Source organism: Salinarimonas rosea DSM 21201 (assembly GCF_000429045.1).
In the GTDB taxonomy this organism is placed as follows: Bacteria; Pseudomonadota; Alphaproteobacteria; order Rhizobiales; family Beijerinckiaceae; genus Salinarimonas; species Salinarimonas rosea.
Window position 1 is genome coordinate 47947 of record NZ_AUBC01000005.1, and the last position, 222051, is coordinate 269997.

Consider the following 222051-nt stretch of genomic DNA (forward strand, 5'->3'; position numbering starts at 1 on the left):
CCCGCCGATCTTCATCCGGCGCGGCTGGCTGCGGCTCCTCGTCTACGGCGGCTTCGTCGTCTACCTCGCGCTCGCGATCTCCACGATCGAGGTGAACTGGACGCGCGTCGCAGACGGCCTCGAGCGCGGCCTGCGCTTCGTGCAGGGCTTCCTCACGCCCGACTTCACCTCCCGCTCCACCGACATCGTCGAGGGCTTCGTCGAGAGCCTGACGATGACGCTGACCTCGACGGTGGCGGGCGTGATCCTCTCGATCCCGATCGGCATCGGGGCGGCGCGCAACATCGCGCCCCTGCCGATCTACGCCGTGTGCCGCACCATCGTCGCCGTGTCGCGCTCCTTCCAGGAGATCATCGTCGCGATCCTGCTCGTCGCGATGTTCGGCTTCGGCCCCTTCGCCGGGTTCCTGACGCTGACCTTCGCGACGATCGGCTTCATGGCGAAGCTGCTGGCGGAGGACATCGAGGACATCGACGAGGCACAGGCCGAGGCCATGCGCGCGACAGGGGCGAGCTGGTGGCAGGTGCTGAACTGGGGCATCCAGCCCCAGGTCCTGCCCCGCCTCGTCGGCCTCTCGATGTACCGGCTCGACATCAACTTCCGCGAGAGCGCGGTGATCGGCATCGTCGGCGCCGGCGGCATCGGCGCGACGCTCAACGTCGCCATGGATCGCTACGAGTACGACACCGCCGCGGCGGTGCTGCTTCTCATCATCCTCATCGTCATGGCCGCCGAGTATTCCTCGAGCTGGCTGCGCAAGAGGATCCAGTGATGCCGGTCTCCCACGTCGCCGATCGCCCGGTCTGGAGGCGCCGCACCACGCGTGAGCAATTCGCCGCGTACGCGGGCTGGCTCGCCCTCGTCGCGCTCACCGTCTTCGCCTTCCAGGTGATGACCGAGGACACGATCTGGTTCTTCGTGCAGGACGCGCCGCGCCAGGCGGGCGATCTCCTCGACCGGGCCTGGCCGCCGCGCTGGTCCTATCTCGATCGGCTCTGGGCGCCGCTCTGGGACACGCTCAACATCGCCACGCTCGGCACGCTGCTCGGCATCCTCGTCGCGGTGCCGGTCGCCTTCCTCGCCGCGCGCAACACGACGCCGAGCCTCGCCTTCGCGCGGCCGATCGCACTGCTGGTCATCGTCGCCTCGCGCTCGATCAACTCGCTGATCTGGGCGCTGCTGCTCGTGGCCATCATCGGCCCCGGGCTCCTCGCCGGCATCATCGCCATCGGCCTGCGCTCCATCGGCTTCGTCGGGAAGCTGCTCTACGAGGCGATCGAGGAGATCGACGAGAGCCAGGTCGCGGCGGTGAAGGCGACGGGCGCGCGCGGGGCGCAGGTGATCGACTATGCCATCGTCCCGCAGATCCTGCCCACATTCGCCGGCGTCTCCGTCTTCCGCTGGGACATCAACATCCGCGAGAGCGCCGTGCTCGGCCTCGTCGGCGCAGGCGGCATCGGCGTGCAGCTCAACTCCTCGCTCGCCCGCCTCGCCTGGTCGGAGGTGACCGTGATCTTCGTCGTCATCCTCGCGACCGTGGTCGTGTCCGAGTGGGTCTCCGCCAAGGTGCGCGCGACGATCATCTGAACAGGCGCGTGCCGGGATACGGCGTCGCGCATCCGGGCCCGCGGGCGTGCTGCCGGTGCGGCGCGCGCTGCGACATGCGACCGCTCGCCCCTCCTGGGATGTCCGAGCCCGGCGCGCGCACGGCAAAGTGTTGACATTTTGCACGTCGGGTCGCTAGCTTTCGACGTCGGCGCCAGGCGCCCTCGTACGTGAGAGCGTCTCATGCCGTCATCCGACGCGTATCCCGCGATCCACGCGCCCCTGACCCTCGCGGGCCGCCCTCTGAAGAACCGGATCGTCCACGCCTCGATGACGACTCGGATGCAGAAGAACGGACGCGTCACGGAGCCGTTGATCCGCTACTACGAGAACCGGGCGCGGGGCGGCGCGGCGATGGTCGTGTCGGAGCCGCTCGCGATGCTCGGGCGGCAGGCCGGGGACCCGAAGGTCCAGGTGCGCGACCCCGAGGCTGCAGCGGGGCTCGCCCGATGGGCGGCGGCCCTCGAGGCCCACGGCGCGCTCCTGCTGGCGCAGCTCCAGCATCCCGGGCGCGGGCGCCATCATCCCGGGCGCACCGTCGACGCGATCAGCGCGTCGGCCCTGCCGGACGCCTTGAGCTGGACGATGCCGCACGCGCTCGACGCCTCCGAGATCGCCGCTCTCGTCGCCGAGTTCGCGGAAAGCGCCCGGCGGCTCGCCGACCTCGGATTCGCGGGCGTCGAGATCTCGGCCGGGCACGGGCATCTCTTCCACCAGTTCCTCTCGCCCGCATCGAACCGCCGCCTGGACGCCTATGGCGGGGACACCGAGCGGCGTACGCGGCTCGTGCGCGATCTCGTGCGTGCGCTGAAGGGGGCCTGCGGGCCCGGCTTCGTCGTCGGCGTCAAGCTGCCCGCGGAGGACGGGGTGCGCGGGGGCGTCGACGGGCACGAGGCGGGAGAGATCGCGCGCCTCGTCGCGGGCACGGGCGATGTCGACTACGTCGCCTTCGTGCGGGGCGCCCACGATCGCTCGCTGGAGGATCACCTGCCGGACCGGCACGGGCCTCCGATTCCCTGGCGCGCCATGCTGGCCGCGCTCCGGCCGGCCTGCGCCGGCGTGCCGCTGATGGCGCTCGGCCGCATCACCGATCCGGCGGAAGCCGAGGGGCTGCTCGCCGGCGGCGAGGCCGAGCTCGTCGGCCTCGGGCGCCCGCTGCTGGCCGACCCGGCGTGGCTGGAGAAGGCCCGCGCGGGGCGCAGCGACGAGATCCGCTACTGCCTCTCGTGCAACTCCTGCTGGGGCTACGGCACGACCTTCGGCAGGAGCCTCTCCTGCGTCACCAACCCGCGCGTCGCCCGTCCGGACGAGGTGTGGTTCGTCCCGCCCGCGGCCGAACGGGCGCGTCGCATCGTCGTCGTCGGAACCGGCCCCGCCGGTATGGAAGCGGCGTGCGTCGCGGCCGCACGGGGCCACGCCGTCACCGTCCTCGGCCGCGGGAACCGGATCGGCGGGCGGCTCGCGCTGGCGGCGGAGCTTCCCGGCGGCGAGAGCCTGTCGAGCGTCCCGGACTGGCAGGCGAGCGCCGCCGCCCGCCACGGTGTCGACATCCGGCTCGGCGTCGATGCCGACGTCGAGACGGTGGCCGCGCTCGCCCCGGACGCCGTCGTGCTCGCGACCGGCGCCGAGATGACGAGCCCGGACTGGCTGCCGCCGGACTACGCGGCGGAGGGCATCGTGCCCGACCTGGGTGCCGCCATGGCGAGCCTGCACGGGCGCCGCGCCAGGCAGGGCGGCACCGCAGTCGTCTACGACATGGATCACGGCGAGGCCGTCTACGCGGCGGTCGAGCGCCTCGCCGCGCTGTTCGATCGGGTCGTCGTGGTCACGCCGCGCGAGGCGATCGCGATGGACCTGTTCCTCGTGGCGCGCCAGGGCGTGCTGCGCCGGCTGTCGCGGCTCGGCGTCGAGGTGGTGATGCTCGTCGAGCCCGTGTGGACGGACGCCTTCGAGACCGAGGGGCGGCTCGCGCTCGAGCACGTCTACACCGGCGCGCGGACCGAGATCCCCGACGTCGTCTTCCTGGCCTACGCCACGCCGCGCCGCCCGGCGGACGGCCTCGCGGCGGCGCTCGCCGCGCGCGGAATTCCGCTGCACCGGGTCGGCGACGCCCGTTCCCCGCAGGACCTGATGTTCGCGACGGCGACCGGTCACGAGGCAGGATTGGTCGTTTGATGCGTGTGCACCTCATTGTGCGCACACTTAGTTCGCCGTGGAGGGGAAAAGCGTAAAGAAATTCTCCAACCCCGGTGCAAAGTGTTGACTCTTTGCCGATGCGGATCGCATCCTCGCAGTCGAGCGGGCGCCGGAGCCCGCATCGCCAGACGAGGAGGATCACCCACATGCGACGCACCCTCGCCACGCTCGCGCTGACGGCGCTCGCGGCACTCGCGCCCGCCGCCGTCTCCGCCTTCCCGGAGGACGGACGGCCGGTGACGATCATCGTGCCGTTCTCCGCCGGCGGCACGACCGACGTGTCCGCCCGTCTGCTGGCCGAGTTCCTCGAGCCGGAGCTCGGGGTGCCGGTGGTGGTCGTGAACCGGCCGGGCGCCACGACGCAGATCGGCAATGCCGAGCTCGCCCGTTCCGAGCCCGACGGTCACACACTCGCGCTCGCCTCGCTGCCGTCGCTGGCCATGACGTATCTCGACGAGGAGCGCCAGGCGCCCTACGACCGCGAGAGCTTCACGCCGATCGCGCACTACATCTCGGGCGCGAACCTGCTCGCCGTGCTGGCCGGCAGCCCGTTCGAGGACGTCAACGATCTCGTCGCGGCCGCCAAGGAGAGCCCCCGCACCGTGCGCATGGGCACGGTCGGGCTGATGAGCAACGGCCACCTGCCCGGCGTCGCGCTCGAGGAGGAGACGGGCGCCGAGTTCGCCTTCGTGCACTTCGACGGCGCCGCGCCGCTCGTTACGGCGCTGCTCGCCGGCGACGTCGACGTCGCGATCAACGGCACGCAGACCACGATCCCGCACATCGACGCGGGCGCGATGCGCGCGATCGGCTTCTTCGGCGCGCGCCGGACCGCCTTCCTGCCCGAACTGCCGACGATCCGCGAGCAGGGCATCGATCTCTCGGCGCCGTCCTCCTTCGCGGTGATCGGCCCTGCGGGCATGGACCCGGCCGTGGTGGAGGAGCTCTCCGCCGTCGTCGGCGCAGTGATCGCGCGCGACGCCTTCCAGGAGCGGCTCACCGCGCTCTCCCTCGAATCCGAGTACATGGACCCGGCGGAGCTCGAGGCGTTCTGGTCCGACTTCGATGCGCGGCAGGCGCGTCTCATCGCGCTCGTGCGGGAGGAGCAGTGAGCGACGAGACGTCGGGGCCGCGGCCGGCGCGCGCCGGCCGCGGGGTGAGCGTGAGCTACCTCGCGGCCGGCCTCGTCCTCCTCGTCCTCGCCGCGATCGTCGGCCGCGAGGCGGCCGGCATGCGGTTCTACTCGTCGCTCGGCCCCGGGGCGGGGTTCTTCCCGGCGATCCTCGCGGGTCTCCTGGCAGTCCTGGCGCTCGCCCTCGTCTGGCAGGCGACGGTGCGCCCGGCGGACCTGCCGCGCACGGACTTCTCGCAGATCGCGCTCGGCGGCTGGCTGCGCATCGGAGCCATCGTCGCCGGTCTGCTGGCGATCGCCGTCCTCGTGGAATGGGCCGGCTTCCGGCTGTCGGTGGGCGTGTTCCTGTTCGCGCTGTTCGTCTCCGTCGGCCGCTACCCGCTGCTGCGGAGCGCGCTCGCCGCCGCCCTGCTGGCGGCGGCCTACCACTTCGTCTTCGACGTCCTCCTGCGCGTGCCGCTCCCCGCGGGCGTGCTCGGCATCTGAGAGGCACGCCCTCGAATGAGCGAGAACTTCGCCCTGCTCGGCGCCGGCCTCGCGGCCGCGTTGCAGCCATGGAACCTGCTCGCGGCCTTCGCCGGCTGCTTCCTCGGCACGCTGGTCGGCATGCTGCCCGGGCTCGGGCCGTCCGCCGCCATCGCGATCCTGCTGCCGATCACGATGGCGATGGACCCGACGAGCGCGATCATCATGCTCGCGGCGATCTACTACGGCTGCCAGTACGGCGACACGATCACCGCCGTGCTGTTCAACACGCCCGGCACCGGCGCCGCCGCGACGACGGCGGTCGAGGGGCATCAGATGGCGCGCCAGGGCCGCGCGGGCACCGCGCTCGCGATCTCCGCGATCGCGTCGTTCTTCGGCGGCACGGTGACGATCTTCGCGCTCGCCCTCGTCGCGCTGCCTCTGACCTCGCTCGCGCTGCGCTTCGGCCCGCCCGAGTTCTTCGCGCTCATCGTGCTCAGCCTCGTCCTCGTGGTCACCCTCGGCAGCAATTCCATCCTGCGCGGGCTGATCGCGGCCGTGCTCGGGCTGATCATCGCCATGGTCGGCACCGATCCGGTGATGGGCCTGCCGCGGCTCACCTTCGGCCAGATGCACCTCCTCGACGGCGTCGCCTTCATCCCCGCGATCATCGGGCTGTTCGGCGTCGGCGAGATACTGCGCAACCTGGAGAACCCGAAGGGGTCGTTCGAGCCCGTGGCGACGAGCAAGCTCTCGCTCACCCGGGACGACATGCGGCGCTCCGCGCCGGCGATCGCCCGCGGGACCGCGCTCGGCTTCGCCATCGGCATCGTGCCCGGCCTCGGGACCATCCCCGCGGCCTTCATGTCCTACGTCACCGAGAAGCGCCTGTCGCGACGGCGCGAAGCGTTCGGGACCGGCGTGATCGAGGGCGTCGCCGGCCCGGAGAGCGCCGCGAACGCCGCGGCGAACGGCGCGCTCCTGCCGCTCCTCACGCTCGGGATCCCGGGCTCGGGCGTCGTCGCGATCCTGATGGGCTCGCTGATGATGAACGGCATCATCCCGGGCCCGATGATGTTCACCGAGCACGGCGACATGGTCTGGACGCTGATCGCCAGCCTCTACGTCGGCAACGTCATCCTCCTGGTCCTCAACCTGCCCTTCATCCCGATGTGGGTGTCGATCCTGCGTATCCCCTACGGCATCCTGTTCCCGATGATCCTCGGCTTCACCGTGGTGGGCGCCTACAGCCTCGCCAACAGCCGTTTCGACATCGGGCTCATGGCCGTCTTCGGGCTGATCGGCTGGGCGATGCGCAAGCTCGACATCCCGCTCGTGCCGATCATCATGACGATGGTGCTGGGGCCGCTGATGGAGGGCGGGCTGCGGCGATCCCTCGAAATGTCGCAGGGCGACTTCACGATCCTGCTGACCCGGCCGATCGCGGCGACGTTCCTCGGGCTCGCCGTCGCGGTGCTGGTCGTGCCGCCGCTCCTCGGCCTCCTGCGGCGGCGGCGGCAGCCGGTCGAGACCGGGAGCGGGGCATGAGGATCTGGTACCAGAGCCTCGGCCGGCTCGACGCCTGGGGCGCCTATCCCCGCACGCTCGCCGCGCTCATCGATGCGGTCGCGCCCGGCGTCACGGTGCGCCTCGAGGGCACGCGCCGGGGCGTCGCCGAGCATCACCACGCGACCGCCTACGCCGCCGCGGGAGACGTGCTCGACGCGGTCCGGACGGCGGTGGCGGAGGGGGTCGACGCCTTCGTCATCGGCAACTTCTTCGACATCGGGATCGACGCGGCCCGCGAGATCGCGCCCTTCCCCGTGCTCGGCCTGGGACAGACGAGCCTGCACCTCGCGGCCCAGATGGGCGCGACGTTCGGGCTCGTCGCCCCCAACGAGAAATACGCCACCCGCCTCGTCGAGGGCGTGCGGCGTCAGGGCCTCGAGAGCCGGCTCGCGGGCGTCGTCGCGCTCGACGTGCCGCGGATTCGCCGCCTCTCGGACGCGTTCACCGACGACACCGCACGGGAGGGCTTCGTCGCGGCGCTGGGGGAGGCGGTGGATCGCGCGCTGCCCCGGGCCGAGGTGATCGTCCCGGCGGGAGGCGTGCTGATGGCGCTGCTCTGGCAGGCCGGCCTGACGCGCACGGCGGCCGGCGCGCCGATCCTCAACGGAGTCGCGGGCCTGCTCGCGATGGCCGAGACCGCCGTGCGGCTCGGGCACCTGCACGAGGGAGGCTTCGTCAGCCGGCGATCGACATACGCCCCGCCGAGCGCGGCGGAGGCCGAGGAGATCCGTCGCTTCTACGGCGATATCTACCCGGGCGGCGAGTCCTAGGAGCAGCAAGGCCTCGGAGCGGCTCAGCCTGCGGCGCGCGGCAGCGATGCGCCGCCGCAGACCGTCAGCGTCTGGCCCGTGATGGCGCCGCCGTCGACGGAGAGGAGCAGCGCGGCGAGGGCCGCGATCTCGTCGGGCTGGATGATGCGGCCGATGGGCAGGGGCGCGATCGGCGCGTCGGCGCGGGCGGAGTCGCGCAGCATCGGCGTGTCGACCGTCGCCGGCGCGATGGCGTTGACCGTCACGCCCCGGGACACCAGCGCCGCGGCCCAGCTGCGGACGAAGCCGGTCACGGCGGCCTTGGAGGCGGCGTAGAGCGCGCGACCGGCGCGCCCATCGCCGGCCCGGCTCGACAGGACGAGGATGCGTCCGCGGCCGTTGGGCAGTTCCTCGGCGAAGCGCTCGACGAGCCGCTGCGCCGCCGCGACGTGGACCGACCAGAGCTCCAGCCCAGGCGGATCGTCGCTCCCCGCGGCCGCGTCGGACCGCATCAGCCCGGCGGCATGAACGATCGCGGTGGGCGGGTCTTGCTCGCGGGCGAGCGCGTCGAGCACCGCGTCGAAGGCCCGCGCATCGGCCAGGTCGACGAGGATCGTGCGCGCCCGCGGGTCGGACCGACGCGGCGGGTCCCGGTCCAGCCCGGTGACGCGCCAGCCGTCCCGGATCAGGCGCGCGGCGATGGCTTCGCCGATCCCCGAGGCGGCTCCGGTGACGATCGCGTGCTTCGGCTCCCGCGATCTCATTCCCGTTCCGCCAACGCTCCGGCGATCTCGCGAAGCCGCTCCGGCGCGATGCCGCGGGCGATCACGACCAGGCGGTCGCGTGTCCCCTCGGGCGGCGTCCACGACAGGCGCCGCGGCGGATCGAACACCAGCCGCACGCCCTGGAGCGCGTACACCCCGCCGTCGTCGAAGCCGATCAGCCCCTTCACGCGCAGGAGATCGTCGCCCAGGGCGCGGGCGCGCTCGACCATGCGCGCATAGCCCGCCCAGGTCGCGGGTCCGTCGATCGGAGCGGCCACGCTGACGTAGCCGTGGGCGTGGATGTGACCCTCATGGTGATGATCGTGGTCGTGGTCGTGGTCGTGGTCGTGATGGTGATCGTGGTCGCAGCCCGCTTCCGCCGGGGACGGGCTGCGCCGGCCCGGCTCGGCGGCACCGAGCACGAGCGCCGGATCGATGTCGCCGGAGACCGCGCTCAGCCGCTCGACGTGCGGCGCGAGCACCGCGAGCGCCGCCTCGGTGGCGGCGCGCTGATCCGGCGTCGCCACGTCGCCCTTGGTCAGGATGACGCGGTCCGCCATGGCGGCCTGGAGCCGCGCCTCCTCGAAGCGGGCGAGCTGCTCCGCGCCGTTGACGCAGTCGATCGTCGTGACGATCGCCGCGAGGTGGACGAAGCGCGAGACGAAGGGCCCGGCGGCGAGCGCGTTGGCGATCGGCCCCGGATCGGCGAGCCCCGTCGTCTCGACGACGACGCGCGCGAAGCGCGGGATCTCCCCGCGCTCGGCCTTGTAGTAGAGGGCCTCGAGCGTATCCTCGAGCGAGCTCGTCAGCGTGCAGCAGATGCAGCCGGAATCGAGGAGAACCGCATTGGTCTCGTCGCCCTCGCTGACGAGGAGGTGGTCGAGGCCCACCTCGCCGAACTCGTTGACGATGACGGCGGTGTCGGCGAAGCCCCGATGGCGCACGAGCGCCGAGAGCAGCGTCGACTTGCCCGAGCCGAGGAAGCCCGTCAGCAGGAAGAGGGGGATCGTGGCCATGACCGCCGTCTCCCGCCTCAGCCGACCGAGACGTCGGCGCGCACGGGCAGGCCGGCGAGGTAGCTCTCGACCTCCCGCGTCGGGATCACGTCGGCGTATTTCGAGTTCAGGTCGAACAGGTTGACGGCGTGGCTCGCCTGGAAGCGATCGAACGTCGTCTCCTCGGGGATCACGACCTTGAAGTTGAACGAGTAGGCGTCGACGGCCGTGGCGCGCAGGCAGCCCGACGTCGTCCCGCCGGTCAGGATCAGCGTGTCGACGTCGAAGAAGTTCAGGTGGCTCATGAAGATCGTGCCGAAGAAGCACGACGGCTTGCGCTTGCCGATGCGGATGTCCTGCGGCCGCGGGGCGAGCGGCTCCACGGTCTGGGTCGCATGCGTGCCCTCCGTCGAGGTCCGCTCGCCGCCGCGATGGCTCTTGCCGACCTGGACGCCGGAATCGATCATGTCCGGGCGCCGGGCGCTCTCGGTGTAGAAGACCGGCAGGTTCTTCTCGCGCGCCCTGTGCAGCAGCGGCTCGATGTGGCGCACGGCCTCCCAGGCCTCGCGGCCGCAATGGGTCCGGTACTGCTTCAGTCCCTCGAGGATGTCCTCGGGCTTGTCGCCGCAGAAATTGTACTGGACGTCGATGATGAACAGCGCCGGGCGCGTGCCGAAGCCGCCGCGCTTGCCGTAGCCGGCCGCCTGGTAGACCTGCTTGTCGCGCTCGGTGAGGAAGTCGTCCCAGATCCGCTTCTCGGTCATGATGTGGCTCTCTCGAATTCGCGTGCGTGGAGGCGGCTCAGACGGGGCGGGCGAGATAGCGTCCGGCGGGGGCGTTGCGCGCCTCCTCGGTGATCGCGCCGTTCTCGACGACCTTGCGGCCGCGCAGCCAGGTCGTGTGCGCCCATCCCTTCAGCGCCATGCCCTCGAAGGGCGAGTAGTCGGCGAAGGACTCGAGCGTCGCCGCGTCGACGACGCGCTCCGCGTCGGGATCGACCATGACGAGATCGGCGTCGTAACCGACCGCGATCTGGCCCTTGCCCTTCAGCCCGTAGACCTTGGCGGCGTTGGCGCTCGTCACCGCGGCGATGCGCTCGATCGGCACGCCGCGGCGGTGATAGCCCTCGGTGATCATCACCGGCAGCATCGTCGCGACGCCGGGGAAGCCCATGGTCGAGGACCAGATCTCCTGCTTCGTCTCGCGCTTGCGCGGCACGTGGTCGGTGCCGACGGTGGTCACGGTGCCGTCGAGGACACCCTCCCACAGCGCCTCGATGTCGGGCTGGCTGCGTACCGGCGGGTTGACCTTGGCGAGGACGCCGCAGGGGGACTCGCGCGTCAGCGAGAGGTAGTGCGGGCAGGTCTCCACCGTGATCCGCGCCTTGTGGTAGCTGCGGTGGCGGCGGACCTCCTCCAGCGCCTCGCGGCTCGACAGGTGGACGATGTTGACCGGGCAGCCGGTCTTGCCGGCGAAGTAGGCGACGCGGTGGACGTTCTCGGCCTCGAGGAAGTCGGGGCTCTGGTCGTCCCAGGCGCCGAGGCCGGTGCGTCCCTCCCGGCGCAGCGGGTCGCGCAGGACCGGGATGACCTCCACGTTCTCGCAGTGCACGCCGAGCACGCCGCCCGGGACGCGCAGTGTCTGGAGCATGGCCGCGTAGAGCAGGCCGTCGTCGATCTCGGTGAAGCCCTTCGAGAGGCCGGCCTGTCCCTTGTACATCAGGTAGAGCTTGTAGGAGGTCACGCCGAAGGCCTTCGACGCCTCGACCAAAGTGTCGACATGAAGCCGATGCGTGATGCCGAAGTGGAAGCCGACATCGACGCAGGCCTGCTCCATCGCGCGCTGGCGCACGGCCACGAGCGCCTCGCGCGGGTCCTGCGAGCGGTGGAAGGACAGGACGGAGGTGACGCCGCCGAGCGCGGCCGAGCGGGTCTCCGTGGCGAAGTCCGTCTCCGGCGAGCCGAAGCCGAAATGGACGTGCGGGTCGACGAGCCCGGGCATCACCCAGCGCCCGCCGCAATCGACCTCCTCGGTGGCATCCATCCGCACGCCCGGGGCGAGCACGGCGGCGATGCGCCCGTCCTTCACGCCGATCGAGCCGGGCGTCACGCCGACGTCCGGATGGACGATCATCGCGTTCTGGAGAAGAAGGTCGAGGGTCATCGCGGGCGTATCCTCCGTTCGCGCCGTCGGGGCGGGCACGCCGTCCGGCTGGGGGGCGGCATGAAGCAATGCCGCCAATCTGTCGACACTTTTGCGCCGTTGTCAATCGGGATGGACGGTCAGATCAACGCGGCGGGCGGACGAACGCCACGTCGTTCCAGACGTCGTGCCGGACGATCAGCCCGTCGCGGACGACGAAGCGATCGATGAACCGAATCCCCTCGAATGCCTCCCCGTCGGCGAAGACGCCGTGCAGCGTCCCGAAGCAATAGACGATCGCGTCGGCGCCGTCGTGCAGGCTGTCGAACCGCTCGATGCTCTTGCCGACCCGATCGTAGCGCGCCGAGGAGCCGGCGACGATCTCCTCGATCGATCGGCGCACGGCGCCGCCCGGGAAGGTGATGGCGGCGTCCGCCGCCAGCGGCGCGCCGGCGGCATCCAGGTCGCGGCGCTCGAGATCCGCCAGGAACGTGCGCGCGATGCGCTCGGCCTCGGGGAGCGGGGTCGGGGACGAGGTCATGGTCTCTTCTCTCCTGCATCGTCGGACGGGTTGGGTGTGGAGGCGTCGGCGCCCCGGCGCCGGCCGCCGCCGGCGATCGTCGCGAAGGCGATCACCACCGCCAGCCGCGCCAGCTGGTGCGTCGCGACGAAGGCGGCGTCGATGCCGAGGACGAGGGCGAGCAGGCCGAGCTCGGTCATGCCGCCGGGCGCGTAGGCGAGCACGATGGCCGGGAAGTCCCCGATGCCGCCGAACGCCAGCAGCGCCGCGGCCGCCGTCGCGACGCCGAGCGAGAGTGCGACGAAGCCGAGCGATTCCGCCGCGATGCGGACGACGACCGACGGCGGCGTCCCGAGAAAGCGGCAGCCCGCCACCGATCCGATCACGATCTGCGCGACGGCGAGGAGCGGCGGCGGCACCACGGCGTCGGTCCAGCCGACGACGTGGGCGGGGACCGAGACGAGGAGCCCGCCCAGCAGCGGCGCGACCGGCAGGCGCAACCGCTCGGCCACGCGCCAGGCGATCACGCCGGCGACGACGAGGGCGAGAAGGTGATGGGTGGGCGCACCGAGGCCGTGCGGCGCCGCGCTCGCGGGCGGCGTCGGCGGCTCGCCGAAGGCGAGCGCGAACCCGAGCGGCACGAGCGTCACCGTCGCGAGGATCCGGCCGGCATGGGCCAGGGCGACGCGCCTGATGTCGGCGCCCGCCGCCTGGCTCAGCAGCAGCATCTCCGAGAGGCCGCCGGGGATGGCGGCGTAGAAGGCGGTCGGGCGGTCGTAGCCGCCCACGATCCGGAAATAGGCGCGCCCCAGGAGCGCCACCGCGACGAGGTAGGGGATCATCAAGGCGAGGCTCGGCCACCAGCCGGCGACGCGGTCGAGCGTCTCCGGCGTGAACGAGGCCCCGAGGGCGAGGCCGAGCAGCATCGCCATGGGCGGGCGCAGCCAGCCCGGGCTCACGAGCGGCGCGCCGGCGAGGCTGGCGACGAGGCACGCGAACAACGCGCCGAGCATCCACGCCAGCGGGAAGTCGACCGCGAACGCGAGCGCACCGCCGGCGGCGCCGAGCGCGAGCGTCGGCACCGTGGCGGCGGGGCCGCGCGGGCGCCCCGCCCCCCCCGACCCGAGCCGTTCCATGCCCCCGCTCAGAAGGTCGTCGCCCAGGGCACGACGTCCCCGAGCAAGCCCTGCGGCCAGTGGACGTTCAGCGCGAGCCCGAGCCCTCCGGTGAGGCCGAGCGCGAGGATGCCGACGACCGCGACCGTGAGCCAGGAGGTGCGGCCCTCGAGCTTGAGGAAGCCGGCGACGAACAGGACGCTCGCCGGCAGGAAGCCGAGAATCGGCAGGAGGACGAGGTACCCGAGCATCCAGCCCCACATCCGCACGGCCGGCCAGCCCTCGGCGGACTCCGAGGTCGCATCGAAGGCCGCCTCCGACGCGCGAGCACCACGCCACGTGGTCACCACGTGGAGGACCCACAGGAACAGCGTCGCCACGCCCACGGAGATCGGGAAGAGCTTCGCCGCCCAGGGCAGGTCGAGCGCCCCGACGATGGCGAGGCCGATGACGCCGCCCACGGCGAGGTCGAAGATGCGCACCCCCCAGGGCACGCCCGCGAAGGCGGGAAAGATCGTCGCGTCGCGCGTGTCAGCCATGGCTGCGCTCCTTCCCGGCCTCTGCCGGCGCCTCGGTCGTCTCGGTCGTCTCGGGGAACTCCTCGTGGCGGACGATCGGCTTGCGCCGGCGGCTGCCGACCACGACGAGGATCACCGTGAGGAGGCCGATGGTGATCACGCCCGGGCGCTCCAGCCATTCGAGCCCGTAGCGCTGCGTGGTGATCCACAGGTTCCGCTCGACGAGCGGGGAGAGGATGAAGCCGATCAGCAGCGGCGCCCGCGGGAAGCCGTGGCGCTTCATCAGCCAGCCGAGGAGCCCGAAGGCCGCGAGCACGATCAGGTCGCCGACGTGCCGCGTCGCCTGGAAGGCCCCGACGGTCACCAGCAGGAAGATCACGGGGAACATCGTCGAGAACGGGATCGTCGTCAGCCGCGCGATCGGCCGGATGAAGACGAGGCAGGCGATCGTGCCGAGGATGTTGGCGAGGGCGAGCGACCAGATGATCACGAACACGAGGGAGAGGTTCGTGTCGAGCATGCGCGGGCCGGGCTGGATGCCGAAGACCACGAATGCGCTCAGGAGCAGCGCCATGCCCGCGCTGCCGGGCACGCCGAAGAGCAGCGTCGGGATCAGCGCGCCGCCCTCCTTGGCGTTGTTGGCGCTCTCGGGCGCGATGACGCCGCGCACGTCGCCGCGTCCGAGCTCGCCGCGGTGCTTGGCGGTCTGGACGAGGTAGCCATAGTTCATCCAATCGACGATGGCCGAGCCCAGCCCCGGCACCATGCCGACGCCCACCCCCATCAGGCTGTGGCGCAGGACGAGCCACCAGTGCCGCACGATGTCGCGCGCGCCCTCGAGCCAGCCGCCGCCGAGAGCCGCGCCGCGCTTGGCGATGGCGCCGCCACGGGCGAGCAGGTCGACGAACTCGGGCAGGGCGAAGAGGCCGAGGGAGACCACGACGAGCGGCAGCCCGTCGAAGAGGTAGTCGTAGCCCATGTCGTAGCGGTAGGCCGGAGCCACCTCGGCGGCGCCGATCGTGCCGACGAGGAGGCCGAGCCCGGCCACGAGGAGCCCCTTGAGCGGCGCGTCGCCGCTCAGCACGCCGATCATGCACAGGCCGAGGATGCTCATCATCAAGAGCTCCGGCGTGGCGAAGGAAAGGACCAGCGGGCGCGCGATCGGCAGGCTCAGGGTGAGCGCCAGCGCGCCGATCACCCCGCCGAACATCGAGGCGATGAAGGCCGCCGAGAGCGCCCGCGCCGCCTGGCCCTTCTGGGCCATGGCGTAGCCGTCGATGATCGTGGCCTGCGATCCCGCGGATCCCGGGATGCCCATCAGCACCGAGGGGAAGGTATCGGACGTCGTGATCACGGCGGCGACGCCGATCAGCATGGCGATCCCGGTCTGCGGGTCGAGCTGGAAGGCGACGGGAAGCAGCAGCGCCATCCCGACGATCCCGCCGAGTCCCGGCAGGAAGCCGACGGCGAGGCCGACGAAGACGCCGAGGCACAGGAACATCAGGTGCGTCGGTTCGAGCACCATGAAGAAGGCGGCGAGGGCTGCCTCGATCATGGCGCCGCCCTCCGGGCGCAATTGGCGGAAGAATGTCGACAGTAAGTGGCCCTGTCGAGCACCCTGTCGAAGCGACGTTCGCGCATGAAGCCTCCTCCCTTATGAATTTCGGCGATCCTGCCCTTATCTCTCGTCGCTCGTCAAACCCAAATGTTGACACTAAGCCCCGAAAGCGGGCACCTTCTCGCCATGCGTGGGCCACGATCCCGGCCCGGCGCCCAGGCGGGGGGTGAACCCCACGCCATCTCATCGAGGGAGGAAGCCAACATGATCTCTATCGCCAGCCGTCTCCTGGCCACGACGGCCGCCGTGCTCGCGCTCGGCACCAGCACCCTCGCGGCGCAGCCCTTCTACGAAGGCAAGACCGTGACGCTCCTCGTCGGCTTCTCGCCCGGCGGCGGAACCGACCGCTTCGCGCGAGTCGTGCAGCAGCACCTGGGCGAGCACATCGCCGGCGAGCCGACGGTGCTCGTGCAGAACATGCCGGGCGCCGGCAGCGTCCTCGCCTCGAACTACTACGTCGATCGCGCGCCGCGCGACGGCACGATGCTGATGGTCGGGACCGGCCAGCTTCTGATGCGCATCCTGCTCGGCGTCGAGGGCTCGACCGCGCGCATCGCCGACTACGAGCCGCTGATGGCCGGCCCCGTCGGGCGCGTCACGAGCGCCTCCGCCGATCTCGGCATCGACGGGCCCGCGGATCTCATGGACGGCGGCGAGGAGCTCATCGTCGGCAGCGCCGGCGTCATGGCCTCGATCGACACGATCCTCGGGCTGCGCCTGCTCGACGTCGACTTCCGCGCGATCTCCGGGTACGAGGGCAAGGCCGAAACGCTGCTCGCCATGCAGCGCGGGGAGGCCTCCGTCGACGGCCAGACCACGCCCGTCTACAATGCCACGGTGCGCCCGCTCGTCGAGGAAGGCTCGGTGACGCCGCTCTTCGCCCAGGGCTTCATCGACGGCGACGGCAACCTCGTGCGCGATCCCGCCGCCCCGGAGATCCCGACCGTGCTCGAGGTCTACCAGGAGGTTCGCGGCGAGATGCCGTCGGGGCCCGCCTGGAACGCCTACATGGCGACCACCGCCGCGACGGTCGTCGCCGGCAAGGTGCTGATGATCCACGAGGACGCGCCGCAGGAGGCGAAGGACGCCCTGCGCGCGGCGATCGACTCGATGGTGGAGGATCCCGAGTTCCAGGCCGACGTCGAGGATTCGCTCGAGGGCTACGACATCTTCCTCGGCGACGATCTCGATGCGGCCGTGCAGGCCGCGGTGGGCATCGGCGAGGAGGACCTCGCCTGGCTGCGGGACTACCTGTCGAGCGAGCACGGCATGCGCTTCGACACGAACTGACCAGCGAGGCCGCCGCCCCGTCCGGAGCGGCGGCCTCTTCACGACGACCATCGAGAAGGAGTGGACCGACACATGCCCGTCATCACCGTGGCGGCGCCCGAGGGCGCCTGGGACCGCGCTGCGAAGGAGCGGCTCGTCGCCGAGATCACCGACGCCGTCGTCCGCGTCGGCGGCGAGCGGCAGCGCTCGAACACGCGCATCCTGATCCAGGATGTGCCGGAGGGGAACTGGGGCTCGGGCGGCAAGGTGTTCGTGCGCGCGCCGGCCGCCCCCAACGAGGAGGGAGGCACGCGATGACCGCCTCACGCTACGACACGATCCTCGAGGCCGACGGACGCGCCATGCGCGCCTACGTGAGCCTGCCTCCGGGCGGGCGCGGCCCGGCGCTGGTGCTCGGCGCCGAGATCTTCGGCATCAACCTGCACATCCGCGAGGTCGCCGACCAATGGGCGGCCGAGGGCTTCGTCGTGGTGGCGCCCGACCTGTTCTGGCGGCTCGAGCCCGGCGTCGAGCTCGGCTACGACGGCGAGGATCTCGAGCGGGCGCGCACGCTCTACAGGGCGCTCGACCTCGAGCAGGCGGTGCGCGACGTGGCGGCGACGCTCGACTACGCGGGAGCGCTGCCCGAATGCACCGGCAAGGTGGGCTACCTCGGCTTCTGCTTCGGCGGCAAGCTGTCGTTCCTGGTCGCGGCCGCCGCCGAGCCGGCCTTCTCGATCGGCTATTACGGCGTCGGCCTGGACACCATGCTCGACAAGATCGGCGACGTGCACTGCCCGTACATGATGCACTACGGCGGAGCCGACAAGTCGACGCCGCCGGAGGCGGTGGAGGCCGTGCGCGCGGCCCTGGCGGGACGCCCCGACGCCGTCGTGCACGTCTACGAGGGCGCCGGGCACGGCTTCAACAACTGGCGCAAGGCGCCGGCCTTCCACGGGGCGGCGTCTCAGCGCGCCTTCGCCCGCTCGCTCTCCTTCGCGAAGGCGGCGCTCTCGTGAGGCTGCTCGGCCGCGAGCCCCGCTCCGGCGGGGCTCGCGGCAACGACCCGTGTCCGCCGACGTCGACGAAGCGGCCGGGGAGGGGCGCTCGCACCCTCGGCCTCGCGCTCGGCCGCCAGCGTCGCGAGCAGCGATTCCGTCGCGCGGGCGATGTGCGACCGCATCAGGGATTCGGCGAGGTCCGGATCGCGGTTGTGCATGGCGCGCACGATCTGCCAGTGCTCGTCGAACGCCTGCTCGCGGCGACCGGGCAGATCGCCGGAGCGGCGGCGATAGAGCCGCAGCAGGTGGTACAGCTCCTCGGTGAGGAGCTGGCGGGCGCGCTCGTTGCCGCAGGCCACGGCGACGCGGATGTGCAGGTCGAACGGCTCGCCGGGAATGTCGGCGCTGCGGGCACCGTTGCGGCGGGCCCGCTCCAGGTCCGCCATCAGCCGGTCGAGCGCCTCGTCGCTCATCGCCTTCGTCGCGAGCCGGCACGCCATCCCTTCCACCACCTCGCGGAGCTGGAAGATCTCGACGACGTCCTTCTGCGACAGCGAGACGACGCAGGCGCGCATGTAGGGCTCGCGCGTGACCAGCCGCAGGCCCTGCAGCCGCCGCACCGCCTCGCGCACCGTACCGCGGCTGATGTCGAACCGCTGGGAGAGCGAAACCTCGTTGACCTCGCTGCCGAGCGGCAGCGCCCCCGACAGGATCAGCTCGTAGATTCTCTCGAAGGCCTGCTCCGCCAACGTGCTCTGCTCACCCGGCATCCGATGTGCGCCTCCTGCGACCGTGATGCCATCTCGTATGTGATCCCCCATAAACTGTCAACGCCTGTGGGCAATCCGTGCGTGCGTAAAGCCGACGCGCGGCGACCGTCCGGATCCGAATCGCGACATAGTGTTGACAGTTTTGTGGCGGCTGCTTAGTGTCGACATCGTCGAGGCGCACGCCGAACGAGGAGGATGCCATGGCCGAGCAGATCGCCCCAGGGGCGGACGCCTTCCGCCCGCTGCCGGAGGCCGGACGGCAGGGCGCCTTCCTCGACCTCGCGTCCCTCGGCGTGCTCTCGCCCGCGGAGCTGGGCGCCCTCCCCTACACCATTCGCATCCTCGCGGAGAACGCGGCTCGCAACGCCGGGCCGGGCTTCGCCGACGCGGACGACGTGATGCGGCTGCTGTCGTGGCGCCCCGGCGTCGAGCCGTTCACCGTCCCGCTGCGGGCCTCCCGCGTGCTGCTGCCCGACTCGAGCGGCCTTCCCGCGCTGATGGATCTCGCGGCCCTGCGCGGCGCGCTGGCGCGGCGCGGCCTCGATCCGAGCGTGGTCGAGCCGCAGGCGCCCGTGGATCTCGTGGTCGACCATTCGCTGACTGTCGACTTCTTCAACCGTCCCGACGCCGCGTCGCTCAACGTGGCGCGCGAGTTCGAGCGCAATGCCGAGCGCTACCGCTTCCTGAAATGGGCGGAGCAGGCCTTCGTCGGCCTGCGCATCGTCCCCCCCGGCATGGGCATCGTCCATCAGGTCCACATCGAGCGCCTCGCCGCGGTCGTCGCGACCGAGGAGCGTGACGGACGCACCGTCGCCTTCCCCGAGTTCGTGCTGGGCGGGGATTCGCACACGCCGATGGTCAACGCCCTCGGCGTGCTGGCCTGGGGCGTCGGCGGCGTCGACGCCGAATCCGCGATGCTCGGCCGGGCCTATGTCGTGCCGGTGCCGCGGGTCGTCGGCGTGCGCCTCACGGGACGGCTGCGCGAGGGGGCGACCACGACGGATCTCGTCCTCACCGTCACCGAGCGCCTGCGCCGCGTCGGCGTCGTCGGCGCCTTCGTCGAGTTCGTCGGACCCGGCGTCTCGGCCCTCTCCGTCCCCGACCGCGCCACGATCGCGAACATGGCGCCGGAGTACGGCGCGACGGTCGGCTTCTTCCCCGTCGACGAGAGCACCCTCGTCTACCTGCGCCAGACGGCGCGCGAGCCCGAGCACGTCGCGCTCGTCGAGGCGCATGCCCGGGCGGCCGGTCTGTTCCGCGACGAGAATACGCCGATCCCCGAGTACGACACCTTGGTCGAGCTCGCCCTCGACGAGGTCGTTCCCTGCGTCGCCGGGCCGCGACGGCCCCAGGACCGCGTCGCGCTCGCGGACGTCAAGAGCGGCTTCGCCGCGGCGCTCACGCGGACGCGGGACGAGGGCGGCTTCGGCGTCGACGACAGCGAGGCCGGGCGCAGCGTCGAGATCGAGATCGACGGCCGGCGCGAGACGCTCCGGCACGGCTCCCTCGCCATCGCGGCCATCACCGCCTGCACCAACACGTCCAACCCGGGCGTCATGCTCGCGGCGGGCCTCCTCGCGCGCAAGGCGTGCGAGGCGGGTCTGCACCCTCCCGCCCACGTGAAGACCTCGCTCGCGCCCGGCTCCCGGGTGGTGACGCGGTATCTCGAGGAGACCGGGCTGCTCGAGCCGCTCCAGCGCCTCGGGTTCCACATCGTCGGCTACGGCTGCACGACGTGCAGCGGCAAGTCGGGCCCGCTGCCTCCGCCGGTGGCCCGGGCCGTCGAGGAGCAGAACCTCGTTCTCGCGGCCGTCGCCTCCTCGAACCGCAACTTCGAGGGGCGCATCCACCGCCAGGTGCGCGCGGCCTATCTCGCCTCGCCGCCTCTCGTCGTCGCCTATGCGCTCGCCGGGCGCGTCGACTTCGACATCACCACGGAGCCCCTGGGCGTTCGTGCCGGCGGCGAGCCCGTCTACCTTCGCGACATCTGGCCGACCAAGGCGGAGATCGACGCGCTGATCGGACGATCGCAGGCGCCGGATCTCTATCGCGAGAACTACGCGAAGATCTTCGCGGGCACGGAGCACTGGCAGGCCCTCGATGCGCCGAAGGGCCCGCTCTTCTCCTGGGATCCGAGCTCGACCTATCTGCTGGAGCCGCCCTTCTTCGCTCTGGCCGAGCAGGCCGCGACGAGCGGGCTGGCGGACACGATCACGGACGCGCGGGTCCTCGGCGCCTACGGCGACATGCTCACGACCGACCACATCTCCCCGGCCGGGGAGATCCCCGTCGACAGCGAGGCCGGAAAGCTCCTCGTGGCGAGCGGGGTCGAGCCGCGCTCGTTCAACGCTTTCACGATGCGTCGCGGGAACCACGAGGTGATGGTGCGCGGCACCTTCGCGCATCCGCGGATTCACAACATGATCGCGGCGGACCTGGCGCCGGGGCAGACCCTGAAGCTGCCGGAGGAGGAGCGCGTCTCGGTCTACGAGGCGTCGCGGCGCTACCGTGAGGAGGGTACGCCTCTCGTCGTGCTCGGGGGTCAGGCCTACGGGATGGGATCGAGCCGGGACTGGGCGGCGAAGGGGCCGTCCCTGCTCGGCGTCCGGATCGTCATCGCGGAGAGCTACGAGCGGATCCACCGCGCCAATCTCGTTTCGCTCGGCGTGGTGCCGCTGACCTTTCCCGCAGGGGAGAGCTGGCGCTCGCTCGCGCTGGACGGGCGGGAAACCTACACGATCGAAGGCTTGCGCGCCGGGGTCGAGCGCGGCGCGCCGGTCGCGGTGACGGCGACGCGGGCGGACGGGACGCAGATCCGGTTCGAGGCGCGCGCCGCGATCGCGGGCCCCGCCGAAGCGCGGATGCTCGAGACGGGCGGCATCTTCGAAGCGTTCCTCGAACGCATGGCCGGCGAGGCGCAGGCGCGGCGAACCCGCCCTGCGACGGGCTGAGCGGCGAGGCGCGAGACGTGCCGGGAATTCCCGGCGGGGGGCACCCCGCCGAAGGACGACAGTGGAAACGCGTGAAGAAGGCGGCGAACACGATGACGGGTGCGACAGCGACGAAGAGCAAGGCGCGGATCTATCGGGACCTGCTCGAGAGCGGCGAATTCATTGTCTCTCCCGGCGTGTACGACGGGTACAGCGCGCGCCTCGCGCAGGAAGCCGGGTTCAAGACGGCGGCCACCAGCGGTGCGGCGATCGCGAATGCGCTGCTCGGGATGGAGGACGTGGGCGTCCTCGGGCTCAACGAGAACGTGGCCCACTGCCGCAACATCGCGCGGGCCGTCGACATCCCCCTGACCTGCGACGCGGACACCGGCTACGGCAATCCCGTCAACGTCTACTTCACGACGCAGCTCTTCGAGGAGGCCGGCGCCGCCGGCATCAACATCGAGGACCAGGTCTCGCCCAAGCGCTGCGGCCACATGCCCGGCAAGGAGGTCGTCCCCGCCGAGGAGATGGCCAAGAAGATCGAGGCCGCCTGCCTCGCGCGCCGCGACGACGCCTTCGTCGTGGTGGCGCGCACCGACAGCCTCGCCATGGAGGGCATCGAGGGCGCCGTGGCGCGTGTCCGGCTCTACGCCGAGGCGGGCGCCGACATGATCTTCCCCGACGCGGTGCGGTCGGAAGACGACATCGCGCGGATCGTCGAGGCTGCCGGCGTGCCGGTGACGATCAACATGGGCTTCGGCATCCGCGAGCGGCCGACCTCTCCCCTCATTCCGATCCCCCGCCTGAAGGCGCTCGGGGTCCGGCGCATCAGCCTGCCGCGCATGCTCCCGGCGGCCGCGATCAAGGGCATGAAGGAGGCCCTGCGGATCATGCGCGAGGTGGCCGATACCGGCGTGCCCGCGAACCGGCCCGACCTCCTGGTCTCGATCGACGAGATCTGGGGCCTGATGGGCTTCGACGGGATCCGGGAGCTGGAAGAGAAGCTCCTCGTCACCTCCGCCCTCGAGGCGAAGTACGGCGCGAGCCGCGGAGACTGACGATGACCGTCGCGATGGCTCCGGGCGTCGTTCCCGCCCCCTGGGTCGAGGGAAAGGGCGAGCCCGACCTCTCGGTGGACGTGCTCGTGATCGGCGCGGGCGGAGCCGGCCTCGTTGCCGCGCTCGCCGCCGCCGAGGCCGGCGCGGACGTCGCCGTGGTGGAGAAGGGCGAGCGCCTCGCCGGCAACACCGCCCTGTCGAGCGGATCGATTCCCGCTGCCGGCACGCGCTTCCAGCACGCCGCGGGCGTGAGCGACGATCCCGCCCGTTTCGCCGCGGACCTTCGCCGGGTCGGCGGCCCGCACGACGCCGATCATCTCGTCGACGTCCTGGCGGGGGTCTCGGGGCCGCTGGTGGAGTGGCTCGTCGACGTCGCGGCCGTGCGTCTCACGCTCGTCGAGACGTACCGCCACGTGGGCCACAGCGTGAACCGTCTGCACGCGCCGCCGTCCCGGAAGGGAGCGGATCTGCTGCGCGACCTGGAGAGGGCGGTCGCCGAGCGCGCGGTGCCGGTGGCGCTCGGGAATGCGTGCGTCGCCCTCTTCACGGACGGCGACGGCGCCGTCTGCGGCGCCCGCACCCGGACCCGCGACGGCGCGGGGGCGGACATCGCCGCGCGTGCGGTCGTCCTGGCGACCAACGGCTTCGGCGCCAACCCGGCTCTCAAGGCGCGCTTCTGCCCGCAGGCGGCGAACCTCGCGCATGCGGGCGCCGGCACGAGCGAGGGCGAGGCGATCCTCTGGGGCGAGGCGCTCGGCGCCCGTCTCGCCAACGTGGGCGCGTTCCAGGGCCATTCGGCCCTGGCCCAGCCGCACGGCTCCCTGGTCACCTGGACCGTCGTCGAGAAGGGCGGGATCGTCGTCGACGAGACCGGTAGGCGCTTCGCCGACGAGACGCTCGGATACTCCGCCTTCGTCGCACCGCTGGTCACCGCCGGCGGCCGGGCGATCCTCGTCTACGACCGGCGGATCCGGGACATGACCGCCGAGGGACAGGAGGAGTTCGCCGAGCTCGTCCACGCCGGCGGCGCCATCGAGGCCCCGGATCTCGAGACGCTCGCGGACCGGCTCGGACTCGACCCGGTCGCCCTGGCGCAGAGCGTCGCCGACGCCGGAGCCGCGGCGCGGGGCGAGGCGGCCGATTCGTTCGGCCGCACGAGCTTCGGGATCGGGCCGTTGCAGGCCCCGTTCGTCGCCACCCGCATCGCACCGGCGCTGTTCCATACGCAGGGCGGCCTCGCCGTCGATGCGCAGGCGCGGGTCGTCGGCGCAGACGGCGCGCCGATCCGCGGATTGTGGGCGGCGGGCGGTGCGGCGGCCGGGGTCAGCGGCCGGGACGGGCCGGGCGGCTACGTGTCCGGCAACGGGCTGCTCGCCGCGCTCGGGCTCGGCCTGGTCGCCGGGCGCGCCGGAGCCGGCGCCGCCTTGGACAATCGCGAAATTCGTCACATCGGCTGAGGCAGCGGTCGACGGAGGCGGCGGGCGCAACGCCCGCATGTCAGTGCTGCTTTCATCGGGAGGACCGAGATGATCACGAGACGCACCTTCTTCGCCGGCGCAGCCGGCTTGGCCATGGCCGCCACCGCGGTGACCGGCGCGGCCGCCTTCCCCACCGACACGATCAGCATCGTCGTGCCCTACTCCCCGGGCGCGACCGACACCCTGGCGCGCACGCTCGTGCCGGAGCTCGAGAAGATCCTCGGCCAGACGATCCTGGTCGAGACCCGCCCCGGTGCCGGCGGCACCGTCGGCGCGAACTTCGTCGCCAACTCGGCCGAGGCCGACGGCCACACGCTGCTGTTCGCGGTGAGCTCGGTGCAGACCGTCGCTCCCCACCAGCGCGAGCTGCCCTACGCATTCGAGGACCTCAAGCCCGTGGCGCGGATCACCGCCGGCCCCAACATGATGGCCGCCCGGACCGACGCACCCTTCGGCACGCTCGAGGAGCTCGTCGCCTACGCGAAGGCGAACCCCGGTGCCGTCACGTTCGGCAGCGCCGGCACCGGCGGCGCGACCCATCTCGCGGGCGAGGCCTTCGCGCGCGCGGCCGGCGTCGAGCTCAACCACATCCCGTTCGAGGGCGTGACGCCCGCCGTGGCGGCGACCGTGGGCGGCACGATCGATCTCGTGCTCGGCTTCGCGTCCGCGCTGATGCCGCAGGTCGCGGGCGGCAATCTCGTCGCCATCGCGCAGTTCGGCGACGAGCGCGCCTCCGTCGTTCCGGACGTCACCACCCTGAAGGAGGGCGGGGTCGACCTGTCGATGCCGCCGAACATCGGCGTGTGGGTCCCGGCGGAGACCCCGGACGACGTGGTCGCGACCCTCGAGGCCGCGTTCGAGCAGGCGGCGGCGTCCGAGGCCTTCCAGCAGCACGCCAGGAATTCCCTGACCGAGGTCGACTTCATCGGTTCGGAGGCGTTCGCGCAGGAGCTCGAGCGCGAGGACGCCTTCTTCGCCGACCTCCTCGCCGCGCTCGGCATGACCAAGTGATCCCGGCCGGGTAAGTGTGACCGTTCGAGCAGGCGAGCGGACGGCGGGCGGACGGAGCCGCGGCTCCGCCCGCCCGCGATATCGACGCGCCGCCACGCTCGTTGCCGATGCGAAGGAGTTCAGCCTCATGTCCCGCACTCGCGACCTGATCGCCGGGTCTTCGTTCGCCGCGCTCGGCGCGGCGGGGATCGCGCTCGCATCCCACCTGCCGATGGGGTCCATGCGGCTGCCGGGTGCGGGAGCGATGCCGATCGTCCTGTCGACGGCGCTCGCCGTCCTCTCGCTCGTCCTGATCTGGCGCACGCTGGCCGGACGCGCACCGGAGCTCGAAGACACCGACGGGCCCGTCGACACGTTCGGCAACGCACGGGTCGCGCTCGCGGCCGTGCTGATCGTGGCCTATGCCGCGGTCCTTTCCTGGCTCGGCTTCTTCCTCGCGACGAGCGTTCTCATGGTGCTCCTGTTCATGATCGGCGCGAAGCGGCCGCTCTCGCTCCCGCCAGTCCTCGCCGGCGTCGCCGTGACCGGGGTGGCGTGGGCCTTGTTCGTCCTCGCGCTCGACGTCCGTCTCCCCGTCGGCGCGATCTGGAGGTGACGCATGGAAGGCCTGCTCGGCGGCTTCGTCGCCATCCTTTCTCCCGAGACCCTGTTCTTCTGCTTCGTCGGCGCGCTCGTCGGCACCCTGATCGGCGTCCTCCCGGGGCTGGGCCCGACCGCGACGATCGCGATCCTGCTGCCGCTCACGATCGGCCTCGATCCCGTGACCGCGATCGTGATGATCGCGGGCATCTACTACGGTGCCAGCTACGGCGGCTCCACCACCGCGATCCTCGTCAACATACCAGGCGAGGCGCAGAGCGTCGTGACCTGTATCGACGGCTACCGCATGGCGCAGCAGGGTCGCGCCGGACCGGCGATCGGCATTGCGGCGCTGGGCTCCTTCATCGCGGGGACGCTCGGCGCCATCGCCATCGCGCTCATCTCGATGCCGCTGATCTCCTTCGCCGTGCGGTTCGGGCCACCCGAATACTTCGCGCTGATGCTGCTCGGATTCATCGTGTTGCTCGTGCTCGCGCGCGGCTCGGTCGTCCGCTCGATGATCATGATCATGACGGGTCTCCTGCTGAGCATGGTGGGCCAGGACGTCATCACGGGTGAGGTCCGCTACGCCTTCGGGGTGCCGCAGCTCGTCGACGGCATCTCCATCGTGACGATCTCGATGGGTATCTTCGGCCTGGGCGAGGTCTTCTTCAACCTCGAGCGGCTGGCGCACCGCAGCGTGCAGACCGTGCCCGTGAAGCAGATCCTGCCGAGCCGTGACGAGTGGAAGGCGTCCGCCGGGCCGATCGCGCGGGGGTCGGTGCTCGGCTTCCTCGTGGGCCTCCTCCCCGGCGGCGGCGCGACCCTGGCGTCCTTCGTCTCCTACGCCCTCGAGAAGCGCATCGCGAAGGATCCGAGCCGCTTCGGCAAGGGCGCCATCGAGGGCGTGGCCGGCCCCGAGGCGTCGAACAACGCCGGCGCGACCGGCTCGTTCATCCCGCTCCTCACGTTCGGGCTCCCGGGCAACCCGGTGACGGCCATCCTGCTCGGCGCGCTCATCCTCTACGGGGTCACGCCGGGGCCGCTGATGATCCAGACCAATCCCGAGATCTTCTGGGGCGTCGTCGCCTCGATGTATGTCGGGAACGTCATGCTGCTCGCGCTGAACCTGCCGCTCGTCGGCCTGTGGGTGCAGCTCCTGCGCGTGCCGTACCGCTACCTCTACGCTCCGCTGATCCTGTTCATGATCATCGGCGCCTACTCGATCAACAACAGCGTCTTCGACATCGGCGCGCTGCTGTTCTTCGGCGTGGTCGGCTACCTCCTGCGGAAGCTGCGCTTCGACTCGGCGCCGCTCATCCTGGCCTTCGTGCTCGGCGGGCCGATCGAGACCAATCTGCGCCAGACGCTGATGCTGGGTCGGGGCTCGTGGGAATACGTGCTCGACCGTCCCATCGCGCTGACCATCTTCACGATCGCGTTCATCGTGGCGATCCTCCCGATGTTCGGCTTCGTCCGCAAGGGGCTCAAGCAGGCTCGGGCCGTGAACGAGCTGTGACACGGCGAGCGCGCCTGGACCGGCCCCGCCCCGGCGGGGCCGGAGACCGGTGAGGGACATCGAACGGGCTGTGGCCGCAAGCCACGGCCCGTTCGTTTTCGTCGCCGCTCCCGCGAGGACGCCCGTCGGGATCTTCCCGAGGGGGCCCGTCGAGAGCCGCAAACCCGCGATCATCGCCGATCGGCCGGGCGCGCGGTCGTTGCTCCGTCACGCCCGGAGCCTATTCCGGTCAGCCCGTTCCCGGTGCGCTCGAAATGGGCTTGGACGAGCGCGCAGGTGGTCTCGACGTCACGCGCGAGCGCGGCCTTGGCGATCTCGCGGTGCTCGTTCAAGAGATCGCGTTGCTGTCGCTCCGCACCGACGGAGGCACGCCGATACCGCTCGCACTGATCCTGCAGGTTCTGCCGCACGCGCAGCAGCCAGTCCGAGCCGCACGCCTTCACCAACGCGAGATGAAAGCGGCTGTTCGCGACCTCCCAGCGCTCCAGGTCCGCGTCTCCCTTCTGCATCAGGCCGTCCTGCTTCTCGACGGCGTAGGCGGCCGCGACCAGATCGGCTTCCCAATCGTCGTCGCCCGCCGGGAGCGATAGGCGGAGCGCCGCGGTCTCGACCGCGATACGCGCCCGGTTCAGGTCGGCGAAATCCTCCGCCGCGAGCCGCGCCACGCTGAAGCCGCGGCTTCCGGTCGCGACGACGAGGCCGTCCGCCGACAGCCGCTGCAGAGCCTCGCGCAGGGGCGTGACGCCGATGCCGTAGATGGCCCGCAGACGCTCCATGCGCAGGCGTTCGTCGGGCTTCCGGCGCCCTGCGATGATGTCGGCGCGGATCGCGACGTAGGCCGCGTCGACGAGCGACGCCTCGGCCGCACCGCGCGCCTCCGGCAACCCTTTCGCCGCGCTGAGAGCGGTCCGAGTACTGTCCATGATGCGTCGTCGGGCGGAATCGCTGAGCGAGGTTCGGAAAGGTTCATCCAGAAAATGTCACGGCGCACTTGACTCGTCAAATCGTATGGATACGCTAAATTCATATATGAAATGAGGATCTCATGCGCATCGTCTCGTTCACTCGTGGAGACACGCCGGGCGTCGGCCTCGTGGACGGCGAAGAGATCGTCTTGGTGGCGCAGGGTGGCGACGCCATCGGCGCGATCGGACGGATGATCGCCGCTGGCGCGCCGGAGCGGGAACGCTGGGTCGCACGTCTCGCCGCGCCGGACGCGGAGCGCGTGCCGCTCGCAACGGTGCGCCTGGAGGCGCCGCTGCCCGAACCGCGACAGATGATCGTCTGCGTGGGCAAGAACTACCGCGCGCACGCGACCGAATTCCACGCGAGCGGGTTCGATTCCTCCGGGAAGGAGGAGGTTCCCTCCAACCCGGTCGTGTTCGCCAAGGCCGGCAGCAGCGTCGTCGGCGCCGGCGCCGCGATCCGCGCGTCGCTCGACCCGACACGGAGCGTCGACTACGAGGGCGAGCTCGCGGTGGTGATCGGCCGGCGCGCCTTCCAGGTCGCGCCCGCGGACGCCATGGCGCACGTCTTCGGCTACACCATCGTCAACGACGTGACCTCGCGCGAGCTGCAGAGCCGGCACAGCCAGTGGCTGATCGGCAAGAGCCTGGACAGCTTCGGGCCGATGGGACCGTGGATCGTCACTGCCGACGAGATCGACGACCTGGGGCGCCGCGAGCTCGTGACGCGCGTGAACGACGAGATCCGCCAGAAGGCCCGCCTCGCCGACCTGATCTTCGACATTCCAACGCTGATCACGACGCTGAGCGCGACCATGACGCTCGAGCCCGGTGACGTGATCGCGACGGGAACGCCCGCCGGTGTCGGCATCGGCTTCAAGCCGCCGCGCTACCTTCAGCCCGGGGACCGCGTCGCCGTCAGCATCGAGGGACTGGGCACGCTGGAGAATCCGGTGACCTGACAGCCGACAACAGTTCGCGAAGCCTCGGCACAGGGGCGGCGAGCAAACAGGGAGGAAACGACCATGAGCGTGATCGACAAGCGGCTCCTCTTCGCAGCCGCCGCCTGCATCGTCGTCGCAGGCCCGGCGAATGCCCAGGAATTCTACGCCGGCAAGCGCATCCAGGTGATCGTGCCGTTCTCGCCGGGCGGCGCCACCGACGTGGCCGCGAGATTCCTGGAGAAATACCTCGAGCGCCACGTCGCCGGGAATCCCGACATCGAGGTGGTGAACCGCGCCGGAGGCGGGTCCGTCCTCGGCGCGAACTGGTTCGCCGAGAACGCCGAGCCGAACGGACAGACGATCTTGTTCACGACGTCGTCGACTTCGAACCCGTTCGTGCTCGGCCAGGAGGGCGTGGAATACGATCTCGCAGCCATGCGCCCGGGCTACAGCCTTCCTTTCGGCGCGGTCGCCTACATCGCGCCGAGCGCGGGCGTCACGAGCGCTTCGGAGGTGAAGGACGCCGACGTTCCCCTGCTCTACGGCGGCATCGCCGCAGCCGCGAGCGACCTGCCGGCGCTGCTCTCCTTCGAGGTTCTCGAGCTCGACATCAAGACGGTTCTCGGCTTCCCGGGCCGCGGTCCGATCCGTCTCGCCTTCGAGCGCGGAGAGACCAATTTCGACTACCAGTTCACCCCCGTCTACGCGACTCAGGTCGTCGACATGGTCGCCGCGGGGCGGGCGACGCCGCTGTGGACGGGCGGCTCCGTCGCCGCGGACGGGCGCCTCACGGACCGCGACCCCGCCTTCCCGGAGCTCCCGTCGGTCTACGAGGTGTACAAGGACCTGAACGACGGAGCCGAGCCGAGCGGGCTCGCCTGGGATGCGTTCCAGGCCGTCGGGACGGCGACGTACAATTACGGCCTGACCGCGTTCCTGCCGGAGGGCACGCCCGACGAGGCGATCGCGGCATTCGAGGCCGCGATCCCCGCGATCAACGCCGATCCCGAGTTCCAGAGCGAGAGCGCGCAGGTCGTCGGCGGCTACCAGCTGATCCCGCCGTCGGAAGTGGAAGGGCCCCTCCTCGCGGCGCTGCGGCCGTCACCCGAGATCCGCGCCTATCTGCGCGATCTGCTCGGCGCGAAGTACGGCGTGAACTTCTGAGCCGGCCGGCGGCGCGCCCCCGCGCGCCGCCCACCCTGTCCCGACGGAGGCAATCGCCCGTGCTCGAGCATATCGTCCCGGCTCTGTCCGCGCTTCTCGAGCCCGTGCGCCTCCTGGCACTGTTCGCAGGCATGTTCGCCGGGCTCGTCTTCGGGATGCTGCCGGGGCTCGGCGGGGTCGCGGCCGTCTCGATCCTCCTGCCCTTCATCTACTTGTTCGACAGCTATGCCGGGCTCGCGCTGCTGCTCGGCGCGACCTCGGTCATCTACACCTCCGACACGATCACCTCGGTGCTCGTCGGCGCGCCGGGTTCGCCGGCGTCGGCGCCGACGGCGATCGAGGGCCACGCGCTCGCTCGTCAGGGCAAGGCCGCCACGGCGCTCGGGGTCGGCTTCCTCGCCTCGATGGTCGGCGGGCTCTTCGGTGCGGTGATCCTCTCCCTCGCGATCCCCGTCGCCGGACCGCTCGTCCTCGCGCTGGGCACGCCCGAGCTGCTGATGTTCGCCGTGGTCGGCCTCGTCTTCGCCGCGGGCATGGTGGGCAAGGACATCGCCGTCGGGCTCGCGGCGGCTGCGTTCGGCATCCTGCTCGGCACGATCGGCGCGGCGCCGGCTGCTGTCGATTTCCGCTTCACCTTCGGCCAGCCCTACCTCGCCGACGGCATTTCGCTGACGATCGTCGCGCTCGGCCTGTTCGCCGTCGCGGAGGTCGTCGGCATGCTGGCCTCCGGCGGCGGCATCTCGAACGAGCGCTTGCCTCTCGGCAGCTGGCGGGAGGGTGCGCGCGCCTTCGTCGCCCATCGCTGGCTCATCGTCCGCTCTGCCCTGATCGGAGTCTTCGGCGGCTTCGTGCCGGCCGTCGGCGCGAGCGCCTCGACATGGATCGCCTACGGCCACGCCATGCGCTCGACGAAGGACAAGAGCCGCTTCGGAAAGGGCGATATTCGGGGTCTCGCCGCCGCGGAGGGCGCCAACAACGCCACCGTGATCTCCGACCTCGTGCCGACCCTGCTGTTCAGCGTTCCCGGCGGGCCGGCTGCAGCGGTCTTTCTCGGCGCCCTGTTCTCGTTCGGCTTCTATCCGGGTCCGCGGCTCGTGCGCGAGAACCCGGAGCTGATGTACGTCATCGTCTGGAGCGTTGCGATCGCGTCCGTGGTCGGCGCCGTGATCTGCTTCGCGATTACGCCGCTCATCGCGCGTCTGACGCGGATCCGCTTCGCGATCATCGCGGCGCCCCTGCTGCTGATCATGGTGGCAGGCGCCTACCAGGCGACGCAATCCTTCGGCGACATCGCCATGCTCCTCACGCTCGGCGTCGTGGGCTGGCTGATGAAGCAGGCCGACTGGCCGCGTGCGCCGGTTCTCGTCGGCTTCGTGCTGGCCAAGCCGATGGAGCAGTATTTCTGGCTCACGGTGCAGATCCACGGCTGGTCCTGGCTGCTGCGCCCGGGCGTTCTCGTCATCGGCGCCTTGATCGTGATCCCCCTGCTGCTGCGGCTCGCCGGCCATCTGCGCGCGCGCCGCAGCCGGGCGGCGGCGGCGGCGGCGGCGGGGATCCGGATGGTCGCCCCGTTGCGCAAGGAGCGCCGCACAGACACGCGGATCGGGCTCGCCGTCGCGTGGCTGATCCTCGTCGTGTTCGTCTACGCCGCGTTCGAGACGGCCGGCTTCGCGCCCGATTCGCGCCTCCTGCCCATGCTCGCGATCGCCCCCGGGCTCATCCTGGGCGCCTTCGTCGTCGTCCGGGAGACCCGCCGGGCGCTCGGAGAGGGCGTGGTATCCGATTCCGCCGCCGTGGCGGAGATCCCTTATCTCCTCACGATCCTCGCCTACGGGGTCGGCATCTGGCTCGTCGGCTTCGACATCGCCACCATCGCGCTGCTCATCTGGATGCTGATCGGCTGCGCGCGCATGCGCCTCGCGACCGGTATCGCCTACGCGGCGCTGATCCTCGCGACGATTCACGGCATGTTCGTGCTCATGCGCGTGAGCGCGCCCGCCGGCCTCCTCGACCTCGCCATCCTCTCCTGATCCGTCGGAAGGAGCTTCACCGTGGCCCTCGCACCAGATCCCGATATCCTGCCGCCGAGCGTCGACCCGGCGACGAAGAAGATCGCCGTTCGCTCCGTGCGCGGCCGCAATCGCGCGGGCACGCGGACCGAGGTCCGCGTGCGCCAGTTCGAGAGCGTCTATACCGACGAGCCGGATACGCTCGGAGGCACGAACACGGCGCCCAGCCCTCTGGAAACGGTGCTCGTGGCCCTCGTCGGCTGCGACGGAGTCATCATCAACGGCTGCGCCAAGGCGATGGGCTTCTCCTATGCGGGCGTCGACTTCGCCTGCGCGGCCGAGATCGACGTGCGCGGACCGAAAGGCGTTCCGGGCGTGCGCCCCTACTACGAGTCGCTCGCACTCGAGATCGTCCTCTACACCGACGAACCCGAAGCGCGCGTGAGGCAGCTCCAGAAGAATGTCGAGTTCCGCTGCCCGGTGATGAACCTCATACGCGCCGCGGATGTACGCATGCAGGTCGACTGGCGGGTCGCGCCCGCCGCCGCGTTCGAGGAGTGACAGCGTGCGCGTCCTCGTGCACCGGGGTCTCGGCGCACCGCGCCTCGGCTTTCTCGCCGATCCGCAGACCATCGTCGACGCCCGCGCCGCCTGCGAGGCGCTGGGCCGCGATGCCGACCTTCCGCTCGTCGCCGACACGATCTCATTGATCGCGGCGGGTGACTCCGGGCTGGCCCTCGCGCGCGAGCTGATCGCCGCGGCGCCGCCGGAGGCACGGCTGGCGCTCGCGGACACGCCCCGCGATGCGCCGTTGCGTCCTTCGACGATCCTGTGCACCGGCTCGAACTATCGCGAGCACAACGCGGAGAAAGCCAACACGCCGCTCAGCGCCAAGGAGCCGGAATTCTTCGTGAAGACGGCGGATTGCGTGGTCGGGCCGGACGAGCCGATCATCCACGACCCGCGTCTCACCTCCAAGCTCGATTGCGAGACCGAACTCGCGGTCGTGATCGGCAAGCCCGGGCGGCACATTCCGGTCGAGAGCGCACTCGACCACGTTTTCGGCTACACGGTCGTCAACGACGTCACGGCTCGCGACCGGCAGGTCCGGACGAGTCCGGAGGGCGTGACCTGGTACGAGCTCGGCCGCGGCAAGGCGTTCGACACGAGCGCGCCCCTGGGGCCATGGATCGTCACGCGAGACGATATCCCCGATCCTCAGGCACTCGCGCTCGGCACGCGGATCAACGGCGAGACGCGTCAGGCCGGAAACACCGCATCGATGATCTGGACTTGCGCCGAGCTCATCCATTTCTTCTCGACCAATTTCACGCTGAAGCCCGGCATCGTCATCATCACCGGCACCCCGGCCGGCACCGCCTGGTCCGCAGATCCGGAGCTCGGCGGCCGCTGGCGCCCCGTGCCCGGGTGCGTGAAGCCGTCCCGCTACTGCCTGCCCGGGGACGTGGTCGAGAGCGAGATCGATGGAATCGGCGTCCTGCGGAACAGAATCGAAGCCGGCCCGACATGACCTTTCACGCCGAACGGCAGGGCGACATGTCGGTCGAGGCCCCTGCCCCACCAGCGCTGTGCGCATCGAAGCTCTCGTGCGGGCCCGGTCGCGCTCGCTTCGCGCGCGTCCTGGCGATGCCCTTCCTTCGGGAGTTCGGCTACGGCGAGGTCCTTGCAAAGCTCTGCACCAAGCGCGCGACCCCCTCCTCGAACCGGACACGGGGCACGTAACCGAAATCGCTCGACGCGGCGGACACGTCGATCACGCGGGGGATCGGCGCGCCGGGCGCGGAGCGCGTGCACGTCACCCGCCGCTGGGGAAAGAACGCTCCGAGCGTCTGCGCGACCTCGCCCAGCGACAGCGGCCCGTCGGGCGCGATGTCGTAGACCGGGCGCGGGAGGCGCGGCGCGGCGGCGGCCGTCAGGATGCCCTCCACCGCGTCGTCGAGGTGGAGGTAATGCGCGGGATCGGCGGGGTGTGCGTCGAGATCGACCTCCTCGCCCCGCACGAGCCGCCGCAGCGCCGCCTCGAGCTGCGTCGGCGTGCGCCGGCCGGGGCCGTAGACCCAGGCGATGCGCAGGGACACGACGTCCATGCCGAAGGACGCGGCATAGGCGGCGCCCGCATGCTCGGCCGCGAGCTTGCTCGCCGCGTAGACCGAGACGGGACGGGGCAGCGTCGTCTCGTCGACGCGCCCAGAGACGGCGCCGTAGACGTCGATCGTCGAGCACAGGACGAGGCGCCCCGCCCCGTGCCGGCGCGCCGCCTCGAGCAGGTTCGCGGTGCCCTCCGCATTGATGCGCCAGACGCGATGGGGATCGTCCGCGAGCACCATCGGGCCGGAGACCGCCCCGCAATGCAGCACGGTCGCGAACCCGCCCTCGCCGACGAGCGCGTCGACCCGCACGGCGTCCGTCAGGTCGCAGATGCGGGTCTCGGCCGCCGTGGCGGCGCGGTCGCTCGCGACGACCGGATGGCCGGCCGCGTGGAGCCGCGCCGCGAGAGCGCGCCCGACGAAGCCCTCCGCGCCGGTGAGCAGGACGCGGCCGAGCGCCCTCCCCGCGGCGGCCGTCATGCCGCCGGGCCGGCCGCGCGGAGCGCCTCGATCTCGGCGATCATCTCGTCCGTCGTGCGCATGCGCCCGTAATGGCCCGCCATCGCCTCGATCGAGCGCCGATGGCCGGCCTCGGTCTCCGCCGCGCAGGCGTCCTCGATCTGGGTGACGAGAAAGCCGCGGTCGGCGGCGTCGCGCACCGCCGATTCCACACACTGGTCGGTCATCACCCCGAACACGACGAGGAAGTCGATGCCGAGATTGCGCAGCAGGTAATCGAAATTGGTCGAGTTGAAGATGCCGGACGAGGTCTTGGGAATGACGATCTCGTCCCCGCGCGGCCCCACCTCCTCGATCACCCGGGCCTCCCAGGATCCCTTCGGATGGTGGATGCGCGAGATCTTGTGGTCGAGGCTCCGGTCTCGCCCGTCCTGCGTCAGGCTCTCGATCACGGTGAAGACCACCTCGATGCCGGCGTCGCGCGCGGCGGCGAGGAGCCGCGCCTGGTTCGGGAGCACGATCTCTCCCATGCGCTCCAGGAAGACGCGGTGCGCGGCCTCCGCGGGGTCGCCCTCGCGCGCCCGGCGCAGCCGCTCGGCGCTGAATTCCGCGTTCTGCATGTCGATGGACAGGAGCGCCGTCCTGCCGGGCACGATGGCGCGCTCCCGATAGGCGCCGCCGGGGGCGTCGACGGGGGGGAGGTCTCGACGCATGAACGCGCTCCACGAAAGGTCCGGATCGGACTGTACGGAAAATTACAGGATTTGCCTCCGGTATCAAGACTCGCTACTCAAGCGGCCGGATCGTGGGCTTGGGGAGCGTATCCGTGGCCGATGGCGGGACCGAGCATGCGCCGACCTTGATGGACCGCATCACGGCGAGCTTCCCCTCGCTGACCAACGCCGAGCGCCGGGCCGCGCGGGCGCTCCTCGCGCGCTATCCGAGCATGGGGCTCGACACGGTGGGCCTGTTCGCGGAGCGCGCCGGCGTCAGCGGCCCCACCGTGCTGCGCTTCATCGCCAAGCTGGGCTTCTCCGGATACGCCGAGTTCCGCCGCGCGCTGCGCGAGGAAATGGAGGCGATGCAGGAATTCCCGCTCACCCGCCCGTCTCAGGCGAGCGGCGGCGCCTCCGACATCGAGCCCCTCGGTGAGAAGCTCGCCGCCACGATCGCCGATACCCTCGCCATGTGCCAGGGCGCCGACGCGGCGCGCTTCCTCGATCTCGTGCGCGACGAGCGGCGGATCGTCTACCTGCTGGGCGGCGATTTCACCGAGGCCGCGGCCCGCCACCTCGAATTCCACCTGCGCAAGATGCGGCCGCGGGTCGTGCTGCTCGACCACGACCTCGTGCGCCGCGCAGACGTGCTGGCTGACCTGCGCCGCAACGACGTGCTCATCGCCTTCGACATCCGCCGCTACCAGCGCGACACGGTCGCCACCCTGAGGCTCGCCCGCGGCCGCGGCGCCAAGACCGTCCTGTTCACGGATCAATGGATGTCCGACGGGGCCGAGTTCGCGGATCTCGCGTTCCGGACGCGCGTCGACGGGCCCTCGCGCTGGGACAGCCTGGTCGGCATGATCGCGCTCGTCGAGGTGCTGGCGCAGAAGCTCGACGAGCGCGTCTGGCCCAACGCCCGGAAGCGCATCGAGGTGATCGAGAGCCAGCGCGCCGCGCTCCAGGCCGGCGCGGTGCTCGCGCCGAGGCCCGAGGAGGGCGGTGCCGAGGGCGATTAGGATCTGTAACAGAATATTCCGATTGACCGATTGGAACACGCTTCGTACCGTTGCCCCTGCAGAACGGCACGGGGGCCGGCACGGCCCGCTTGCCGCTACGTCGCACGACGGGACCGGGAACCAGGCGTGAGCACGGACTCCATCATCCTCGGCGTACGAGACCTGTCGAAGTCCTTCGGCGGCGTCACAGCGATCAGCGGCTGGTGCCTCGATCTCGCGCGCGGCGAGATTCTGGGCATGATCGGGCCGAACGGCGCGGGCAAGACCACCGCCTTCAACCTCCTCACCGGCGTGCTCGCCCCCTCCTCCGGCCGCATCGTGCTGCACGGACGCGACCTCACCGGGAGCGGGCCCGAGGCCTTCGCCCGCGGCGGCATCAGCCGGACGTTCCAGAACATCCGCCTGTTCCAGGATCTGTCCGTCTGGGAGAACGTCGCGGTGGGCCTGCACATGCACGAGGGCCCCGGCTGGATCGCGACGGTGATCGGCCTCCCCTCGGCGCGTCGGCGCGAGCGCACGATCCGCGAGAAGGCCGAGGCGCTGCTCGAGACGGTGGGCCTCGCGGGCATGGGCTCGCGCCGGGCCGGCGATCTGCCCTACGGCCTGCAGCGCAAGGTGGAGATCGCCCGCGCGCTGGCGACGGGCCCCAGCGTGCTGCTGCTCGACGAGCCGGCGGCCGGCATGAACCCGTCCGAGACCGCGCACCTCACGGAGACGCTGCGCGCGATCGCCCGCGCGGCGCGCTCCCACGCCGGCGAGCCAGTGACCATGGTCGTCGTCGAGCACGACATGCGGCTCGTCATGTCGCTGTGCACGCGCGTCCAGGTGCTCGATCGCGGCGTCCTCCTGGCCGACGGCGCGCCCGCAGAGATCCAGCGCGACGAGCGGGTGATCGCGGCCTATCTCGGGTCCGGCAGAAAGAAGGATCGCGCCGATGCTGTGGCTTGACGCGATCGACGTCTGGCGGGGCCCCTCGCAGGTGCTGCGGCAGGTGAGCCTCCGGGTCGAGGCCGGGGAGATCGTCACCCTTCTCGGCGCCAACGGCGCGGGCAAGACCTCGACGCTGCTCACCGTCTCGGGGCACCTGCGCCCGCGGGCGGGCCGGGCGCGGCTCGCCGCCGCCGGACGCGAGGCCGATCTGGCCAGGCTGGCGCCCCCGCAGATCGTCGCCGCCGGCGTGGCGCATTGCCCGGAGGGCCGCCAGGTCTTCGGCGGGATGACGGTGCTCGAGAACCTGCGGCTCGGCGCCTTCCTGCGCCGCGACGGCGAGGAGCGCGCCGACATCGACCGCATGATGGGCCTGTTCCCGATCCTGCGGGAGCGCTCCTCGGGCCTCGCCGGGCAGCTTTCGGGAGGCGAGCAGATGATGCTCGCCATGGCGCGCGCGCTGATGTCGCGCCCGCGCCTGCTCCTGCTCGACGAGCCCTCGCTGGGTCTCGCCCCGCAGATGGTCGAGCGGATCTTCGACGTGATCACCCGGATCCGGGACACCGGCACGACGGTTCTCCTCGTCGAGCAGAACGCCGCCATGGCGCTCGAGATCGCGGACCGGGCCTACGTCCTCGAATCGGGCGAGATCCAGCTGTCCGGCCCGGCGGCGACTCTCGTCGACGATCCGCGGGTGCAGGAGGCCTATCTCGGCGTCCTGCCTGCGCCCGCGGAGCCGGGTCCTGCGGACGGGAGGCTCTCGTGAGCGGCGCCTACGTGCTCCAGCAGCTCGTCAACGGCCTCGTGCTGGGCTCGCTCTACGCCCTCGTGGCCGTGGGCTTCTCGATGATCTACGGCATCGTCCGGCTCATCAACTTCGCCCATGGCGACGTGATGATGGTGGGCGCCTTCAGCGCCTACGCCATCCTCACCGCGTTCGGCCTCCCGCTCTGGTCCGCCGTCCTCGCGGTGCTGACGCTCGGCGCGGTCCTCGCCATGCTGATCGACGCCGTCGCCTTCCGTCCCCAGCGCGGCGCGCCGCAGGTCAACGGCTTCATTACGTCGCTCGGCGTCGCCATCCTGATGCAGAACCTCGCGATCCTCACGCTCTCGGGGCAGCCGCGGCCGTTCAACGTGCCGGGCTGGCTGAAGGAGAACATCGGCTTCATGGGTGCACGGATGACCGTGCTCGACGCCGCGATCGTGCTCGTCACGCTCGCGGTGCTGGGCGCGCTCGTCGTCTTCGTGAAGCGCAGCCGGGCGGGGCTCGCCATGCGCGCCACCGCGGAGAACCCGCTCGCGGCGAGCCTCATGGGCATCCGCATCAACCGCGCCGTCGCCACCGCCTTCGGCCTCGGCGGCGCGCTGGCCGGCCTCGCGGGCCTGCTCTGGGGCGCGCGCGCCGGCCAGATCGACCCGCTGATGGGCTTCCTGCCCGGCCTGAAGGCCTTCGTCGCCGCCGTCATCGGCGGTGTCGGCAGCCTGCCGGGCGCGGTTCTGGGCGGCTTCGTCGTGGGCTTCGCCGAGGTGCTGTTCGTCGGCCTGTTGCCGCCGCTCTATGGCGCCTATCGTGACGCCTTCGTCTTCGGCCTGCTCATCGTCATCCTGCTCGTCCTGCCCAACGGGCTCCTCGGCCGGTCGGTGGAGGACCGGGCATGATCCCCCCGCGCCACGTGCTCGCCTGGGCAGCGCTGGCGCTCGTGGCGCTCGCCGTCACGGCCTATGTCGAGACGCAGTTGAGCGGCTACGCCCGCACCGTCGTCGGTTTCGCGGGGATCTCCGCCATCCTCGTCGTCAGCCTGAGCTTCTCGAACGGCCTCACCGGCCTGTTCTCCCTCGGCCATCCCGCCTTCATGATGGTGGGCGGCTACGTCGCGGCCGTCCTCACCTTCCCGGTCTCGCGCAAGGGCTTCATGCTGCCGGCCCTCCCGGAATGGCTCGCGGGCGCGGAGCTGCCCCTGTTCCCGGCGACCGTCGCGGGGGGCCTCGCCGCGGCGCTGGTCGCCGTCGTCGTGGGCTTCCCGGTGCTGCGGCTGCGCGGGCACTACCTCGCCGTCGCCACGCTCGGCCTGATCATCATCATGCGCGTCGCCGTCAACAACGCCGACGGCCTCACCCGCGGCGCGCTGGGCCTCAACGGCATTCCGCGCCTGACCACGCTGTGGGTGATCCTGGGCTGGCTCGCGGCGACGCTCGTCGTCTGCTGGCGCCTCAAGCATTCCTCGGTCGGGCGCAGCCTGATGGCCATTCGCGAGAACGAGATGGCGGCGGCCTGCATGGGGGTGCGCCGGGCCTCCTCGAAGCTGATCGCCTTCTCCGTCGGCGCCTTCTTCGCCGGCGTCGGCGGCGCGCTCTGGGCGCATCTCCTGACCAACCTGACGCCCGGCTCCTTCGACCTGGTCCTGGCCTTCATGCTCGTGGTGATGGTCGTCGTGGGCGGCTCGGGGAGCCTCGGCGGCGCCGTCGTCGCCGCCATCGGCATCACCGTGTTGCGCGAGGTCCTGCGGCCGGTGGAGCAGGCCGTCGGTGCCTACGGCCTCGTCCAGATCATCATCGCGGTCCTGCTGATCGCGACGCTGCTCCTGCGTCCGCAGGGCTTCTTCGGCAGCGCGGAGCCGGCGTTCCTGCGCCGCGACACGCGCGACCGCAAGACAAAACCAGGCCGAAAAAACCGGCCGCCAGAGGGGCCGGGCCGATTCCCGGAACACACAGCAAAGCAGGAGGCGAGACATGAAAAGGCGTGATCTCTTGAAGGCGAGCGCCGCGGCGCTGGCCCTGGCCGTCACCGCGGCCCCCGCATTCGCGCAGGAGCCGATCCGCATCGCGGCCCTGTACTCGCTGACGGGCGGGCTCTCCTCGCTCGACGGCCCCTCGCTGAAGGGCGCGGAGCTGCACGTGGCGCAAATCAACGAGGCGGGCGGCGTGCTCGGGCGGCCGCTGGAGCTCGTGGTCTTCGACACCCGCACCGACCAGCAGGTCACCGCCACGGCGGCGCAGGAGGCGGTCTCCAGCGACGTGGTGGCCGGGTTCGGCCAGTCCGACACCACCTTCGTGATGGCGGCGGCGCCGACCTTCCAGGAGGCCGGCATCCCGTTCGTCACCTCCGGCGCCACCCACCCGATGCTGCCGACCTGGGTGGGCGACCACATGTTCATGGCGGCCTTCGGCGACGACGACCAGTCCTACGCCATCGCCGACTACGCCTACGACACGATGGGGCTTCGGCGCGTCTACGTCTGGACCGACAACTCGATGGACTTCACCCGGGCGCTGACGAAGTTCTTCGTCGAGCGCTTCGAGGAGCGCGGCGGGGAGATCATCGCCGAGGACTTCTTCATGATGGGCGACACCGACTTCTCCGCCCAGATCGCCCGCCTCGACGCCGTCGACCCGGCGCCCGACGGCGTGTTCATCTCCGCCATCCCCAGCGAGGCGGGGCTCACCGTGCGGCAGATCCGCGAGGCCGGGATCGACATGCCGATCGTCTCCGGCGACGGCTTCGACACGCAGCTGGTGGCGACCGTGCCGGGGCCGGAGCACGCCAACGACGTGTTCTTCTCCACCCACACCTACCTCGCCGACGACCGGCCCGAGGTGCAGGCGTTCATCGACGCCTATACCGAGCATTTCGGGAACGCGCCGGAGAACTCCTTCGCGCCGCTCGGCTACGACGCGGTGGGCCTGATCGCCAACGCCATCGAGCAGGCGGGCTCCGCCGAGCCCTCGGCGATCCGCGACGCGCTCGCCGCCACCCGCGACTATCCCGCGGTGACCGGCACGATCTCCTACACCCGCGAGAACATGGTGCCGCCCAAGCCCGTGTCGATCGTGTCCGTGCAGGGAGCCGAGTTCAACGTCGAGGATATCTGGCGGCCGGAATTCTGAGCCCGCCGGCGGGCGGCGGCCATCCGTCGCCCGCACGCCACCCGCGACCGCCGGTGAGGAGGACATGCCGTGACCATCGACGCCGAGGACCTCGTTCTCGTCTGCTGCAGCGACATCGCGGGCCAGGTGCGCGGCAAGGGCTTCCCCGCGCGCGACCTGGAGAAGCGCCGCCGCTTCGGCGTGGGCTGGACGCCCACGAACATCATGATCAACTGCCTGGGCCGCATCCCCGCCACGCCCTTCGGGCCGCGCGGAGACCTGTTCCTGGCGCCCGCGGCCGAGACGGAGACGATCCTCGATTTCGGGGACGGCAGCCCGCGGGAGCACTGGTTCCTCGGCGACATCCTCACCCTCGAGGAGACCCCCTGGGAGTGCTGCCCGCGCAGCTTCCTCGCCCGCGCCCTCGCGGCGCTCGAGGCGGAGGCGGGCCTGCGGCTGGTGGCGAGCTTCGAGCACGAGTTTCACATGGCGGGCGCCGAGGCGCGCAGCGGCGATTCCTACGGGCTCGGCTCGATGCGCTCCATCGCACCGTTCACCCGGGAGTTCATCGGCGCCCTGCGCGCCAACGGGCTCGAGCCCGACACCTTCCTGCCCGAATACGGCACGCGGCAATACGAGGTCACCCTCGACCCGGCGCCGGGCCTCGAGGCGGCGGACCGGGCGGTGCGCCTGCGCGAGATCTGCAGGGCGATCGCACGCCGCCACGGCTTCGCCGCGAGCTTCTCGCCCGTGGTGACGCCGGGGATCGTCGGCAACGGCGTGCACATCCATTTCAGCCTGACGGACCGCGCCGGCGATCCCGTGACGTTCGATCCCGCCGGCCCCGGCGGCATGTCGGCCCAAACGGCGTCCTTCGCCGCGGGCATCCTGCGCCACGCGCCGGCCCTGTGCGCGGTCACCGCGCCGAGCGTGCTTTCCTACGAGCGGCTCAAGCCGAATTCGTGGTCGGCCTGCTGGGCCAATCTCGGCGTGCGCGACCGCGAGGCGACGCTGCGCGTCTGCCCGCTGCCCGCCGCCGCGGACATCGATCCGCGGCCGCGCTTCAACCTCGAGTTCCGCGCGGCCGATGCGGCGGCGAGCCCCTACCTGCAGCTCGGCATGCTGGTCTTCGCCGGCCTGCAGGGCCTGCGCGAGGCCCTGCCAGCGCCGCAGATCCACGACGGCGATCCCGGCGCGCTCGGCCCGGAGGAGCGCGCGCGGCTCGGCATCCAGGACCTGCCGCGCAGCCTCGAGGCGGCGCTCGCCGCGCTCGAGGCCGACGAAGCGGCGATGGGATGGATGGGCGAGACCCTCGCGGGGGCGTACCTGATGCACAAGCGCGGCGAGATCGACGCCATGCGCGACCGCAGCGCCGACGAGATGGTCGCGCTCTACGCCGAGGCCTATTGAGAGACGCCCCCATGACGACCGAGCCCACAGCGCCGGCGCGCCGCGAGCACGCCCTTCTCGATCGCGCCGGCCCCGAGCCCGATCCCGAACCCGTCGGCGAGGTGAACGCGGACGGCGACGGCCCCTTCTTCCTCATCTGCGACCACGCCGGCAACGCCGTGCCGAAGGCGCTGGGCGACCTCGGCCTGCCGCAGGAGGAGCGCGACCGCCACATCGGCATCGACATCGGCGCGCTGGGCGTGGCGCTCGGCCTCGCCGAGCGGCTGGGCGCGCCCCTGGTCTACCAGCGCTATTCGCGGCTCGTGATCGACTGCAACCGCAGGCCCGAGGCCACGTCCTGCATGGGCGAGATCGCCGACGGGACGCGGGTGCCCGGCAATGCCGGGCTCGACGAGCGGGCCCGGCGCGCGCGCGTCGCGGAGATCATGGAGCCCTATCACGCGCGCATAACCGCACGGCTCGACGCGCGCGCGGCCGCGGGACGGCCGACCATCCTCGTCGCCGTGCACAGCTTCACCCCGCGCCTGCGCGCCGCGCCGGCGGACCGGCCCTGGATCGTCGGCCTGTGCTGGTTTCACGCGGACCGCTTCTCGCGCCATCTGCTCGCGGCCCTGGCCGAGCAGGACCCCACCCTGAGGCTCGGCGAGAACGAGCCCTACACGGTGGACATGGTCAACGACTACTCGATCCCCGTCCACGGCGAAGGACGGGGGCTGCCCTACGCGGAGATCGAGGTCCGGCAGGACCGGATCGCGACGCCCGCCGATGAGGCGGCCTGGGCCGACCGCCTGGCGCAGGCCCTGCGGCGGGCGGCGGTGACCTTCGAGGCCGAAACCGGACGAGAGACCTGACCATGCCGACGCCGCCGATCCCCGACCGCCTGCGCCCGCTCGACGCCGCGCGCACGGCGCTGCTCGTCATCGACGTGCAGAAGGGCATCTTCCATCCCGGTGCCGCGCAGACGCGGCCCTGGTTCCACCGCACCGCCGCGGAGATCGCGGTGCCCAACATCGCCCGCCTCGCCGAGGCCTTCCGCGCCGCCGGGGGCGAGGTGGTCTACACCGTGATCCAGAGCCTGACGCGGGACGGCCGGGACCGGAGCCTCGACTACAAGCAGACTTCGTTCCACTTCCCGCCCGGCAGCGTCGAGGCCGAGGTCTGCGACGAGGTGCGCCCCGGCCCGGACGAGATGGTGCTGCCCAAGACATCGTCGAGCCTCTTCAACTCCACGATCTTCGAGTACCTGATGCGCAACATCGGCATCGAGACCGTCGTGGCGACCGGGTTCCTGACGGACCAGTGCGTGGACCACACCGTGCGCGACGGCGCCGACCGCGGCTTCACCATGGTCTGCGCAACGGACGCCTGCACTACGGACAGTCAGGCCCGGCACGAAAACGCGCTGGCGGCCTTCAAGGGCTATTGCCGCCTCGCGCGTACCGATGACCTGATTGCCGAGATCGGACGGTCGCCCTCTGGCCCAATCGGTGGAATCGATTGACCTCGGGCCAAATCGCGTGCCCCCCGTTTCGGCCGCCGCGAAACGCTGCGTACGAACGCCGCTACACGAGCCCTCCAGTGCACGCGCGTCCCTTCGATCATCCCGCGGAGGGCACGTCGATCAATAGAAGGGCCGGCTGACCACCCACAGGATCACGGCATCGATGTCGCCGTAATTCTCGAAGCCGTGGGGCAGCGTGCTCTCGAAGCAGAACGTGTCTCCCGGCCCCACGCGATAGCTGCGGCTGCCCACCCGCAGGGTGATCTCGCCGGCGAGCACGTGGCCGACCTCCTCGCCGTCGTGCGAGTAAGGATCGAGCCCCGAGCCGCCGCCGGGCTCCACCGTCACGATCATCGCCTGGATGTTGGCGCCGTTGCGGCGCGTGAGCAGCTCCTTGCGCATGCCCTTGCCGGGAATCGCGAGGCTGCCGCGCTCGTTCGGATGCACGACGACGTCGTCGCTCGCCCCGTCCAGCCCCTCGAACAGCCGGACCATCGGCAGGTCGATCGCCGCGCAGACCTCCCGCAGGATCTTCAAGGACGGCGAGGCCATGCCGCGCTCGAGCTGGCTCAGCGTGCCGATGGCGACGCCCGAGCGCGCGGCGACATCACGCAGCGTCAGGCGACGCGCCACCCGGTGCGCGCGAATGGATTCGCCGAGCCGAGTGTCGGCATCGCTGGCGTCCGACCCGGGGGGGTTCGTGACGGAGTGTGAGACCGTGTTCATATTTTTGAACAGTCCTCGTCTTGTGCCAGGCTCGGTACCGTGGAATTCTGCGCTTGGCAACGGCATGCGCACCCTGCCGTCCGTCGATCGCATCGAAGGACGAGGGCGCGTTTCACCACAGTGAACAAACCAGCCAGAGGGAAAACAAGCATGCGCGATCTCGAGCTCTCCCCCAACGGCGGCATCACCCGACGCACGCTGCTCACCGGCGCGGGCGCGCTGGGTCTTCTCGCCACCACCCCCGCGCGCCTGCACGCCCAGGTCGGCGGCGGCCAGTACCTCTTCGGATCGGCGACCCTCGGATCGACCGGCTACGTCATCATCGAAGGGCTGAGCACGATTATCAACCGCCATTCCGGCCTGCGCAGCTCGTCCCAGTCGACCTCCGGCGGCGCGGAGAACGTGGCGCTGATCGGACAGGGCCTGCTCGACTTCGGCCAGAGCACCTCGGTGGATCTCGTCGCGGCGCGCGAGGGCGCGGCGCCCTACGGCACGCCGATCGATGTGCAGCAGATGTTTTGCTACACCACCTTCGCCCTGCCTCCGATCGTCCACGCCGACAGCGAGATACGCGCCTTCGAGGATCTGCGCGGCAAGCGCGTCTCCCCGGGCGCGGCGGGCGGCACCACCGCCCAGTCCTGGCGCCTGATGTTCGAGGAATCGGCCATCGGGGACGACGTGCGCTGGACCTTCGGCTCCTGGCGCGAGATCTACGACGGCTTCATGGCGGGCAACATCGACTGCATTCCCGCGATCCTCACGGCACTCCGCCCCTCCCCCATCGTGGTGGAGCTGACGACGAACTACCCGGTGCGCCCGGTCTCCTTCCCCGATGCGCTGATCGCGCGCGCCCAGGAGGAGAACCCCGGCATCATGCGCTTCGAGGTCACGCCCGAGACCTGGCCGCATCTCTCCGAGCCCGCCGTGGCGAGCGGCTCGTCGGGCATCCTCGCGGCGAACCCCAACGTCTCCCCCGAGGCCGCCTACGCGATGACGAAGGCCGTCTTCGAGAACGTCGCCGACCTGCACACGATCTCGAACGTGCTCACGAGCGTGAAGCTCGAGGACGCGACCCGCTATCTCGTGCCCGGCGTGCCGGTGAATGCGGGCGCGGCCCAGTACTTCAAGGAACAGAACGTCTGGCGCGACGACCTGGTCGAAGGCTGACCACGAAGATCCCTGGAAGATCCTTGATCGGGACGGAGGAGCGGACATGTCGGGCTTTCTCGAGCGGGCGGTCGGCCGGATCGAGCCGCGCTTCGCGGTGACGCCGCGCACGGCCGCACTGCTCTGCGCCGTCGCGCTCTTCATGGCGCTCCTCCACGTCTGGCAGACGTGGGCCTTCGTCCTGCCGTCCGGGCAGTTCAAGAACATCCACCTCGGCCTCGCGCTCGTGGTCGGCTACCTCGCCCTCGCGAACGGGGATGCCGGCAAGAGACGGCGCTGGGCGAGCGGGCTCTCGCTCCTGCTCGCGGCCTCGTGCCTCGTCCCGCTCCTCTACATCCACATCGAGTACGAGGCGCTCGTCACGACGCGCCCGTTCTTCCCCAACAGCGCGGACGTCATGGTCGCGTCGCTGCTCCTCGTCCTCGCCCTCGTCGCGGTCTGGCGGGAATGGGGCGCCTCGATCCCGATCATCGCCGCGGCGGCGATGCTCTATGCCTACTGGGGCAACCTGGTGCCGGGCTTCGCCAACCATGCCGGCATCGGCCTCCAGCGGCTCGTGGCCACGACCTCGATCCCCTATTTCCGCGGGCTGCTCGGCGGGCTCACCGAGGTCTCGGCCTCGACGATCTTCCTGTTCATGCTCCTGGCCGGCCTCCTCAAGGCGACGGGCGGGCTCGACTACATCATGCGCGCCGCCTTCGGCCTCGTCGGCGGCCTGCGGGCGGGGCCGGCCCAGGCCGCGATCGTGTCCTCCGGCTTCTTCGGCAGCATCTCGGGCTCTATCATGGCGAACGTCGCCTCGACGGGCGCCTTCACCATTCCCTTGATGAAGCGCTCCGGCTTCAGCCCCCATTTCGCCGGCGCGGTGGAGGCCACCGCCTCCGCGGGCGGGCAGGTGACGCCGCCCAAGCTCGGGCTCACCGCCTTCCTCATCGTCGGCATCACCGGCATCTCGTATGCCGAGGTGATGGTCGCGACGGTCTTCCCGGCGATCCTGTTCTACGCCTTCCTGATGTGGGGCGTGCATCTGCGGGCGATCCGCGAGGGCATCGACGCCCGTGCCATGCGCGAGAGCGCACGCGCCGACATCCCCATGATGGACATGTCGCTGCCGCGGGCGACGCTGCTCCACGCGCATCTCATCTTCAGCGTGGGTGTCCTCGTCGCCCTCCTCGTCGGCGGCATGCCGGCGGGCATGGCGGCGCTGTACGCCAACATCGCCATCGTGGGCTCGGAGCTCGTCAAGCGTGTCGCGCTCGGCGCCGCCGGCCTCGACGGAGCGCGCAGCCCGGCGCGCGGCCTCGCCGACGGGCTCGTCGTCGTCGCCCGCGGCCTGATCTTCGGCGCGCGTTCGGGAGCGTCGGTCGCGATCATCATCGCGGTGATCTCGATCATGGTCGAGTTCGTGGTGGTCACGGGCTTCGCCCAGAAGCTCTCCTACGCCATGCTCGAGATGTCGGGCGGACGGCTGTGGCTGCTGCTGCCGCTCTCGGCGCTCGCCTGCCTCGCCTTCGGCATCGGCCTGCCGACGTCCGCCGCCTACATCCTCGTCGCGCTGCTGGGCGCGCCCGCGATGGTGCAGCTCGGCGTGCCGCTGCTGGCGGCCCACCTCTTCGTCTTCTACTACGCCAATATGTCGGCGATCACGCCGCCGGTGGCGGTGGGCGCCCTCGTCGCCTCGAACATCGCGGGGGCGGGCTTCTGGAAGACCTCCTTCACGGCGCTCAGGCTCGCGATCCCGGGCTTCCTGCTTCCCTTCCTCTTCGTCGTCCAGCCGGGCATCATCGGCATCGACGTGGGCATCGCCGAGCAGCTCCTCCTCGTCGCCGTCGCCTTCGTGGCGCTGGTCGCGCTCAACAGCGCCATCGAGGGGCATCTCCTGGCACCGCTCTCGATGCCCGAGCGGGTGCTGCTCCTGCCCGCGGCCTTCGGCCTCCTCGACCCGGGCCGCATGACCGACGTCGCGGGGCTCGCTCTCTTCGCGGCGATCCTCGCGCGCCAGATCCTGATCTCGCGCCGCGATCGCCGGCTGCCCACCGCTCGCCCGGAGCATTCCGCATGATCCCGCCGACCAGAGCCGAGATCGCCGGCACGCGCCACGTCGTCGCCGCCGGCCACTTCCTCGCCGCCGCGGCAGCCCACGACGTCCTGGTTGCGGGCGGCAATGCGGTCGACGCCGGCTGCGCGGCGGGGATCGCGCTGGGCGTGGTCCAGCCCGACCTCGTCAACGTCGCGGGTGTGGCGCCGATCATGATCCGGATGGCGGGCATGGAGACGCCGATCACGATCGACGGGCTCGGGACCTGGCCGCGATCGCTGCCGCCCGGGCACTTCATGAAGCGCCACGCCGGCACGATCCCGCCGGGCGTCGAGCGCATCGTCGTGCCCGCCGCGCCCGCCGCCTGGATCGAGGCGCTCACGCGCTACGGCACGATGTCGTTCCGCGAGGTCGCCGGCGCCGCCGCGCGCTTCGCCCGCGGGGGCTTTGCCGTCCATCCGCTCCTCGCCGAGACGCTCACGGAATACGAGGAGGGCTATCGTGCCTGGCCGGCAAACGCCGCCATCTACCTGCCGCGAGGCCGTCCGCCGCGGGTCGGCGAGCGCTTCGTCCAGAGCGACCTCGCCGACACGCTCGAGCGGCTGTTCGCGGCGGAGGCGGGCGCCAGCGGGGACCGCGCCGCCGGGCTCGCGGCCGTGCGCGCGGCCTTCTACGAGGGCGAGATCGCTCGCGAGATCGTCGACTACGTCGCGCGCGAGGGCGGCTTCCTGTCGCGCGAGGACATGGCCTCCTATCGCTGCCGGGTCGAGCCCGCCATCGCCATGCGGACGCTCGGTGGCACGCTCCACGTCTGCGGCGCCTGGTGCCAGGGCCCCGTCCTTCCGATGACGCTCGCGCAGATCGAGGCGCTCGGCCTCGACGGCCTCGCCCACAACGACCCGGACTACGTCCATCTCCTCGTCGAGGCGATGAAGGGCGCCTTCGCCGATCGCGAGCATCATTTCGGGGACCCGGCCTTCGTCGAGATGCCGCTCGAGGCGCTGCTCTCCCCCGAGCACGCCCGCGCGCGGGCGGGTGAGATCGATCGGCGGCGCGCGCGGCAAGAGATGCCTGGGCCGCTCCTGTCTCGCTTCGAGGGCGTGACCCGCGAGGTCCCGGCCGGCGGCCCCGATCCGCACCCGGAGCCGGACACGTCCTACGTCGCAGTGGTCGACCGCGCGGGCAACGCCTTCTCGGCGACGCCGAGCGACGGGTCCTGGAATGTGCCCGTCGTGCCGGGGACGGGCCTCGTGCCGTCCTCGCGCGGCAGCCAGTCCCGCCCGGATCCCATGCATCCCTCGGGCGCAGCAGCCGGACGGCGGCCGCGGCTCACACCGAACCCGGCGCTCTTCGTGCGGGGCGAGGACGTCATGCCCTTCGGCACGCCGGGCGGCGACGTGCAGAGCCAGGCGATGCTCCAGCTCCTGCTCAACCGCTACCATTTCGGCATGGGGCTGCAGGAGGCGATCGACGCCCCGCGCTTCGCGACCTACGATTTCCCGGGCTCGTTCGCCCCGTTCACGCACCATCACGGCCTCGTCAAGCTCGAGCCCGGCATCCCCGAGCGCGTGGGCGAGGCGCTCTCGGCGCGCGGGCACCGGGTGAGCTATTGGCGCGAGCGCGACTGGCGCGCCGGCGGCCTGTGCGCCGTCGAGACGGATTTTGGCGAAGGGCTGATCCGCGGCGCCGCCGATCCGCGCCGCCCCGCATATGCCGTCGGCCTTTGAGCGCCCCGCGCCGAGAGAGGACGTCTTTTTCCATGGAACGCCATCCCGATTCGCTCTGGGCCGTGACCGCCGAGCCCGATCCCGGCCATCCGCCGCTCGAGGGCCAGACGAGCGCCGAGATCTGCGTCGTGGGCGCGGGCTTCACCGGCCTGTCGGCGGCGCTCGCGCTCGCCGAGCGCGGGCTCGACGTCGTGGTCGTCGAGGCGAACACGCCGGGCTGGGGCGCCTCCGGCCGCAACGGCGGGCAGGTCATTCCCGGCCTCAAGCAGGACCCGGACGCGCTCCTTGCCGCCTTCGGAGACGAGGCCGGCGCGCGGCTCGCCTCCTTCGCCGGCTCGACGCCGCAGATCCTGTTCGACATCGTGCGCCGTCACGCCATCACCTGCGACGCCTTCGAGGGCGGCTGGCTGCAGCCGGCCCATGCGGAGGCCGGGCTCGACACGATCCGCGCCCGCGCTGCGCAATGGCGGCCCTACGGCGCCGACATCGTCGAGCTCGACCGCGCCGAGACGGCGCGCCTCGTCGGCTCGGAGCACTATGTCGGCGCCCTCCTCGACCGGCGCGGCGGCTCGATCCAGCCCCTCTCCTTCGCCCGCGGCCTCGCCCGCGCGGCAGCGGGCCTCGGCGCGCGCATCCACGGGGACAGCCCCGCGACGAGCCTCGTGCGCGAAGACGGGCAGTGGCGGGTGACGACCCCGCGCGGCAGCGTGCGCGCGCGCCGGGTCGTCCTCGCCACGAACGGCTATTCCGGACCGCTCCAGCCGGCGCTGATGCGCAGCGTCGTGCCGGTCTTCAGCTTCCAGGTCGCGACCGAGCCGCTCTCGGACAACATCGCGGCGACGATCCTGCCCGAGGGCCATCCGGCCTCCGATACGCGCCGGCTCCTATGGTACTTCCGCAAGGTCGGTCGGAACCGCCTGCTCATGGGCGGGCGCGGCTATCGCAAGGACAAGCTCGACGCCGCCGACACACGCGTGCTGCAGGCCGCGTTGCGCAGGCTCTATCCGCAGCTCGGCGAGATCCGGTTCTCCCATCATTGGGGTGGGCGCGTTGCGATGACGGCGGACCATCTCCCGCATCTCCACGAGATCGAGGAGGGGCTGTTCGCAGGGCTCGGCTTCAACGGGCGCGGCGTCGCCATGGGGACCGCGATGGGCACCGTCCTCGCCCGCGTCGCGGCGGGAGAGCCCGCGGAGGAGATGCCCCTTCCCGTCACGCCGCTTCGCCCGATCCGGCTGCATGCGCTGCATTCCCCCGTCGTACATGCGCTGACCGCCTATTATCGCTGGCAGGATGCCCGCGAGCGCCGGGCGATGGCGACGTGAGCCGCCGGCCGGTCTTCGTCCTGCCGGACACGAGCGCGGACACGCTCGCCCTCCTCGAGGCGAGCGGCGCCATGGCCCGGCTCGCCGCGGGCGGCGAGGTGCGCGTCCATGTGGGACGCGCGCCGGACGCCGAGACCTTCGCGCAGCGCATCGCCGAGGCGGACGGCGTGATGCTCGCCTGGGACTTCCCGAGCGCGGCCTTCCCGGCGGCGCCACGGCTCAAGCGAATCGCCTTCTGCGGCAGCGGGGCCTCGAGCTATGTCGATCTCGCGCTCGCCGCCGCACACGGCGTCGATGTGACGACGGCGCCGGGCTACGGCGATCGCGCCATCGCCGAGCACGCGCTCGGCCTCGCGCTCGCGACGCTGCGCGCGATCCCCGCCGCGGACGCGACGGTGCGCGCAGGCGGCTGGGAGGTCGCGCACCAGGGCCGCGAGCTCTCGGGCGCAATCGTGGGGCTCGTCGGCTGGGGTGGGATCGCCAAGGCCTTCGCGCGCCTCCTCGCGGGTTTCGAGGCGACGATCCTCGTCCACACGCGCTCGCGCGCGCCGGGCGTGCGCGAGGGAGCGATCGACTTCGTAGCGCTGGACGATCTCCTCGCGCGCGCCGACATCGTCTCCCTCCACCTCGCGGCGACGCCGCAGACGGCAGGGATCCTCGACGCGCGCCGGATCGCGGCGATGCACCGGGACGCGATCCTCGTGAACACGGCGCGCGGCGCCCTCGTGGACGAGGCGGCTCTGATCGAGGCGCTCGCCGAGGAGCGGCTCGCGGGGGCGGGGCTCGATGTGTTCGCCCACGAGCCCCTCGCGGCGGATTCACCGCTTCGAAGACTGAAGAACGTCGTGCTGACGCCTCACGTCGCGTTTCGTACCAGCGAGGCTCGAACGCGTCTTTACAACAGAGTAGTGGAGAGCTTGGTTTCGTTTACCGGATACTCGCAATCGTAACGGTTTCGAGATTTGGGCCGCTTTCCGCCCGAAGCCGCCTCCCGGACGCGGGTCCGACTCCAGCGCGTCGGAGGCGATCACCCGGGCGATCGACCGGTTCCTGCTCGCCTTCGCGATCGACGCCGTATCGGCGGGAAGCCCGATCGATGCTCGTGGCTGCTCGCCGTGGAGCGCGAGGCGAGATCTAGGCCCCGCTCGCCCCGGGCGGGTGCGTCTGGAACACGGCCGCGTGCCGCTCGCGCAGGACGGACTTCTGCACCTTGCCCATCGTATTGCGCGGCAGCGCGTCGACCAGGACATAATGGCGTGGCCGCTTGAAGCCGGCGAGGTCGCGCTTGGCCGCGGCTTCGATCGCCGGGAGCGCGAGCGCCTCGCCGGGCTCGGGCACCAGCACCGCGACGACGCTCTCCCCGAAGTCGGGATGCGGCGCGCCGACGACGGCGCTCTCGCGGACGCCCGGCTGCGCGTCCAGGAAGAGCTCGATTTCCTTCGGATAGATGTTGTAGCCGCCGGAGATGATCAGGTCCTTCCCACGCCCGACGATGTGCACGTAGCCGCGCGCGTCGATCAGGCCGAGGTCGCCGGTCACGAAGAAGCCGTCTTCGCGCATGTCCTCCTTGGTCTTCTCCGGCATGCGCCAGTAACCCTCGAAAACGTTGGGTCCGCGCACCTCCAGGACCCCGATCTCGCCGGCGGGCAGCGGCGCGCCGGTTTCGGCGTGACGCACGCGGATCTCGATCCCGGGCAGGGGGAAGCCCACGGTTCCGGCGCGCCTCTCCCCCTCGTACGGGTTCGAGGTGTTCATGCTGGTTTCCGTCATCCCATAGCGCTCGAGAATACGATGCCCCGTTCGCGCCGCGAACTGCTCGTGTGTCTCGGCCAGAAGGGGCGCGGATCCCGAGATGAACAGCCGCATATGGCCGACGAGATCGCGCGTGAAACGGGGATCGTCGAGCAGGCGCGTGTAGAAGGTCGGCACGCCCATCATGGCGGTCGCGCGCGGCAGGCCCTCGAGGACCCGCTCGATCTCGAACCTGGGCAGGAAGATCATCGACCCGCCGGCGAGCAGCGTCACGTTCGTTGCGACGAACAAGCCGTGGCTGTGGAAGATCGGAAGCGCGTGCAGCAGCACGTCGTCGGGGCCGAAGCGCCAGATATCGACCAGGGTTTCGGCGTTCGAGAGAAGGTTGCGATGCGTCAGCATCGCGCCCTTGGACCGCCCCGTCGTGCCCGAGGTGTAGACGAGCGCGGCAAGATCGTCCTCCTCGCGCGAGACGGTATCGAAGTGCGCCCCCTGCGCCGCCGCGAGGTCGGCGAGCGTGCCATCGCCCGCGACGCCGAGGGTGCGCAGGGCGCAGCCGGCCTCGGCCGCGATCGACCGCAGCGTCTCCTCCTCCGCCGGGTCGCAGACGAGCAGCGCCGCCTCGCTGTCGCCGACGAAGTAGGCGAGCTCGGAGGGCGTATAGGCGGTGTTGAGCGGCAGGAAGACCACGCCGGCGCGCACACAGGCCGCGTAGAGCGCGAGCGCGTCCGGGGACTTCTGGATGTGGACCGCGACCCTGTCGCCCGGTCGCACGCCGAGTGCGGCGAGCGCGTTCGCGATGCGCGCCGCTTGCGCGAGAAAGGCGCCATGGCTCAGGACGGAGGCGTCGGGCAGGTGCAGAAAAACCGCTTCGCGACCCGCGTGAGGGGCGAAGAGAGCGTCGTTGAGCGGATTGCCCATCCTCATCGATCCTTTCGGTACGCACTCGCCGCGAGGGAGCGCCTACGTTCCAGCCGCCCGCTCGACCGGGCTGTGATCCTCGACCATGCCCGTGTAGCGGACGAACCCCGCCACGATGTGCTCCTGGGCGGCCCTCTGCGCGCCCTCGGGGTCCCCGGCCTCGACGGCGGCGAAGATCGCGCCGTGCTCGGCGAGCGATTGCGCGATGTTCGTCGCGATCGACAGCCCGCGCCGACGGAACAGGTGCATCTCCCGCACGAGGTTGTCGTACATCGTCTTGGCCTTCGGGTTGCGCGCGGCCTGCAGCAGCATGTCGTGGAAGGCGATGTTCAGCGTGTAGTAGGCCTCGCGGTCGTCGCGGTCGCGCACGCCCTCCATCGTCCCGAGGTTGTGGCGCAGCCGCTCGATCAGCTCCCGCTCGTCGCCCTCGCGGACCCGCCGCGCCGCCGCGGCGCAGGCCATGGCGAAGATCGCGCCGCGCAGCTCGTAGAGGTTCCGCACCTCCTCCAGCGTGGTCAGGTGGACGTAGGCGCCGCGGTTCGCGATGAGGTCGATGAGCCCGGAATCCGCCAACGAGCGGATCGCCTCGCGCACGGTGCCCCTGCTCACGCCCATGGCGTTCGCCAGCACCGCCTCGTTGAGCTTCTCTCCCGCAGCCAGCTCGCCCGCGACGATCATGCGCTCGAGCTCCGAGCGCACCTCCGCGGCCAACGTCGCGCGTCGCGCGCCGATCGTGTTCACATTCATCGTCATGAGCACATATGAGCTACGCCCCCTCCATGTTGTCAACAATCAGCATTCGTATTGTCATCCGCTGGATGTTGGCTTACACGAGCATATGGCACTCGATCCAGCGGAGATGCACCATGGCTGAGGATACGACCGGGCGACGGAGCGGAATTGGCGCTTCTCGCGCCGAGCCGAGCATCCCTGCAGCCAGCACGGCTCTTGCGGGCCTGCGCGTTCTCGACCTGACCCGCGTGCGATCCGGCCCGACATGCGTGCGCCAGCTCGCCGACTGGGGCGCCGACGTGATCAAGATCGAGGCGCCGGTCGACGCCGCCGAGCTCGGCGGCCCGCGCTCCGGGCCCGACTTCCAGAATCTGCATCGCAACAAGCGCAGCATGACCCTCGACCTGAAGTCCGAGGCCGGGCTCGCCGCATTCCGCAAGCTCGCCGACACGGCCGACGTCGTCGTCGAGAATTTCCGCCCGGACGTGAAGGATCGGCTCGGGATCGGCTACGAGACGCTGGCGAGCACCAATGCCGGGCTGATCTACGCCTCGATCTCGGGCTTCGGGCAGGACGGGCCCTACGCCAAGCGTCCCGGCTTCGATCAGATCGCCCAGGGCATGGGCGGGCTGATGTCGATCACGGGCAAGCCCGGGGACGGGCCGATGCGCGTCGGCATCCCGATCGCCGACCTCTGCGCAGGGCTCCTCGCGGCGCAGGGCATCCTCGTCGCGCTCCACGAGCGGCAGCGCTCGGGACGCGGCCAATGGGTCCAGACCTCGCTCTTGCAGGCGCAGGTCTTCATGCTGGACTTCCAGGCGGCACGCTATCTCGTCGACGGCGTCGTCCCGAAGCAGGCCGGCAACAATCACCCGACCTCGATCCCCACCGGCGTGTTCCGCACCGCCGACGGCCACATGAACATCGCGGTTGCCGGCGCCAGCATCTGGGCCCGCTTCGCCGAGGCCATGGGCCGGCCCGACTGGCTCGGCGATCCGCGCTTCGCCACCGCGCCCGCGCGATCGGACAACCGCGATGCGCTCACCGCCGAGATCGAGGCGATCACGACCCGCAGCCCCACCGCGGAGTGGATCACGATCTTCAACGAGGCCGGCGTTCCCGCCGGTGAGATCAACGATGTCTCGCAGGTCTTCGCCGATCCGCAGGTGCAGCATCTCGAGCTCGCCCAGCCGGTACACAGCCAGGAGCGCGGCGACACCCGGCTCGTCGGTCAGCCGATCCGGATGAGCCGCACCCCCAGCCGCATCGCGGCGCCGCCGCCACTCGCCGGCCAGCACGCGCGCGAAATCCTCGCCGAGCTCGGCTACCGCGAGGACGAGATCGACGCGCTGAAGCGCGACGGCGTCATCTGAAGAAGGGACCCATCATGACCGACAAGATCATCACCCGGCAGGAGGGCGACATCGCCCGGATCGTCTTCAACCAGCCGGAGAAGCGCAACGCCGTCTCGCTGGAAATGTGGGAGGCGGTGGAGGCGGCGGTCGGCCGCTTCGCCGACGACCCGACGGTCCGCATCCTCATCCTCTCGGGGGCGGGCGGAAAGGCCTTCGTCTCGGGCGCCGACGTGTCCAAGTTCGAGAGCGAACGCGCCAGCGAGGAGGCGGTGGCGCACTACAATGCCACGACGAAGCGCGTCTACGACCTGGTCGAGGCCTTCCCCAAGCCGACCATCGCGCAGATCGACGGCTTCTGCGTCGGGGGCGGCGTCGCGCTGGCGCTGTGCTGTGACCTCAGGATCTGCGGGACGGGCTCGAACTTCGCCATTCCAGCAGCCAAGCTCGGCCTCGGCTACGGCTATTCCGGCCTCAAGCGCCTGGTAGACGTCGTCGGCCCGGCCTTCGCGAAGGAGATCTTCTTCACCGCCCGCCGTTTCGACGCCGAGGAAGCGCGGACCATGGGTCTCGTCAACCGCGTCGTTCCCGACGGCGAGGTGGAGGCCGCGGCGGAAGAGACCGCTCGGATGATCGCCGCCAATGCGCCGATGACCGTCGCCTCGGTCAAGTTCATCGTCGGCCAGACGCTGGTGCCGGAGAGCCAGCGCGATCTCGACGCCTGCGAGGCCCGCGTGAACGCCTGCTTCGGCAGCCGGGACTACGTCGAGGGTCGTCGCGCCTTCCTGGAAAAGCGCAAGCCGAACTTCGTGGGGGCGTGATGTCGGGCCCTTCGCGACACGTCGACCCCGAGGACGCGCACGCGCATGTCGCACGTGCGCTCGACGGGCACGCGCAGGATTTCGAGACCTTCTTCCTCGCCCGCTTCATCGGGCTGTCCTTCGCCTACCTCCCCGCAGAGGCCCCGGACGCAGACAAGGAGGTCTGCCTCGTCACCTTCCCGGTCAGCGAGATGCTGAAGAACCCGCAGGGCTCGCTGCACGGCGGGGTGATGGCGACGGCGATGGACATCTCGATGGGCCACCTGGTCAAGAAGGTCGCCGGCGCGGGCGCAACGATCGAGATGAAGATCCAGTACATGCGCCCCGTCGTCGACGGCCCGGTGACCTGCGAGGGGCGCTTCACCAAGCGCGGGCGGACGCTTTCCTTCATGGAGAGCCGGCTGTACGGAGAGGACGGCAAGCTGGCCGCGCTCGCCACCGCCACGTGGAAGATGGCCGAAACGGCCTGACCGGAGACATACGCCCGATGCTCGCGTCCAAGCCCGGCCTCCTCGACGAGGTCCGCTCCCGCTTCGCCCATGTCGACAGCTGTCCCTTCGAGGGAGAGCGGGTCTTCTTCGAGAACGCCGGCGGCGCGCTGACCCTGAAGAGCGTCGTCGACAGCTCGGCGCGTTTCGCGGCGATCCCGGACAACCAGGGCCGCGACAACCCGGCCTCGAAGGCGCTGCAGGCGATCATCGACCGCGCCAAGGAGGACATGCGGGTCTTCTTCAACGCGCCGGGCGGCACGTTCTTCGTGGGCGAGAGCGGCACGGAGCTGCTCTTCCGGCTGATCTCGGCCGCCTGCCTGGGCACGCCGGCCGGCCGCGTGCTCGGCTCGACGCTGGAGCACCCCGCGAGCCGCAGCGCCGCCGCGCGCTGGGCCGAGGTCGCCGGCAAGCCCCACGTCCTCGTCGCCCACGACGACGCGACGGGCTCGATCGACCCGGCGCACTACGCGCCGCAGATCACCCCGGACACCCGCGTCGCGACCATCATCCACACCTCGCCCGTCACCGGCATGGGCACCGACGTGGCCGCCGTCGCGGCCGCGATCCGTGGGGTGGCGCCCGAGTGCTTCATCATCGTCGACGGCATCCAGCACGCCGCGCACGGGCGGCTCGATCTCGCCGGCTACGGCGTCGACGGCTACGTGGTGTCGCCCTACAAGATGTTCTCGCGCCACGGCTACGGCGTCGCCTGGGTGTCCGACCGCCTCGCCGCCCTGCCCCACGACCATCTGGCGAACGCGCCCGGGGAGCCCTGGGAGCTCGGCACGCGCGACACCGGCGCCTACGCGACCTTCTCCGACGTCGTCGCCTATTTCGAGTGGCTCGGCGCGCAGGTCACCGAGGCAACCGACCGCCGCGCCAGGATCGTGGCCGCCGGCGAGGCGATCCACGCCCACGAGGCCGCGCTGACGCAGGCGATGATCCACGGCGTCGGGAATCTCCCCGGCCTCGCCGATCTCCCGGGCGTGAGCATCCTCAACGGGGCGGACAACGCGCGGCGCGAGGGGCTCGTCGCGCTCACCGTCGAGGGCATGCCGGCGCCCGACGTCGTCGCGAAGCTGCGCGAGCGCGGCATCCGCACCCATACCCGGAAGGCTGATCACTATTCCGGCAACATCCTCCGCCCGCTCGGGCTGTCGTCCTGCGTGCGGGTCTCGATGTGCCACTACAACACCGAGGCCGAGGTGGCGCGGTTCATCACGGCGATGCGGGAGATCGCGGACGGCGCGTGAGCGCGCCCGCTCCGCCCGCCTGCCCGCGAGCAGGACGGGACGGGACGGCTCGCGGCGTCGCACGGGCGCGCCGGCGCGGCCTCAGCCGCCCGCCTTCGCGGCCGCACCGGCCGCGCGGCTCAGCTTCTGGAAGAGCGGCACGAGGCCCAGCAGGACGACGGTCAGCGCGAGGATCCAGAGCGATGCGGGCCTGTCGACGAAGATCATGAAGGAGCCGCGCGAGATGGTCATCGTCTGGCGAAGCGCCTCCTCGGCCAGCGGCCCGAGCACCAGCGCGAGCACGAGCGCGGCCGGCGAGAAGCCGTAGAGCCGCATGAAGAAGCCGACGATCCCGGCGGCGAACATCAGCCAGGTCTCGATGAACGAGGCGTGGACGCTGAAGGTCCCGAGCGCGCAGATGACCACGATGGCGGGTGCGAGCAGGCGGTAGGGCACCTTCAGCAGCAGCACGAAGAGCGGGATCGCGAAGATGCTGATCGCGAGCAGCGCCATATTGCCGAGATACATGGAGGCGATCAGTCCCCAGGCCAGCTCGGGATTCTGCGCCATGAAGAGCGGCCCCGGCCTCAAGCCCCAGAGCAGGAAGGCGGCGAGCAGCACCGCGGTCGAGGCCGAGCCCGGAATGCCGAGCGTGAGCAGCGGGATCATCGCGCCCGACGATGCCGCGTTGTTCGCGGTCTCGGGCGCGACGAGGCCCGCCATCTCGCCCTGGCCGAACTTCTCCGGGGTTTTCGATACGGAGCGCTCGAGCGAGTAGGCCATGAGCGAGGCGATCGTCGCCCCCGCCCCCGGGATGACGCCCACGACGAAGCCCAGGATCGACCCGCGGACCATCGTCCAGCGGGTGGAGATCCAGTCCATGCGGTCGGGCCAGAAGCGCTTCTCCTTCTGGAACTGCACGATCGAGCCCGCACCCTGCCGGTGCAGGCCGATGTAGAACGCGTAGAACAGCTCGCCCAGCCCGAACAGGCCGATGGCGACGGGTATGAAGTAGATGCCGCCGATCAGCTCGGCCGAGCCGAAGGTGTAGCGCCCCTGCCCGGTCTCGAGGTCGACCCCCACGGTGCCGAGCGCGAAGCCGACGAGGGCCGAGAGGCAGCCGAGCTTCCAGTTCGCGCCGATCATGACGATGAGCGTCAGCATGCCCATCGAGGCCAGGAGGAAGTATTCCGGCGGGCCGAAGCTGCGCGAGACCTGGGAGAACATCGGGGCGAGGATGGTGATCAGCACGACGCCGACGGTGCCGCCCACGAAGGACGCCACGGCCTGCATCACGAGGGCAGGCCCCGCCCGCCCGTTCTTGGCGAGCGGAAAGCCGTCGAAGGTGCTCGCGACCGTCGCCGATTCGCCGGGCGTGTTCAGGAGGATCGACGTGATCGTGCCGCCGTACATGGCACCGTAGTAGATCGCGGCGAGCATCATGATCGCCCCGATCGGGTCCATGCCGAAGGTGACCGGAAGCAGGATCGCGAGCCCGGCCGACGGGCCGAAGCCGGGTATGACGCCCACGATCATTCCCACCATCGCGCCGACGAGGAGGTAGAGCAGGTTGATCGGGGTGATGGCCAGCGAGAGGCCCATCACGAGATCCGCGAAGATGTCCATCGAGCCCCCTCTGAGCGGCAGCCGTGCGGGCGCCGATCCGGATCGCAGTCAAATTGGGAAGGGAACGAGCCCGGGCGGCATGCTCGCGTTCAGGAGCACGTCGAACAGGAGGTAGACCGCCAACGGCAGCACGAGCGCGAGGGCGCCGTTCTGCAGAGGACGGCCGGGGTTGAGCATCGAGAGCGCCGCCAGCAGGAACACGACCGAGGCCAGGAAGCCCCCGAGCAGCCACAGCAGGACGGCGTAGCCGAGCGCGAGCCCCGTGAGCGACGCCACGTCGCTCCACCGGCCGGGCGTCGCCGCGCCTCGATCCCGGCCGCGCAGATGGTCGGCGATGATCCAGATCGCGATCGCGACCATGGCGAGGCCGATGATGCGCGGGAAGAAGCCGGGACCCAGCCGTCCCGTGCGCGTCATGAAGCCGAGATCGGCGAAGGCGACGTAGGTATAGAAGACGGCACCGGCCAGGACCGCTACCAGGAATGCGATGCGCATGCGCGTAGGCTCCCCGCGGCGCCGCTCGACCCGATGCGATCGGACGAGGCGCTCGATGTCTCGCGAAGCTGTCCGTCGTCGCGGCCGGCGAGAACGTTCCGTTCCGCGACGAGCCGGTGGCGGGAGCCGGTCCAGCGGACGGGCTCCCTCCGGCTCTCGGCGCTCTACTGGATTGCGCCCACCTCGCGCAGCACGCTCTCGAAGCGGTTCTGCGTATTCACCAGGAAGACACGGAAGTCCTCACCGTACTTGATGTTCTCGGTGAGCTGGTTGGTGTTGATATACGCCTGCCACTCGGGAGTCTCGACGACCTTCTTCATGGTCTCGATCCAGAACTCCTGCGCTTCCTGGGGCGCATCGGGCGCGAGGATCAGGCCGCGCGGCATGGAGACGCCGATGTCGTAGCCGAGATCGGCCATGGTCGGCACGCCCTCCAGCTCGGAGGGGACCTTCACGCCGCTGTAGACCAGCGCGCGCAGGTCACCCGATTCGATCATGCCGAGGATCTCGCCCGGGTTGCCGGTCATCACGTCGACGGCGTTCGACAGGAGCGCCGTGGTCTGGTCCGCCATCGAGTTGAAGGAGACGTAGTCGAACTCGAAGCCCGCCGCCTCGGCGAACAGGGTCGGCACGATGAAGTCGACGTTGACCGTGCCGGTTCCGGCGATGGTGATCGGCCGCTCCTTGGCCGCCGCGATCAGGTCGTCGATCGTCTCGAATTCGGAGGAGCCGTTGACGACGAGCGCGAGGTCATCGGTGGCCAGCAACGCCACCGGCGTGAAGTCGGCGGGCTGCCAGGGCGTGTCGGCCTGCAGTGGCGTCGTGACGAAGCTGCCGCTCGTCGTGGAGATGTCGTAGGCGCTGCCGGCTTTCGCGTAGAGATGGCCCCAGCCCACGGCGCCCGATCCGCCGGCCCTGTTCTCGGCCCGGATGTCGGACGGGTAGAGGTCGTACCTCTCCAAGATGTCGATGATCGTGCGCGCCATGATGTCGTTGCCGCCCCCCGGCCCGAAGGCGATCGTCCAGTCCAGGGTCTCGGAGGGGTAGTCCTGCGCCGATGCGGGCGCAGCCCCGGCCAGGGACACTGCAAAGGCGGCGGCGAAGGCGGCGGCACGCAGCCGAGAGGCCTTGGCGGTCGTGTCGTGTCTCATGTCTTCCTCCCAATCTTGTTTGTTCGTTTTCCGACGAGCGCGGGCTCGGTTCGCGCCGTGCCGGCGCGACATCGCCTCTTCTTGTTGTCGAAACGCGCACGAGCGGCGCGTCGCGGGACATGCGCACCGCGGTGATCCCCAGGCCGGCGAGCCTGCGCCCACTGCCGCAGAGTTCAAGTGCGTTTTTGTCAGGACGGTCCGGCGCGATCGTGCGGCAACCTACGGCGTCCGTTTCGGCGTTGCTCGCTGCACGCCGCGCCGAAGCCGAGAACCCGCAGGCTTCGGCCGCGATCGAGCCTCGTATGTCCCGACGCCTGCTCATCACGCAAGATCATGCCAAAAAATGTAGTTTGTCAACATTCTTGGATCAATTGACAAAAGCGGCGGTGAGCCCGATCGTTTCGCGCCGTCGTGTCCGCGCGGTTCGCGTGTCTTCAGAAGGAACTCCGTGCATGACCGAACGCTCGCTCGACGGCCGGACCGCCTTCGTTTCCGGTTCCGGCCGCAACATCGGCCGCGCGGTTGCCGTCCGTCTCGCGCAGCTGGGCTGCAACGTGGTCGTCAACGGCTCATCCTCCGAGGACGCCTGTCGCGAGACGGCCCGCCTGGTCGAGGCCGCCGGCGCACGAGCGTTGGTCGCCATGGGCGACGTGAGCCGTTCGGACGCAATGGCGCGGATAGCGGAGACGGCGCTGGCGGAGTTCGGCACGGTCGACGTCGTCGTCAACAATGCTGCGCGCCGCCCCCACAAACCGTTTCTCGAGACGTCCGATGCGGATTGGCATGCGGTCGTGGACGGGGCGTTGACGGCATCGTTCTCGAGCGCCCGCGCCTTTCTCCCGGGCATGGTCGAGAAGGGCTGGGGGCGGGTGATCAATTTTGCGGGGATGAAGGCGATCCGAGGCTATTTCGAGGGCGCGCCGATCTCGGCCGCGAAGCATGGGGTCTGGGGCCTCACCAAGGCATTGTCGCAAGAATTCGGCCCCAAGGGCGTGACCGTCAACGCGATCTCCCCTGGCCAGATCCGCAGCGAGACCGCGACGCAGGACGATCCCGCCCGCGTCGCCACCATTCCGGTGGGCTTCATGGGCACGCCCGGCGACATTGCCGCGGTCGTCGCCTTCCTCGCCTCGCCCGAGGCCCGCTTCGTCAACGGGCAGATGCTCGCCGTGAACGGCGGCGAGACGACCTGAAGGCCGGCGGGCTCCCACTCGGCCGCTCTCGGCTCGCAGCCGACGTGCTGCCGATCCTCAGCGCCGAGGCATCGCGGAGGCCTGCCCCACGCCTCCGCGTGATCGGAGACGGGGATGTTCCGTCCAGACATGCTGGTGCTCGGCCTTGCCGATCCACTCGACGAGGAGCCGAGCGTAGGCCCCGCGCGCGTCGTCGCTGAACGCGGCGACGTCGGTCTGGCCGGGCATGTCCTCGTGGGGAATGGTGGGCCCGGCAGGACTCGAACCTGCAACCAGACCGTTATGAGCGGCCGGCTCTAACCATTGAGCTACGGGCCCCCTAGGCGGGGTAAGGCTTTCCGCCTCGCGATCCCGGGCCGTGAGTGGTCCGGAATCTCTCCTTGTTCACGGTGCACCTGTCCCCGTCCTGTCCCCGTAGAACGCCTGTTCCCCGGATCCGAGACGGCTCTTCTTCCTTGCGCCGCGACGTGCCTGGGTAGGTAGCACGGGCGCGGAGGGCGCGCCAAGGGGAGAGGGATCATGGAGTTCACGATCACCTTCGGCTGGTGGCTCGCGCCGACCATCTGGACGATCTTCTGTTTCTGCCTCGCGTTAGCAAAGACCCCGCGGGACCAGCCGAGCGGAAGCTTCGACTTCGGCGGCCTCCTCGACGCCATCCTCTTCTACGGCGCCGCCCTCATCGCCAGCCTCGTCGGCTGGCTGATCTACGCGCTCGCGACCTGAGGGAGGATCACATGCAATACGCCGTCTCGATCCGTCGCGCCGCGACGACTGTCCGGATCAACACCGATCCGTCGAGGCTCAAGGAGATCCGGGAGGGGATCGCCAAGGGACACGTCATCCTCCGTGAGGACGACCAGGTCGAAGTCCTCGCGTCCGACTTCGGGCGCGACGGCGCCCTCGCCCTCGTGGTCGCCGCCCACCTCCGAGACCGCCCGCACGCCGCCACGAGGGCTGTCGTCCATGTGCGCGGCGTGGTCGAGGTCATCATCAATCACGATGCGGAGGGCGCCGACGAGGTCGTCCAATCCGTGCACCGCGCCCTCGACGAGGCGAACGCGGTACTGCGCGGGCAGACCGCCTGCGGCGCCACGCGCTTCTGCGTGGCGGACTCCGTAGGCGAAACTGAGGCGATCCGCGCGCTGAGGGTCACGGGCGTCGACGGCGATGTCTTGCTCGTGTTCGACCCCGGCGAGGATGCCTGCGAGAAGGCCGCCTGAGGAGATCTGACCATGCCCGCACCCGACGCGTTCCTCGCGCACATGGACAAGATGCGCGATCTCCAATCCATCCGCGACGCCGAGACGATGACGTCCACCGTCGTCGACGCCACGCCGGCCGCCGACCCGGCCGCGGCGATCTACGCGGCCGTCGACCGCATGCGCGAGTTCGAGCGCCAGTTCGCCGAGGCCGAGATCGGCCTGGTCGTCGCGCAGCTCGTGGAGGTCGCCCGCGAGCGCGGGCTCGATCCCGATCGGCTGGAGGTCGCGATGGTCGGCCCCGCCGTCGCCGGCCTGCGCGACGTCGAGACCCGCAAGCTCGTCGTGCGCCGGTGCGTCCCGCTCACCAGGTCGGAGAGCGCCGGCCTCGATGCGCTCGTGCCGAGCGTGATGCGGATCCCGCCCTACCGGATGGGAAGCTGACCATGCAGACCCCCGTCGAATCCATCCAGCGCGCGATCGCGGACGCCGCGCCCGCGATCGAAAAGCTCCGGGAGGCCGGCGCCGACGCGATCGATAGGGCCGTTCACGGCATCGAGGAGGCCCGCCTGAAGGCGCTCGCCGCCCGGTACGGGCTCGAGCTCCAGCAATGGAACGACGTCGGCTACACCGTCGAGGATCCGGTCGCCGGATGGCTCATGTCCTGCTCCGACCTTGCGGCTGTCCGGGCCGCTCTCGGCATGCGCTTCCTCTCCATCGACCGCGCGCCGACGGCGCATGGGCTCGTCTACCAGGCCGCCCGCGAGGCCGGATCCAGGAAGGCGCTGGCGGTCCGCCTGGGCGTCTCGGCGCCGTTCGTGTCGGCCATGATCAACGGGCGCAAGCCGGTGCCCGAGAGCGTCATGCGGAAGCTCGGGCTGCGGCCGGTGACCGTCTACGTGAAGGATACGGCGCATGGCGATCGTTGAGATCATCCTGCCGGCGCCGCGCTACCGGTCGCTCATGAAGCGGTCGCGCGCGGACCTGGAGTTCAAGCTCCAGGAAGCCGAGTACATGAACGCCAAGCGCGACGGGCGGGCATACGACTGGCAGAGCCGCCAGGCCGAGCTGCAGGCGCTGTCCCGCGACCAGCTCGCGCGCGGCATCGTGGAGGCTTACCATGCCTGAGGCGGAGATGCCGATCCTGCTCGGTCCCGATCTCCGCCTTCGGCTGGCACGCCGCGAGTGCATCGTGAACGTGCGCTCGATCCCGTGGGAGATGATCGCCGACTGCGAAGACCAGGCGCAGGACTCGCACCAGCAGGATCTGCTGACCCTGGCGAGCCGAGGCGGCGTCTCCGCGGGCGAGGCGATCGCGATCATGGCCCGCGTCCGCCCCTTCCCGATCGACGACATACTCGCTCACCGGATCCTGTACGCGATGCGAGCCATGTTCGCCCGCGGTCAGAGGGTGGCGGAGGCGCGCGGCGTCTAGCCCGCCTTCCGCTTCCCCCTCTTCCCGATCCCCTCGACGGCCTCCGCCTGGTAGTCGGGATGCTGGTGGCTGTACGTCCGCTCGAGCACCTCCACCGACATCCCGAGATAGCCGGCGGCTTCCCATAGGGGGACGCCCGCCCTCATGAGCCAGGTCGCGGCGGTGTGCCGGAGCGCGTGCGGCGTCACCTCCGGCGGAAGCCCGGCCGCCCTCACGGCCTGCGAGAATCCCTTGTTGACCTCCTGCACGGCCTTCTCGTTCCATTCGACGACGTGACTCTTCGCGATGCCCTTCCGGTGCCAGCGCCTGACGTGCGCGAGCAGGCGCGGCGGGATCCGCGCCGGCGGCTGGCGCTTCGTCGTCTCGCGCTTCCCGACGGGCAGGCGGTGGTAGACGCCGCCCTCGAGGTCTATCCACGCGACGCCCGGCGCGCGCTCGAAGCCGGCGCTCGCGATCGAGCCCGCCCGCGTCCCGGTGTACAGGCCGACGAGGATGAAGCGGGCCAGGTGGGCCCACGGCCGCTTCTTCGTCACGACCTCCCTCCCGCCGTGCGTCTGCACCTCCCGCGCGCGCCAGCAAGTCCACAGGAGACGGGCGGCCTGGTCGCGCTCGAGCCAGACGACGCGCGGCTGCGACTTCGGCGGCAGCCAGACGTCGACGATGGCCCTGCAGTAGCCCTCCTTCCGGTGGTAGTTAACGGCGGCGCGCAGGTCCTCCAGCTCGCGCCGGACGCCGGCGGGGGACACCCGGCGCGCGGGGTTGCCGGTGCGGTCCGGGCGGGCCGACTTCCAGGGCTGCTTCTGCCGCCAGGTCGCGTAGGCGCGGCAGGACCTGCCGGTGACGTCCGCCAGGGATTTTCCGGCCCACCATTCCCCGAGCTGGAGCAAGCGTTGCATGGTCTTCGCTGGCCGCGCGTGCCCGGGGACGACCTCCTCGGCATAGAGCGCGAGCACGTCGGTGACGAGGACGTCGCCGACGGCCTGGTCGCGACGGTGCTCGGGCGCGTGCTTCTCCGCCAGGTAGGCGGCTAGCGCGGCCTCGGCGCCCGCGCTATCCGCCTCAGGGCATCGAGTGACGATCGAGCGCGATCCGTCTCGGATGATCCACCTGGCGTGCTTCCGAATCCTTCCGTCGGGCCCGTGTTCGGCCGGCTTGAGCCAGAGCCTAGGCCCTTTTGGTTTCGACATGTCTCCCTCCACTCCTGCAGGATTGCTCGCGTGACGACGACACGGCGACCCCGGCGCTCGGGCACCAGGTCGCCGCGGCGTATCGCAGCGCGGAGGGAGGCGACGGTCTCGCCGGCGAGATCGGGCAGCGCGCAGGCCTCGGCGAGCGTCATCGGCGCGTCGGCGGGCGCCGGCACGAGGACGGTGTGCAGAGTGTGGGAGCTGCCGACGGTGACCGTGAACGAGACCATGAGCGTGAGCATACACGGATCCGGTGACCAGGGGGTTTCCGAGCTACGCAGCTTTCGCCGGATCCGCGACGTCGTCCAGGACCACCGCGTCCGCGGCCTCGATCCACACCCTGGCGCCGCACTTGAGCGGCCGGTCGGGCGAGTAGACGACGCGCGCGGGCCCGACGAGCTCGACCTCCCACGCCGGCGTCGACGTGCGGCCGCGGATGACGCGCAGCGGCGGCTCGCGCTCGGCCGGCGCGGCGGACACGTTCTTGCGGATGACATGCTGGTTGACGTGCACGCGGACCATGTCCAACCCCCTGCCAGACATCACGAATTCTCGATAACATCCCGCCCCGGCACGCCGGCGTGCTGCGACGGCACGTCGTTCCAGTCGAGATCGACGGAGATCTCCGTCTCGCCCGACGGCACCCGGCGTTGCGGTGGGAGCATCGAGCGATCACGGCGGCGCTTGCGCGTTGGCGCACATGGCTGCGGATCCGATTCGAGCCGCCCGTGCGCGAATGCCTCGAGCATGTCGACGAAGGATTTGTGATCGCTCACGCCCGGAATCCTTATGTGCAAGATATGACACGCTGCGTCCGCTTACGTTCAAGATACGACGCCCGGGGCCCGTCCCCGGGCGCCTTACGTGCACGCTACGCCGCCTCTCGCTCCGAGGCCTCGGCCGCGAGGGCCGACTGGATCCGCTGGTAGGCGCGCTGCCGAGAGACCCCGAGCGCCCTGCCGATGTAGGCGGTCGAGTGGCCGGCGCGGCGCATCGCGAGCGCGCGCCGGTCGAGGGCGTCGGAGACGCGCCGGCGCTCGGCTGCGGCCTCGTCGAAGGCGGCCCGCCCAGCGATCTCGACGGCGTCGCGCAGGCGGCGGTACTCGTCGAGCTTCGAGAGGCGCTTCCAGACAGCAACGTGGGAGAGCCCGTGCCGGCGCCCGATCTCGTAGACCGTGAGCCCGGCGCGGTAGTCCGCGAGCAGGATCTCGGTGTCGACGCGCGGCGGCGCGCCGCGGCGGATCTCGACGCCGGCGCGCTTGAGGAGGGCCGACATCTCGGCGATGGACACCCCGGCCCGGTCGGCGAGCCCGCGCACGGTTCCGCCGGCCAGGTAGGCGACGACGATCTCGTCGGTCTTCATGCGGCGATCCTCCGGTCGGCGGTGGCGGGGACGTCCCAGGCGGCGAGGATGTCCAGGAGCCAGCCCGGCAGGCGCTCCTCGACGGCGAGCCCCGGGAAGACGGTCTCGATCGCGACGCGGTCGCAGCCGTCGAGCGCGGCGCGCAGGCGATCGTCACGGCGCGGCAGGCGGGCGCGGCCGCGGACGGGCTGCGGATCGACCAGCGGGAGCGCCCGGCGCAGGACGTCGCCGACGGCGCGCTCGTGCGACCGGATCCGCTCGAGCTCGAGGGCGGCCGGCGTGTTGCCCGCGCGCGCCAGGCGCGCCAGGGCCGAGAGGCGCCCCTGGCGCTGGCAGCGCGGGGGCTCGACGCCGCGGCGCCGGAAGAGCTCGTGCGCGGCGCCGTCGCGGATGCCCGCGGCGCGCTCGCCCGCCGACGGGCCGTCGAGCAGGAAGGCCGCCTCCAAGCACACGAGCTCGTCGAGCTCGCTGTAGGTGCGGCGCGACGGGATCCCGACGACGACCGCGCCGGCGGTCGCCCGGCCTTCCTGCGCGAGGGTCTGGATGGTCTTGCGACCGAGCCAGCCCCAGCGCTCGAGCGCGGCGTCGAGGCCGTAGCCGTCCAGTATGCGGGCGACGAGCGCCGGATCGGGCCGACGATAGACGAGTGCTTCGACCATCATGCTCACCTCCCGAAGATCCTGAGATCGTCGTACGACGGGCAGCCGACGCCGCGGGCGTAGCCGCGCGGCAGGATCTCGACCTGCCAGCCGGCGTCGATCGCGGTCTGGGCCAGCCTCTGCAGCTCGGCGGCGCGCTCGCGCGGGCAGGGCCGCGAGACGCGATCGTGGACGATGCGGACGCCCGGGAGCGCGGCAAACTCCGCGACGCGGCGCTGGCGGTGGGCCTGGGCGATGATGGCGAGACGCGAGGTCAGCAGGGCCTCGGCGCACTGGTCGATGGACGCGCCCGGATTGGCCTTCAACCAATCCAAGCAGCGGTCCAGGAAGGATTTCTGATCCGACATGTGCGGTGTCTCCGTCAGTCGTCGGTGAGCGGGAGGTAGCGGACGATCTTGCGCACGCCGAGCGCGCGCAAATAGGCTTCGGTGGGCTCGCGATGCGCGTTGCGGATCTGCGAGACGGCGACCGGGTCGAGCCCGTGGAGGTGCGCCCAGGCGCGGGCGGATCCGGCCTCGGCGATCGCCGCGTTCGCCCGCGCGTTGAGCTCGAGCGCGTCCAGCAAGAGCGGCGCGGCGTTCGGCGAGATGCGGCCGGTCAGCGTTCTCACGCCGCGCCCTCCTCGCCCTCCGGGAGGTCCTGCTCACGGACCTCGGTGACCGTGACGACGGACACGCCCGGGAACGCCTTCACGATGCCGGCGACGAGCGGGTGGCGCTCGCACACGGCGCGCAGCGCGGCGCGGGCGGCCTCGTCGATCTCCGCCTTCGTGGCGACGGGCTGCTCGCCCTCGACCTCGTCGAGCGGGACGACGAGCACGCGCTGCGCGGCGGCCAGGCGGCGCAGGCCGCCCGCCGCGGCGGGCTTCGGATCCGGGATGGGTTTCGCCGGCGCGACGGGCGCCGCGGCGGGCTTCAACGGGGCCAGCGCCAGCGGGCGCGGCAACAACGGCTTCTGCATGTGTCTGACTCCCCCGAGTAGGCGCGTCCGGTCTTCCGGTTCGCGCACATAGGAGAATCTGCCCGGTTCAAGGTTTTGTCAACAGGCTCGAAAGGTTTTCTCCAAGGTCTCGTCAGGACCGTTCGAATTTCGAAGGATTGCCGTCCCGGGATTCGTTCGAATTTCGAAGGATCTCCGTAGCCGTTGTCAACACCGCGGTTTATTTTTCGATTATTGAAAAATACCGGCCCGCGCGAATTCTTGCTCGACGGGCTTGTGGGATGCTTCGGGCGCGCCGATCCTTCGCCTACGCGCCGGACGTCACCGGCGCGCAGAGGAGGCACACATGCTGAGAGCAATTGCTGAAATCGCCCGCCGGGCGGTCCTGATCGCCGCATGGGTTCTGGAGTGCGCTGCGTGCGCGCTGCGGGGAGATCCGATGCCGCCGCGCCCGGCTGGAGAGGAGGCGACCCGCGAGCTGGAAAACGCCGTCGCCGAGGCGGCGCCCGCGCCCGCCGAGCGCACCCTCGAGGATCTCGACCGCTCGGCGTCGATCCTGCGCCAGCGCGGCGCGAGCGTCATCGCCGCGTGCACGGCTCTGCATCGCGGCGATGACCTGCGCGAGGCCGATCTGGTGGGCCTCGAGTCGCACGAGCGCATGTGGGTCGCGCAGCTGACGCCGGAGGAGCGCGAGGCGATCTTGTATCGCACGAAGACGTACGACCTCGCCAACCACATGTCGGGTCGGCGGCTCATCCCGGGGGTGCTCCCCTGCACCCGCGCGCACGTCGTCGACCGGGCGCGGGCTCTGATCGACATGCGGATCGCCGAGCGCGAGCGCGAGCGGAGCACGGATCTCGACGACGAGGGGCCGGCGCTCAGAGCCGGCTGACGCGCAGGAGCAGGTCCTCGAGCTCCGCCCGCAGGACCTCGTTCTCCCGACGCAGACGATCGTTTTCCGACCTAAGGCCGCGGAGTGCATCCGCGGCCTTTTTCGCTGCCGGGGCGAGGCCGGGGTCGACGGGCGTCTCGACGTAGCGGATCGTGCCCGGGCGCGGGCACAAGCTCGTCAGGGCGAGCGCGCCAAGGACGGTGGCGGCGGTCTCGGCGCCGGCGGTGGGGCTGTAGCGAGCCATGATCGGTGTCTCCGTGTTGCGCGGCGACGGCCGCTGCGAGGTCGATGATCCTACACGACAAGAATTACCAAATCGTTAACGGGCGACGATGTAAGGCTTCGGGATCCCCGCGAGCCCGCCTTCGATCGGGCGGACGTCGAGCTCGAGCTGCGGCGTCTCGTCCACGGGCTCGGTGCGCTCGAGCCTCAGCGAGACCTTCGTCGCGCCCGATCTCGCCTTGAGCCGCGTATGGCGGGCCAGCAGGTCCTCCGCGCCGGCGATGTCCCTGACCCCGCGGACGACCACGTCGCTCGCGACCCGCGCGAGGTGGCGCGCCGTCCCGACGAGCGGGCCGAAGACGCCGACCACGTTGGCCTCGTCGACCACGATCTTCGCCGCCTCGCCGCCGTGCGTCAGCGCCATGCCGCGGACGTAGAGCTGGACGCCAGGCTGCGTCGTCACGCGAGCGTAGTCGGCCGGCCGGATCGGCAGGACCCCACCGCCGAACGCGCGGGACGCGCGGTAGGAGACCTCGACCTTGACACCACCGCGCACGGTCGCCTGGTAGCCCGACAACGGCACCAGAAGCGTGAAGACCTTTGCGCGATCGAGATCCGTCCCGGGAGCCGAGAGGTGGGCCCCGGCGCACTCGATCGCAGCGCGTCGGGCGCTCTTCGTCGTGACCCTGAGGACGGCCGCCAGGTCGTCGTACGGGACCTCGCCGTCGGCGCCGCGGAGCAGCGCCAGGATGGCCCATGTGCACCGCACGGCGAGCGGCGAGAGCAGCTCCGTGCCCCCCGCCGTCGTCGGCCCGACGACCCACGCGGTACGTGCCAGGTCGAGCGGAAGGTGCAGGCGGAAGTTGTCGGACGCGCGCATCCGGCTCAACTCCCACATGTCGCGTGAAACGGATTTCCGGTAAGCCATCACCATCCCCCGAAGGTTTAACCCATATGCACAAGATTGACACGCGGATCGGCTAGGGTCAACCCCGCTCGAATCGTTGCGCAGCAAGGGTTTGAGCCGAAGGCCTCGGGGCGAAACGAGGCGTTTTCGACGACGCAACTTCCCGGTACTACGTATATATATAATCCCCCTATGTAGGCTATCTTCCGCGCGCGCGAGGCGGGAGACCGGATCCGGAGGCAGGTTGGGCTCCGGAGACAGGCCTGCGGGTCGACGACCTGGTGGCGGTCTGCGGAGACGAGAGATGGTCCTCGGAGACAGGACTGGGGTCGCCGGCCAGAGGCCTGGATCCGGATGCAGGAGGCTGGTCTGCGTAAGCGGGCACGCGGATCGAAGACCTGCGCTGGGGATTTGGGATTGACACGTTACCGCGTCGCTTCGCTCCGCGGGGCCTCCGCGGGGATTCGATCCGGGCTGGATCCGATGACGATCGATGTACGGCCGGAGACCTCGATGTACGCCGCGCCGCTTGTGCCTCGCCTCTCCAAGGGCAACGATCCGCGTGACTAATCACGGAGGCGCAAGCATGACCGATGCACGGACCAAGGCCGCGGAGCGCCGGCGCCGGGACGCCGAGCGTCAGCGCCGGCGCAAGGCGAGGTACAGGGCGGAGTCCCGCCCGATGCCCGAGCAGGTCTACCGCGCCATCGCGCTCGCCGTCTCCGCGGAGCTGGCCGCGCTCGACCTCGACCCCGCCTACCCGCCCGACGTGCTGCAGGGCGAGATGCGCCTGCGCGCCGTCCTGATCCGCGCCACGGCCGTGCTCGTGGCACAGGGCTATCCGATCCAGTCTGCGCTGCCCGAGGTCACCCGCAGGCTCTCGGAGCGTGCCTGGGAGGGCATGCCGAGCGTCGACCCGCGAGAGCCCTCCCTTGGCGCGCTGGGCCGACTCGGGGACGGCGGCCTGGCGCGGATCGACACGTGATCGTCCTGAAGGCTCGTGGAGGCCACTCGAACAGGGGCGGTCGTGTCGGCTATGCCCGAAGCCTCTCGACCCCATCCAGCGACGATCCAGGACGATCCTGAGCGATCCTGGATGCCGGGGGTGTGGGGCCGTCGCGTCGGATGCGTGAGCGATCGTGTCCATGTAACGGGGGCGTCGGGGGGGATCGGGACGGATCGATCACGCCCCGGCTTCCTTGCATCGATGCGCTTGCGGCATGCGTGAGGGTGGGCTATCTTCCGGATGTCCCACTGCCCGTGAGACGATTTGATCGGCGCCCCCGGCTCCCAACCGGTGAGGCGCCGATCCCCGTTCTGGGCGGGGCATTGTCCGATGCATGGGCCCGCTCCAGCTTCGCCTGGCTTGCTGCTGGTTTGCGTAGACGCAAGCGAGGTCGCTCCCGCGACGGCTGGTCCGAGGCCCTCCCCCCCGTCTCCCCCGACACCTCGGGCCAGCCTACCGGAGGGCGAGTGCGGGAGGGGACGGACATGGTAGCGATGACGGTGCGGTTCGATAACCGCAATGATATCAGACCCCTAGCGGGTCCTTCCCCGGGTAGGGGGGTGTACCGGAGGTTGCGCGACTCCGGTCTTTTTTCTCAGTCTGGCAGAAAATTGGGTCCGCAGATTCGCAAGGACGGCGCCGTCGCCGTCGCGCGGTGATGCGATGGGCCTGAGCATCCGCGCCTACGCGAAGCGTCGCGGCGTCAGCGACAAGGCCGTGCGCAAGGCTCGCGACAGCGGGAGGATTGCGGCCGCGTTCTTAGATGATGGCACGATTGATCCCGCCGTCGCCGACGAGCTGTGGGAGCGCAACACGAACCCGGACATGCGCCGCGGCGTCGAGCGCGAGCGCGGCGAGGAGGCGGTCCGCGCCCGGCTCGAGGGTGCGGACGTGGGCGCGGACCGGCCCGCGGACGCACGGTCCGCGCTCGACGCGCACGTGGCCACCAGGCGCGCGGTCGCCGAGCCCGCGCGAACGACGACGGCGCAGACGCAGGTCGACCTGGCGGCCGAAGAGCGGCGCGAGAAGATCCGGCGCATCCGCCTCGCGAACGACGAGAAGGAGGGAAAGCTCGTCGACAAGGCCGGCGCCTACGCGCACTTCTTCGCCGCGATGAAGGCCGTCGGCGACGCTTGGCAGGATTGGCCCGGGCGCGTCGGTCCGCTCATGGCCGTCGACCTGCAGGAGCTGGCGAGGGCCGGCCGGCTCGACTCGTTCCACGTCGGGCAGATCCTCGACCGGTACGTCCGCGAGCACCTGGAGGAGCTGGGCGGGAAGAAGGAGGACGACGATGCCGCTGACGCTGCCGAGTGAGGTCATGTCGTACCCCGGCGCCGCGGATGCGCACGCATGGATGCTCCGCGGCCTCCAGCCTCGCCCGGACCTGACCGTGTCCGGCTGGGCCGACCGCAAGCGGCAGCTGAACAAGAAGCACTCGAAGCTCCGGGGCAAGTGGCGGACGTCGACGACGCCGTTCCTGCGCGAGCCCATGGATAACCTGTCCGCTCGCTCCCACGTCCGGCGGACGACGCTGATGAAGGGCGCGCAGGTCGGCGGTACCGAGACCGGCCTGAACTTCGTCGGCTACAGCATCGACCAGGACCCGGCGCCTGTCCTGTTCATCAGCCCGACGCTGACCGTCACGAAGAGGACCTCGGCGCGCGTCCAGTCCATGATCGACGACGACCCGAAGGGGCTCGGGCGCAAGGTCAAGAAGAGCCGCGAGCGGGACGGCAAGAACAGCCAGTTCGAGAAGCACTTCGTCGGCGGCGCCCTCTACTTCGCCACGGCCAAGAGCGCGACGAACCTGCGCTCGACGGCGACGCCGCGGGTGATCTACGACGAGGTCGAGGCCTACCCGCAGGACGTCGAGGGCGAGGGCGACGTCGTCGAGGTGACCTCGGCGCGTACCTTCACCTTCGGCGACCAGGTCAAGGAGCTCCTGATCTCGACGCCGGCGATCGACCAGACGTCCCAGATCAAGAGGCACTACCTCGACGGCGACCAGCGCGAGTATTTCATGCCCTGCCCCCATTGCGGGGACTTCATGTCGTGGCGCTGGGAGGGCTTTGCCTGGGAGCCCGGCAAGCCGGCCTCGGTCCGCTATCGCTGTCGGTGCTGCTCGGGCGAGATCGAGGAGGCCCGGCACAAGACCCGCATGATGGCCGAGGGCGTCTGGGTGCCGAAGGTCCTCGCCGAGGATCCCGACTTCATGGCGGCCCTGAAGGAGGGCGACCGCTCGCGGCTCGACGCGCACAACGCCAACGCCTACACGCGGTCCTATTACCTGCCCTCGTTCTACTCGCCCATCGGCATGCTGTCGTGGACGCGGATCGTCGAGCGGTGGGAGAAGGCGCAGGGCAAGCCCTCGGCCGAGAAGACGATCATCAACACCATCTTCGGCTTGCCGTGGGTCGCGCCCGGCGAGGCGCCGGACTGGGACGTCGTGTACAAGCGGCGCTCTCGCTCGTACCGCCTGCGCGAGGTCCCGGCGGGCGTCGCCTTCCTGACCGCCGGCGTCGACGTCGGCGTCGACCACATCAAGATGGCGGTGTGGGGATTCGGCCGGCGCCGGCAGCGGTGGCTCGTCGACTACGTCGTGATCCCCCTCCCGACGAACGAGCCCGAGGCCTGGGAGCAGCTGACCGAGGCGCGGCATCGCGTCTACCGGCACCCGTCCGGCGCGGTCCTGCCGATCCGGCGCCTGCTCGTCGACCGCAACAAGTGGCCGGACCGGGTCGATCCCTGGATCGAGCTGCAGGACAAAACCAAGGTCTGCGGCGTCCTCGGCGCGAAGGCCTTCGACGCCGCGCTCGTCGACTGGCGCCACCGGCGCGTCCAGCTGCAGGACGGGTCGTGGGGACGGGACACCACGTTCTCCTACGTTCGCGCGGGCGTGTCGCAGGCGAAGCTGGAGCTCTACGCGCAGCTCGGCGTCCGGCACACGCCGGGCGAGGACTATCCGCCCGGATGGGTCCACCTGCCGGACGACGTCGAACCCGACCTGGTCAAGGAGATCGTGTCCGAGCAGCTCGACGTCGGGGATGGCGTGCGGGCGCCCAAGTTCGTGCGCAAGGCCAACCACCGCGCCGAGGGTCTCGACACGGCGAACTACGCTAGGATCGCGGCCGAGATCGAAGGCTGGGGCCGGTGGACGGATCGTGAGTTCGACCGCGAGGACGAGCGCATGGCGGACGCCGCTCGGTCCCTTGAGCACGAGCTGGCACGGTTGGCGTCAGCCTGGCATCGCGATGGTCGTGATCAGACGCCGACGATCCGCACGCTCGTCCCGAGCCTGGTTCTCCCTGAGGACGTCCCGGCCATGCCGACCGTTAACAGATCTGTAAACGCCGTACCCGACGAGCCCGCGATCGAGAAGCGCGAAGAAAAACCGCTCGAGCCCAGGCCGCCGACGCCTCCGCCAGAGCCCGCAATCCCAGGCCTGCGCAGGGGGTGGGGACATGCCCGAGACCAGGCGGACGCCGTCGGTGTCGTGGGACGCAGGAAGGTTGATCCGGCGCTCATGCGGACGAGGACGATCGAGCACGACGACTGAGCCGGGGCATTGTCCGATGCACCGGTCGCGGGAACGGTCGCCGGGATGCATCATCCCGGGGACCCCTCATGACCGTCCAGGAGCAGATCGCCGATCTGAAGGCGTACCGGACGTCGCTCGAGACCGCCCGGCGCGAGCTCATGCTCGGACGCGCCAAGGCGCAAGTCGCCTACGCGCTGGGCGGCAACACCACCGTCGTCTACGCGCGCGCCGACCTGCCCGCGCTCCAGCAGGAGATCCGCCGGGTCGACTACGAGCTCGCCGTCCTCGAGGGCCGCCCGCGTCCGGGCCGCCCGATCCACTTCGCGTGAGGCCGGCATGGAGAAGAAGCACCTGCTCCTCGACGCGTCCGGGCACCCGATCATGTCGGACGGCCGGCGCCTGCAGCTCGCCGCCTACGGCGACACGGCATGGAACGCGGCCTCGTTCGACCGCGAGCTGAGGGACTGGGATCCATCGCGCGGCTCGGCCGACGCGGATTCGCTCTACGAGCTCGACGACATCCGCGCGCGCGGCCGCGACCTGCGGCGCAACGCCACCTCGGCCCGGGGCGGCATCAACGCGCTCGTCGACTACACGATCGGCACGATCCCCCGCTTCATCCCCAAGCCGGATTGGGAGGTCCTCGGCAAGGATCGGAAGTGGGCCAACAAGTGGTCGCGGGCGGTCAAGCGGAAGTTCGCCGCCTACGCCCGCAGCCGCGACGTCGACGCCACCCGCGAGCACCATCTCGGCGGACTCTCGCGGCTGATCATGACGTCCTACCTCGAGAGCGGCGACGCCTGGGCCCTGCCCATGTACCAGCCGGATTCGGGCCAGACGCAGTACGGCTCGAGCGTCATGCTGGTCGAGTCCGACCGGATCTCGAACCCGATGGGTCAGCCCGACCGGGAGGACTTGCGCGGCGGCGTCCACATCGACCCCGAGACGGGCGAGATGCTGGGCGTCTACGTCCAGAAGATCCACCCCGGCGACGTCGCCGTCGGGCTCACGGGCGCGACCTCGTCCCTGCTCGAGTGGGAGTACGTGCCGGCCTTCACGCCGTGGGGCCGCCGGCGCGTCATCCGCCTGTGGGACCGCGACCGCATCGGCGCGAACCGCGGCCTGTCCGTCCTCGCGACGGCGGTGCCCGAGCTGCGCATGCTGATGAAGACGAAGCTCTCGGAGGTCCAAGCGGCCTACGCGAACTCGCTCATCAGCGTCATCATCAAGTCGAACCTGCCGCCCGAGATGGTGGCGAACATGTTCGATTCGCCCGAGGCGTACCTGCAGTTCCGGGCGACGCAACAGCCCAAGCTCGCCTCCGGCGCGGCGATCCAGCTCGCGCCCGGCGAGGAGGCCTCGGGCTTCTCGCCGAACCGGCCCAACACGGCCCTGATCGATTTCATGAAGGCCCTGACGCGCGAGATCTTCGCGACGATCGGCGTGCCCTACGAGATCGGGATGAAGGATTTCGCGGGGCTGAACTACTCCAACGCGAAGACGATCTTCGCCGACTTCTGGAAGACGGTCCACGCGCGCCGCGACCACATGGCGAACGGGTTCTGGGACCCGGTCTACGAGCTGTGGTTCGAGGAGGCGGTCCACCTGGGCGAGATCCCGGACTGCACCGCGGACGACCTCTACGAGAGCGAGGCGCACTACCAGGCCTGGACCGCCGGCACGTGGATCGGCGACGGCGAGGCGCACATCGATCCGGAGAAGGACGCCAAGGCCATCCAGCTGCGGATCGCTACGGGCACGTCCACGCTCGAGCGCGAGTGCGCCAGGCTCGGCCTGGACTGGCAGGAAGTGCTCGAGGAGCAGGCCGCCGAGCGCGAGCTCTGCGAGGAGCTGGGCATCCCGTATCCCGGCGACATCCAGCTCCCCGGCGCGGCCGCGAAGCTCAACTCCAACGACGACGAGAGGACCCGGACCGATGGCTAAGCGCGAGCTCGCGCGCGTTCTCGGCGCGCTCACGGCGACCCCTTGGGCGATCACCCCGGCCGCCTACCAGGAGCTCCTCGGGCTCGCCTCCCGCGACGCCGTCGTGCTCGACGCGCTGGCGGCCAAGGGCGAGCGCGAGATGGGCGACGCGATGCACTGGTACGACGTCGGATCCGTCCGCGTCATCCAGGTCATCGGCCCGCTCATGCGCTACGCGTCGTGGTTCGACGACGTCTGCGGGATCGCCTCCTACGAGCGGATCGCGACCTACCTCGACGAGGCGCTCGCCGAGGCCTCCGTCAAGAAGATCCTGCTCTACATCGACAGCCCGGGCGGCATGGTCACCGGCTGCGCCGAGCTCGCCCAGATGATCCGCAAGGCCTCGGCCGTGAAGGAGGTCGTCGCCTACGCGGGCGGGGACGTCTGCTCGGCGGCGCTGTGGATCGGCGTGTCGGCCGACAGCCTGGTCGTCTCCAAGACGAGCACGGTCGGCTCCGTCGGCGTGGTCGGCACGATCGTCGACTACCGGCGCATGGAGAAGGCGGCCGGCATCGACACCTACGAGCTCGTCTCCAGCGCCACGCCGAACAAGCGGCCCGACGTCGCGACCGACGACGGGCGCGCCGAGATCCTGCGCAGCATCGACGCGACCGCCGCGGTCTTCCTGGCCGACGTCAAGGATTACCGGGGGTGGACGGACCTCGAGACGCTGGACGCGGTCGCCGAGCGCACCGGGCGCGGCGGCGTGTTCGTCGGCGCGCAGGCGGTCGCCCGCGGCCTGGCGGATGCCGTCGGCACGTTCGACGAGGTGCTCGAGGCGATGGGCGCCGGCGACGGCGTGCAGGCGGTCGCTCCGACCGGGGCATTGTCCGATGCACGGCGGCGGTGAACGGTCGCCGGGCATGATGGACTCGCGCCCGGCGAGCAAGGTTTCGCGACGGGACGAAGGAAGGATCGACCGATGCTGAAGGGTCTGCTCAAGGCTCGCCGGATCGCCGCCGCCGCCAAGGCCGCGGAGGAGCGCGAGGACGCGATGGACGAGAACGAGGCGGAGGACGCCCCGGTCGACGAGCCCGCGTCGAAGAAGGGCAAGAAGGCCAAGCGGGCCGAGGAGCCCGAGACCGCCGAGGACGAGACCGCGGAGGGCGACGAGCCCGAGGCGAACGAGGACGAGACGGCCGAGGACGAGGACTACGCCGAGGGCGACGAGCCCGCCGCGGAGGACGAGGAGGCCGAGGACGAGGACGAGATCGCCGAGGAGGAGACCACCCCCGCCTCGAAGAAGGCCGCCCGCCGCGGCGCGATCCGCGAGCGCAAGCGCATCGCGAAGATCCTGTTCTCGCCGCAGGCGCAGGGCCGCGAGGGCCTCGCCGCGACGTTCGCCTTCGAGACCCGCATGTCCTCGAAGGTGGCGCTGCGCACGCTCGCCGCGTCCCCGGCTCCGAAGGCCTCCCGCAAGGCCGAGGCCTTCCGCCAGGCCATGGACAACACCGCGAAGAACCCCCGCGTCGGCGGCGGCGGCAAGCCCGCCGCGTCCGAGGGCGACGGGATCATCGCGGCCCTCAAGGCCATGAACCGGGCGTGAGCCCGGTTCCCCTCCCCACCGCTCGATAGAGGGTCATCCCCATGGTCGGCACCTACACCCCCCAGGGCTCGGCGCAGGATTTCCAGCCCCACGATCACCGCTTCGCGGACACGTCCGACGTCATCCGCGACTTCGTGACGATCTCGTCCGGCCAGAACCTCGCCGCCGGCTCCGTGCTCGGCAAGGTGACGGCGACGGGCGAATACGTCCTGTCGCTCGCGGCCGCGAACGATGGCTCCGAGGTCCCCGTCTACGTGCTCGCCGAGCCCGTGAACGCGTCGGCCGCGGACGCCCAGGGCATCGTCTACGCCCGGGCGCACCTGCTCGCGAGCTTCCTCGTCTACGGCGCCGGGCACTCGCTCGCGACCGTCAAGGAGCCGCTGCGCGACAAGGGCATCAACGTCTCCGTCGGGGCCTGGTGAGGCCCCGACGATCCCATCCACCGACCGTCTGCTGAACGAGACGAGGACGACAGATGAGCATCTACAGCACCCACGCGATCATGCGGGCGGTCGAGAGCCTCAAGCGCCCGAAGACCTTCCTCCTGGACACGGCGTTCCCGTACGTCGTCCGCCGCGAGGAGGAGAACATCTCCTTCGACATCAAGAAGGGGAACCGGAAGGTCGCGCCGTTCGTCGCCCAGGGCGCACCGGCGAAGAACATCCGCCTCGACGGCTACCGCACGCGCACCTTCACGCCGCCGCGCATCGCCCTGATCACCGACCTGAATCCGCGCGCCGCGGTCGTCCGCATGGCGGGCGAGCGCATCGGCGGCGACATGCCGGTGCAGCAGCGCGCTCAGGCGGTGCTCGCGCAGGCGATCGTCGACACGGCCGACCCGCTGGTCCGCCGCCAGGAGGTCATGGCCGCCGACGCGCTCGTAAACGGCTCGATCGTGGTCGCCGGTGACGGTATCGCGAACCCGATCACGATCGATTTCGACCGGCACCCCGACCTCATGGTCGTGTACTCCGGCACGGATCGCTGGAACGACCCCGCCTCGACGGCGAAGCCGCTCGAGGAGATCGAGGCCATGGCCTCGCTCGTGCACAAGATCGAGGCCGCGCTCATCACGGACATCGTGGTGGATCCGGAGACCTGGAAGATCCTGCGCCAGGACGAGCAGGTGAAGGCGCTCCTCGATCTGCGCCGGGCCGTGGGCGGCAACTCCGCCGACGTCGGGCCGCAGTCCTACGTCAACGGCGCGGTCATGGTCGGCCAGCTCGGCCAGTTCCGCTTCTGGGTCTACCAGGAGTTCCGCGACACCATCACCGTGAACGCGGACGGGACCTTCACGGTCACCGAGGGTGAGCCCCTGCTCGCGCCGGGCACCGTGCTCGGCATCGGCCCGAACGTGGAGGGCACGCGCCTCTTCGGCGCCATCCTCGACCAGGAGGCCGTCGAGAGCGGCAACGTCGCAAGCGAGCTCTTCATGAACTCCTGGCTCGAGCGCAACCCGGGCCGTCGGGTGCTCTCGGCGCAGTCGGCTCCGCTCCCGGTGCCGGTGCGCTCGAACGCCACCTTCTCGATGAAGGTCTTCGGCTGATCATGACGGCCCTCGTGCGCAACACGAAGGCCGTGAAGGCCGGCGGGGTGATCCACCCCGCCGGCTCCGAGATCCTGATCGAGGACCTCGACGAGGCGCGGCGCCTGGAGCGCGCGGGCTTCGTCCAGATCCTCGAGATCGACCAGCCGGCGGCGACCGTGCCCGTCGGCGATCCACCGGCCGAGGCCCGGCCGCAGCACCGCCGGGGCCGCTCGGCCCGCAGATAAGGGGGCCTACCCGTGTCCGGCTTCTACCCGCCTATCAGCGATTCCCGCCTCGGGACGCCGGCGCCTCTGCCGGCCGTGTGGCTGTCCAATCCGTCGATCGTGGCGAATGCCGCGACCGACGCGGTCCCGCTCGTGACGGCGCCGCTCGATGAGGGCATCTACGTCGTGTGGACGAGCGGGCCCGCGTGGGTCAACGCGGGCACCGACGTCGCGCCGGTCACCGACCCCGCCGACGCCACCGCGGCGGCCGCCAAGCCCCACGACGGCGGCGCGTGGGCGGTCGCGATCAAGACCGGCGAACGCATCGCCGTCCGGGCCCGCAGCGGCTCGGTCGACGTCCGCATCTTCCGGGGGGCCTGAGCATGGACGGATTCGGACTTCCGAGGCCGCAGGGATCCGGCGGGGGTGGCGCCGCATACGACGACACCGAGCTGCGAAATCGCGTCACGACGGTCGAGAACCAAGCCGCCGCAAACGTCGACGCGATCGCGTCGCTCGGCGACGCGATCGTCCCCGCGACGGCGGCTGAGATCCGGACCGGCACGGCGGGGACGCTGGTGGATGCGGACGGTCTCTACGCCGCCGCCGCGGCGCTCGCCATCAGCTGGGGGACGCCGCTCGTCATCGACCTCGCGAGCGGGCGGAATTTCAGCGTCACGCTCGGCGGCAACACCGTCCTCGCGAACCCGGGCAGCCAACGCGCGGGCCAGTCCGGTCTGCTCCTGATCAAGCAGGATGCAACCGGCGGGCGGACGCTGTCGTTCGACACGGCCTGGCGGCCGCTCGACGGCGTGCCGTCCATCCCGACGACGGCCTCGTCGACGACGGTGCTCGCGTATTTCGTCGTCGCGCCCGGGCAGATCGCGATCTGGTCGGCGGGGACGTACACGTGATGATGCCTCCGCTCGCAGCCAGGCCGCGGCGCGCGCGCGGCTTTCCATGGACGACGCGAGCGATCGCGGCGCACCAGTGGATCTCGATCGCGTACGGCGCCGGCGTGTTCGTCGCCGTATCCTTCGACGGCCGCGTGGCTACGTCCCCGGACGGCGTGACCTGGACGATGCGCACCATGCCGGCCACGAACCAGTGGACGGCGGTCACCTACGGAAACGGTCTCTTCGTCGCCGTTGCACGCTCGGGGACCCAGCGCGTTGCGACGTCCCCAGACGGCATTGTCTGGACCGGGCGTACGGCGGCAGAGGCTCGACGGTGGGATTCGGTGACCTTCGGCAACGGTCTCTTCGTCGCTATGTCCTCGGCGGACACCGACGTGGATTCGTCGAAGGCGATGACCTCGTTTGACGGCATCACGTGGACGGTCCGCTCGATCACGGCAGGAGGCGGAGCCCCGCTGAACCTGCGCTCGGTGTGCTTCGGCAACGGCATCTTCGTCGGGGTCAGCTCGGGCGTAGACACGCAGACGCCCGGCGACAACCGCGTCGTTACATCGACTAACGGAACGACGTGGACGCTGCGCATCCTTCCGCAATTCTCGCAGTGGTGGTCCATCGCGTTCGGCGCCGGGCTGTTCGTCGCCGTGTCGAGGGACGGCGCAAACCGGGTCATGACCTCGCCGGACGGGGTCACGTGGACGCTGCGCGCGGCGCCGGCGCTCGAGTATTTCGGCGTCGGGGTCGGCAACGGCCTCTTCGTCGCGGTCGCGAACGCATCGAGCGCCGCGACCTCGCCCGACGGCATCATCTGGACACAGCGCACGATCGGCACGGGCTTCTGGCGCGGCATCGCCTACGGCGCCGGCGTGTTCGCGGCGCTCGACTTCAACACCAGCGGCGTCGGCGCTACCGCACCATGAGGTGACCCATGTACGCGATTGTTCGAGGCACGTCCGTCCAGACCTTGCAGCACGGCCCCTTCGTCGACGCGGGTGGCGTCCTGCATCCAGTCGAGGCGCTGACGCACTGGAGCGACGCCGAGCGGCTCGCCGTCGGCGTCTACCCGATCGTCGACGACGCCGTCCCCGCGGGCGAGCGCGCGACCGGCTGGTCGCTAGAGCTCGACGGCGACGTCGTGCGCCGGCGCTGGACGACGGAAGCTTACACGCCGCCGCCGGCGCCGGTGCCGGATTCCGTGACGCCTCGCCAGCTCATGCTTGGGCTCGCCGCCGCGGGCTGGATCACGGCCGCCGAGGCGGAGGCCTGGGCCCAGCGTACGGGCCTGCCGGCGACGATGCTCGCCGTCATCGGCCAGCTGCCGCCTGACCAGGCGCTCTCCGCCCGGGTGACGGCGTACACGATGTCCGCGGCCTATCGCTCGGATCCACTCCTTCGCGCAGCCGCCGTCGTTGCGATGCCTGGCTCGACCGACGCCGAGATCGACGCCGCGCTCGACGACGCCTTCCGCGCGTGGAGCGTGCTGTGATCTACCCCTCCGGCAACCCTCTCTACGACCGGCTCGCCGCCGACATCCTCGACGCGGTCGCGTCCGAGGGCGGCGTCGAGGACGCGCTCTACGAGCCGCAGGGCGGGCAGTCCTTCACGGTGCGCGCCGTCTTCTCGGCGCCGACCTTCCGCGCGGGCGTGCTCGGGCGCGAGGTCTCGCAAACGGAGCCCATGGCCATGGTCGCCGCCGGCGCCGGGCCCGGGGCATTGTCCGATGCACGGGAAGGGGACCGTATCACAGTCGCGGGATACCGCTGGCGGGTGCGCGAGCCGCGCGCCGACGGCGGCCCCTTCATTCGGCTGTTGCTCGGAGACCCGGTGAGTGTCGGATCTGGCTAACCTCGGCGCGGACGTCCTCGTCGCCCGGCTCACCGCCGCGGCGATCCCCGGCGTCGTGACCGTGGCGAAGAGCCGGGTCTACCCCCGCGACTACCGCGCCTGGCCGGCGCTGATCGCCTTCCCCGAATCCGAGCGCGTGCGCGTCATCGGGCGGGCGTCCCCCCGTCTGCAGGAGCGCACGATCTTCTACACGGTCGGCGTGATGACGACCGCGGACACCGAGGGCGACCCCGACGGGGACCTCGGCGACCTGGTCCGCCAGGTCGAAGCCGCGCTCGTCTACGACAAGCGCGCCGAGCCGATCGAGACCCGCTTCTTCTCCGACCTGTACCTCGAGGGCACGACGCGCGGCGTCGGCGATCGAGGCGGGAAGACGGCCGCCGTCGCGGCGCTCCGCGTCGTCGGCACCATCCACCACCGCGAAGGCGATCACGCTTCCACCCTGCCGCAGAGGACCTGACCCATGTCCACCGCATACCGGGCCCTGGATTCGGGCCTCTACAACCTCAACAACGCCGAAGTCATCGGCAGGATCATCGCGCCCGGGAACCAGAAGTGGTTCCAGTTTGGCGACTGCGACGCGGCCGGCCTGAACATCACGGTCGATCGCCTGTCGCGCACGGCCAAGAACGGCGTGGTCCGCTCGATCGGCAAGGAGATCGTGCGCTCGGTGGACGGCGAGTTCACCATGACCGCGATGCAATTCCGACGCGAGACCCGTGCGGCGCAGATGCTCGCCGAGATCGCCTACCTGACGCAGGCCGCGTCCGTCGCGGCCACGTACGCGATCGCCGCCGGCCAGCTCGAGGTCGGCATGATCTACTACGTGGGCGCCTTCGACATCTCGAACGTCGCGGTCGCCGCCGGCGCCGGAGCTACGGCCCTGGTCGAGGGAACGCACTTCGTCGTGGTCGATCCTGCCGACGGCGGCGTCCAGATCATCGGGCTCCCGGGCGGTATCACCGAGGCAGACGAGGCCGAGATCACCTTCGACGCGGCCGCGATCGACGTGACGGCTAAGCGCCCGCGCCTGCAGCTCCTGACCAAGCCCTCGGTCTCGATGGAGATCAAGGTGCGCGGCACGGCGCCGGAGGGCTTCAAAGCGACGCTCCATCTGCTCCAGGTCGACCTCGCTCCGAGCGGAGCCATCGAGTTCCTGTCGGACGAGTTCGCCTCGGCGGCCTTCTCCGGCCGCCCGCAGCGCACCGCCAACGGCGTCGGCACCTGGACCGAGCACGGCTGAGCGTGAATTGGGCGGGCCTCCGGGCCCGCCCATCTGATTTCCAATCCGTGGGGGAGACACGATGAGCAAGGCTCTGGCGGCGCTGCGCCGCACCGCATTCTGCACCATCCAGACCGAGTCCGGGCCGGTCGAGGTCACCATGCGCAAGCTGGGGACCACCCGGCTCCTGCGCGACTTCATCGAGGACGAGGCCTCCGCGACCTTCGTCGAGGCGCTCGTGCGCGCCTTCCAGGAGGGCCGCTTCGGCAAGGATTCGGTCGCCGACAACGCGAAGGTCGGCATGGCGCTCCTGACGGACTACGCCGCCGCGTCGGGCGCCCCTCCCGGCCGCGTCCTGCTCGAGACCGCGGGCCGCGTCATCGCCGCGATCGACTCCGTCATCGTGCGCTCGACCGTGGCCATCGCCGCCGACGGCGAGACGACGAGCCTCGCGGATCCGGAGCTCTCGCAGGCCTGGGCCGACGAGGTCGAGGCGATGGATCTCGGCGAGAAGTTCGCCTGCCTCTCCGTCGTCGTGGCCCTCAATTTCGCGGCCGCCTACGGCCCTTTCGTCCGCCTGGTGGCGCAGATCAAGGCGACGCTCGAGGACGTGACCGCCGGCCTGGCGGGGACGTCGGAGAGCGGATCCGAGGGCGCGTCGAGCGAGCCCGCGCCGACCGCGGCCTGACGACCGCGACCGAGGCTCCCGAATATCGGGGGATCTGGGAGGCGATCGCCGACTGCCGGCACGCCTGCCTGGTCGCCGGCTATCCGCTCGAGCTCGTCGACGACATGTGCCCGGCCGATCTCTTCGACGCCTACGGCCGCGTCCTGCGCGACCGCGCGCAGGACCTGCTGGCGACGCTCGACATCCAGTCCGCCGTCGCGGCCGCGCAGTCCGAGAAGGGCGTCAAGGCGCTCCAGGGCTTGCGCGCCCGTCTCGCCGAGGCCGCGGCATTGCCCGATGCACGCCCGCGTCGGACGGTCCAAGACGCGCCCGAGCTGACCCCGGCCGAGATCGAGCGGATCCGACGCTCCGAGGCCGAGACCGAAGGATTGTTCCGCCGTGGCTGAGACGCCCACCTTTTCCGCACGCATGGAGGTCCGCGGGGTCGACGACCTCAAGGCGGCCTTCGCGCAGGTGCGCGAGACCGGCGTCGAATCCATGCGCGCGGTCGGCCAGGCGGGCGCGGCGGTCGGTGCGACGACGGTCGCGAGCGTGCGGGCCGCGGGGACCGCGACCGTCGGCACCGCCCGGGTCATGCGCGGCGCGCTCGGCGCCGTCACCTCCACCCTTGGCTTCCTCGGGCGCGGCGTGAGCGCGGTCGTCGGCGGCCTCGGCAGCCTGGCGCGCGTCGCCGGGCTCGCCGGGGCCGCCCTCACCGGCTCCGTCGGCGGCGCCTATCTCGCCATCCGTCAGAACTCTCTCTCCGTCTCCAAGACGATCGAGGAGACGCTGCGCCTGTCCGACGCGCTCGGCGTGTCCGTCGAGAGCCTGTCGGATTGGCAGGCGGCCGCGCGCATCGCCGGCGGCTCGGCCGAGGGCACGGCGTCGGCGATCGGAAACCTGCGCCGCCGCTTCCTTGAGGCCGTCGAGGAGACCGACCCGGCGCGCGCCGCGCAGCTCGCGGCGCCGTTCACGCAGCTCGACATCGCGCTGCGCGACGCCAACGGTTCGCTCCGCACGACCGAGGACATCCTCGCCGAGGCCGCCGACGCGCTCGCGGGCCTGTCGAACGAATCCTTGCGCGCGAAGGCCGCGCAGGACCTGTTCGGGTCGACCGCCAAGGACATCCTCCCGGTCCTCAGAGGCGGCGCCGCCGGCATGGAGGAGCTGCTCCAGGCGGCGCGCCAGTCCGGCACGCGGATCTCCGAGGACCAGGCGCGCCGGGTCTCGGACCTCTTGCGCCAGCAGCGCCGGCTGAACGAGGCCGTGCGCGGCATCAACTCGGCGTTCGGCGAGGCTCTCCTGCCGGTGTTCGTCGGATCGGCGGAGAGCATCCGCGCGCTCATCGAGTCGAATCGCGAGCGGATCACGGCGTTCATCCGCGACTTCGTCCAGGAGTTCATCAAGTTCCAGGCCGATCTCGGGCGGGCCTTCGGATCCGGGCCGCTCTCCGAGATCGGAAACGACCTGGTGCGCCTGATCGCGCCCGGGATCCGGCTCCTGCGCGACCTCACGCGCGAGCTGCTCAACGTTGCCCGCGGCGGTCCCGCGGGCGAAATCCTGCCGTGGCTCGTGCCGCTGCGCGCGGCCCTCGACGAGGCCGTCGCGGTCGCGCGCGCCTTCGGCCTGTCCCTGCTCGCCTCCGCCGGCCTGGCGGTCGACGAGCTGCCGACGCTCTCGCAGGTCCTCGACACCCTGCAGCAGGCGCTGCTGTCCGTCCGGCTCGGGCTCGAGGGCAATTCCGAGCTCGCGCCGTTCCCGTGGGCGGCCACGGCCGGTCGCGCGCTCGGCGAGTTCGGGCGCAGCGTCGTCGCGATCGTGGCGATCCTGGACGACAACAAAGAGAGCATCGCCGCCTTCGTCGAGGGCGCGCTCTTCACGGCCGCCGACGGGCTCGAATCCTTGCGGGCGATCTTCGCGGGCGAGCAGATCGACGGTGACAACCTCTTCGCGCGGCTCAATGTGGTGATCCCGATCGTCACCGCGGCGTTCGAGCGGCTGTCCACGGATGTCCGCGCGGCGCTCGACGCGCTCGGGTTCGAGACCTTTGGCGAGGCCGCGGAGGCCGCGTTCGTGAAGCTCTCCGAGGTCGTCGACAGGGTCTATACGGCGATCACGGCCGGCATCGACGACCTGCTCGCGGCGGGCGAGCTCGTGCTCGGCTTCCTGCGCACGGTCTCGGACCTGCTCGGCTTCCCCAACGTGGAGACCTTCGTCTTCGCAATCCTGGCGCTGCAGATCACCAACCTGTTGCCAGCCCTCGCGGCGCTGTCGTTCGTGCTCCTGAACACGGCCAACTTGCTCCGCGTCACGCTGGTCGCGCCGATCCTCGCGCTGGTGAAGGCGATCGGCGGCTTCCTCATCACGAAGATTGCGGCGACGGCTGCCTTCGCATCCTTCGTCGCGGGCGCCAAGGCCGTCGGCGCGGCCCTGCTCGCGCTCGTGACGGGCCCGATCGGCCTCATCGTCCTGGCGGTCGCGGCCGTGGCCGCTGGCGTCTACTTCTTCTGGGACGAGATCGTCGCCGCGGCGCAGTTCGCCTGGGACGGGATCTCCGCCCTTTGGGGCGGCCTGGTCGACCTATTCTCGGGCTTCTTCGCCGGCGTCGCCGAGGTGGCCGCGGGCCTGTGGGACGGCATCGCCGCGGGCGCGGCGGCCGGGTGGCAGCTCGTCGTCGACACCTGGGGGGTCATCGTCGAGTTCTTCCGGGACCTGTTCGGCGGGACCATCGACATCGTCGCCGCCGCCTGGGATGCGATCGCGGCGCTGCCGGGCGCGGCCTGGCAGTCGCTGGTGGACCTGTGGGGCGGGCTCGGGGACTTCTTCGAGGGCGTCGCGGCGAAGGCCCTGCAGGTCTTCTCGCGGCTCTGGGACGGCGTCAAGAACGGCGCGGCGGACGCGTGGAACGGCGTCAAGAGCTTCTTCGGCTTCGGCGACGACCAGCCCGACGTCGCCTCCCTCGAGAGCTTCGACGTCGGCGGCGTGGTCCCGGGGCGGCCCGGGCAGGCGCGCCTGGCGGTCGTCCACGGCCAAGAGTGGATCTTCAATCCGCAGCAGGCGAGCAGCCTGAGCGCTGTCCTGGCGTCCCTGGCTGACCTGGCGACGGCCGGCATGTCGGCCCTGACAACGGCGCCCGAGGCGCAGCCGGCGATGGCCGCCGCGCGCGGGCCCGCGCCGCTCAGCATGGAAATCGACGGGCGCTCCTTCGGCGGCTTCTACGCCGACGGCCCGGGCCCGGTGAAGGCCGTGCGCATGGCGCAGGCGAAGCGCCGCACGGTCTCGACGGGCGCGACCCCGCGCTGGAATGGAGGCTACAAGTGAGCGCGCTCTTCCCCGCCGACAAGGACACGTACCTGGACTTCTCCGAGATCGGGGTCGTCCACGGATCCGGCGCCGGCATCCGCCAGACCATCGAGCCGGTGCCGAACGGCCGGCGCTACTACGACGTCTTCGGGCGGATCCACGACACCGGCCGGCCGGCGCTCCAGCTCTACCGCACGACGATCCTAGGCGAGGACGTATGGGGGCCCGCGCTCGCGGGCGTGTGGCCCGGGCGCGCGCTCACGATCTCCTGCGCCGCCGAGCTCGTGCAGCCGGCGTCGCTCGCCTTCGTTCGGCCCGCGGTGCCCGGATCCGTGCGCTACCTCGACGCCCTCTCCAACGATCTGCCGGACGCCACCGGCGCCGTCTACGTCGCCTATCGCCCGATCCTCCAGGTCAAGGTCCAGAGCTGGAACGTCGAGCAGGACGAGTACGGGCAGGTCGTCGCCTGGACGATGGAGGCCTGGGAAGATGGCGCATAGGGATTGGGGCGTCGCCTTCGTCGCGCCCGGCACCGCCTACGACTCCGCCGTCCACGGCACCCGCCGCGACGCGCCGGTCGAGAAGGTCACCCTGGTCGAGCGCGAGCCCGACGGGCGCGCCCGCCTGGCGCTCACCATCGGGCGCTCCGGCGGCACGCTCTACGACCCCGGCGCGGCGCGCTGGTGCTTCCTGTCGCGCGAGCTCGCCGACGGCTCGGTGGTGCTCGTCGCCCAGGGCTACGTCCTGCCGCTGCCTCTGGGCGACGGCGACGACGACGCGACCACGCTCGAGGTCAACTGCTCGCCCTACGACTACGCCGCGGGCGAGGCCGCGATCCTGTCGGCCCTGCAGGACCTGCCGCTCTACGACGGCGTCCTGGTCGCTCCCGAGGCCCGCGGCGACAAGGTCGAGGTGCTCGACGGAGCCTTCTCGGCGATCCATTGCCACCGCGCCACGCACGCCTTCTCGCGCGTGGATCTCTTCGGCGTCGGCCTGCCGGTCGTCACGATCGACACGTGCTTCTCGCCCGGGCCGTCCAAGGCGCAGGTCGGGGATCCGCTCTCGGGCGTCTTCCTCGAGCTCACGGCCGAGTGGGTCGAGCGGCGTGCCGGCAAGCTCGACCTCACCGACGCGATCCGCGACGCCTTCCCCGCGACAGACGGGCTGATCCCGACGCTCTCGGGCGAGGCCTTCGCGAACACGTGGTGGAAGGCGGGCGACAGCTTTAACGGCGACAGCGGCTACACGGTCGTCGAGGCGAGCCTGGTCGAGTGGACCGGCGACGTCGGCCCGACCGGCGTCGCGCTCTCGCGCTCGTACGGGCCCGTCACCGCGCCGGGCGCGGTCTACAACTACGTCCGCGACCCCGACCTGACGACGCCGCTCGGCGTCGAGCTTTCGCTCGAGGCGACGCTCTGGCAGCCGACGCTGGCCTTCTCCTGGTACCTCGAGCAGAAGCGCGTCGAGGTCGCGTCCGGATACCTGCCGTCCGGCCACCAGGGCCGCCAGGCGGGCAACAACGCGGTCCTGCGCCTCCGGTGCCAGGACCTGCAGCGGAGCGCCACGGGCGCGCCCTGGGAGGCCGGCACGGTCTACGCGACGGGCGACCTGGTGACGGTTGGCTGGCGCGCCTACGAGGCCGCCTCCGACCACGCCGCGGGCGACGTCTTCGGCGCCGACCTGGCGGCCGGCCGCTGGAGCGAGGTCGCCTCGAACGGCTCTCCCCTCGGATCGCCGGCGGCGACGACCTACTTCCGCACGGCTCGCGGCGTGGCGACGATCAATGCCGCCCTCTTCAAGGCGCGCGCCCTGATCGCCGACAGCATCCGCTGCGTCGAGATCGTCTTCCGCTGCCCGGTCCTCGACGCCTACCTCGGCCTCACGACCGGTTCGAGCGTGCGCCTGGTGACGCCGACGGACCTGTTGCCCGGCGGCGAGGTCACGGCGAAGGTGTACGCCTACGAGCTGCACTCGAGCCAGGACGACGAGTATCTCGAGATCACCCTGCGCGCCGCCATCGGCTCGGGGACGGCCGTCGACGTCGCCGGCGCCGAGCAATGGCTCACCGAGAACGCGCAGGCGTGGGACTACATCCGCTGGGCGCGCGAGGCCGGCTCGCCGCCGATCTCCCTGCCGCCGACCGGTTCGCCGCGGAGCGTCACGACGTTCTCGAACCTGGCCGACGTGCAGCTCGCCTATGTCCAGGCGCGGGACTACGACCCCGACGCCGGCCGTACGGATCCGGACGCGACCGATCCCGACGTCCTCCTGCGGGAGGCGCGCACGACGGTAGAGATCGCGTTGACGCAGGTCGCCGGCGTGCCTGACCTGCGCCACGTCGTCCCCCTCCTCGTCGACCCCTACCAAGGGCCGCGCCAATTCGACACGGGGCTGTGACATGAGCGACATCATCGAGGGTCTCGACGAGGGCATCCGCGCCGCGCTGCCGCCGCCGCGGCCGCCCGGCTACCTGGCGCCCGAGGCCTCCACGGCCGCGCAGCCCGCGGTCGCCGAGACGCCGGCTGCGCCCGTCGTGGTGCCGCCCCCGCCCGTGCGCGCCGCCCCCGCCCGCGGCGCAGGAGGACCTGCACGCCGGGACGCGCCGAACGATTACTCGTACCGCACGCAGGGTCGCATGGCGCTGCTCGGCGCGGTCCAGGCCGTGCCCTCGATCCTGCTCGCCGACGGGGACGCCCGCAACGTCGAGATCGTGCCGTCGCACATGTGCCTGATCGCGGACGGGCACTCGACCGTCACCCTGGTCATGCCGTCGTCCGCGATCGCGTCCCCCGACGAGCCGACGTTCGACGGTCGGGATCCGATTTACGACCTCGACGTCGAGCTCGGCGTCGTCTTCGGCGAGAATGTGGCGACGGCCCGCGAGCAGTTCCTGGACGACACTACGCGGGGCGAAATCGCCAACTTCCATCAGGAGATCCTGAACCGGACGACCGGAGTTTGGGAGCCGCTGACGGCGGGCGACGCCACCGTCATCTCCCGCCGCGACGTCCTGTCGAAGAAGGTCACGATTATCCCGCCGTCCGGGGTCTCGAACCCGCCGACGGCGTCGTCGTTCGTGTTCGAGTACTCGTTCGGGCTGAGGTACACGGTCGACACGAACTACGTTTACCTCGCCGCGGCGGGCGACCGATATCTCGCCGACGTGCGCAGCTTCGGAACGGTGACGACGCAAAGCCTCGGCTTCGTCGAGGGTCCGCAGGACGATAACCTGCGCTTCGCGCACATGGCCCTGAGGATCCGCGTCGGCGGGCCCTACGGTGCCGGCCGGTTCGTCGGGCGTATGCAGTCGGTATCCTACGGCGGCTGACGGGTCACGCGCGCGTCGCCGCCGCCAGCGCGGCCTGGACCTCCTCGACCAGGTAGTCCCCCGCGACCTCGGCGACGAGCCCGTAGAAGTCGAAGCGCGGCTCGTATTCGGCCCGGTCGACGGCGTATGCGAGGAGCTCGAGCCCGCCCGGCAGGCGCCGCACGAGCGCGGGCCCGAGGCCGCCCTGCCCGTCGAAGTCGATCCAGGTCGTATCGGGGCGGGCGGTGAGGTCCCGCGGCAGGTTGCCGAAGCTGTCGAGGATCGCGTCGGGCCCGGGCACGAGCACGCCGAAGCTCATCGCGCCGCGATCGCCCGCCTCGACGCTTCCGCCCTCGATCTGCTTCTGCAGGTACCACTCGACGCCCGAGCGCAGGAACACCACGGCGTCCGGCGCGCGCACCGGCGAGGGCCGGGCCTTGAACATGCCGACGCCGCCGAGGGTCCAAGGGCTCGGCCGGTCGAAGGATTCGCGCATGCCCTCGCGGACGTGCTCGCGCACGCGCTCGGCGGCCGCGTTCACGCCGTCGGCGAGGGCCGCGGCGACGGGCCCGCGGAGGAGCCCGTCCGCGGCCTGGTCGAATCCGGAAGTGTCGATCTCGACGGTGATGCGCATGCAAGGACTGCGGCATGGCGCCGTGCATCGGACAAGGGATTTGTCCCTTGCCCGATTGCAAGAAATCCTTCCCTCACGGATCACGGAGGGGCTGGATGTCCTACGAGTTCTTTGCGATCGACGACGCGCGGCGCCTGAGGGACGAGGTCCTCGAGCACGTCGTCGAGGAGGTCGATCATTACGGGCTGTCCGAGATCGTCTGCGCCGATGCAAACGAGGGCGAGGCCGAGGCCGTCGGAGACCGCGACACCATCCTCGCCGCCGTCCGCGACGAGATCGTCCGGCGCGACATCCGCGCTCCCCAGATCCGACGCTACCTGCCCGGCTTCCGCGGGAAGATGCTCAGCCGTCTGAGGAGCGGCGACTTCGACGGCGTCAGCCTGCTGCGCGCCCTGCAGCTCGCCCGCGCCGTCGGCCTCGACGTCGGCGTCGTCGTGCGCCGCCGCTAGATCCGCCTCGCCGCGCCAGTCGCACATCGCGAGCCGGACGTCCTGGCGGGCGACGGCGACCTCGCGATCGTACGCGCCCTCGCGCTTGGTCTCCGCGTTGCGCTTGCTCCACTCGTAGAGGCACTCGAGGAACGGCGTGCGCAGGGTGTCGAGCTCGTCGGGCGTGCGCGCCGGCGCCGGGACCAGTGCCGCGCCGCGCTGCACGAGCTCGACGTTCTCGACCTGGATCCCGTGCGCCTCGGCGGCCCCGCGGTAGCGCTCGACCGGGTCCTCGCACGACGACTGCACCATCGCGTGCCACGATTTGGTGCCCGGGCCGGCGTCCGCCCGCACGAGCGTCATGCCCCAGTTCCCGCGGCCCTTGAGAGCGCGGTTCCACCCTGCCTTGTTGCCCATCTCGCCGGCCTCGACGCCGTAGACCTTCTGCCAGATCCGGTCGCAGACGACGCCGTAGGCGCCGTGCGCCATGATCCACGGATCGCAGACCGACAGGATCCCGTCGAGCGTGTGGACCTCGTCGATGATGAAGTTCGACGGGATGACGTTGGTGAAAAGGTAGAGCACCGGCGGCGGTCCGTGCCGGTGCACGGCGCGCAGGCGGCCTTCCGTCTGCACGAGCTCCTCCTCGCGCCAGGACAGGTCGATGGCCTCTGCGAGGCTGCCGGGCATCGTGCCGACCTCGATCTCGAGATCGTGCCCGGTGCGCAGCTCGACGATCCGCCCGCGGCGCGGCCGCAGCAGGGGCTTGATGACCTTCTTGCCGTCGGGCCGCTCGACCTCGATCTCGCCGGTGCCGTCGATGTCGAAGATCGGCTCGCGCCGGTCCGCCGGGAGCTGATGCTGGAGCGCTGCGACGGTGGCGTCGACGACGTCGATCGGCATCTCGGAGCGTCCGATCGCGATGCACGCGACGTAATTCTTGGCGAAATCCAGTCCACGCAACGCGCCGTAGTGCGCGAAGCTGGCGTTCTCCGGCGCCGGCCAGCGGTGCGTGAGCAGCCTGCGCACGGCGCGCGTCGCGACCACCAGGACGCGCCCGTAGCCGTGCTGGCCGCAGATCCCGATGATCGCGTTGCGGACCTGCGCGACGAGGTGCGCCGCGCCGGCACGCATCTCCGGCGGGTCCTCCGGGCGCGGGATGAAGCGACTCGCCGCGAAGCTGTGATCCATCACCGCGACGCGCCGGATCCGGCTCGGCATCTCCCGGCCCTGCACGATGATCTCGTGCTGGGGGTAGAGCAGCCCGAGGATTTCCTGCCGCGCCGAGGCGTCGAGCAGGATCGTCGGCGACGCGGACCAGTTCGGCTTCGACATCCAGGCGATGCGGATCGTGCGGTCCCAGATCGGCTTGCCCTTCTTCGTCTCGCCGATCCGCCTGCGCAGGAGCTGGATGCGCCGCTCGGGCGTGGCCGTGACCTTCCCCTCGAGGATCGCCCCCGGCTTGGCGTCCTCGACCAGCGCCTCGAGCCGCTCCTGCACGATTAGATGCAGGCGGCGCTCCTCATGGAGGCGGTCCCCCTTCGGCGCGTCCGCGAGCTCCTCGAGCCGCCACATCTCCGTGTCAGGGGTGATGTCGCGGACCCTGGACCCCATGCCGCCGCACACGCGCGCGGCGCTCTTGACGAGCTCGAGGGCGGCCTGCGTCGCGGCCTCGCGCACGCTCTCGAGCGTCTCGACGCGGCCCTCGGCGCGGGCCTTGCGCACGAGCTTGCGAGCCTCGACCCGGACCATCGCGTCCGCGAGGTCGGCGCCGTGGAGCAGCGCGATCCGGTAGACGCGGTTGACGTCGCGGCGCTCGTCCAGCAGGTCCTCCGCCGTCGTCCCCTCCTCCTTGTCCTTCTTCGTCACGAGGGGCTTGGCGCGTTCCTTCAGGAGCACGTCGAGGCCGAGGCGGGCCTGATGGACCAGGGTCTTGGTGATGGATTCGTCGACGATCAAGACGCGTGCCTGCGCGATTTCCTTCGGGATCGTCATCGCGACGAGCGCATGCGGCACGAGCACCATGTCGACCGTGGCCAGCTCCTGGCGGATCTTCTGGTACGGGCAGCGCGCGTAGGCCTCGCAGTAGGCGGGCTCGCGACGGGTCTCCTCGACGACGGTGCCGTCGGGCTGCTCGTGCCGCTCTGTGACCTCGACGTCCGCCTTGCAGACGGCGGCCGAGGACAGTCCGCACGCGCGCAGGGCGCGGATCTTCTGCGGGAACTCGCAGCCGCTCCGTTCCTTGCCGCCGTAGGCCGCCACGCGCACGCCGTCGGCGTCCTCGAGGATCCGGGCCTCGCCGCCGCGCAGGACCTCCCGGAAGCCGAGGCGCTCGAGGATCTGCGCAGCCTCGCCGAGGTTCGTCCAGGCAGGGGACGCGAAGACGACCGGCCCGGGGTCCACGTCGAACAGGCGCCGGCGGCGCCCGGACAGCCAAGCGGTGATGCCGCGCAGCGTGTCCGTCGTCTTGCCGGATCCGACGCCGTAGGTCTGGAGCCACAGGGGGATGCGCTCGGGCAGCGGCTTGCCGTCGAGCTCGTCGAGGCGCTGCTCGATCGCGTGCCAGCCGAAGAGCATGTCCCAGCCGAGCTCGGTGCTGGCAACGGCCGGCGAGTCGGGGATCGCGCGCTCCTGGCGCTTGCGCTCGCGGTCGACGTCGTGGACGGCGAGCACGGACGTGAGCCCGGTCTTCGCGTCCTTGTCGAAGACCTGCGCCTTGGGCTCGGGGAGCCAGGACAGATCCCTGCCCCTCTTCGGATAGGGGATCGCGGCCTTGTGCGGGCGCAGGTACCGCTGGCCGTCGGCGGAGCGGACCATGCGGTACGGCTGCACCTGCGAGCCGTCGGCGTACTGCAGCTCGCCGCGCCGCGCCTTGTGCGCGTTCGACCAGACGTCCGACGAGATTTTGGCGTGGAGCCCGCGCTGGCTGTAGTCCCGGTCGCCGGTGACCATGCGCGCGAGCAGGTGCTGGTACAGTGCCTCGATGAGGCCGCGCACGCCTTCGTCCGTGCCGAGATGCTGCACGTTCGCGATGATCGCCGCCCAAACGTGGTCGCGGACGAAAGCGTGGCGGTTGTGCTCGACGAGACCGTCGGCGTTGCGGGGGAAGTCCTCTTCCCTGCCCTCCGGGATCCGGAGCTCGCCCTCCGGGATGAAGTCGACGATCTCGACGCCGCGGGACCCCGTGCCGCGGACGACCTTGAACTCGCGCGCGATCCGCTCGCGCAGCTCGGCGATCTGCGCGGCCGTCACGAGCGGCGCGTGCTCGGGGCCGGCGATCGCCGGATGGAGGCCATCCCATGCGTACGGCAGGCCCGTCTTGTGATGGATGCCGTAGGCCGTGAAGGGTCGGTTGCCCGCGAGGAACTCGACCGCGTGCTTCTCGGCCGTAGCGAACCCGATCGCGGTGGTGTCGAAGGCCTCGAGGCACCGATAGACGAGCAGAATCTTCGGCGCGTTGCCGGTGCGTCGGAAGGGGGTCGGCCCGAGGGTCTCGACGACGATTTCCTCGACGCGACGCGCCATCGCCGCGACCGCGATCGGATCCATGCCGGGCGCGTCGCTCGGGTGAATGTCGATGTCGATGCCGACCGCTCCGGTCCCGGCGCCGGTCATGGCGATGTTCTCGCGGGCCTCGGTCCCCTGGTACATCCAAGCCCAGTCTTGCCAGGTCATGCCCGTCGGACGCGTCAGCTGCCGCACGAACGCGATCATCTTTCCGTAGCAGCGGCTCGGCTCGCGCCCGCGCTGCTGCGCGAACCAGAGCCAGCCCTTCTTCGTCAACGCGGGCCCATGCGTGAGCACGAGATTGAAGGATTCGTCGGTGGGGACGCGCCAGTCCAGCAGGTCCTCCCGCGTCGCGAGCTCCTCGAACGCGAGGCGGGCCCTGTCGGTCTCGTGCCAGAACTGGCCGGTGAGGCCGTCGCTGTAGATGAGGTTCGGATGCAGCGGCAGCTTCGTCTTCTCGAGCTGCAGCATCGGCCCGCCCTTGACGGACGACCACAGGTGGGTCGGCCCGGTGGAGCGACGCACGTGCGGCGACGCGAGGGTGAAGTACCTCGGCCTGACACCTCTGGTTGGTAGCATATCCCTGTTTCCCCGACTGCCCGTAGACGCACACGTCGGGTTCCCAGGCCCGACGGATTCGAATGTAGCCGCGGCGCACGCACGGGGCAACGGGGTCCGCGAACGTTTTCGCCGCGCACGCCGTAGCCATTGTCAACACCTAGACCGGCAACACCCCTACGGTCCTTGAAAACAAAGGAGCGTAGCCCCGTACGACTCCTTTCGCGGCGGATTGGAAATAGCTGCGATTTCTTCCTTGCCCGTCCGCGAGCAAGGATTCACGCGTGGCCGGGGCATTGTCCGATGCATGCCGACCGGCCACGCGTGGAGGCGGACGGAGGCATGCCATGGACCGCCAGATCTTCTTCGACACGATCCGCAAGAGCGTCTTCGGCGGCCGCCTGACGACCGCGCAGGTCGCCGGCATGGAGACGATGCTCGACACGTGGGGCGACCTCTACCCGTCCGCCCGCGCAGAGTGGATCGCGAACAGCCTCGCGCAGGTGAAGCGCGAGACCGGATCCTTGATGGTCCCGATCAAGGAAACGGTCATGGCCTCCCACCGTGACCGCAATCCTTCAGACCGCACCGTCATCCAGCGCCTCGACCGCGCCTTCGCGAAGGGGCAGCTGCCGTGGGTCGAGGAGATCTACTGGCGCGAGGGCTGGTTCGGCCGCGGCCTCATCCAGATCACGCACGAGCGCAACTACTCGATCCTCGGAAACCGTCTCGGGCGCGACCTTGTGGGCGATCCGTCGCTCGCGCTCGAGCCCCGCATCTCCGCCGAGATCGCCATCGTCGGCATGGTCGAGGGCCACTTCACCGGACGCTCGCTCGCCGACGTCGCGTGGGACGAGCCGGATCCGGTGAAGCGCAAGCGCGGCGTCATGCGCGCCCGGCGCATCGTCAACGGGCCCGACGGCAGCGACGCCGAGGTCTACGCCGACCACATGGCATTCCTCGCGGCGCTCGAAGCCGCCGGCTACGCGCCGCGCGTCGAGGTCCCGCCGCGCCGGCCCGCCCCCGAGCCCGAATATGTCGCCGAGCGCGAACTGCCGATCGGCGGCGTCGTCGCGACCGAGACGAGCCGGCCGGCGATGCTCTCGGAGTCCGACTACCTGATCTCGCACGCCGAGGCTGCGCGCCTGACGGCGACGGCGAAGCCCTCCGCGCCCGCGTCCGGAGGCTGGCTCGCCGCTCTCCTCGGCGCCATCGCTCGCATCTTCTCCCGGAGGGCCTGACATGGCCGTCTGGATCCGAATCGGCCTGCGCTACCTCGCCGGCATGCTCGTCATGAAGGGGCTGCTGACCGAGTCCGAGTCGCACGTCCTCGCCGGCGATCCCGAGCTGGTGGCCGCCCTCGAGGTCGCAGTCGGCACCGCGATCGCCGCCGGCACGGAGGCCGCCTACGCGCTCGCCAAGCGCCTCGGGTGGAGGACGTGAGCATGCTCGCCGCCGCCTGGACCTGGATCGCGGGATCCCGCCTCGGACGCGCCGTCGGCGCGCTCGCCCTCGCGGCCGCGGCCGTCGGCCTCGCCTTCCTTCAGGGCGTCAGTCGCGGCCGTCTGCAGGAGCGCGTGCGGCGCGACCAGATCGCCCTCGACGCCGTGCGCGAGATCCGCCGCGTCGAGGACCGTGTCGCCCGACTCCCGCGCGACGAGAAGGTCGAGCGGCTCAAGCGCTGGAGCCGCCGATGATCCGCGTGCTCGCACTCCTCGCCGTCCTCGTCGTCGTCGGCTGCGCCCGCACCGTCGGCGACTTCTGCGACGTCGCCTCACCCATCCGCCTCGAGCCGGAGACGATCGACCGCCTGACGGACGACGAGCTCGACCTCGCCCTCGCCCACAACGACTACGGCGCCGCAGCGTGCAGCTGGAGCCCCTGACGTGACCACGATGCTCGATCTCCTCAAGAGCGCCTCCGGGCTCCTCGCGCTCCTCGCGGCCGTAGCCGGCCTGGTCGGCGGATGGTTCGTCATGCGCACCAAGGCCGACAGCAACGAGCGTCGCGTCAGCGCACTCGAGGACCGCGCGGCGCGGATCGAGAAGGAGGCCGCGGACTTCCGCATCGAAGTCGCTCGCAGCTACGTACCGCACGATAAGCTCCGCGAGGTCGAGGAGCGCCTGGCCCGGCGCATGGACGCGATCGACACGGCCATCCGAGAGGGCCATCGGGCCCTCATGGAGCTGCTATCGCGGAGGGGTGCGTGACCGCGCTGCGCGCCGCCCTCCTCGCCGTGATGGCGATCCTGGCGGCGCCGATCGTCGCCGCGGCGGCCGCCGGCGCGATGGCGCCCGTCGACGCCTTCCTGAGCCTCCGCTTCGCTGCGGTCCCGCAGGCCGAGTTCGAGGATTGGATGCGGCGCGAGCCCGGCCTGGTCCCGGGCCTCGCCGCGCACGTCCTGCAGGGCGACGAGCGCACGGCGGAATACCTGCTCTGCAATCCCTGTGTCGTCCCCGCCAACCGCCCGGACCCGGGTGGCAGCGTCCTTCGCTATCGCTTCGCGGCCTGGTGGATGTCCATGCGCGGCGCACGCCTCGAGGTCGACGGCGCCTGCGGGTCCGCCTGCACGATCCTCGCCGACGTCCTGGCGACGCGCGGGCTCGCCTGCCGCGGGCCGCACGCCGAGCTGTGGTTCCACGCCGCCAAGGACGCCGACGGCACGCTGTCGGACATCGCCTACTCCCCGCCGATCGAGGCCGCGCTCGCGCCTCTCGACGAGGGCTTCCAGATCCTGAAGGGCGACGCCCTGGCGGAGATCCTACCCACCTGCTGATCGACGGAGGCACCGAATGTCGCAGGACCTGCAGCACCGTGCCGAGGCCGCCCTCACCGAGCACAAGACCCATCGCGCCGCCGCCGCCGCCCTGGGCATCAGCCCGCGGACTCTGCGCCGGTGGCTCTCCGGCACGACGCCGGCGCAGGAGCGGGCGGCCGCCAGGTCGCTCTACCGTGCCGCGCCGGCGCCGCGCGAGCAGGCGCACTGGTCGGACTTCTCGTGGGAGGGCTGGGAGCGCGAGGCCGGCCCCGACCGGCACGAGAAGCGCGTGCGGATCCTGCCCTCGGGCGAGGAAGACACATACGCCGTCCGCGTCGTCGACCCGGGCGTCCAGTACCCGCCCCGCTGGGACGGCCCGCGCCTGGACGAGCGCCGGCGCTTCCGGGTGCGCCAGGCCGACGGCGCGCGCCGCTGGATCCTCACCGCGTGCCAGGACAAGACGCCGCTCCACGGGCCGCTCATGGTCAACCTGGAGGCCTACGCCGCCTTCGTCGGGGCGGAGATCCTGGTCGGGGGATTCACGTACGCGAAGGATTGGTACGGCGCGATCTTCGGCGACCAGCGCGGCGAGGAGAAGGTCGAGCTCGGGGCCTACCCGTCCTACCTGGCGGACCGGATCCAGTCGCGCCGGCTCGACGTCGGCGGGCCGCTCTACTGCGCCGAGGTCAACATCCTCCCGACCGCGGTGTCCCCGCTCAGCGGTCTCCAGACCTACGGCAAGGGCCGCACGGTGATCTTCTCCCACCCCAAGCAGCACCTGGAGAGCCTGCCGCGCGCGCCGCACCTCGACCCGGTGACCGCCTGGACGACGGGCGCCTGTACGCCGCCGAACTACGTGCAGAGGAAGGCCGGCTTGAAGGCCAGGTTCCACCACGTGCTCGGGGCCGTGATCGTCGAGCAGGACGTCGACGGCGCCGTCTTCATACGCCACATCCACGCCGACGCGGCGACCGGATCCTTCCAGGATCTCGACGTCCGCGTCGACCGCGGCGAGATCGAGACCGGGTGCCGCGTCCGAGCGATCTCCTACGGAGACGTCCACGCCGAGCACCTGGACCCCGTCAGCGCGGCGTCGACCTGGTACGGCCCGGGCGCGCTCCAGCAGGTCCTGCGGCCGGCCGCCGTCTTCGTGCACGACGTCCTCGACTTCTTCACCCGCAACCATCACAACAGGCAGGACCCCTGGCACGCCGCGCGGGTCCATAAGAGCGGACGCACGGTCGCGCAGGAGATCCGCCACGTCGCCGCCTTCCTCGCCTCGATCCGCCAGGCGGGCACACAGGTCCACGTCGTCGAGAGCAACCACGACCTCGCCCTCTCGCGTTGGGTGCGCGAGGCCGACTGGCGCGCCGACCCCGTCAACGGGACCCTGCAGCTCGAGCTTGCCCTCGACCAGGCGCGCGCCATCGACGCAGGCGAGAGCATCAGCCTCTTCGAGACGGCCGTGCGGCGCCTGTCCGACGACGGCCTGGCGGACGTCCGCTTCCTGCGTGAGGACGAATCCTGCCTGGTCGACGGCGTCGAGTGCGGCTGGCACGGCCACAACGGGCCCAACGGGTCGAAGGGCACCTCGCGCGGCTACCTGCGCACGGCGTCGAAGATCGCCAAGGGCCACGACCACACCCCGACCCGGATCGACGGCGTCTGCTCGAGCGGCACGAAGCAGCGCCGCGACCCGATGCCGGCTTGGGCCAAGGGCCCGTCGTCCTGGGCGGACGCGGACGTCGTCATCTACGACGGCGGGCGCATGACCCACGTCTTCCACGCCCGCGGCCGCTGGCGCGCCGAGGGACGCCGGAGAGCGGCCGCCATCGCAGCTTGACCGCGAGTCGCATTGGGCGCAGACTCCCGAGCGGATCGGAGACACCGACCGCCGGGAGACACCCATGCAGATCCTCTTCCACGCCATCATCGGCCTGTTCACGATCGTCGGCGGCCTGGCCGGCGCCGTCGCCGCCACCCACGTCGCGACCTCGCTCCCCGAGCCGCTGTGGGTCGTCCTCACCGCCGTCGGCGTCTTCTTCGGGATGCCCGTCGGCTACGGCGTCGGCGTGCTCGCGAGCTTCGTCCTGCGGGTCGGGCTGATCGCGCTCGACGACGCCCGGTCGCGCTGACGCTTCTCGCTTGCACGAGCGCGTGCCAGCGTCCGGGCCATGACGACGGTCGACCTCACCACCCTCCGAGAGATGGCGCTCGACGCGTGGGCCGCAGGCCGGCCGCACGGCGAGATACTCGCGCTCGTGGGCCGATCGGGCGCTTGGCTCTGGGCGACGCTGGCGTATGCGCGCGCCGCCGGCGACCAGCGGGCCGCGCGCGGCTACCGCTCCAAGCGCCACGTCGACGCCATCCGCGAGACCGTGCTGATCCTGTGGGACCTCGACATCGAGGGCGGATCGATCGCCGAGGCGGCCGGCATCAGCCGCGACTACGTCGACGCGCTCGTGAGGCGGGCTCGCAAGGCCGGCGATCCGCGGGCCCGGCGGCGGTACCGCGATTGGGCCCCCGAGCGCACCGGCGAGTGGACGACGATCCGCGAGCGCGCGCTCCGGCTCGTCCGTGAGGGCTACGCGCCCGACGCCATCGTATCCATCATCGGCGGCCGCCGACGCAGCGTCGGCGAGGCGCTGGCGCGCGCCGGCATCCGGACGAGCGAACCGCGCGCGGCGGCATAGCCGCTTCTCCCTTGCTCGATTGCATGCCTGGCTGTCCCTCGAGCACGGATTCACCGTGCAGGAGGGCGTCATGCGCACGATCTCGACTGAAGGATTGACCATCGACCTGCCGCCGACGGAGCACGGCCCGGCGCCGATGCTGCAGTGGATCCGGATCGCGGACCTCGTAGTCGACGACGGGTACCAGCGCGCCATCCGCGGCGAAGGCGTGCGGAACGTCCGCAAAATCGCGACGAACTTCCGCTGGTCGAGGTTCGCCCCCGTCGTCGTGGCGCCGGTGCCCGGCGGCAAGTTCGCGATCATCGACGGCCAGCACCGCACGACCGCGGCCGCGCTGCTCGGGATCGAGAGCGTGCCGTGCCAAGTCGTCATCGCCGACGCCCGCGAGCAGGCCGACGCCTTCGCCGCGATCAACGGCGCGGTCACGAAGATGACGCCGATGGCGCTCCACCACGCATCCGTCGCCGCGGGGGACCCTGAGGCGCTCGCCGTCGACGAGGCCTGCCGGTGCGCCGGCGTGCATATCCTGCGCTACCCTGTCGACGCTGCGATGCAGAAGCCCGGGCAGACGATGGCGGTCGCCACGCTCGCGTGCGCGCTCAAGACGCACGGGCGCGACGTCCTCGTCACGGCCCTCCAGTGCATCACCCAGACGTCCAATGGAGAGGAGCCCGGGCTGATCACCTCCGGCCTGGTGAAGGCGATCTGCGACGTGCTCTCGGTCCGCCGCGACTGGCTCGACGCCGGCGAGCGACTGTTGCAGGCCTTCGACGATATCGACCTCTCGGACCTCGTCGACCAGGCGCGGCTCGCGCCCAAACCGAAGGGCGTCTCGAGGACGATGGAGATCACCCGGCGCCTCCGCCTGGAGCTTTCCCGGTCGCTAGATCTCCGCGCAGCGGCCTGAGCGCGAAACCCGCCTCGCGTAGCCGCTTCTTCCTTGCCCGGATACATGCCTGGCTGGTCCTCGAGCACGGATCCACCGTGCAGGAGACGACCATGAGCCTGTTCGCCCGCATCCTGATCGCCTTGGTCTCGAGCATCGCCTTCGGCGTCCTCGGGGGTGTCGCGCTCGTCTTGACCCCCGAGCCCTACCGGATCCTGGTGGCACTCTGTCTCGGCGCGGCCGCTTGGAACGGCGGGCGCGCGATCGCCGAGCACGGGCGTCGCTGACATGTCCGTCGTGCTCGGACGCGCCGGATCCGGCGCCAACCTCGTCGTCGGGCGCGTCGCCGCGCCGGGCGGCGCCCTCGTCGACATCGCCCGCCCGCGGGTCGAGGAGATCGACCTCGAGGTCGTCGCCGACGCGCTCGCCCGCATCCCCCGCTTCGGCGGGCGGACGCACCTGCCCTATTCGGTCGGGCTCCACTCCCTCGCCGTGAGCATGCTCGTATCCCGCCGTACCGGAGACCCGCGGCTCGCGCTCGCCGGGCTCTTGCACGACGGGCACGAGGCCTACGTCGGGGACACCGTCGCGCCCTACAAGCTCCTCCTGCGCGAGCGCGCCGCCGAGCTGGCGCGAGCGATCGATCCCGGACACATGCGGCTTCCACACGAGCTCGATCTCGTCGCGCGCGTCGAGGCCGCCCTCGACGACGCGATCGCGGCCGCCGCCGGGCTCGTCTCCGACGACTTCCTGCACCCCGAAGTCAAGCGCGCCGATCGGGACTGCGTCTACGCCGAGGCGATCTACCTCGAACTCGACGCGCCGGATCCGGAGCACCGCGTTTGGGTGCCGGCGGACTACCGCGTCGACCCGGCGCTCGGGGACTACCTCGAGAACGCGCTCGCCGGCCTCGAGCGCGTGCGCCTGGTCGAGCACGTCCAGTCCGTCGCGACGGCGATCCTGCAGCGGGTCCACCACCTGCGCCGCCTCGTCGACCGCGACCAGGGGCCGATCCCCGGCGCGGATATCTTGCGCATGTACGACGACGAGGACGCGGTATGAGCTGGGCCCTCGGAGACACCCGCCCGAAGCGCCGCGGCTGGGCCCCCGGCGCGTACATGGGCCGCTGCACGCGCTGCGGCGTCGAATATACCGGCGACAAGCGGGCGATCGAGTGCGCGGACTGCGCCTACCGCTATGCCGGCCTTCCACGCTTCATCGCCCTGTGCGGCAACCCCGGCTCCGGTAAGAGCCTGGTCGCGGAGATCCTGCAGACGCGCTACGGCGTCCAGCCGGTCGACGACGGCTGGCCCGTGAGGGACTTCGCGATCCGGCACCTCGGGATGACAGAGACGCAGGTGACGACGCAGGACGGCAAGCGCGAGACGGTCCAGATCGCCGGCGCCGAGTGGCAGGTCCGCAAGGCACTCGGCGAGGCCGCCAATGCGCTCGAGCGCACGTTCGGCGCGCACGCCATGCCGTGGATGGCGGTGCTCCGGTGCGAGCGCAGCGGCCGCGAGGGGCCGTTCTCGTTCGCATCCGTGCGCCGTGACCAGGGCCGTTTCTACAAGGCCCGCGGCGGCGTCGTCGTCGAGATCGCCAATCCCCTGGCGAAGCCGACCGGCCACGAGTTCGACGAGTACGACAGGACCTGTGTCGACTACACGATCGAGAACGACGCCCTCGCGCACGGTTGCGACCCGGCCATCGCCCGCGCCGACCTCGAGATGAAGGTCGACGAGCTCGTAGAGGTCATGCTGCTGCGCGCCGCCGCCGCCTGATTTGGCAACCAGTGTCCCCGATCCTCGGAATTGGGGACACTCATGGACAATTCTGTCCGGATCTGTCTCCGAATTCGCCGATCGGAGACAAATCTGGACAAACGGCCCCGGATCATCCCGGGGCCGTTTTCGCGTTCAGTGCGCGAGCGCCGGCGCATCCTGGCAATCGAGCCACACCTCGACGACCCTCCGCAACTTTCGCAGGCTCCCGCCCGCCCACGCGCGCTCGATGAGCCCCACGTCGTCCGGGCCGCACGGCGGGATCCAGACCGGATCGAGCTCGCGCTCGCGCGCCAGGTCGCGCAGGACGGACCGGATGAGCGCCGGCGCATGGCGGCGGTCGGGCGCGGGGACGAAGACGACTCGCAGGCGATCGAGCAAGGGCGCCGGCAGTCCCTCGTGGTTGTTCGCTGTCAGGATCCAGGAGACGCGGCTCAGGTCGCAGGGGACCTCCAGGTAGGGATCCAAGAACGTGCGCGCGCTGGACGGCTCGAGCAAGGACAGCAGGACGTCATGCAACGCCCCGTTCCTCCGCTCCTGGCTCGCTTTCTCGACCTCGTCGACCACGATCGCGGGGTTGGCGATCCCGTGTAGATGGATCAGCTGCAGGGGCAGACTCGGCCGGGCGGAGTGCCATTGGCGATTGGTGCCGCCGAGCGTGCCGTCGGCGACGCCGCCGGCCGGGTAGACCACCGACGGGACCCCGCACAACTCCGCAATCCTTCTCGCGAGCCAGGTCTTGCCGGATCCCGGCTCGCCGACGAGCAGCGTCGGGCGGATCCGGACGACGCTGGACATCGCCACGGTCTGAAGGATCCCGTCGACAACGGCGGCCAGGTGCGGCGCCTCCGCGACCAGCGTTTCGCGGATCGTCACGACGTCCGGGCGCGGTACCAGGGGGATCCGCTCGCCCACGAAATCCTTGAACTCCGCGAAGCTCTGGTTGCCGTATTTGCTATTTCCGCTTGCAGGAAGACGCTCGAGCACGACGACGCCCGGCGGATCGTCGCGCTCCCGTTCCGCGCGGTCCTCGACGACGTCGTCGGGCAGCTCGAGCCCGCCATCGTCGTCGTCTTCGATCGGCCCACGCGCGAGCTCAGCGAGCGTCGCCAGTTCGCCGGGCGAGCGCTCGGTCGCGGTCTCGAGCGCGGCCTGACGCTCCGCGCCGATGCGGGTCATGCCGCGCACGTAGTCGTGCGTCATCTGGTAGACCGCGTCCACATTGGCGTCGTACCGCGGCTGCACGAGCGCGAGCGCGAATGCTCGGGCGCGGAATCGCAGCTCGGCGCCGACCGCGGCGGACGCGCACTGCGCGAGCGCCTGCTGCGCCGCCGCGAGCCAGCGCGCGGGATCGTCGGTGAGCAGGGCGAGGTAGACGACGAGCCGCTCGTGCAGCTCGTGAAGCGGCGTGTACGCGTACTCCTCGAGCGACTCAGCGACGCGCGCTTCGATGTCGACGAGGAGTTGCACATCGGGCGACCGCATCGCGTCCTCGAGCAGGATCTGGATGTGACGCTGTAGCCCCCGCAGCCCTGCCCAGCGCTCGCAGAAACAGCGCAGGTCCTGCTTGACGTCGAGCTCGACGATCGGCACGCCGGCGGCGATGTAGGAGCTCGGCGGCGTGAAATTCCCTTCCTCGGCGGCGCGGCATTGGCGGTCGAGATCGATCAAGGATTGCTTCGTAAACGACATGGTGCGGAATCCTTCCGGCGGCCGCCTGGCGTCGGGCCGGCGGCATGGATTGCGAGCGAATGACGAGGCGCCGTCAGCGGGCGCGGCGGTCTATCTGCCCGGCTATGCGACGGAGGATTTCGGCGTAGACGCCGTCGGGGATATCGCCCTGGAGCGCCAGGATCGGACCGGGATCCCAGGTCTCGATGTCCTGCGCGGCGCGCGCCAGGCGGTCGAGGACCTCGACGGGCACGGGGTTCTGCCCGTTGAGCCAGCGCTGGACGGCGCGCTCGGAACGCAGGCCGAGGACGCGAGCGGTCGGACGCGCGCAGGATTCGCCGAACAGGTCCTCGGCGATCTCCAGAAATCTTGCGTTCGGGTCAGGCTGGACGGCCACGGTGCAGCTCCGGCGGGCGACGGCGACGGCCGGCGCGAGGCCCGACCATGCATTGAGTCGGCGCGAGGATCAATGCCGATGCATTTTTTTCGTTACCGGGGGCTTGCGCTTATCCCACGGGTGGGCTAAGTTACCTTCATCGACGGACGCACCGTCGACCCGGCAGACGCCGGACCACAGCTCAGCCGACGGATTCACCGACGGCGACAGGTACCAGGAGCGGGACTCGCCGGATCCACCGGCGACCCCGCTCCGCCCACCCCACACACCGGGAGCCAGATCATGTACGGCTACTACATTCACGTCTCCGAAGGCGGGACCATCCGCGAGAACGTCGCCGAGCTCCTCGACGACGGCACCGTCAAGCACGAGCAGGGTACGTCGTTCCTCGACCCCAAAGACGGCGGCTACGTCTGGAGGTGGACGCCCACCGGGGGCCGCATGCAGGTGTTCGCGGGCTCCGGCAACGCGCTGTACTGGCAGTCCGACGATCCGGTCGAGGCCGCCAGGAAGCTCGCCCTCGACCGCGCCCTGGTCTGCGTCGTCGAGGGCACGCCCGACGAGGCCGAGCAGCTCGCCAAGATCGAGCGCGCTGTCCACCGCCTCGCGGCGCAGATCGCCGAGGACTGACACCCGGGCGGGCCTACAGGCCCGCCCTTCCCACCGCCGGCCATCACGCCGGCGGTCCACCGGAGGACACCGACATGCGTCTCGACCTCATCCTGCGCGACTACGTGCGGCCGCTCGGCTTCAAGTCGAGGCCGGCCAGCGACTACAACATCGAGTATCCGTGGATGCGCGAGCGCGACCGCCTCGAGCTCTTGCGCGCCCGTCACGACCTGCTACACGCGCATGCGGATCTCCGCGACATCCGCGAGCGGGACGGGCGCCTCGGGCCGGTCTACGAGCACATGATCGCTGACGAGGACGCGCAGATCGCGCGCATCGACGCGCTGCTCGGGCGGATCCGCGAGCTCGACGAGCGCTTCGGCGCGGACCTTCACGACGAGGAGCGCGAGTACGCCCGCGGCGGCCCGCGCGGGATGTCCGGCGCGGGCGTCGTCAAGGCCGCGCGCGAGGTCGCCGGGATGTCGGCGCAAGAATTCGGCCACCTGCTGGGCTACAAAGGCACCGACGGTACCCGCGCCAAGCGGGTCTACGAGCTCGAGCAAGGCAAGCGCGACATCCCCGGCGCGATGGAGCAGCTCTGCCGAGTCATCGTCGACGCCGGCTACGTCCCCGGCGTCCTGCTCTACCGCTGACACCGCCGAAGGATTCGAAGCCCCCTCCCACGAGAGGGCTTCTTCCTTGCGCCGAGCCGTGCCTGTGTCGATCGGGCACCATGGAGGGGACGGATGCGATACGGGATGTACGGGCACCTGAGCGAGCGGGAGGACTTGCTGGAGCAGCTCGCTTGGATCGGCGTAGACGGCGACCGGGCCGTCCTTTACGCCACCGACGGGAGCGTGCTCGGCGGACCGGTGGATCCGGTCGCGCATGTGAAGGCACTCGACGAGGCGGTCCGCGCTGGCTTCATCACGCACGAGCAGGCCTGCGAGCAGTTCGGGCTCGACTGGAAAGATGTGCGGATCCAGCAGCTCGAGGAGCAGGTTCGGGCGCTGGAGCTCGGGCTCGACTACCCCAATCGCGAGGTCGCGGCCCTCCGCCGCCAGGTGGCTGATCTCGAGGAGCAGATCGCCGATCGCGAGAGGCGGATCGACCGCGTCGTCGACAAGGCCCTCGCCGCCGAGCGCGAGATCGCCGCCCTCCGCCGCCAGGTGGCTGATCTGGAGACGGAGAACGGCCGCATCGCCGACCGGCTCGAGGACGCCGGGCCGGCCTCGGCGCCCGCTGTCTCATGGGACCCCTTCGCCTGCCGCGCCGACGTCCACGCCAGCCTCGACCGAATCCTTGAGGCGATCGCGCGGATGACCGGCGAGGTGATCTGCGCGTGCGTCGACGAGACCGGCACGGCGAGGATCTACTGCGATCCGCACGGCCGCATCGCGCGCCGGCTGCTTCCCGTCTACGGCTCCTGGTCGACGCTGCACCAGATCCTCGAGGGGATCGTCATCGGGCTCACGGCCGAGCGCGAGGCGCAGGACGAGGCCCGCCGGCAGGACGCCGAGCGTAGGGCGAGGAGGCAGGCATGCCGATGATCCAGTCTGCCGCCCAACTCTCGGCCATGATGCAGATCGCGGCCGCGATCGACCCGGACGTCTCAGATGCTGAGATGCGCCACCTCGCGACGACCGGCATGCTCGCGCGGCTGGACACCGACGGGGACTTTCACCCCTTCGGTCAGCGCGTGTCGCTCACGTGCGCGCACGGCGTCCTGCGCGTGAGGGACGAGGCAGGCCGGAAGCTCAAAGAGGGCGTCGACTACGAAGTCGTCGACGGCGATCGAGCGATCAAACTCCTCCGCGGCGTCGAGGGCCTCGTCGTCGACTACGTGCGCGATATCGCCGCCGAGAAGCGCGCCTACAGCGACGCCGTCAAGCGCCGCCGGCGCAGTCCCGTCCCGCCCACGGCGAGCCCAGACGCCGCGGACAAGCGCCGCGCAAGGCAGAGAGCGCAGAAACGCGCGCGCAAGGCGACCAGGAGGCATGGATGACGACCACGATCGAGAGCACCCGGATCCAGCGGCTCGAGGCCGCGCTCCGGCGCGAGCTCGAGCTTTTCGAGTACGACGCGCGGGAGATGACGACGCTGGTCCTGCAGACGCCTCCCGGAGGGCCCGGCGACCCGATGCGAGGGCTGATGGCCCAGGTCGCCGAGAATGCACGCCTCCGCGCGGAGAGGATCCGTGCAGCGCTGGAGGACGGCCGATGACCAAACCTACCCGCGCCCACACCCTCATCCTGAGCGCTGGCGGCGACACGGCGGACGACCTCGCGTGCGAGCTTCGGTCCCTCGCGACGGCGCTCGAGCGCGGCGAGCTGACGGAAGGCACGGCCGGGTCGCCGTCGCACGGGAGCATCTACTCGTACAAGCGCCGGGAGGTCTCGCACGCGCAGTATTTCGCGGAGCTCGAGGCGTGGCTGGCGCGGAGGAAGGCGTGACATGCCCCGTCCGTACCCCCGCACCTGGCGCGTCGTCGAGCAGGACGACTTCCTCTCGCAGTCAGACGCCCGGGCATGGATAGACAGCCAGATCGCGGCACCGCCGTCCGGCTACGGCTCGCCGGGCTATGGGCTCGGCAGCTACTGGAGCCCGGGCTGGGGGCGCCGTTGGTACGCGAAGGTGACGTGGAAGCCGACGGAGCCCGCGTTGTAACTTTTCGTACGAAAAGTTACAACGCCCGACCGGTCCTTGCGAAGGACTCGCGACCGGGCTATCCTTCGAATCCTACGTCGGCCTTCGCCGACGGAACCACGGAGACACCGATGCCGAAGTACGATTCCCCCTGGAAGCCTTTGCGCGATTTCCGCGACGAGCGCCCGTTTTGGAAGCGTCTCGGCGAAGAGGCGACCGACGCGCTCGAGCGCGCCGAGCGCTACGCCGCCGAGATCGGCCCCAGGCGCGCGAGCCGGACGACCGGTCTGATGCCGGTCCTGCGCGGCGCCGATCTGATCCGGGCGGCCGTCGAGGCGTGCGGACGCTACGAGCTCTCCGACGACGACCTGCTCGCGCTCAAGCGCCTCCAACGCTACGGAGCCAAAACCGTCGGCCGGCACCTGAAGTATCTCGACCTCGCCGCGCAGGTGCGCGAGCCCGAGCGCGTCGTCGACGGCATCCAGGTCTCGCACGCGTATTTCGAGACGATCTACCGCGCGGAGATCGTCGTGATCGGCGTCGACGTCGATACCGGGCTGATCCTCGACACGGAGACCTGGCTCTCGTGGAGCTACCCGTACCAACGCGAGGGGTGGCCGGGAGTCGAGTGCGGCGAAGAGCGCATGCTCGAGCGCGCGCGGATCGAGCATGCGCGGCGGAGGGCGGCGGCATGCTGACCGACGCCGACGTTCTGGACGCGCTCAGGGCTCATTTCATCCTCGAGGAGCCGGGGACGTGGTCGCCCGAGCGGCGCGAGCACGAGCTCACCTGGACGCCGGACGGACACGACGATCTCTGGACGCTGGATGCAATCCGCCATGCGCCCGCTGATCGATATGTAGTGGATTTTGGCTACCAAGGCGTCTCCATCAACATCGACTCCGCCGAGGAACTGCAGGACCTGCTCGACCGCTACGTGATCGGCTCCCACGCGGTGCTATGCGGCATGTACCAAGGCATGCGCTCGGTCCTGGTCGCCGTCGCCGTCGAGGACCTCCCCGCGCGCGTCGCGCGCGGCGTCGGCGGCGCGGTGCCGGAGAACACGCCGGCGGGCGCCTGGCTCCGGCTCGTCGAGACCGGGAGGGTTCAAGCGAACGGCAGCTAAGGCCACTATCGCTGCCGTTCGACTTTCTACACGCCGATGTTTCTGTGTAGAAACCTGTCCCCGTACCTGTCCCCGTAGCTGCTCGGATCGGCCCGCAAAGCCTTGCGCGGCAACGATTCCTGACGGTGCGTGGCGGACGTTATGAGCGGCCGGCTCTAACCATTGAGCTACGGGCCCCAGCCGGGGTGCGCCCGAGATGTACTGCACGCGCCGCGCCGCGTCATCCCTTTCCTGATCGCGTCCTGATCCCGTCCTGATCCCGATCGACGACAGGCGGGCCGATCCGGCGCGCCGCCACGCAGCGGCAGCGACGGTGCGCGAGCGCCGATCGCGCGGTGCGCTCCACCCCGGCCCCGTCCGATGCCGCCGGCAAAGCCGCGCCCGCTCGAGATGCGAACGCTCGACGCTGCCGGTTCCTGCACCAGGAATTGAAAGACGTAAATACGAATGAGTGCAGGAGCGAACAAAAACATCTCTTGATTACCACGACCGCCGGTGGTATGGAACCCGCCCCGCTGGTGTCGCGGGTCGAACGAGAAGGTGGGGAGGACGATGTCGGCGATTTCGGACCTTACGCCTCATATGGCCGACTACGCGGGAGATTTCGCGGACTCCGGCAACATCAACTGGCTGCCTTACGTGATGTACTTCCATCCGTTCGGCTACCGCTCGGACACGGTCTCCACCGACACCAGTGGCTTTCGCTACACCGAGGCGCGCGACCGGCGCTACTCGGTCGCCGATCTCGGCGGGGTGGACGCCGTGCGGGTGATCGCGGGCTCCTCGACCGTCTTCGGCATCGGCGCGAGCCGCGACCGGCACACGCTGGCCGCGCGGCTCACCGAGAACGATCCGCGCCCCGAGGCGTGGGTGAACTTCGGCGGGCGCAGCTTCAACTCCACGCAGGAGCTCGTGCTCTTCACGCTGAACAAGCACCGCCTGCCGAAGGTCGAGGAGATCGTGCTGCTCTCGGGCTTCAACGACCTCGGCCTCGCCCGGCTGCCGGCGCGCATGCGCGGCGAGCACGGCGCCTTCTTCATGTGCCGGGACTTCTTCGACGCCATGTCGCGCAAGAAACCGTCGACCTTCACGTCGTGGCTGCGCGGGCGCGGCGAGCGGGAGGAGGACGAGCCGCCGCCCTCCATGGCCGAGCAGATCGATTACGCGGCGGGCCTGACGCTGCGCCATCTCGACGTCTGGCGCGCGCTCGCGGCCGACATGGGCGCGACGCTCACCTACGTGCTCCAGCCACTCGCGAACTGGGTGCGCGCGACGGGCTCGCGCGAGGAGGAGGCGCTGTTCGCCGAGCTCGAGCAGCGCGGCTCGTTCACGCAGACATACGGCGACATCCTCGCCGCCGACACCCACAGGACCTACGCGCAGCGCCTGCGCGCCGGTGCCGAGGGAATGGGCGTGCGCTTCGTGGATCTCGCCCCGGTGATCGCCGCCGAGGCGGCGCCGGACCGCTGGCTGTTCGTCGACCGCATCCACTTCACGGACGACGGTCACGACTTCGTCGCGAAGCTGATGCTTCGCACGCTCACGGGAGGATAACGATCATGAAGACCATTCTCTCCTTCTTCGCCCGTCTCTTCGGCCGCAAGCCGGCCAAGAAGAAGGACGCGTCGATCTACCCGATGTTCTGAGCGCCCTGCGCTCCCGACACGCGATCATCGCAGGACGAGAAAGCCCGCGCGCGATGCCGCGCGAGCGGCGATGCCGCACGGGCGGCGTGCGGGCGCAAGCACCAACCAGCTGCACCGACCATGCTGCACCGACCATGCTGGAGCGAGAGCGCGATGTGGCGTCACGTCTATCGTTGGGCGATCAACCCGGAGGTTTTCCTCGACGCGGCCAACCTGCGCGACCTCGTGCGCCAGGCGGGCCTCTCCGGCCCCGACGGCGAGGCGGCCTTCGCCACGCCCGCCGCGGCCGGGCTCGAGGACGCGCGGGCGCGGCTCGTCGCGGCCGTCGAGGGCGCGCGTGCCTCGCTCGCGGGGCTCGTCGGCTCGGCCCGCGCGCAGGACGGGGGCGACGCGGGCCGGCGCATCGAGGAGACGCTCGTCGGCCAGTCCGCTCCCTTCGCCGCCGCGCTCGGCGCGTGGCTGCAGGGGCTCTCGGCGCCGGGCGTGTTCGAGGACGAGACACACCTGAAGATCCTGGCGCTCCTCGCCGACGACGTCGGCGTCGGCAGGCCGGAGGCGTCGCGCGCCGACGCCTTCCGCCTCCTCGCGCGGCGCGCCGGCCTGCCGGACGTCGCCGGGAGCCCGCGCGACCTCGTCGCCCTGCGCGAGATCCAGGACGTCGCCTTCCGCTTCCCCGCGGTGCTGTTCGCGCTCTCGCGGCGCTCCGACGCGTTCGCGCCGGAGCTCGCCGGCATCGACCTCGCCCTGCGGACGACGGGCCTCGCGCCCGCCTTCTCGGCGCTCGCCGCCCTGCGCGAGGTCCCCGAGCTCGCGCAGCTCGACCTCGCCCGGGCGTTGACCGACGAGGCGCTGCCGAAGGGCCACACGCCGCTCACGCTCTCGCTCTGGATCGCCGCGCGCCACGCCGACCCGGAGGCCGTGCGGCGCGTGGCCGAGGGCTTCGCCTGGGGCGCGCGCGGCATCCTCGGCGCGACCCGCGAGATCGAGGAGCTCGCCGCGACCGCCGTCGACCCGCGCCTCGCCATGGCGCTCCTCGTGCGCGAGCGGGCCCGCGAGGCCGCGGTCTACCACCAGGCCTACACGCTCGAGGGCCGGACCCTCGACGCCTGGTTCGAGGAAGCCGGGGACGATCCGCTGCCCCTCGTCGACGCACTCGCCCGCTCGAAGCTGGTGCGCCCCACGGACCCCGACCGCTCGGCGCTGATCGGCACGCTGATCCGCCCGAACGGCCCGATGTTCCGCATCTTCCGGGCCGAGGACGTGGCCGTGATCCGCCGCTGGATCGCGAGCCTCGCCGAGCCGCGCCCGGCGGACGGGCCGGATGCGCCCGCGCGGCTGCCGCTCGAGGTGCTCGCGCCCCGGCGTGGGCCGATCTCGGCGGGCGACGCGACGCTCGGCGCCGTGCCGGCGACGATCCGGGACGCCTACCACCTGCTCCAGGGCCGCGCGCTCGCCCCCCGCACCCGCGCGTTCGCCCTCGACTACGCCCGCTTCTGGCTCGACGCCGCGCGCCGCTCGATCGACGTGACGGACCGCTCGCTGCCGGCGGACTGGTCGCCGGGGCGCGTGCGCGCCTGGCTCCTCGACTCGCACGACAAGAACGCGAGCGCCTTCGAGCAGCACCGCGGGGACGCGATGCCGACCCGCGAGGAGGTGATCCGGGAGACCCTCCAGCTCGCGCCGCTGACCCTCATCGACGGCGCCTGGCTGCAGGGCTTCACCGAGACGACGCTCGCCGCGACCCGCGTCGGCTTCCCGCTGTTCGCGACCTACTGGGACGAGCTCGGCAACGGCGACTGGGACATCAACCACCCCAAGATCTACCGCGAGGTGCTCGCCGCGATGGACATCCGCCTGCCGCCCACGGGTGCGCGGGCGTTCGCCGACAGCCCGCTGATCGAGGACGCGTCGTTCCGGCTGCCGGTCTACTGGCTGTGCCTCGGCAAGTTCCCGGTGACGCTGCGGCCGGAGATCCTGGGCATGAACCTCGCCATGGAGCTCTCGGGCGTCGGCGGAGCCTACCGCTCGGCGCGGCGCTTCCTGAAGCACTACGGCTTCCCGACGCTGTTCGTCGATTTGCACAACACGATCGACAACGTCTCGACCGGGCACTCCGCCTGGGCGGCGGACGCGATCGACGCCTACATGCTCGCGGTCGGCGAGATCGACGATCCCGAGCCGCACTGGGAGCGGGTGCGCGCCGGCTACGAGTCGCTCGCGCCCATCGTCAAGCGTCCCTCCGAGCTCGACTACTTCCGCAAGGGCGCGCCGGCGTCGGCGGGGGCGCCGGCCGCCTTCGATCTGCTGCATCACGCGCCCGTGCGGGCGCCCGCCCGCGAGGCCGAACATGCGTGATCGAGATTACCACCTCGGCATCTCCGCCTACTATCACGACAGCGCCGCCGCCCTCGTGCGCGACGGCGTGCCGGTCGCGGCGGCGCAGGAGGAGCGCTTCACCCGGCGCCGACACGATTCGAGCTTCCCGGCGAACGCGGTGCGCTTCTGCCTCGCCGAGGCGGGGATCGGGCTCTCGGATCTCGCGTCGGTGACCTACTACGAGCGCCCGGACCTCAAGTTCCGCCGCACGCTCTCCTCCTTCGCGAGCGCCGGCCCGCGCGCGATCGGCGCCTTCGGGCGCATCGCGCCGGACTGGTTCGGCTGGAAGCGCGACGCGCTCGCGGTGGTCGACGGCGAGCTGGCGACGCTCGGGCTCGGCACCGCCCCGAAGGCGCGCGCCATCGAGCACCACCGCTCGCACGCGGCCTCCGCCTTCTTCCCCTCCCCGTTCGAGAGCGCGGCCGTGCTGTGCATCGACGGCGTCGGCGAGTGGCACACGACGACGATCTGGCACGGCAAGGGCAGCGCGCTCGAGCTCGTCAACTCGGTGTCCTACCCGCACTCTCTGGGGCTGCTCTACTCGGCCTTCACCTCCTTCTGCGGCTTCAAGGTCGATTCGGGCGAGTACAAGCTCATGGGCCTCGCGCCCTACGGCGAGCCGCGCTACGCCGACCTGATCCGCCGCGAGATCATCGCGCTGCGCCCGGACGGCTCCTTCACGCTGGCGCTGGACAAGTTCGAGTTCCTGCGCGGCGAGCGGATGATCGGCGAGGCCTTCGCGAGCTTGTTCGGCGGCCCCGCGCGCGACCCCGAGAGCAAGCTCACGCAGCGCGAGTGCGACATCGCCGCCTCGATCCAGGCCGTCACCGACGAGGCCGTGCTCGGCCTCGCCCGCGCCGCGAAGGAGATGACCGGCGAGGACGCGCTGTGCATGGCCGGGGGCGTCGCGCTCAACTGTGTCTCGAACGGCCACGTCTCGCGCTCGGGCCTGTTCTCGCGGCTGTGGGTCCAGCCCGCGGCCGGCGACGCCGGCTGCGCGCTCGGCGCCGCGCTCGACACCGCGATCACCGGCACCGGCCGGCGCGTGCCCGCGCAGCCCGACGCCATGAAGGGCGCCTATCTCGGGCCGGATTTCTCCGACGAGGAGATCGTCGCCTATCTCGAGGAGGCGGGGCACGCCCACCAGCGCATGCCGGAGGAGGACCTGCTCGACGCCGTCTCGCGGCACCTGGAGCAGGGCGCGGTCGTCGGCTGGTTCCAGGGCCGCATGGAGTTCGGCCCGCGCGCCCTCGGCGCCCGCTCGATCCTGGGCGATCCGCGCAACACCGAGATGCAGCGGACGATGAACCTCAAGATCAAGTACCGCGAGAGCTTCCGCCCCTTCGCCCCCTCCGTGCTGGAGGAGGACGCGGCGGAGTATTTCGAGGTGCGCGAGGAGAGCCCCTACATGCTCGTCGTCTCGCCGGTGGCGGAGGCGATCCGCGTCGGCCCGACGCCGCGGCGCTCGCTCGGCGCCATCAACGAGGTGCGCTCGACGCTCCCGTCGATCACCCACGTCGACCTGTCGGCGCGGGTGCAGACGGTGACGGAGGCGCGCTCGCCCCGCTACGCGCGGCTCCTGCGGCGCTTCAAGGCGCTGACCGGCTGCCCGGTTCTCGTCAACACGTCCTTCAACGTGCGCGGCGAGCCGATCGTCTGCACGCCGCAGGAGGCCTATCGCTGCTTCATGCGCACCGAGATGGACGTGCTCGTGCTCGGCTCGTGCCTCCTCGTGAAGGCCGAGCAGGCGCCGCTCGTCGAGGACGTCGACTGGCGCGCGGAGATCCCGCTCGACTGAGAGCCGCGCCGAACCGCGTCGAAACGAGGGAAACGTCATGCTGCATTCGCTGTGCCTCCTCCTCTACGTCCTCGTCCTCCTCCCGATCTGGGCGGTGCGGCGGCTCACCGGCGGCTCGCGGTTCGGGCGGCGCTTCCACGCCGCCCCCTCCGCCTGGGATCGCCCGGTCGTGCGCGTCGCGCCCGTGACGGTCTCCTCCCGGACGAAGGGGCGCTGAGCCATGTCCGCGACGATCTACAAGACGCTCGCCTCGACCCCGATCGAGGTCGTCGGCGGCGAGGGCGCCTGGCTCCACGGCGCGGGCGGCGAGCGCATCCTCGACACCTGCGGGGGCGTGTGCGTCTCGAGCCTCGGCCATCGCCATCCCGGCATGATCGAGGCGATGCGCGCCGCCGCCGGGGACGTCGCCTGGGCGCATGCCGGCAGCTTCACCTGCGCCGCCGCGGAGGAGCTCGCCGACTTCCTGGTCGCGCGCTCCGGCGGGCTCGCCAAGGTGCAGTTCCTCTCGGGCGGCTCGGAGGCGATGGAGCTCGCCCTCAAGGTCGCCTACCAGTACCATTGCGAGCGCGGCGAGCCCGAGCGCAGCGTCTTCGTCGCGCGCCGGCAGGGCTACCACGGCTCGACGCTGGGCACGCTCGCGATCTCCGGCAACCGGGACCGCCGCTCGGTCTTCGAGCCGCTGCTGATGCGCACCGAGTTCGTCTCGCCCTGCTACGCCTATCGCGGCAAGGCGCCCGGCGAGAGCGATGCGGCCTACGCCGCCCGCCTCGCCGACGAGCTCGACGAGGCCATGCGCGCCATCGGCCCGGGCCGGGTCGCCGGCTTCCTGGCGGAGCCCGTCGTCGGCTCGACCAACGGCGCCGTGCCCGCCGTGCCCGGCTATTTCGAAGCCGTGCGCCGGGTCTGCGACCGGCACGGCGCGCTGCTCATCCTCGACGACGTGATGTCCGGCATGGGCCGCTCCGGCCCGCTCTACTCGCACCTGGAGGACGGGATCGTCCCGGACATCGTCGCGGTCGGCAAGGGCCTCGCCGCCGGCTACCAGCCGATCTCGGGCTACCTCCTCGCGGGGCACGTCTTCGATGCGATCCGCGACGGCTCGGGCGTGCTGCGCAACGGGCAGACGCACGTCAACCATCCCTTCGCCTGCGCCGTCGCGCTCGCCGCCCAGCGCATCGTCGAGGAGGAGGACCTCCTCGCGACCGCCGCCGCGCACGGCCGCCGGATGCGCGCGCTCCTGGCGGACGCGTTCGCGGACCATCCGTTCGTCGGGGACGTGCGCGGCCGCGGGCTCTTCCTCGGCATCGAGCTCGTGGCCGACCGCGAGACGCGCGAGCCGCTCGACGGCGGCGGCGCGCTCGTCGCCGAGCTCAAGCGTCGGGCGCTCGCCCGCGAGCTGCTGATCTATCCGGGCGCCGGCACGGCGGACGGGGTGCGGGGCAACCACGTGCTGTTCGCGCCGCCCTTCGTCTCGAGCCCGGACGAGATCGCCGAGATGGTCTCGCGCTTCGCCGAGACGCTCGCCGACGTGCGACCCGTGCTCGAGGCCGCCGCCCGCGCGCCGGCGCTCGCCTGATACGCTGCCTGGGGGACCGGGCGCCCAACGAAGAGAGAATGGGGAAACGTCCATGTCGATCGTGTCGAATCTCGTCGCCACCGCGCAACCCGCGGCAACCGCCTCGCCCGCCCGCGCACCTCTCGTCCAGGTCCACAACGAGTGGGACCCGCTCGAAGAGATGATCGTCGGCATCGCCGACGGCGCCCGCGTGCCCAGGCCCGACCCGGGCCTCTACGCCGTCGACTACGCCGAGCGCCACGCCGGCGCCGACGAGATCCCGTCCGGCCCCTACGACGACCGGGTGATCGCCGAGGCGAACGAGGATCTCGCGCGCTTCGCCGAGACCCTCGCCGCCCACGGCGTCACCGTGCGCCGCCCGCAGCCGACGGATCACGCAGCCACCTTCGGCGCGCCGGGCTGGACCACGGACGGCGAGTACAATTATTGCCCGCGCGACGTGCTGCTCCCGATCGGCGACACGATCATCGAGGCGCCGATGATCCTGCGCTCGCGCTATTTCGAGCCCTTCGCCTATCGGCACCTGCTCCCGGAGTACGTCGCGAGCGGCGCGCGCTGGATCTCGGCGCCGAAGCCCCGGCTGCCCGACGAGACCTGGGCCGCGCGCCCGGGCGCGGGCCCGATCATCGCCGAGCTGGAGCCGCTCTTCGACGCGGCGAACGTCCTGCGGGTGGGGCGCGACATCCTTTTCCAGATCTCGCGAAGCGGCAATCGCCTCGGGCTCGCCTGGCTGCGCGCCGTGCTCGGGCCGCAGTACCGCGTGCACGCGGTGGAGGGGGTCTACGACGGCACCCACATCGACACCTCGATCACCCTCGTTCGGCCCGGCCTCGTGGCGCTGAGCGCCGAGCGGGTGAGCCCCGACAAGGTGCCGGCGATCTTCGCGCGCTGGGACAAGATCTGGGTCGAGGACATGGTGGACACCGGCTACGCCTGGTCCTACCCGCGCGCCTCGATCTGGCAGGGCATGAACTTCGTCATGATCAACCCCGCCCTCGCCGTCGTGAACGAGCTCCAGCGACCGCTGATCCGCCAGCTCGAGGCGCACGGCGTCGACGTCGTGCCTCTGCCGATGCGCCAGGCGCGCACCCTCTCCGGAGGCTTCCACTGCGTCTCGGTCGACATCCGCCGGCGCGGCACGCTCGAGGACTATACCTGACCCGCGAAGATTGGCATGGTCATGCTCCACGCATCCGGAGGCATCCATGGGCACCGGCCTCGGGCTCGAGTACCTGTCCCTGATCCTGTTCACGGTCGCGACGTGCATCACGCCCGGGCCGAACAACACCATGATCCTCGCCTCGGGCGTGAACTACGGCGTCCGCTCGAGCGTGCCGCACCTCGTCGGCATCAACATCGGCTTCCCGCTGATGGTGATCGCCGTCGGGCTCGGGATCGGGAGCGTCTTCCAGACCTGGCCCGTCCTGCACGACGTGCTGCGCATCGTCGGCTCGGCCTACCTGCTCTGGCTCGCCTGGCGGATCGCGACGGCGGGCCGCAGCAAGGACGCCGGCGCGAGTGCGCGACCGCTCACCTTCACGGAGGCGGCGCTGTTCCAGCTCGTCAACCCGAAGGCCTGGATCATGGCGGTGGGCGCGGTGAGCGTCTACTCGGTCGCGTCCGACACCTACGCGATGCAGATCCTGGCCATTGCGCTGATCTTCTTCCTGTTCGGCACGCCCTGCACGGCGGTGTGGCTGCTCGGCGGCTCGGCGCTGCGGCGGGTCCTCGCCGATCCGCGCTGGCTGCGGGCCTTCAACGTGGCCATGGCCGCCTTCCTCGTCCTGTCGCTCTGGCCGGTCCTGTCGATCTACCTGAGGCCCTGATCGGGCCCGACCGTGGCGATCTGCGGCCTCTCAGCCGGATGGCGCAATGTATCACAACTTCAGGTGATGATCGGACCCGCGCTCCGTCGACATCGGCGGGGCGGAGCCGAGCCACCTCTGCCTGCTTTGCGGCTTGCGCCGCGACCGCCGGCGGCCTAAGGGATCGCCCGCAGCGTGTACGAACTCTTCGGGATGCGGAGCGGCTGATGGACATCGTTCCCTACCTGCTGGTCGCCTACGGGACCTACGTGGTCGGCACGGCGAGCCCCGGCCCGGCGAACCTCGCCATCATGGCGACCTCCATGGAGGCCGGCCGCGCGTCGGGCGTCGCCATGGCGTTGGGCGTGGTCTCCGGCTCGGTGATGTGGGGCGTCGTCGCCGCGCTCGGCCTCGGCGCCCTGCTGGAGGCCTCGGCGACGGTGCTCGTGGTGATGAAGGTGATGGGCGGGCTCTACCTGCTCTGGCTCGCCTATCGCGCCGCGCGCGGGGCGCTGTCGACGGCGCCGATCGAGGTGCCGGCGGGTCCCGCCCGGGGCGCGCCGCCGACCTTGCGCCGCCACTACCTGCGCGGCCTCGGCATCCACCTCGTGAACCCGAAGGCCGTGTTCGTCTGGATGGCGATCATCACGCTCGGCCTGCCGGTCGGCGCGCCGCCGGTGCTCGCGGCGCTGATCGTCGCCGGCTGCGCGGCGCTCGGCGTCGTCGTCTTCGTGACCTACGCACTCGTCTTCTCGAGCGCGCCGGTGGTGCGCGTCTACGCCGGGCTGCGGCGCTGGATCGGCGCGGTGATCGCGCTGTTCTTCGGTGCCGCCGGCACGCGCCTCCTCCTCTCCTGAACCCGGACGTTCCCCCGCGTCCCGATCGACTGCCGCGCCGGAGCCTCGGACCATGCCCCCCCAACCCATATCGGACCCCGTCCACGGCGACGGGCCGCGCGAACGCCTCGCGCGGGTGCTCCGCCTGACCATCCCGGTCGCGATGGCCTACCTCCCGCTCGGGGTCGCATTCGGCGTCTATCTCGTGTCGAGCGGCATCGCCTGGTACTGGGCGCCGCTCTCGGCGATGATCATCTTCGCCGGCTCGATCGAGTTCCTGGCGGTGAGCTTCATCGTCGCCGGGCTGCCGCTAGCGGTGGTGGCCTGGACGACGTTCGTCGTGAACTTCCGGCACATCTTCTACGGCCTCTCCTTCCCCATCGGCCGGCTCCGGACGCTGCCGCAGAAGCTCTACGGCGTCTATGCGCTCACCGACGAGACCTACGGCATCACCGCCGCCGGCGACGGGCGCCGGCTCGACGGGACGGGGATCACCCTGCTGCAGCTCGTGAGCCACTTCTGGTGGATCCTCGGTGCAGCGCTCGGCGCCGGGCTCGGCGCGATCATCCCGCCGCACATCGGCGGATTCGAGTTCGCGCTCACCGCGATGTTCCTGATCCTCGCCGTCGACGCGGTGCGCCACAGCCGCGACCTGCGGCTCCTCGTTTACGCCGCGGCCGCCTGCGCGGCCGGCTTCGCCGCCGAGCGGCTCGTCGCCGAGAACGCCTTCCTGATCGCGGGGCTGATCGTCTACCTCGGCCTCGTCAGCGTGGACTATGTCCGCTCCCCCCGGGCCCGCGAGGAGGCGCACCATGCCGGTTGAGACGATCTCCGACGGGCGGGTGCTCGCCGTCATCCTCGTCGTCGCCGTGGTGACGGTGGCGCTGCGGGCGATGCCCTACGTCGCCATGGACGCGCTCTCGCGCAACGGCTACCTGCTGCATCTCGGCCGCAAGATGCCGGTGGGCGTCATGGTCCTGCTCGTGGCCTACACGCTCCAGGACGTCGACCTGTCCGCCTACCCCTACGGCCTGCCGATCCTCGGCTCGGCCGCGGTGGCGCTCGCACTCTACTGGTTCACGCGCAACGCCCTCGTCGGCATCGGGGCCGGCCTCGCCTGCCATCTCGTGGCGGTGAACGGCCTCGTCTGAGCGAGGGCGCCTTCGGCGAGGCCGGATGCGTCAGCGCAGCGCGATCGGGTAGGCGCGCTGCACGCCGCGCGCGACCATCACGGCGACGACGACCTTGATCGCGTCGCCGGGCAGGAACACGACCATGCTCGCCGCCGCCGGGCCGAGGCCCATGCCCGTGACCACCGAGAGCCACGGCACGCCCATGGCATAGACCGCCCCGATGCCGCCGACGACGCAGGCGAGCGCGGCATTCGCGAGGTCCGGCGCCCGCCACGCACCGGTCCGCGCGAAGCGCTTGGCCAGCGCGCCGACGACGATCGCGCCGACGATCCAGCCGACGATGAAGCCGCCGGTGGGCCCGAGCAGGATGCCGAAGCCGCCGCGCCCGCCGGCGAGCACGGGCATCCCGAGCGCCACGAGCAGCACGAAGAGCGCGAGGGCGAGGCCGCCGCGCACCGGCCCGAGCATCAGCCCCGCCAGCATCGGCCCGAGCGATTGCAGCGTGATCGGCACGGGAAGGAAGCCCACCGTGATCGGCGGGACGAGCCCCAGCACCGCCGTGAGGGCGGCGAAGAGGGCGACGAGGACGAGATCACGCGTTGTCATGGTCGGCACTCCCTGGGCCGGTGCTCGAGGGTATGGCGCTGGTGGGTGGAGACTTGCAAGGCGGATAGGCGCGCGCGTCGATCGCCTCGGCGATCGCGTCCGCGCTGCGCAGGACGCGCACGATCATCGGCACGACGAGAGCCACGGGCCCGACCCGCAGGCCGCGCGCCGCCCGCGCCTCGCGGATATCGGCCGCCTGCTTCATCAGCTCCGGCACGAAGCGCAGGACGAGCGCCACCGCGAGCGCGACCTTGCCGGCGTCCGCGAGGCCGATCCGCTCGAGCGGCGCGAGCAGCCGCTCCAGCGTCGCCAGCAGGTCCGAGGTGCGCGTCGTCAGCGTCAAGGCATAGCCGAGGAGGACGAGCGCGACGATGCGCGCTCCGACCGCCGCCGCCTCCCGCCAGCCGGCCAGCCAGGCATTCGCGGCCACCACGATCGCGACGACGATCGCGACGCCGGCGAGCGCGCCGCGGAGACGGGCGAGCCGCACCCCGGTCGCCGCGACCACGCCCGCCGCCGCGAGCGCCGCCGCGCCCAGCACGATCGGCGAGGAGACGAGGAACAACGCGACACCGAGGCCCGCCAGCGCGGCGAGCTTCGCGCCCGCCGGCAGGCGATGCAGGGGCCCGTCGCCCGGGACGTAGAGCGAGGGGCTCACGCGCGGTTCTCCCGATACCAGCGCAGCGCCGCCTCCGGCGCGTCGTCGGCGACGATGCGGCCCTCGTCGACGACGAGGACGCGCTCGAAGTCGCTCACGAGGTCCAGGTCGTGGGTGACGACGATCGCCGTCTGCGCCAGCCCGGCGATCGCCGCGCGGATGCGGTTGCGGTTGCGCAGGTCGAGCGCCGTCGTCGGCTCGTCGAGGACGACGATCCGCGGCTCCATCACGAGCACCGAGACGAGCGCGAGCAGCTGCTTCTCGCCGCCGCTGAGCGTGTGGGCAGGCCGGTCGGCGAGCCCGTCGAGCCCATGCGCGGCGAGCGCGGCGAGCGCGCGCGCCTCCGCGTCGCGCTTGGGGAGCCCGATGTTGCGCAGGCCGAAGGCGACGTCCTCGCCCACGATCGGGAAGACGATCTGGTTCTCCGGGTTCTGGAACACGAAGCCCACGGCGCGGCGCACCGCTCGCGCCTGCGTGCGCGTGTCGAGCCCATGAACGCGCACCGTGCCCTCGTCGGGCAGGACGAGGCCGTTGAGGAGCCGCGCCAGCGTGCTCTTGCCCGACCCGTTGAGCCCCACGATCCCGACGCGTCGCTCCTCGAGCACGAGATCGATCCCGCGCAGCACGGGTCGCTCCTGCAACGTGACGCCGACGTGATCGAGGACGATGGACATGCTCTCGGGGGGGCTGGTTTGCGTCGCTCGCGGCGCGGTCTCGGGCATGCGGCCCGCGCTCCGGAGCCGGCACGGGCCTTAGCACCGCCCGCGGCGATGGGATAGGGTCGCCGGCACGATGACGCTCACGACCCTCGTCCACCGCTTCGGCGATCCCGCGGACGTGGTCCGGCTCGAGACGGGCGCCGACCCGCCGCCCGGCCCCGGCGCGGTGCGGGTGCGCATGCGCGCGGCGGCGATCAACCCCTCCGACCTCCTGACGATTCGCGGCGCCTACGCATCGCGCACCGCGCTGCCCTTCCGCCCGGGCTTCGAGGGCGTGGGCACGATCGAGGCTCTCGGCCCGGGCGTCACCGGCATCGTGCCGGGGCAGCGCGTGCTGCCGATCGGGACTGCGGGCGCGTGGTCGCAGGTGAAGACCGCGGACGCCGCCTGGTGCTTTCCGGTGCCGGACACGCTCGACGACCACGCCGCGGCGACGAGCTACGTGAACCCGCTCACCGCGATCCTCATGCTGCGCGAGCACGTGCGCCCGCGTCCGGGCATGCGGATCGGCATCGACGCCGCCGGCTCCGCCATCGGCGGCATGCTCGTGCGCCTCGCCGCCGCCGCGGGCGCCCGGGTGACGGCGATCGTGCGGCACGCCCCCGGCCCTGCCCTGCTCGGCGATCTCCCCGCCGCCGAGGTCGTCGTGCTTCCCGAAAGCGACGCGGACGATGCCCATTGCGCCCTGCGCGACGCGCTCGCCGGCGGAGGCCTCGACGCCGCGCTCGATGCGGTCGGCGGCGCGCACGGCACGGCGCTCGCGCACGCCCTCGCCCCGGGCGGCCTGCTCGTGCACTACGGCCTCCTCTCGGGCCGTCCGCTCCCGCCGGACCTGCAACGCCGGCGCCCGGACATCCGCCTCGTCCTGTTCCACCTGCGCGCGTACGTCCACGCGGCCCCGCGCGCGACGATCGCCTCCGCCCTCGCCGAGGCCTTCCGTCTGGTCGCGGACGGCACCGCGGCGAGCCCGATCGAAACGGTCTATCCGCTCACGCAGATCGCGGACGCGCTCCGGCACGCCGAGCGGCCGGGGCGACGGGGCAAGATCCTGCTTGCGCCGTGAGGCGCGGCGGGCAACGACGAGCCGACGCGTCCCGGTCGTCAGGCGGCGAGCGCGCGGCGGGCCGCGGCAACGTGCGCGAGCGCACGGGGCACGAAGGCGGCCGCGCTGTCGAGGTAGGGCGCGAGCGCGAAGGCGCGCGCCAGGGCGTCCGCGGGGAGATCGCCCGGCGCGGCGAGGGCCTCGCGCAGGGAGACGCCGTCGGCACGCACGGCGTCGGCGGCCGCGGCGACGCGGGCGTGCGCCTCCCCGGCCCCGAGGACGGGCGCGAGCGCCGCGGCGGCGGCGTCCGCGAAGAGGAGGCCGCTCGTGGCGTCGAGATTGCGCGCCATCGCGTCCGCACGAACCACGAGCCCCTCCGCCAGCCGCCGCGCCTCGACGAGGGCGCCGGACACGAGGCCGAAGAGGGTCGGCAGCGCATGCCATTCGGCGTGCCAGGCGCCGGCCGGCCGCTCGTGGGCCGCGACCATGGCGTCGAGCAGCGTCGCCGCATGCCCGCGCGCCGCGCTCGCCGCCGAGAGGATCACGGTGCACGAGACGGGATTGCGCTTGTGCGGCATGACGGAGGAGCCGCCGCGGCCGGGCACGTGCGGCTCGGCGACCTCCCCCACCTCGGTCGAGGCGAGGTGGGCGATGTCGCCGGCCATCTTGGCGAGCGCGCCGAGCAGCATCGCGAGCCAGGCCCCCGCCCGTGCGCTGCCGGCGCGGCGCGTGTGCCCCGCGATGGGCGCCGATGCGAGGCGGATCTCCCGCGCGAAGGCGTCGGCCACCTCCGGCGCGCGCGCACCGAAGGCGGGGAGCGTCCCCGCCGGACCGGCCAGCGAGGCGACGCAGGCGCCTTCGCGCACGGCCGGCAGCTCGGTCGCGACGTCGGCGATCCCCGCCGCCCAGACCGCGGCCTTGAACCCGAACGTCACCGGCGTCGCGTGCTGGCCGTAGGTGCGCCCGGCGCAGGGCGTGCGCGCATGCGCCTCGGCGAGCCGCGCGAGGCCGGCGAGAATCGCGTCGAGATCGCTCGCGACGAGCGCGAAGGCCCGGCGCAGCGCCACGGCGAGCGCGGTGTCGATCAGGTCCTGCGTGGTCGCGCCCTTGTGCAGGTCGCTCGCGAGATCGCGCGGCAGCATCGCCCGCAGGGCCTTCAGGAACGGGATCGACGGCACGCCGGCATGCGCCGTCTCCCGGCCGATCGCCGCGAGGTCGAAGGCGTCGGGCGCGATCGCCGCGATTGCCGGGCCGAGCCCCTCCGGCGCGAGGCCGAGCCGTGCTTGCGCCCGCGCCAGCGCAGCCTCCACCGCCAGCATGTCGGCGATCCGCGCCCGGTCGTCGAAGACCGCGCGCATGGCGTCGCTCGCGAGGAGCGGCCCGGTCAGCGCGGAGTCGAGCGCGGAGAGGCTCATGCCGGGCCCCAGTCCATCGGCAGGCCGACGTAGTTCTCCGCGAGCGTGGTCATGGCCGCGCACGACGTAGTGACGTAGTCGAGCTCGGCCAGCTGGCGGCGCCGGTCGAAGGGGGACGCGTCCTCGAAGGTGTGGAGCATCTGCGTCATCCACCAAGAGAAGCGCTGCACCTTCCAGATCCGGCGCAGGCAAGTGTCCGAATAGGCCGCGAGCGCGTCCTCGCGGCCGTCGCGGTAGAAGGCCTCGAGCCCGCGGGCGAGGACGCGCACGTCGCCTACGGCGAGGTTCATGCCCTTGGCCCCCGTCGGCGGCACGATATGCGCCGCGTCGCCCGCGAGGAAGAGGCGGCCGTGGCGCATGGGCTCGGCGACGAAGCTGCGCATGGCGGTGACGCCCTTCTGGATCACCGGCCCCTCCTCCAGCCGCCAGCCCTCGCCGCCGGCGAGGCGGACCTGCAGCTCCTCCCAGATCCGCTCGTCCGGCCAGTTGGCGATCTCCTCGTCCGGCGGGCACTGGAGATAGAGCCGGCTGATCTCCGGCGAGCGCATGGAGAGCAGCGCGAAGCCGCGCTCGTGGTTGGCGTAGATCAGCTCCTCGGAAGCCGGCGGCGACTTCGCCAGGATGCCGAGCCAGCCGAACGGGTAGACCCGCTCGTAGACGCGCAGCACGTCGGCGGGGATCGCGGCGCGCGAGACGCCGTGGAAGCCGTCGCAGCCGGCGACGAAGTCGCAGGAGAGCGTCTCGCGCACGCCGTCCTTCAGCCAGGAGATCGTGGGCTCGCGGCCGTCGATCCCCTCGATGCGGGTGTCCGAGACCTCGAACACGATCTCGCCGCCGGCCTCGAGCCGGGCGGCGACGAGGTCCTTCACCACCTCGTGCTGGCCGTAGACCATGACGGCCTGGCCGGTGAGGTCCTGGAAGTCGATGCGGCGGGCCTCGCCGGCGAATTTCAGGATCGTGCCGTGGTGGAGCAGGCCCTCGCGGTCCATGCGCGCGCCCACCCCGGTCTCGCGCAGGACGTCGACGGTGCCCTGCTCGAGCACGCCGGCGCGAATGCGCTCCTCGACGTAGCGGCGGCTCTTGGCCTCGACGACGACGCAGGAGATGCCGGCGAGACGGAGCAGGTGGGCGAGCAGCAGCCCAGCCGGCCCCGCCCCGATGATGCCGACCTGGACATGACGCGCGGGCATGGCGGCCTCCTCAGATCTCGAAGAACACGGTCTCGCCCTCGCCCTGCAGGCGCACGTCGTAGCCGTAGACGCCCTGCGACACCGCACGCGCGATCAGCGTCTCCCGCCGGTCCGCGGGCACGAGGGCGAGGACGGGGTCGCCCTCGTTGGCGGGCTCGTCGGCGAAGTAGATGCGCGTCGCGAGCCGGTTCAGCAGCCCGCGGGCGAAGACCGAGACGCCGATGTGCGGCGCCTGCGGCGCGCCGTCCGGGCCGGGCACGGGCCCCGGCTTCACGGTGACGAAGACGAAGCGGCCGTCGACGTCGGTCTCGGCCCGGCCGAAGCCGCGGAAGGCGGCATTTCCGGGTGCCTCCGGGTAGCGCCCCTCCCCGTCCGCCTGCCAGATCTCGACCATGGCGTCCGGCACGGGCTCGCCCGCGCCGTCGAGCACCCGGCCCTCGATGTGGATGCGCTGCCCGGCCGCGTCCGGCCCGGCGATCTCGTTGCCCGCGATCCCGCGCGCGTCGTAGGCCTCCGGCGTCAGGCAATAGGCGAAGAAGGGCCCGACCGTCTGGGAGGGCGTGATGCCGCGCTCAGCCATGGTGCGGATCCTCCATCGGCGTCGCGCCGCGCCCGCGCAGCACGATGTCGAAGCGATAGCCGAGCGCCCATTCGGGCTTCGTCGTCTCGATGTCGAAGGACGAGACCAGCCGCTCGCGGGCGCGGGCGTCCGGGATCGACTGCCAGATCGGGTCGAGCCCGAGCAGCGGGTCGCCGGGGAAGTACATCTGCGTCACGAGGCGCGTGACGAAGCTCGGCCCGAACAGCGAGAAGTGGATGTGCGCCGGCCGCCAGGCGTTGTGGTGGTTGCGCCAGGGATAGGCGCCGGGCTTGATCGTGGTGAAGGCGTAGCCGCCGCTCGCATCGGTGACGACGCGGCCGGCGCCGGTGAAGTTCGGGTCGATCGGCGCGTCGTGGCGGTCGTTCACGTGGATGTAGCGCCCGGCGGCGTTGGCCTGCCAGATCTCGAGCAGCGTGTGCGGAACGGGCCGCCCGTCCTCGTCGAGGACGCGGCCCGTGACGATGATGCGCTCGCCCAGCGGCGCACCCGCATGGCCGAGGGTCAGGTCGTTCTCGCCCTCGGCGACGCTGTCGTGGCCGTAGGCGGGGCCGGTGAGCTCCGTGAGGGTGTGCGGCAGGATCACCAGCGGCCGGCGCGGGGCGCGCAGGCGCGTCGAGGCGTAGGCCGGCGCGTCGTTCGGCGGATGGGCGGCGAGGCTCTCGCGGGGATAGGCCCGCCCCGGCGTCTGCGACATGGCACGTCCTCCTCGCGCCACGCTCCGGCGACGCATCGCCGGGCGAGGTCATTCGTATGCGAATGATCCTGCCGCGAGACGCGCCGTTTGTCAAAACGCGAACGCCCCCGCGCCGGGGGCGCGGGGGCGTTCGCAGGATCAGCGAGATGGAGAGCTCCGCCGTCTCGGCCGCACCGAGGTTCTCCCCTCCCCCCGGTGGGGAGGGGCGGGGCTGGGGGGCGTGCAGAACGATACGGAGGCGGATGCAGGGACCCGTCGGGAGCTTGCAGGACGCGGCGACGGCGATCGGGGCGGCATCGGCCGGAGTGATCGTCCTGCGCGCCCCACACCCCCAGCCCCTCTCCGCGAGGGAGAGGGGAGCGCGTCGCGGCCGGCATCGGCGTGGCGGCACGCTTCGCCCGGGCTCGACTGAGCCTCGGCCTCAGCCGACGATGTCGTTCCCGGCGAAGAACTGGGCGATCTCGATCTGGGCGTTCTCGGCCGAATCCGAGCCGTGGACGGTGTTCTCACCGACCGAGAGGGCGAACTTCTTGCGGATGGTGCCCTCGGCGGCGTTGGCCGGGTTCGTCGCGCCCATCACCTCGCGGTACTTGGCGATGGCGTTCTCGCCCTCGAGCACCTGCACCACGACGGGGGCGGAGATCATGAAGTCGACGAGCTCGCCGAAGAACGGGCGCTCGCTGTGGACGGCGTAGAAGGTCTCCGCCTGGGCGCGGGTCATCAGGATGCGCTTCTGCGCGACGATCCGCAGACCCGCCTCCTCGATCACGGCGTTCACGGCGCCGGTCAGGTTGCGCTTGGTCGCGTCGGGCTTGATGATCGAAAAGGTGCGCTCGGTGGCCATGTCGGTATCCGCTTCGTGAGGATGTGTGGAAGATGGCGGGCTTATAGCCGCGCCGCCCCGCACCCTCAAGCGGCCCGATCAGGCGGCGGCGAGAAACATCCGCGCGGCGCGCTGGGCGGCGGCCACCTCGTCGGCGGTCATCTCCGCGGCGAGCTCGGCCCGGCGCGAGACCGCCGCCCGGCAGCCCTTGGCGACGGCGATGTTGAGCCACTTGTGGGCGGCGACGAGATCGAGCGGCACCGAGCGGCCGACGGCGTGCATGAGGCCGAGCTCGAGGTAGGCCTCGCCGGTGTCGAGGTCCGGCACGAGGGCGGCGATGTCGGCGGCACCGAGATCGAGACGAGCCATGGGTCCTGCTCCCCTGTTCCACTTGCGTTGTTGAAGGGAACCTTGCCGGGGACGCGTGAAATCTCGTCTAAAATTGTCGGTGAATCGGAGCGTAACTTCCGTGACCGCGTGTTTAGGTGAACGGGGGGTGAAGCCGCGTCCGTCAGCGAAAGCCGGCGCGACACCCGTGCGGTGGGGCCGAACGACTTCGAGCGGCACCGCCGCCCGCCCCACCCTCCGTCCTTCGGCCGTCGTCCTCCCCTGCGGGGAGGTTTCTCAGCCGGCCTGGCGCATCAGCACCGAGCGCTTGGTCACCAGCGCGGCGACGATCACGCCGATCGTCACGAGCGCGATCAGGATCGTGGAGGCGGCGTTGATCTCCGGCGTGACGCCGAGCCGCACGGAGGAGTAGATCCGCATCGGCAGCGTCGTCGCGCCCGGGCCCGAGGTGAAGCTCGCGATCACGAGGTCGTCGAGCGAGAGGGTGAAGGCGAGGAGGAAGCCCGCGAGCACCGCCGGCGCGATGACCGGGAGCGTCACCGAGACGAACGTGCGCCACGGCGTCGCGCCGAGGTCCATCGCCGCCTCCTCCAGCGAGCGATCGAAGGCGACGAGGCGGGCCTGGACCACCACGGTGACGAAGCACATCGTGAAGGTCACGTGCGCGAGCGTCACCGTCCAGAAGCCGCGATCGAGGTCGATCGAGACGAACAGCAGCAGCAGCGAGAGCCCCGTGATCACCTCCGGCATCACCATCGGCGCGTAGACCATGCCGGTGAACAGCGCCCGGCCGCGGAAGCGGCCGTAGCGGGTGAGGGAGATCGCCGCCATCGTGCCGAGCACGGTGGCGAGGATCGCGGTGACGAAGGCGACGCGCACCGTCACCCAGGCGGCGTCGAGCAGCGGCTGGTTCTGCAGCAGCGCGAAGTACCATTGCGTCGAGAACCCGCCCCACACCGACACCAGCCGCGAGGCGTTGAAGGAGTAGAGGATCAGGATCAGGATCGGGATGTAGAGGAAGGCGAAGCCCAGCGTCAGCGAGACCACGTTGAAGGGCGACAGGCGGCCTCTCATCGGCTCTCCTCCAGGCGCCGCGCCTCCGCCTCCCGGAACAGCACGATCGGCACGACGAGGACGACGAGCATCACGATCGCGACCGCCGAGGCGAGCGGCCAGTCGCGGTTCGAGAAGAACTCGCTCCACAGGATGCGCCCGATCATCAGCGTGTCGGAGCCCCCGAGCAGGTCGGGAATGACGAACTCGCCCACCGCCGGGATGAAGCAGAGCAGCGATCCGGCGACGATGCCGGGCCAGGAGAGCGGCACGGTGATCGTCCAGAACGCCTTCAGCGGCGTCGAACCCAGGTCCTGCGCCGCCTCGATCAGCGTGTCGTCCATGCGCTCCAGCGTGGCGTAGAGCGGCAGCACCATGAAGGGCAGGTAGGTGTAGACGATCCCGATATGGACCGCGATCTCGGTGTTGAGGATGGTCAGCGGCTGGTCGATCACGCCGATCGCCATCAGGAACCCGTTGAGCAGGCCCTCCGGGCGCAGGATGCCGATCCAGGCGTAGACGCGGATGAGGAAGCTCGTCCAGAACGGCAGGATCACCGCCGCGACGAGGATGCCGCGCAGCGAGGGCGAAGCCTTCGCCATGGCGTAGGCGATCGGGTAGCCGACGAGGAGCAGGATCAGCGTCGAGGATGCGGCGATGCGCAGCGACGAGCCGAGCGCCGCCACGTAGAGGTCGTCGGAGACGATGAAGGCGAAGTTGTCGAACGAGAGCTCGCCCAGGAAGGCGACGAAGGCCTCCCACCCGCCGGCGAGGTCGAAGGTCGGGGCGTAGGGCGGCTGCGCCAGCTCCGGGTAGGAGAGCGCGATCTTGAAGACGATCAGCACCGGCAGGGCGAAGAACGCGCCGAGCCACAGGTAGGGCGCGCCGATCACCAATCGGCGCCCCAGCCCGCGGCGGCGGGGCTCGTCGCGGCGGATCGCGTCGCGTGCCATCCCCTCCCCTCCCTCAGCTCGAGAGGATCACGGCGGCGTCCGGCAGGAAGCCGATGTGGACGCGCTCCTCGAGGTCGATCGGCCGCTCGACGAAACGCGTCGTGTTCGCCCGCGTGACGCGCAGGATGCGCCCGTCGTCGAGGCGGATGCGGTAGACCGTCCAGTCCCCGAGATAGCCGATGTCCCAGACCTCGCCCTCGAAGGCGTTGGGACCCTCCGGCCGCTCGCGGGTGACGGTCATCTTCTCCGGGCGCACGGCGACCGCCACGGCCTGGCCGGGGTCGAGCCGCTCGTCGGGATCGTCGACCATCAGCGGGCCGAGCGCGCCCGGCGCCGCGATGCGCCACAGGCCGGAGGGCTCGCGCGCCGCGACAGCGCCCTCGAGGATGTTCACGTCGCCGACGAAGTCCGCCACGAAGCGGTTCCTCGGCTGCTCGTAGATCTCGCCGGGCGTCGCCACCTGGACGAGGCGCCCGGAATCCATGACGGCGATGCGGTCGGCCATGGTCATCGCCTCCTCCTGGTCGTGCGTGACCATCAGGAAGGTGGTGCCGAGCTCGATCTGGATGTCCATCAGCTCGAACTGAGTCTCCTCGCGCAGCTTCTTGTCGAGGGCGGCGAGCGGCTCGTCGAGGAGGAGGACCTTCGGGCGCTTGGCGAGCGCGCGGGCGAGCGCCACCCGCTGGCGCTGGCCGCCGGAGAGCTGGTGGGGCTTGCGCGCGGCGAAGCGCTGCATCTGCACCAGCTTGAGCATCTCCGCGACCCGCACCGCGATGACGTCCTTGGGGAGCCCCTCCTGCTTGAGCCCGAAGGCGACGTTCTTCTCGACGCTCATGTGCGGGAAGAGCGCGTAGGACTGGAACATCATGTTGACCGGCCGCTCGTAGGGCGGCACGCCCGCGAGATCCTCGCCGCCGAGCAGGATGCGCCCGCCGCTCGGCTCCTCGAAGCCGGCGAGCATCCGCATCAAGGTGGACTTGCCGCAGCCCGACGGGCCGAGGAGGCAGAAGAACTCGTTCTCGTAGACGTCGAGGCTGACGTCGTCGACGGCCACCGCGTCCGAGAAGCGCTTGGTCACGCCCTCGAAGCGGATGAGCGGACGCGCGCTCGCGTCGTTCCACGGCGCGAAGGACTGGCGCACCGCGCCGATGGCGCGGGAGGACTTGTCGACCACGGGCAATTCATCGGCCCCCCGGCGGGATGGTTCGGCTGGGCGCCCCCTTAGGGCAAGCGCCGTGCCGCCGCAAGGCTCATGCCACGCATGGCACGAGAGGGGTTGTGAACCGTCACCGCGGATGGGAGCGAGCAGGCGCCGCGGGCGGGCGCGACGATTCTATCGAACGACGTCCTCACAGATAGTTCACCAGCGACAGCCGCGACAGCATCGCCGTGGTCTGGAAGCTCGCCTGCAGGCGGGTCTGCAGGTTGAGGAGGGACACGGCGGCCTCCTCGGTGGAGACGAGCTCGACGTCGTCGAGGGCCTCGCGCAGCAGGGAGGCGCTCGCGTCCTGGCGCTCCTTGGTGGCATTGATCGTCGCCTGGGCGCGGCCGAGATCCATGGCGACGTCGCGCGGCTGGGGCCGCGACGAGGACAGGAGGTCGGAGACGCGGCTCGACAGGGCGGCGAAGTCCTCCTGCGAGAGCTGCGTCTCGTCGGCGGCGGCGAGCGAGCCGAGCGCAACGAGGAGGTTGCGGAAGCCCGGCTCGTCCGCGCGCGCGCCGATGGCGACGCTCTGCCCCTCGTCGATGCGGGCGAGCACGCTCGCGCGCGCATCGGCGGTGGTCGGCATCGGCGTCGTCGTCTCCGATCCGGCGGGGCGCCAGGCGGTGGTGTCGAAGTAGTCCGAGACCGCCTGGACGATCTGGTTGGGGTCGGTCGGATCCGCCACGCCCGCCACCGCCGCGCGCAGGTCGGCGAAGATCTGCTGGTAGGCCGCCACCGGCCGTGTGTCGCTGGCGCGCCCCGCGAAGACGTGGCGGCCGTTCACGTCCGTGTTGAGGATCTCGACCGCGAAGGCGAGGTTGTTGCGCGCGAGCGCCTGCTCCTGCGGCACGCCGGAGCCGTCGACGATGCCCGACAGCGGCTCGGCCGCCGCGGAGCGGGTGTCCGACGCGATCTTCTCGAGGCTCTGCACCGCGCCGGTCATCACCTTCAGGCGCAGGTTGGCGCTGGTGACGGTCTCGCCGTAGCTCTCGAACGCCGTGAGCTTCGCGCGCAGATCGAGCGCGGTGCGCCGCTCGAAGCCGAGGCCCGAGTAGGTGTCCGACCTCAGGCCAGTGGCCATCTGGCGCTCGAGGACCTGGGAGGCCTTGCGCATCTCCACGAACATGCGCGAGGTCTCGCGCGTGTCGAAGGAGCCGGCTGCGAACGGGGTGATGCTCGTCATCTCTCGTCGTTCCCTCAGATCCGCATCAACACGTCCATCATCTCCCGAACCGCCGACAGGACGCGCGCATTGGCGCCGTAGGCGGTCTGGAGCTGGACGAGCTGCGCCATCTCCTCGTCGATGTTCACTCCCGCCACGTCGGCGAAGCGGCCCTCGACGGCGGCGAGCGCCACGCGCTGCCCCTCGTCGAGCCGCGCCGCGGTGGCGGAGGCCGCGCCCTGCACTTCGATCGTGCGCCGCACCGCGGCCGATATGTCGGCGCGGAAGGGCGCCGCGCCCGACAGCCCCGCCTGGGAGGCGATCGTCTGCGTGCGCGCGAGCCCGTCGCGCATCGCGGTCGGGCGCGCCGCGTCGCCTTGGAAGGTGGAGTTGACGAGGAGCGCGGGGTTGCCCGCGACGTCCGAATTGACGCGGATGCGCTGGGCGAAACCCGTCAGCGGGTCGGTGGCGCCCGCGCCGGTGAAGGGCGTGTTGCCGGGCGAGTCCGCGAAGAACGGGAACGGCCCCGTGCCGGTCGTCGGGTCGGTCGCGGTGCCCGAGGCGGCGATCACGCTCCCTCCCGGGATGGTCACCGTCGTCCCGTCGAAGCTTCCGCCGAAGGCGCCGAGCGCCGTGTCGATCTCGGCCTGCGTGCCGCTGACGCGCTCGAAGCGCCCGTTCACCACGAGCTCGACGGTCCGCGGGCCGGTGAAGGCCGAGAGGTCGAACGTCGTCGCGCCGGTCTGTGTCACCGTGAGCGGCGTGTCGGAGACGGCGCGCGCGAGGCCGGCGGCGAGCTCGTCGAGCTGACGCTGGGCCTGGACGAGAGTCTCGTCGCGCATCTCCAGCGCCGCCGCGAGCGAGCCGGAGCGGATGCCGCCCGCCGCCAGCAGGTTCGTCTGCAGGCCGGTGCCCGACACGACCGACACGATGCCGACCGACGGCGGCGTCGTGTCGACGCGCATGTTCGGCGTCAGCGTCGCGCGGGCGTCGAAGCGCAGCTCCAGCGCCCTCACGCCGTCGAACAGCGTCTGCCCCGCGCCGGTGGAGATGCTGACGCTGCCGTCCGCGGAGGGCTGGACGCGCAGGTCCATGATCCCGGAGAGAGCGCCGATCAGCCGGTCGCGCTCGTCGGCGAGCGCCGCGGTGGAGCCGCTCTGGACGATGGTGCGGTTGACCCGCTCGATGCCGGAGAGCAGCCCGTTCGCCTCGTCGACCATCGAGGCGATGCGGCCCTCGGACTCGGTGCGCAGGGCCTGGACGCCCTGCGCGATCGTGCCGATGCGCGCCGCCAGCGCCTGGCCGGCCTCGACCACGCCCGAGCGCGTGGTCGCGTTCGCGGGATCGTCGGCGAGGTTCTCGACGGCGGTCGAGAACTTGTTCATCAGCGTATCGAGCGCGCTCGCCGAGGCCGGCGGGCCGTAGAGCCGCTCGAGCGCGCCCGCCATCATGGCGCGCTGGCCCGTGTAGCCGGCCCCGGACGTCTCCTGCCACAGCGTGCGCTGCACGACGCGGTCGAGCACGCGCTGGATCTCTCCGGTGCGAACGCCGGCCGAGCGACCGCCCGCGACGGCCTCGACCGGCTGGAGGCGGCGCTTGGTGTAGCCGGCGGAATCGGCGTTCGCCACGTTCTGCGAGACGAGCGAGATGCCGGCCTGCGTGGTGCGCAGGCCCGACACGGCAGTGCTCAACGCGGACATCAGCGTCATGACGCGACCTCGCTCGCTCGATGCCCGGGAGGCGAGACCCCGGGCGGCATTCTGCCAGCAAGCGCGATGCCAACGCAGAAGTCCTGCGTTGGCCTTGATCCGATCGTCGAAAGACGGGGGTATCCGGCAGATTCTGCCCGGACGGGGGGAAGAATCTGCCGGATCCGCGAGTCACGCAGCCGCGCGGGCCTCGGCGAGCGCCTCGAGCATCAGTGCGGCGGCGGGCTCGCTCGACATCGGGTTCTGGCCGGTGACGAGCCGGCCGTCGCGCACGGCGAACGGCTCGAAGGCGCCGGCCTTCTCGAAGCGCGCGCCCTGCGCGACGAGCCGGCTCTCGAGCAGGAACGGCACCACGTCGGTGAGCCCCACCGCGGCCTCCTCCGCGTCGGTGAAGCCGTTCACGCGCAGTCCCTCGACGAGCGGGTGCCCGTCGGGGCGCGTGGCGCCGACGAGGCCGGCCGGGCCGTGGCAGACGGCGCCGACGACGCCGGCGCGCGCGTATATCGCCGAGACCGCACGGGCGAGCGCGGCGCTCTGCGGGAAATCCCACATCGTGCCGTGCCCGCCGGGCAGGAAGACCGCATCGTAGGCGACGGGGTCGATTGCGTCGATCGGGGCGGTGCGGGCGAGCGCGTCCATCGCGGCGGCGTCCGCGAGGAGCCGGCGGACGGCCGCGGGGCGCTTCGCCTCGTCGGCGTCGAGGCTCGACGGATCGGCCGGCGGCGCGCCGCCGACGATCGAGGCGATCTCGACCGCGTGGCCGGCATCGACGAAGGCGTAGTACGGCGCGGCGAGCTCCTCGTAGAAGAAGCCCGTCGGCTTGCCGGTCGTGCCGAGGGTGGCGTGGGAGGTGAGGACGATCAGGATTCGGGCCATGGAGAGTTCTTTCGCGTGAACGGGTTGCCTGTCGCCGCTAGATGGGACGCGCGCCGCCGGGCGGGAAATCGCGGGGGCCGATAGGTGCTATCGCCGCGGCCTGCGCGATCAGCGCGGCTGGGCGGCCGCGAAGGTCTCGCGAACGACCTCCCGGAACCAGCGCTCACCCGGGTCCCGGTCGGCCACCGCGCTCCAGGCGAGGCTGTTGACCACCGGCGCGACGGCGACCGGGCAAGGATCGACGGCGAGGGGCGCGAGCGCGGCGAGGCGCGCCGCGACGAAGTCGGGCACAGTCGCGACCAGCTCGTCGCCGGGCAACGCGGCGAGCAGCAGCGCGAAGCTCGTCAGCCCGAGTGCCACGCGCCGGGTGCGGCCTTCGGCCGCCAGCGCGTCGTCGACGAGGCCACCGAGATCGCCCGAGGGGGTCACGAGGGCGTGGGGACGGTCGCAGAAGGCGTCGAGGTCGGTGATCGGCCTGGATGAGGCGTCGCGCAGGACGACCCAGGGCGAGCGGCGCACCGCGCGGATGCGGGCCGTGGCGGACGGGTCGTCGCGCAGGTACGCGAGCGCTGCGGAGACCGCCCCGGTGGCGATCAGATCCGGCAGGGTCCGGAAGTCGCCGGTACGCAGGAGCAGGTCGCAGCCCGGCGCCGCCTGCCGCAGCCGCGCCGACAGCGCCGGCAGGAGCGCGAAGGCCACCGCATCGGTGCAGCCGAGACGGAACACGCGCCGCGCCTGCGCCGGCTCGAAGGAGGTCGTGCCCGCGACGGCGGCGTCGATTGCGTCGAGATGCGGCGTCACCTCCGCGACGAGGGCGAGCGCCCGCGCCGTCGGCGCGAGACGGCGCCCGTCGCGCACGAGGAGCGGGTCGCCGAGCGCGTCGCGCAGCCGCGCCAGCGCCCCGGACACGGTGGGTTGGGCGAGCCCCAGCCGCCGCGCCGCACGGGTGACGTTGCGCTCCTCGACGAGCGCGACGAGCGTGCGAAGGAGCCCGTGGTCGAGGCTCACCGGCGGACGACTCGGCGGGGGACGGCTCGGCGGCAGGGCACGCGCGCCTACTCCTCCACGCGCGTCCAGCCCTGCGAGAGCAGGCGCTCCTGGGGCATGAAGCGGGCCTTGTAGGCCATCTTGCGCGAGCCCTCGACCCAGTAGCCGAGGTACACGTAGGGCAGGCCCATGGCCCGCGCGCGGCCGATGTGGTCGAGGATCACCCAGGTGCCGAGCGAGCGCGCGCTCATCTCCGGGTCGTAGAACGAGTAGACCATCGACAGCCCGTCGGCGAGGACGTCGGTGAGGCACATGGCGACGAGCGGCCCCTCCCCGCGCCCGTTGATCGCGGTGTCGGGCCCTCGCCGGCGGTACTCGACGAGCTTCGTCTCGATGTGGCTGTCCTCGACCATCATGGCGTAGTCGAGCACGGTCATGTCGATCATGCCGCCGTCGGCGTGGCGGCTGTCGAGATAACGCCGGAAGAGCGAGTACTGCTCGCTCGTCGCCTGGTTGGCGACGCCGGTGCCGACGAGGTCGCGGTTCGACCTGGCGATCCGGCGCAGGTTGCGCGAGGGCTCGAAGGCGTCCACCGGCACGCGGACGGAGACGCAGGCGCGGCAGGTCTCGCAGGCGGGACGGTAGGCGATCGTCTGCGACCGCCGGAAGCCGCCGTGGGTGAGGATGTCGTTGAGCTCGCCCGCCCGGCGCCCCACGAGGTGGGTGAAGACCTTGCGCTCCTCCTGGCCGGGCAGGTAGGGGCAGGCGGAGGGTGCCGTCAGGAAGAATTGCGGCGTCTCGCGGGAATGGCTCGTCACGCGGGTCTGACCTCGGCGAAGCGCGTCCTGGCGGCTCTCGTCAACGATACCATTCCCGCACGCGCCAACAAGCGCTTTCGGCGCGCGCGACGCCGGCAGCGGTGCAACGTTCACGCGGTATCGGAGCGGCCGCGAGTCGCGTCAGGGGGTGGCGTCGGTGCGGGTGACGATCACGTCGACGAGGAGATCGTGCCCCAGCCGGCGATCGTCGCGCGCGACGCCGATGACGACGTCGAGGAGCCACAGGAAGAACGTCGAGGTCGCGAGCCAGAACAGGAGCGCGTGCACCGCCGCCGTGATGCCGTCGACGCGCCCCGTCGACTGCACCCGCCCGACGCGCAGCCCCATCATGCGCATGCCGATCGTCGCCTGGTTCGGCCCGCCGACCGTCATGGCGCTGTAGAGGAGGCCGACCGCGGGGACCAGGATCGCGAAGAGCAGCCAGGCGAGGCCGAGCGTCAGAACGCCGAGCACGAGGATCGCGAGCGAGAACAGCAGCACCAGCGCCCCGATCACGATCAGGTCGAGGCAGAAGGCGAAGAGCCGGCGCGCGAGCACCCCGTCCGTCGCGATGCGGATCTCGTAGCTCGGGCGCGCCGCCGGGACGTCCGGGCGGGGCGCTCCGGGGTGCGGCAGGTCGGGATGATGGTCGGTCGTGCTCATGTCGCTCGAATCTCTGCGCGCTCGATCCTCAGGGCCCGAGGTGCGAGAGCCCCCGGGGGTCGATGCGGGTGGGGGCGAAGCCCTCCCGCGCCAGCGTGGCGAGCACCTCGGACGTGTGCGCCGCGCCCCGCGTCTCGATCGTGACGTCGACCGTCACGCCCTTGGCGGGAACATCGAGATAGAGACGCCCGTGCGAAACTTCCAGGATGTTGGCGCCCAGAGCCCCCAATCGGCTGGCGATCCGCCCGAGCAGGCCCGGGTGATCGTTCGACCAGATGCGGAAGGAGACGATGCGCTCGTCGCGCTCGAGTTCGCGGACCATGACGGAGGCGAGGATGCGCGGGTCGATGTTGCCGCCGCAGATGACGACGCCCGCCGCGCGCCCGTGGAACAGCTCGGGGCGCGCCAGCATGGCGGCGATGCCCGCCGCCCCCGCGCCTTCGGCCATGATGCGCTGGCTCGTGGCGCACAGGTTCACCGCGCGCTCGATCTCGGGCTCGTCGACGAGCACGATCTCGTCGACGAGGTCGCGCACGATGGGCAGCGTCAGCCCGCCGGGGCGCTTGACGGCGATGCCTTCCGCCAGCGTCGCGCCGCCGACCGGCAGCGTCTCGCCGTGAATGGCGTTGCGGAAGGACGGGTAGAGCCGCGTCTCGACGCCGACGATGCGGATCGCGGGGGACAGCGCCTTGGCCGCGATCGCCATGCCGGCCGCGAGCCCGCCGCCGCCGATCGGCACGACGAGCATCTCGAGATCCGGCGCGTCCGCGAGCATCTCGAGCGCGATCGTCCCCTGGCCGGCGATGACGCGGGCCTCGTCGTAGGGGTGGACGAAGACGAAGCTCTCCTCGTCGGCGAGCCGGCGCGCCTCGGTCTCGGCCTCCGCCACCGTCTCGCCCGAGAGGATGACCCGCGCGCCGTACGAGCGGGTGTTCTCGACCTTCACCAGCGGCGTGCCCTCGGGCATGACGATGGTCGCGGGGACCCCGAGCCGCGCCGCGTGGTAGGCCACGGCCTGCGCGTGGTTGCCCGCCGACATCGCGACGACGCCGCGCGCCCGCTCGTCGGCGTCGAGCGCCGCGAGGCGGTTCGCCGCGCCGCGCTCCTTGAAGGCGCCGGTCGGCTGCATCGTCTCGAGCTTGAGCCACAGCCGTGCGCCCAGCCGCTCGGAGAGCCGCGGGGCGGCGACCAGCGGCGTCCGCACCACGTGCGGCGCGATCGTCTCGGCTGCCGCGCGGACGTCGTCGAGGGAGACCGCGTAGCTCATCCGACGAGGAACGGGTTCGTCTGCCGCTCCTGGCCGAGCGTCGACATCGGCCCATGGCCGCACAGGAAAGCGACGTCGTCGCCGAGCGGGAGGAGCTTCGTGCGGATCGTCTCGAGGAGCTGGTCGTGGTCGCCGCCCGGCAGGTCGGTGCGGCCGATCGAGCCGGCGAAGACGACGTCGCCGACGAGCGCGAAGCGATCGGCCTTCGAGACGTAGGTCACGCTGCCGGGCGAGTGCCCGGGCGTGTGCAGCACGTCGAAGACGATGCCGCCGACGTCCACCGTGTCGCCCTCGTCGAGCCAGCGGTCGACCTTCACCGGCCGCGCCGGCGGCAGGCCGTAGGCCCGCGACGTCGCCGTGAGGGATTCGTCCATGAACATCGCGTCCGCGGGATGCGGGCCGATCACCGGCACCTTCAGCGCGTCGCGCAGGTCCTCGACGCCGCTGACGTGGTCGACGTGCCCGTGCGTGAGGAGGATCGCCTCGATGGTGGCGCCGGTCTGGCGGACCGCCTCCAGGATTCGCGGCACGTCCCCGCCCGGGTCGACCACGACGCCGCGCATCGTGTCGCGGGCGAAGAGCACGGAGCAGTTCTGCTGGAACGGCGTCACCGGCACGATCGCCGCGCCGAGCCTCGGTTCCTGTTCGGCCATGGTGGTCCCTCGCTCCCCGCAACGCCGCTTTCTCGCACGACGGGCCGGGCGTTTCCACCCCCGGCCCGGTGCGCGCGGTGGAGGCGGGACGTCAGGCGCGCGCGAGGGTGGCCGAGAGGTCCGGCTTGGCGTTGAGCGTCTGGAAGACGACGCAGTAGCGCTCCGTCAGCGACAGCAGGCGCGCGAGCTGCTCCTCGCTCGCATCCGCGTCGATCTCGAAGGCGAGCCGGATCGCCCTGAAGCCCACCGGCGCCTCCCGGTCGACGCCGAGTGTGCCGCGGAAGTCGAGATCGCCCTCCGCGCGGACGACGCCGGAGCGCACGGGGATCTCGAGCGCGGTCGCCACCGCCTTGAGCGTGACGCCGGCGCAGGCGACGAGCGCCTCGAGCAGCATGTCGCCGGAGCACAGGTCGGCGCCCGTGCCGCCGGCCGCCTTGTGCAGGCCGGCGACCGCGACGGCGCGCGCCGTTTCCACCTTGCAGGCGACGGCTTCCGAATCGAGCGTTCCGTGGGCCTTCATTGTGACGATCGATGATTGTGGCGCCTCGCGGTACTTCTGCTTGAGCGGGGCTTGCAGGGCGCGCAGTTCGGCAGCGTCCATTGTCGTCTCCGAAGGTTCGTCTTCAGGCCCGTCACGTTCATCCACGACGCACACGCCATCCGAGGCTGTGCATTGCGCCGCGTGTCGAACCATGAGGATAGGTCGTCGACCGGCCCACGACCATCGCCGCGCTTCGGCTCCGCGACGTGCGCGGATCGGGAGACGTCCGGCGCGGGTCTTGCTTGCCGGCGGGCAGGCACACGTGCGCGCGCACGTCCCGGTCGCGCATGCGCGCACGGGGCGAGATGCAGCACGAGCCTGCCGGGACGCCTGCTCGACCCGGAGGCGCCGGCATCGCCGTCGGGACGATGCCGCACACCCTCCCCTCTCTCCCAGGGACGGGGAGTGTCGGCGCGCTCGCTCCGGAAATCGTGCTGTCCGCCCTGCCGGGTTCTCCACCGGCGGAGGCGTGGCATCGGCGGGTCAGGCGTCGGCTTCGGTCCGCGCCAGCGCCGCGTCCATGTCGCGCCGCGCGCGGTTGGGATCCGAGAGCACGCCCGTGGCGGCGATCCGCACGAAGGTGCGGGTCAGCTCGGCGCTCGAGCCGCGCGACGGGTCGAACCAGCTCGAGGCGGAATTGAGCATGCCGAGCACGGCGAAGGCGACGAGCTTCGGGTCCAGGTCGGGCTCCAGCGTTCCGGTGCGCTGCCCCTCCTCGATCAGCGAGACCCACAGCGCGGTGTATCGCCGCCAGGTCTGGCGCAGCGCCGAGATCCGCGGGTCGCGCGTGGTGCCGTTGAGCTCGCGTACGGCGATGGCCATCTCGAGGTAGTTCGGGTTGAAGCGCATCATGTGGCTCTCCACCGCCATGACCAGCTTCTCGCGCGAGCAGGTCTCCAGCGAGAGGATGCGCTCGAGGCCCCAGACCAGGTAGTCGCTCTCGGGCTTGATGATCTCGATGAGGATCTCGGCCTTGTCGCGGAAGTAGTAGTAGATCGCCTCGCGGGTGACGCCCACGGCCTCGGCGATGTCCTCGATCGTCGTGTGGGCGAAGCCCTTGGCCTTGAAGATCTCGGTCGCGCGCCGGACGATCGCGGTACGCCGCTCGCCGTCGCGCCGCGGCGGCTTGAGGCGCGTGCGGGTCGTGCGGGGTTTCGCCGTGCTCATCGAGCGGGCTCCGTCGCGCTGGGCGCCGCGGCGAGCGCCGATGCCGTCGTGGCGGCGGGAGCGGCCGCGACCCCACCGGACCGAATCGCACGGGAACGTACCGCCGTGTCCCGCCATGCGGGCGGGGGCGGGCCGAGATGATGCACGATCCGCGTCACGCCGTCGAATTCCTCCGTGATCGGGCATGCGACGGCACGTTCGAGCCCGTGGCCGCGCGTCGTCGCCTCCGCCCGTATAGGCCCTGGATTTGTAGAGGGCGCCGACGGCGATCGCAACCGGTGCCTCCGAGACGCAGCCGACACGCCCGCCAGTGGTCGACGCATGCACCCGCAGTGCGCGACTGCATGCCACACGGCGCGCGCCGGGGTAGAACGCCCGTGTCCCCGGCACGCGTCGGGGATGCGCGCGCCCGTCATCGCAGGAGCCCCGGCAGCCACAGGGCGATCGCCGGGAAGGCGAAGAGCAGGGCGAGCCCCACGAGCTCGAGCCCGAGATAGGGCACGATCCCGCCCAGGATCGCGCGCATGCCGACGCCCTTCGGGGCGACGGACTGCATGATGTAGAGGAGCAGCCCGAAGGGCGGCGTGATCAGGCCGATCTCCAGGGCCACCAGCATCATCACGCCGAACCAGATCGGGTCGATGCCGGCCTGGTTCACGAGCGGCATGAAGAAGGGCAGCGTGATCAGCATGATGCTGACCTGGTCCATCAGCATGCCGAGCAGCAGCGCCAGCACCAGCATCGCCGCGACGAGCACGAGGGGCTCGAGCCCCATGTCCGTGACGATCCCGATCAGCTGCCGGCTCGCGCCCGAGAACGAGAGGATCTGGGAGAAGGTGATCGAGCCCGAGATGATGATGAGGATCAGCGCCGAGGTCCGTGCGGTCCCCAGCAGCGCCGCGCGCAGCGATTTCCAGTCGAGCGCGCGGTAGGCGGCGGCGGCGACGAGCGTCGCGATCGAGCCCAGCGCCGCCGACTCGGTCGGCGTCGCCACGCCCGCCAGGATGGAGCCCACGACGACGAGGACGATGCCCATCAGCGGCACGACGTACACGAGGAACGGCTTTACCCGGGCGCGCAGCGGCAGCCGCTCCACCGGGTCCGGCGGCGCGAGGCCGGGCGAAACGCGCGCGGCGACGACGATGAAGAGGATGTAGAGCGCCGCCAGCATCAGCCCCGGCACGATGCCGGCGATGAGGAGCCCGGAGATCGAGATCCCGGCGAGCGAGCCGAACAGGACGGCGAGCGCCGAAGGCGGGATCAGCATGGCGATGCCGCCCACCGCCAGGATCGGCCCGAGCGAGAGCACCGGGTGGTAGCCCATGCGGTGCATGTCCGGCAGCAGCACCCGGCCGAGCACCGCCGTGTTGGCGATGGTGGAGCCGGACAGCGAGGCGAACACGGCGCCGCTCGTCACCGCGACGAGGGAAAGCCGTCCGGGCACGCCGGCGATCAGCTTCTCGATCGCCGCGATCGCGCGGGTCGCGAGGCCGGTATGGAGCAGGAGCTCTCCCATCAGGATGAAGAGCGGGATCGGCACGAGCGCGAACGAGCCCACCGCCTCCGTCGCGTTCATGGCGAGCAGCTTCAGCCCCGCCTCGCCGCCGAGGATGAACCAGGCGCCCACGAGGTTGACGGCGAGGAAGGCGAAGGCGACGGGAACGCCGAGCCCCATCAGCGCGACGAGCCCGCCGCCCATCAGCCCGAGCACGATCTCCCAGGAGAGCCCGCTCACAGCACCGCCTCCCCGAGCTCCTCCTCCTGCGGCGGCGGGCGCCCGGCGAGGCGCCGCGCGATCCGCGCGACGAACTCGAAGCCGAGCAGCGCGACCCCGACCGGGAGGATCGCGAGGATCCACCATTGCGGGAGGACGAGGTGCTTGAAGAGCAGCGCCCCGCGCGCGAAGGCCTCCGCCGCCGCGACCGTCGCGTACCAGGCGAGCACGAAGCAGGCGAGCGCCGAGATCCCGTTCGCGCAGAGCAGCATCCAATGGCGCGCGCGCGGCGGCACCGAGCGCAGCACGACGTCGACGCGGATGTGCTCGGAATGGCGCAGCACCCACGGCGCCCCGAGGAAGCCGACGACGAGGAGCCCGTATTCGCACAGCTCGAGCGTCCAGCCGAAGGCCGGCCACCCGACCGCGCGCATCAGCACCTCCGCGCCGATGGCGAGCGCCATGAACGCGATGACGGCACCCGAGACGAGGCCGAACGCCTCGATCACGAGCCCCACCCCGCGATCGAGCAGCCTGAGCGCCGTCATCGTCGATCGCCCCCCGGTCAGCGGTAGGTCAGTTCCTTGATGCGCTCGCCGTATTGCGGAGAGTTCTCCATGACGACAGCCCAGGCGGCGGCGTCCGCCGTCTCGATCATGCGGGCGTTCTCCTCCGCGGAGAAGGTGATGGCCTCGATGCCGGCCTCGTCCTGGAGGGCGCGCTGCGCCGCGTCGACCTCGTTGCGGTAGTCGATGAACCAGGCCTCGGTCTCGATCATCGCCTCGGTGAGCGCCGCCTGCTGCTCCTCCGTGAGGCCGCTCCAGGTGTTCTCGTTCACCAGGACGCTGATCTCGGCGTTGTAGAAGCCCGGCTCGACCCGGTACTTCGTCACCTCGAGCAGGCCGATGTCGCCGATGCCCCACAGCGGCCAGGGATAGCCGTCGATAACGCCGCCTTCCATGGCGGGATAGACCTCCGAGCCCTGCATCTGCACCACGTTGGCGCCGAGCGCGGTGAGGAAGGGGCGGTAGAGCGGCGTGCCGCGCATGTTCCAGCCTGTGAGGTCCGGCGCCTCGAGGGGCTTGGCCGTGTAGAGGTGGTACTGGATGCCGTCGCCGAGCTTGCCGAGGAAGACCGCGCCCATGCGCTCGCGGTGGATCTGGTCCATCAGCTCCATGGCGCCGTTCTCGCGCAGCTCCTGGACGGGGATGTTGAACAGCTTGTTGGCGTCCGCCTCCGGCACCAGCGTGGTGTAGAACGACCCGGAGATGTAGGCCATGTCGACGACGCCGCTCTGCACCGCGTTGCCGAGCTGGAAGGGGCTCACCGAGGACGGGTCGGCCACGAGCTCGAGGGTGAGACCCACGTCCTTGGCGTTGACCGTCTCGATCAGGTGCGCGATCGGCCCGTGCCAGACGCCCTGCGGCGCGAGGAAGGTGCCGACCCGCAGGGTCTTGTCCTGCGCCACGGCCGGGGCGGCTGCGGCGAGGGCGGCGAGCGCGGCCGCGAGGAGGAGCGAGCGACGGTGCATCATGTGGTCCCTTTCCTTGTCTCTTGCCTGGTACCTGCGAGCTCTGCTGTCGGTGGTCGCCTCGGGCGCGAACGGTCGCGTCACGACGCGTGCCTGCACGTGGCGTCGGCCTTCAGCGCGGCCTTGTCGATCTTGCCGATCGCGGTCTTGGGGATCGCCGGCACGATCGCGAGCACGGCCGGCAGCTTGTAGCGCGCGAGGCGCTCCGCGAGGTGCGCCTCGAGGGCGGCGACGTCCGTGCCCGCCGCCACCACGCGGGCGTGGATGAGCTCGCCCTTGCGCGCATCCGGCACCGCGAAGGCGGCGGCCTCCGCCACCGCGGGATGGGCGAGGAGCGCCTCCTCGATCTCGCGCGGGTAGACGTTGAAGCCCGAGACGATCGCCATGTCCTTCTTGCGGTCGCGGATCTCGAGGATGCCGTCCGGCCGCAGCACGCCGATGTCGCCGGTGTGCAGCCAGCCGTCGCGCAGCGCCTCGGCGGTCTCCTCCGGGCGGTTGCGGTAGCCGCGCATGATCTGCGGCCCGCGCACGCGGATCTCGCCCGGCGCACCGGGCGCGAGCGGCCCCTCCCCCGTCACCGGGTCGACGATCTCGATCTCGGTGTCGGGAAGCGGCACGCCGACCGACCCGGCGACGTGCGGGCCCGCGCGCGGGTTCGCCGCGAGCACGGGGCCCGCTTCCGTCTGCCCGTAGCCCTCGCACAGCGAGGCGCCGGTGAGCGCCATCCAGCGCGTCAGCGTCGCCTCCGGCAGGGCGGACGCGCCCGAGAAGCACAAGGACAGCGTCGAGAAGTCGGTCTGCGCCGCCCGCGGCGACGCGAGGAGCCCGTGGTAGATCGTCGGGCTGCCCGCGAGGAAGGTGATGCGCTCCGCCTCGATCAGCGCGAGCGTGGCCTCGGGCGAATAGCGCGGCACGAGCACCAGCGTGCCCCGCGCGTGGAGCGCGAGCATCAGCCCCATCGCCATGGCATAGGCGTGGTAGAGCGGCGTGATCACCAGCGCCCGCTCGGTGTCGGGCGTCGTCGGGACGATCGCCTCGCGCTGGGACACGTTGATCGCGAGCCCCCGGTGCACGAGGTCGACACCCTTGGGGATGCCGGTCGTGCCGCCGGTATATTGCAGGAGGCCCAGTGCGTCGGGGTCGGGCAGCGGCAGCCGCGCGGGGTCGCCGGCGATGGCGTGGAGCCGCCGTGCGCCCGGCCCGACAGGGGTCGGCACCGGCAGGCCGAGCTCGGCGCACAGCGGCGTGATCCGTTCCGCGACGTCCGGCGCGGCCAGGATCAGCCGCGGCGCGGCGTCGGCGAGGATCGGGCGCAGCTCGTGGACCGTGTAGGCGGGGTTGAGCGGCGTCGCCTGCGCGCCCGCCGCGAAGGCGGCCATGAGCGCGACGGGAAAATCGACGCTGTTCGGCATCAGGATCGCGACGCGGTCGCCGGCGGCGCCGGCATCGCGCAGCTCGCGGGCGAGGCCCTCGGCGGCGCCGGCGTAGGCGGCGTAGGACACACGCTCGTCGCCGCAGACCATTGCCTCGCGCCCCGGCGCCACAGCCGCCGCATCCGCCAGCATGTGGACGACGGTCGGGTGGATCCGCGGCAGCGTCATGCCCGGCGGTCCTCCACGCGCAGGACGACCGCCATCGCGCTGTCTCCCGCGGCGCATCCCTGGAACAGGCCCATGCCCCCTCCCCGATCCACGAGCTCCTCGATCAGCTCGATCACCCCGCGCAGCGCCGTGGGCGCCTGGGGATGGCCGTAGATCAGCGAGGACCCGAACGCGTTCATGCGACGCCAGTCTATGCCGAAAGCGCGTGCGAAGGCGAGATCGTTTATCGCGAAAGGGTTGTGACCCTTGATCGCGTCGATAGCGTCGATCCCCACGCCGGCCCGCTCCAGCGCCTGCCGTGCGGCGGCGATCGGCGCGGCGGGCATGAAGCCGCGCTCCTCCCGCGCCTGGCCGAAGGCGATCGGCTGGATTGTGATCTCCGGACGCGCCGAGAGATCGCGGGCCCGCTCGGGGGTGGTCACGATCATGCCGGCGTTGCCGTCGGCGGGATGCGTCTGCGCGCCGAGCGTCACGGTCCCGCCTGGGCGCACCGGCGCGAGGCGCGCGAGCTTTTCCGCGCTCGTCGGGTAGATGCCGACGTCGCCCTCCAGCGTCTCGGCCGGGCCGTCGCAGCGGCGATCCGGCACCGCGAACGGCAGCGGCATGTAGCGGCGCTGGAAGGCGCGATCGTCGGCCAGCGCCCGCGCGTACTGCTCGGCGCGCACGAGGACGACCTCGTGCTGCTCCTCGCGCGTCGCCCCGAGCCGGCGCGCGACGTTCTCGGCGGTGTCGATCATGGCGCAGCCGGCGAACGGATCGCGCTCGAAGTTGTCGAGCACCCAATGCTCGTGTGTGCCCGCGCCGCCGGGAGCACCGGGATCCGGGTAGAGGAGATGCGGGCCGTTGGAGACACGATCGGCGGCGATCGCCAGGGCGCAGGTCGCGCGCCCGGCCGCGATCTCGTCGGCGGCCGAGGCGAGGATCCGCGTGCCCGTGGCGCAGGCCTGCGCGATGGTCGGGCCGGCGACCCGCTCCGCGCCGATCATCCCCATCAGCCAGGGGAGCCCGTAGAAGGCGCCGCGCTGCGGCACGGTGGTGCCGAGCACGCCATGATCGATCGCGTCCGCCGGGATGCTCCGCGCGGCGAGCACCGTGCCTGCGGTGTGGGCGGCGAGCCGCAGCGCGTGCTGCTCCCCGAGCGGACCCTGCCATTTCGCGAACGGGCTCGACCAGTACCCGCCATAGGGGATGGCCACTCCGGGTAGAGCCATGCGACACCTCCGGTTCCGCGCGCGTTCGTCCGAGCATACTTACACACATGTTAAAGTGTGGGGCGGCGCTGCACATGCGTCAACGGCCAATGGCGCCTTGGCTCCACGCCCAACCGGGACCGCGTTGACTCCCACCCTGCGAGCACCGCTATTTCACGCTGTGTATAGTAAACGGGGAGCGGGCGATGGCGTCTCGATCGGCCGAGATCGGGGTTTCGACGCAGGGTGCCGTCGGGGTGGTGACGCTCGCCCGGCCGGCCAAGCGCAACGCCATCTGCGGCGCGATGATCCGGGAGATCGGTGCGCTCTTCGCGGACCCTCCGGCGGCATGGCGCGCGGCGGTACTGGCGGCGGAAGGCGACCATTTCAGCGCCGGGCTCGATCTCGCCGAGCATCGCGAGCGCGCGCCCGAGGAGGTGATGGCGATCTCGCGGCTGTGGCACCGCGCGACGCAGGCGGTGCGCGCCGGACGCCTGCCGGTCGTCGCCGCGCTCCAAGGCTCGGTGATCGGCGCGGGGCTCGAGCTCGCGGCGGTGGCGCACGTGCGCGTCGCCGATCCGGACGCCCGCTTCAGCCTGCCGGAGGCGCGCCGCGGCATTTTCGTCGGCGGCGGCGCCTCGGTGCGCGTCGGCCGCCTCGTCGGTGCGAGCCGGCTCACGGAGATGATGCTCACCGGCCGTGAGGTGGAGGCCGAGGAGGCCCTGCGCATCGGCCTCGTGCATCGTCTCAGCGCTCCGGGCGAGAGCCTCGCCGAGGCGCTGTCGCTCGCCGCGGAGATCGCGACGAACGCGCCCCTGTCGAACCAGATGATCATCGGCGCGCTCGACGAGATCGCCGACATGCCCCAGGCGGCGGGCCTCTACACGGAAGCCCTCGCGGCCGCCTTCGTCCAGACCGACGGCGAGGCGAAAGCGCGGATGGAAGCGTTCCTCGGGCGCAAGGGCGGCGGCGGGCCGGCCTGAGGCCGCCGTGGAGAACGTGGCGGATCAGTGACTTGGGTGCCGCACCTCACACGAGGCTCGAGCGCGGCCCCGCTACGTCACGAGCCACAGCGTCAGCGCCGGGAAGGCGATCAGGAGCGCCACGCGGACGATCTCGGCGGCGAGGAAGACGGAGGCGCCCTTGAACGTCTCCCACATGGGAACATCCTTGGCCAAGCCGTTGATGATGTAGACGTTCAGCCCCACGGGCGGGGTTATCAGCCCGAGCTCGACGACGATCAGGATCACGATGCCGAACCAGATCGCGGTCTCCTCCGGCGTCAGCCCGAAGTCGAGCGCCATCACGATGGGAAAGAAGATCGGGATGGTCAGCAGGATCATCGACAGCGAGTCCATCATCGCGCCGAGCACGAGGTAGAGCGCGACGATGACGATCATGACGACGATCGGCGCGAGGCCGAGCGCGGCGATCCACTCCCCGGCCGCGATCGGCATCTGGGTGCGCGCGAGGAAGGCGTTGTAGAAGTCCGCGCCGAGCAGGATGAGGAAGATCATCGCCGTCTGGACGGCGGTGTCCTTGAGCACCTCGACGATCTCGCGCGGACGCAAGTGCCCGTAGGTGAGCGCCGCGAGGCAGGTACCGAAGGCGCCCACAGCCGCCCCCTCGGTGGGCGTGAACAGCGCCCGCCCGAACAGAGTCTCCCCGTTCATGCCGACGAACACGGCGAGGAAGATCACGACGACCGGCCACACGCTCGCGAGCCGCGCGAAGCGCTCGCGCCAGGGGATCGGCTGCGAGGGCGGGCCCGAATCGGGCGAGAGCGCCAGGTACAGCCGCACCGCGATCATGAAGCCGATGACGGCGAGCAGCGCCGGCACGGCGGCGGCGAGGAACATCTTGGCGATGTTCTGCTGCGTGAGGATCGCGTAGATGACCAGCACGACGGACGGCGGGATCAGGATCCCGAGCGTGCCGCCCGCCGCGATCGAGCCCGTCGCCAGCGCGCCCGAGTAGCCGTACTTGCGCATCTCCGGCAGCGCCACGCGGCCCATCGTGGCCGCGGTCGCGAGCGAGGAGCCGCAGATCGTGCCGAAGGCGGCGCAGGCACCCACCGACGACATGGCGAGCCCGCCCCTGTAGTGGCCGAGAAAGCCGTTCGCCGCCCGGTACAGGTTCGCCGACAGCCCCGATCGCGCCGCGAAGTTCCCCATCAAGAGGAAGAGCGGGATCACCGAGAGCGAGTAGTTGGCGAAGACCTCCCAGGGGGTCTGCTTCAGGTAGGCGAGGAAGGGGGTGAGGCCGGAGAGATAGACGAAGCCGATGCCGCCCACGGCCGCCATCGCCACCCCGATCGGGATGCGCACGACGAGGAGCCCGAGCAGGATCCCGAAGGAGAGGACGCCCAGCGCGACGTTGGACATGGAAGGAGCGCCTCTCTCAGTGCTCGGCGACGTCGTGGGGACCGATCGGCCGGTCGGCGCGGATCTCCTCCGCCGAGCGCCAGACCGTGTAGGCGCACACGATCGCGAGCAGCCAGGCACAGGCGACGCCGAAGGCGAAGGGGTACGCCTCCGGCAGGCGCAGCACCATGGTCGTGTCGTTGTAGGCGAGCTTGTCCTGGAGCCCGAGCACGAGCCGCCAGGCGATCACGCCGGCGAGGATCGTGAAGATCAGGTTGCCCACGAGATCGAGCGCCGCGCGCACGCGCAAGGCGGCGCCCGACGTGAAGAAGTCGACGAGCACGTTGCCGCGCCGCAGCTGGCAGAACGGCAGGAACGAGAACACGGCGATCCCGGTGCCGATCTGCACGAGCTCGATGTCGCCGGGGATGGAGGCGGCGCGGAACTCGAGCCCGACGAGCCCCGCGAGGCCGGGCAGGATCGAGCGCCCCGTGATCGAGACGACCGAGACGACGATCATCCCGAGAAGCGCGATACCGCCGAGCACGGCGACCGCGCCGCAGACGCGCTCCAGCAGGACGCCGACGGCGGTGAGCGCCGCCGTCGGCCGTTGCGTCGTGGCTGCCAAGGGACGCCTCAGTTCCGCGCGGATTCGTGCGCGGCGACGAGATCGCGCGCGGACTGGACGAGCGCCGCGCCGTCGCGGCCCGCCGCGTTCTGCTCCTCGATCCAGGCGGCGATCACGGGCTCGCCGGCGGCCTTCCAGGCCTCGAGGGCGTCACCCTCGATCATCGTGATCTCGTTGCCGCTCTCCTCGATCGCCGCCTTGCCGACGAGGTCCCACTCGTCCCACTTGGCCCCCGTCTGGCGGGCGAGCTCGAGGCCCGAGTTGGCATCGATCACCGCCTGGTTCTCCGCGGACATTCCCTCGTAGACGCCCTTATTCATCACGAACAGGAAGATCGCCGTGTAGAGCGAGCGGTCGCCGGTGAAGGCGCCGACCTTGTCGGTGAGCTCGTCGACCTTCAGCGCGGGCACGACCTCGTAGGGGAAGACGACGCCCTGGACGACGCCGCGCGAGAGCGCCTCCGGCACTCCGGGCGCGGGGATGCCCTGCGGGTTCGCGCCGAGGTTCGCCAGCGTCTGGTTGATGACGCGGTTGGGCACGCGGATGGTCATGCCCTCGACGTCCTCGGGGCGCACGATCGTCTTCTCGCGGGTGTAGAAGTTGCCGTGGCCGTGCCCGAACACCGCGAGCACGTGGACGTCGTCGAGCTCGCTCGTGGCGTTCTGCTCGTAGAACTCGTGCGCGGCGGCGCTGGTCACCTCGCCGGTGGCGTGCGGCACGAAGGGCAGCTCCATCGCCTCGAGCGAGGGGAAGCGGCCGGGCGTGTTGCCGGCGAGCGTCCAGACCACGTCGACGATGCCGTCGCGCGCCTGATCGTAGAGCTGCGGCGGGGGCCCGCCGAGCTGCATCGCCGGGAAGATCTCGACGTCGATCCGGCCGTCCGAGTCGGCCTCGACCTTCTCGGCCCAGGGCACGAGCCAGTTCTGGTGTGCCTGCGAGGCGGCGGGCAGGAAGTGGTGGACGCGCAGCGTCACCTCCTGCGCGGCGACCGGGCTGGTCAGCGCGGTGGACATGGTGAGCGCAGCCGCGACGGCGGCGAGCGCGAGATTCGAAGTGGCGATCCTGGGCATGATCTCGATCTCTCCCTCTTGTCGGCCCGTTTCCCGGGCTTCGCGGCGCGCGCGCCGACGATCGTTCGTGCGCATACGACCTCGTCCTCAAGTCAGCATGATATTAGTTGCGGCGTCAACCGTCTCCCGGCGCCGCGAGCGTGTCGGCCTCGTCGCCGAGCACCTCGCGAACCCAGCGGAACGCGGCGTTCGCCGCCGGTACGCCGGCGTAGACGGCACACTGGATCAGGAGGGCCCGCAGCTCGGGGATCGTGACGCCGTTCTTCAGCGCCGGGCGCAGGTGGAGCTTGAACTCCTCCTCGCGGTGGAGCGCGGTCGTGATCGTGAGCACGATCATCGAGCGCGTCTTCCACGGCAGCGTCTCGTCGTTCCACACGTCGTGCCAGGCGGTGCGCGTGACGAAGTCCTGCCACGGCCCCGCGAAGGCGCCGGCACCCGCCAGCGAGCGCTCGACGTGCGCCTCGCCGAGCACCGCCTTGCGGTTGGCGAGCCCCTTCTCGAACCTCTCGTCGTCCACCCCACGTCTCCCTTCCCCCACCGCCCGTCCGGCGGCTGCCGGAGGAGACGCGATCAGCCGGAATTACGCAAGCCGGCCGCAACGCCGTTGATCGTCATGTGGATGCCCTGCGTCACCCGCGCATCGCCGTCCCCGGCGCGGTGGCGGCGCAGCAGCTCGACCTGGAGGTGGTTGAGCGGGTCGAGATAGGGGAACCGGTTGCGGATCGAGCGCGCGAGCAGCGGGTTCGTCTCGAGCAGGGTCGCCTGGCCGGAGATCGCGAGCAGCGTCTCGATCGAGCGGGTCCATTCCTCCCGCAGGCGCGGAAAGATGCGCTGCGCCAGCGCCCTGTCCGAGACGAGGCCCGCATAGCGCGAGGCGATGGCGATGTTCGACTTGGCCAGCACCATGTCCATGTTCGAGAGCAGCGCCTGGAAGAACGGCCATTCCCGGTGCATCTCGCGCAGGATCTCGACGCGGCCGGGGTCCTCGGCGAGGAAGCCCTCCACCGCCGTGCCGAAGCCGTACCAGCCGGGCAGCATGAGCCGCGACTGCGACCAGCCGAACACCCAGGGGATGGCCCGCAGGTCCTCGATCGAGCGCGACTTCTTCCGCGAGGCCGGCCGCGAGCCGATGTTGAGGTTCGCGATCTCGCCGATGACGGTCGATTCCCAGAAGTAGTCCTCGAAGCCGGGCGTCTCGTAGACGAGGGCGCGATAGGCGCCGAAGGCGCGGGCGGAGAGGTCCTCCATCACCTCGAGGTAGGTGTCGCGCGGGGCGGGATCGTCGCCGTGGAGCAGGCTCGCCTCCATCGTGGCGGAGGCGATGATCTCGAGGTTGCGGCGCCCGAGCTCGGGGGTGGCGTACTTCGCCGCGATCACCTCGCCCTGCTCGGTGATGCGGATCGAGCCCTGCACCGCCCCGCCCGGCTGGGCGAGGATCGCCTGGTAGGACGGTCCGCCGCCGCGGCCGACCGTGCCGCCGCGGCCGTGGAAGAGCCGCAGCCCGACCCCGGTCTCGCGGAACACCCGCACGAGGGCGATCTCGGCCTTGTAGAGCTCCCAGTTCGAGGTGAGGAAGCCGCCGTCCTTGTTCGAGTCCGAGTAGCCGAGCATCACCTCCTGGGTCCTGCCGCGGGTCTCGAGCAGCGCGCGGTACTCGAACACGGAGAACAGCTCGGCCATGATGCGGGCCGAGGCCTGCAGGTCGCCGATCGTCTCGAACAGCGGCACGATGTCGACGTCGAGCGTGCCCTCGAGCGGGCGCAAGAGCCCCGCCTCCTTGAGGAGCACGGCCACTTCCAGCACGTCCGAGACCGAATCGGCCTTGGAGATGACGTAGTGGCGCAGCGCGGCGGGCCCGTAGCGCTCGCGCGCCGCCGCCGCCTCGCGCACGATGGCGAGCTCGGACGCCGTGGTCTCCGAATAGGCGACGTGCGGCGAGAAGAGCGGGCGCGGCGTGCGCAGCTCCGCGACGAGCCGAGCGATGCGCGCCTCCTCCGGCAGCGCCAGGTAGTCGACGCCGGGCGTCGCCACCGCGATCAGCTCGGCGATCGTGCGCTCGTGCACGTCGGAGTTCTGCCGCAGGTCGATCGTCGCCAGATGGAAGCCGAACACCGACACCGCCCGTCGCAGGAGGCGCAGCCGGCCCCGTGCCAGCGCCCCCGAGCCGTTGGCGACGAGCGAGCGGTGGATCGCGTCGAGGTCCTGCGCCAGCGCCTCGACCGTCGCGTAGGCCTCGATGCCCTCCCCCGCCGCCTCGCGGCACAGATCGGGATGGCCGAGCGCGGCGGCGGTGGCGCACAGGCGCGCATGGACGTGCGCGAGCGCCCGGCGATACGGCTCGGCCTGACGGAAGACGGAGCGCTCGGGAGAGGCGTCGGCGAGCGCGCGCACCTCGTCGGAGACGCCGACCAGCCGCTCGTCGAGGGGCAGCTCGGCGGAGAGCGCCTCGACCTCGGCGAGATGGTGCGCGAGCGCCTTGCGGGCGTGCAGGTGGAGCGCCTCGCGCAGCACCTCGGCGGTGACGAACGGGTTGCCGTCGCGATCGCCGCCGATCCACGAGCCCATGCGCAGGAACGGCGGCAGCTCCGCCCCGCCGAGGCCCTCCGCGCCGAGCGCGTCCTCCAGCGCCGCGTAGAGGCGCGGCAGGGCGGGCAGGAACGTGTCGTCGTAATAGGAGAGCGCATTGACGACCTCGTCGACAACCCGCAGCCGCACGCCGCGCAGGATCGAGGTCTGCCACAGCGCGAGCACGTTGCGCCGCATCGCCTCCTCGTTCTCGGCGAGCTCCTCGGGGGTGAGCAGGCCCGTGTCGCGGGCCTTGAGCAGGCGCGCGACCTCCATCTCGCGGTCGATCGTCGACTTGCGGCGCACCTCCGTCGGGTGCGCGGTGAGCACGGGGGAGATCTCCGCGCCCTCGAAGAAGGCCTCCAGCTCGGCGCGGCCGATCCCGGCCGCCTTGCACAGGGCGATCGTGCGCGCGAGCGTGCCCTCGCGCGCCTCGGAGCGCGCCTTCGCATGCGCCCGCGAGCGCCGCTGGCGGTGCTGGTCCTCGGCGAGGTTGGCGAGGTGTGAGAAGTAGGAGAAGGCCCGGATGATCTGCAGGCTCGAATCGCGCGAGAGCGCGTCGAGGATCGTCTGCAGCTCGCCGCGGGCCCCGACGTCCTCGTCGCGGTGGAAGCGCAGGCTCGTCTGGCGGATGCGCTCGACGAGGTCGAACGTCGCCTCGCCCTCCTGCGCCCGCACGGTGTCGCCGAGGATGCGGCCCAGCAGGCGGATGTCCTCCCACAGCGGCCGGTCCTTCTCCTCCGCGCGATCCGCCGCACCAATCCCGATGCCGTGCCCGACAGCCATGAGGCCCTCCTCGCGGTTCCGTGGCGGCTAGGGTGACGATTTTTGCGCTGCATTCAAGCGGGGCGTGCGGGCCGTGCGGCACACCCGGGAGGTCCGACGCGGCGCTCTCCGCCATAAGCCGCCCTTCTCACCCGCGCCGTCCTCCGCTACGACCGTGCGTCCGCCTCGAGCCCCCGGGTGTCACGCGCGTGCTGGATCTCGTCCTCGCCAACCTCACCTCGCCGATCGTCCTGTTCTTCGCGCTGGGGCTCGCAGCGGCGCTCGCGCGCTCGGATCTGGCGGTGCCGGAGGCGGTGGCGAAGGCGCTGGCGCTCTATCTGATGATGGCGATCGGCTTCAAGGGCGGGGCGAGCGTCGCGGGCCACGGGGTGGACGCGCGCCTGATCGGCGCCGTCGTCGCGGGCGCGCTTCTCAGCTTCTCCATTCCCTGGATCGCCTTCCAGATCCTGCAGCGCACGACGCGGCTGCCGAAGCTCGACGCCGCCGCCGTCGCGGCGCATTACGGCTCGATCTCGATCGTCACCTTCGTCGCCGCCTCGGAATCCGTGCGGCTCTCGGGCCTCGTCGCCGAGGGCTACCTCGTCGCCGTCGCCGCCGTGATGGAAGCGCCCGCCATCCTCACGGCGCTGTGGCTCGCGCAGAGCGCGCGCAAGGCGGCCGGGCGGGGCGCTGACGGCGACGACGCCGAGCCGCAGGGCGCGCTCCTGCGCGAGATCCTGCTCAACGGCTCGATCGTGCTGCTCGCCGGCGCCTTCCTGATCGGCTGGATCACGGGAGATCGCGGGCTCGAGATCGTCTCGCCGTTCCTGGTCGCGCCCTTCCAGGGCGTCCTGTGCCTGTTCCTGCTCGACATGGGCCTCGTCGCCGGGCGCGGCCTGCGCTCGGGCTGGCGCGAGCTGAAGGGCCCGGTGCTCGCCTTCGGGCTCTACATGCCGCTGGTCGGCGCGAGCCTCGCCGCGCTCGTGTCGCTGCCGCTCGGGCTCTCGGCCGGCGGGACGGCGCTCCTGATCACGCTCGCGGCGTCCGCCTCCTACATCGCCGTGCCCGCCGCGATGCGCCTCGCGCTGCCGGAGGCGCGCCCGGCGATCTACCTCACCCTCTCGCTCGGCGTGACCTTCCCCTTCAACCTCACGCTCGGCATCCCGCTCTACATCGCGCTCGCGGAGGCGCTGCCATGACGCACGACGAGACGCCCGCGGCCGCCGGCCGGCCGCGGCTCGAGACCTACGCCAAGAAGCGCCTCGACATCATCGTCGAGGCGCCGATCATGAACCGGCTGCTCGACCTGCTCGATCGCCTGGCGGTGACCGGCTACACCGTCGTCCCGGCACTCGCCGGGCGCGGCCGCGAGGGCTCCTGGCGCCGCGCCGGGCTCGTCTCCGACGCGGGCCAGATGGTGCTCGTGATCTGCGTCCTCGACGAGAGCCGCGTGCCGGACGTGCTGGAGCCGGTCTACAAGCTCCTCTCGCGCCAGATCGGCGTCGTCACGGTGTCGGACGTCTCCGTGATCCGGCGCGAGCATTTCTGAAGCGGGACGCAGGCGCGCGCCCGGACGACCTCGGCGGCTCGGGACCCGACGCGGGCGGCGTGGCTCGCCATCGTAGGGCAGGACGAACGCGCCCGAGGCGGCGCCGACGGCCATGGAGCGGTCCAGGCGCTCATGACCCGGGTGCGGATGGCTCGGGGGCGCGTCGCGTGCGGCGCTCCAGCGCCCGGCTGCGCTCCTCGAGCTCCCGTTCACGCAGCTCGAGATCTCGAAGGCGCTGTCGCCGGTTCATCTCGCGGCTCTCGTCGCGCAAGACGTCGAGCGCGGCCTTCAAGCTTGCCAGCTCGGCCAGAAGCCGCCGCTTCTCGGCCTCGCTCACCTCGTCCATGACACGGATTCGGCCGAGAATCTGCTCGGTCTCGCGAACAGCCGCCTGCGCCTGCGCGATCCGGTCGTTGAGATCGTCGACCTCCCGCGTCGCTGCCTCGGCCGCGGCCCGCTCCTGCGCCGCCACGCGGACGAACCGCCGCTCGATCTCGTCGAGATCGCCGAGGGCGTTCCGGCGCTGCGCCAGACGATCCGAATAGGCTCCCGTGGCCTGCCCGCAAACGCCCCCGACCAGCCCGCCTTCGCGCGGGTCGGTCGATGCCGTCGTGCAGCATCCGGCCAGGATGCCGAAGAGAGGCAGGGCGATCAGAGGGCCGGGCCGCATCACAGCGACCTCAGGATGGCATCGTAGCTGTCGGCGACCGCGCGGAGCGAGGCGATGTGCGCCTCCACGCGCCGGAGCTGTGGCCGTAGTCGCGCTGCTGCATTGGCGTTGGACGTGGTGAAGAGGGCGATCCTGTTCTCGAGGCTGCGCTTCTCCGCTTCGGCCTGCGCAATCGCCCGGCGGATCGCCGCGCGGTCCTCGCGCACCTCGCGCTCCAGCGCAGCCCTGCGCGCCGCGGCATCCGCATCGGAGCGCTGCAGGGCCACCTGCAGCCGGCGCGCCTCGGCTCGGCGGCTGGCTGCGAGCTGCCGGGCCTGTGCAATGATGCGACCGAGCCGCGCGTTCGCGTCGCGCGCGCGTGCGATCCGCCCGTCGAGCTCGTTCTCCGCCCGGATCTGCCGCTGCTTCGCCTCCGCGGTCGAGACGCCGACGGCGGCTCCGACCCCGGCGCCGACGCCGGCGCCGATGGCGGCGCCGGTCAGCACCCGACGGGCGTCGCCACCGGTCAGCGCCACGCCGATGCCGCCGACGGCGGCGCCGATGAGGGCACCGCCGACCACGCCCTCCTGCACGGTGCGGGCATAATCGTCGACAGGGCCTGCCAGAGGCGACGATCCGCTGCCGAGCCCGGTCGTGGTACAGCCGGCCACCGCGAGCGCCATCATCAGGCCTGCGAGTGGCGCACGAATCGCATTCTTCAGCTCGGCTTCGCTCATCCCGCCCCCCGGCTCCGACGCTCTGCAGCCCCCGTCAGGGCGCGATTCTGCACAATTGACAATTGATGTAAAGTCGACAGAATTCAGACGGGGACAGCTGACGTTGCGAGGGGCCATGGAGCCGTCACTATTTGCCGGCGAGCGAGAGACGAGGGGATTTCGCAGTGCACTTTCGTTGACCACTCGAGCAGCGCGGCAATGGCATTTCTGGCTTCGAAACGGGCCTATGCTCTTCACGACTGCCGCCGCGGCGGGCTTCGCGGCGAGTCTCGTGTGGTACACGACTTATAAAGTCCCCATCGAAGCCGCTGGGGCCCCCGCCGAAGCTGCGCCGCCGGGATGGCTCGACCACCTGATCTGGATTGGTTATCTCCTCTTTGCAATTATCGGATTCATCCTGACTATTTATAAGCTTGCGGCGCTATTCTGGGAGCAGCGCACGCTCGCATATTTTGCCGGGCGGGACAGCGCATACGCTGGCATGGAAAAGACGATTATTTACGAAGCACTCACGCAGCTCAACAGAGACCGACAAACAAACAGCTTGGAAGCTGTTTTCAACAACACCGTGCAACGCCTCTCCGATCTCGCAATTGGCCTGCTGGACCTCTCGACGCTGCAAACGATAGCGATCAGGCTGGGCATTCTCGGCACCTTCTATGGGCTGGTGCAGCAGCTCAGCGCGGTCCGTCAGATCATGGCCGGCAACAACAACAACGAGGCGGGAGAAAGCCGCGTAGCGGCAGCGGGCGAAGCCGTTGGTGCTCTCGCGCTGGCCTTCAACTCGAGCATTTCGGGACTGGTCGCTGCGCTGGTGCTGGCGGTTCTGGCAACGATCGTCGGTGCGCGCGTGCGGGAGGTTCGAAAGGGCCTCGCCAAAGTGCTCGCAGCGTCGCGCCCGCCCGTTCCACCCGAAGCACCGCCCGATGGCCTCAGCCAAGCCACCGCCGACGCGATCCAAGCCGCCGCATCGAGCCTGCGGGAGGGGGGAAGCCGGCTCGCAGCGGCGTCCAAGGAGCTTCGGGATCAGATCCACGCCGAGACCGAGAGCCTGAAGGCTCTCGCGGCGGAGCAGGCGAAGGCGCTGGCCTCCGCCACTCAGCTGGCGAAGCAGGTCGAGCAGGTCGAGGCGCGGCTTCTCGGCGCATTCGAAGCGTCTCTCGCGAGAGCGGCGACGTCGCAGGGGAGCGCCCTTTCCGGGGTCGAGCGGCGCATGGCCGCGATCGCAGAGGTTCTCGAGCGCCATGAGAAGAGTGCGAAGAAGGCCCTCGACGACGCCGGTGCCGCTCTCGCCGCACAGATCGAGGGGACGCTCGCGCCCTCCCTCGCCAGGATCGCGGACAGGCTCGAGACGCAGATGTCGCCGGCGTCGCCACGCCTGGCGCGGCTCGACCAGCTCCTCGGCGTCGCCGTCAAGCTCGGCCTGCTAGCCCTGATCCTGAGCGGGATCGCAGCTGTGCTCGGGCTCGTCGACCTCCCCGGCCTCTCGAGCACGGGGGCCTCGCGATGAACGGCTACCGCGACGAGAGCGAGATCGATCTCGACAAGGACGAGTTCGGCCCGGGAGTCGATCTGATGGCGGCTCTGTTCGCCGTCGTCGTGATCATCGCCACCTTCCTCGGCCTGGATCCGGAATTGAACGAAGCGACCGTGCTCCGGTCCGTCCTGGAGCAAAGGGACCGGCAGCTCCTGGAACTCGAAGCGGAGCTCGCGACGCTGCGCAATCCCGGAGCGCCGCCGACGAACGTGAACTGGAATGCGCTGCTGGAGGAGAGAGATCGTGCGATCCGAAACCTCGAGCAGCAAATCCGGGAATCGGAAGAGCGAGCAGCCGCCCTCGAGCTCGAGAACTCAGCCCGCATCGCGCCCCTCGTCGTCGAGACGACCGAAGCCGCGGCCGGCCCGCTGTTCGAGGCCGACGGCTCGCCGACAGCGTCCCTGCTGCGTGCACTCGCGATCGGAGCGGCGACGTTCCGAGCGGAAGGGAATCCCGGTGCCGCGAATGCGCTCGAGTTCGAGATCGCCAGCAGCGCCACCGATGGCGTCCTGGATGCGGACGGGCGTGACGGGGTCCTCGCGACCTCGGCTCTGCGCGCCGCCGCCCTGGAATCCGTCCTGCGATCCGCCGGACTCGCCAGCGGCTGTCTCCGGTTCGAGCCGCAGGGACTCGCCGAGACGATCTGGTTCTCCGGCTGGCTGGTCGATCGGCAACTCGTTCCCGACCGGGTCATCGACGGCATCCGCGACGAGCAGCTGGACCCCGTGGCGGTCGCTTCCTACGAGCAGCTGGACGCGCCGAGCGATCGCCGCGTCACGGTCCGCGCCGTCCTGATCGACAAGGAGCGCTGCGATCCAGAAGGCCTGCGCGCCGACCTGGACCGCCTTGCGCGCCTCGTCCCGCGTTGACGCGCGCACTCGGCCGTCGGCGTGCGACTGCAGGAGAGCTTCGAAGAGCTCTCCCTGTCTCTGAGCTCATGCACAAAAACGCATGCCGGCTCTATCGAAGTTGTGGAGGCGCTTCCTCCCGCCCGTATCGGCGAGACGGCGCGGCGCCTCCACGCCGCGCGGAGCGCTTCCGGCCTACGGCAGCAGCACCTTGTCGATGACGTGGATGACGCCGTTCGACTGCATCACGTCCGAGATCGGCACGCGCGCGGTGTTGCCCTGGTTGTCGGCGATGTAGGGGCCGTTGCCGTTGCGGTCGAGCAGCACGGCGATCGTCCCGCCCTCCACGGTGCGCAGCTCCGCCTGCCCGCCCTCGCGCTGGGCGAGCGCGAGGAGCTCGGACGCGGTGTAGGTGCCCGGCACGACGTGGAACGTCAGCACGTCGGTGAGCTGCCCCTTGTTCTGCGGCTCGAGCAGCGTGTCGACCGTGCCCGCGGGCAGCCGCGAGAAGGCGCGGTTCGTCGGCGCGAACACGGTGAACGGCCCGGGTCCCGACAGCGTGTCGACGAGACCGGCGGCCTTGACGGCGGCGACGAGGGTGGTGTGGTCGGCGGAGTTGACGGCGTTCTCGACGATGGTGCGCGAGGGCAGCATCGGCGCGCCGCCGACGGTCTTGACCGCCTGGGCGGAGGCGGCGCCGGCGCCGAGCGCGAGAGGGACGGCGACGGCGGCGCCGAGGACGAGGTTGCGAAGCGTGGTCTGCATGGCTGGCTCCCTGTGACGTGGCGATCCGGATCGGGATCGGGGCCAGCTACGGAGCGTCGACGGCCGAGGTTTCACGGCGATCGCACGCGCCCTGAAAAAAGTGGGATGCCGATCGCGGGCGCCTTCCCACGCGGCGCCCGCGTGACTTCCGCGCGCGCTGCGCTAAGTCTGCCGGCACTGCGTCGAGCGACGAGGACCGCGTGCGTCATCCCCCCGATCCGGACGAGCCTCTCGAGGCGCTCCTCGCGGCCGTCGCCGCCGGCGATCGCGGCGCCTACGCACGGCTCTACGAGCGCACGAGCGCGAAACTCCTCGGTGTCGTGCTCCGTATCGTGCGGGATCGGGGCATGGCCGAGGAGGTGCTGCAGGAGGTCTTCCTCGGCATCTGGCGCGGCGCCTCGTCCTATGCGGCGGAGAAGGCGCGGCCGATGACCTGGATGATCACCATCGCGCGCAACCGCGCCATCGATGCCGTGCGCGTCCGCCGCGAGGTCCTGCTCGAGCCCGGCGAGGACGGCGACGACCCGATGGCGGCCATCCCCGACCCGTACGACGCGGCCCAGAGCTTCGCCGACCGCGACGCGCTCGCCCGCTGCCTCGACCTGCTCGAGGAGACGCACCGGCATTGCATCCTGCTCGCCTATTGCGAAGGCTGGTCGCGCGAGGAGCTCGCCGCCCGCACGGGCAAGAACGTCAACACGATCAAGACGTGGCTGCACCGCGGCCTCGCCACGCTCCGGGGGTGCCTGTCGTCATGAGCGCCGGGACGGACATGCACGAGGGAGACGACGACGCCCTGGCCGGCGAGTACGTGCTCGGCACGCTGCGCGGCGACGAGCGCGCGGCGTTCGAGGCGAGGCTCGCCCGCGAGCCGGCGCTCGCGGAGGCCGTCGCCGCCTGGCAGGAGCGGCTCGCGCCGCTGACCGAGGCCGTCGCACCCGTGGCGCCGCCGGCCGACCTGTTCGCCCGCATCGAGGCGCGGCTCGAGACAGAGTTCGAGGAAAGCCGCCCGGCGACGTCTCCCCCGCCCTCGCCCGCCGAGGTCGTCTCCCTCGATGAGGTCCGGCGGCTGCGCCGGGCGCTCGGGCGCTGGCGCGTCGCGGCGGGTGGCCTCGGCGCGCTCGCGGCGGCGCTGGTGGCGCTCGCGATCCTGTTCCCCGGCGGCTTCCTGCCGCCGCCGCCGGAGGGCGAGCGCTACGTCGCCGTCGTCGACCGCGGCGGCGACCTGCCGGCGTTGATCGTGCAGGTCGACGTGGCGCAGGGTCTCGTGCGCGTCCGGGCTCCCGCAGCGGAGGCGCCGCCGGACCGCGCCCTCGAGCTCTGGCTCGTGGCCGAGGGCGACGACCCGCGCTCGCTCGGCCTCGTGCGCGACGCCGCCGATTTCCGGATCGAGCCGGCCGTCGCCCGCGCCAGCCCCGGCGCCACGCTCGCCGTCAGCGTCGAGCCCCCCGGCGGCTCGCCCACCGGCGCGCCCACCGGGCCGGTGGTCTACACGGGCGTGCTGATCCCGCAGTGACCGGGCGCGCGAAGCGAAAGAGCCTCACGCCGCCTCGCACTCGATCCGCACCGTCGCGACCGGCTCGCCGGCCGCGTCGTCGCCGTCGAGCGAACGGTCGGGACGGATCCGGTGCGCGTCGTAGGCGCTCCGCTCGGGCTGCGGTCGCCGCGCCGGCGCGCCGGTGCTAGCATCCGCTCCGCACGCGGGAGCACGCCCGCGGGCTTCGGAAGAACGGGAGGAGGCACCATGACCGGGCTCTGGAACAGGACCATGCCGCGCGCGCTCGCCGCCGCGGCGAGTCTCGCCATCGCGTCGACGTCCGCCGCCGCGCAGGAGGCGGACGCGGCCGCCGCGGAGCGTTGCGCCGCGCTGCGCGACGTGGTGCTCGACGCCGCATTCGTCACCACCGCGCGGGTGATCGCCCAGGGCGAGACGCTGCCGGCCTATTGCGAGGTGCGCGTCACGGCGCGCCCGGCGGTCTCGATCGAGGTCCGCCTGCCGCTCGCGGACTGGAACGGCAAGCTCTACCAGACCGGCTGCGGCGGCTTCTGCGGCATCCTCGGCCGCGCCGACGCCGGCGGCGGCTTCATCAACGCCATGGGGCCGGGCCTCGCACGCGGCTACGCCACGGCGACCTCCGACAGCGGCCATCACGGCCTGTCGATCCTCGACGCGAGCTGGGCCGCCAGCAACCCGCCGGCGGAGCGCGACTGGGGCTGGCGCTCCGTGGGCGAGACCAACCGCGTCGCCAACGCCCTCGTCGAGGCGTTCTACGAGGAGCCCACCGAGCGCGACTACTTCCAGGGCTGCTCAACCGGTGGGCGCATGGCGAACCGCGCCGCGCTGACCTATCCGGACATGTTCGACGGCATCATCTCCGGCGCGCCAGCGCTGGACTATACCGGCCTCGTCGCGACCAAGTTCTCCTGGCTCGTGCAGGCGAACACGGCCGCCGACGGCAGCCGGATCCTGACGCCGGCGAAGGTGCCGCTGGTCGCGCAGACGGTGATGGCGCAGTGCGACGCGACGGACGGCGCCGAGGACGGCGTCATCGCCGATCCTCGCGCCTGCTCGGTCGACTACGCCGCCGTCGCCTGCGAGGCCGGCGCCGAGGGGGCGGACTGCCTCACCGAGGCCGATCGCGAGGTGCTGGCGAAATGGCGCCAGGGGCCGGTGAACGCGGCCGGCGAGCAGCTCTACCCGGGCGGCGTGCCGGAGGGATCCGAGCCGTTCTGGGCCCTGTGGCTGACCGGTCGCGAGGGCGGCGGCGCCGGGCTGCTCCCGGGCTTCGTCGACAATTTCGGCGCCTGGATGGCCTTCCCGGAGGACCCCGGCACGAGCTGGACGGCGGCCGACTTCGACTTCGAGGAGGATCCGGCGCGCCTCGCCACGATGGCAGCGGTCTACAACGCCGACGACCCCGACCTCTCGGCCTTCCGCGAGGCCGGCGGCCGGATGATCGTCTGGCACGGCTGGGCCGACCCGCTGGTGACGCCCTACAAGACCGTCGACTGGTACGAGAAGGCCGCGGCCGCCGCGGGCGGCGAGGAGACGCTCGAGGAGAACGTGCGGCTGTTCATGATCCCCGGCATGGACCATTGCGGCCTCCAGCCCGGTCCGGACGGCATCTCCCAGGCGAGCCTCGACCTGATCACGGCGCTCGAGCGCTGGGTCGAGCAAGGCGAGGCCCCCACGACGGTGCTGGCCGACGAGTGAGGCGAGCGGGGCCCCCGGCGCACGCGCCGGGGGCCCTTCTTTCGGACAGGATGAGGCCGAGCGGCGAGCCCCCGATGACGGCGCGGCGGAGACGCTTGCGTTTTCGTGCGTGTGTCTGCATGGTCTTGCGTGTCTGTGCCGAATCATGCAGGAACTCGCCCGATCATGCTCACCGAGGAACGCCACGCCCTCATCGCCGAACGGCTGCGCAGCGCAGGCAGCGTCGTGGCGCGCGCGCTCGCCGCGGAGCTCGCCGTCTCGGAGGACACGATCCGGCGCGACCTGCGCGCGCTCGAGGCGCGCGGCGTCTGCGAGCGCGTCCACGGCGGGGCGCTCGCCTCGCCGATGCAGCCGCTGCCGCGGCCCGCACGGGAGCGCACGGCGGCGGCGGGCGAGGCGACGGCGCACCTCGGCGCAGCGGCGGCCGCGCTCGCGCCGGCGGACGCGCTCGTCTTCATCGACGCCGGCTCGAGCAGCCTCGCCGTCGCCGCCGCGCTGCCGCGGGATCGGCGGCTCACGGTGGCGACCAACGCGCCGGCGATCGCGGCGCTGCTGTACGACCGGCCGGGCGTCTCGACGATCCTCGTCGGCGGGCGCGTCGATCCGCTCTCCGGCGCCTGCGTCGGCGCGGACACGGTCGCCGCCATCGCCCGCCTGCGCCCGGCGCTCGCCTATATCGGCGCCTGCGCCGTCGACGCCGCCGACGGGCTGACCGCCTTCGGCCACGAGGAGGCGCTGGTGAAGGCGGCGATCGCCGAAGCGGCCGGCGCGGTCGCCGTCGCCGCGACGCCCGACAAGCTCGGCACGCACGCACCCTTCCGGGTCGCGCCGGCCGCGCGCATCACCCATCTCGTCACCACCGCACGCAGCGCCGCCTGCGACGCGCTCGCCGATGCGGGCGTGAGTGTCCACGTCGTCGAGGTGGGCGCTTGAAGCCCGCCGCCACCACGGCGGGGATCGTCGCCTCCTGCTTCGGCTTCGTCGTCATCGGGGCGCTCCAGGCCCTCTACGGACCGGCCATCCCGCATCTTCTGGAGGAGTTCGCCATCGGGCCGGCGCAGGCGGGCCTGGCGCTGAGCGCGCATTTCGTCGGCGCGCTCGTCGGCGTCCTCGCCTTCAACCGTGCGCATGCGCGCTTCAGCAACCGGCAGCTGATGGCGGCGAGCTACGGCGCGATGGCGCTCGGCTGCCTGCTGTTCGCGCTCGCCCCGGCCTGGAGCGTCGCGCTCGCCGGCGCCTTCGTCGTCGGGCTCGGCTTCGGGGGTGTCGATTTCGGGCTGAACTTCCTGTTCTCGATCGGCTTCGGCCGCCGCAGCGCCGCCATGGTCAACCTGCTGAACGCCCATTTCGGCGTCGGCGCGGTGCTCGGGCCGCTGGCGATCGCCTGGTTCGGCGCGGAGAATTTCCGCGTCCTCTTCCTCGTCTTCGGCGCGTGCGCGCTCCTCCCGCTGCTCGCCGGCGGGGCGATCTCGAACGGCGTCGGAGCCGCCACGGACGCCGCGGCGGCGGCGCCGGCGCGGGGGCGCACGACGCTCCTCGTGCTCGGCGCCTTCCTCACGATCTACGTGCTGCACGTCGCGATCGAGACCGGCGTCGGCGGCTGGGCGACGACGCATCTCGTGGCGGTCGGCTGGGGCGCGGCCTTCGCGGCGGGGGCGACCTCGGCCTACTGGCTGGCGATGACGCTCGGCCGCTTCGGCGCGGCCTGGCTCGGCCTGCGCGCCACGCCGGCGCAGATCATGGTGGGCGCGTGCCTCGGCACGACCGTCTCGCTCGTCCTCGCGGCGCACCCGACGCTCGCGCCCCTCGCCTACGTGCTGGTGGGCGTGTTCATCGCACCGATCTTCCCCACCGGCCTCGCCTGGCTCGCCGCGGTGCACCCTGCCTCGCGCAACGCCACGGCGTCGGTCATCGCCGCCTCGATGATCGGCGGCGTCGCCTTTCCGCCGCTCATCGGCGGCGTGATCGGGCTCGCCGGCGCGCCGGCCGCGCCGCTGTTCATGGCGGGGCTCTCGGCGATCTGCGTGGGCGCGACCGCGGTCGTCGTGGTGACGGCGCGCCGCGCCTAGGGGCCTCAAGCGCATGGCGGCTGCGCTGCCGCGCCCTCTGCCAAGGTCCGGCGGATTTCGAGAGGCTTCTGCGACTTTCAGGGACGGCCCTCGGCACGCGGGCGGATCGCGGCGCACGCGGCTTGACATTCTAATATATTGCGTGCTTGCGAAGCGGGCACGAGCAAGGAACGCGCAGATGGACCTCGATCCCTCCACCCTCAACCGCGCACTGCCGCTCCGGGACCAGATCTACCAGAAGATCCGCAACCTGATCGTCGTGGGCAAGCTCAAGCCCGGGGATCCGATCAACGAGGTCGCGATCGCGGAGGCGCTCGGCGTCTCACGCACGCCGGTGCGGGAGGCCGTCAAGCGCATCAGCGACGAGGGCTTCATCAAGGTGCTCGCGCAGACGGGCACCTACGTCGCGCCGATCGGCCGGGACGACCTCGAGGAGGCCTACGTGATCCGGCGCGCGCTGGAGATGGAGAGCGCGCGGCGCGCGGCGGCGAAGATGACGGACGCAGCGATCGAGGCGCTGGAGGACAACATCGCCGCCCATCGCCTGGCGATCGCGCGGGCGCGCTACGCGACGGCGATCCAGCTCGACGACGCCTTCCACCGCACCATCGCCGAGACGAGCGGCTACCCCGGCATCTGGCGGGCCGTCGACATCTCGAAGGCGCAGATGGACCGCGGGCGCTATCTCGCGATCCCCGAGCCCGGTTACGGCGAGCAGACGATCACGCAGCACGAGGCGATCCTCGAGGCGCTGCGCCGCCGCGACTCGGAGGGTGCCGCGGCCGCCATGGAGCACCACCTCGAGACGTCCCTGTCGAACACCGTCGAGGTCGCCGGCGAGCTCGACGGGTGAAGCGCGAGACGCGAGGAAAGCCGACATGCGCAGGATGGGCCATTGCATCGCCCTCGAGCCGAAGGCGGTGGCGGAGTACAAGCGCGTCCACGCGGAGGTCTGGCCGGAGGTGCTCGACGTGATCCGCGCCGCGAACATCCGCAACTACGCGATCTTCCTGCGCGAGCCGGAGAACCTGCTTTTCGCCTTCTGGGAGTATCACGGCAGCGACTTCGCGGCGGACGCCGCCGAGATGGGCCGCTCGGAGGCGATGCGCGGCTGGTGGGCGGTCCGCGACCCGATGCAGCGCCCGCTGCCGACCCGCGCCGACGGCGAGTGGTGGGGCGCCCATGGAAGAGGTCTTCCACCTCGACTGACGGCCGCCCTCCGCTCGTTCACGGTCCTCGACGGCCGCGCCCGCGCCGTCCCGGCGCGCCTTGACATCGTCGCTTGTATTATATTAGTATTCAATGCGTTCCCCCGTCCTTCGCGACGCGGCCTCCGTCCGCCTCGAGCAGAGTAGAGAATGGCGCGCATCATCAAGCTGTCCGACAGCGACAACATCGTGCTGGCGGTCGAGCCGCTCGCCGCCGACGAGAGCGTCGACGGGATCGCCGTGCGCACGCGCGTGCCGCGCGGGCACAAGATGGCGGTGCGCGACATCGCGGCGGACGAGCCGGTCGTGAAGTACGGGCAGATCATCGGCTTCGCGCGCGCGCCTATCGCGGCGGGCGAGTGGGTGCACGAGCACAACGTCTACGTCCGCGCCTTCGCCCGCGACCACGTTCCCGGGGCGAGCGCGCATGCGACGGCGATGCTGCCGGAGGCGGAGCGGGCGACGTTCGAAGGCTACCTGCGCGAGAGCGGCAAGGTGGGCACGCGCAACTACATCGCCACCCTCACCTCGGTGAACTGCTCGGCGAGCGTCGCGCGCTTCATCGCCGAGGAGATCGAGCGATCGGGCGTGCTGCGCGACTACCCGAACATCGACGGCGTCGTCGCGCTCGTCCACGGCACCGGCTGCGGCATCGACGTGAAGGGGCCGGCCTACGACCTCCTGCGGCGCACGCAATGGGGCATCGCGTCGAACCCGAACGTCGGCGGCGTGCTGATGGTGGGGCTCGGCTGCGAGGCCTTCCAGATCCCGCGCTGGATGAAGTCCTACGGTGTCGAGGAGAGCGCGACCTTCCGCACGGTGACGATCCAGGAGACCGGCGGCACCCGCAAGACGGTGGACGCCGGGGTGCGGGCCATCGTCGAGATGCTGCCTCTCGTGGACCGAGCCCGGCGCACGCCCCAGCCCGCCTCCGAGCTCGTGCTGGCGCTGCAATGCGGCGGGTCGGACGGCTATTCCGGCATCAGCGCCAACCCGGCGCTGGGCGCCGCCGTCGATCTCCTCGTCGCGCAGGGCGGCACCGCCATCCTCTCCGAGACGCCCGAGATCTACGGCGCGGAGCACCTCCTCACCTCGCGGGCGGAGACGCCGGAGGTCGCCGAGACGCTGATCGAGCGCATCCGCTGGTGGGAGGCCTACACCGCCCGGCACGGCATGGAGATGAACAACAACCCCTCCCCGGGCAACAAGCTCGGCGGGCTCACCACCATCCTCGAGAAGTCGCTCGGCGCCGCCGCCAAGGGCGGCACGACGAACCTGCGCGCGGTCTACGAATACGCCGAGCTCGTGACCGAGCGCGGCCTCGTGTTCATGGACACGCCGGGCTACGACCCGGTCTCGGCCACGGGCCAGGTCGCGGGCGGCGCCAACGTCCTGTGCTTCACCACCGGCCGCGGCTCGGCCTTCGGCTGCAAGCCGACGCCCTCGATCAAGCTCGCCTCGAACAGCCACGTCTACGAGCAGATGATCGAGGACATGGACGTCAATTGCGGGGACGTGCTCGACGGGGTCTCGCTGGCGCAGAAGGGCGAGGAGATCTTCGCGGAGATCCTGCGCGTCGCCTCGGGCGGGCGGACCAAGTCCGAGGCGCTCGGCTACGGCGACAACGAGTTCGTGCCCTGGTCGATCGGCGCGACGATGTAGCGGGCGGTGCGGTCGCCGCGTGCGCGCGCCTCGGCCGATCAGCCCCTCGTGGGCGAGCGCCGGTGCGCCCCCGCGGCCCGCCCGGGGTTATTCGTCTCACCGACGGGAAGGAGCTAGAGGTCGACCGCGATCTCCCCGTCCGGCTCGGCTGCGCGCGAGCAGCACAGGATCAGCTTGCGCTCGCGCTCCCTGGCCGAGAGCACGAAGTCGCGGTGGTCGACCGAACCCGCCACGAGACCCGCCGCGCAGACCCCGCAGATGCCGCTCGAGCACTTGGTCTCGACGTGCACGCCGATGCGCGCGAGCGCGTCCGTCGCGCTCTCGTCGGCGGCGACGTCGAGGCTGCGGCCGCTCTTCGCCAGCACCAGCCGGAACGGGAAGCTCTCGCGTTCGGGCAGCTCCGGCACCGTGAAGAACTCCCGGTGGAGCGCCTCCTCCGGCCAGCCGTTCGCCCGCGCCGCGTCGAGCACCGCGTCCATGTAGCGGACGGGGCCGCAGGTGTAGAGGTGCATGCCGGGCTCGTATCCCGCGGTGAGCGCGGCGAGATCGGCGCGGGTGCCGTCCTGCGAGCAATGGAGCCGCACGCGGTCGCCGAAGGGCGCGGCGGCGAGATCCTTCGCGAAGGGTGCGCGCTCCCGGCTCGGGCAGGAATAGTGCAGCTCGAAGTCCCGGCCGAGCGCATGCAGCCGGTGCGCCATCGGGATCATCGGCGTCACGCCGATGCCGCCGGCGAAGAGCAGCGAGCGGGTCGCCTCCTCGACCAGCGGGAAATGGTTGCGCGGCGGCGAGACGAAGACCCGCCGCCCAGGCCGGAAGGCGCGGTGCATCAGCTTGGAGGCGCCCTTGCCCTCGGGCTCCTTCAGCACGCCGAGCACGTAGCGCGAGCGGTCCGCGGGATCGCCGGCGAGCGAGTATTGCCGCAGATATTCCGGCGCGATGACGACGTCGACATGGGCGCCCGGCTCGAAGGCCGGCAGCTCCGACGCGTCCGCCGCCACGAGCTCGAAACGCGTCGTGTCCGCGGTCTCCTCGACGCGCGCGGCGAGGATGGTCGGGATCACCGGCGGCGGGCCGTCGGGCATGCGGAAGGGCGGCGCGAGGCCCTCGGTCTCGCCGGCGAGGAGCTTCTCCCTGTAGACCTCGGGCGTGAGGAGCGCGCGGTAGCGCGCGATGCCGGCCTCGCGGTCCATGGGATAGGGCACCGGATAGGGCGGCGGCATGGCGTCGGCCGGGTAGACGGCGAGCGTCTGGTCCTCGTAGCGCAGGTCGAGCGAGGTCTGCAGCTCGCGCCTGTTGGTCTGCGCGGCGGGGATGTAGGACATGGTCGCGGGGTCCATGTCGATGTCCCACCACCATTTCTTCGCCTTGTTCTGCCGCCCGTTGCCGACCGCGTCGTCGAGCCGGGCCAGCGCCTTGGCCAGGAACGGCGCCTTCATGGCGAGCCAGCGGAACGGCGCCTCCTGGAACAGGCCCTCCAGGTTCCACGGGCAGGTCTTCATGCAGCGCCCGCACATCGAGCCCGCATCGTTGGTGATGCGGTAGCGGGCGCATTTCTCGGCGTCGGACTTCCAGATCTCGTAGCCGTTGTACATCAGCTTCGGCCCGGCGGTGATGGCGCCGGACGGGCATTCGCGGGCGCACTTGTTGCAGCTCCCGCAGAAGGACTGCAGGCCGAAATCGATCGGCCTGTCGTGGGAAAGCGGCATGTCGGTGGTGATGGCGCCGGATTTCAGCCGCGGGCCGAGATAGGGGTTGAGGATCACCTCGCCGATGCGGCTCACCTCGCCGAGGCCCGACAGCAGCAGCAGCGGCGGCTGCAGCACGTCGCCGTCGAGCACGGAATGCACGCGCGCCGAATAGCCGAGCCGGCGGATCTGCTCCGCCACGATGCCGCCGATCAGCGACGTGCGCAGGTAGGCGCGCATGGACTGGGCGGCGGAGATCCAGTCGTCGCCGGTGGTGCCGTCCATGGTCTCGTGGCCCTGGTCGACCAGGATCGAGATCGCCTCGCCGTGATAGGGCGTCACCGGCTCGCCGGCGGCGTCGTGGGAATAGTAGGCCCAGTCCGGGCAGCGGGAGATGCCGACCGCGTCGGCGCCGAGGAAGTAGAGCGTCGCCTTCACCGCGTCGGCGTTCGCCTGCGGATCCTGCGCCTCCCGTGCCGGCGCGCGGTGCGCCTCGCCCTGCTGCAGCAGGAGCAGCGCGCCGAGCGCCCGGCGCGAGCAGTATCCGAGCGGGTTGCGCAGGACGTAGAAGCCGTTCTTCGCCTTCTCCTGCACCGCCTTGCCCATGTCGCCGAACAGGGCCCGGGCGAAGAAGTCCGCGCGCTTGGGGAAGCGCGGGACGCGCGGCTCGTCGATGAAGGTGGTCGGCGTCTCGCGCGTCGCGATGCGCTCGAACGGGTAGGCGCCGTCCTTGAAGCGGCGCCGCGCGAAGGGCAGCCGGTCGCGGGCGCTCTTGAACGTGCCGCTGCCCGCCCACCAGGCCGGCCCGTGCGAGGCGATCCGCGCCGCGAGGCCGCGGGGCGCGAGCGGGCGGTCGGTGGCGAGATCGAGCGTCGTCGTGATCGCGGCGAGCGCGTAGCCGCGCCCGACATAGGGGTTCGTGGCGCGCCCGTCCGGGCCGATTTCGTTCAGGCCCGCGGCGACACCGAGGCGCTCGAGATCGACGTCGGAGGAGGTCGCAGTGTGCGCCCGCGCGGCGTAGCCGAGGAGGCGCAGGTAGTTGGCGAGCACCACCGCGGCTTCCGCCGCGCGCACGGCCGAGCGGGCGGCGCTCGTCCCCGCGATCCAGGCGGCTCCCGGCTCCGCCGGATCGGGCTCGCGCGGGTCCTCGACGAGGACGACGATCGCGTGGGTGTGGTGGTCGATCGGGCCGGGCGGGGTCGCGGCGGCCTCCTTCACGTCGGCCATGATCACGTCGATGCCCGACGAGAAGGTCTTGGTCTGGCCGCTCTCGATGCGCGCGACGAGCGCGTCGAGGGCCGGGTTGCGCGTCGGCTCGGCGAGGAGCGCCTCGGGGGGCAGGCGGCAGATCCCCATCTGGCTCGCGTCGAAGAAGTAGCCCGCTGCCTTGATATTGTTCGCCCGCTCCTGCGGGTCGTCGGGGATCGGCGCCTTCGTCGCGGCCACCGCGCCCTCGCGGATCGCGTCGAGCATGCCGATGAAGAGCCCGATGGCGCCGGCGATGGTGCTCGCGTCGGCGGAGGCGTCGCAGTCGAGCGCCGCGTGCGGCGGCAGCCGGGAGAGGTCGGGCGCCGCGTCCTGCCGGGCGAGGCGCTCCAGCGGATAGGGGCCGAGATGGACGGGGCGGGTTCTGGTGGAGAAGAGGCGCATGGATACCGTCAGGGCGTCGCGAACATCGCGTTGGGGAGCGTGAGCGCGATCTCGGGGAAGAAAACGAGGAGGGCGATGCAGACCAGCATCGCGCCCCAGAAGGGCATGACGCCGGCGAAGATCGTCTCGAGCTTCGTGTCCCGCGCGATGGTCGAGACGACGAAGCAGTTCACCCCGACCGGCGGGCTGATCAGACCCATCTCGAGCACGATCACCATGATCACGCCGAACCAGATCGGGTCGAAGCCGAGCCCGACCACCACGGGGAAGGTGATCGGCAGGGTGATCACCATCAGCGACAGCCCCTCGATCACCATGCCGAGCACGGCGTAGAGCGCGACGATGATCAGGATCGCCGTGTAGGGCCCGAGCTCGGCCGAGACGAAGCCGTTCGCCACGATGCCGGGCAGGCCCGAGAGCGAGACGAAGGGGGCGAAGACGTTGGCGCCGATGAGGATGAGGAAGCACATCCCCGTCGTGCGCAGCGTGTCGACGAGGCAGGCGGCGAGCGTCTCGCGGGTGAAGCCGCCGCGCAGGACGAGCATCATTGCCGCGAGGAAGGCGCCGACGCCGGACGCCTCGACCGGCGTGAACACGCCGGTATAGATGCCGCCGATCGTCACCACGATGATGCCGACGATCCCCGTCGCCCGCCACAGCGAGGCGATCCGCTCGCCCCAGGTCGAGGCCGGGCCGCTCGGCCCCTCCTCCGGGCGAAGCCGCACCACGATGGCGATGGTCACGAGGAAGAGCCCGGTGAGCAGGAGCCCCGGCAGCACGCCCGCCATGAACAGCCGCCCGATCGATTGCTCGGTGAGGATGGCGTAGAGCACGAAGCCGGTGGAGGGCGGGATCAGGATGCCGAGCGTGCCGCCCGCCGCGATGGCGCCGGTGGAGAGCTTCTGGCCGTAGCCGTAGCGGCGCATGTTCGGGTAGGCGACGCGCCCCATCGTCACCGCCGAGGCGATGGAGGAGCCGGACAAGGCCGCGAAGCCGGCGCAGCCGACGATGGTCGCCCCCGCGAGCCCGCCCTTGCGCGCGCCGAGCCAGCGATAGGCGGCGTCGTAGAGGTCCTTCGACAGGCCCGCCGCGGAGGCGAGGTTGCCCATCAGGATGAACAGCGGCAGCACGGTCAGCTCGTAGTGCGAGGCCGTGGCGAAGGCCTGGCCCGAGAGCGTGTAGGCCGCCGAGATCGGGTCGGTGAGCGCGACGAGCCCGGCGAGCCCCGCGATCAGCATGGCGACGCCCACCGGCACGCCGAGCCCCATCAGGGCGAACAGGCCGAGGAAGCCGACGACGCCGACCGCCGCCGCGCTCACGGCGCGAGCCTCCCGCGCAGGGCGCCCGCCGCGAACAGCACGGCGGAGAGGCCGAAGCCGGCGGCCAGCGCGTAGTAGAACGGGCCGTAGGGGATGCGCAGCAGCATCGTCGTCTCGCCGAACATCGCCGCCTCCCCGCCGTTCACGAAGCAGCGCCAGGCGAGATAAGCGAGCGCCGCCGCCGACGCCGCGTAGCCGGCGCGGCGCAGGGCCCCGCCGGCCGTTCGCGGCATCCTGTCGATCAGCGCCGTGATCGCCACCGCCCGGTCGCTCGCGATGCACAGCGGCACCGAGGCGGCGACGACGATCGCGAGGATCACTTGGGTGAGGTCGTTGGCGCCCAGGATCGGCGCGTTGGCGAAGGTGCGCAGCAGCGCGTCGGAGACGGTGAGCAGCATCAGCGCCACCACCCCCGCCCCGCCGACGACGGCGATGCCCGCCGCCGCCCAGCGCTCGAGGCGCGTGCCGCCGCCCGGCGGCCGATCCGAGACCGGGTCCATCGCCTCGCCCTCTCGCCGGCTCAGTTCGCCGCGGCGAAGCGCGCGAGGAAGGCCTCGCCGTCGAGGCCGACCGCCTCGCCCTGCGCCTTCAGCTCGGCCGCGATCGGGGCCGCCATGGCCGCGACGAAGGCCGCGCGCGCGTCGGGCTCGAGCGTGATCAGCTCGACATTCGCCTCACGCAGCATGGCGATGCCGCGATCGCCCGCCGCCTTGAAGGCCGTCGCCGCGCGCATCGACAGGTCGCGCCCGGTGAGATCGTCGAGAGCTGCGCGCTGCTCGTCGGAGAGCTTGTCGTAGGCGCCCCTGTTCATGATCAGCGTGAAGGTGGAGAGCGCTCCCGGCACGTTGGTCGTGACGTGCTTCGCGACCTCGTGGAGATTGTAGGAGCCCACCGCCGAGGCGTCGATCATCACCGCGTCGACCACGCCCGTGCTCATGGCGTTGTAGACCTCGGTCGCCGGCAGCGAGACCGGGATGCCGCCCCAGGCCTCGACGATGGACGCGGTCACCGGATCGGGGATGCGCACCTTGAGGCCGGAGACATCCGCGAGCGACCGCACCGGCGTCTCGCGGCTGAACAGGATCGACGGATTGTTGGTCCAGAAGGCGAGGAGCTCGACCTGCTCGAAATCGCCGTCGAGCGCGTCGATGTTGTCCCAGATGGTTGCAGTCGCGCTCTCCGGATCGGCGAACAGGCCCGGCACGTGCAGCATCACCGAGCGCTGGAACTGCGCCGGCGTGTACTGCGGCAGGTTGAAGGCGATGTCGGCGATGCCGGTGACGGCGCGGCGGTACTGCTGGTTCGGACCCGCGCCGAGCTCGCCGGCGGGATAGACCTTGATGGTGAGCGCGCCGTTCGTCTTGGCCGCGATCTCCTCGGCCAGCGGCGTCATCACGTGCCGGTCCATCGGATGCTGCGGCGACATGAAATGGGCGAGCTTCAGCTCGGTGGCGGACGCGGCCGCGGCGCACAGGGCGGCGCCGGCCGCGATCGCCGCAATGGCGATGCGACGCATGTGGTTTCCTCCCGATCGGGCCCCTCTCGGCCCGCGCACGCCCGGTTCGGCGTTTCTTGTTGACGGGTCAACATACCAGCTGCCCGTGACGGCGACAAGCTTCCCTCGACGCCGGATTCGCGCTTTGGTGGGCGCGGAGGGCGAGCATGAGCGATCAGCAGGCATGAGCGATCAGGACGACCGTCGCCTCGCGCGCCGATCCGGCGGTGCGCGGACGCACGAGGACACGCCGACCGAGGCGGTGCCGGCGCGTAAGGCGGGCCGCCCTCACCTGCCCGAGCCGCCGCGCGTGGAGACGTCCGTCGACTTCACGGAGCTGCTGCTGCACCAGGTCGTCGGGTTCGCCACCCGCTTCGTGCAGAGCGTCGCCTCCACCTACACGCAGCGCCATGGGATCGGCCTGCCCGAGCTGCGCACGCTCTTCCTGCTCGGCCGCCACGGCCGGCTCGCGCCGATCCGCCTCGCGGAGCTCGCGGCGACGGATCGCGGCACGGTGACCCGGGCGCTCAGAACGCTCACGGCCCGAGGCCTCGTCGTGGTGCGCGCCGACCCCGACCACGGACGCCGCACCGCCGCGCAGCTCACCCCGGACGGCGCCGCCCTGCACGACCATCTGGCGCGCTTCGTCGAGTGGCGGAATCAATGGCTCAAGAGCCACTTCGAGCAGGAGGAGCTGGCGACGCTGCTCGAGCTCCTCGGACGCCTCGACGACCTCTCACGCCGCCTGCCGACGGACGCGGTGGAACACGAGAGCATCCGCAGCGACGATTGAGAGCCGGATCCGGGACGACGAGACCGACACGCTCGCCCGCCGACCGGCGCCCTGCGCCGGCACGACGAAGGCCCCCTCGCGGGAGCCCGGAAAGCGTTGCTGCGTATGGATCAGGAGCGCTGGAGCGGGTGAAGGGAATCGAACCCTCGTCGTCAGCTTGGAAGGCTGCTGCTCTACCATTGAGCTACACCCGCCCGGGCGTGGTGGAGTTCTAGCGCGTCGGAGATGGTGGGGGAAGTAGGACTCGAACCTACGAAGGCGTAAGCCAGCGGATTTACAGTCCGCCCCCTTTGCCGCTCGGGACATTCCCCCGTCCGCTCCGGCTGCCGATCTCTCGGTGCGCCGGGCCGCGCCCGACGCCTCGGCCGTGGCGTGGGGGCTCTTATGGTGACCCCGGCGGGACGTGTCAACGGCGAAATCGCGCGCATCCGCCCGATTTGGGGACGGGCAGCGAGCGCCGCGGCCTTGACCACGGCGCGCTCGACGCGCATGCCCTCGCCAGCACCGACCGGAGCCGCACCCGTGCCAGACGATCGCAAGCCGCCTCGCAAGCCCCCCGGCAAGCCGCCGCACGCCCGCGGCGCGAACGGGCGCATCGGCCCCGGCGCGCGGGCGCGTTCCCGCGGGCCGCGCGCACGCGCGCCGCGTCCGGATCTCGACGACGCCGTCGTGCTCTACGGATGGCACCCCGTCGCGGAGGCGCTGCGCAACGGCAAGCGGACGATCCATCGCCTGCTCGCCACCGAGAACGCCGCGCGCCGGCTCGCCGAGGAGCTGCCCGGCATCGCCGCGAGCCCGCAGATCGTGCGCCCCGGCGAGATCGACGCGCTGCTCGCCCCCGACGCCGTGCACCAGGGGCTCTACGCCGAGGCCGAGCCGCTGGAGGGCTACGACCTCGACACCCTGCCCGACGACGCGCTCGTGCTCGCGCTCGACCAGATCACCGACCCGCACAACGTCGGCGCCATCGTGCGCACCGCCGCCGCTTTCGGCGTCACGGCGATCCTGACGACGGCGCGGCATTCGCCGGCGGCGACGGGGGTGCTGGCGAAGTCCGCCTCGGGAGGGCTGGAGCACGTCCCGTTCGTGGTCGTGAAGAACCTGGGCGACGCGCTCGACCGGCTCGGCGAGCGCGGCTTCCTCCGCGTCGGCCTCGATTCGGAAGGCGAGGAGACGTTCGAGAGCCTCGCCGCGCGCCGGCCGGCCCTGCTCGTGCTGGGGGCCGAGGGCAAGGGCCTGCGGGCGCGCACGCGCTCGCTGTGCGACGCCGTCGCCCGGCTCGACATGGCGGGCGCCATCAAGAGCCTCAACGTCTCCAACGCCGCCGCGATCGCGCTCTACGCGCTGACGCGGCGGCTGTGACGCGCAGCCGCGTCAGGACGGGTCGACGAGGACGGTCCCCGCCGCCTCGATGACGTAGATCGCCGGCGGCTCGACCGGAGCGGGACGTATGCCGGTCACCGCGGGCACGCCCCGGGTGACGACGATCTCGCGCGGGGCGGGCGTGCGCGGCGCGAGCACGACGCGGCCCTCGTCGGTGCGCAGCACCGGCGCCTCGACGGTGGAGGCGATCACCTGGTCGCGATGCGCCGCGTCCCACGCGCATTGTGCGGCGGCCGGGCCGGCGGCGAGGAGGCCGAGCGCGAGCGCGCCCGACGCGGTGCCCTTGACGACGATGGATGCACGCATGACGACCGCTCCCTCTTCGTTATGGTGAACGAGAGGTTAACCCGAACCGCCGCGCGCGTCGCCCGCTGCTTTTCGCCGCAGCAGGCCCTCCCCGCTCAGCCGCCGCCGAAGGCGGAGCGGATCAGCCATTGCTGCATGGCGACCGGGCTGTCCGCCGCCGGCTTGGGCTCGGCGATCGCCTCGGACATGACGCCGTCGAGGTGAACGATGCGGGCATGCATGCGCACGCTCGTGCCGATCAGCTCCTTGAGGCGCTCCGGCAGCGCGGCGGCGTCGAAGACCGGGCTCGCGCTCTCCTGCCGGGTCAGGCGCACGCGGGTCTTCTCCTTGAGCGCCTCCTCCGCCGTGATCTCGCCCTCGGCGACGGCGCGCTGGACGAGGAGCCACGAGGCGATCTGCATCAGGCGCGTGGTCAGCCGCATGCTCTCGCTGGCGTAGGTGAGCGCCGCCTGGCGCGGAAGCGTCCGCGATTCCTCGCGGCCCTGCCCGTCGAGATAGGCGGCCGTCTCCTCCACTAGCGCCATCCCGTCGCGGAACAGCGCACGGAACGCGTCGGAGTGCACGAAGGTCCGCCCGAAATCGACCGGATCGCGGGTGTCCCGGAAAGTGATGTCCGCGTTCATGTGCCGCCTCCTGACGAAAATTTGTCTCGAATTGTGCCGGCACGATACGACGCGCGGCTTTCCCGAGTCGTTGGAGCAAGGCTAGCGCCGAACGCGCCCGCGCGCTCCGTTAGGATGTGGTTAACGTTAACGGGACGAGAACGGCATGCCCGGCTCCGTCACATCCCTCGGGAGGCGGGCCGCGGGGCGGACCGGAGGAGGCGAGCGGCGGGCGTCCCGCCGTCGGACACCTCGCCCGCACGCGCCGATCTCACGGCGGTCGCCCGCCCGTCCGCCGGTGGCGGGACGGCGCGCACAAAAAAGAGCCGCCGTGAGGCGGCTCTGAAGTCGTCAACAGGGAGGCGTCAAACAGAGTGGACAGGAGCCACTCGCATCCAGAAGGACTGGATACCCATATTCATGAAGCAGGAAGCTTAACGACGCGTTAATGCGCGGCGAGAAACACGAGCGACCTGGCCGATTTCGGCACACGCGCCGAGGCACTGCGGCCCGCTCCGCGGCAGTCTCAGGTCGCGGGCTTGAAGAAGGCGTCCGCGGCCGTGCGCGAGACCTGCTTCTTCGCCTTCGCCTCGCGCAGGCGCCCGATCTCCGTCTCCATCGCCGCGATGCGCTCGTCGAGCTCCTCGATCGAGAGATGCGCGAGATCCTGCCCGATCACGTGCGTGTCGGGGCGGGGCCGCGGCAGCTCCTCGCCGAAGGGATCGATGGACATGTCCGTCTCCTCCGCGCCGATGATCGGGCCGGGATGATAGCGCGCCCCGTCCCCGATGGCCAACCCCGCGGGCGCGATCGCACGGCTTGCCAATCCGCGCGGGGGCGTGTCACCTCGCCGGCACGAGACCGATCGCGAGGGAGCCGAGCCGTGGCGGAGACGACGAGCGACACCATCCCGCAGACGATGCATGCCGTGGTCGCCGAGGGCGGCGGCGGGCCGGAGGTCCTGACGCTCGTCGAGCGCCCCGTGCCGACGCCCGGGCCCGGCGAGATCCTGGTGAAGGTCGCGGCGGCGGGCATCAACCGGCCCGACGTGATCCAGCGCGAGGGGAACTACCCCCCTCCCCCCGGTGCGCCGGACGTGCTCGGCCTCGAGATCGCGGGCACCGTCGTCGCCCGCGGGCCGGGCGCGCAGCGCTGGGCGGTGGGCGACGCGGTGATGGCCCTCGTCCCCGGCGGGGGCTACGCGCCGTACTGCCTCGCGCACGAGGACAACACGCTGCCGGTGCCCGCGGGCCTCTCGATGATCGAGGCCGGCGCGATCCCGGAGACCTACTTCACGGTCTGGACCAACGTGTTCGACCGCGGACGGCTCGCCGCGGGCGAGACGCTCCTCGTCCACGGCGGCTCCTCGGGGATCGGCACCACCGCGATCCAGCTCGCCAAGGCCTTCGGCGCGCGGGTGATCGTCACGGCGGGCTCCGCCGAGAAGTGCGACCGCTGCCTCGCGCTCGGCGCCGACCGGGCGGTGAACTACCGGGAGGAGGACTACGTCGCCGCCGCCAAGGACTTCACCGACGGGCGCGGCGTCGATCTCATCCTCGACATGGTCGGCGGCGACTACATCCCGCGCAACTACGAGGCCGCGGCGGTGGAAGGCCGGATCGTGCAGATCGCCTTCCTGAAGAGCCCCAAGGTCGAGGTCGACTACCGTCGCCTGATGATGAAGCGGCTCACCCACACCGGCTCGACGCTCCGCCCGCGCTCGGTCGCCCAGAAGGCCGAGATCGCCGCCGCGCTCGCCCGCGAGGTGATCCCGCTCATCGGCCAGGGCCGCTGCCGGCCGGTGATCGATTCGACCTATCCCCTGGAGCAGGTGCGCGAGGCGCATGCGCGGATGGATTCGAGCGCGCATGTGGGGAAGATCGTGCTGACGATGGCTTAGCGCGCCCCCGCCCCCGCGCATCCTCGTTGCGCCCCGCGCGCGAAACGCCTATATTCTCCCCGTCCCCTCACAATCGGGTACGTCGTCGCTCCGGCCGCAGGCCGGGTCGGAGCACGGAGAAGGTTTGCCGCGCGCAGGCGCATCGCGAGAGATCCGCGGTCCCGCGCTCGTTTCCAGGAGGAAGTCCCGTGTCCGCTGCCGTTCCCTTGATGCCGAAGGCGACCGCCGTCTGGCTCGTCGAGAACACGTCGCTGACGTTCGATCAGATCGCCGACTTCTGCAAGCTCCACCCGCTCGAGGTGAAGGGCATCGCCGACGGCGAGGTGGCGGCCGGCATCAAGGGCGCGAACCCGATCACCACGGGCCAGCTGACGCACGAGGAGATCGAGAAGGCGCAGAAGCATCCGGAATACCGGCTCAAGATCGCGCCGCCGAAGGTGCGCCTGCCCGAGATCAAGACCAAGCGCGGCCCGCGCTACACCCCGGTCTCGCGTCGCCAGGACCGGCCCAACGCCATCCTCTGGCTGCTGCGTAACCATCCGGAGCTCAAGGACGCGCAGATCATGCGCCTCGTCGGCACGACCAAGACGACGATCCAGCAGATCCGCGAGCGCACGCACTGGAACTCGGCCTCGCTCTCCCCGCTCGACCCGGTCACGCTGGGCCTGTGCTCGCAGATCGACCTCGACCTCGAGGTCCAGCGCGCCGCCAAGGACCGTCCGCCCGCGCCCGCCGGCGAGGGCGGCCAGACGCTGCTGCCGGCCGACGTCTCGACCGATCCGGGCTACCAGCCTCCGGAGGAGGAGGAGTACGGCGGCTACGGCGCCCAGCGCCGCCGCGAGGTGGAGGAGCGCGCGGAGGCCGACACGGTGTTCGCCAAGCTGAAGAACCTCAAGGGACCGGAGGACGAGGAGGAGGAGTGATCCTCCGCCTCGCCGATCCGCGCGACCTTTTTCGAAGGGGCGGTCCCGCGGGGTCGCCCTTTTCTCATCTGCCCTCACCCGCCTGTCGCACCCCATCCTCGCGCGCCTCGCGGCGCAGCCAGTCCGCGAAGGCCACCGCGCTCGGGCGCATGCGGCCGGGACGGCGCACCAGCCAGTAGCCGGCCGTCGGCGTCAGGGTGGCGTCGTCGAACAGGGCGACGAGCCGTCCGGCCGCCAGGTCCGCCTCCACCAGCATGCGCGCCGTGAGGCCGATCCCCTGGCCCTCCCGCAGGGCGGCGATGGCGATGTGACCCGGCAGGTGATGGATGTCCCGTTTCTGGCCCGCGGAGAGCCCGCGCGCCGCGAGCCAAGCGTGCCACTCGCCGAGCCCGAGCTCCTGGATCCAGGGGTAGCGCAGGAGATCCTCCGGCTCGCGGATCGGCCCGGATCCGACGAGCTCCGGCGTGGCGACCACGACCTTCGGCGAAATGAGCAGCCGCTCCGCCTCGACGCCCTCCCAGCCGCCCTCGCCGTAGCGCACGGCGAGATCGAAGTCGGACCGGGCGAGGTCCACCATCTTCGCGCTGGGGTTGATCATCAGCTCGATGTCCGGATGCTCGGTGCGGAAAGCGCCGAGCCGCGGCGCGAGGAAGCTCGCAGCGAAGCCCGTCGTGGTCGTCACCTGCACCGGCCGCTCGGCCGCGCCGGCGATCAGCGCACCGACGCCCTCGCGGATCAGGTCCATCGCCTCGCGCAGGCTGGCGGCGAGCCGCTCGCCCTCGGGCGTGAGCGCGAGGCCCCGGCCCTCGCGGCGCATCAGCGTGAGGCCCAGCCGCTCCTCGAGGGCGCGCACCTGCTGCGCGATCGCCGCGTGCGTGACGTTGAGCTCGCGCCCCGCGGCGGAGAACCCGCCGTGGCGCGCGGCCGCCTCGAAGGCTCGAAGCATGGAGAGCGGGGGCAGGTCGGACCAGTCCATCTGAAAGCCCTGCTTACAGCATGCGAGAAACGCCGACTCGCAGCCGGTCCAGCATAGCGCCATCACTCCCTTCCGACACACCGGAAAACGGAGCGCGCGCCATGACTGCCGGGACGAAAGGAGCTTACAGGACGACCGATGACGCGGGCACGCGGGCGACGCGCGCGCCGTCTTTCGGCGCAGCTCTCCGGCGCCGTGCCGGATCGCTCCTCGCCCCCGTCCGCGACGCGTGCCGGAACGCTCGGGAACGCAAGCTTCTCACCGAGCTGGACGCGCGTCTCGCGCGCGATATCGGTCTTCCCGACGAGCGCGCCCTGCCGCCGCCGACCGCACGCGTGCCGGATTTCTGGTGAGGCTGGGTCGCGGCGCCGTCGCGACCGCTCACCGGACCTGCGTCAGGACGCGGTCCAGCGCCACCTCGAGCTCGGCGCGGATCCCGTCGCCCAATGGGAGGATCGGGCGCGGCGGCGCGAGGGTCGCGATGCCGAGCGCGCCCGCCATGGCGTGCACGACCCGGAAGCTGCCATGGGCCTTGAACAGCTCCCAGAGCGGCCGAAAGGCGGCGTCGATCCGATCCGTCGTGGCGACGTCGCCCGCCTGCGCCGCCCTCGTGAGGGCCAGCGCCTCGGCCGGAAGCAGCCCCGCGACGACGCTGAACCAGGCGTCGCATCCCGCCAGAAGCGCGTCCGCGGCCCCCCAGTCGCCGCTGTAGCCGATGGCGAAGCCGTCCGGCAGGGCCGCCCGCAGGGACGCGAGGTCGCTCTCGACGTCTCCGCTCGCGGGGTAAGGCATTTTCACGGCCACGACGCTGGGAAGCGCCGCCAGCCGGGCGAGCAGCATTTCGCCGAAGCTGAACCGGGTCGTCGCCGGGTTGTTGTAGACGCACAGAGGCAGGCGGCTCGCCTCCGTCACGGCGACGAAGTGCTGGAACACCTCCTCGTCGGTCAGCGGCGTGTACGAGACCGGTGCGAGCAGGAGCCCGTCCGCGCCTGCGGCCTCGGCGTCTCGCGCCAGCGCCTGCGCCTCGTCGGTGCGCAGCGCGCCGACGCCCACGATGATCGGGACCTTCCCGCCGACGCACTCCACCGCCACGCGGACCGTTTCACGCCGCTGGGCGCGGCTGAGGTAGGCGTAGGCGCCGGTGCTGCCGAGGAGCCCGATCGAATCCGCTCCCGCGGATCGGATTCGGGCGAGAAGCGCGCCGAGCACGTCCGCCTGCAGGTGGCCGTCGGCGTCGATCGGGGTGAGAGGAAAGGCCGAGAGGCCTCGGAACAGGCTCGCCTGGTGCATGACCCTCGGTCCCCGGCTCGGCGACGGCGATTTGGTTGGGGCATGATCGCCGGGACGCGGAAGGCTTTCAAGTCGCCCGCCGCGGCCCCTGGCCGAAGCTCTCAGCCGGCGCCGCCCCGCTCCTCGAGAAACGCCGCGTGCTCGCGCTCCAGCTTCCCGGCGAGCGCCTTCGCGATCAGCGCCCGCGTCTCCGCGACGCCGTAGAGCGCCACGAACGAGCCGAAGCGCGGCCCGCGCTCCTCGCCGAGCAGCACCTGGTAGAGGGTCGAGAACCAGGTCTGCGAGACGCCCGGGCGCCCGTCCGGGCTCTTCGACTTGCCGGACGTGTCGGGGAAATGCGTGCGGCCGACCTCGTAGACCACGTCCTGCAGGGCGGCCGCGTCGGTCGAGCCCTCGAGCGGCGCCAGCGCGCGGTCGAGGTCCTCGAGCGCGGCGCGCTCCTCCGGCGTGGGCGCGCGGTAGGTCTTCTGCGGGCGCACGAAGTCGCGGTAGTAGCGCACGGCGAGGCCGACGAGCCGGTCGAGCCGCGGATGCGTCTGCGGCGACGCGGTCGGCGCGTAGCGCCGGATGAAGGCCCACAAGAGCCCCGGCTCCTCGGCGTTCGCCACCGCCACGAGGTTGAGCAGCATGCCGAAGGTGATCTGCGCGGCGGGCGCGTTGCCGCCCTCGCTCTGCACCGTCTCCGGCTCCGGCGGGCTGCCGCCGTGGATGTGCCAGACCGGGTTGCCGAGGCGGTTCTTGTCGTCCTGGCGCTGGTAGCGCTCGAGGAACGAAAGATACTCGTCGACGTGCTTCGGGATCACGTCGAAGAACAGCCGCTTCGCCTCGCGCGGGCGGTTGTACATGTAGAGCGACAGGCTCTCGGGCGTGCCGTAGGTCAGCCACTCGTCGATGGTCAGGCCGTTGCCCTTGGACTTCGAGATCTTCTGGCCGTTCTCGTCGAGGAACAGCTCGTAGTTGAAGCCCTCCGGCGGCTCGGCGCCGAGCGCGCGCACGATGGCGCCCGAGACCTTGACGGAATCGATCAGGTCCTTGCCCGCCATCTCGTAGTCGACGCCGAGCGCCACCCAGCGCATCGCCCAGTCGGGCTTCCACTGCAGCTTGGCGTGACCGCCGGTGACGGGCGTCTCGTAGCGCGCACCGGTCTCGGGGTCGCGCCAGACGATGGTGCCGGCGGCGACGTTGCGCTCCTCCGTCGGCACCTGCATGACGACGCCCGTCTCCGGGTGGATCGGCAGGAAGGGCGAGTAGGTGGCGCGCCGCTCCTCGCCGAGCGTGGGCAGCATCACCGCCATCACCGCGTCGTAGCGCGCGAGCACGAGCCGCAGCGTGTCGTCGAAGCGACCCGAGGCGTAGCACTCCGTCGAGGACAGGAACTCGTAGTCGAAGCCGAAGGCGTCGAGGAAGGCGCGCAGGCGCGCGTTGTTGTGGTGCCCGAAGCTCTCGTGCGTGCCGAACGGGTCGGGCACCTTCGTCAGCGGCAGGCCGAGCGCGCCGCGCAGGAGGTCCTGGTTCGGCAGGTTGTCCGGCACCTTGCGCAGGCCGTCCATGTCGTCGGAGAAGGCGACGAGGCGGGTCGGCACGGCGTCGTCCGTCAGCGTGCGGAAGGCGTTGCGCACCATCGTGGTGCGCGCCACCTCGCCGAACGTGCCGATGTGCGGCAGGCCGGACGGCCCGTAGCCGGTCTCGAAGACGACCTCTTTCTTGCCGGTACGCTCCAGGCGCGCCACGAGCTTGCGCGCCTCCTCGAAGGGCCAGGCGGTGGCGGAGCGCAGGACGTCCGGGTCGATCATCGAAAGAGGCTTCCAAGGGTACGGGAACGGGCGCCGAGGCTTACGACCGCCTCAGGTGGGGCGTCAACAGGCGCCTCCGCCCCTCAATCCAGGTGGAACTTCGCCCATTCCCGGTGCTCGGCGGCGATCTTGCGCACCGTGCCGGTGGCGGAGCGGTAGACCACGGTCTCGGTCTCGATCACCTCGTGGCCGAACTTCACGCCCATGGTCAGCGCCGAGTCGGTCACGCCGGTGGCGGCGACGATGACGTCGCCCGAGGCGAGCTCGCCGACGTCGTACTTCTTGTTCGGGTCCTTCACGCCCATGCCGAAGGCGCGCTCGCGCTTCTCCTCGGTGTCGAGGATGAGGCGCCCCTGCATCTGGCCGCCGATGCAGCGCAGCGCGCCGGCGGCGATCACGCCCTCGGGCGCCGCGCCGATGCCGAGATAGAGGTCGATGCCGGTCTTCGCCGGGTCGGTCGTGTAGATCACGCCGGCGATGTCGCCGTCGGAGATGAGCCGCACGGCCGCACCCGTGGCACGCACCTCGGCGATGAGGTCGTGGTGACGCGGGCGGTCGAGGATGAGGGTGGTGATCTCGGAGGGCGACACGCCCTTGGCCTTGGCGAGGGCGTGGATGTTGTCGGTCGGCGTCGCGTCGAGGTCGACGACGCCGGCCGGATAGCCGGGCCCCACCGCGATCTTGTGCATGTAGACGTCGGGTGCGGCGAGCAGCGTGCCGCCCTCGGCCATCGCCATCACGGCGATCGAGCCCGGCATGTCCTTGGCGCACAGCGTCGTGCCCTCGAGCGGGTCCACCGCGATGTCGACCTTCGGCCCGGTGCCGTTGCCCACCTTCTCGCCGATGAACAGCATCGGCGCCTTGTCGCGCTCCCCCTCCCCGATGACGACGGTGCCGTCGATGCCGAGCCTGTTCAGCTCGCGACGCATGGCGTCCACCGCCGCCTGGTCGGCGGCCTTCTCGTCGCCACGCCCGCGCAGTCGCGCCGCGGAGACGGCGGCGCGCTCGGTGACGCGGACGAGCTCGAGCGTCAGGATGCGCTCGATGAACACGTTGGGGGCGACGCGTGACGGGGGCTTCATGAACCGGACCTCCTTCTTTGTATCGGACGGGGCGGCGTTTGCCCCGGGGACAACGTCCCTCACTCGCGCTCGATCCGGACGACCTGCGGCGGCTCGGCCACGTGGCCGTCCGCGTCGATGCGCGCGAGCGCCTCGCGGATCGCAGCCTCGGTGGTCGCGTAGGTGATGAGCACGACCGGCACCGGCGCGCCCGAGCGGCCGGACGGATCGGCGTCGGCGGTGCGGGCGCGGTGCTGGATGATGCTCTCGAGCGAGATGTCGGCCTGGGCCATGCGGGTGGCGATCCCGGCCGCGGAGCCGGGCCGGTCGAAGACCGACAGGCGGATGTAGTAGCCGCCCTCGTGGCGCTGCATCGGCGCGCGCTCGGGAGCGGCGAGGCGCTCCGCCGGGATGCCGAAGGCCGGGCGCACCACGTTGGCGGCGACATCGCAGATGTCGGCGATCACGGCGGACGCCGTCGCGTCACCACCGGCCCCCGGGCCGATGAGGCTGAGCTCCCCGACCGCGTCCGCGTCGATGGTGACGGCGTTGGTGACCCCCATCACCTGCGCCAGGGAGGAGGTGCGCGGCACCATGGTCGGGTGAACGCGCTGCTCGATGCCGGTCGGCGTGCGCTCGGCGACGCCGAGGAGCTTGATCCGGTAGCCGAGCTCGGCCGCCATCCGCAGGTCGAGCGGCGTGATCTTGGAGATGCCCTCGACGTAGATCGCGTCCGGGTCGAGCGCGACGCCGAAGGCGAGCGAGGTGAGGATCGCGAGCTTGTGGGCGGTGTCGAAGCCCTCGACGTCGAAGGTCGGGTCGGCCTCCGCGTAGCCGAGCCGCTGCGCGTCGGCGAGGCACTCGGCGAAGGAGAGCCCTTCCGCCTCCATGCGCGAGAGGATGTAGTTGCAGGTGCCGTTGAGGATGCCCGACACGCGCGCCACGCGGTTGCCCGCGAGCGCCTCGCGCAGCGCCTTCACCACCGGCACGCCGCCGGCGGCGGAGGCCTCGAAGGCGAGCGCGACGCCGCGCTCCTCGGCGATGCGCGCGAGCGCCATGCCGTGCTTCGCCAGCAGCGCCTTGTTGGCGGTGACGACGTGCTTGCCGGCCCCGAGCGCGGCCTCGACGAGCGCACGCGCCGGCCCCTCGTCGCCGCCGATCAGCTCGACGACGCAGTCGACCTCCGGGTCGCGGGCGAGGGCGAGCGGATCGGCGTGCCAGGTCGCCCGGGAGAGGTCGACGCCGCGGTCGCGCGCGCGGTCGCGGGCGCACACCGCGGTGAGCGCCATCGGCCGCCCGGCCCGCATGGCGAGGCTCCCGGCGTTGCGCGCCATCAGCCGCGCCACGCTCGCGCCCACGGTCCCCAGCCCCGCGATCCCGACCCGCAACGGTTCCGTCATCGATCCGATCCCTCCTCGGAGCCGGCCCGCGGGCCGGCCGGTGAGCGGCGCGACGGTATTGCACCCTTTCCCGACGGCTTTCAAGGAAGGTCGCGCGCGGACGGCCACGGTCGTCCGAGACGCTCGCGTTCGGAAAACCGAATGTGTCCCCGCGACCGGCTCCGTCACCACGGAGCCTCGGATGCGCAACACCTCGCCGCACGATTGGCGACTGCGAACAGGCCGTTGACGGCCCGGTCGCGTTCTCTTAAAAGAACGATCGTTCTTTCGTCAAGACGCCAGAAGAGGACGCGCCCATGACCGACCGCACCCCCGGGTTCAGCACGCTCGCCATCCACGCCGGCGCGACGCCGGACCCGACGACGGGGGCGCGGGCGACGCCGATCTACCAGACGACGTCGTTCGTCTTCGACGACGTCGACCACGCAGCCTCCCTCTTCGGCCTCCAGGCCTTCGGCAACATCTACTCGCGCATCGGCAACCCGACCTGCGCCGTGCTGGAGGAGCGCGTCGCCGCGCTCGAGGGCGGCACGGCGGCGCTCGCCGTGGCCTCCGGGCACGCGGCCGAGTTCCTGACGATGCACGCCCTGATGCAGCCGGGCGACGAGTTCGTCGCCGCGAAGAAGCTCTACGGCGGCTCGATCAACCAGTTCAACCATTCCTACAAGAACTTCGGCTGGACGGTGCGCTGGGCCGACACGGAGGACCTCTCCACCTTCGAGGCGGCGATCAACGAGCGCACCAAGGCGATCTTCATCGAATCGATCGCCAACCCCGGCGGCGTCATCGTCGACATCGCCGGCATCTCGGCGATCGCCAAGCGGCACAAGCTGCCGCTCATCGTCGACAACACCATGGCCTCGCCCTATCTCTGCCGGCCGATCGAGCACGGCGCCGACATCGTGATCCACTCGGCGACGAAGTTCCTCGGCGGCCACGGCACCTCCATCGCCGGCGTGCTGGTCGACGGCGGCACGTTCGACTGGGCGGGCGACGAGCGCTACCCGATGCTCTCCAAGCCCCGGCCCGAGTACGGCGGCATGGTGCTCGGCGAGACCTTCGGCAACTTCGCCTTCGCGATCGCCACGCGTGTCCTGGGCCTGCGCGACCTCGGCCCGGCGCTCTCGCCGTTCAACGCCTTCATGATCCTGCAGGGCATCGAGACGCTGCCCCTGCGCATGCAGCGCCATTGCGACAACGCGCTCGTGGTGGCGCGCTTCCTCTCGGAGCATCCGGCGGTGGAATGGGTGTCCTACCCGGGCCTGCCCGGCAACCCCTACAACGGGCTCGCCGAGCGCTACTGCCCGAAGGGCGCGGGCGCCGTCTTCACCTTCGGCCTCAAGGGCGGCTTCGACGCGGGCGTGGCGCTGGTCTCGAAGCTCGAGCTGTTCTCCCACCTCGCCAACATCGGCGACACCCGCTCGCTGATCATCCACCCCGCCTCCACCACCCACCGCCAGCTCACCGACGCCGAGCGCACCGCCGCGGGCGCCGGCCCCGACGTGGTGCGCCTGTCGATCGGGCTCGAGGACCCGGAGGACCTGATCGCGGACCTCGCGCAGGCGCTGGGCTGAGGAGAGCCGCGCGTCCCCGCCCCTCGGGCGGGGACGATCCGCGAAGCCGATGAGGGGCGGGATCCCCGGATCGACGCGTCCCGTTTCGGCTCTCGCCGAAGCGCGCCTTCGGCGCCCCCCCTCCGTCACCGGCTTCGCCGGCGCCACCTCCCCCGACGGGGGAGGAGCTCCCGCCCCATCGGGGCGGGGACGGCGCGCGCAGCGAGCCAGGGGCGGGGTTCTCCCGGCGCGAGGCGTCCGTTGATCTCCGCTCCCCCTTCCCATCCGCCTCGTCGTCGGCCAAGCTCCGCAGCGTCACGCCCCTCGCCCGGAGCCCCTCCCCCATGCTCGCCATCGGCGACGACAACCCGCTGCGGCACGTCCGCGGCGCCTACGTCAATCATGCGCTGATCGCGGCCTGCGTCATCGCCTTCCTCCTCGTTCCCGAGACGGCGATCGAGTACGCGCTCCTGCCGGCGCAGCTCGTCGGTGACCTCGGCGGCGTCGGGGCCGTTGCGCCGGGCCCGGCGGGCGTGCCGGGGTGGGCGACGCTCGTCACCTACACCTTCCTGCACGCGGGGCTCCTGCACCTCGCCGGCAACATGATCACGTTGTGGGTGTTCGGCGACAACGTCGAGGACGCGCTCGGCCATTGGCGCTACGCCCTCTTCTTCCTCCTCGCCGGCGCTGCCGGCGGCCTCGCGGAGGCGTACTTCACCGGCAACCCGGACGTTCCCGTGGTGGGCGCGAGCGGCGCGGTGTCGGGCGTCATGGGCGCCTACCTGATGCTGCACCCGCGCGCGAAGATCTTCGTGCTCGTCGGCTACCGCATCCCCGTCGCGCTGCCGGCGGGGATCTTCGTCGGCTTCCTGATCGCGCTCAACCTCGCCATGGCGCTGTCGGGCGACACGGGGGCGATGGTGGCCTGGTGGGCGCACGTGGGCGGTTTCGCGGCGGGGATGATCCTCGTCGTGCCGCTGCGCCACCGCGACGTCGCGCTGTTCCAGCCCGCCCACGACGTTCCCGAGCGCACGAAGCGCTTCGCCTTCGCCCGGCGCTTCGTCATCGACCTGACGCCGAAGGCGCCCGCGGGCATGCGCCGCTCGCTGACGGGGCGGGTCGCGGCGGTGGTGAAGGCGCTCGCCTTCTTCGTGGTGATCATGCTGGTCGTCGAGCTGTTCGTGCCGTGAGGCGCGCAGGGGCAGCGGCGGCCCGGCGGTTCCGCATGGCTGCCCGGCACCACGGCCGCTTGCCCACGCGTCGGATCGGGCGCACAACGCGTGCCCCGAGGATCCCCCGATGAACGACACGAGCCGGCTCGGCCAGAGCGCCGCCTTCTCCGCGCCCGCCCCCGCGCCGCCGGTCGACGATTCCCACCGGCACGCGCCGATGCGGTTTCGCGAGTTCGTCGCGATGGTGGCGGCGCTGATGGCGCTCAACGCGCTCGCCATCGACGTGATGCTCCCGGCGATCCAGGACATCGGCGCCGCGCTCGCCGTCGCCGACCCGAACGACCGCCAGGCGATCCTGCCGGCCTACCTGATCGGCTTCGGGCTCGGCCAGCTGCTGGTCGGCTCGGTCTCGGACCGCTTCGGCCGCCGGCCGGTTCTGCTCGCCGGCCTCGTCTTCTACGTGGCGGCGGCGATCCTGTGCGCCTTCGCGCCGACCTTCGCGGCGCTCATCGTCGGGCGCGTGGTCCAGGGCCTGGCCTCGGCGGCGCCGCGGGTGGTCACCGCCGCGATCGTTCGCGACTGCTACGGCGGAAGGCGGATGGCGAGCGTGCTGTCGCTCGCGATGACGATCTTCATGGCCGTGCCGGTGGTCGCGCCCTCGATCGGTCAGGCGATCCTGCTCGTGGCGCCCTGGCGCGCGATCTTCGCGCTGCTCGCGGTCTACGGCGTCGCGATGATCCTGTGGACGGGGCTGCGCCTGCCCGAGACGCTGGCGCCGGAGCGTCGCCGGGGCATCGGCCCGCGGGCCCTGGCGCGCGCCTTCCGGGAGGTCTTCACCACCCGCCAGACGCTCGGCTACGCCGTCGCCGCGGGCGCCATGTTCGGCGCCATGTTCAGCTTCCTCGTCAGTTCCGAGCAGGTTCTCGGCGAGCTCTACGGGCTCGGCCCGCTCTTTCCCCTCGCCTTCGCCGCGATGGCGGGCGGCATGGCGGTGTCCTCTCTGGTGAACGCGAGCCTCGTCGGGCGCGTCGGGGCGCGGCGGCTCTCGCATGCGGCGGTGATGCTGTTCACGCTGATCGCGACGATCCTCGTGGGGCTGGCGCTCGCGGGCGTGCTGACGCTGTGGCCGCTCCTCGTCCTGCTCGCCGGCGCGATGCTGCTCGTGGGCCTGATCTTCTCGAACTTCAACGCCCTGGCGCTCGAGCCGATGGGCCACATCGCCGGCACCGCCTCCTCCGTCTTCGGCTCGGTGACGACGCTGATGGCGGCGACGATCGGCGGCCTCGTCGGCCGTGCCTTCGACGGCACCGTCGTGCCGCTGTTCACGGGCTGGACCCTGCTCGGCCTCGGCGCCCTCGTCGCCATCGCGGTGACGGAGAAGGGGCGCCTCTTCGGACGGGGCACCTGAGCCGGCGTCATCCTCACGTCACCGGAGCGTAGCAGGAACCCGCCATGAGCCTTCCCCCCTCCTCCCTTGCCGCGCCGGACCTCGACGTCCTCTTGATCACGGCCGACCAGCTGCGCGGCGACTGCCTCGGCTATGCCGGCCATCCGCACGTGCGCACGCCGCACCTCGACGCTCTGGCGGCCGAGGCGACGGCGTTCCTCGCGCATTACGGGCAGGCCGCGCCCTGCGGGCCCGCGCGCGCGGCGCTCTACACGGGCCTCTACCAGATGCGCAACCGCGTGGTCGCCAACGGCGCGCCGCTCGACGCGCGCCACGACACGGTCGCGAAGCTCGCGCTGCGCCGCGGCTACCGCCCCACCCTGTTCGGCTACACCGACCAGTCGGAGGACCCCGCGGGGCTCGCCCCCGCCGACCCCCGGCTGCACAGCTACGAGGGCGTGCTGCCCGGCTTCGTCCCGCGCCTCGCCATGCCGGAGGACGCCGGCGCCTGGCGCGCGGCGCTGCTGGCGAAGGGCTACGCCCCGGCGGCGGACATCCGCACGGTGCACCTGCCGCGCGACGGGCGCACCGATCCGCCGACCGGGGCGCCCACCGTCTACCCGGCCGAGGACGCGGAGACCGCCTTCGTCGCCGACGCCTACCTGCGCTGGCTCGACGAGATCCCGCCGGCGGCGCCCTATTTCGCCCACGTCAGCTTCCTGCGCCCGCATCCGCCGCTGATCGCGCCCGAGCCCTATGCCTCGCTGCACGATCCCGAGGAGGGCGGGCCCTTCGTCGGGCGCGGGAGCCTGGAGGCGGAGGCGGCGCTGCATCCGTTCCTCGCCTGGCACCTGCCGCGGATCGGCAAGGGCAGCCTCGTCGCCGGCGCGCACGGGCCGATCGCGGACTGGGGCGAGCGCGAGCGCCGCGTGCTGCGCGCGACCTATTGGGGCCTCGTCGCCGAGGTCGACGCCGCGATCGGCCGGATCGTGGCCGAGCTGAAGCGCCGCGGGCGCTTCGAGCGCACGCTGATCGTCTTCACCGCCGACCACGGCGAGATGCTGGGCGACCACCACGCCTTCGGCAAGTTCGGCTTCTTCGACGCCGCCTTTCATGTGCCGCTGATCGTGCGCGATCCGCGCCGCCCTGCCGGGCACGGGCGCCGCGTCGCGGCCTTCACCGAGGCGGTCGACGTGATGCCGACGATCGCCGACGCGCTCGGCGAGGCGCTGCCGGGCGCCGACGGGCGGGCGCTCGGGCCCTTCCTCGCCGGCGAGACGCCGCAGAGCTGGCGCGACGCGGTGCACTGGGAATACGACTTCCGCACGCTGGAGGAGCCGCAGGCCCCGCTCGGCCTCGACCGCGACGCCTGCTCGCTGGCCGTCCGCCGCGAGCGGGACTGGAAGTACGTCCACTTCACCGGCCTGCCGCCGCTCCTGTTCGACCTCGCGGGGGACCCGCACGAGACGATCGACCGCGCGGGGGACCCCGCCTGCGCCGCGACCCGCCTGCGCATGGCCGAGGCGCTGCTCTCCTGGCGCGCGCGCCACCTGGAGCGGCGCTACACGGGCATGCTGCTCTCCGAGCGAGGGCCCATCGGCGCGCCGCGCTGAGGCATCGCGGGTCGGGATGCCCTTGCGCGGGCGCACGGGGCGCCGTACCAAGGGCGTGTCGTTCGTCAGCCCCGGGAGCCACGCGCCGTGCAGACCTTCTTCGTCGAGATCAAGTGCAAGCTCGGCAAGACCTACGACGTCGCCCGCGAGCTGGCCGACCGCGAGATCGCCTCGGAGATCTACTCCACCGCCGGCGACTACGACATCCTCGCCAAGTTCCACATCGACCGCGACCTCGACATCGGCCACTTCGTGGCGGAGAAGGTGCAGACGATCCCCGAGATCGACGACACCAAGACGGTGATCACGTTCAAGGCGTTCTGAGGGGGGCCAGCCCGCTGGCACCCCCGCGCTTCCAATCCCCGCCCCACCGGCTATATACGCCCCGGACCAACCCATCCCGGAGCGCCCCCATGACCGGCACCACCCGCACGAGCGCCGACCTCGATCCGCGGCGGCGCAAGATCCTGTTCCGCTCCTGGCATCGCGGCATCCGCGAGATGGACCTGATCATGGGCCGCTTCGCGGACGCCGAGATCGGCAGCTTCACCGAGGCGGAGCTCGACACGTTCGAGGCGCTGATCGAGGTGCCCGACCGCGATCTCTTCCGCTGGATCACCGGCGAGGACGAGACGCCGGCGAACTACGACACGCCGCTGTTCCGCCGGCTGAAGGGCTTCCACACCCACGGCGCGCCGATCCACGCCTGAGCGCCCCGCGCCTCCCCGCGAGCGCCCGCCCGAACGAAGGCGGGCGCTCGGCCGTTTTCGCAATCACGCGATCCCTCGCCGACACGACACCCGAGCCCCGATGCAAAGAGCGCCCGCCCCCCGCGCGTCCCTGTCCCTCCTGCCCAAGCGCGCGGTCGACCTCGTCGCCGCGGGGGAGAGCCTCGCGCTGGCCGGCGCGCCGGACGGGTTCGACGCCATGGCGCTGGGCGCGCTGGCGCTCGGCCTGAAGGAGAAGGCGGAGCGCTCGGCGATCCTCGTCCACGTGGCGCGGGACGGGCAGCGGGCGCAGGCGCTGGAGCGGGCGCTCGCCTTCGTCGCGCCCCGCCTCGAGGTGCTCTCCTTCCCCGCCTGGGACTGCCAGCCCTACGACCGCGTCTCGCCGGCGGGCGCCGTCTCCGCCCAGCGCATGACGACGCTGGCGCGGCTCGCGCGCACCAAGTCCTCGCCCGAGCGCCCGCGCATCCTCTCGACCACGGTGAACGCGCTGCTCCAGCGCACCGTGCCCAAGGCGCGCATCCTGGCGGACACGTTCTCGGCCCAGCCCGGCAACGTCATCGCCATGGACTCGATCGTGCAATGGCTCGAGGTCAACGGCTTCCTGCGCACCGGCACGGTGCAGGAGACCGGCGAGTACGCCGTGCGCGGCGGCATCATCGATCTGTGGGCCCCGGGCCTCGCCGCGCCGGTGCGGCTCGACTTCTTCGGCGACAGCCTCGAATCGATCCGCGCCTTCGACCCGGAGACGCAGCGCACCACGACGACGATGCGCGGCCTCGACTTCGTGCCGATGTCCGAGGTGCAGCTGACCACCGCCTCGATCAAGCGCTTCCGCCAGGGCTACGCGGCGGCGTTCGGTGCGCCCGGGCGCGACGACCTGCTCTACGAGGCGATCTCGGAGGGGCGGCGCTACGCCGGGCTCGAGCACTGGATGCCGCTGTTCTACGACGGGCTCGACACGCTGTTCGCCTATGTCGAGGGCGCGCCGATCGTGCTCGACCACCAGGCCGAGGACGCGGCCGCCGAGCGGCTCTCGACCATCCGCGACTACCACGACGCGCGCCGGGCCCAAGCGCACGAGCGCCAGCCCGGCGTCGCGCCCTACAACCCGCTCGCCCCGGACGCGCTCTACCTCTCTGCGCAGGAATGGGCGGCGCGGCTCGAGGGCGGGTCGACCGTGCGCGTGACGCCCTTCGCCCTGCCGCCCACCGAGAGCCGCCTCGTCGTCGACTGCGGCGCGCGGCGCGGGCGCGCCTTCACCGCCGAGCGCGAGGCCGAGGGCACCAACGTGTTCGAGGCCGCCGCCGCGCACGTGACGGCGCTGCAGCAGGCCGGCAAGATCGTCGTCCTCGCCGCCTGGTCCGAGGGCTCGCGGGAGCGCCTGGGCCACGTCATGGCCGACCACGGCATCACCCGCACGAAGCCGGTGCGGCGCCTCACCGAGACCATGGACCTCGCGCCGGGCGAGGTGGCGCTCGCCGTGCTCGGCATCGAGGCCGGGTTCGAGACCGACGGGCTCGCCGTCATCGGCGAGCAGGACATCCTGGGCGATCGCCTGGTGCGCCCGCGCCGGCGCTCCAAGCGCCCGCAGGACGTGCTCTCGGAGGTCTCCTCGCTGACCATGGGCGACGTCGTCGTCCACGCCGACCACGGCATCGGCCGCTTCGTCGGCCTGAAGACCATCGAGGCCGCGGGCGCGCCGCACGATTGCCTGGAGCTGCACTATGCCGGCGGCGACCGGCTGTTCCTGCCGGTGGAGAACATCGACCTCCTGACCCGCTACGGGTCGGAGGACACCGAGGTCCAGCTCGACAAGCTCGGCGGCGGCGCCTGGCAGGCCCGCAAGGCCAGGATGAAGAAGCGCATCCGCGAGATCGCGGGGCAGCTCATCCAGATCGCGGCCGCGCGCATCCTCAAGGAGGCCCCGAAGCTCGCGCCGGCGGAAGGGCTCTACGACGAGTTCGCCGCGCGCTTCCCCTTCGAGGAGACCGAGGACCAGCTCGGCGCCATCGACACCGTGCTGACCGACATGGCCTCGGGCCGGCCGATGGACCGCCTCGTCTGCGGCGACGTCGGCTTCGGCAAGACCGAGGTGGCGCTGCGCGCCGCCTTCGCCGCGGCGATGGCGGGCAAGCAGGTGGCGGTGGTGGCCCCGACAACGCTGCTCGCGCGCCAGCACTTCAAGACCTTCTCCGAGCGCTTCAGGGGCCTGCCCGTGCAGGTCGGCCACGCCTCGCGCTTCGTCGGCTCGGCCGAGATGAAGCGCGTCAAGGAGGGGCTGCGCGACGGCACGATGGACATCGTGGTCGGCACCCACGCGCTGCTCGGCAAGACCGTGAGCTTCAGGGATCTCGGCCTCGTCGTGGTGGACGAGGAGCAGCATTTCGGCGTCACCCACAAGGAGCGGCTGAAGGAGCTGCGCGCCGAGGTGCACATGCTGACGCTCTCGGCCACGCCGATCCCGCGCACGCTGCAGCTGGCGCTCACCGGCGTGCGCGAGCTCTCGATCATCGCGACGCCCCCGGTGGACCGCCTGGCCGTGCGCACCTTCGTCACGCCCTTCGATCCGCTGCTGGTGCGCGAGGCGCTCTTGCGCGAGCGCTACCGCGGCGGGCAGGCCTTCTACGTGGTGCCGCGCATCGAGGACATCGCGGAGGTGAAGGAGTTCCTCGACCGGGAGATGCCCGAGGCCAAGGTCGCGGTGGCCCACGGCCAGATGGCGCCGACCCAGCTCGAGGACGTGATGACCGCCTTCTACGAGGGCAAGTTCGACATCCTGCTCTCGACCACGATCGTCGAATCGGGGCTGGACATCCCCACCGCCAACACCCTGATCGTCCACCGCGCCGACATGTTCGGGCTGGCCCAGCTCTACCAGCTGCGCGGGCGCGTCGGGCGCTCGAAGACCCGCGCCTACGCCCTCTTCACCGTGCCGGCGAACCGCACGCTCACCGTCCAGGCCGAGCGCCGGCTCAAGGTCCTGCAATCGCTCGACACGCTCGGCGCCGGCTTCCAGCTCGCCTCCCACGACCTCGACATCCGCGGCGCCGGCAACCTGCTCGGCGACGAGCAGTCCGGCCATATCAAGGAGGTCGGCTACGAGCTCTACCAGCAGATGCTGGAGGACGCCGTCGCCCAGCTCAAGGAAGGCGCCGACGAGCCGGTCGAGGACCAGTGGTCGCCCAACATCGCGCTCGGCGCGCCGGTGATGATCCCCGAGAGCTACATCGCCGACCTGCAGGTGCGCCTCAACCTCTACCGCCGCCTCGCCTCGCTCGACGTGCAGGAGGACATCGAGGCCTTCGGCGCGGAGATGATCGACCGCTTCGGCGAGCGCCCGCCCGAGGTGGACCAGCTGCTCGAGGTGATGGCGATCAAGCTGCTGTGCCGGCGCGCCAACATCGAGAAGATCGACGCCGGCCCGAAGGGCATCATCGTCGCCTTCCGCGACAACTCCTTCGCGAACCCGCAAGGCCTCGTCGCCTATGTGGCCGAGCAGGGCCCGGCGGCGAAGGTGCGCCCGGACATGAAGATCGTCTTCTCCCGCGACGTCGAGGAGGTCGACCGGCGGCTGAAGGTGACGAAGTCGATCCTGCGCAACCTGGTGAAGATCGCCGAGGGGAAGACGGCGGCGTGAGGGGCGCGCCCCTCGGGGCTCGGGGCATCCTCCGCGCGAGGCCAGCCACCGGCGGCCGGTCGTCCTACGGCGAGCCGACCATCGCGCTGCGGAGCGCGTCGACGCGATCGCGCCCGGCGACGACGACCTGCTGGGCGACCGCAATCAGCTCTGCGAGCCCGTTCCGCTCAGGGTCGTCCAGGTTCTCCACCGCCATCCGCAGCGCCACCATGAGGTTCAGCCCGCGGTTCAGCTCGTCGATGGCATCGAGCAGGCCGCGCGCGTGATCGCGGCGCGAATCATCGTGCGCGCCGGCGGGCGGCGCGGTATGGGTGGGGTCGGGCACAGCGTGCTCCCGCTTCCGATAGAATTCTTCGTATACGAGAAAGATGGCCGAGAAGTCAATTCCCGTAGAAGGAAAAAAGCGCGGCCGCCCGCCGGGCAGCGCCTACGCGGACCCCATCCCCGTGCGCCTGACCGCCGAGCAGGTCGCCGAGATCGACGCGTGGCGGGCGCGCCAGGACGGCGCGCCGTCGCGATCGGAGGCGATCCGGCAGCTGGTGGCGCAGGCGTTGACCGCGTTGCGGTGAGATGGCGGGCCGAAGTCTGTCCTTCCCTGTAGGGGAAGGTGGCTCGGCGAAGCCGAGACGGATGGGGCGCGGCGCGAAGCGACGCATTCCGCGCAGCGGAAGCTCATCGGCGGCCGCCCGTCTCGCCCGTCGATTTCGGCTTCGCCGAACGCGCGTGCCGCGCGCCCCATCCGTCTCGCCGCTACGCGGCGATCCACCTTCCCCTACAGGGAAGGAAAGATGCGCCGTCGGTCCTCCACGCCCCACGCGACCGGCGTCACCCCGCGGGTTTGGGGGTTCGCTTCCCCGACGAGGTCACCGCCGCCGTCGATGCCGTCGCGCGGGCGCAGGAGGACGAGCCGAACCGGTCGGAGATGATCCGGCGGATCGTGACGGCCTGGTTGCGGGAGAATGGGTTTTTGGAGGGGCGGTGAGTGAGGGCCCGTGGAGAAGGCCGCACGCCGAGCAAGGGGCTGCGACAGCTTCAACTGCACTTGACGCAGGGCATCGCGCTACTCAGGTCGCCACTGCAAGGCTCCGCATCGGCACTCAACCTTGCCGCCCTTAGCTTCGTAGTCGCCCAATGGCATTCTGCAACTTTCGCACGTGAAGGCGCTGATTACGGCCTCACAACCTTCGATGAGTTCTTCCGCCTCTGTAGTGCTGCCGCTGAATGTGTGAGTTCCACGGTTGCCCCATAAGGCAAGCTGCGGCTTCGTCTTCTTGATCGCCGAGAGTGCCTCCGCATTCTGAACGTAGACCTCGCCAGACTTCTTCTTGAACGATCTCGTCGCAGCCCGCTCCAGCGCCACAAGAAACTGGCCGGCGGTGCGATGATCGTTCTCATCGCCCCTGAGGTGAGGCAGAAGAAGCCCGATCCGCTCCGCGATCTCGCTCAGCGCAACGTCCATGATACGCCGGATGTTGCCGAGCGCCTCCTCGGGCTCTGTCTTAGCACGAGCCTTGGCTGACGCGATATCCATTCCATGGTCAGCAAAGGCTATCCCAACAGCTGGCGTTGCGTATGGACGAAGGCGATGAAAGCTCCAATCTTTAGGGGTGAGTAATCGCTGCAACTCAAAATACCACTCCCTGTCGTGTGTGAACAGGATGATCTGGCGCGCTGAGAAGTATGTCTGTAGCAAAATGCCTACACGCGAACGATGTTCGCGATCGAAGCTGATCACGACATCATCCAGTACGATAGGCCTGTCCTCATCGCCCGCCTTGCTGGCCATAGCGAGGAAGATGCACAGCCCAAGTGCGTTTCGCTGTCCTTCGGATAGCGTCAGTCGAGGACTGTCCTGCTCTCTCCCGTGAAAACGTAGAGCGACCTCGACAGCTTTCTCGTTATCACCCGGCACTACCAGCCGAACATCTGTAATTTTATCATTGGGCTGCAAAAATTTCCAGTACCGCTGTATATCCGCAGATATGCTCCGAAATATTTCACGTGCGCGAGTTGCGATTTCTTCCCGGACCCCTGTCTCCAATCTCTTGATGAGACTAATCAATGCGTCTGCTCGGTCGATTGCTGCTCGCTGTACGGTCGCATTGAGTGAATCGAGCAAAACTCGCGCCTGATTCTGTTCCTCTATGAGTGTGTGGACATTTGGAGGAAGAGTTGCGGCGTCTTCTGCCGCTTTGGCTACCAACGGGGCAACCTTCGCATTAAGTTCAAATAGATCACCGGCGCGGCACGCCCTTCGTAGCTCAGATACAGACAGCTCCAGCAGATAGTCTACACCCTCTTTGCTTGCTGTAGGCAAAGCTTCTCGCCACGGGGTTAAATCCTCATTCGCGGCGATGCTTCGAAGCCGAGAAAGCTCCTCGCACATCTCCTCGATGGCGCTCTTCTGATCATCGTACAGCTTCCGTGCCTCGGAAAGCCGCTCGCGCTCACCCAACACGTGGATTCGGAAGTCTTCGATCTCAATCTGCTGACCACACGCTGGGCAAGGGAGCGGGCCTTCGACTCCGCTATCAATAGCGATGAAGCTGCCAGCCGCGTTGAGAACTGCGAGGCGCTCCTCAATGAATGGTTCAGCAATGTCGGCGATTCTTGCTGTCGCCTCAGTGACTTTTCGGAGCCGAACCGGGAGATCGCTTGAGCCTATCTCCCCGATAGCTGCTGCCCGTCGTTGATCGGCATTAAGAGACGATATCTTACCATCTACGGCCAATAAAACATTGGCGGCCGTCTTCTTTTCCGACTCGATGGGCTGGTCCGGTGCGTAAGCCAGTCGAAGCTGCTCCAACCGCTCAAGGAGCTGCTCGTCGTTCTTGTTGGCGAAAACTTACCTCCGCCGATCATCCGCGGATGCTAGCTTAGCGCGAAGGCCTGATAAATCGCCTTTCCGCTCGATAGCTTTCGCCAGCCTGTGGAGATTATCCGCACTGGCTTCTAGCTCAGACAACCCTAAGAGGGGAAGTATAGCGCTGTATTTTTCACCTTTGGTCGATTTAATGAAATTTGCGAGCTCTTCTTGTCGAAGAACTGTCCGCCTATAATCCCATTGTTCAACGGCAGTTGCTCCTGTGTCGCGCAGCGTCGGGGCACTTGAGTGCCAAATAGCGGCATTTGATGAGCCGTCGACTAGAGTTATCTCAACCCGGCTTCGTTTATCAGCGGGCCGGAAAGCATTGATGATGCCCCTCTCTTGATGTCGACCCGAATACTCATGACTTAGATGCCCAATTCGCCCAGCGTTAAGAAGAACCTCGATGGCATCTACAAACGAGCTCTTTCCCGCGCCGTTAACACCATAGACAACGCCGGACCTGCCACTAAGCTGAAGGTCCGCACTTTCCGCCGCTCCACGAAACCACTGCAAGCTGACAGACTGAAATCTCATAATTTACCTCGATTTAACAAAATAAGCCTTTCAGAAATAGTATCTAACTCAGATTGCTTGCACGGAAACTTGAGTTTATCAGCAAGAAATCTTTGAATTTCGTCAATCAATTCAGGTGGAAAACTGTGGATATTGCCGTTCTTCGCGTTCATTGCAGCGGTGAGCCTCGCCTGTATCCAAGCGTCTCGATCGGTCAAGGAAACCTCCCCGCCCACGAAATCTTCCACCCAACCACCCTAGGGCAGCATATATAGGGAGGACAATCATCTCAATAGGAGATCGTCATTTTTCTTGGGGGGCGGGCAACGCATCTCGCCGAAGCCATTGGCCGCAGAAGACCCCCCTCACTCCCACTCGATCGTCCCCGGCGGCTTGCTCGTCACATCATACACAACCCGGTTGATTCCCTTCACCTCGTTGATGATCCGCGTCGCCACCCGCCCGATGAAGGCCATGTCGAACGGGTAGAAGTCCGCCGTCATGCCGTCCACCGAGGTCACGGCGCGAAGGGCGCAGACGTATTCGTAGGTGCGGTAGTCGCCCATCACGCCCACCGTGCGCACGGGGAGCAGCACGGCGAAGGCCTGCCAGATGTCGTCGTAGAGGCCGGCGCGGCGGATCTCCTCGAGGTAGATCGTGTCGGCCCGGCGCAGGATGTCGAGCTTCTCGGGCGTGATCTCGCCGGGGCAGCGGATGGCGAGGCCGGGGCCCGGGAAGGGGTGGCGGCCGACGAAGCCCTCGGGCAGGCCGAGCTCGCGGCCGAGCAGGCGCACCTCGTCCTTGAACAGCTCACGCAGGGGCTCGACGAGCTTCATGTTCATGCGCTCGGGCAGCCCGCCCACGTTGTGGTGGCTCTTGATCGTGACGGAGGGGCCGCCGGTGAAGCTGACGCTCTCGATCACGTCCGGGTAGAGCGTGCCCTGGGCCAGGAACGCGGCGCCGCCGACCTTCTTGGCCTCGGCCTCGAACACGTCGATGAACAGGCGGCCGATGGTCTTGCGCTTGGTCTCGGGATCGCTCACGCCCTCCAGCGCGCCGAGGAAGGTGGCTTGAGCTTCCACGTGCACGAGCGGGATGTTGTAGGCGTAGCGGAACAGGCTCACCACCTCCGCCGCCTCGCCGGCGCGCATCAGGCCGTGGTCGACGAAGACGCAGGTGAGCTGGTCGCCGATCGCCTCGTGGATCAGCACCGCCGCCACCGCCGAATCGACGCCGCCGGAGAGGCCGCAGATCACCCGCTCGGAGCCGACCTGCGCACGGATGCGGGCGATCGCCTCGTCCTTGAAGGCGGCCATGGTCCAGTCGCCGGTGCAGCCGGCGATGCTGCGCACGAAGTTGCGCAGGAGCCGCCCGCCATGCGGGGTGTGCACCACTTCCGGGTGGAACTGCACCGCGTAGAAGCGCCGCGCCTCGTCGGCGACGACGGCGAAGGGCGCGTTGTCGGAGACGCCGATGATGGAGAAGCCGTCCGGCAGCTTCGTCACCCGGTCGCCGTGGCTCATCCACACCGGGTAGCGCTGGCCGACCTCCCAGACGCCCTCGAACAGCGGGCTGGGCTCCAGCACCTCGACCTCGGCGCGGCCGAACTCGCGGTGGTGGCCGCCCTCCACCGCGCCGCCGAGCTGCGCCGCCATCGTGTGCTCGCCGTAGCAGATGCCGAGCACCGGCACGCCGGCCTCGAAGATCTCCTGCGGCGCGCGCGGCGAGACGTCCTCGGTGACGGAGGCCGGCCCCCCCGAGAGGATGACCGCCTTCGGCTTCATGGTGCGGAAGGCCTCGGCCGCGGACTGGAACGGCACGATCTCGGAATAGACCCCCTGCTCGCGCACCCGCCGGGCGATGAGCTGCGTCACCTGCGAGCCGAAGTCGACGATGAGGATCTTGTCGTGGCTCGATGAGCCGGCGGTCTCGGTGATCGGGGCATCGGTCATGGAAGGAGTCCGTTTCTCGCGCGGGCAAGGCCGTCACTTAAGCCGGGACGCCGCCGCGCGCAATCGCTCCCGCCGAGGCCAGTCCCCGCGCTCACCCCGCGCTCACCCCGCGCGTGCGAGGGCCGCGACGTAGAACCCGTCCACGCCCGTGCGCAGCGGCGACATCTGCAGCCCGTGCCGGGTCTCGCGCACCCGCGGCGCGAGCTCCGCGAGGCCCGCGGCCGCGAGCATCTCGCCCGCGGGAACCGGCGCGAAGCCGTCGTGCCGCTCGAGGAAGGCGTCGAGCGCGCCGTCGTTCTCCGCCGGCAGGACGGAGCAGGTGACGTAGACGATGCGCCCGCCGGGGGCGACGAGACGCGCCGCGCGGTCGAGCACCGCGTCCTGCTCGCCCCGGCGCTGGGCGAGCGAGCCCGGCCGCAGGCGCCACTTGGCGTCGGGGTTGCGCCGCCAGGTTCCGGTCCCGGTGCAGGGCGCGTCGACGAGGACGAGATCGGCGCGCCCGTCGAGATCCTCGACGGCGTCGGCCTTGCCGCGGGGGCTGCGGATCTGGACGTTGCGCACGCCCGCCCGCGCCAGCCGATCGTGGATCGGCGCGAGGCGCCGCGTGTCGGCATCGGTGGCGTAGATCTGGCCGGAATTGTCCATCAGCGCCGCGAGCGCCAGCGTCTTGCCGCCGGCGCCGGCGCACAGGTCGACGACCTGCGCCTTCGCCGCCGGCCGCGCGAGGAGCGCGGCGAGCTGGGAGCCCTCGTCCTGGATCTCGATCCAGCCCTTGATGAATTCGGGCTCGCTCTGCAGCGCCGGCCCGCGCCCGTCCTCACCGAGCGCGATGCGCAGGCCGTGCGGCGCGTGCGGCGTCTCGATGGGGGCGAGGAAGGCGAGCGCGTTCTGCGCCTCCTCGCGGGAGACGAGGAGCGTGTTGACGCGGATGTCGAGGGGCGCGCGCTCGGCGAGCGCCCGCGCCTCGGCGACGACGTCGTCGCCGAAGATCGCGGCGAGCTCGTCGTGAATCCAGGCGGGGTAGTCGCCCTGGACGTGCGGCGGCGCGGCCGAGAGATCGGGCCCGGCGAGGCGGGCGCGCTCGTCCTCGGCGAGCGGCGCCGGCGCGAAGCGCGAGCCGTCGCACAGGGCGGCGATCTGGTCGGCGCTCATCCCGCGCTGGAGGGCGAGCATGCCGAGCACGAGGGCGCGCCCGCTCGGCCTCTCCTCGTCCGCGCCCATCACCCAGGCGGCGGAGGCGCGCCGGCGCAGCGCGTCGTAGACGATCGTGGCGATGCCCGCGCGGTCCTTCGATCCGGCGAAGCGGTGCGAGAGGCCCCAGTCCTTGAGGGCGTCGGCGGCGGGGCGGCGGCGGGCGACGAGGTCGTCGAGGACCTCGATGGCGCCGGAGAGGCGGGCTTGCGGTGTCATCGCCCGCATGTGGCAGGTTCGCCCCCGCGCCGCAAGCGCGACGACGACGCGGGATCAGCAGGTCGTCCAGCCGATCCGGTTCGGCCCCATGGCGGTCTCGCGCGTGGTCTCGCCGGTGCGCACGATCGTGAGCTCCGAGGAGAGCCGCGCGCCGGTTTCGGGATCGTGCTCGAAATAGACGAGCGCGCCCATGGAGCGGAAGATCCGCGCCTCCACCCAGGGCCGCTCGCCGCCGACCCGCGGGCCGCTCTGCCGCATCAGGATGCGGGCGTCCTCGAAGCGCACGGTCTCGCGCAGGCTCGCCGGATCGCGGGCGAGGCACCACTCGCCCTCCAGGAAGGCGATCTCCTCGCGCTCGACCGCGCAGTGGCGCATGGCCGAGTCGCACTCGTCGGCGTACTGGCGCAGCTGGAATGCGAGGTAGGTCCCGAAGGCACCGAGCCCGAGGACGATCGCGGCGGCGATGGCGAGCTTGCGCATGGGATCAGCCTTCCTCGGCTTCGATGACGAGGATGCGAGCGCCCTCGGCCACCTGGTCGCCCGGCCCGGCGGCGATCTCGCCGACGCTGCCGGCGATCGGGGCGGTGAGCGGATGCTCCATCTTCATCGCCTCCACGATCGCGAGGCGCTGGCCCTTCTCGACGCGCTCGCCGGCGGAGACGAAGAGCGCGACGACCTTGCCGTGCATCGGCGCCTTGACGAGCCCGCCGGCGTCGAGATGCTCGAGATCGACGCTCGCGGGATCGAACAGCGCGACGCGGGTCTGGCGCCCCTCGCGCAGGACGAGGACGTCGCCCTCGGCCTCCACCAGCGTCGCCTCGGGCTCGCCCAGGGCGAGGGTGGCGCCGGGGATCTCGACGGCCGGCCCGTCGGCGTCGAAGGTGACGTGCGCGTCGAGCCGCTCGCCGTCCACCAGGAGCGGCAGCGTGGTGCGCCGCTCGCCCAGGAGCTGGAAGCCGTCCTCGGCGAGCCACGGGGTCGCGCCCTCGCGCAGCGCGGCCCGTGCCGCCTCGCGCGCGGCTGCGAGATCCGAGGCCACGAGGGACAGCGCGCCCGCCGCGACCGAGGCCGGGTCGCGCTCCTGCGGCACGGCACCGAGCGCCTCCAGGTTGGCGTCGATGAAGCCCGTATCGAACGTCCCCTCCCGGAAGGCGGAAGCATCCACCAGCCGGGCGAGGAAGGCGGCGTTGGTGCGCGGGCCGGCGACCACCGTCTCGCCGAGCGCGCGCGAGAGCGTGTCGAGCGCCTCGCCGCGGGTCTCGCCGCGGGCGATGATCTTGGCGATCATCGGGTCGTAGAACGGCGTCACCTGGTCCCCCGCCTCGACGCCGGCGTCGACACGCACGTCGTCGCCCTCGGGCAGCGAGAGTGCGAACAGCCGGCCGGTGGAGGGCAGGAAGCCGCGCTCGGGGTCCTCGGCGTAGAGCCGCGCCTCGACGGCATGGCCGACGAGCGGCACGTCGACCTGCGCCAGCGGCAGCGCCTCGCCGGAGGCGATGCGGAACTGCAGCTCGACGAGGTCGAGCCCGGTGATCGCCTCCGTCACCGGATGCTCCACCTGCAGGCGGGTGTTCATCTCCATGAACCAGAAGCGGTCCGCCCGCAGCCCCTCGCGGCCGTCGGCGATGAACTCGACCGTGCCGGCGCCGACGTAGCCCACGGCGCGGGCCGCCTCGACGGCGGCGCGGCCCATGGCCTCGCGCACCTCCGGCGTCATGCCCGGTGCCGGCGCCTCCTCGATCACCTTCTGGTGGCGGCGCTGGAGCGAGCAGTCGCGCTCGTTCAGGTGGATCACGTTGCCGTGAGCGTCGGCGAAGACCTGGATCTCGACGTGGCGCGGCGCGAGCACGTACTTCTCGACGAGGACGCGCGGGTCGCCGAAGGCTCCTTGCGCCTCGCGCTGCGCGGAGGCGAGCGCGGCGTCGAACTCGGCGGCCTTGTCGACGCGGCGCATGCCCTTGCCGCCGCCGCCGGCGACCGCCTTGATCAGCACGGGATAGCCGATCTCGTAGGCCTTCTGACGCAGGAAGTCCGGCTCCTGGCGCGAGCCGTGATAGCCCGGCACCACGGGCACGCCCGCCTTCTGCACCAGCGCCTTGGCCGCGTCCTTGAGCCCCATCGCCTCGATCGCCTCCGCCGGCGGCCCGACGAAGACGATGCCGGCATCCGCGCAGGCGCGGGCGAAGGCGGCGCGCTCCGACAGGAAGCCGTAGCCGGGATGGATGCAGGCGGCCCCCGCGCTCTTCGCAACCTCGAGGATGGTCTCGATCTTGAGGTAGCTCTCGGAGGCCGGTGCCGGGCCGATGCGGTGCGCCTCGTCGGCGAGGCGCACGAACAGCGCGTCGCGATCGGCGTCGGAATGGACGGCGATGGTGCGCATGCCCAGCCGTCGCGCCGTCCTGATGACGCGAACGGCGATCTCCCCGCGATTGGCGACGAGCACGGATGACAGCACGGGCGACCTCCTGTCGTGGATGCCCGTCCTTTGGACTGGAGCCGACGCGGAAGGTCAAGGGGCGTTCGACGCGCGTGCGCTGCGCTGCGGCGTCGTGGGCGGGGTGTGGACAGCGCTACGGATCGCCCGTAGTGTCGAGCCGTGAGCGCGCCGACGGCCTTCGAGTGGGACGATGCCAAGGCCTCGGCGAACGAGGCGAAGCACGGCGTGTCGTTCGAGATCGCGATAGAGGTCTTCCGCGACGGTCGGCAACGCGTCGCCGCAGACAAGCGTTTCGACTACGGCGAGGAGCGCTTCACTGCTATCGGCGCCGTCGGCGGGCTTTGCCTCGCCGTCGTGTTCACGATGCGCGGGGATGTGGCGCGGATCATCTCCGCACGGCGCGCGAACCGGCGCGAGCGCCGGCTCTACGAGGGAGGGACGTGACATGGCGATCGTGCGGCGCAGCCTCGACGGCACCGCGCCTCGGGACTTCACCCCCGAGCAGCGCGCCCGCCTGGAGGCCATGACCGAGGCGGAGATCGAGGCGAGCGCGCTCTCGGACCCCGACAATCCTCCGATGACGGACGACATGATCGCGCGCGCCGAGGCGGGGTATGCCGTCCGCCGCACCCGCGAGCGCCTCGGCCTCACCCAGGAGGCCTTCGCCGCCCGGTACGGGATCTCGCTGGGGCGCGTGCGCGACGTCGAGCAGGGCCGCCACAACCCCGACCCGGTGCTGGTCTCCTACCTCAAGCTGATCGCCCGCGACCCCGAATGGGTGGCGGAGACGATCGCGGGGCGCACGGTCGACCACGCCGCGTGAGGCATCGCCTCACGGGTTGTCGCCCGCCTCGAACCAGTCGAGGGCGAGGTCCGTCCACCCCTCCGGCACGCGATGGCCGCCGGGGAAGAGGACGAGGTCGAGGGCGCCCGCGTCGCATCCCGTCCAGCTCTTGCGCCAGAACCGGTCGCCCAGCTCATGCGTGTCGGGGTTCGGCGCGCAGCCGAGGGTCTCCCGCCAGATCGCCAGGCCCGCGAAGACGTCGCCCTGGTGCAGGGGGTCGGGCCCTTCCCCGATCGGGCGGCCTTCGAGCGGCACCACCGTGTCCGCGAACCCGTGCGCATGCAGAAGCCGGACGGGGCCGGCGCAGACCTCCGGCAGGGGTTCCCAGAACCCGCCGGCCACGGGCGCGTAGGCCGCGGCAGCGTCGGGTGCCACGCAGGCGAGGTCCCAGACCATGGAGCCGCCGAGCGAGAACCCGGCAGCGAGGCCGCGCTCCCGGTCGAGGCCGAAGCGGTCGACGGCGTCGTCGATGACCGCCAGCAGGAAGGCGACGTCGTCGCGCGGCGTCGATCCTGGCCGACCCATGCGGCTCTCCGGCCGCAGCGACCACGAGGACGGCCCGTCCGGGCGGTTGGGAACGCCCTGCGGCACGACGAGCGCGTAGCCGCGATCGCGATACGCGTCGACGACGGCCGCATTCGCCGCCATGCCGCCGGCCGACCCGCCGTAGCCGTGCAGGTAGAGCACCCAGGGCGCGCCGACGGCGCCCGCGGCGGAGGCGGGCGGCACGATGTAGTAGACGCCGTCCGAGATCGCGCAGGGCCGCTCGGGACCGCCGCAGGGCTCCTGCGCCGCGGCGGTGCCGATGCTCCCGGCGATCAGGACGACGCAGACGCGAAGGCGGCGCATGGGGTGCTCCCGGCCGGGACGACCGACGCCGCCGACCCTAGCAGGCGCCGTGGCGCCACGAAATGCCGCATCCGGGGTTGGCACCGAGACACGACGGAGCACCCCGGTCGGATGCCGGTGCACTCAGTCGAACAGCTCGGCCAGCGCCGTCATCGTCGGCTCGTCGGTGAGGTCGAGCTTGAGCGGGGTCACCGAGATGCGCCGGTTGGCGAGCGCCCAGAGGTCGGAGCCGTGGCCCGGCGTGAAGGGGGCGCGCGCGAAGGCGATCCAGAAATACGGGTTGCCGCGCCCGTCGCGGCGCTCGTCGATGCTGAGCAGCTCCTGGTTGCGCAGGCCCTGGTGCGTGACGGCGACGCCCTCCACCTTCTCGGGCGCGCAGTCGGGGAAGTTGATGTTGACGAGCGTGTGGCGCGGCAGCTCGAGGCCGAGCACCTTCTTCACCACCTCCGCCCCGTGCGCCTCCGCGCAGCCCCACTGGATCGCCCCACGGCCGCCGGCGCCGTAGGCCTGGGACAGCGCGATCGACCGCACGCCGAGCATCGTGCCCTCGATCGCGGCCGCGATCGTGCCCGAGTACGAGACGTCCTCCGCGACGTTCTGGCCGCGGTTCACCCCCGAGAGCACGAGATCCGGCCGGCGGTCGGCCATGATGTGGCGGATCGCCATGATCACGCAGTCGGTGGGCGTGCCCTTCACGGCGAAATGCCCTTCCGCCGTCTCCCGCAGGCGCAGCGGATCGTTCAGCGACAGCGAGTGCGAGACGCCGGACTGGTCGGTCTCCGGCGCCACCACGGTGACGTCGTCGGAGAGCTGGCGGGCGATCTTCTCCAGGCTCTTGAGGCCCGGCGCGTGGATGCCGTCGTCGTTGGTGCAGAGGATGCGCATGGGTCTCAAGGCCTCTCGGGTCGGGCGGTCTCGATTCGCGTGAGCCCGCCCATATAGGGCACGAGCGCCGACGGGACCGTGACCGAGCCGTCCTCGTTCTGGTACGTCTCCATCACGGCGATGAGCGCGCGGCCGACCGCGATGCCGGAGCCGTTCAGCGTGTGGACGAAATGCGCCTTGCCGTCGCGGCGGAAGCGCGCCTGCATGCGCCGCGCCTGGAAGTCCCCGCAATTCGAGCAGGACGAGATCTCGCGAAAGGTGTCCTGCCCCGGCAGCCAGACCTCGATGTCGTAGGTCTTGCGCGCCGCGAAGCCCATGTCCCCCGAGCACAGCGTCACGACTCGGTAGGGCAGCTCCAGCGCCTTCAGCACCGCCTCGGCGCAGCCGAGCATGCGCTCGTGCTCGTCGTTCGACTGCTCGGGCGTGGTGATCGAGACGAGCTCGCACTTCCAGAACTGGTGCTGGCGCAGCATGCCGCGCGTGTCCCGCCCGGCGGCCCCGGCCTCGGCGCGGAAGGAGGGGGTGAGCGCGGTGAAGCGCAGGGGCAGCTCGCCTTCGGGGAGAATCTGCTCGCGGGCGAGGTTGGTGAGGGGGACCTCGGCCGTGGGGATGAGGCCAAGGCGAGGAACACCGCCACCTTTGTGTGCGCGAAGGCGCCGAACTACTTCCCTCAGATGTATCTGCCTGTATGCCTCTCGCAAGCTTTCATCGATAGCGCCACCACCACTCAGGTATTGATTCCAAGCCATGTTCAAAACAGGATCGTCATATCGATTAATCTCTTCCTCGACGCTCATTGGCGAGGAGAACGCCTCGCGATCGTAGGCCTCAAGACTGACTGACAGATCGCTGTCCCTGTGGACAAAAAATTGGTCGTCCTCGAACTTCGGCAGCTGCGCCGTGCCGAAGAACGCCTCGTCCCGCACGAGGAGCGGCGGCGACACCTCGGTGTAGCCGTGCTCCCTCGTGTGGAGATCGATCATGAACTGCCCGAGCGCTCGCTCGAGCCGGGCGAGCTGGCCCTTGAGCACCACGAAGCGCGAGCCCGACAGCTTCGCCGCCGTCTCGAAGTCCATCAGCCCCATGGCCTCGCCGAGCTCGTAGTGCTCGCGCGCGGCGTTCGAGCGGCGCGGCGTGCCCCAGGTGGAGCGCTCGACGTTGGCGCTCTCGTCGGGCCCCTCGGGCACGTCGTCGGCGGGGAGGTTGGGGAGGCCGGCGAGCTCCCGCTCGAGCGCGTCGACGGCCTCCTTCTCGGCGGCCTCGAGCGCACCGAGGCGCTCCTTCAGCCCGGCCACCTCGGCCATCAGCGCCTCGGCACGCGCCTCGTCACGCGCCTTCTTCGCCCCGCCGATCTCCTTGGAGAGGCTGTTGCGGCGCTCCTGCGCGGCCTGTGCCTCGGCGATGACGCTCCTGCGGCGGTCGTCGAGGGCGAGCAGCGCCGCGGACTGCGGCGCGAGCCCGCGCCTGCGCAGGCCCTCGTCGAAGGCGGACGGATTCTCGCGAATGGCGCGGATGTCGTGCATGTCTCTCGAGCCGGTGCCGGGTCTGGTGCGCGGCGCCGGATCGAGGACGCCTCACTCGTTCGCCGCGTCGCGCGCGGCCTCGGCATCCGCACGCTTCTTCTCGGCCATCTGCACCGCGAAGATGGACAGCTCGTAGAGAAGCAGGGTCGGGATCGCAAGGGCGAACTGGCTGATGATGTCGGGCGGCGTGAACAGGGCGGCGACGATGAACACGAGGACGATCGCGTACTTGCGCTTGTCCTTGAGGTAGGCCGAATCGATGATCCCCGCGCGCGCGAGCAGCGTCAGCACCACCGGGAGCTGGAAGCAGATGCCGAAGGCGAAGATCAGCGTCATGATCAGCGAGAGGTACTCGCTCACCTTGGGCAGGAACTCGATCGTCGGCGCGCCCTCCACGGCGAGCTGCTGCATGCCGACCGAGAAGGTCATCAGCAGCGGCATGGCGATGAAGTAGACCACCATCGCCCCGAGCGCGAACAGGACCGGCGTCGCCACGAGGTAGGGCACGAAGGCCTGGCGCTCGTTCTTGTAGAGGCCCGGTGCGACGAACTTGTAGATCTGCGTGGCGATGATCGGGAAGGCGAGGAAGGCCGCGCCGAAGAACGCGACCTGCAGCTGCGTGAACAGGTATTCGAGCCCGTGCGTGTAGACGAGCCGCGCCATCTCCGGCGAGCCCACCGCGTTCACGTAGGGCTGGACGAGGATGTTGTAGATGTACTTCGCGAAGCCGAACGACGCCACGAACAGCACCACGAAGGCGATCATCGAGCGGATCAGCCGCTGGCGCAGCTCGATCAGGTGCTCGATGAGCGGGGCGCGCGACGCCTCGATGTCGTCGGGATCGACGGAGATCGTCACGGCTTGACCTCTTCCTTCTCCGCCGGCGCGGCGCTCGCGACGGGGATCGGCTGCGGCGCGGGAGCCTGCACCGGCGGGGGAGGCTGCGCCGCCTTCGCGCCGGGATCATCGATCGCCGTCGCCGCGGGCCTCGCATCGGCGTGGGCAGCCCCGTCGTCCGACGCCTCGACGAAGGAGACCTTGCCCTCGGCCGACTGCACGACGGACGCCTTGCCGTCCGCCGGCGCGCCGTCCGCGGCTCTCGCGTCCCGGTCCTTCGCGTCCCGGTCCTTCGCGAGGCTCGGCCCCGCCGCCGGCTTCTTGTCGGTGGGCTTGCCCTCGACCGCCCGCTTGAGCTCGTCGCGCGCCGCCTTGGCGGGGTTGAGCCCCGCCTGGGCGGCACGGCCCATACCCTCGACTTCCTTGCGGACCTGGTCGAGCTCCGCCTCGCGGATCGCCTGGTTGAACTGCCCCTGGAACTCGGACGCCATGCGGCGCACCTTGCCGACCACCTGGCCGACGGCGCGCAGGGTGCGGGGCAGGTCCTTGGGGCCGATCACGATCAGCGCCACCGCGCCGACCAGCAGCATCTCGCCCCAGCTCAGATCGAACATGGCACCCTCGAGCCTCGCAGTCGCGGCACGCACGGGTCCGCGTCGTACGGCAGGACCCCGAACCCGGCGGGCGGGCGGGAACGTCCGGCGCGGCCTTCAGCCGGCCTTGTTGGCGTTCGCGTTCTGCGCGCTCGGCGCCGTCTGGCCCGGCTGGTGCTCGATCGAGCGCGGCGGCTCGTTGGCGTCGGCCCGGGCGCTCTCGCTCTCGTCCTCGGACATGCCCTTCTTGAAGGCCTTGATGCCCTGGGCGACGTCGCCCATCATCGCCGAGATCTTGCCGCGCCCGAACAGGAGCACGACGAGCAGGCCGACGACGATGATTTGCCACAAGCTCGGAGTCATGAGCGTTTCCTCCAGCGCCGGCCCGCGGCGCCACCTATTCCAACCGCGCCCAACCTAGTGGCGGGCCGTGGCGAAAACAAGAACTTCGGCCGGGTCGACGTCGATTCCCACATCCTCCCCCTCGCCCGGTTCCCAGCTCTCGCGGCAGCGCGCCTGCAGGGGTGCGTCGAGGCCCTGGACGGCCACATGGACGAGGTCGACCTCGCCGAGGAAGCGGCGCGCGACGATCCGTCCCGGCAGGCAGAAGCCGGGCGCGCGCAGCCGGATCGCCTGCGGGCGCACGCACACGATCGCCCCCTCGCCTTCCGCGAGGCCGGGCGCGGGGAAGGCGCCGAGCGGCGTCTCGACGCGCCCGCGCCGAACGGTGCCCTCGACCTCGTTGAAGTCGCAGAAGAAGCGCGCCGCGAACAGGTCCGCCGGCCGGCGATAGATCGACTCCGCCGTCCCCTCCTGCACGATGCGGCCGGAGCGCATCAGCACGATGCGGTCGGCGATGCGCATCGCCTCCTCCGGATCGTGCGTGACGACGATGGTCGTGGCGCCGGTCTCGCGCAGGATCGCCACGGTCTCCTCGCGAATCCGGTCGCGCAGGCGCCGGTCGAGGTTGGAGAACGGCTCGTCCATCAGCAGCACGCCCGGGCGCGGCGCGATGGCGCGCGCGAGCGCGACGCGCTGCTGCTCGCCGCCCGAGAGCACGTGCGGATGCTCGCCCGAGAGCCGCTCGAGCCCCACCCGCGAGAGCGCCCGCGAGGCCGCGGCGAGCGCGTCGGCCCTGGCGAGGCTCTTCAAGCCGAACAGCACGTTGTCGAGGATCGTCATGTGCGGGAACAGCGCGTAGTCCTGGAACATCAGGCCCACGCCCCGTGCCTCCGGCGGCACGAACGCCGCCTGCCCGCTCACCTCCCGCCCGTCGAGCAGCACGCGGCCCTCGGTCGGGCGCTCGATGCCCGCCGCGACGCGAAGCAGCGTCGTCTTGCCGCAACCGGAATGGCCGAGCAGGCAGACGAGCTCGCCCGGCTCCACGGTGAGGCTCACCCCGTCGAGCGCGCGGGTGACGCCGTAATCGACGTGCACGTCCTCGAACGCGACCTGCGCGGGGATCGCCGCTCCCGCGGTCCCACGCTGCCCGAACCGCCCGAAGGTCAGGCGATCGGCGATGACGGCGGTGCGGGAGGGTTTCATGCGACGCGGACGGCTGGAGGGAACCTGCGAGGTATGTGCGCCATCGACGGGCGTTTGTCGACGGGTGCGGACGAGGACCGCCGGGCCGATACGCCCGCCGGGCGGCCGGCACCCGCCGGGCAGCGGTCCGGGGCGAGAGCTCCGCCGGCGACCGTCGCCGTCCGCTCGCGCGCGGGAGCCGGTGGCGTTCGCGGCGAGACGCGGATATCTCTCGGGGGCGCGGCGTCGGCCCGCGCCAGCGGAGGCAAGACATGATCCAGGCGCTCGGCGCGAGCGGGGTCGCCCGCACGGAGATCACCCTCGTCGGCGTGCCGATGGAGGCCGGCGCGGGCGTGCGCGGGTGCTCCATGGGGCCCGCCGCCTACCGGGCCGCGGGGCTCGTCGAGGCACTGCACGATCTCGGCCACGGCGTGCGCGACGACGGCGACATCCCGATCCCACGTCCCGTCGGCGGGGAGACGGCGCTCAACCCGCTCGTCGAGTCCTGCCGCAACGCGCGCGAGGTCGCGGGCTGGACGCGCGCGATCCACGACCGCGGCTATGCGCTGATGAAGCGGGGCGGCGTGCCCGTGTTCCTCGGGGGCGACCATGCGCTGTCGATGGGATCGGTGGCGGCGGCGGCGCGCATCGCGCAGGAGGCCGGGCGCGACCTCGTCGTGCTCTGGCTCGACGCCCACGCGGACTTCAACACGCCCGAGACGTCGCCCTCCGGCAACATGCACGGCATGTCGCTCGCCTACCTCACCGGCGAGCCGTCGCTCGCGCCGGTGATGGCGGACATCACCCCCGTCGACCCGACGCGGGTGCACATCTTCGGCCTGCGCTCGATCGACGCCAAGGAGCGGCAGATCGTGGACGCCAAGGGCGTGACCGTCTCGGACATGCGCGTCATCGACGAGTTCGGCGCCGCCGCGCTGATGCGGGACTTCCTCGCGAGCCTCGACCCGGCACGCACGCACCTGCACGTCTCCCTCGACGTCGACTTCCTCGAGCCCGATCTCGCGCCCGGCGTCGGCACCACCGTGCCGGGGGGCGCGACCTATCGCGAGGCGCATCTCGTGATGGAGCTGATCAACGAGAGCGGGCTCGTGCGCTCGGTCGACCTCGTCGAGCTCAACCCATACCTGGACGAGCGCGGCAAGAGCGCCCGGCTGATGACGGAGCTCCTGGCGAGCCTGTTCGGCCGCACCATCCTCGACAGGAAGCCCGCCCGCCCCCTCGCCTGACGGAGACCCGCCATGACGCGCCACGCCGAGGACCTGATCGCGATCGAGACACGGCTCGGCGCGCACAATTACAAGCCGATCGACGTCGTGCTCGAGCGCGGCTCCGGCGTCTGGGTGTGGGACGTGGAGGGGCGGCGCTACCTCGATTGCCTGTCCGCCTATTCCGCGGTGAACCAGGGGCATTGCCACCCGAAGATCCGCGAGGCGATGATCGCCCAGTCGGAGCGCCTGACCCTGACGTCGCGCGCGTTCCGCAACGACCAGCTGCCGCTGTTCTACGAGGAGATCGCGGCGCTGACCGGCTCGCACACGGTACTGCCGATGAACTCGGGCGCGGAGGCGGTGGAGACCGCGATCAAGGCGGTGCGCAAGTGGGGCTACGAGGTCAAGGGCGTGCCCGACGGCACCGCCGAGATCATCGTCGCGCGGGAGAACTTCCACGGCCGCACGCTCGGCGTGGTCGGCTTCTCCACCGATCCGGACGCGCGCGGCGGCTTCGGCCCCTTCGCGCCGGGCTTCGTCGCCGTGCCCTTCGGCGACGCGGATGCGCTCGAGGCGGCGATCGGCCCGAGCACGGTCGGGGTGCTGCTCGAGCCGATCCAGGGCGAGGCCGGCACGATCATCCCGCCACCGGGCTACTTCCAGCGGGTGCGGGCGCTGTGCACCGCGCACGCGATCACGCTCGTCCTCGACGAGATCCAGACCGGGCTCGGCCGCACCGGCCGGCTCTTCGCGGAGGAGCACGAAGGCATCGAGGCGGACGTGACACTCGTCGGCAAGGCGCTGTCCGGCGGATTCTACCCGGTCTCGGCCGTGCTCTCCAACAAGGAGGTGCTCGGCGTGCTGAAGCCGGGCCAGCACGGCTCGACCTTCGGCGGCAACCCGCTCGCCTGCGCCATCGCCCGCGCGGCGCTGAAGGTGCTCGTCGAGGAGGGCATGATCGAGAACGCCGACGCCATGGGCGCGCGGATGAAGGCCGGGCTCGCCGGCATCCGCTCGAACCTCGTCAAGGACGTGCGCGGGCGCGGGTTGATGCTGGCGGTGGAGTTGCACCCGGAGGTCGGCGGCGCGCGGCGCGTCTGCGAGGCGCTGCGGGAGCGGGGCGTGCTCGCCAAGGACACGCACGAGCACACGATCCGCCTCGCGCCGCCACTGGTCATCTCGGAGGCCGAGGTCGATCTCGCGGTCGAGGCGCTGGCGGACGCGCTCAGGGCGTGCGCGTGAGGGCGGGTGTGGGCTCCGCCTCCCGCGCGTCCCGGGCGGCGCGCAGGTGCACCACCGCCATGACCAGGATCAGCATGGCCAGCACCTGGTGGGCGAGGCCGGCCCAGAGCGGCACGACGAGGACGAGCGTCGCGATTCCGAGCGCCGCCTGAGCCGTGGTGATCCCCGCGAGCGCCACCGCCCGCCTCGCCGCTGCCCCGCCGGGCCCCGCCCGCCAGGTGGCGACGGCGTGCCAGAGCGCGAAGGCGAGGAGCGCGTAGGCGACGAGGCGATGGTTCAGCTGCACCAGCGCGACGTTGTCGACGAAGTTCTCGACGAGGGGCTCGACCGCGAACAGGGTCGCCAGCGAGGGGGCGAAACCGCCGTCCATCAGGGGCCAGGTGTTGAAGGTGAAGCCCGCCCGCGAGCCGGCGACGAGGCCGCCGAGCGCGATCTGGAAGAACAGGAGCGCGACCAGGATCGCCGCGCCCCGCGCCACGGCGGGGGACACCGGCGCGCGCTCGCGGGCCGAGAGGCCGGTCGCCACCCAGGCGAGGAGCGCGAGGATGACGCTCGCGATGGTGAGATGCGCGGTCAGCTTGATCGGCGCCACCGCCGTCATGCCGGGCTCGAGGCCCGAGGCGACCATGATCCAGCCGACCGTCGCCTGCAGCCCGCCCAGCGCGCCGATGAACAGGAGCCCGCCGGCGAGGCGTGTCGATACCGCCCCCTTGAGCCAGAAGACCACCAGCGGCAGGAAGAACACGAGGCCGAGCAGCCGCCCGAGCTGGCGGTGACCCCATTCCCACCAGTAGATGACCTGGAACTCGGCGAGGCTCATGCCGGCGTTGAGCAGGCGGTACTGGTCGATCTGCCGGTACTTCTCGAACTCCGCGAGCCAGGCCGCCTCAGAGAGCGGCGGGATCGCGCCGGTGACGGGCTTCCACTCGGTGATCGACAGCCCGGACCCCGTCAGCCGCGTCGCGCCGCCGACGGCCACCATGGCGACGACGAGGAGGACGAGCGTCCACACCCAGGCCCGCACCGCGGCGGCGAGGCGGGGGCTCGCCGCGGCGCCGGGACCGCTCGTGACGTCGCCCGTGGATTCGGTCGTCTCAACGGCCAGCGTGCTCATCCCAATCCGTCGCTCGTTCGCGCACGCGCGGCCCGCGTCAGTCCGCGCGCTTGATCCATCGGCTCGCGGCGGACATAGAGGCTCGAACGCCGCCCCGCCAGCCCCCGCATCGCCGCACCCGCGGCGGGAAACGCTCCCTGGAACGCTCCCCGGAAGACTCGCATGACCCAGCGCACCCGCAAGCTCGTCGGCACCATCGTCATCATCCTCTTCGTCATGGTCTACGGCCCCGTCGCCATGGCCCTGGCCGACAGCCGCATCGCGGAGCTTCCGGGTCTCGCGCAGGCGGCGGTCTACATGCTGCTCGGCCTCGCCTGGGTCGTGCCGGTCCTGCCGCTGATCAAGTGGATGCAGAAGCCCGACCCCGACCAGGCCTGACCGGCTCATTCGCGGTTGCGCGGCCGCGCTCTCGCACCTCCCCGACGACGGTCGAGGTTGACCTTCGGCGCGCGAGAGGCGAACTCTCCCGCGCGCGGAGACGTTTCGATACCCGATGTTCCGGATTGCCCATCTCACGGACCCCCATGTCGGTCCCCTGCCCCGCCCCCGGCTCCGGGAGCTGCTGAACAAGCGGCTCACCGGCTTCTTCAACTGGCACAGCGGGCGCACCAAGGCGCACGACATGGAGCTCCTCGCCGCGCTCGTCTCGGACATGCACGAGCAGGAGCCGCACCACATCGCTTGCACGGGCGACGTCGCCAATATCGGCCTGCCCGAGGAATGGTCGACGGCGCGCGTCTTCCTGGAAGGGCTCGGCCCGCCGGATCGGGTGAGCTTCGTGCCGGGCAATCACGATGCCTACATCGAAGGCGCGCTGCAGGGCCTGCTCGCGGTCTGCGGGCCGTGGACGGAGGACGACGGCGGGGCGCTCGGCAAGTTTCCCTACGTGCGCCGGCGTGGGCACGTGGCCCTCGTGGGTCTGTCCTCGGCAATCCCGACGGCGCCCTTCGTCGCCAGCGGCCGCATGGGGCGGCGCCAGATGGAGGCCACCGAGCGCATCCTGGCGCAGCTCGGCGCGGAGGGCTTCGTGCGCGTGGTGATGATCCACCACCCGCCCCATGTCGCCGGCGCCTCGGCGGGCCGCAACCTCACCGACGCCAAGCGCTTCGAGGCGATGATCGCCCGCACCGGCGCCGAGCTCGTGCTGCACGGGCACAAC

The 222051-nt window shown here is 71.2% G+C and carries 229 protein-coding genes, 3 tRNA genes and 1 pseudogene (1 of these 233 only partly in view); 135 read left to right on the forward strand and 98 right to left on the reverse strand.

Annotated features, from left to right (window positions below):
* From phnE (G407_RS25565) to G407_RS0103980, 7 genes are all read left to right on the forward strand, one after another.
* The coding region (phnE, locus tag G407_RS25565; protein ID WP_425337484.1) for a phosphonate ABC transporter, permease protein PhnE at positions 1-772 on the forward strand (772 nt) is incomplete at its 5' end.
* On the forward strand, positions 772-1587 hold the full coding sequence (gene phnE, locus G407_RS0103955; RefSeq protein WP_029029773.1) for a phosphonate ABC transporter, permease protein PhnE: 816 nt from the start codon (positions 772-774) through the stop codon (positions 1585-1587). The genes phnE (G407_RS25565) and phnE (G407_RS0103955), both read left to right, overlap by 1 nt.
* Before the next feature lie 201 nt (positions 1588-1788).
* Complete coding sequence (locus G407_RS0103960; RefSeq protein ID WP_052340929.1) at positions 1789-3780, forward strand: oxidoreductase; 1992 nt, start codon at positions 1789-1791, stop codon at positions 3778-3780.
* A gap of 167 nt (positions 3781-3947) precedes the next feature.
* Complete coding sequence (locus tag G407_RS0103965; RefSeq protein WP_029029775.1) at positions 3948-4913, forward strand: tripartite tricarboxylate transporter substrate binding protein; 966 nt, start codon at positions 3948-3950, stop codon at positions 4911-4913.
* On the forward strand, positions 4910-5419 hold the full coding sequence (locus G407_RS0103970) for a tripartite tricarboxylate transporter TctB family protein (protein ID WP_029029776.1): 510 nt from the start codon (positions 4910-4912) through the stop codon (positions 5417-5419). Before G407_RS0103965 ends, G407_RS0103970 begins: the two co-directional genes overlap by 4 nt.
* Positions 5420-5434: 15 nt before the next feature.
* A complete protein-coding gene (locus G407_RS0103975) occupies positions 5435-6946 on the forward strand; it encodes a tripartite tricarboxylate transporter permease (RefSeq protein WP_043538910.1) in 1512 nt (503 codons plus the stop codon).
* A complete protein-coding gene (locus G407_RS0103980; RefSeq protein WP_029029778.1) occupies positions 6943-7737 on the forward strand; it encodes an aspartate/glutamate racemase family protein in 795 nt (264 codons plus the stop codon). The genes G407_RS0103975 and G407_RS0103980 overlap by 4 nt, the downstream gene beginning before the upstream one ends.
* A 23-nt stretch (positions 7738-7760) precedes the next feature.
* Here G407_RS0103980 and G407_RS0103985 read toward each other — a convergent pair whose 3' ends face one another.
* The 8 genes from G407_RS0103985 to G407_RS0104020 all read right to left on the reverse strand — a co-directional run bounded on the left by G407_RS0103985 (position 7761) and on the right by G407_RS0104020 (position 15325).
* On the reverse strand, positions 7761-8480 hold the full coding sequence (locus G407_RS0103985) for an SDR family NAD(P)-dependent oxidoreductase (RefSeq protein WP_029029779.1): 720 nt from the start codon (positions 8478-8480) through the stop codon (positions 7761-7763).
* The gene (locus tag G407_RS0103990) at positions 8477-9496 is read right to left on the reverse strand and encodes a CobW family GTP-binding protein (RefSeq protein ID WP_029029780.1); all 1020 of its coding nucleotides are present in this window, start codon (positions 9494-9496) and stop codon (positions 8477-8479) included. The genes G407_RS0103985 and G407_RS0103990 overlap by 4 nt, the downstream gene beginning before the upstream one ends.
* A gap of 17 nt (positions 9497-9513) precedes the next feature.
* Positions 9514-10239, reverse strand: coding sequence for an isochorismatase family protein (locus G407_RS0103995; protein WP_029029781.1), 726 nt, complete (start codon positions 10237-10239; stop codon positions 9514-9516).
* Positions 10240-10276: 37 nt separating this feature from the next.
* On the reverse strand, positions 10277-11638 hold the full coding sequence (locus G407_RS0104000; RefSeq protein WP_029029782.1) for a dihydroorotase: 1362 nt from the start codon (positions 11636-11638) through the stop codon (positions 10277-10279).
* Between the two features lie 124 nt (positions 11639-11762).
* Entirely contained in the window at positions 11763-12158 is a 396-nt protein-coding gene (locus G407_RS25570) for a nuclear transport factor 2 family protein (RefSeq protein ID WP_043538911.1), read from the reverse strand.
* Positions 12155-13273: an AbrB family transcriptional regulator gene (locus tag G407_RS25575; protein ID WP_052340930.1), complete on the reverse strand. Its 1119-nt coding sequence runs from the start codon at positions 13271-13273 to the stop codon at positions 12155-12157. The genes G407_RS25570 and G407_RS25575 overlap by 4 nt, the downstream gene beginning before the upstream one ends.
* A gap of 8 nt (positions 13274-13281) precedes the next feature.
* Positions 13282-13791, reverse strand: a complete 510-nt coding sequence (locus G407_RS25580) for a tripartite tricarboxylate transporter TctB family protein (RefSeq protein ID WP_043538912.1) — start codon at positions 13789-13791, stop codon at positions 13282-13284.
* A complete protein-coding gene (locus G407_RS0104020) occupies positions 13784-15325 on the reverse strand; it encodes a tripartite tricarboxylate transporter permease (protein WP_029029783.1) in 1542 nt (513 codons plus the stop codon). Before G407_RS0104020 ends, G407_RS25580 begins: the two co-directional genes overlap by 8 nt.
* A gap of 267 nt (positions 15326-15592) precedes the next feature.
* Here G407_RS0104020 and G407_RS0104025 point away from each other — a divergent pair, with 267 nt between their 5' ends.
* The 3 genes from G407_RS0104025 to G407_RS0104035 all read left to right on the forward strand — a co-directional run bounded on the left by G407_RS0104025 (position 15593) and on the right by G407_RS0104035 (position 17676).
* Positions 15593-16678, forward strand: a complete 1086-nt coding sequence (locus G407_RS0104025; RefSeq protein ID WP_029029784.1) for a Bug family tripartite tricarboxylate transporter substrate binding protein — start codon at positions 15593-15595, stop codon at positions 16676-16678.
* Positions 16679-16750: 72 nt separating this feature from the next.
* The gene (locus tag G407_RS25585) at positions 16751-16975 is read left to right on the forward strand and encodes a tautomerase family protein (RefSeq protein WP_043538914.1); all 225 of its coding nucleotides are present in this window, start codon (positions 16751-16753) and stop codon (positions 16973-16975) included.
* Positions 16972-17676, forward strand: coding sequence for a dienelactone hydrolase family protein (locus G407_RS0104035; RefSeq protein WP_029029785.1), 705 nt, complete (start codon positions 16972-16974; stop codon positions 17674-17676). Before G407_RS25585 ends, G407_RS0104035 begins: the two co-directional genes overlap by 4 nt.
* On the opposite strand, the gene G407_RS25590 is transcribed toward G407_RS0104035, so the two are convergent.
* The gene (locus G407_RS25590; RefSeq protein ID WP_084327299.1) at positions 17625-18428 is read right to left on the reverse strand and encodes a GntR family transcriptional regulator; all 804 of its coding nucleotides are present in this window, start codon (positions 18426-18428) and stop codon (positions 17625-17627) included. The genes G407_RS0104035 and G407_RS25590 overlap by 52 nt on opposite strands.
* A 200-nt stretch (positions 18429-18628) precedes the next feature.
* Here G407_RS25590 and acnA point away from each other — a divergent pair, with 200 nt between their 5' ends.
* From acnA to G407_RS0104070, 6 genes are all read left to right on the forward strand, one after another.
* On the forward strand, positions 18629-21379 hold the full coding sequence (acnA, locus tag G407_RS0104045) for an aconitate hydratase AcnA (protein WP_029029786.1): 2751 nt from the start codon (positions 18629-18631) through the stop codon (positions 21377-21379).
* 71 nt (positions 21380-21450) lie between these two features.
* Positions 21451-22419, forward strand: a complete 969-nt coding sequence (locus G407_RS25595) for an isocitrate lyase/PEP mutase family protein (RefSeq protein ID WP_210163071.1) — start codon at positions 21451-21453, stop codon at positions 22417-22419.
* Positions 22420-22421: 2 nt separating this feature from the next.
* Positions 22422-23876 carry an FAD-dependent oxidoreductase gene (locus G407_RS25600; protein WP_043538915.1) on the forward strand — a complete coding sequence of 485 codons (1455 nt, stop codon included), beginning with the start codon at positions 22422-22424 and terminating at the stop codon, positions 23874-23876.
* A 69-nt stretch (positions 23877-23945) separates the two neighbouring features.
* Complete coding sequence (locus G407_RS25605; RefSeq protein ID WP_052340931.1) at positions 23946-24908, forward strand: tripartite tricarboxylate transporter substrate binding protein; 963 nt, start codon at positions 23946-23948, stop codon at positions 24906-24908.
* 127 nt (positions 24909-25035) lie between these two features.
* Positions 25036-25503 (forward strand): tripartite tricarboxylate transporter TctB family protein, encoded by a 468-nt coding sequence (locus G407_RS0104065; RefSeq protein WP_029029787.1) that lies wholly within the window; start codon positions 25036-25038, stop codon positions 25501-25503.
* A gap of 3 nt (positions 25504-25506) precedes the next feature.
* Complete coding sequence (locus G407_RS0104070; protein ID WP_029029788.1) at positions 25507-27006, forward strand: tripartite tricarboxylate transporter permease; 1500 nt, start codon at positions 25507-25509, stop codon at positions 27004-27006.
* A gap of 170 nt (positions 27007-27176) precedes the next feature.
* Here G407_RS0104070 and G407_RS0104075 read toward each other — a convergent pair whose 3' ends face one another.
* The gene (locus tag G407_RS0104075) at positions 27177-27929 is read right to left on the reverse strand and encodes a GntR family transcriptional regulator (protein ID WP_084327301.1); all 753 of its coding nucleotides are present in this window, start codon (positions 27927-27929) and stop codon (positions 27177-27179) included.
* Between the two features lie 122 nt (positions 27930-28051).
* Between G407_RS0104075 and G407_RS0104080 the strand changes: the two genes are divergently transcribed.
* The 5 genes from G407_RS0104080 to G407_RS25615 all read left to right on the forward strand — a co-directional run bounded on the left by G407_RS0104080 (position 28052) and on the right by G407_RS25615 (position 33619).
* A complete protein-coding gene (locus G407_RS0104080; protein ID WP_029029790.1) occupies positions 28052-28933 on the forward strand; it encodes a fumarylacetoacetate hydrolase family protein in 882 nt (293 codons plus the stop codon).
* Between the two features lie 63 nt (positions 28934-28996).
* Positions 28997-30079 (forward strand): type 2 periplasmic-binding domain-containing protein, encoded by a 1083-nt coding sequence (locus tag G407_RS0104085; RefSeq protein ID WP_029029791.1) that lies wholly within the window; start codon positions 28997-28999, stop codon positions 30077-30079.
* A 59-nt stretch (positions 30080-30138) separates the two neighbouring features.
* Positions 30139-32109 (forward strand): tripartite tricarboxylate transporter permease, encoded by a 1971-nt coding sequence (locus G407_RS0104090; RefSeq protein ID WP_029029792.1) that lies wholly within the window; start codon positions 30139-30141, stop codon positions 32107-32109.
* Between the two features lie 21 nt (positions 32110-32130).
* A complete protein-coding gene (locus G407_RS25610) occupies positions 32131-32649 on the forward strand; it encodes an OsmC family protein (RefSeq protein WP_052340932.1) in 519 nt (172 codons plus the stop codon).
* A gap of 145 nt (positions 32650-32794) precedes the next feature.
* Positions 32795-33619, forward strand: a complete 825-nt coding sequence (locus tag G407_RS25615; protein ID WP_210163072.1) for a fumarylacetoacetate hydrolase family protein — start codon at positions 32795-32797, stop codon at positions 33617-33619.
* Between the two features lie 139 nt (positions 33620-33758).
* Here the strand turns inward: G407_RS25615 and G407_RS25620 are convergent, their stop codons facing one another.
* Complete coding sequence (locus tag G407_RS25620; RefSeq protein WP_052340934.1) at positions 33759-34676, reverse strand: NAD-dependent epimerase/dehydratase family protein; 918 nt, start codon at positions 34674-34676, stop codon at positions 33759-33761.
* Complete coding sequence (locus tag G407_RS0104110) at positions 34673-35368, reverse strand: cysteine hydrolase family protein (RefSeq protein WP_052340935.1); 696 nt, start codon at positions 35366-35368, stop codon at positions 34673-34675. Before G407_RS0104110 ends, G407_RS25620 begins: the two co-directional genes overlap by 4 nt.
* 113 nt (positions 35369-35481) lie before the next feature.
* Between G407_RS0104110 and G407_RS25625 the strand changes: the two genes are divergently transcribed.
* From G407_RS25625 to G407_RS25640, 9 genes are all read left to right on the forward strand, one after another.
* Positions 35482-36390 carry a MurR/RpiR family transcriptional regulator gene (locus tag G407_RS25625; RefSeq protein ID WP_156917462.1) on the forward strand — a complete coding sequence of 303 codons (909 nt, stop codon included), beginning with the start codon at positions 35482-35484 and terminating at the stop codon, positions 36388-36390.
* A 126-nt stretch (positions 36391-36516) separates the two neighbouring features.
* Complete coding sequence (locus G407_RS0104120; RefSeq protein ID WP_245259014.1) at positions 36517-37338, forward strand: ABC transporter ATP-binding protein; 822 nt, start codon at positions 36517-36519, stop codon at positions 37336-37338.
* Positions 37325-38083, forward strand: coding sequence for an ABC transporter ATP-binding protein (locus tag G407_RS25630; RefSeq protein ID WP_052340937.1), 759 nt, complete (start codon positions 37325-37327; stop codon positions 38081-38083). The genes G407_RS0104120 and G407_RS25630 overlap by 14 nt, the downstream gene beginning before the upstream one ends.
* Entirely contained in the window at positions 38080-38976 is an 897-nt protein-coding gene (locus G407_RS0104130) for a branched-chain amino acid ABC transporter permease (protein ID WP_029029795.1), read from the forward strand. The genes G407_RS25630 and G407_RS0104130 overlap by 4 nt, the downstream gene beginning before the upstream one ends.
* A complete protein-coding gene (locus G407_RS25635) occupies positions 38973-40061 on the forward strand; it encodes a branched-chain amino acid ABC transporter permease (RefSeq protein ID WP_052340938.1) in 1089 nt (362 codons plus the stop codon). Before G407_RS0104130 ends, G407_RS25635 begins: the two co-directional genes overlap by 4 nt.
* Complete coding sequence (locus tag G407_RS0104140; RefSeq protein ID WP_029029796.1) at positions 40048-41202, forward strand: ABC transporter substrate-binding protein; 1155 nt, start codon at positions 40048-40050, stop codon at positions 41200-41202. Before G407_RS25635 ends, G407_RS0104140 begins: the two co-directional genes overlap by 14 nt.
* Positions 41203-41271: 69 nt before the next feature.
* On the forward strand, positions 41272-42591 hold the full coding sequence (locus G407_RS0104145; protein ID WP_052340940.1) for a type I glutamate--ammonia ligase: 1320 nt from the start codon (positions 41272-41274) through the stop codon (positions 42589-42591).
* An 11-nt stretch (positions 42592-42602) separates the two neighbouring features.
* Positions 42603-43442 carry an N-formylglutamate amidohydrolase gene (locus tag G407_RS0104150; RefSeq protein ID WP_029029798.1) on the forward strand — a complete coding sequence of 280 codons (840 nt, stop codon included), beginning with the start codon at positions 42603-42605 and terminating at the stop codon, positions 43440-43442.
* 2 nt (positions 43443-43444) lie between these two features.
* Complete coding sequence (locus G407_RS25640) at positions 43445-44092, forward strand: cysteine hydrolase family protein (protein ID WP_043538916.1); 648 nt, start codon at positions 43445-43447, stop codon at positions 44090-44092.
* A gap of 120 nt (positions 44093-44212) precedes the next feature.
* On the opposite strand, the gene G407_RS25645 is transcribed toward G407_RS25640, so the two are convergent.
* Entirely contained in the window at positions 44213-44818 is a 606-nt protein-coding gene (locus G407_RS25645; protein ID WP_052340941.1) for a cupin domain-containing protein, read from the reverse strand.
* Between the two features lie 150 nt (positions 44819-44968).
* Between G407_RS25645 and G407_RS0104165 the strand changes: the two genes are divergently transcribed.
* The 5 genes from G407_RS0104165 to G407_RS25655 are packed head-to-tail and all read left to right on the forward strand — an operon-like array spanning position 44969 to position 52025.
* A complete protein-coding gene (locus G407_RS0104165; RefSeq protein ID WP_029029799.1) occupies positions 44969-45985 on the forward strand; it encodes a TAXI family TRAP transporter solute-binding subunit in 1017 nt (338 codons plus the stop codon).
* Positions 45986-46031: 46 nt separating this feature from the next.
* Positions 46032-48047, forward strand: coding sequence for a TRAP transporter permease (locus G407_RS0104170; protein WP_029029800.1), 2016 nt, complete (start codon positions 46032-46034; stop codon positions 48045-48047).
* A complete protein-coding gene (locus G407_RS25650) occupies positions 48044-49750 on the forward strand; it encodes a gamma-glutamyltransferase family protein (RefSeq protein WP_043538917.1) in 1707 nt (568 codons plus the stop codon). The genes G407_RS0104170 and G407_RS25650 overlap by 4 nt, the downstream gene beginning before the upstream one ends.
* A 32-nt stretch (positions 49751-49782) precedes the next feature.
* Complete coding sequence (locus tag G407_RS0104180) at positions 49783-51075, forward strand: NAD(P)/FAD-dependent oxidoreductase (protein WP_029029801.1); 1293 nt, start codon at positions 49783-49785, stop codon at positions 51073-51075.
* Positions 51072-52025: a 2-hydroxyacid dehydrogenase gene (locus G407_RS25655; RefSeq protein WP_052340942.1), complete on the forward strand. Its 954-nt coding sequence runs from the start codon at positions 51072-51074 to the stop codon at positions 52023-52025. Before G407_RS0104180 ends, G407_RS25655 begins: the two co-directional genes overlap by 4 nt.
* Positions 52026-52209: 184 nt before the next feature.
* On the opposite strand, the gene G407_RS0104190 is transcribed toward G407_RS25655, so the two are convergent.
* Both G407_RS0104190 and G407_RS25660 read right to left on the reverse strand, forming a co-directional pair.
* Positions 52210-53748 carry a malonate--CoA ligase gene (locus G407_RS0104190; RefSeq protein WP_029029802.1) on the reverse strand — a complete coding sequence of 513 codons (1539 nt, stop codon included), beginning with the start codon at positions 53746-53748 and terminating at the stop codon, positions 52210-52212.
* A gap of 42 nt (positions 53749-53790) precedes the next feature.
* Positions 53791-54501 (reverse strand): GntR family transcriptional regulator, encoded by a 711-nt coding sequence (locus G407_RS25660; RefSeq protein ID WP_052340943.1) that lies wholly within the window; start codon positions 54499-54501, stop codon positions 53791-53793.
* Positions 54502-54614: 113 nt separating this feature from the next.
* Between G407_RS25660 and G407_RS0104200 the strand changes: the two genes are divergently transcribed.
* The 4 genes from G407_RS0104200 to G407_RS0104215 are packed head-to-tail and all read left to right on the forward strand — an operon-like array spanning position 54615 to position 58397.
* On the forward strand, positions 54615-55853 hold the full coding sequence (locus G407_RS0104200) for a CaiB/BaiF CoA transferase family protein (RefSeq protein ID WP_052340944.1): 1239 nt from the start codon (positions 54615-54617) through the stop codon (positions 55851-55853).
* Positions 55854-55867: 14 nt separating this feature from the next.
* Positions 55868-56653 carry an enoyl-CoA hydratase gene (locus G407_RS0104205; RefSeq protein WP_029029804.1) on the forward strand — a complete coding sequence of 262 codons (786 nt, stop codon included), beginning with the start codon at positions 55868-55870 and terminating at the stop codon, positions 56651-56653.
* A complete protein-coding gene (locus tag G407_RS0104210; RefSeq protein ID WP_029029805.1) occupies positions 56653-57123 on the forward strand; it encodes a PaaI family thioesterase in 471 nt (156 codons plus the stop codon). Before G407_RS0104205 ends, G407_RS0104210 begins: the two co-directional genes overlap by 1 nt.
* A 17-nt stretch (positions 57124-57140) precedes the next feature.
* On the forward strand, positions 57141-58397 hold the full coding sequence (locus G407_RS0104215; RefSeq protein ID WP_029029806.1) for an aminotransferase class V-fold PLP-dependent enzyme: 1257 nt from the start codon (positions 57141-57143) through the stop codon (positions 58395-58397).
* An 81-nt stretch (positions 58398-58478) separates the two neighbouring features.
* Here G407_RS0104215 and G407_RS0104220 read toward each other — a convergent pair whose 3' ends face one another.
* The 3 genes from G407_RS0104220 to G407_RS0104230 form a co-directional block, all read right to left on the reverse strand.
* Positions 58479-60002: a tripartite tricarboxylate transporter permease gene (locus tag G407_RS0104220; protein ID WP_029029807.1), complete on the reverse strand. Its 1524-nt coding sequence runs from the start codon at positions 60000-60002 to the stop codon at positions 58479-58481.
* Between the two features lie 48 nt (positions 60003-60050).
* A complete protein-coding gene (locus tag G407_RS0104225) occupies positions 60051-60497 on the reverse strand; it encodes a tripartite tricarboxylate transporter TctB family protein (RefSeq protein WP_029029808.1) in 447 nt (148 codons plus the stop codon).
* Positions 60498-60661: 164 nt separating this feature from the next.
* Positions 60662-61648: a Bug family tripartite tricarboxylate transporter substrate binding protein gene (locus G407_RS0104230; protein ID WP_043538918.1), complete on the reverse strand. Its 987-nt coding sequence runs from the start codon at positions 61646-61648 to the stop codon at positions 60662-60664.
* Between the two features lie 452 nt (positions 61649-62100).
* Between G407_RS0104230 and G407_RS0104235 the strand changes: the two genes are divergently transcribed.
* Positions 62101-62841: an SDR family NAD(P)-dependent oxidoreductase gene (locus G407_RS0104235; protein ID WP_029029810.1), complete on the forward strand. Its 741-nt coding sequence runs from the start codon at positions 62101-62103 to the stop codon at positions 62839-62841.
* Positions 62842-63083: 242 nt separating this feature from the next.
* On the opposite strand, the gene G407_RS0104245 is transcribed toward G407_RS0104235, so the two are convergent.
* A tRNA-Ile gene (locus G407_RS0104245) sits at positions 63084-63159 on the reverse strand.
* 201 nt (positions 63160-63360) lie between these two features.
* Here G407_RS0104245 and G407_RS0104250 point away from each other — a divergent pair.
* From G407_RS0104250 to G407_RS0104275, 6 genes are read left to right on the forward strand one after another with little or no spacing between them, the layout of a single operon-like run.
* Positions 63361-63564: a hypothetical protein gene (locus G407_RS0104250; protein ID WP_029029811.1), complete on the forward strand. Its 204-nt coding sequence runs from the start codon at positions 63361-63363 to the stop codon at positions 63562-63564.
* 11 nt (positions 63565-63575) lie between these two features.
* Positions 63576-64061, forward strand: coding sequence for a hypothetical protein (locus tag G407_RS0104255; protein WP_029029812.1), 486 nt, complete (start codon positions 63576-63578; stop codon positions 64059-64061).
* Between the two features lie 12 nt (positions 64062-64073).
* Positions 64074-64484, forward strand: a complete 411-nt coding sequence (locus G407_RS0104260) for a hypothetical protein (RefSeq protein WP_029029813.1) — start codon at positions 64074-64076, stop codon at positions 64482-64484.
* A 2-nt stretch (positions 64485-64486) separates the two neighbouring features.
* Positions 64487-64969 (forward strand): helix-turn-helix domain-containing protein, encoded by a 483-nt coding sequence (locus G407_RS32440; protein ID WP_043538919.1) that lies wholly within the window; start codon positions 64487-64489, stop codon positions 64967-64969.
* A complete protein-coding gene (locus tag G407_RS0104270; protein ID WP_029029815.1) occupies positions 64956-65168 on the forward strand; it encodes a hypothetical protein in 213 nt (70 codons plus the stop codon). The genes G407_RS32440 and G407_RS0104270 overlap by 14 nt, the downstream gene beginning before the upstream one ends.
* A 7-nt stretch (positions 65169-65175) precedes the next feature.
* Positions 65176-65475 carry a hypothetical protein gene (locus G407_RS0104275; RefSeq protein ID WP_156917464.1) on the forward strand — a complete coding sequence of 100 codons (300 nt, stop codon included), beginning with the start codon at positions 65176-65178 and terminating at the stop codon, positions 65473-65475.
* Here the strand turns inward: G407_RS0104275 and G407_RS25670 are convergent.
* From G407_RS25670 to G407_RS0104315, 8 genes are all read right to left on the reverse strand, one after another.
* Positions 65472-66371, reverse strand: coding sequence for a tyrosine-type recombinase/integrase (locus tag G407_RS25670; RefSeq protein ID WP_245259015.1), 900 nt, complete (start codon positions 66369-66371; stop codon positions 65472-65474). The genes G407_RS0104275 and G407_RS25670 overlap by 4 nt on opposite strands.
* A 564-nt stretch (positions 66372-66935) precedes the next feature.
* A complete protein-coding gene (locus G407_RS25675) occupies positions 66936-67184 on the reverse strand; it encodes a hypothetical protein (protein ID WP_052340946.1) in 249 nt (82 codons plus the stop codon).
* Positions 67185-67204: 20 nt separating this feature from the next.
* Complete coding sequence (locus G407_RS0104290) at positions 67205-67438, reverse strand: hypothetical protein (RefSeq protein ID WP_029029817.1); 234 nt, start codon at positions 67436-67438, stop codon at positions 67205-67207.
* A 95-nt stretch (positions 67439-67533) separates the two neighbouring features.
* Positions 67534-68025 (reverse strand): hypothetical protein, encoded by a 492-nt coding sequence (locus tag G407_RS0104295; protein ID WP_029029818.1) that lies wholly within the window; start codon positions 68023-68025, stop codon positions 67534-67536.
* Positions 68022-68687, reverse strand: coding sequence for a hypothetical protein (locus tag G407_RS0104300; RefSeq protein ID WP_029029819.1), 666 nt, complete (start codon positions 68685-68687; stop codon positions 68022-68024). Before G407_RS0104300 ends, G407_RS0104295 begins: the two co-directional genes overlap by 4 nt.
* A gap of 2 nt (positions 68688-68689) precedes the next feature.
* Positions 68690-69031 (reverse strand): hypothetical protein, encoded by a 342-nt coding sequence (locus G407_RS0104305; protein WP_029029820.1) that lies wholly within the window; start codon positions 69029-69031, stop codon positions 68690-68692.
* Between the two features lie 14 nt (positions 69032-69045).
* Entirely contained in the window at positions 69046-69294 is a 249-nt protein-coding gene (locus G407_RS25680) for a hypothetical protein (protein ID WP_043538923.1), read from the reverse strand.
* Entirely contained in the window at positions 69291-69644 is a 354-nt protein-coding gene (locus G407_RS0104315) for a hypothetical protein (RefSeq protein WP_029029821.1), read from the reverse strand. The genes G407_RS25680 and G407_RS0104315 overlap by 4 nt, the downstream gene beginning before the upstream one ends.
* 418 nt (positions 69645-70062) lie before the next feature.
* On the opposite strand from G407_RS0104315, the gene G407_RS0104320 reads away from it, so the two are divergent.
* Entirely contained in the window at positions 70063-70515 is a 453-nt protein-coding gene (locus G407_RS0104320; RefSeq protein ID WP_029029822.1) for a hypothetical protein, read from the forward strand.
* Here the strand turns inward: G407_RS0104320 and G407_RS0104325 are convergent.
* Together G407_RS0104325 and G407_RS0104330 are read right to left on the reverse strand one after the other, a co-directional pair.
* The gene (locus G407_RS0104325) at positions 70502-70759 is read right to left on the reverse strand and encodes a hypothetical protein (RefSeq protein WP_029029823.1); all 258 of its coding nucleotides are present in this window, start codon (positions 70757-70759) and stop codon (positions 70502-70504) included. The genes G407_RS0104320 and G407_RS0104325 overlap by 14 nt on opposite strands.
* 75 nt (positions 70760-70834) lie before the next feature.
* A complete protein-coding gene (locus tag G407_RS0104330) occupies positions 70835-71617 on the reverse strand; it encodes a hypothetical protein (protein WP_029029824.1) in 783 nt (260 codons plus the stop codon).
* Between the two features lie 613 nt (positions 71618-72230).
* Here G407_RS0104330 and G407_RS0104335 point away from each other — a divergent pair.
* The 23 genes from G407_RS0104335 (at position 72231) to G407_RS0104445 (ending at position 92748) form a co-directional block, all read left to right on the forward strand.
* Complete coding sequence (locus G407_RS0104335; protein ID WP_029029825.1) at positions 72231-72629, forward strand: hypothetical protein; 399 nt, start codon at positions 72231-72233, stop codon at positions 72627-72629.
* 684 nt (positions 72630-73313) lie between these two features.
* Complete coding sequence (locus tag G407_RS25685) at positions 73314-73964, forward strand: hypothetical protein (protein ID WP_052340947.1); 651 nt, start codon at positions 73314-73316, stop codon at positions 73962-73964.
* Positions 73965-74004: 40 nt separating this feature from the next.
* The gene (locus G407_RS0104345) at positions 74005-76206 is read left to right on the forward strand and encodes a terminase gpA endonuclease subunit (RefSeq protein ID WP_169728759.1); all 2202 of its coding nucleotides are present in this window, start codon (positions 74005-74007) and stop codon (positions 76204-76206) included.
* A gap of 68 nt (positions 76207-76274) precedes the next feature.
* Positions 76275-76517: a gpW family head-tail joining protein gene (locus tag G407_RS0104350; protein WP_029029827.1), complete on the forward strand. Its 243-nt coding sequence runs from the start codon at positions 76275-76277 to the stop codon at positions 76515-76517.
* A gap of 7 nt (positions 76518-76524) precedes the next feature.
* Positions 76525-78132 (forward strand): phage portal protein, encoded by a 1608-nt coding sequence (locus tag G407_RS25690; RefSeq protein WP_052340948.1) that lies wholly within the window; start codon positions 76525-76527, stop codon positions 78130-78132.
* The gene (locus G407_RS0104360) at positions 78125-79021 is read left to right on the forward strand and encodes a S49 family peptidase (RefSeq protein ID WP_029029828.1); all 897 of its coding nucleotides are present in this window, start codon (positions 78125-78127) and stop codon (positions 79019-79021) included. The genes G407_RS25690 and G407_RS0104360 overlap by 8 nt, the downstream gene beginning before the upstream one ends.
* A 72-nt stretch (positions 79022-79093) precedes the next feature.
* Positions 79094-79717, forward strand: coding sequence for a hypothetical protein (locus tag G407_RS30160; RefSeq protein WP_052340949.1), 624 nt, complete (start codon positions 79094-79096; stop codon positions 79715-79717).
* Between the two features lie 41 nt (positions 79718-79758).
* On the forward strand, positions 79759-80139 hold the full coding sequence (locus G407_RS25700) for a head decoration protein (RefSeq protein WP_043538924.1): 381 nt from the start codon (positions 79759-79761) through the stop codon (positions 80137-80139).
* Between the two features lie 53 nt (positions 80140-80192).
* The gene (locus tag G407_RS0104375; protein WP_029029829.1) at positions 80193-81263 is read left to right on the forward strand and encodes a major capsid protein; all 1071 of its coding nucleotides are present in this window, start codon (positions 80193-80195) and stop codon (positions 81261-81263) included.
* Between the two features lie 2 nt (positions 81264-81265).
* The gene (locus tag G407_RS0104380; RefSeq protein WP_029029830.1) at positions 81266-81490 is read left to right on the forward strand and encodes a hypothetical protein; all 225 of its coding nucleotides are present in this window, start codon (positions 81266-81268) and stop codon (positions 81488-81490) included.
* Positions 81491-81502: 12 nt separating this feature from the next.
* On the forward strand, positions 81503-81850 hold the full coding sequence (locus G407_RS0104385; RefSeq protein ID WP_029029831.1) for a hypothetical protein: 348 nt from the start codon (positions 81503-81505) through the stop codon (positions 81848-81850).
* A 2-nt stretch (positions 81851-81852) separates the two neighbouring features.
* The gene (locus G407_RS0104390; protein ID WP_029029832.1) at positions 81853-82383 is read left to right on the forward strand and encodes a hypothetical protein; all 531 of its coding nucleotides are present in this window, start codon (positions 81853-81855) and stop codon (positions 82381-82383) included.
* A complete protein-coding gene (locus G407_RS25705; protein WP_052340950.1) occupies positions 82383-83303 on the forward strand; it encodes a hypothetical protein in 921 nt (306 codons plus the stop codon). Before G407_RS0104390 ends, G407_RS25705 begins: the two co-directional genes overlap by 1 nt.
* Positions 83304-83311: 8 nt before the next feature.
* Positions 83312-83869, forward strand: a complete 558-nt coding sequence (locus G407_RS0104400) for a hypothetical protein (protein WP_029029833.1) — start codon at positions 83312-83314, stop codon at positions 83867-83869.
* Positions 83866-84228: a head-tail joining protein gene (locus G407_RS0104405; protein ID WP_029029834.1), complete on the forward strand. Its 363-nt coding sequence runs from the start codon at positions 83866-83868 to the stop codon at positions 84226-84228. Before G407_RS0104400 ends, G407_RS0104405 begins: the two co-directional genes overlap by 4 nt.
* The gene (locus G407_RS0104410; RefSeq protein WP_029029835.1) at positions 84212-84688 is read left to right on the forward strand and encodes a hypothetical protein; all 477 of its coding nucleotides are present in this window, start codon (positions 84212-84214) and stop codon (positions 84686-84688) included. Before G407_RS0104405 ends, G407_RS0104410 begins: the two co-directional genes overlap by 17 nt.
* 3 nt (positions 84689-84691) lie before the next feature.
* A complete protein-coding gene (locus tag G407_RS0104415; RefSeq protein ID WP_029029836.1) occupies positions 84692-85471 on the forward strand; it encodes a phage tail tube protein in 780 nt (259 codons plus the stop codon).
* A 61-nt stretch (positions 85472-85532) separates the two neighbouring features.
* Positions 85533-86138, forward strand: a complete 606-nt coding sequence (locus tag G407_RS0104420) for a hypothetical protein (RefSeq protein WP_029029837.1) — start codon at positions 85533-85535, stop codon at positions 86136-86138.
* A 104-nt stretch (positions 86139-86242) separates the two neighbouring features.
* On the forward strand, positions 86243-86524 hold the full coding sequence (locus G407_RS0104425) for a hypothetical protein (RefSeq protein ID WP_029029838.1): 282 nt from the start codon (positions 86243-86245) through the stop codon (positions 86522-86524).
* Positions 86517-89438, forward strand: coding sequence for a hypothetical protein (locus tag G407_RS0104430; protein ID WP_156917466.1), 2922 nt, complete (start codon positions 86517-86519; stop codon positions 89436-89438). The genes G407_RS0104425 and G407_RS0104430 overlap by 8 nt, the downstream gene beginning before the upstream one ends.
* Positions 89435-89920 carry a hypothetical protein gene (locus tag G407_RS0104435; protein WP_029029840.1) on the forward strand — a complete coding sequence of 162 codons (486 nt, stop codon included), beginning with the start codon at positions 89435-89437 and terminating at the stop codon, positions 89918-89920. Before G407_RS0104430 ends, G407_RS0104435 begins: the two co-directional genes overlap by 4 nt.
* On the forward strand, positions 89910-91817 hold the full coding sequence (locus G407_RS0104440) for a hypothetical protein (RefSeq protein ID WP_029029841.1): 1908 nt from the start codon (positions 89910-89912) through the stop codon (positions 91815-91817). Before G407_RS0104435 ends, G407_RS0104440 begins: the two co-directional genes overlap by 11 nt.
* 1 nt (position 91818) lies before the next feature.
* Positions 91819-92748 (forward strand): hypothetical protein, encoded by a 930-nt coding sequence (locus tag G407_RS0104445; protein WP_029029842.1) that lies wholly within the window; start codon positions 91819-91821, stop codon positions 92746-92748.
* A gap of 4 nt (positions 92749-92752) precedes the next feature.
* Here the strand turns inward: G407_RS0104445 and G407_RS0104450 are convergent, their stop codons facing one another.
* Both G407_RS0104450 and G407_RS0104455 read right to left on the reverse strand, forming a co-directional pair.
* The gene (locus tag G407_RS0104450; RefSeq protein WP_029029843.1) at positions 92753-93361 is read right to left on the reverse strand and encodes a hypothetical protein; all 609 of its coding nucleotides are present in this window, start codon (positions 93359-93361) and stop codon (positions 92753-92755) included.
* Positions 93362-93441: 80 nt separating this feature from the next.
* Positions 93442-97821: a hypothetical protein gene (locus G407_RS0104455; protein ID WP_029029844.1), complete on the reverse strand. Its 4380-nt coding sequence runs from the start codon at positions 97819-97821 to the stop codon at positions 93442-93444.
* Positions 97822-98201: 380 nt separating this feature from the next.
* Here G407_RS0104455 and G407_RS30165 point away from each other — a divergent pair, with 380 nt between their 5' ends.
* The 13 genes from G407_RS30165 (at position 98202) to G407_RS0104520 (ending at position 105972) form a co-directional block, all read left to right on the forward strand.
* Complete coding sequence (locus G407_RS30165) at positions 98202-99095, forward strand: glycoside hydrolase family 19 protein (protein ID WP_052340951.1); 894 nt, start codon at positions 98202-98204, stop codon at positions 99093-99095.
* A gap of 1 nt (position 99096) precedes the next feature.
* Complete coding sequence (locus G407_RS0104465) at positions 99097-99297, forward strand: hypothetical protein (protein WP_029029845.1); 201 nt, start codon at positions 99097-99099, stop codon at positions 99295-99297.
* Positions 99294-99551: a hypothetical protein gene (locus tag G407_RS0104470; protein ID WP_169728760.1), complete on the forward strand. Its 258-nt coding sequence runs from the start codon at positions 99294-99296 to the stop codon at positions 99549-99551. The genes G407_RS0104465 and G407_RS0104470 overlap by 4 nt, the downstream gene beginning before the upstream one ends.
* Positions 99548-99739 carry a hypothetical protein gene (locus G407_RS25715; RefSeq protein WP_043538927.1) on the forward strand — a complete coding sequence of 64 codons (192 nt, stop codon included), beginning with the start codon at positions 99548-99550 and terminating at the stop codon, positions 99737-99739. The genes G407_RS0104470 and G407_RS25715 overlap by 4 nt, the downstream gene beginning before the upstream one ends.
* Before the next feature lies 1 nt (position 99740).
* Complete coding sequence (locus G407_RS0104480; RefSeq protein ID WP_029029847.1) at positions 99741-100064, forward strand: hypothetical protein; 324 nt, start codon at positions 99741-99743, stop codon at positions 100062-100064.
* The gene (locus G407_RS0104485; RefSeq protein WP_029029848.1) at positions 100061-100630 is read left to right on the forward strand and encodes a hypothetical protein; all 570 of its coding nucleotides are present in this window, start codon (positions 100061-100063) and stop codon (positions 100628-100630) included. Before G407_RS0104480 ends, G407_RS0104485 begins: the two co-directional genes overlap by 4 nt.
* 16 nt (positions 100631-100646) lie before the next feature.
* The gene (locus tag G407_RS25720; RefSeq protein WP_052340952.1) at positions 100647-102455 is read left to right on the forward strand and encodes a helix-turn-helix domain-containing protein; all 1809 of its coding nucleotides are present in this window, start codon (positions 100647-100649) and stop codon (positions 102453-102455) included.
* A 64-nt stretch (positions 102456-102519) separates the two neighbouring features.
* Positions 102520-102747, forward strand: coding sequence for a hypothetical protein (locus tag G407_RS0104495; RefSeq protein ID WP_029029849.1), 228 nt, complete (start codon positions 102520-102522; stop codon positions 102745-102747).
* 39 nt (positions 102748-102786) lie between these two features.
* Positions 102787-103305 carry a hypothetical protein gene (locus tag G407_RS0104500; RefSeq protein ID WP_029029850.1) on the forward strand — a complete coding sequence of 173 codons (519 nt, stop codon included), beginning with the start codon at positions 102787-102789 and terminating at the stop codon, positions 103303-103305.
* A 70-nt stretch (positions 103306-103375) separates the two neighbouring features.
* The gene (locus tag G407_RS0104505) at positions 103376-104212 is read left to right on the forward strand and encodes a ParB/RepB/Spo0J family partition protein (protein WP_084327307.1); all 837 of its coding nucleotides are present in this window, start codon (positions 103376-103378) and stop codon (positions 104210-104212) included.
* 92 nt (positions 104213-104304) lie between these two features.
* Complete coding sequence (locus G407_RS31530) at positions 104305-104478, forward strand: hypothetical protein (protein ID WP_156917467.1); 174 nt, start codon at positions 104305-104307, stop codon at positions 104476-104478.
* Between the two features lies 1 nt (position 104479).
* Positions 104480-105253, forward strand: a complete 774-nt coding sequence (locus G407_RS30170; protein WP_052340953.1) for a hypothetical protein — start codon at positions 104480-104482, stop codon at positions 105251-105253.
* Positions 105250-105972, forward strand: a complete 723-nt coding sequence (locus tag G407_RS0104520; protein WP_029029852.1) for an adenylate kinase family protein — start codon at positions 105250-105252, stop codon at positions 105970-105972. The genes G407_RS30170 and G407_RS0104520 overlap by 4 nt, the downstream gene beginning before the upstream one ends.
* Positions 105973-106107: 135 nt before the next feature.
* On the opposite strand, the gene G407_RS30175 is transcribed toward G407_RS0104520, so the two are convergent.
* Positions 106108-107643 carry an AAA family ATPase gene (locus G407_RS30175; RefSeq protein ID WP_052340954.1) on the reverse strand — a complete coding sequence of 512 codons (1536 nt, stop codon included), beginning with the start codon at positions 107641-107643 and terminating at the stop codon, positions 106108-106110.
* Positions 107644-107737: 94 nt separating this feature from the next.
* The gene (locus G407_RS25730) at positions 107738-108040 is read right to left on the reverse strand and encodes a hypothetical protein (RefSeq protein WP_043538929.1); all 303 of its coding nucleotides are present in this window, start codon (positions 108038-108040) and stop codon (positions 107738-107740) included.
* Between the two features lie 282 nt (positions 108041-108322).
* On the opposite strand from G407_RS25730, the gene G407_RS0104535 reads away from it, so the two are divergent.
* The 19 genes from G407_RS0104535 (at position 108323) to G407_RS0104630 (ending at position 123609) form a co-directional block, all read left to right on the forward strand.
* Positions 108323-108670, forward strand: coding sequence for a hypothetical protein (locus tag G407_RS0104535; protein WP_029029854.1), 348 nt, complete (start codon positions 108323-108325; stop codon positions 108668-108670).
* Between the two features lie 74 nt (positions 108671-108744).
* Positions 108745-109302, forward strand: coding sequence for a helix-turn-helix domain-containing protein (locus tag G407_RS0104540; RefSeq protein WP_029029855.1), 558 nt, complete (start codon positions 108745-108747; stop codon positions 109300-109302).
* Between the two features lie 93 nt (positions 109303-109395).
* The gene (locus tag G407_RS0104545) at positions 109396-110199 is read left to right on the forward strand and encodes a hypothetical protein (protein ID WP_029029856.1); all 804 of its coding nucleotides are present in this window, start codon (positions 109396-109398) and stop codon (positions 110197-110199) included.
* On the forward strand, positions 110190-110654 hold the full coding sequence (locus G407_RS0104550; RefSeq protein ID WP_029029857.1) for a hypothetical protein: 465 nt from the start codon (positions 110190-110192) through the stop codon (positions 110652-110654). Before G407_RS0104545 ends, G407_RS0104550 begins: the two co-directional genes overlap by 10 nt.
* Positions 110651-110872 carry a hypothetical protein gene (locus G407_RS0104555; protein ID WP_029029858.1) on the forward strand — a complete coding sequence of 74 codons (222 nt, stop codon included), beginning with the start codon at positions 110651-110653 and terminating at the stop codon, positions 110870-110872. Before G407_RS0104550 ends, G407_RS0104555 begins: the two co-directional genes overlap by 4 nt.
* Entirely contained in the window at positions 110869-111102 is a 234-nt protein-coding gene (locus G407_RS0104560) for a hypothetical protein (RefSeq protein ID WP_029029859.1), read from the forward strand. The genes G407_RS0104555 and G407_RS0104560 overlap by 4 nt, the downstream gene beginning before the upstream one ends.
* A gap of 1 nt (position 111103) precedes the next feature.
* Complete coding sequence (locus G407_RS0104565) at positions 111104-111316, forward strand: hypothetical protein (RefSeq protein WP_029029860.1); 213 nt, start codon at positions 111104-111106, stop codon at positions 111314-111316.
* 110 nt (positions 111317-111426) lie between these two features.
* Positions 111427-111993, forward strand: coding sequence for a hypothetical protein (locus G407_RS0104570; RefSeq protein ID WP_029029861.1), 567 nt, complete (start codon positions 111427-111429; stop codon positions 111991-111993).
* Complete coding sequence (locus G407_RS0104575; protein ID WP_029029862.1) at positions 111987-112421, forward strand: hypothetical protein; 435 nt, start codon at positions 111987-111989, stop codon at positions 112419-112421. Before G407_RS0104570 ends, G407_RS0104575 begins: the two co-directional genes overlap by 7 nt.
* 582 nt (positions 112422-113003) lie before the next feature.
* The gene (locus G407_RS0104580) at positions 113004-113975 is read left to right on the forward strand and encodes an SGNH/GDSL hydrolase family protein (RefSeq protein ID WP_210163073.1); all 972 of its coding nucleotides are present in this window, start codon (positions 113004-113006) and stop codon (positions 113973-113975) included.
* Positions 113976-114220: 245 nt separating this feature from the next.
* Positions 114221-116422, forward strand: coding sequence for an iron-containing redox enzyme family protein (locus G407_RS25735; protein WP_052340955.1), 2202 nt, complete (start codon positions 114221-114223; stop codon positions 116420-116422).
* Entirely contained in the window at positions 116415-118241 is a 1827-nt protein-coding gene (locus tag G407_RS0104595; RefSeq protein WP_043538931.1) for a carbamoyltransferase family protein, read from the forward strand. Before G407_RS25735 ends, G407_RS0104595 begins: the two co-directional genes overlap by 8 nt.
* Positions 118242-118278: 37 nt before the next feature.
* Complete coding sequence (locus G407_RS25740; RefSeq protein WP_043538932.1) at positions 118279-118458, forward strand: hypothetical protein; 180 nt, start codon at positions 118279-118281, stop codon at positions 118456-118458.
* A gap of 3 nt (positions 118459-118461) precedes the next feature.
* Positions 118462-119817 carry an aspartate aminotransferase family protein gene (locus tag G407_RS0104605; RefSeq protein ID WP_029029865.1) on the forward strand — a complete coding sequence of 452 codons (1356 nt, stop codon included), beginning with the start codon at positions 118462-118464 and terminating at the stop codon, positions 119815-119817.
* A 52-nt stretch (positions 119818-119869) separates the two neighbouring features.
* Positions 119870-120976: a hypothetical protein gene (locus G407_RS25745; protein WP_210163074.1), complete on the forward strand. Its 1107-nt coding sequence runs from the start codon at positions 119870-119872 to the stop codon at positions 120974-120976.
* Positions 120977-121022: 46 nt separating this feature from the next.
* Complete coding sequence (locus G407_RS0104615; protein ID WP_029029866.1) at positions 121023-121643, forward strand: LysE family translocator; 621 nt, start codon at positions 121023-121025, stop codon at positions 121641-121643.
* A gap of 206 nt (positions 121644-121849) precedes the next feature.
* Positions 121850-122479: a LysE family translocator gene (locus G407_RS0104620; protein WP_029029867.1), complete on the forward strand. Its 630-nt coding sequence runs from the start codon at positions 121850-121852 to the stop codon at positions 122477-122479.
* 52 nt (positions 122480-122531) lie between these two features.
* Positions 122532-123281, forward strand: coding sequence for an AzlC family ABC transporter permease (locus tag G407_RS0104625; RefSeq protein ID WP_052340956.1), 750 nt, complete (start codon positions 122532-122534; stop codon positions 123279-123281).
* On the forward strand, positions 123271-123609 hold the full coding sequence (locus G407_RS0104630) for a branched-chain amino acid transporter permease (protein WP_029029869.1): 339 nt from the start codon (positions 123271-123273) through the stop codon (positions 123607-123609). The genes G407_RS0104625 and G407_RS0104630 overlap by 11 nt, the downstream gene beginning before the upstream one ends.
* Before the next feature lie 30 nt (positions 123610-123639).
* Here G407_RS0104630 and G407_RS0104635 read toward each other — a convergent pair whose 3' ends face one another.
* Genes G407_RS0104635 through G407_RS0104645 form a run of 3 tightly spaced genes read right to left on the reverse strand, consistent with a single transcriptional unit; the run spans position 123640 to position 125529 of the window.
* Entirely contained in the window at positions 123640-124197 is a 558-nt protein-coding gene (locus G407_RS0104635) for a biotin transporter BioY (protein WP_029029870.1), read from the reverse strand.
* On the reverse strand, positions 124184-124855 hold the full coding sequence (locus G407_RS25750; protein WP_052340957.1) for an energy-coupling factor transporter transmembrane component T family protein: 672 nt from the start codon (positions 124853-124855) through the stop codon (positions 124184-124186). The genes G407_RS0104635 and G407_RS25750 overlap by 14 nt, the downstream gene beginning before the upstream one ends.
* A complete protein-coding gene (locus G407_RS0104645; RefSeq protein ID WP_029029871.1) occupies positions 124852-125529 on the reverse strand; it encodes an energy-coupling factor ABC transporter ATP-binding protein in 678 nt (225 codons plus the stop codon). Before G407_RS0104645 ends, G407_RS25750 begins: the two co-directional genes overlap by 4 nt.
* Before the next feature lie 118 nt (positions 125530-125647).
* On the opposite strand from G407_RS0104645, the gene G407_RS0104650 reads away from it, so the two are divergent.
* Positions 125648-126637, forward strand: coding sequence for a zinc-dependent alcohol dehydrogenase family protein (locus G407_RS0104650; RefSeq protein WP_029029872.1), 990 nt, complete (start codon positions 125648-125650; stop codon positions 126635-126637).
* A gap of 38 nt (positions 126638-126675) precedes the next feature.
* Here the strand turns inward: G407_RS0104650 and G407_RS0104655 are convergent, their stop codons facing one another.
* The 24 genes from G407_RS0104655 to G407_RS25775 form a co-directional block, all read right to left on the reverse strand.
* Positions 126676-128031: a lyase family protein gene (locus G407_RS0104655; RefSeq protein ID WP_029029873.1), complete on the reverse strand. Its 1356-nt coding sequence runs from the start codon at positions 128029-128031 to the stop codon at positions 126676-126678.
* Positions 128028-129221, reverse strand: coding sequence for a 4-hydroxybenzoate 3-monooxygenase (gene pobA, locus G407_RS0104660; protein WP_029029874.1), 1194 nt, complete (start codon positions 129219-129221; stop codon positions 128028-128030). Before pobA ends, G407_RS0104655 begins: the two co-directional genes overlap by 4 nt.
* A 10-nt stretch (positions 129222-129231) precedes the next feature.
* Positions 129232-129801: a protocatechuate 3,4-dioxygenase subunit alpha gene (gene pcaG, locus G407_RS0104665; protein WP_029029875.1), complete on the reverse strand. Its 570-nt coding sequence runs from the start codon at positions 129799-129801 to the stop codon at positions 129232-129234.
* Positions 129794-130516, reverse strand: a complete 723-nt coding sequence (gene pcaH, locus G407_RS0104670; RefSeq protein WP_029029876.1) for a protocatechuate 3,4-dioxygenase subunit beta — start codon at positions 130514-130516, stop codon at positions 129794-129796. The genes pcaG and pcaH overlap by 8 nt, the downstream gene beginning before the upstream one ends.
* Before the next feature lie 421 nt (positions 130517-130937).
* Positions 130938-131360 (reverse strand): nucleoside-diphosphate kinase, encoded by a 423-nt coding sequence (gene ndk / locus G407_RS0104675; RefSeq protein ID WP_029029877.1) that lies wholly within the window; start codon positions 131358-131360, stop codon positions 130938-130940.
* Positions 131361-131438: 78 nt separating this feature from the next.
* A complete protein-coding gene (locus G407_RS0104680; protein ID WP_029029878.1) occupies positions 131439-131708 on the reverse strand; it encodes an SEL1-like repeat protein in 270 nt (89 codons plus the stop codon).
* A gap of 255 nt (positions 131709-131963) precedes the next feature.
* Positions 131964-132761: an ABC transporter permease gene (locus tag G407_RS0104685; RefSeq protein WP_029029879.1), complete on the reverse strand. Its 798-nt coding sequence runs from the start codon at positions 132759-132761 to the stop codon at positions 131964-131966.
* Positions 132758-133693, reverse strand: a complete 936-nt coding sequence (locus G407_RS0104690) for an ABC transporter permease subunit (protein WP_052340959.1) — start codon at positions 133691-133693, stop codon at positions 132758-132760. The genes G407_RS0104685 and G407_RS0104690 overlap by 4 nt, the downstream gene beginning before the upstream one ends.
* Positions 133694-133706: 13 nt before the next feature.
* Positions 133707-134867 carry a polyamine ABC transporter ATP-binding protein gene (locus tag G407_RS0104695; RefSeq protein WP_029029881.1) on the reverse strand — a complete coding sequence of 387 codons (1161 nt, stop codon included), beginning with the start codon at positions 134865-134867 and terminating at the stop codon, positions 133707-133709.
* Positions 134868-135042: 175 nt separating this feature from the next.
* The gene (locus G407_RS0104700; protein ID WP_029029882.1) at positions 135043-136080 is read right to left on the reverse strand and encodes a hypothetical protein; all 1038 of its coding nucleotides are present in this window, start codon (positions 136078-136080) and stop codon (positions 135043-135045) included.
* A 14-nt stretch (positions 136081-136094) separates the two neighbouring features.
* The gene (flgK, locus tag G407_RS0104705; protein ID WP_052340960.1) at positions 136095-137768 is read right to left on the reverse strand and encodes a flagellar hook-associated protein FlgK; all 1674 of its coding nucleotides are present in this window, start codon (positions 137766-137768) and stop codon (positions 136095-136097) included.
* A 171-nt stretch (positions 137769-137939) separates the two neighbouring features.
* A complete protein-coding gene (locus tag G407_RS0104710) occupies positions 137940-138644 on the reverse strand; it encodes a type 1 glutamine amidotransferase domain-containing protein (protein WP_029029884.1) in 705 nt (234 codons plus the stop codon).
* A 108-nt stretch (positions 138645-138752) separates the two neighbouring features.
* Positions 138753-139652, reverse strand: coding sequence for a LysR substrate-binding domain-containing protein (locus G407_RS0104715; RefSeq protein WP_029029885.1), 900 nt, complete (start codon positions 139650-139652; stop codon positions 138753-138755).
* Positions 139653-139699: 47 nt separating this feature from the next.
* Complete coding sequence (locus tag G407_RS0104720) at positions 139700-140449, reverse strand: arginyltransferase (RefSeq protein ID WP_029029886.1); 750 nt, start codon at positions 140447-140449, stop codon at positions 139700-139702.
* Between the two features lie 141 nt (positions 140450-140590).
* A complete protein-coding gene (locus G407_RS25755) occupies positions 140591-141112 on the reverse strand; it encodes an RDD family protein (RefSeq protein ID WP_084327310.1) in 522 nt (173 codons plus the stop codon).
* A gap of 28 nt (positions 141113-141140) precedes the next feature.
* Positions 141141-142379: a threonine ammonia-lyase gene (locus G407_RS0104730; protein ID WP_029029887.1), complete on the reverse strand. Its 1239-nt coding sequence runs from the start codon at positions 142377-142379 to the stop codon at positions 141141-141143.
* Positions 142376-143032 carry an MBL fold metallo-hydrolase gene (locus G407_RS0104735; protein WP_029029888.1) on the reverse strand — a complete coding sequence of 219 codons (657 nt, stop codon included), beginning with the start codon at positions 143030-143032 and terminating at the stop codon, positions 142376-142378. The genes G407_RS0104730 and G407_RS0104735 overlap by 4 nt, the downstream gene beginning before the upstream one ends.
* A 91-nt stretch (positions 143033-143123) precedes the next feature.
* The gene (locus G407_RS0104740; RefSeq protein ID WP_029029889.1) at positions 143124-143633 is read right to left on the reverse strand and encodes an OsmC family protein; all 510 of its coding nucleotides are present in this window, start codon (positions 143631-143633) and stop codon (positions 143124-143126) included.
* A 423-nt stretch (positions 143634-144056) separates the two neighbouring features.
* Positions 144057-144740 carry a TetR/AcrR family transcriptional regulator gene (locus G407_RS0104745; protein WP_029029890.1) on the reverse strand — a complete coding sequence of 228 codons (684 nt, stop codon included), beginning with the start codon at positions 144738-144740 and terminating at the stop codon, positions 144057-144059.
* A 412-nt stretch (positions 144741-145152) separates the two neighbouring features.
* Complete coding sequence (locus tag G407_RS0104750) at positions 145153-146475, reverse strand: TRAP transporter large permease (RefSeq protein ID WP_029029891.1); 1323 nt, start codon at positions 146473-146475, stop codon at positions 145153-145155.
* Positions 146472-147002, reverse strand: coding sequence for a TRAP transporter small permease (locus G407_RS25760; RefSeq protein WP_052340961.1), 531 nt, complete (start codon positions 147000-147002; stop codon positions 146472-146474). The genes G407_RS0104750 and G407_RS25760 overlap by 4 nt, the downstream gene beginning before the upstream one ends.
* Positions 147003-147019: 17 nt before the next feature.
* The gene (dctP, locus tag G407_RS25765; RefSeq protein WP_052340962.1) at positions 147020-147988 is read right to left on the reverse strand and encodes a TRAP transporter substrate-binding protein DctP; all 969 of its coding nucleotides are present in this window, start codon (positions 147986-147988) and stop codon (positions 147020-147022) included.
* Between the two features lie 77 nt (positions 147989-148065).
* A complete protein-coding gene (locus G407_RS25770) occupies positions 148066-149586 on the reverse strand; it encodes an AMP-binding protein (RefSeq protein WP_052340963.1) in 1521 nt (506 codons plus the stop codon).
* A complete protein-coding gene (locus G407_RS25775) occupies positions 149583-150797 on the reverse strand; it encodes a thiolase family protein (protein ID WP_043538933.1) in 1215 nt (404 codons plus the stop codon). Before G407_RS25775 ends, G407_RS25770 begins: the two co-directional genes overlap by 4 nt.
* Positions 150798-150982: 185 nt before the next feature.
* On the opposite strand from G407_RS25775, the gene G407_RS0104780 reads away from it, so the two are divergent.
* Positions 150983-151759, forward strand: a complete 777-nt coding sequence (locus G407_RS0104780; protein WP_029029892.1) for a crotonase/enoyl-CoA hydratase family protein — start codon at positions 150983-150985, stop codon at positions 151757-151759.
* Positions 151760-151831: 72 nt separating this feature from the next.
* Here G407_RS0104780 and G407_RS0104785 read toward each other — a convergent pair whose 3' ends face one another.
* The 5 genes from G407_RS0104785 to ppc all read right to left on the reverse strand — a co-directional run bounded on the left by G407_RS0104785 (position 151832) and on the right by ppc (position 158188).
* Entirely contained in the window at positions 151832-153160 is a 1329-nt protein-coding gene (locus tag G407_RS0104785) for a TRAP transporter large permease (RefSeq protein WP_029029893.1), read from the reverse strand.
* Positions 153161-153176: 16 nt separating this feature from the next.
* Positions 153177-153767 (reverse strand): TRAP transporter small permease, encoded by a 591-nt coding sequence (locus G407_RS25780; protein WP_052340964.1) that lies wholly within the window; start codon positions 153765-153767, stop codon positions 153177-153179.
* Between the two features lie 8 nt (positions 153768-153775).
* Positions 153776-154837: a TRAP transporter substrate-binding protein gene (locus G407_RS0104795; protein ID WP_029029894.1), complete on the reverse strand. Its 1062-nt coding sequence runs from the start codon at positions 154835-154837 to the stop codon at positions 153776-153778.
* A 115-nt stretch (positions 154838-154952) separates the two neighbouring features.
* Entirely contained in the window at positions 154953-155354 is a 402-nt protein-coding gene (locus G407_RS0104800) for a carboxymuconolactone decarboxylase family protein (protein ID WP_029029895.1), read from the reverse strand.
* A 53-nt stretch (positions 155355-155407) separates the two neighbouring features.
* Positions 155408-158188, reverse strand: coding sequence for a phosphoenolpyruvate carboxylase (ppc, locus tag G407_RS0104805; protein ID WP_052340966.1), 2781 nt, complete (start codon positions 158186-158188; stop codon positions 155408-155410).
* A gap of 188 nt (positions 158189-158376) precedes the next feature.
* Between ppc and G407_RS0104810 the strand changes: the two genes are divergently transcribed.
* The gene (locus G407_RS0104810; protein ID WP_029029897.1) at positions 158377-159366 is read left to right on the forward strand and encodes a sodium-dependent bicarbonate transport family permease; all 990 of its coding nucleotides are present in this window, start codon (positions 158377-158379) and stop codon (positions 159364-159366) included.
* A complete protein-coding gene (locus G407_RS0104815; RefSeq protein ID WP_052340967.1) occupies positions 159363-159716 on the forward strand; it encodes a DUF190 domain-containing protein in 354 nt (117 codons plus the stop codon). The genes G407_RS0104810 and G407_RS0104815 overlap by 4 nt, the downstream gene beginning before the upstream one ends.
* Positions 159717-159846: 130 nt before the next feature.
* On the opposite strand, the gene G407_RS30180 is transcribed toward G407_RS0104815, so the two are convergent.
* Both G407_RS30180 and G407_RS30185 read right to left on the reverse strand, forming a co-directional pair.
* Positions 159847-160386, reverse strand: coding sequence for a hypothetical protein (locus tag G407_RS30180; protein WP_029029899.1), 540 nt, complete (start codon positions 160384-160386; stop codon positions 159847-159849).
* Positions 160386-161102, reverse strand: a complete 717-nt coding sequence (locus G407_RS30185; RefSeq protein ID WP_029029900.1) for a hypothetical protein — start codon at positions 161100-161102, stop codon at positions 160386-160388. Before G407_RS30185 ends, G407_RS30180 begins: the two co-directional genes overlap by 1 nt.
* A 226-nt stretch (positions 161103-161328) precedes the next feature.
* Here G407_RS30185 and G407_RS0104830 point away from each other — a divergent pair, with 226 nt between their 5' ends.
* On the forward strand, positions 161329-162612 hold the full coding sequence (locus tag G407_RS0104830) for a MotA/TolQ/ExbB proton channel family protein (protein ID WP_029029901.1): 1284 nt from the start codon (positions 161329-161331) through the stop codon (positions 162610-162612).
* A complete protein-coding gene (locus tag G407_RS0104835; RefSeq protein ID WP_029029902.1) occupies positions 162609-163508 on the forward strand; it encodes a hypothetical protein in 900 nt (299 codons plus the stop codon). Before G407_RS0104830 ends, G407_RS0104835 begins: the two co-directional genes overlap by 4 nt.
* 174 nt (positions 163509-163682) lie before the next feature.
* Here G407_RS0104835 and G407_RS0104840 read toward each other — a convergent pair whose 3' ends face one another.
* Complete coding sequence (locus tag G407_RS0104840) at positions 163683-164252, reverse strand: fasciclin domain-containing protein (protein WP_029029903.1); 570 nt, start codon at positions 164250-164252, stop codon at positions 163683-163685.
* Between the two features lie 200 nt (positions 164253-164452).
* Here G407_RS0104840 and G407_RS0104845 point away from each other — a divergent pair, with 200 nt between their 5' ends.
* The 8 genes and pseudogenes from G407_RS0104845 to G407_RS0104880 all read left to right on the forward strand — a co-directional run bounded on the left by G407_RS0104845 (position 164453) and on the right by G407_RS0104880 (position 172405).
* Entirely contained in the window at positions 164453-165010 is a 558-nt protein-coding gene (locus tag G407_RS0104845; RefSeq protein ID WP_029029904.1) for a sigma-70 family RNA polymerase sigma factor, read from the forward strand.
* Positions 165007-165768, forward strand: a complete 762-nt coding sequence (locus tag G407_RS0104850; RefSeq protein WP_029029905.1) for an anti-sigma factor — start codon at positions 165007-165009, stop codon at positions 165766-165768. The genes G407_RS0104845 and G407_RS0104850 overlap by 4 nt, the downstream gene beginning before the upstream one ends.
* A gap of 228 nt (positions 165769-165996) precedes the next feature.
* The gene (locus tag G407_RS0104855; protein ID WP_210163076.1) at positions 165997-167466 is read left to right on the forward strand and encodes a tannase/feruloyl esterase family alpha/beta hydrolase; all 1470 of its coding nucleotides are present in this window, start codon (positions 165997-165999) and stop codon (positions 167464-167466) included.
* Positions 167467-167631: 165 nt separating this feature from the next.
* Positions 167632-168399, forward strand: coding sequence for a DeoR/GlpR family DNA-binding transcription regulator (locus G407_RS0104860; RefSeq protein ID WP_029029907.1), 768 nt, complete (start codon positions 167632-167634; stop codon positions 168397-168399).
* Entirely contained in the window at positions 168396-169535 is a 1140-nt protein-coding gene (locus G407_RS0104865; RefSeq protein WP_029029908.1) for an MFS transporter, read from the forward strand. Before G407_RS0104860 ends, G407_RS0104865 begins: the two co-directional genes overlap by 4 nt.
* A 178-nt stretch (positions 169536-169713) precedes the next feature.
* Positions 169714-170388, forward strand: coding sequence for a GntR family transcriptional regulator (locus tag G407_RS0104870; protein WP_029029909.1), 675 nt, complete (start codon positions 169714-169716; stop codon positions 170386-170388).
* Positions 170389-170413: 25 nt separating this feature from the next.
* Positions 170414-170744 (forward strand): annotated as a pseudogene (locus tag G407_RS25795) (L-rhamnose mutarotase).
* Between the two features lie 149 nt (positions 170745-170893).
* Positions 170894-172405, forward strand: a complete 1512-nt coding sequence (locus G407_RS0104880; protein WP_029029910.1) for a UxaA family hydrolase — start codon at positions 170894-170896, stop codon at positions 172403-172405.
* Between the two features lie 113 nt (positions 172406-172518).
* Here G407_RS0104880 and G407_RS0104885 read toward each other — a convergent pair whose 3' ends face one another.
* From G407_RS0104885 to G407_RS0104900, 4 genes are read right to left on the reverse strand one after another with little or no spacing between them, the layout of a single operon-like run.
* Positions 172519-175740 carry a 4Fe-4S double cluster binding domain-containing protein gene (locus G407_RS0104885; protein WP_029029911.1) on the reverse strand — a complete coding sequence of 1074 codons (3222 nt, stop codon included), beginning with the start codon at positions 175738-175740 and terminating at the stop codon, positions 172519-172521.
* A gap of 8 nt (positions 175741-175748) precedes the next feature.
* A complete protein-coding gene (locus G407_RS0104890) occupies positions 175749-177059 on the reverse strand; it encodes a TRAP transporter large permease (protein WP_029029912.1) in 1311 nt (436 codons plus the stop codon).
* Positions 177056-177559, reverse strand: coding sequence for a TRAP transporter small permease (locus tag G407_RS0104895; protein WP_029029913.1), 504 nt, complete (start codon positions 177557-177559; stop codon positions 177056-177058). Before G407_RS0104895 ends, G407_RS0104890 begins: the two co-directional genes overlap by 4 nt.
* A 20-nt stretch (positions 177560-177579) precedes the next feature.
* Positions 177580-178575 (reverse strand): TRAP transporter substrate-binding protein, encoded by a 996-nt coding sequence (locus G407_RS0104900; RefSeq protein ID WP_029029914.1) that lies wholly within the window; start codon positions 178573-178575, stop codon positions 177580-177582.
* Between the two features lie 163 nt (positions 178576-178738).
* Here G407_RS0104900 and G407_RS32000 point away from each other — a divergent pair, with 163 nt between their 5' ends.
* Positions 178739-179347 (forward strand): MarR family winged helix-turn-helix transcriptional regulator, encoded by a 609-nt coding sequence (locus tag G407_RS32000; RefSeq protein WP_029029915.1) that lies wholly within the window; start codon positions 178739-178741, stop codon positions 179345-179347.
* A 120-nt stretch (positions 179348-179467) separates the two neighbouring features.
* On the opposite strand, the gene G407_RS0104910 is transcribed toward G407_RS32000, so the two are convergent.
* Positions 179468-179541: transfer RNA gene (locus tag G407_RS0104910), tRNA-Gly, on the reverse strand.
* A gap of 32 nt (positions 179542-179573) precedes the next feature.
* Positions 179574-179659 (reverse strand) — tRNA-Tyr (locus G407_RS0104915).
* A 177-nt stretch (positions 179660-179836) separates the two neighbouring features.
* Here G407_RS0104915 and rlmB point away from each other — a divergent pair.
* A complete protein-coding gene (rlmB, locus tag G407_RS0104920) occupies positions 179837-180709 on the forward strand; it encodes a 23S rRNA (guanosine(2251)-2'-O)-methyltransferase RlmB (protein WP_084327324.1) in 873 nt (290 codons plus the stop codon).
* A 12-nt stretch (positions 180710-180721) separates the two neighbouring features.
* Here rlmB and G407_RS0104925 read toward each other — a convergent pair whose 3' ends face one another.
* From G407_RS0104925 to G407_RS0104935, 3 genes are all read right to left on the reverse strand, one after another.
* Complete coding sequence (locus tag G407_RS0104925; protein ID WP_029029917.1) at positions 180722-181036, reverse strand: hypothetical protein; 315 nt, start codon at positions 181034-181036, stop codon at positions 180722-180724.
* Between the two features lie 95 nt (positions 181037-181131).
* Positions 181132-181659 (reverse strand): protease adaptor protein RcdA, encoded by a 528-nt coding sequence (gene rcdA / locus G407_RS0104930; protein WP_029029918.1) that lies wholly within the window; start codon positions 181657-181659, stop codon positions 181132-181134.
* A 505-nt stretch (positions 181660-182164) separates the two neighbouring features.
* Entirely contained in the window at positions 182165-182371 is a 207-nt protein-coding gene (locus tag G407_RS0104935; RefSeq protein ID WP_029029919.1) for a DUF1192 domain-containing protein, read from the reverse strand.
* Between the two features lie 186 nt (positions 182372-182557).
* Between G407_RS0104935 and G407_RS0104940 the strand changes: the two genes are divergently transcribed.
* Positions 182558-183538: an NAD(P)H-quinone oxidoreductase gene (locus tag G407_RS0104940; RefSeq protein WP_029029920.1), complete on the forward strand. Its 981-nt coding sequence runs from the start codon at positions 182558-182560 to the stop codon at positions 183536-183538.
* 209 nt (positions 183539-183747) lie between these two features.
* Complete coding sequence (locus G407_RS0104945; RefSeq protein WP_029029921.1) at positions 183748-184461, forward strand: DUF1013 domain-containing protein; 714 nt, start codon at positions 183748-183750, stop codon at positions 184459-184461.
* 64 nt (positions 184462-184525) lie between these two features.
* On the opposite strand, the gene G407_RS0104950 is transcribed toward G407_RS0104945, so the two are convergent.
* On the reverse strand, positions 184526-185437 hold the full coding sequence (locus G407_RS0104950; protein WP_029029922.1) for a LysR substrate-binding domain-containing protein: 912 nt from the start codon (positions 185435-185437) through the stop codon (positions 184526-184528).
* 101 nt (positions 185438-185538) lie between these two features.
* Between G407_RS0104950 and G407_RS31535 the strand changes: the two genes are divergently transcribed.
* Entirely contained in the window at positions 185539-185790 is a 252-nt protein-coding gene (locus G407_RS31535) for a hypothetical protein (protein WP_156917469.1), read from the forward strand.
* A 28-nt stretch (positions 185791-185818) separates the two neighbouring features.
* On the opposite strand, the gene G407_RS0104955 is transcribed toward G407_RS31535, so the two are convergent.
* From G407_RS0104955 to G407_RS0104970, 4 genes are all read right to left on the reverse strand, one after another.
* Complete coding sequence (locus G407_RS0104955) at positions 185819-186727, reverse strand: dihydrodipicolinate synthase family protein (protein ID WP_029029923.1); 909 nt, start codon at positions 186725-186727, stop codon at positions 185819-185821.
* A 101-nt stretch (positions 186728-186828) separates the two neighbouring features.
* Entirely contained in the window at positions 186829-188520 is a 1692-nt protein-coding gene (locus tag G407_RS0104960; protein WP_029029924.1) for a lysine--tRNA ligase, read from the reverse strand.
* Between the two features lie 83 nt (positions 188521-188603).
* A complete protein-coding gene (gene glpX, locus G407_RS0104965) occupies positions 188604-189602 on the reverse strand; it encodes a class II fructose-bisphosphatase (RefSeq protein ID WP_029029925.1) in 999 nt (332 codons plus the stop codon).
* A gap of 59 nt (positions 189603-189661) precedes the next feature.
* Complete coding sequence (locus G407_RS0104970) at positions 189662-190981, reverse strand: homoserine dehydrogenase (protein ID WP_029029926.1); 1320 nt, start codon at positions 190979-190981, stop codon at positions 189662-189664.
* 296 nt (positions 190982-191277) lie between these two features.
* Here G407_RS0104970 and G407_RS0104975 point away from each other — a divergent pair, with 296 nt between their 5' ends.
* From G407_RS0104975 to mfd, 7 genes are all read left to right on the forward strand, one after another.
* Entirely contained in the window at positions 191278-192555 is a 1278-nt protein-coding gene (locus G407_RS0104975; RefSeq protein WP_029029927.1) for an O-acetylhomoserine aminocarboxypropyltransferase, read from the forward strand.
* Between the two features lie 323 nt (positions 192556-192878).
* Complete coding sequence (locus G407_RS25805; protein WP_084327315.1) at positions 192879-193724, forward strand: rhomboid family intramembrane serine protease; 846 nt, start codon at positions 192879-192881, stop codon at positions 193722-193724.
* A gap of 109 nt (positions 193725-193833) precedes the next feature.
* Complete coding sequence (locus G407_RS25810) at positions 193834-195114, forward strand: multidrug effflux MFS transporter (RefSeq protein WP_084327316.1); 1281 nt, start codon at positions 193834-193836, stop codon at positions 195112-195114.
* A 44-nt stretch (positions 195115-195158) separates the two neighbouring features.
* Positions 195159-196706: an alkaline phosphatase family protein gene (locus G407_RS0104990; protein ID WP_029029928.1), complete on the forward strand. Its 1548-nt coding sequence runs from the start codon at positions 195159-195161 to the stop codon at positions 196704-196706.
* Between the two features lie 87 nt (positions 196707-196793).
* Positions 196794-197030, forward strand: coding sequence for an Lrp/AsnC ligand binding domain-containing protein (locus tag G407_RS0104995; protein WP_029029929.1), 237 nt, complete (start codon positions 196794-196796; stop codon positions 197028-197030).
* Positions 197031-197119: 89 nt separating this feature from the next.
* Complete coding sequence (locus G407_RS0105000; protein ID WP_029029930.1) at positions 197120-197416, forward strand: FAD assembly factor SdhE; 297 nt, start codon at positions 197120-197122, stop codon at positions 197414-197416.
* 100 nt (positions 197417-197516) lie between these two features.
* A complete protein-coding gene (gene mfd, locus G407_RS0105005) occupies positions 197517-201071 on the forward strand; it encodes a transcription-repair coupling factor (protein WP_029029931.1) in 3555 nt (1184 codons plus the stop codon).
* Positions 201072-201135: 64 nt separating this feature from the next.
* On the opposite strand, the gene G407_RS0105010 is transcribed toward mfd, so the two are convergent.
* On the reverse strand, positions 201136-201396 hold the full coding sequence (locus G407_RS0105010; protein WP_029029932.1) for a hypothetical protein: 261 nt from the start codon (positions 201394-201396) through the stop codon (positions 201136-201138).
* 43 nt (positions 201397-201439) lie between these two features.
* Between G407_RS0105010 and G407_RS0105015 the strand changes: the two genes are divergently transcribed.
* Positions 201440-201640, forward strand: a complete 201-nt coding sequence (locus G407_RS0105015) for a ribbon-helix-helix domain-containing protein (protein ID WP_029029933.1) — start codon at positions 201440-201442, stop codon at positions 201638-201640.
* A gap of 491 nt (positions 201641-202131) precedes the next feature.
* Here G407_RS0105015 and G407_RS31540 read toward each other — a convergent pair whose 3' ends face one another.
* From G407_RS31540 to G407_RS0105045, 7 genes are all read right to left on the reverse strand, one after another.
* On the reverse strand, positions 202132-203877 hold the full coding sequence (locus G407_RS31540; RefSeq protein WP_156917470.1) for a hypothetical protein: 1746 nt from the start codon (positions 203875-203877) through the stop codon (positions 202132-202134).
* A 39-nt stretch (positions 203878-203916) separates the two neighbouring features.
* Positions 203917-204474 carry an AAA family ATPase gene (locus G407_RS32825; RefSeq protein ID WP_156917471.1) on the reverse strand — a complete coding sequence of 186 codons (558 nt, stop codon included), beginning with the start codon at positions 204472-204474 and terminating at the stop codon, positions 203917-203919.
* Positions 204471-204671, reverse strand: a complete 201-nt coding sequence (locus G407_RS31550) for a hypothetical protein (RefSeq protein ID WP_156917472.1) — start codon at positions 204669-204671, stop codon at positions 204471-204473. Before G407_RS31550 ends, G407_RS32825 begins: the two co-directional genes overlap by 4 nt.
* Positions 204672-204818: 147 nt before the next feature.
* The gene (guaA, locus tag G407_RS0105030) at positions 204819-206405 is read right to left on the reverse strand and encodes a glutamine-hydrolyzing GMP synthase (protein ID WP_029029935.1); all 1587 of its coding nucleotides are present in this window, start codon (positions 206403-206405) and stop codon (positions 204819-204821) included.
* Between the two features lie 102 nt (positions 206406-206507).
* A complete protein-coding gene (locus tag G407_RS0105035; RefSeq protein ID WP_029029936.1) occupies positions 206508-207815 on the reverse strand; it encodes an RsmB/NOP family class I SAM-dependent RNA methyltransferase in 1308 nt (435 codons plus the stop codon).
* Positions 207816-207869: 54 nt separating this feature from the next.
* A complete protein-coding gene (locus G407_RS0105040) occupies positions 207870-208295 on the reverse strand; it encodes a hypothetical protein (RefSeq protein ID WP_029029937.1) in 426 nt (141 codons plus the stop codon).
* Between the two features lie 4 nt (positions 208296-208299).
* On the reverse strand, positions 208300-210270 hold the full coding sequence (locus G407_RS0105045) for an ATP-binding protein (RefSeq protein ID WP_029029938.1): 1971 nt from the start codon (positions 210268-210270) through the stop codon (positions 208300-208302).
* 141 nt (positions 210271-210411) lie between these two features.
* Between G407_RS0105045 and G407_RS0105050 the strand changes: the two genes are divergently transcribed.
* Together G407_RS0105050 and G407_RS25815 are read left to right on the forward strand one after the other, a co-directional pair.
* Positions 210412-210696 (forward strand): BrnT family toxin, encoded by a 285-nt coding sequence (locus G407_RS0105050; protein WP_029029939.1) that lies wholly within the window; start codon positions 210412-210414, stop codon positions 210694-210696.
* A gap of 1 nt (position 210697) precedes the next feature.
* Positions 210698-211075 carry a helix-turn-helix domain-containing protein gene (locus G407_RS25815; RefSeq protein ID WP_342418128.1) on the forward strand — a complete coding sequence of 126 codons (378 nt, stop codon included), beginning with the start codon at positions 210698-210700 and terminating at the stop codon, positions 211073-211075.
* A gap of 9 nt (positions 211076-211084) precedes the next feature.
* Here G407_RS25815 and G407_RS0105060 read toward each other — a convergent pair whose 3' ends face one another.
* The 7 genes from G407_RS0105060 to G407_RS0105090 all read right to left on the reverse strand — a co-directional run bounded on the left by G407_RS0105060 (position 211085) and on the right by G407_RS0105090 (position 217328).
* Positions 211085-211945 (reverse strand): CE1 family esterase, encoded by an 861-nt coding sequence (locus G407_RS0105060; RefSeq protein WP_029029940.1) that lies wholly within the window; start codon positions 211943-211945, stop codon positions 211085-211087.
* Positions 211946-212068: 123 nt separating this feature from the next.
* On the reverse strand, positions 212069-212830 hold the full coding sequence (gene surE, locus G407_RS0105065) for a 5'/3'-nucleotidase SurE (protein ID WP_029029941.1): 762 nt from the start codon (positions 212828-212830) through the stop codon (positions 212069-212071).
* Positions 212831-212835: 5 nt separating this feature from the next.
* A complete protein-coding gene (gene serS / locus G407_RS0105070; RefSeq protein WP_029029942.1) occupies positions 212836-214353 on the reverse strand; it encodes a serine--tRNA ligase in 1518 nt (505 codons plus the stop codon).
* Positions 214354-214404: 51 nt separating this feature from the next.
* A complete protein-coding gene (gene tatC, locus G407_RS0105075) occupies positions 214405-215211 on the reverse strand; it encodes a twin-arginine translocase subunit TatC (protein WP_029029943.1) in 807 nt (268 codons plus the stop codon).
* On the reverse strand, positions 215208-215804 hold the full coding sequence (gene tatB, locus G407_RS32790; RefSeq protein WP_052340969.1) for a Sec-independent protein translocase protein TatB: 597 nt from the start codon (positions 215802-215804) through the stop codon (positions 215208-215210). The genes tatC and tatB overlap by 4 nt, the downstream gene beginning before the upstream one ends.
* Positions 215805-215900: 96 nt before the next feature.
* A complete protein-coding gene (locus G407_RS0105085) occupies positions 215901-216146 on the reverse strand; it encodes a twin-arginine translocase TatA/TatE family subunit (RefSeq protein WP_029029944.1) in 246 nt (81 codons plus the stop codon).
* Between the two features lie 54 nt (positions 216147-216200).
* On the reverse strand, positions 216201-217328 hold the full coding sequence (locus tag G407_RS0105090) for an ABC transporter ATP-binding protein (protein WP_084327317.1): 1128 nt from the start codon (positions 217326-217328) through the stop codon (positions 216201-216203).
* Positions 217329-217579: 251 nt separating this feature from the next.
* On the opposite strand from G407_RS0105090, the gene rocF reads away from it, so the two are divergent.
* Complete coding sequence (gene rocF, locus G407_RS0105095; RefSeq protein WP_052340970.1) at positions 217580-218554, forward strand: arginase; 975 nt, start codon at positions 217580-217582, stop codon at positions 218552-218554.
* Between the two features lie 12 nt (positions 218555-218566).
* Positions 218567-219778: an ornithine--oxo-acid transaminase gene (gene rocD / locus G407_RS0105100; protein WP_029029947.1), complete on the forward strand. Its 1212-nt coding sequence runs from the start codon at positions 218567-218569 to the stop codon at positions 219776-219778.
* Here rocD and G407_RS0105105 read toward each other — a convergent pair.
* Entirely contained in the window at positions 219762-220892 is a 1131-nt protein-coding gene (locus tag G407_RS0105105; RefSeq protein ID WP_052340971.1) for a COX15/CtaA family protein, read from the reverse strand. The genes rocD and G407_RS0105105 overlap by 17 nt on opposite strands.
* A gap of 162 nt (positions 220893-221054) precedes the next feature.
* Here G407_RS0105105 and G407_RS0105110 point away from each other — a divergent pair, with 162 nt between their 5' ends.
* Both G407_RS0105110 and G407_RS0105115 read left to right on the forward strand, forming a co-directional pair.
* Positions 221055-221270, forward strand: a complete 216-nt coding sequence (locus tag G407_RS0105110) for a DUF2842 domain-containing protein (RefSeq protein ID WP_029029949.1) — start codon at positions 221055-221057, stop codon at positions 221268-221270.
* A gap of 115 nt (positions 221271-221385) precedes the next feature.
* Positions 221386-222051, forward strand: partial view of a metallophosphoesterase family protein gene (locus tag G407_RS0105115; RefSeq protein ID WP_029029950.1) — the 5' portion only. Its footprint extends 273 nt past the window's final position; the window shows 666 of its 939 coding nt (coding positions 1-666); the start codon lies at positions 221386-221388; the stop codon falls past the right edge of the window.

Excerpts from the sequence above, each read along its gene's own strand:
- phnE (WP_029029773.1), top strand. The coding sequence starts at position 772 with ATGCCGGTCTCCCACGTCGCCGATCGCCCGGTCTGGAGGCGCCGCACC.
- G407_RS0103960 (WP_052340929.1), top strand. The coding sequence starts at position 1,789 with ATGCCGTCATCCGACGCGTATCCCGCGATCCACGCGCCCCTGACCCTC.
- G407_RS0103965 (WP_029029775.1), top strand. The coding sequence starts at position 3,948 with ATGCGACGCACCCTCGCCACGCTCGCGCTGACGGCGCTCGCGGCACTC.
- G407_RS0103975 (WP_043538910.1), top strand. The coding sequence starts at position 5,435 with ATGAGCGAGAACTTCGCCCTGCTCGGCGCCGGCCTCGCGGCCGCGTTG.
- G407_RS0103980 (WP_029029778.1), top strand. The coding sequence starts at position 6,943 with ATGAGGATCTGGTACCAGAGCCTCGGCCGGCTCGACGCCTGGGGCGCC.
- G407_RS0103985 (WP_029029779.1), bottom strand. The coding sequence starts at position 8,480 with ATGAGATCGCGGGAGCCGAAGCACGCGATCGTCACCGGAGCCGCCTCG.
- G407_RS0103990 (WP_029029780.1), bottom strand. The coding sequence starts at position 9,496 with ATGGCCACGATCCCCCTCTTCCTGCTGACGGGCTTCCTCGGCTCGGGC.
- G407_RS0103995 (WP_029029781.1), bottom strand. The coding sequence starts at position 10,239 with ATGACCGAGAAGCGGATCTGGGACGACTTCCTCACCGAGCGCGACAAG.
- G407_RS0104000 (WP_029029782.1), bottom strand. The coding sequence starts at position 11,638 with ATGACCCTCGACCTTCTTCTCCAGAACGCGATGATCGTCCATCCGGAC.
- G407_RS25570 (WP_043538911.1), bottom strand. The coding sequence starts at position 12,158 with ATGACCTCGTCCCCGACCCCGCTCCCCGAGGCCGAGCGCATCGCGCGC.
- G407_RS25575 (WP_052340930.1), bottom strand. The coding sequence starts at position 13,273 with ATGGAACGGCTCGGGTCGGGGGGGGCGGGGCGCCCGCGCGGCCCCGCC.
- G407_RS25580 (WP_043538912.1), bottom strand. The coding sequence starts at position 13,791 with ATGGCTGACACGCGCGACGCGACGATCTTTCCCGCCTTCGCGGGCGTG.
- G407_RS0104020 (WP_029029783.1), bottom strand. The coding sequence starts at position 15,325 with ATGATCGAGGCAGCCCTCGCCGCCTTCTTCATGGTGCTCGAACCGACG.
- G407_RS0104025 (WP_029029784.1), top strand. The coding sequence starts at position 15,593 with ATGATCTCTATCGCCAGCCGTCTCCTGGCCACGACGGCCGCCGTGCTC.
- G407_RS25585 (WP_043538914.1), top strand. The coding sequence starts at position 16,751 with ATGCCCGTCATCACCGTGGCGGCGCCCGAGGGCGCCTGGGACCGCGCT.
- G407_RS0104035 (WP_029029785.1), top strand. The coding sequence starts at position 16,972 with ATGACCGCCTCACGCTACGACACGATCCTCGAGGCCGACGGACGCGCC.
- G407_RS25590 (WP_084327299.1), bottom strand. The coding sequence starts at position 18,428 with ATGCCGGGTGAGCAGAGCACGTTGGCGGAGCAGGCCTTCGAGAGAATC.
- acnA (WP_029029786.1), top strand. The coding sequence starts at position 18,629 with ATGGCCGAGCAGATCGCCCCAGGGGCGGACGCCTTCCGCCCGCTGCCG.
- G407_RS25600 (WP_043538915.1), top strand. The coding sequence starts at position 22,422 with ATGACCGTCGCGATGGCTCCGGGCGTCGTTCCCGCCCCCTGGGTCGAG.
- G407_RS25605 (WP_052340931.1), top strand. The coding sequence starts at position 23,946 with ATGATCACGAGACGCACCTTCTTCGCCGGCGCAGCCGGCTTGGCCATG.
- G407_RS0104065 (WP_029029787.1), top strand. The coding sequence starts at position 25,036 with ATGTCCCGCACTCGCGACCTGATCGCCGGGTCTTCGTTCGCCGCGCTC.
- G407_RS0104070 (WP_029029788.1), top strand. The coding sequence starts at position 25,507 with ATGGAAGGCCTGCTCGGCGGCTTCGTCGCCATCCTTTCTCCCGAGACC.
- G407_RS0104075 (WP_084327301.1), bottom strand. The coding sequence starts at position 27,929 with ATGGACAGTACTCGGACCGCTCTCAGCGCGGCGAAAGGGTTGCCGGAG.
- G407_RS0104080 (WP_029029790.1), top strand. The coding sequence starts at position 28,052 with ATGCGCATCGTCTCGTTCACTCGTGGAGACACGCCGGGCGTCGGCCTC.
- G407_RS0104085 (WP_029029791.1), top strand. The coding sequence starts at position 28,997 with ATGAGCGTGATCGACAAGCGGCTCCTCTTCGCAGCCGCCGCCTGCATC.
- G407_RS25620 (WP_052340934.1), bottom strand. The coding sequence starts at position 34,676 with ATGACGGCCGCCGCGGGGAGGGCGCTCGGCCGCGTCCTGCTCACCGGC.
- G407_RS0104110 (WP_052340935.1), bottom strand. The coding sequence starts at position 35,368 with ATGCGTCGAGACCTCCCCCCCGTCGACGCCCCCGGCGGCGCCTATCGG.
- G407_RS25630 (WP_052340937.1), top strand. The coding sequence starts at position 37,325 with ATGCTGTGGCTTGACGCGATCGACGTCTGGCGGGGCCCCTCGCAGGTG.
- G407_RS25635 (WP_052340938.1), top strand. The coding sequence starts at position 38,973 with ATGATCCCCCCGCGCCACGTGCTCGCCTGGGCAGCGCTGGCGCTCGTG.
- G407_RS0104140 (WP_029029796.1), top strand. The coding sequence starts at position 40,048 with ATGAAAAGGCGTGATCTCTTGAAGGCGAGCGCCGCGGCGCTGGCCCTG.
- G407_RS0104150 (WP_029029798.1), top strand. The coding sequence starts at position 42,603 with ATGACGACCGAGCCCACAGCGCCGGCGCGCCGCGAGCACGCCCTTCTC.
- G407_RS25640 (WP_043538916.1), top strand. The coding sequence starts at position 43,445 with ATGCCGACGCCGCCGATCCCCGACCGCCTGCGCCCGCTCGACGCCGCG.
- G407_RS25645 (WP_052340941.1), bottom strand. The coding sequence starts at position 44,818 with ATGAACACGGTCTCACACTCCGTCACGAACCCCCCCGGGTCGGACGCC.
- G407_RS0104165 (WP_029029799.1), top strand. The coding sequence starts at position 44,969 with ATGCGCGATCTCGAGCTCTCCCCCAACGGCGGCATCACCCGACGCACG.
- G407_RS0104170 (WP_029029800.1), top strand. The coding sequence starts at position 46,032 with ATGTCGGGCTTTCTCGAGCGGGCGGTCGGCCGGATCGAGCCGCGCTTC.
- G407_RS25650 (WP_043538917.1), top strand. The coding sequence starts at position 48,044 with ATGATCCCGCCGACCAGAGCCGAGATCGCCGGCACGCGCCACGTCGTC.
- G407_RS0104180 (WP_029029801.1), top strand. The coding sequence starts at position 49,783 with ATGGAACGCCATCCCGATTCGCTCTGGGCCGTGACCGCCGAGCCCGAT.
- G407_RS0104190 (WP_029029802.1), bottom strand. The coding sequence starts at position 53,748 with ATGGGCAATCCGCTCAACGACGCTCTCTTCGCCCCTCACGCGGGTCGC.
- G407_RS25660 (WP_052340943.1), bottom strand. The coding sequence starts at position 54,501 with ATGACGATGAATGTGAACACGATCGGCGCGCGACGCGCGACGTTGGCC.
- G407_RS0104200 (WP_052340944.1), top strand. The coding sequence starts at position 54,615 with ATGGCTGAGGATACGACCGGGCGACGGAGCGGAATTGGCGCTTCTCGC.
- G407_RS0104205 (WP_029029804.1), top strand. The coding sequence starts at position 55,868 with ATGACCGACAAGATCATCACCCGGCAGGAGGGCGACATCGCCCGGATC.
- G407_RS0104210 (WP_029029805.1), top strand. The coding sequence starts at position 56,653 with ATGTCGGGCCCTTCGCGACACGTCGACCCCGAGGACGCGCACGCGCAT.
- G407_RS0104215 (WP_029029806.1), top strand. The coding sequence starts at position 57,141 with ATGCTCGCGTCCAAGCCCGGCCTCCTCGACGAGGTCCGCTCCCGCTTC.
- G407_RS0104220 (WP_029029807.1), bottom strand. The coding sequence starts at position 60,002 with ATGGACATCTTCGCGGATCTCGTGATGGGCCTCTCGCTGGCCATCACC.
- G407_RS0104225 (WP_029029808.1), bottom strand. The coding sequence starts at position 60,497 with ATGCGCATCGCATTCCTGGTAGCGGTCCTGGCCGGTGCCGTCTTCTAT.
- G407_RS0104230 (WP_043538918.1), bottom strand. The coding sequence starts at position 61,648 with ATGAGACACGACACGACCGCCAAGGCCTCTCGGCTGCGTGCCGCCGCC.
- G407_RS0104235 (WP_029029810.1), top strand. The coding sequence starts at position 62,101 with ATGACCGAACGCTCGCTCGACGGCCGGACCGCCTTCGTTTCCGGTTCC.
- G407_RS0104250 (WP_029029811.1), top strand. The coding sequence starts at position 63,361 with ATGGAGTTCACGATCACCTTCGGCTGGTGGCTCGCGCCGACCATCTGG.
- G407_RS0104255 (WP_029029812.1), top strand. The coding sequence starts at position 63,576 with ATGCAATACGCCGTCTCGATCCGTCGCGCCGCGACGACTGTCCGGATC.
- G407_RS0104260 (WP_029029813.1), top strand. The coding sequence starts at position 64,074 with ATGCCCGCACCCGACGCGTTCCTCGCGCACATGGACAAGATGCGCGAT.
- G407_RS32440 (WP_043538919.1), top strand. The coding sequence starts at position 64,487 with ATGCAGACCCCCGTCGAATCCATCCAGCGCGCGATCGCGGACGCCGCG.
- G407_RS0104270 (WP_029029815.1), top strand. The coding sequence starts at position 64,956 with ATGGCGATCGTTGAGATCATCCTGCCGGCGCCGCGCTACCGGTCGCTC.
- G407_RS0104275 (WP_156917464.1), top strand. The coding sequence starts at position 65,176 with ATGCCGATCCTGCTCGGTCCCGATCTCCGCCTTCGGCTGGCACGCCGC.
- G407_RS25670 (WP_245259015.1), bottom strand. The coding sequence starts at position 66,371 with ATGCAACGCTTGCTCCAGCTCGGGGAATGGTGGGCCGGAAAATCCCTG.
- G407_RS25675 (WP_052340946.1), bottom strand. The coding sequence starts at position 67,184 with ATGGTCCGCGTGCACGTCAACCAGCATGTCATCCGCAAGAACGTGTCC.
- G407_RS0104295 (WP_029029818.1), bottom strand. The coding sequence starts at position 68,025 with ATGAAGACCGACGAGATCGTCGTCGCCTACCTGGCCGGCGGAACCGTG.
- G407_RS0104300 (WP_029029819.1), bottom strand. The coding sequence starts at position 68,687 with ATGATGGTCGAAGCACTCGTCTATCGTCGGCCCGATCCGGCGCTCGTC.
- G407_RS0104305 (WP_029029820.1), bottom strand. The coding sequence starts at position 69,031 with ATGTCGGATCAGAAATCCTTCCTGGACCGCTGCTTGGATTGGTTGAAG.
- G407_RS0104315 (WP_029029821.1), bottom strand. The coding sequence starts at position 69,644 with ATGCAGAAGCCGTTGTTGCCGCGCCCGCTGGCGCTGGCCCCGTTGAAG.
- G407_RS0104320 (WP_029029822.1), top strand. The coding sequence starts at position 70,063 with ATGCCGCCGCGCCCGGCTGGAGAGGAGGCGACCCGCGAGCTGGAAAAC.
- G407_RS0104325 (WP_029029823.1), bottom strand. The coding sequence starts at position 70,759 with ATGGCTCGCTACAGCCCCACCGCCGGCGCCGAGACCGCCGCCACCGTC.
- G407_RS0104330 (WP_029029824.1), bottom strand. The coding sequence starts at position 71,617 with ATGCGCGCGTCCGACAACTTCCGCCTGCACCTTCCGCTCGACCTGGCA.
- G407_RS0104335 (WP_029029825.1), top strand. The coding sequence starts at position 72,231 with ATGACCGATGCACGGACCAAGGCCGCGGAGCGCCGGCGCCGGGACGCC.
- G407_RS25685 (WP_052340947.1), top strand. The coding sequence starts at position 73,314 with ATGGGCCTGAGCATCCGCGCCTACGCGAAGCGTCGCGGCGTCAGCGAC.
- G407_RS0104345 (WP_169728759.1), top strand. The coding sequence starts at position 74,005 with ATGCTCCGCGGCCTCCAGCCTCGCCCGGACCTGACCGTGTCCGGCTGG.
- G407_RS0104350 (WP_029029827.1), top strand. The coding sequence starts at position 76,275 with ATGACCGTCCAGGAGCAGATCGCCGATCTGAAGGCGTACCGGACGTCG.
- G407_RS25690 (WP_052340948.1), top strand. The coding sequence starts at position 76,525 with ATGGAGAAGAAGCACCTGCTCCTCGACGCGTCCGGGCACCCGATCATG.
- G407_RS0104360 (WP_029029828.1), top strand. The coding sequence starts at position 78,125 with ATGGCTAAGCGCGAGCTCGCGCGCGTTCTCGGCGCGCTCACGGCGACC.
- G407_RS30160 (WP_052340949.1), top strand. The coding sequence starts at position 79,094 with ATGCTGAAGGGTCTGCTCAAGGCTCGCCGGATCGCCGCCGCCGCCAAG.
- G407_RS25700 (WP_043538924.1), top strand. The coding sequence starts at position 79,759 with ATGGTCGGCACCTACACCCCCCAGGGCTCGGCGCAGGATTTCCAGCCC.
- G407_RS0104375 (WP_029029829.1), top strand. The coding sequence starts at position 80,193 with ATGAGCATCTACAGCACCCACGCGATCATGCGGGCGGTCGAGAGCCTC.
- G407_RS0104380 (WP_029029830.1), top strand. The coding sequence starts at position 81,266 with ATGACGGCCCTCGTGCGCAACACGAAGGCCGTGAAGGCCGGCGGGGTG.
- G407_RS0104390 (WP_029029832.1), top strand. The coding sequence starts at position 81,853 with ATGGACGGATTCGGACTTCCGAGGCCGCAGGGATCCGGCGGGGGTGGC.
- G407_RS25705 (WP_052340950.1), top strand. The coding sequence starts at position 82,383 with ATGATGCCTCCGCTCGCAGCCAGGCCGCGGCGCGCGCGCGGCTTTCCA.
- G407_RS0104400 (WP_029029833.1), top strand. The coding sequence starts at position 83,312 with ATGTACGCGATTGTTCGAGGCACGTCCGTCCAGACCTTGCAGCACGGC.
- G407_RS0104415 (WP_029029836.1), top strand. The coding sequence starts at position 84,692 with ATGTCCACCGCATACCGGGCCCTGGATTCGGGCCTCTACAACCTCAAC.
- G407_RS0104420 (WP_029029837.1), top strand. The coding sequence starts at position 85,533 with ATGAGCAAGGCTCTGGCGGCGCTGCGCCGCACCGCATTCTGCACCATC.
- G407_RS0104425 (WP_029029838.1), top strand. The coding sequence starts at position 86,243 with ATGTGCCCGGCCGATCTCTTCGACGCCTACGGCCGCGTCCTGCGCGAC.
- G407_RS0104440 (WP_029029841.1), top strand. The coding sequence starts at position 89,910 with ATGGCGCATAGGGATTGGGGCGTCGCCTTCGTCGCGCCCGGCACCGCC.
- G407_RS0104445 (WP_029029842.1), top strand. The coding sequence starts at position 91,819 with ATGAGCGACATCATCGAGGGTCTCGACGAGGGCATCCGCGCCGCGCTG.
- G407_RS0104450 (WP_029029843.1), bottom strand. The coding sequence starts at position 93,361 with ATGCGCATCACCGTCGAGATCGACACTTCCGGATTCGACCAGGCCGCG.
- G407_RS30165 (WP_052340951.1), top strand. The coding sequence starts at position 98,202 with ATGGACCGCCAGATCTTCTTCGACACGATCCGCAAGAGCGTCTTCGGC.
- G407_RS0104465 (WP_029029845.1), top strand. The coding sequence starts at position 99,097 with ATGGCCGTCTGGATCCGAATCGGCCTGCGCTACCTCGCCGGCATGCTC.
- G407_RS25715 (WP_043538927.1), top strand. The coding sequence starts at position 99,548 with ATGATCCGCGTGCTCGCACTCCTCGCCGTCCTCGTCGTCGTCGGCTGC.
- G407_RS25720 (WP_052340952.1), top strand. The coding sequence starts at position 100,647 with ATGTCGCAGGACCTGCAGCACCGTGCCGAGGCCGCCCTCACCGAGCAC.
- G407_RS0104495 (WP_029029849.1), top strand. The coding sequence starts at position 102,520 with ATGCAGATCCTCTTCCACGCCATCATCGGCCTGTTCACGATCGTCGGC.
- G407_RS0104500 (WP_029029850.1), top strand. The coding sequence starts at position 102,787 with ATGACGACGGTCGACCTCACCACCCTCCGAGAGATGGCGCTCGACGCG.
- G407_RS0104505 (WP_084327307.1), top strand. The coding sequence starts at position 103,376 with ATGCGCACGATCTCGACTGAAGGATTGACCATCGACCTGCCGCCGACG.
- G407_RS31530 (WP_156917467.1), top strand. The coding sequence starts at position 104,305 with ATGAGCCTGTTCGCCCGCATCCTGATCGCCTTGGTCTCGAGCATCGCC.
- G407_RS30170 (WP_052340953.1), top strand. The coding sequence starts at position 104,480 with ATGTCCGTCGTGCTCGGACGCGCCGGATCCGGCGCCAACCTCGTCGTC.
- G407_RS0104520 (WP_029029852.1), top strand. The coding sequence starts at position 105,250 with ATGAGCTGGGCCCTCGGAGACACCCGCCCGAAGCGCCGCGGCTGGGCC.
- G407_RS0104535 (WP_029029854.1), top strand. The coding sequence starts at position 108,323 with ATGTACGGCTACTACATTCACGTCTCCGAAGGCGGGACCATCCGCGAG.
- G407_RS0104540 (WP_029029855.1), top strand. The coding sequence starts at position 108,745 with ATGCGTCTCGACCTCATCCTGCGCGACTACGTGCGGCCGCTCGGCTTC.
- G407_RS0104545 (WP_029029856.1), top strand. The coding sequence starts at position 109,396 with ATGCGATACGGGATGTACGGGCACCTGAGCGAGCGGGAGGACTTGCTG.
- G407_RS0104550 (WP_029029857.1), top strand. The coding sequence starts at position 110,190 with ATGCCGATGATCCAGTCTGCCGCCCAACTCTCGGCCATGATGCAGATC.
- G407_RS0104555 (WP_029029858.1), top strand. The coding sequence starts at position 110,651 with ATGACGACCACGATCGAGAGCACCCGGATCCAGCGGCTCGAGGCCGCG.
- G407_RS0104560 (WP_029029859.1), top strand. The coding sequence starts at position 110,869 with ATGACCAAACCTACCCGCGCCCACACCCTCATCCTGAGCGCTGGCGGC.
- G407_RS0104565 (WP_029029860.1), top strand. The coding sequence starts at position 111,104 with ATGCCCCGTCCGTACCCCCGCACCTGGCGCGTCGTCGAGCAGGACGAC.
- G407_RS0104570 (WP_029029861.1), top strand. The coding sequence starts at position 111,427 with ATGCCGAAGTACGATTCCCCCTGGAAGCCTTTGCGCGATTTCCGCGAC.
- G407_RS0104575 (WP_029029862.1), top strand. The coding sequence starts at position 111,987 with ATGCTGACCGACGCCGACGTTCTGGACGCGCTCAGGGCTCATTTCATC.
- G407_RS0104580 (WP_210163073.1), top strand. The coding sequence starts at position 113,004 with ATGGCCGACTACGCGGGAGATTTCGCGGACTCCGGCAACATCAACTGG.
- G407_RS25735 (WP_052340955.1), top strand. The coding sequence starts at position 114,221 with ATGTGGCGTCACGTCTATCGTTGGGCGATCAACCCGGAGGTTTTCCTC.
- G407_RS0104595 (WP_043538931.1), top strand. The coding sequence starts at position 116,415 with ATGCGTGATCGAGATTACCACCTCGGCATCTCCGCCTACTATCACGAC.
- G407_RS25740 (WP_043538932.1), top strand. The coding sequence starts at position 118,279 with ATGCTGCATTCGCTGTGCCTCCTCCTCTACGTCCTCGTCCTCCTCCCG.
- G407_RS0104605 (WP_029029865.1), top strand. The coding sequence starts at position 118,462 with ATGTCCGCGACGATCTACAAGACGCTCGCCTCGACCCCGATCGAGGTC.
- G407_RS25745 (WP_210163074.1), top strand. The coding sequence starts at position 119,870 with ATGTCGATCGTGTCGAATCTCGTCGCCACCGCGCAACCCGCGGCAACC.
- G407_RS0104615 (WP_029029866.1), top strand. The coding sequence starts at position 121,023 with ATGGGCACCGGCCTCGGGCTCGAGTACCTGTCCCTGATCCTGTTCACG.
- G407_RS0104620 (WP_029029867.1), top strand. The coding sequence starts at position 121,850 with ATGGACATCGTTCCCTACCTGCTGGTCGCCTACGGGACCTACGTGGTC.
- G407_RS0104625 (WP_052340956.1), top strand. The coding sequence starts at position 122,532 with ATGCCCCCCCAACCCATATCGGACCCCGTCCACGGCGACGGGCCGCGC.
- G407_RS0104630 (WP_029029869.1), top strand. The coding sequence starts at position 123,271 with ATGCCGGTTGAGACGATCTCCGACGGGCGGGTGCTCGCCGTCATCCTC.
- G407_RS0104635 (WP_029029870.1), bottom strand. The coding sequence starts at position 124,197 with ATGACAACGCGTGATCTCGTCCTCGTCGCCCTCTTCGCCGCCCTCACG.
- G407_RS0104645 (WP_029029871.1), bottom strand. The coding sequence starts at position 125,529 with ATGTCCATCGTCCTCGATCACGTCGGCGTCACGTTGCAGGAGCGACCC.
- G407_RS0104650 (WP_029029872.1), top strand. The coding sequence starts at position 125,648 with ATGACGCTCACGACCCTCGTCCACCGCTTCGGCGATCCCGCGGACGTG.
- G407_RS0104655 (WP_029029873.1), bottom strand. The coding sequence starts at position 128,031 with ATGAGCCTCTCCGCGCTCGACTCCGCGCTGACCGGGCCGCTCCTCGCG.
- pobA (WP_029029874.1), bottom strand. The coding sequence starts at position 129,221 with ATGCCCGCGCGTCATGTCCAGGTCGGCATCATCGGGGCGGGGCCGGCT.
- pcaG (WP_029029875.1), bottom strand. The coding sequence starts at position 129,801 with ATGGCTGAGCGCGGCATCACGCCCTCCCAGACGGTCGGGCCCTTCTTC.
- pcaH (WP_029029876.1), bottom strand. The coding sequence starts at position 130,516 with ATGTCGCAGACGCCGGGGCGGGCCTATCCCCGCGAGAGCCTCGCCGCC.
- ndk (WP_029029877.1), bottom strand. The coding sequence starts at position 131,360 with ATGGCCACCGAGCGCACCTTTTCGATCATCAAGCCCGACGCGACCAAG.
- G407_RS0104680 (WP_029029878.1), bottom strand. The coding sequence starts at position 131,708 with ATGGCTCGTCTCGATCTCGGTGCCGCCGACATCGCCGCCCTCGTGCCG.
- G407_RS0104685 (WP_029029879.1), bottom strand. The coding sequence starts at position 132,761 with ATGAGAGGCCGCCTGTCGCCCTTCAACGTGGTCTCGCTGACGCTGGGC.
- G407_RS0104690 (WP_052340959.1), bottom strand. The coding sequence starts at position 133,693 with ATGGCACGCGACGCGATCCGCCGCGACGAGCCCCGCCGCCGCGGGCTG.
- G407_RS0104700 (WP_029029882.1), bottom strand. The coding sequence starts at position 136,080 with ATGACGAGCATCACCCCGTTCGCAGCCGGCTCCTTCGACACGCGCGAG.
- flgK (WP_052340960.1), bottom strand. The coding sequence starts at position 137,768 with ATGACGCTGATGTCCGCGTTGAGCACTGCCGTGTCGGGCCTGCGCACC.
- G407_RS0104710 (WP_029029884.1), bottom strand. The coding sequence starts at position 138,644 with ATGGCCCGAATCCTGATCGTCCTCACCTCCCACGCCACCCTCGGCACG.
- G407_RS25755 (WP_084327310.1), bottom strand. The coding sequence starts at position 141,112 with ATGAGCACGACCGACCATCATCCCGACCTGCCGCACCCCGGAGCGCCC.
- G407_RS0104730 (WP_029029887.1), bottom strand. The coding sequence starts at position 142,379 with ATGAGCTACGCGGTCTCCCTCGACGACGTCCGCGCGGCAGCCGAGACG.
- G407_RS0104735 (WP_029029888.1), bottom strand. The coding sequence starts at position 143,032 with ATGGCCGAACAGGAACCGAGGCTCGGCGCGGCGATCGTGCCGGTGACG.
- G407_RS0104740 (WP_029029889.1), bottom strand. The coding sequence starts at position 143,633 with ATGGACGCTGCCGAACTGCGCGCCCTGCAAGCCCCGCTCAAGCAGAAG.
- G407_RS0104745 (WP_029029890.1), bottom strand. The coding sequence starts at position 144,740 with ATGAGCACGGCGAAACCCCGCACGACCCGCACGCGCCTCAAGCCGCCG.
- G407_RS25760 (WP_052340961.1), bottom strand. The coding sequence starts at position 147,002 with ATGACGGCGCTCAGGCTGCTCGATCGCGGGGTGGGGCTCGTGATCGAG.
- dctP (WP_052340962.1), bottom strand. The coding sequence starts at position 147,988 with ATGATGCACCGTCGCTCGCTCCTCCTCGCGGCCGCGCTCGCCGCCCTC.
- G407_RS25770 (WP_052340963.1), bottom strand. The coding sequence starts at position 149,586 with ATGACGCTGCCGCGGATCCACCCGACCGTCGTCCACATGCTGGCGGAT.
- G407_RS25775 (WP_043538933.1), bottom strand. The coding sequence starts at position 150,797 with ATGGCTCTACCCGGAGTGGCCATCCCCTATGGCGGGTACTGGTCGAGC.
- G407_RS0104780 (WP_029029892.1), top strand. The coding sequence starts at position 150,983 with ATGGCGTCTCGATCGGCCGAGATCGGGGTTTCGACGCAGGGTGCCGTC.
- G407_RS0104785 (WP_029029893.1), bottom strand. The coding sequence starts at position 153,160 with ATGTCCAACGTCGCGCTGGGCGTCCTCTCCTTCGGGATCCTGCTCGGG.
- G407_RS0104795 (WP_029029894.1), bottom strand. The coding sequence starts at position 154,837 with ATGCCCAGGATCGCCACTTCGAATCTCGCGCTCGCCGCCGTCGCGGCT.
- ppc (WP_052340966.1), bottom strand. The coding sequence starts at position 158,188 with ATGGCTGTCGGGCACGGCATCGGGATTGGTGCGGCGGATCGCGCGGAG.
- G407_RS0104815 (WP_052340967.1), top strand. The coding sequence starts at position 159,363 with ATGACGCACGACGAGACGCCCGCGGCCGCCGGCCGGCCGCGGCTCGAG.
- G407_RS30180 (WP_029029899.1), bottom strand. The coding sequence starts at position 160,386 with ATGCGGCCCGGCCCTCTGATCGCCCTGCCTCTCTTCGGCATCCTGGCC.
- G407_RS30185 (WP_029029900.1), bottom strand. The coding sequence starts at position 161,102 with ATGAGCGAAGCCGAGCTGAAGAATGCGATTCGTGCGCCACTCGCAGGC.
- G407_RS0104830 (WP_029029901.1), top strand. The coding sequence starts at position 161,329 with ATGCTCTTCACGACTGCCGCCGCGGCGGGCTTCGCGGCGAGTCTCGTG.
- G407_RS0104835 (WP_029029902.1), top strand. The coding sequence starts at position 162,609 with ATGAACGGCTACCGCGACGAGAGCGAGATCGATCTCGACAAGGACGAG.
- G407_RS0104840 (WP_029029903.1), bottom strand. The coding sequence starts at position 164,252 with ATGCAGACCACGCTTCGCAACCTCGTCCTCGGCGCCGCCGTCGCCGTC.
- G407_RS0104850 (WP_029029905.1), top strand. The coding sequence starts at position 165,007 with ATGAGCGCCGGGACGGACATGCACGAGGGAGACGACGACGCCCTGGCC.
- G407_RS0104855 (WP_210163076.1), top strand. The coding sequence starts at position 165,997 with ATGACCGGGCTCTGGAACAGGACCATGCCGCGCGCGCTCGCCGCCGCG.
- G407_RS0104860 (WP_029029907.1), top strand. The coding sequence starts at position 167,632 with ATGCTCACCGAGGAACGCCACGCCCTCATCGCCGAACGGCTGCGCAGC.
- G407_RS0104870 (WP_029029909.1), top strand. The coding sequence starts at position 169,714 with ATGGACCTCGATCCCTCCACCCTCAACCGCGCACTGCCGCTCCGGGAC.
- G407_RS0104880 (WP_029029910.1), top strand. The coding sequence starts at position 170,894 with ATGGCGCGCATCATCAAGCTGTCCGACAGCGACAACATCGTGCTGGCG.
- G407_RS0104885 (WP_029029911.1), bottom strand. The coding sequence starts at position 175,740 with ATGCGCCTCTTCTCCACCAGAACCCGCCCCGTCCATCTCGGCCCCTAT.
- G407_RS0104895 (WP_029029913.1), bottom strand. The coding sequence starts at position 177,559 with ATGGACCCGGTCTCGGATCGGCCGCCGGGCGGCGGCACGCGCCTCGAG.
- G407_RS0104900 (WP_029029914.1), bottom strand. The coding sequence starts at position 178,575 with ATGCGTCGCATCGCCATTGCGGCGATCGCGGCCGGCGCCGCCCTGTGC.
- G407_RS32000 (WP_029029915.1), top strand. The coding sequence starts at position 178,739 with ATGAGCGATCAGGACGACCGTCGCCTCGCGCGCCGATCCGGCGGTGCG.
- rlmB (WP_084327324.1), top strand. The coding sequence starts at position 179,837 with ATGCCCTCGCCAGCACCGACCGGAGCCGCACCCGTGCCAGACGATCGC.
- G407_RS0104925 (WP_029029917.1), bottom strand. The coding sequence starts at position 181,036 with ATGCGTGCATCCATCGTCGTCAAGGGCACCGCGTCGGGCGCGCTCGCG.
- rcdA (WP_029029918.1), bottom strand. The coding sequence starts at position 181,659 with ATGAACGCGGACATCACTTTCCGGGACACCCGCGATCCGGTCGATTTC.
- G407_RS0104935 (WP_029029919.1), bottom strand. The coding sequence starts at position 182,371 with ATGTCCATCGATCCCTTCGGCGAGGAGCTGCCGCGGCCCCGCCCCGAC.
- G407_RS0104940 (WP_029029920.1), top strand. The coding sequence starts at position 182,558 with ATGCATGCCGTGGTCGCCGAGGGCGGCGGCGGGCCGGAGGTCCTGACG.
- G407_RS0104945 (WP_029029921.1), top strand. The coding sequence starts at position 183,748 with ATGCCGAAGGCGACCGCCGTCTGGCTCGTCGAGAACACGTCGCTGACG.
- G407_RS0104950 (WP_029029922.1), bottom strand. The coding sequence starts at position 185,437 with ATGGACTGGTCCGACCTGCCCCCGCTCTCCATGCTTCGAGCCTTCGAG.
- G407_RS31535 (WP_156917469.1), top strand. The coding sequence starts at position 185,539 with ATGACTGCCGGGACGAAAGGAGCTTACAGGACGACCGATGACGCGGGC.
- G407_RS0104955 (WP_029029923.1), bottom strand. The coding sequence starts at position 186,727 with ATGCACCAGGCGAGCCTGTTCCGAGGCCTCTCGGCCTTTCCTCTCACC.
- G407_RS0104960 (WP_029029924.1), bottom strand. The coding sequence starts at position 188,520 with ATGATCGACCCGGACGTCCTGCGCTCCGCCACCGCCTGGCCCTTCGAG.
- glpX (WP_029029925.1), bottom strand. The coding sequence starts at position 189,602 with ATGAAGCCCCCGTCACGCGTCGCCCCCAACGTGTTCATCGAGCGCATC.
- G407_RS0104970 (WP_029029926.1), bottom strand. The coding sequence starts at position 190,981 with ATGACGGAACCGTTGCGGGTCGGGATCGCGGGGCTGGGGACCGTGGGC.
- G407_RS0104975 (WP_029029927.1), top strand. The coding sequence starts at position 191,278 with ATGACCGACCGCACCCCCGGGTTCAGCACGCTCGCCATCCACGCCGGC.
- G407_RS25805 (WP_084327315.1), top strand. The coding sequence starts at position 192,879 with ATGCTCGCCATCGGCGACGACAACCCGCTGCGGCACGTCCGCGGCGCC.
- G407_RS25810 (WP_084327316.1), top strand. The coding sequence starts at position 193,834 with ATGAACGACACGAGCCGGCTCGGCCAGAGCGCCGCCTTCTCCGCGCCC.
- G407_RS0104990 (WP_029029928.1), top strand. The coding sequence starts at position 195,159 with ATGAGCCTTCCCCCCTCCTCCCTTGCCGCGCCGGACCTCGACGTCCTC.
- G407_RS0105000 (WP_029029930.1), top strand. The coding sequence starts at position 197,120 with ATGACCGGCACCACCCGCACGAGCGCCGACCTCGATCCGCGGCGGCGC.
- mfd (WP_029029931.1), top strand. The coding sequence starts at position 197,517 with ATGCAAAGAGCGCCCGCCCCCCGCGCGTCCCTGTCCCTCCTGCCCAAG.
- G407_RS0105015 (WP_029029933.1), top strand. The coding sequence starts at position 201,440 with ATGGCCGAGAAGTCAATTCCCGTAGAAGGAAAAAAGCGCGGCCGCCCG.
- G407_RS32825 (WP_156917471.1), bottom strand. The coding sequence starts at position 204,474 with ATGAGATTTCAGTCTGTCAGCTTGCAGTGGTTTCGTGGAGCGGCGGAA.
- guaA (WP_029029935.1), bottom strand. The coding sequence starts at position 206,405 with ATGACCGATGCCCCGATCACCGAGACCGCCGGCTCATCGAGCCACGAC.
- G407_RS0105035 (WP_029029936.1), bottom strand. The coding sequence starts at position 207,815 with ATGACACCGCAAGCCCGCCTCTCCGGCGCCATCGAGGTCCTCGACGAC.
- G407_RS0105040 (WP_029029937.1), bottom strand. The coding sequence starts at position 208,295 with ATGCGCAAGCTCGCCATCGCCGCCGCGATCGTCCTCGGGCTCGGTGCC.
- G407_RS25815 (WP_342418128.1), top strand. The coding sequence starts at position 210,698 with ATGGCGATCGTGCGGCGCAGCCTCGACGGCACCGCGCCTCGGGACTTC.
- G407_RS0105060 (WP_029029940.1), bottom strand. The coding sequence starts at position 211,945 with ATGCGCCGCCTTCGCGTCTGCGTCGTCCTGATCGCCGGGAGCATCGGC.
- surE (WP_029029941.1), bottom strand. The coding sequence starts at position 212,830 with ATGCGCATCCTCTGCACCAACGACGACGGCATCCACGCGCCGGGCCTC.
- serS (WP_029029942.1), bottom strand. The coding sequence starts at position 214,353 with ATGCACGACATCCGCGCCATTCGCGAGAATCCGTCCGCCTTCGACGAG.
- tatB (WP_052340969.1), bottom strand. The coding sequence starts at position 215,804 with ATGTTCGATCTGAGCTGGGGCGAGATGCTGCTGGTCGGCGCGGTGGCG.
- G407_RS0105085 (WP_029029944.1), bottom strand. The coding sequence starts at position 216,146 with ATGACTCCGAGCTTGTGGCAAATCATCGTCGTCGGCCTGCTCGTCGTG.
- G407_RS0105090 (WP_084327317.1), bottom strand. The coding sequence starts at position 217,328 with ATGAAACCCTCCCGCACCGCCGTCATCGCCGATCGCCTGACCTTCGGG.
- rocF (WP_052340970.1), top strand. The coding sequence starts at position 217,580 with ATGATCCAGGCGCTCGGCGCGAGCGGGGTCGCCCGCACGGAGATCACC.
- rocD (WP_029029947.1), top strand. The coding sequence starts at position 218,567 with ATGACGCGCCACGCCGAGGACCTGATCGCGATCGAGACACGGCTCGGC.
- G407_RS0105105 (WP_052340971.1), bottom strand. The coding sequence starts at position 220,892 with ATGAGCACGCTGGCCGTTGAGACGACCGAATCCACGGGCGACGTCACG.
- G407_RS0105110 (WP_029029949.1), top strand. The coding sequence starts at position 221,055 with ATGACCCAGCGCACCCGCAAGCTCGTCGGCACCATCGTCATCATCCTC.